Source organism: Microbacterium sp. APC 3901, from assembly GCF_030407765.1.
Lineage (GTDB): Bacteria > Actinomycetota > Actinomycetes > Actinomycetales > Microbacteriaceae > Microbacterium.
The window spans coordinates 1-185650 of sequence record NZ_JASDCU010000008.1 but is presented as its reverse complement, the minus strand read 5'-3'; the positions used below and the strand labels follow the sequence as shown (position 1 = coordinate 185650).

The 185650-nt window shown below is 67.2% G+C and carries 181 protein-coding genes, 7 tRNA genes and 1 pseudogene; 70 read left to right on the top strand and 119 right to left on the bottom strand.

Annotation, left to right across the window (positions count from 1 at the left end; genetic code table 11):
• A partial coding sequence (locus QMA07_RS09635) for an HAD hydrolase-like protein (RefSeq protein WP_290161349.1) occupies positions 1-405 on the bottom strand: 405 nt, incomplete at its 3' end.
• A 91-nt stretch (positions 406-496) separates the two neighbouring features.
• On the opposite strand from QMA07_RS09635, the gene QMA07_RS09630 reads away from it, so the two are divergent.
• Positions 497-1345, top strand: coding sequence for a PAC2 family protein (locus QMA07_RS09630; protein WP_290161348.1), 849 nt, complete (start codon positions 497-499; stop codon positions 1343-1345).
• A 27-nt stretch (positions 1346-1372) separates the two neighbouring features.
• On the opposite strand, the gene QMA07_RS09625 is transcribed toward QMA07_RS09630, so the two are convergent.
• Together QMA07_RS09625 and QMA07_RS09620 are read right to left on the bottom strand one after the other, a co-directional pair.
• Positions 1373-2197 (bottom strand): undecaprenyl-diphosphate phosphatase, encoded by an 825-nt coding sequence (locus QMA07_RS09625; protein ID WP_140037031.1) that lies wholly within the window; start codon positions 2195-2197, stop codon positions 1373-1375.
• Between the two features lie 45 nt (positions 2198-2242).
• Positions 2243-3538 (bottom strand): M20/M25/M40 family metallo-hydrolase, encoded by a 1296-nt coding sequence (locus QMA07_RS09620; RefSeq protein WP_290161347.1) that lies wholly within the window; start codon positions 3536-3538, stop codon positions 2243-2245.
• Between the two features lie 113 nt (positions 3539-3651).
• Here QMA07_RS09620 and QMA07_RS09615 point away from each other — a divergent pair.
• A tRNA-Leu gene (locus QMA07_RS09615) sits at positions 3652-3734 on the top strand.
• Between the two features lie 116 nt (positions 3735-3850).
• On the opposite strand, the gene QMA07_RS09610 is transcribed toward QMA07_RS09615, so the two are convergent.
• Positions 3851-4948, bottom strand: a complete 1098-nt coding sequence (locus QMA07_RS09610) for a VIT1/CCC1 family protein (RefSeq protein ID WP_290161346.1) — start codon at positions 4946-4948, stop codon at positions 3851-3853.
• 125 nt (positions 4949-5073) lie between these two features.
• Positions 5074-6816 (bottom strand): DEAD/DEAH box helicase, encoded by a 1743-nt coding sequence (locus tag QMA07_RS09605; RefSeq protein ID WP_290161344.1) that lies wholly within the window; start codon positions 6814-6816, stop codon positions 5074-5076.
• Positions 6817-6961: 145 nt separating this feature from the next.
• Between QMA07_RS09605 and QMA07_RS09600 the strand changes: the two genes are divergently transcribed.
• Complete coding sequence (locus tag QMA07_RS09600; protein ID WP_290161343.1) at positions 6962-7789, top strand: SGNH/GDSL hydrolase family protein; 828 nt, start codon at positions 6962-6964, stop codon at positions 7787-7789.
• A 14-nt stretch (positions 7790-7803) separates the two neighbouring features.
• Here QMA07_RS09600 and QMA07_RS09595 read toward each other — a convergent pair whose 3' ends face one another.
• A complete protein-coding gene (locus tag QMA07_RS09595; RefSeq protein WP_290161359.1) occupies positions 7804-8607 on the bottom strand; it encodes an RNA methyltransferase in 804 nt (267 codons plus the stop codon).
• Positions 8608-8725: 118 nt separating this feature from the next.
• On the opposite strand from QMA07_RS09595, the gene QMA07_RS09590 reads away from it, so the two are divergent.
• Positions 8726-9541 (top strand): Sir2 family NAD-dependent protein deacetylase, encoded by an 816-nt coding sequence (locus tag QMA07_RS09590; RefSeq protein ID WP_290161358.1) that lies wholly within the window; start codon positions 8726-8728, stop codon positions 9539-9541.
• Positions 9538-10125: a histidine phosphatase family protein gene (locus QMA07_RS09585; RefSeq protein ID WP_290161342.1), complete on the top strand. Its 588-nt coding sequence runs from the start codon at positions 9538-9540 to the stop codon at positions 10123-10125. The genes QMA07_RS09590 and QMA07_RS09585 overlap by 4 nt, the downstream gene beginning before the upstream one ends.
• A 24-nt stretch (positions 10126-10149) precedes the next feature.
• On the opposite strand, the gene QMA07_RS09580 is transcribed toward QMA07_RS09585, so the two are convergent.
• Genes QMA07_RS09580 through QMA07_RS09560 form a run of 5 tightly spaced genes read right to left on the bottom strand, consistent with a single transcriptional unit; the run spans position 10150 to position 16078 of the window.
• Entirely contained in the window at positions 10150-10956 is an 807-nt protein-coding gene (locus QMA07_RS09580; protein WP_290161341.1) for a CoA ester lyase, read from the bottom strand.
• Positions 10953-11438, bottom strand: a complete 486-nt coding sequence (locus QMA07_RS09575; RefSeq protein WP_290161340.1) for a MaoC family dehydratase — start codon at positions 11436-11438, stop codon at positions 10953-10955. The genes QMA07_RS09580 and QMA07_RS09575 overlap by 4 nt, the downstream gene beginning before the upstream one ends.
• A gap of 10 nt (positions 11439-11448) precedes the next feature.
• On the bottom strand, positions 11449-12597 hold the full coding sequence (locus QMA07_RS09570; RefSeq protein WP_290161339.1) for an acyl-CoA dehydrogenase family protein: 1149 nt from the start codon (positions 12595-12597) through the stop codon (positions 11449-11451).
• A 2-nt stretch (positions 12598-12599) separates the two neighbouring features.
• Complete coding sequence (locus QMA07_RS09565) at positions 12600-14519, bottom strand: biotin carboxylase N-terminal domain-containing protein (protein ID WP_290161338.1); 1920 nt, start codon at positions 14517-14519, stop codon at positions 12600-12602.
• 5 nt (positions 14520-14524) lie between these two features.
• Positions 14525-16078 carry a carboxyl transferase domain-containing protein gene (locus tag QMA07_RS09560; RefSeq protein WP_290161337.1) on the bottom strand — a complete coding sequence of 518 codons (1554 nt, stop codon included), beginning with the start codon at positions 16076-16078 and terminating at the stop codon, positions 14525-14527.
• Between the two features lie 112 nt (positions 16079-16190).
• On the opposite strand from QMA07_RS09560, the gene QMA07_RS09555 reads away from it, so the two are divergent.
• Positions 16191-16784: a TetR/AcrR family transcriptional regulator gene (locus QMA07_RS09555; RefSeq protein ID WP_290161336.1), complete on the top strand. Its 594-nt coding sequence runs from the start codon at positions 16191-16193 to the stop codon at positions 16782-16784.
• Here QMA07_RS09555 and QMA07_RS09550 read toward each other — a convergent pair.
• Genes QMA07_RS09550 through pdhA form a run of 3 tightly spaced genes read right to left on the bottom strand, consistent with a single transcriptional unit; the run spans position 16777 to position 20266 of the window.
• Positions 16777-18141 (bottom strand): dihydrolipoamide acetyltransferase family protein, encoded by a 1365-nt coding sequence (locus QMA07_RS09550; protein ID WP_290161335.1) that lies wholly within the window; start codon positions 18139-18141, stop codon positions 16777-16779. The genes QMA07_RS09555 and QMA07_RS09550 overlap by 8 nt on opposite strands.
• Positions 18138-19148, bottom strand: coding sequence for an alpha-ketoacid dehydrogenase subunit beta (locus QMA07_RS09545; RefSeq protein ID WP_290161334.1), 1011 nt, complete (start codon positions 19146-19148; stop codon positions 18138-18140). The genes QMA07_RS09550 and QMA07_RS09545 overlap by 4 nt, the downstream gene beginning before the upstream one ends.
• Positions 19149-19150: 2 nt before the next feature.
• Complete coding sequence (gene pdhA / locus QMA07_RS09540; RefSeq protein WP_290161356.1) at positions 19151-20266, bottom strand: pyruvate dehydrogenase (acetyl-transferring) E1 component subunit alpha; 1116 nt, start codon at positions 20264-20266, stop codon at positions 19151-19153.
• A gap of 168 nt (positions 20267-20434) precedes the next feature.
• Between pdhA and QMA07_RS09535 the strand changes: the two genes are divergently transcribed.
• Entirely contained in the window at positions 20435-20908 is a 474-nt protein-coding gene (locus QMA07_RS09535; RefSeq protein ID WP_042536698.1) for an Lrp/AsnC family transcriptional regulator, read from the top strand.
• On the opposite strand, the gene QMA07_RS09530 is transcribed toward QMA07_RS09535, so the two are convergent.
• The gene (locus tag QMA07_RS09530; RefSeq protein WP_290161333.1) at positions 20880-21779 is read right to left on the bottom strand and encodes an alpha/beta hydrolase; all 900 of its coding nucleotides are present in this window, start codon (positions 21777-21779) and stop codon (positions 20880-20882) included. The genes QMA07_RS09535 and QMA07_RS09530 overlap by 29 nt on opposite strands.
• An 80-nt stretch (positions 21780-21859) precedes the next feature.
• Between QMA07_RS09530 and QMA07_RS09525 the strand changes: the two genes are divergently transcribed.
• The 6 genes from QMA07_RS09525 to QMA07_RS09500 all read left to right on the top strand — a co-directional run bounded on the left by QMA07_RS09525 (position 21860) and on the right by QMA07_RS09500 (position 26308).
• The gene (locus tag QMA07_RS09525) at positions 21860-22612 is read left to right on the top strand and encodes an exonuclease domain-containing protein (protein WP_290161355.1); all 753 of its coding nucleotides are present in this window, start codon (positions 21860-21862) and stop codon (positions 22610-22612) included.
• On the top strand, positions 22593-23531 hold the full coding sequence (locus tag QMA07_RS09520; RefSeq protein ID WP_290161332.1) for an AraC family transcriptional regulator: 939 nt from the start codon (positions 22593-22595) through the stop codon (positions 23529-23531). Before QMA07_RS09525 ends, QMA07_RS09520 begins: the two co-directional genes overlap by 20 nt.
• 86 nt (positions 23532-23617) lie before the next feature.
• Positions 23618-23950 carry a hypothetical protein gene (locus QMA07_RS09515; RefSeq protein ID WP_290161331.1) on the top strand — a complete coding sequence of 111 codons (333 nt, stop codon included), beginning with the start codon at positions 23618-23620 and terminating at the stop codon, positions 23948-23950.
• 170 nt (positions 23951-24120) lie between these two features.
• Positions 24121-24861, top strand: coding sequence for a glycosyltransferase family 2 protein (locus QMA07_RS09510; protein WP_290161330.1), 741 nt, complete (start codon positions 24121-24123; stop codon positions 24859-24861).
• Positions 24858-25691, top strand: coding sequence for an endonuclease/exonuclease/phosphatase family protein (locus tag QMA07_RS09505; protein WP_290161329.1), 834 nt, complete (start codon positions 24858-24860; stop codon positions 25689-25691). Before QMA07_RS09510 ends, QMA07_RS09505 begins: the two co-directional genes overlap by 4 nt.
• Positions 25688-26308: a hypothetical protein gene (locus QMA07_RS09500; protein ID WP_290161328.1), complete on the top strand. Its 621-nt coding sequence runs from the start codon at positions 25688-25690 to the stop codon at positions 26306-26308. Before QMA07_RS09505 ends, QMA07_RS09500 begins: the two co-directional genes overlap by 4 nt.
• Here QMA07_RS09500 and QMA07_RS09495 read toward each other — a convergent pair.
• Positions 26290-26363, bottom strand: a tRNA-Ile gene (locus QMA07_RS09495). The two genes, QMA07_RS09500 and QMA07_RS09495, sit on opposite strands and share 19 nt — an antisense overlap.
• A 29-nt stretch (positions 26364-26392) precedes the next feature.
• Positions 26393-26929, bottom strand: coding sequence for a gamma carbonic anhydrase family protein (locus tag QMA07_RS09490; RefSeq protein ID WP_290161327.1), 537 nt, complete (start codon positions 26927-26929; stop codon positions 26393-26395).
• A 140-nt stretch (positions 26930-27069) separates the two neighbouring features.
• Between QMA07_RS09490 and QMA07_RS09485 the strand changes: the two genes are divergently transcribed.
• The gene (locus QMA07_RS09485) at positions 27070-27555 is read left to right on the top strand and encodes a DNA starvation/stationary phase protection protein (RefSeq protein ID WP_042536706.1); all 486 of its coding nucleotides are present in this window, start codon (positions 27070-27072) and stop codon (positions 27553-27555) included.
• A gap of 66 nt (positions 27556-27621) precedes the next feature.
• On the opposite strand, the gene QMA07_RS09480 is transcribed toward QMA07_RS09485, so the two are convergent.
• Genes QMA07_RS09480 through QMA07_RS09460 form a run of 5 tightly spaced genes read right to left on the bottom strand, consistent with a single transcriptional unit; the run spans position 27622 to position 32487 of the window.
• Positions 27622-29073: an amidohydrolase family protein gene (locus tag QMA07_RS09480; protein ID WP_290161354.1), complete on the bottom strand. Its 1452-nt coding sequence runs from the start codon at positions 29071-29073 to the stop codon at positions 27622-27624.
• A 41-nt stretch (positions 29074-29114) separates the two neighbouring features.
• A complete protein-coding gene (locus tag QMA07_RS09475; protein ID WP_290161326.1) occupies positions 29115-29756 on the bottom strand; it encodes an FMN-binding negative transcriptional regulator in 642 nt (213 codons plus the stop codon).
• 23 nt (positions 29757-29779) lie between these two features.
• The gene (locus QMA07_RS09470) at positions 29780-30778 is read right to left on the bottom strand and encodes a DNA-formamidopyrimidine glycosylase family protein (protein ID WP_290161325.1); all 999 of its coding nucleotides are present in this window, start codon (positions 30776-30778) and stop codon (positions 29780-29782) included.
• Position 30779: 1 nt separating this feature from the next.
• Positions 30780-31265 carry a ribose-5-phosphate isomerase gene (locus QMA07_RS09465; protein WP_290161324.1) on the bottom strand — a complete coding sequence of 162 codons (486 nt, stop codon included), beginning with the start codon at positions 31263-31265 and terminating at the stop codon, positions 30780-30782.
• Positions 31266-31302: 37 nt separating this feature from the next.
• A complete protein-coding gene (locus tag QMA07_RS09460) occupies positions 31303-32487 on the bottom strand; it encodes a ferrochelatase (RefSeq protein WP_290161323.1) in 1185 nt (394 codons plus the stop codon).
• A 125-nt stretch (positions 32488-32612) separates the two neighbouring features.
• Here QMA07_RS09460 and pepN (QMA07_RS09455) point away from each other — a divergent pair, with 125 nt between their 5' ends.
• From pepN (QMA07_RS09455) to QMA07_RS09440, 4 genes are all read left to right on the top strand, one after another.
• Entirely contained in the window at positions 32613-35165 is a 2553-nt protein-coding gene (pepN, locus tag QMA07_RS09455) for an aminopeptidase N (RefSeq protein ID WP_290161322.1), read from the top strand.
• A gap of 73 nt (positions 35166-35238) precedes the next feature.
• Positions 35239-36312 carry a mechanosensitive ion channel domain-containing protein gene (locus QMA07_RS09450; protein ID WP_290161321.1) on the top strand — a complete coding sequence of 358 codons (1074 nt, stop codon included), beginning with the start codon at positions 35239-35241 and terminating at the stop codon, positions 36310-36312.
• A complete protein-coding gene (locus tag QMA07_RS09445; protein ID WP_290161320.1) occupies positions 36309-36758 on the top strand; it encodes a globin in 450 nt (149 codons plus the stop codon). Before QMA07_RS09450 ends, QMA07_RS09445 begins: the two co-directional genes overlap by 4 nt.
• Positions 36755-38413: an FAD-binding dehydrogenase gene (locus QMA07_RS09440; protein ID WP_290161319.1), complete on the top strand. Its 1659-nt coding sequence runs from the start codon at positions 36755-36757 to the stop codon at positions 38411-38413. Before QMA07_RS09445 ends, QMA07_RS09440 begins: the two co-directional genes overlap by 4 nt.
• Before the next feature lie 12 nt (positions 38414-38425).
• Here QMA07_RS09440 and QMA07_RS09435 read toward each other — a convergent pair whose 3' ends face one another.
• Positions 38426-39091: a hypothetical protein gene (locus QMA07_RS09435; protein ID WP_290161317.1), complete on the bottom strand. Its 666-nt coding sequence runs from the start codon at positions 39089-39091 to the stop codon at positions 38426-38428.
• Positions 39092-39142: 51 nt separating this feature from the next.
• Between QMA07_RS09435 and QMA07_RS09430 the strand changes: the two genes are divergently transcribed.
• On the top strand, positions 39143-40030 hold the full coding sequence (locus tag QMA07_RS09430; RefSeq protein ID WP_290161316.1) for an acyl-CoA thioesterase II: 888 nt from the start codon (positions 39143-39145) through the stop codon (positions 40028-40030).
• A 15-nt stretch (positions 40031-40045) separates the two neighbouring features.
• Here the strand turns inward: QMA07_RS09430 and QMA07_RS09425 are convergent, their stop codons facing one another.
• The 4 genes from QMA07_RS09425 to ssb form a co-directional block, all read right to left on the bottom strand.
• Entirely contained in the window at positions 40046-40534 is a 489-nt protein-coding gene (locus tag QMA07_RS09425) for a thioesterase family protein (protein ID WP_290161315.1), read from the bottom strand.
• A 7-nt stretch (positions 40535-40541) separates the two neighbouring features.
• A complete protein-coding gene (gene ettA / locus QMA07_RS09420; protein WP_290161314.1) occupies positions 40542-42221 on the bottom strand; it encodes an energy-dependent translational throttle protein EttA in 1680 nt (559 codons plus the stop codon).
• A 137-nt stretch (positions 42222-42358) separates the two neighbouring features.
• The gene (locus QMA07_RS09415) at positions 42359-42856 is read right to left on the bottom strand and encodes a hypothetical protein (RefSeq protein WP_290161312.1); all 498 of its coding nucleotides are present in this window, start codon (positions 42854-42856) and stop codon (positions 42359-42361) included.
• A gap of 87 nt (positions 42857-42943) precedes the next feature.
• Positions 42944-43486 (bottom strand): single-stranded DNA-binding protein, encoded by a 543-nt coding sequence (gene ssb / locus QMA07_RS09410; RefSeq protein WP_290161311.1) that lies wholly within the window; start codon positions 43484-43486, stop codon positions 42944-42946.
• A 205-nt stretch (positions 43487-43691) separates the two neighbouring features.
• Here ssb and QMA07_RS09405 point away from each other — a divergent pair, with 205 nt between their 5' ends.
• The gene (locus tag QMA07_RS09405) at positions 43692-43961 is read left to right on the top strand and encodes a hypothetical protein (protein WP_290161310.1); all 270 of its coding nucleotides are present in this window, start codon (positions 43692-43694) and stop codon (positions 43959-43961) included.
• Positions 43962-43983: 22 nt separating this feature from the next.
• On the opposite strand, the gene QMA07_RS09400 is transcribed toward QMA07_RS09405, so the two are convergent.
• Positions 43984-44059 (bottom strand) — tRNA-Arg (locus tag QMA07_RS09400).
• Positions 44060-44118: 59 nt separating this feature from the next.
• Between QMA07_RS09400 and orn the strand changes: the two genes are divergently transcribed.
• From orn to QMA07_RS09370, 6 genes are all read left to right on the top strand, one after another.
• Complete coding sequence (gene orn, locus QMA07_RS09395) at positions 44119-44745, top strand: oligoribonuclease (RefSeq protein ID WP_290161309.1); 627 nt, start codon at positions 44119-44121, stop codon at positions 44743-44745.
• A 36-nt stretch (positions 44746-44781) separates the two neighbouring features.
• Positions 44782-44857: transfer RNA gene (locus tag QMA07_RS09390), tRNA-His, on the top strand.
• A 113-nt stretch (positions 44858-44970) separates the two neighbouring features.
• Positions 44971-45600, top strand: a complete 630-nt coding sequence (locus tag QMA07_RS09385) for a LysE family transporter (RefSeq protein ID WP_290161308.1) — start codon at positions 44971-44973, stop codon at positions 45598-45600.
• A gap of 36 nt (positions 45601-45636) precedes the next feature.
• A complete protein-coding gene (locus QMA07_RS09380; protein WP_290161307.1) occupies positions 45637-45984 on the top strand; it encodes a metallopeptidase family protein in 348 nt (115 codons plus the stop codon).
• Positions 45981-46274, top strand: a complete 294-nt coding sequence (gene clpS, locus QMA07_RS09375) for an ATP-dependent Clp protease adapter ClpS (RefSeq protein ID WP_290161306.1) — start codon at positions 45981-45983, stop codon at positions 46272-46274. The genes QMA07_RS09380 and clpS overlap by 4 nt, the downstream gene beginning before the upstream one ends.
• The gene (locus QMA07_RS09370; RefSeq protein WP_290161305.1) at positions 46271-46762 is read left to right on the top strand and encodes a DUF2017 family protein; all 492 of its coding nucleotides are present in this window, start codon (positions 46271-46273) and stop codon (positions 46760-46762) included. Before clpS ends, QMA07_RS09370 begins: the two co-directional genes overlap by 4 nt.
• A gap of 2 nt (positions 46763-46764) precedes the next feature.
• Here the strand turns inward: QMA07_RS09370 and QMA07_RS09365 are convergent, their stop codons facing one another.
• The 6 genes from QMA07_RS09365 to gatC are packed head-to-tail and all read right to left on the bottom strand — an operon-like array spanning position 46765 to position 52316.
• Positions 46765-47346 carry a hypothetical protein gene (locus tag QMA07_RS09365; RefSeq protein WP_290161304.1) on the bottom strand — a complete coding sequence of 194 codons (582 nt, stop codon included), beginning with the start codon at positions 47344-47346 and terminating at the stop codon, positions 46765-46767.
• Positions 47330-47647, bottom strand: coding sequence for a hypothetical protein (locus QMA07_RS09360; protein ID WP_290161303.1), 318 nt, complete (start codon positions 47645-47647; stop codon positions 47330-47332). Before QMA07_RS09360 ends, QMA07_RS09365 begins: the two co-directional genes overlap by 17 nt.
• A 37-nt stretch (positions 47648-47684) precedes the next feature.
• Positions 47685-48941, bottom strand: coding sequence for a DNA polymerase IV (dinB, locus tag QMA07_RS09355; RefSeq protein ID WP_290161302.1), 1257 nt, complete (start codon positions 48939-48941; stop codon positions 47685-47687).
• Between the two features lie 47 nt (positions 48942-48988).
• A complete protein-coding gene (gatB, locus tag QMA07_RS09350) occupies positions 48989-50503 on the bottom strand; it encodes an Asp-tRNA(Asn)/Glu-tRNA(Gln) amidotransferase subunit GatB (RefSeq protein WP_290161301.1) in 1515 nt (504 codons plus the stop codon).
• Entirely contained in the window at positions 50503-52020 is a 1518-nt protein-coding gene (gene gatA / locus QMA07_RS09345; RefSeq protein ID WP_290161300.1) for an Asp-tRNA(Asn)/Glu-tRNA(Gln) amidotransferase subunit GatA, read from the bottom strand. The genes gatB and gatA overlap by 1 nt, the downstream gene beginning before the upstream one ends.
• The gene (gatC, locus tag QMA07_RS09340; protein ID WP_042536743.1) at positions 52017-52316 is read right to left on the bottom strand and encodes an Asp-tRNA(Asn)/Glu-tRNA(Gln) amidotransferase subunit GatC; all 300 of its coding nucleotides are present in this window, start codon (positions 52314-52316) and stop codon (positions 52017-52019) included. The genes gatA and gatC overlap by 4 nt, the downstream gene beginning before the upstream one ends.
• Positions 52317-52384: 68 nt before the next feature.
• Between gatC and QMA07_RS09335 the strand changes: the two genes are divergently transcribed.
• Both QMA07_RS09335 and QMA07_RS09330 read left to right on the top strand, forming a co-directional pair.
• Positions 52385-54085 (top strand): long-chain-fatty-acid--CoA ligase, encoded by a 1701-nt coding sequence (locus tag QMA07_RS09335; RefSeq protein ID WP_290161299.1) that lies wholly within the window; start codon positions 52385-52387, stop codon positions 54083-54085.
• 47 nt (positions 54086-54132) lie between these two features.
• Positions 54133-55965 (top strand): DEAD/DEAH box helicase, encoded by a 1833-nt coding sequence (locus QMA07_RS09330; RefSeq protein ID WP_290161298.1) that lies wholly within the window; start codon positions 54133-54135, stop codon positions 55963-55965.
• Between the two features lie 122 nt (positions 55966-56087).
• Here QMA07_RS09330 and QMA07_RS09325 read toward each other — a convergent pair whose 3' ends face one another.
• Genes QMA07_RS09325 through QMA07_RS09310 form a run of 4 tightly spaced genes read right to left on the bottom strand, consistent with a single transcriptional unit; the run spans position 56088 to position 61210 of the window.
• Entirely contained in the window at positions 56088-56573 is a 486-nt protein-coding gene (locus QMA07_RS09325; protein WP_290161297.1) for a hypothetical protein, read from the bottom strand.
• Positions 56570-58885 carry an NAD-dependent DNA ligase LigA gene (gene ligA, locus QMA07_RS09320; RefSeq protein ID WP_290161296.1) on the bottom strand — a complete coding sequence of 772 codons (2316 nt, stop codon included), beginning with the start codon at positions 58883-58885 and terminating at the stop codon, positions 56570-56572. Before ligA ends, QMA07_RS09325 begins: the two co-directional genes overlap by 4 nt.
• 42 nt (positions 58886-58927) lie before the next feature.
• Positions 58928-60025 carry a tRNA 2-thiouridine(34) synthase MnmA gene (gene mnmA, locus QMA07_RS09315; protein WP_290161295.1) on the bottom strand — a complete coding sequence of 366 codons (1098 nt, stop codon included), beginning with the start codon at positions 60023-60025 and terminating at the stop codon, positions 58928-58930.
• Positions 60026-60034: 9 nt separating this feature from the next.
• Complete coding sequence (locus QMA07_RS09310) at positions 60035-61210, bottom strand: cysteine desulfurase family protein (RefSeq protein WP_290161294.1); 1176 nt, start codon at positions 61208-61210, stop codon at positions 60035-60037.
• Positions 61211-61305: 95 nt separating this feature from the next.
• Between QMA07_RS09310 and glgX the strand changes: the two genes are divergently transcribed.
• From glgX to glgB, 3 genes are all read left to right on the top strand, one after another.
• A complete protein-coding gene (glgX, locus tag QMA07_RS09305; RefSeq protein ID WP_290161292.1) occupies positions 61306-63378 on the top strand; it encodes a glycogen debranching protein GlgX in 2073 nt (690 codons plus the stop codon).
• A 76-nt stretch (positions 63379-63454) separates the two neighbouring features.
• A complete protein-coding gene (locus tag QMA07_RS09300) occupies positions 63455-65518 on the top strand; it encodes an alpha-1,4-glucan--maltose-1-phosphate maltosyltransferase (RefSeq protein WP_290161291.1) in 2064 nt (687 codons plus the stop codon).
• Positions 65515-67719 (top strand): 1,4-alpha-glucan branching protein GlgB, encoded by a 2205-nt coding sequence (gene glgB, locus QMA07_RS09295; RefSeq protein ID WP_290161289.1) that lies wholly within the window; start codon positions 65515-65517, stop codon positions 67717-67719. Before QMA07_RS09300 ends, glgB begins: the two co-directional genes overlap by 4 nt.
• A gap of 62 nt (positions 67720-67781) precedes the next feature.
• Here the strand turns inward: glgB and QMA07_RS09290 are convergent, their stop codons facing one another.
• Both QMA07_RS09290 and QMA07_RS09285 read right to left on the bottom strand, forming a co-directional pair.
• The gene (locus QMA07_RS09290; protein WP_290161287.1) at positions 67782-68720 is read right to left on the bottom strand and encodes a tetratricopeptide repeat protein; all 939 of its coding nucleotides are present in this window, start codon (positions 68718-68720) and stop codon (positions 67782-67784) included.
• Complete coding sequence (locus QMA07_RS09285) at positions 68717-70726, bottom strand: glycosyl transferase (RefSeq protein WP_290161286.1); 2010 nt, start codon at positions 70724-70726, stop codon at positions 68717-68719. The genes QMA07_RS09290 and QMA07_RS09285 overlap by 4 nt, the downstream gene beginning before the upstream one ends.
• A gap of 180 nt (positions 70727-70906) precedes the next feature.
• Between QMA07_RS09285 and QMA07_RS09280 the strand changes: the two genes are divergently transcribed.
• Positions 70907-71968, top strand: coding sequence for an AI-2E family transporter (locus QMA07_RS09280; RefSeq protein WP_290161285.1), 1062 nt, complete (start codon positions 70907-70909; stop codon positions 71966-71968).
• On the opposite strand, the gene QMA07_RS09275 is transcribed toward QMA07_RS09280, so the two are convergent.
• The 9 genes from QMA07_RS09275 to rpsB form a co-directional block, all read right to left on the bottom strand.
• Entirely contained in the window at positions 71965-72678 is a 714-nt protein-coding gene (locus QMA07_RS09275) for an alpha/beta hydrolase (RefSeq protein ID WP_290161353.1), read from the bottom strand. The genes QMA07_RS09280 and QMA07_RS09275 overlap by 4 nt on opposite strands.
• A gap of 2 nt (positions 72679-72680) precedes the next feature.
• Positions 72681-72968, bottom strand: a complete 288-nt coding sequence (locus tag QMA07_RS09270; RefSeq protein ID WP_290161284.1) for a hypothetical protein — start codon at positions 72966-72968, stop codon at positions 72681-72683.
• Positions 72969-72977: 9 nt separating this feature from the next.
• The gene (locus QMA07_RS09265) at positions 72978-73514 is read right to left on the bottom strand and encodes a transglycosylase SLT domain-containing protein (RefSeq protein ID WP_290161352.1); all 537 of its coding nucleotides are present in this window, start codon (positions 73512-73514) and stop codon (positions 72978-72980) included.
• Between the two features lie 195 nt (positions 73515-73709).
• Positions 73710-74297, bottom strand: a complete 588-nt coding sequence (locus tag QMA07_RS09260) for a DivIVA domain-containing protein (protein ID WP_290161283.1) — start codon at positions 74295-74297, stop codon at positions 73710-73712.
• Positions 74297-75436, bottom strand: coding sequence for a phosphatidate cytidylyltransferase (locus QMA07_RS09255; RefSeq protein ID WP_290161282.1), 1140 nt, complete (start codon positions 75434-75436; stop codon positions 74297-74299). The genes QMA07_RS09260 and QMA07_RS09255 overlap by 1 nt, the downstream gene beginning before the upstream one ends.
• A 5-nt stretch (positions 75437-75441) precedes the next feature.
• Positions 75442-75996: a ribosome recycling factor gene (gene frr / locus QMA07_RS09250; protein ID WP_290161281.1), complete on the bottom strand. Its 555-nt coding sequence runs from the start codon at positions 75994-75996 to the stop codon at positions 75442-75444.
• 66 nt (positions 75997-76062) lie between these two features.
• Positions 76063-76779, bottom strand: a complete 717-nt coding sequence (pyrH, locus tag QMA07_RS09245; RefSeq protein WP_042536766.1) for a UMP kinase — start codon at positions 76777-76779, stop codon at positions 76063-76065.
• A 91-nt stretch (positions 76780-76870) separates the two neighbouring features.
• On the bottom strand, positions 76871-77698 hold the full coding sequence (gene tsf, locus QMA07_RS09240) for a translation elongation factor Ts (protein ID WP_290161280.1): 828 nt from the start codon (positions 77696-77698) through the stop codon (positions 76871-76873).
• 44 nt (positions 77699-77742) lie between these two features.
• Positions 77743-78654: a 30S ribosomal protein S2 gene (gene rpsB / locus QMA07_RS09235; RefSeq protein WP_290161279.1), complete on the bottom strand. Its 912-nt coding sequence runs from the start codon at positions 78652-78654 to the stop codon at positions 77743-77745.
• Positions 78655-78959: 305 nt separating this feature from the next.
• Here rpsB and QMA07_RS09230 point away from each other — a divergent pair, with 305 nt between their 5' ends.
• The gene (locus QMA07_RS09230; protein WP_290161278.1) at positions 78960-79496 is read left to right on the top strand and encodes a M23 family metallopeptidase; all 537 of its coding nucleotides are present in this window, start codon (positions 78960-78962) and stop codon (positions 79494-79496) included.
• A gap of 19 nt (positions 79497-79515) precedes the next feature.
• Here the strand turns inward: QMA07_RS09230 and QMA07_RS09225 are convergent, their stop codons facing one another.
• The 9 genes from QMA07_RS09225 to QMA07_RS09185 all read right to left on the bottom strand — a co-directional run bounded on the left by QMA07_RS09225 (position 79516) and on the right by QMA07_RS09185 (position 86521).
• Positions 79516-80418: a tyrosine recombinase XerC gene (locus QMA07_RS09225; RefSeq protein ID WP_290161277.1), complete on the bottom strand. Its 903-nt coding sequence runs from the start codon at positions 80416-80418 to the stop codon at positions 79516-79518.
• Between the two features lie 35 nt (positions 80419-80453).
• Positions 80454-81635 (bottom strand): DNA-processing protein DprA, encoded by a 1182-nt coding sequence (dprA, locus tag QMA07_RS09220; RefSeq protein ID WP_290161276.1) that lies wholly within the window; start codon positions 81633-81635, stop codon positions 80454-80456.
• Complete coding sequence (locus QMA07_RS09215) at positions 81632-83161, bottom strand: YifB family Mg chelatase-like AAA ATPase (RefSeq protein WP_290161275.1); 1530 nt, start codon at positions 83159-83161, stop codon at positions 81632-81634. The genes dprA and QMA07_RS09215 overlap by 4 nt, the downstream gene beginning before the upstream one ends.
• Positions 83158-83520 carry a YraN family protein gene (locus QMA07_RS09210; protein WP_290161274.1) on the bottom strand — a complete coding sequence of 121 codons (363 nt, stop codon included), beginning with the start codon at positions 83518-83520 and terminating at the stop codon, positions 83158-83160. The genes QMA07_RS09215 and QMA07_RS09210 overlap by 4 nt, the downstream gene beginning before the upstream one ends.
• A gap of 102 nt (positions 83521-83622) precedes the next feature.
• On the bottom strand, positions 83623-83949 hold the full coding sequence (locus QMA07_RS09205) for a DUF2469 family protein (protein ID WP_042541663.1): 327 nt from the start codon (positions 83947-83949) through the stop codon (positions 83623-83625).
• 47 nt (positions 83950-83996) lie between these two features.
• Positions 83997-84656 (bottom strand): ribonuclease HII, encoded by a 660-nt coding sequence (locus QMA07_RS09200; RefSeq protein WP_290161273.1) that lies wholly within the window; start codon positions 84654-84656, stop codon positions 83997-83999.
• On the bottom strand, positions 84653-85387 hold the full coding sequence (lepB, locus tag QMA07_RS09195; RefSeq protein WP_290161272.1) for a signal peptidase I: 735 nt from the start codon (positions 85385-85387) through the stop codon (positions 84653-84655). Before lepB ends, QMA07_RS09200 begins: the two co-directional genes overlap by 4 nt.
• Positions 85388-85505: 118 nt before the next feature.
• Positions 85506-85853 carry a 50S ribosomal protein L19 gene (rplS, locus tag QMA07_RS09190; RefSeq protein WP_042542128.1) on the bottom strand — a complete coding sequence of 116 codons (348 nt, stop codon included), beginning with the start codon at positions 85851-85853 and terminating at the stop codon, positions 85506-85508.
• A 179-nt stretch (positions 85854-86032) separates the two neighbouring features.
• Entirely contained in the window at positions 86033-86521 is a 489-nt protein-coding gene (locus QMA07_RS09185) for an MFS transporter permease (protein WP_290161271.1), read from the bottom strand.
• Positions 86522-86642: 121 nt separating this feature from the next.
• Between QMA07_RS09185 and map the strand changes: the two genes are divergently transcribed.
• Entirely contained in the window at positions 86643-87425 is a 783-nt protein-coding gene (map, locus tag QMA07_RS09180; RefSeq protein ID WP_290161270.1) for a type I methionyl aminopeptidase, read from the top strand.
• 128 nt (positions 87426-87553) lie between these two features.
• Entirely contained in the window at positions 87554-88126 is a 573-nt protein-coding gene (locus QMA07_RS09175) for a histidine phosphatase family protein (protein ID WP_290161269.1), read from the top strand.
• Here the strand turns inward: QMA07_RS09175 and trmD are convergent.
• The 4 genes from trmD to rpsP are packed head-to-tail and all read right to left on the bottom strand — an operon-like array spanning position 88123 to position 90113.
• Positions 88123-88833, bottom strand: a complete 711-nt coding sequence (trmD, locus tag QMA07_RS09170) for a tRNA (guanosine(37)-N1)-methyltransferase TrmD (RefSeq protein ID WP_290161268.1) — start codon at positions 88831-88833, stop codon at positions 88123-88125. The genes QMA07_RS09175 and trmD overlap by 4 nt on opposite strands.
• Before the next feature lie 19 nt (positions 88834-88852).
• On the bottom strand, positions 88853-89473 hold the full coding sequence (gene rimM / locus QMA07_RS09165) for a ribosome maturation factor RimM (protein WP_290161267.1): 621 nt from the start codon (positions 89471-89473) through the stop codon (positions 88853-88855).
• The gene (locus QMA07_RS09160) at positions 89457-89687 is read right to left on the bottom strand and encodes an RNA-binding protein (RefSeq protein ID WP_042541671.1); all 231 of its coding nucleotides are present in this window, start codon (positions 89685-89687) and stop codon (positions 89457-89459) included. Before QMA07_RS09160 ends, rimM begins: the two co-directional genes overlap by 17 nt.
• 6 nt (positions 89688-89693) lie before the next feature.
• Complete coding sequence (gene rpsP, locus QMA07_RS09155; protein WP_140036950.1) at positions 89694-90113, bottom strand: 30S ribosomal protein S16; 420 nt, start codon at positions 90111-90113, stop codon at positions 89694-89696.
• Between the two features lie 209 nt (positions 90114-90322).
• Here rpsP and QMA07_RS09150 point away from each other — a divergent pair, with 209 nt between their 5' ends.
• Complete coding sequence (locus QMA07_RS09150) at positions 90323-91474, top strand: glutamate--cysteine ligase (RefSeq protein WP_290161265.1); 1152 nt, start codon at positions 90323-90325, stop codon at positions 91472-91474.
• A gap of 3 nt (positions 91475-91477) precedes the next feature.
• Here the strand turns inward: QMA07_RS09150 and QMA07_RS09145 are convergent, their stop codons facing one another.
• A complete protein-coding gene (locus QMA07_RS09145; protein ID WP_290161264.1) occupies positions 91478-92449 on the bottom strand; it encodes a sugar-binding domain-containing protein in 972 nt (323 codons plus the stop codon).
• Positions 92450-92549: 100 nt separating this feature from the next.
• Between QMA07_RS09145 and QMA07_RS09140 the strand changes: the two genes are divergently transcribed.
• The 3 genes from QMA07_RS09140 to glpK all read left to right on the top strand — a co-directional run bounded on the left by QMA07_RS09140 (position 92550) and on the right by glpK (position 96648).
• Complete coding sequence (locus QMA07_RS09140) at positions 92550-94259, top strand: glycerol-3-phosphate dehydrogenase/oxidase (protein ID WP_290161263.1); 1710 nt, start codon at positions 92550-92552, stop codon at positions 94257-94259.
• 92 nt (positions 94260-94351) lie between these two features.
• On the top strand, positions 94352-95104 hold the full coding sequence (locus tag QMA07_RS09135; RefSeq protein WP_140036946.1) for an MIP/aquaporin family protein: 753 nt from the start codon (positions 94352-94354) through the stop codon (positions 95102-95104).
• A 29-nt stretch (positions 95105-95133) separates the two neighbouring features.
• Positions 95134-96648, top strand: a complete 1515-nt coding sequence (glpK, locus tag QMA07_RS09130) for a glycerol kinase GlpK (protein WP_290161262.1) — start codon at positions 95134-95136, stop codon at positions 96646-96648.
• Positions 96649-96650: 2 nt separating this feature from the next.
• On the opposite strand, the gene QMA07_RS09125 is transcribed toward glpK, so the two are convergent.
• A complete protein-coding gene (locus tag QMA07_RS09125; RefSeq protein WP_290161261.1) occupies positions 96651-97583 on the bottom strand; it encodes a LysR family transcriptional regulator in 933 nt (310 codons plus the stop codon).
• A 78-nt stretch (positions 97584-97661) separates the two neighbouring features.
• Here QMA07_RS09125 and QMA07_RS09120 point away from each other — a divergent pair, with 78 nt between their 5' ends.
• Positions 97662-98570 carry an EamA family transporter gene (locus QMA07_RS09120; protein ID WP_290161260.1) on the top strand — a complete coding sequence of 303 codons (909 nt, stop codon included), beginning with the start codon at positions 97662-97664 and terminating at the stop codon, positions 98568-98570.
• Between the two features lie 7 nt (positions 98571-98577).
• Here the strand turns inward: QMA07_RS09120 and ffh are convergent, their stop codons facing one another.
• A complete protein-coding gene (ffh, locus tag QMA07_RS09115) occupies positions 98578-100131 on the bottom strand; it encodes a signal recognition particle protein (protein ID WP_290161259.1) in 1554 nt (517 codons plus the stop codon).
• A 126-nt stretch (positions 100132-100257) separates the two neighbouring features.
• Positions 100258-100854 carry a TetR/AcrR family transcriptional regulator gene (locus QMA07_RS09110; protein WP_290161258.1) on the bottom strand — a complete coding sequence of 199 codons (597 nt, stop codon included), beginning with the start codon at positions 100852-100854 and terminating at the stop codon, positions 100258-100260.
• A 94-nt stretch (positions 100855-100948) separates the two neighbouring features.
• On the opposite strand from QMA07_RS09110, the gene lipB reads away from it, so the two are divergent.
• Positions 100949-101602, top strand: coding sequence for a lipoyl(octanoyl) transferase LipB (lipB, locus tag QMA07_RS09105; protein WP_290161257.1), 654 nt, complete (start codon positions 100949-100951; stop codon positions 101600-101602).
• Entirely contained in the window at positions 101599-102588 is a 990-nt protein-coding gene (gene lipA, locus QMA07_RS09100) for a lipoyl synthase (RefSeq protein ID WP_290161256.1), read from the top strand. Before lipB ends, lipA begins: the two co-directional genes overlap by 4 nt.
• Before the next feature lie 20 nt (positions 102589-102608).
• Here lipA and QMA07_RS09095 read toward each other — a convergent pair whose 3' ends face one another.
• Genes QMA07_RS09095 through smc form a run of 3 tightly spaced genes read right to left on the bottom strand, consistent with a single transcriptional unit; the run spans position 102609 to position 107593 of the window.
• Entirely contained in the window at positions 102609-103109 is a 501-nt protein-coding gene (locus QMA07_RS09095; protein ID WP_290161255.1) for a DUF2004 domain-containing protein, read from the bottom strand.
• A 44-nt stretch (positions 103110-103153) separates the two neighbouring features.
• Positions 103154-104026, bottom strand: a complete 873-nt coding sequence (ftsY, locus tag QMA07_RS09090; RefSeq protein WP_290161254.1) for a signal recognition particle-docking protein FtsY — start codon at positions 104024-104026, stop codon at positions 103154-103156.
• A 24-nt stretch (positions 104027-104050) separates the two neighbouring features.
• Entirely contained in the window at positions 104051-107593 is a 3543-nt protein-coding gene (gene smc, locus QMA07_RS09085; protein ID WP_290161253.1) for a chromosome segregation protein SMC, read from the bottom strand.
• A 547-nt stretch (positions 107594-108140) separates the two neighbouring features.
• Between smc and QMA07_RS09080 the strand changes: the two genes are divergently transcribed.
• The 5 genes from QMA07_RS09080 (at position 108141) to QMA07_RS09060 (ending at position 112701) form a co-directional block, all read left to right on the top strand.
• The gene (locus QMA07_RS09080; protein ID WP_290161252.1) at positions 108141-108419 is read left to right on the top strand and encodes a hypothetical protein; all 279 of its coding nucleotides are present in this window, start codon (positions 108141-108143) and stop codon (positions 108417-108419) included.
• Between the two features lie 13 nt (positions 108420-108432).
• Complete coding sequence (locus tag QMA07_RS09075; protein ID WP_290161251.1) at positions 108433-109521, top strand: GNAT family N-acetyltransferase; 1089 nt, start codon at positions 108433-108435, stop codon at positions 109519-109521.
• Complete coding sequence (locus tag QMA07_RS09070) at positions 109518-110597, top strand: GNAT family N-acetyltransferase (protein WP_290161250.1); 1080 nt, start codon at positions 109518-109520, stop codon at positions 110595-110597. The genes QMA07_RS09075 and QMA07_RS09070 overlap by 4 nt, the downstream gene beginning before the upstream one ends.
• An 89-nt stretch (positions 110598-110686) precedes the next feature.
• Positions 110687-111382, top strand: a complete 696-nt coding sequence (locus QMA07_RS09065) for an ABC transporter ATP-binding protein (protein ID WP_290161249.1) — start codon at positions 110687-110689, stop codon at positions 111380-111382.
• Entirely contained in the window at positions 111379-112701 is a 1323-nt protein-coding gene (locus QMA07_RS09060) for a permease (RefSeq protein ID WP_290161248.1), read from the top strand. The genes QMA07_RS09065 and QMA07_RS09060 overlap by 4 nt, the downstream gene beginning before the upstream one ends.
• Positions 112702-112704: 3 nt before the next feature.
• Here QMA07_RS09060 and mutM read toward each other — a convergent pair whose 3' ends face one another.
• The 8 genes from mutM to QMA07_RS09020 all read right to left on the bottom strand — a co-directional run bounded on the left by mutM (position 112705) and on the right by QMA07_RS09020 (position 120655).
• Positions 112705-113568, bottom strand: a complete 864-nt coding sequence (gene mutM, locus QMA07_RS09055) for a bifunctional DNA-formamidopyrimidine glycosylase/DNA-(apurinic or apyrimidinic site) lyase (protein WP_290161247.1) — start codon at positions 113566-113568, stop codon at positions 112705-112707.
• A complete protein-coding gene (gene rnc, locus QMA07_RS09050) occupies positions 113561-114253 on the bottom strand; it encodes a ribonuclease III (protein ID WP_290161246.1) in 693 nt (230 codons plus the stop codon). Before rnc ends, mutM begins: the two co-directional genes overlap by 8 nt.
• A gap of 17 nt (positions 114254-114270) precedes the next feature.
• Positions 114271-114480, bottom strand: coding sequence for a 50S ribosomal protein L32 (gene rpmF, locus QMA07_RS09045; protein WP_042541694.1), 210 nt, complete (start codon positions 114478-114480; stop codon positions 114271-114273).
• 2 nt (positions 114481-114482) lie between these two features.
• Positions 114483-115031, bottom strand: a complete 549-nt coding sequence (locus QMA07_RS09040) for a DUF177 domain-containing protein (RefSeq protein WP_290161351.1) — start codon at positions 115029-115031, stop codon at positions 114483-114485.
• Between the two features lie 83 nt (positions 115032-115114).
• Positions 115115-115612, bottom strand: coding sequence for a pantetheine-phosphate adenylyltransferase (gene coaD, locus QMA07_RS09035; RefSeq protein ID WP_290161245.1), 498 nt, complete (start codon positions 115610-115612; stop codon positions 115115-115117).
• A gap of 29 nt (positions 115613-115641) precedes the next feature.
• Positions 115642-117816 carry an ATP-dependent DNA helicase RecG gene (locus QMA07_RS09030; protein WP_290161244.1) on the bottom strand — a complete coding sequence of 725 codons (2175 nt, stop codon included), beginning with the start codon at positions 117814-117816 and terminating at the stop codon, positions 115642-115644.
• 35 nt (positions 117817-117851) lie between these two features.
• Positions 117852-119081, bottom strand: coding sequence for a serine hydrolase (locus QMA07_RS09025; protein ID WP_290161243.1), 1230 nt, complete (start codon positions 119079-119081; stop codon positions 117852-117854).
• Between the two features lie 20 nt (positions 119082-119101).
• Positions 119102-120655, bottom strand: a complete 1554-nt coding sequence (locus QMA07_RS09020) for a biotin carboxylase (protein WP_290161242.1) — start codon at positions 120653-120655, stop codon at positions 119102-119104.
• A 16-nt stretch (positions 120656-120671) separates the two neighbouring features.
• Here QMA07_RS09020 and QMA07_RS09015 point away from each other — a divergent pair, with 16 nt between their 5' ends.
• Together QMA07_RS09015 and rsmD are read left to right on the top strand one after the other, a co-directional pair.
• Positions 120672-120896, top strand: a complete 225-nt coding sequence (locus tag QMA07_RS09015) for a hypothetical protein (protein ID WP_290161241.1) — start codon at positions 120672-120674, stop codon at positions 120894-120896.
• Positions 120897-120900: 4 nt separating this feature from the next.
• On the top strand, positions 120901-121503 hold the full coding sequence (gene rsmD / locus QMA07_RS09010; protein WP_290161240.1) for a 16S rRNA (guanine(966)-N(2))-methyltransferase RsmD: 603 nt from the start codon (positions 120901-120903) through the stop codon (positions 121501-121503).
• On the opposite strand, the gene thiL is transcribed toward rsmD, so the two are convergent.
• Positions 121473-122468, bottom strand: coding sequence for a thiamine-phosphate kinase (thiL, locus tag QMA07_RS09005; protein ID WP_290161239.1), 996 nt, complete (start codon positions 122466-122468; stop codon positions 121473-121475). The two genes, rsmD and thiL, sit on opposite strands and share 31 nt — an antisense overlap.
• A gap of 23 nt (positions 122469-122491) precedes the next feature.
• Here thiL and QMA07_RS09000 point away from each other — a divergent pair, with 23 nt between their 5' ends.
• Positions 122492-122998 carry a DUF3515 family protein gene (locus QMA07_RS09000; protein WP_290161238.1) on the top strand — a complete coding sequence of 169 codons (507 nt, stop codon included), beginning with the start codon at positions 122492-122494 and terminating at the stop codon, positions 122996-122998.
• 15 nt (positions 122999-123013) lie between these two features.
• Here QMA07_RS09000 and QMA07_RS08995 read toward each other — a convergent pair whose 3' ends face one another.
• The 6 genes from QMA07_RS08995 to leuC all read right to left on the bottom strand — a co-directional run bounded on the left by QMA07_RS08995 (position 123014) and on the right by leuC (position 129374).
• Positions 123014-124102, bottom strand: coding sequence for a D-alanine--D-alanine ligase family protein (locus QMA07_RS08995; RefSeq protein WP_290161237.1), 1089 nt, complete (start codon positions 124100-124102; stop codon positions 123014-123016).
• Positions 124008-125123 carry an NAD(P)H-dependent glycerol-3-phosphate dehydrogenase gene (locus QMA07_RS08990; protein WP_290161350.1) on the bottom strand — a complete coding sequence of 372 codons (1116 nt, stop codon included), beginning with the start codon at positions 125121-125123 and terminating at the stop codon, positions 124008-124010. Before QMA07_RS08990 ends, QMA07_RS08995 begins: the two co-directional genes overlap by 95 nt.
• A 7-nt stretch (positions 125124-125130) precedes the next feature.
• Positions 125131-125886 carry a lysophospholipid acyltransferase family protein gene (locus QMA07_RS08985; protein ID WP_290161236.1) on the bottom strand — a complete coding sequence of 252 codons (756 nt, stop codon included), beginning with the start codon at positions 125884-125886 and terminating at the stop codon, positions 125131-125133.
• A gap of 5 nt (positions 125887-125891) precedes the next feature.
• The gene (murA, locus tag QMA07_RS08980) at positions 125892-127259 is read right to left on the bottom strand and encodes a UDP-N-acetylglucosamine 1-carboxyvinyltransferase (protein ID WP_290161235.1); all 1368 of its coding nucleotides are present in this window, start codon (positions 127257-127259) and stop codon (positions 125892-125894) included.
• A gap of 64 nt (positions 127260-127323) precedes the next feature.
• On the bottom strand, positions 127324-127920 hold the full coding sequence (leuD, locus tag QMA07_RS08975) for a 3-isopropylmalate dehydratase small subunit (protein WP_290161234.1): 597 nt from the start codon (positions 127918-127920) through the stop codon (positions 127324-127326).
• Between the two features lie 2 nt (positions 127921-127922).
• Positions 127923-129374, bottom strand: a complete 1452-nt coding sequence (gene leuC, locus QMA07_RS08970) for a 3-isopropylmalate dehydratase large subunit (protein WP_290161233.1) — start codon at positions 129372-129374, stop codon at positions 127923-127925.
• A 187-nt stretch (positions 129375-129561) separates the two neighbouring features.
• On the opposite strand from leuC, the gene QMA07_RS08965 reads away from it, so the two are divergent.
• The gene (locus tag QMA07_RS08965; RefSeq protein ID WP_290161232.1) at positions 129562-130857 is read left to right on the top strand and encodes a PLP-dependent transferase; all 1296 of its coding nucleotides are present in this window, start codon (positions 129562-129564) and stop codon (positions 130855-130857) included.
• The gene (locus tag QMA07_RS08960; RefSeq protein WP_290161231.1) at positions 130854-132167 is read left to right on the top strand and encodes an LLM class flavin-dependent oxidoreductase; all 1314 of its coding nucleotides are present in this window, start codon (positions 130854-130856) and stop codon (positions 132165-132167) included. The genes QMA07_RS08965 and QMA07_RS08960 overlap by 4 nt, the downstream gene beginning before the upstream one ends.
• 21 nt (positions 132168-132188) lie before the next feature.
• Here QMA07_RS08960 and QMA07_RS08955 read toward each other — a convergent pair whose 3' ends face one another.
• Positions 132189-132686, bottom strand: a complete 498-nt coding sequence (locus QMA07_RS08955) for a DUF427 domain-containing protein (protein WP_290161230.1) — start codon at positions 132684-132686, stop codon at positions 132189-132191.
• A gap of 36 nt (positions 132687-132722) precedes the next feature.
• On the opposite strand from QMA07_RS08955, the gene QMA07_RS08950 reads away from it, so the two are divergent.
• A complete protein-coding gene (locus QMA07_RS08950; RefSeq protein WP_290161229.1) occupies positions 132723-133316 on the top strand; it encodes an LON peptidase substrate-binding domain-containing protein in 594 nt (197 codons plus the stop codon).
• 11 nt (positions 133317-133327) lie between these two features.
• Here QMA07_RS08950 and QMA07_RS08945 read toward each other — a convergent pair whose 3' ends face one another.
• Positions 133328-134332: a TerC/Alx family metal homeostasis membrane protein gene (locus QMA07_RS08945; RefSeq protein WP_290161228.1), complete on the bottom strand. Its 1005-nt coding sequence runs from the start codon at positions 134330-134332 to the stop codon at positions 133328-133330.
• A 257-nt stretch (positions 134333-134589) separates the two neighbouring features.
• Between QMA07_RS08945 and QMA07_RS08940 the strand changes: the two genes are divergently transcribed.
• Together QMA07_RS08940 and QMA07_RS08935 are read left to right on the top strand one after the other, a co-directional pair.
• Positions 134590-135147 carry an RNA polymerase sigma factor gene (locus QMA07_RS08940; protein WP_290161227.1) on the top strand — a complete coding sequence of 186 codons (558 nt, stop codon included), beginning with the start codon at positions 134590-134592 and terminating at the stop codon, positions 135145-135147.
• Positions 135144-136232 (top strand): DUF4349 domain-containing protein, encoded by a 1089-nt coding sequence (locus QMA07_RS08935; RefSeq protein WP_290161226.1) that lies wholly within the window; start codon positions 135144-135146, stop codon positions 136230-136232. The genes QMA07_RS08940 and QMA07_RS08935 overlap by 4 nt, the downstream gene beginning before the upstream one ends.
• Positions 136233-136326: 94 nt before the next feature.
• Here the strand turns inward: QMA07_RS08935 and QMA07_RS08930 are convergent.
• A tRNA-Glu gene (locus QMA07_RS08930) sits at positions 136327-136399 on the bottom strand.
• A 153-nt stretch (positions 136400-136552) separates the two neighbouring features.
• Here QMA07_RS08930 and QMA07_RS08925 point away from each other — a divergent pair.
• Both QMA07_RS08925 and QMA07_RS08920 read left to right on the top strand, forming a co-directional pair.
• The gene (locus QMA07_RS08925) at positions 136553-137191 is read left to right on the top strand and encodes an MBL fold metallo-hydrolase (protein ID WP_290161225.1); all 639 of its coding nucleotides are present in this window, start codon (positions 136553-136555) and stop codon (positions 137189-137191) included.
• A gap of 2 nt (positions 137192-137193) precedes the next feature.
• Positions 137194-138081 (top strand): aminoglycoside phosphotransferase family protein, encoded by an 888-nt coding sequence (locus QMA07_RS08920; RefSeq protein WP_290161224.1) that lies wholly within the window; start codon positions 137194-137196, stop codon positions 138079-138081.
• A 306-nt stretch (positions 138082-138387) separates the two neighbouring features.
• Here the strand turns inward: QMA07_RS08920 and QMA07_RS08915 are convergent, their stop codons facing one another.
• Both QMA07_RS08915 and pepN (QMA07_RS08910) read right to left on the bottom strand, forming a co-directional pair.
• Positions 138388-139422 (bottom strand): SMI1/KNR4 family protein, encoded by a 1035-nt coding sequence (locus QMA07_RS08915; protein WP_290161223.1) that lies wholly within the window; start codon positions 139420-139422, stop codon positions 138388-138390.
• 97 nt (positions 139423-139519) lie between these two features.
• Positions 139520-142003: an aminopeptidase N gene (pepN, locus tag QMA07_RS08910; protein ID WP_290161222.1), complete on the bottom strand. Its 2484-nt coding sequence runs from the start codon at positions 142001-142003 to the stop codon at positions 139520-139522.
• An 82-nt stretch (positions 142004-142085) separates the two neighbouring features.
• Here pepN (QMA07_RS08910) and QMA07_RS08905 point away from each other — a divergent pair, with 82 nt between their 5' ends.
• Both QMA07_RS08905 and QMA07_RS08900 read left to right on the top strand, forming a co-directional pair.
• Complete coding sequence (locus QMA07_RS08905) at positions 142086-142532, top strand: MarR family winged helix-turn-helix transcriptional regulator (protein ID WP_290161221.1); 447 nt, start codon at positions 142086-142088, stop codon at positions 142530-142532.
• A 35-nt stretch (positions 142533-142567) separates the two neighbouring features.
• Positions 142568-143425 (top strand): 3-hydroxyacyl-CoA dehydrogenase, encoded by an 858-nt coding sequence (locus QMA07_RS08900; RefSeq protein WP_290161220.1) that lies wholly within the window; start codon positions 142568-142570, stop codon positions 143423-143425.
• A gap of 7 nt (positions 143426-143432) precedes the next feature.
• Here the strand turns inward: QMA07_RS08900 and QMA07_RS08895 are convergent, their stop codons facing one another.
• The gene (locus QMA07_RS08895; protein WP_290161219.1) at positions 143433-144392 is read right to left on the bottom strand and encodes a DNA topoisomerase IB; all 960 of its coding nucleotides are present in this window, start codon (positions 144390-144392) and stop codon (positions 143433-143435) included.
• A 206-nt stretch (positions 144393-144598) separates the two neighbouring features.
• On the opposite strand from QMA07_RS08895, the gene QMA07_RS08890 reads away from it, so the two are divergent.
• Complete coding sequence (locus QMA07_RS08890) at positions 144599-145441, top strand: hypothetical protein (protein WP_290161218.1); 843 nt, start codon at positions 144599-144601, stop codon at positions 145439-145441.
• A 51-nt stretch (positions 145442-145492) separates the two neighbouring features.
• Here the strand turns inward: QMA07_RS08890 and QMA07_RS08885 are convergent.
• Together QMA07_RS08885 and gltX are read right to left on the bottom strand one after the other, a co-directional pair.
• Positions 145493-145564 (bottom strand) — tRNA-Gln (locus QMA07_RS08885).
• 168 nt (positions 145565-145732) lie between these two features.
• The gene (gltX, locus tag QMA07_RS08880; protein ID WP_290161217.1) at positions 145733-147238 is read right to left on the bottom strand and encodes a glutamate--tRNA ligase; all 1506 of its coding nucleotides are present in this window, start codon (positions 147236-147238) and stop codon (positions 145733-145735) included.
• A 175-nt stretch (positions 147239-147413) separates the two neighbouring features.
• Between gltX and QMA07_RS08875 the strand changes: the two genes are divergently transcribed.
• Positions 147414-148658, top strand: a complete 1245-nt coding sequence (locus QMA07_RS08875) for an acyl-CoA dehydrogenase family protein (RefSeq protein WP_290161216.1) — start codon at positions 147414-147416, stop codon at positions 148656-148658.
• Between the two features lie 216 nt (positions 148659-148874).
• Here QMA07_RS08875 and QMA07_RS08870 read toward each other — a convergent pair whose 3' ends face one another.
• The 5 genes from QMA07_RS08870 to QMA07_RS08850 form a co-directional block, all read right to left on the bottom strand.
• Positions 148875-150134 (bottom strand): MFS transporter, encoded by a 1260-nt coding sequence (locus QMA07_RS08870; protein WP_290161215.1) that lies wholly within the window; start codon positions 150132-150134, stop codon positions 148875-148877.
• On the bottom strand, positions 150131-150907 hold the full coding sequence (locus QMA07_RS08865; RefSeq protein WP_290161214.1) for a fumarylacetoacetate hydrolase family protein: 777 nt from the start codon (positions 150905-150907) through the stop codon (positions 150131-150133). Before QMA07_RS08865 ends, QMA07_RS08870 begins: the two co-directional genes overlap by 4 nt.
• Positions 150908-150989: 82 nt before the next feature.
• On the bottom strand, positions 150990-152090 hold the full coding sequence (locus QMA07_RS08860; RefSeq protein WP_290161213.1) for a branched-chain amino acid aminotransferase: 1101 nt from the start codon (positions 152088-152090) through the stop codon (positions 150990-150992).
• A 60-nt stretch (positions 152091-152150) separates the two neighbouring features.
• A complete protein-coding gene (locus tag QMA07_RS08855; protein WP_290161212.1) occupies positions 152151-153194 on the bottom strand; it encodes a 3-isopropylmalate dehydrogenase in 1044 nt (347 codons plus the stop codon).
• Between the two features lie 75 nt (positions 153195-153269).
• Positions 153270-154805 carry an MFS transporter gene (locus QMA07_RS08850; protein WP_290161211.1) on the bottom strand — a complete coding sequence of 512 codons (1536 nt, stop codon included), beginning with the start codon at positions 154803-154805 and terminating at the stop codon, positions 153270-153272.
• 112 nt (positions 154806-154917) lie between these two features.
• On the opposite strand from QMA07_RS08850, the gene QMA07_RS08845 reads away from it, so the two are divergent.
• The gene (locus QMA07_RS08845; RefSeq protein WP_290161210.1) at positions 154918-155463 is read left to right on the top strand and encodes a TetR/AcrR family transcriptional regulator; all 546 of its coding nucleotides are present in this window, start codon (positions 154918-154920) and stop codon (positions 155461-155463) included.
• A 69-nt stretch (positions 155464-155532) separates the two neighbouring features.
• Here QMA07_RS08845 and serA read toward each other — a convergent pair whose 3' ends face one another.
• From serA to QMA07_RS08830, 3 genes are all read right to left on the bottom strand, one after another.
• Entirely contained in the window at positions 155533-157137 is a 1605-nt protein-coding gene (serA, locus tag QMA07_RS08840) for a phosphoglycerate dehydrogenase (RefSeq protein WP_290161209.1), read from the bottom strand.
• Positions 157138-157251: 114 nt separating this feature from the next.
• Positions 157252-157605 carry a hypothetical protein gene (locus QMA07_RS08835; protein ID WP_290161208.1) on the bottom strand — a complete coding sequence of 118 codons (354 nt, stop codon included), beginning with the start codon at positions 157603-157605 and terminating at the stop codon, positions 157252-157254.
• A complete protein-coding gene (locus QMA07_RS08830) occupies positions 157602-158126 on the bottom strand; it encodes a hypothetical protein (RefSeq protein WP_290161207.1) in 525 nt (174 codons plus the stop codon). Before QMA07_RS08830 ends, QMA07_RS08835 begins: the two co-directional genes overlap by 4 nt.
• Before the next feature lie 788 nt (positions 158127-158914).
• On the opposite strand from QMA07_RS08830, the pseudogene QMA07_RS16955 reads away from it, so the two are divergent.
• Positions 158915-159013, top strand: a pseudogene (locus QMA07_RS16955) (hypothetical protein); the annotation flags it as partial.
• Positions 159014-159201: 188 nt separating this feature from the next.
• On the opposite strand, the gene QMA07_RS08820 reads toward QMA07_RS16955, so the two are convergent.
• From QMA07_RS08820 to QMA07_RS08795, 6 genes are read right to left on the bottom strand one after another with little or no spacing between them, the layout of a single operon-like run.
• Positions 159202-160560: an alpha-L-fucosidase gene (locus tag QMA07_RS08820; protein ID WP_290161205.1), complete on the bottom strand. Its 1359-nt coding sequence runs from the start codon at positions 160558-160560 to the stop codon at positions 159202-159204.
• Positions 160557-162101 (bottom strand): M81 family metallopeptidase, encoded by a 1545-nt coding sequence (locus QMA07_RS08815; RefSeq protein ID WP_356762617.1) that lies wholly within the window; start codon positions 162099-162101, stop codon positions 160557-160559. The genes QMA07_RS08820 and QMA07_RS08815 overlap by 4 nt, the downstream gene beginning before the upstream one ends.
• Before the next feature lie 56 nt (positions 162102-162157).
• Positions 162158-163132 (bottom strand): ROK family protein, encoded by a 975-nt coding sequence (locus QMA07_RS08810; protein WP_290161203.1) that lies wholly within the window; start codon positions 163130-163132, stop codon positions 162158-162160.
• A gap of 2 nt (positions 163133-163134) precedes the next feature.
• Complete coding sequence (locus QMA07_RS08805) at positions 163135-164046, bottom strand: carbohydrate ABC transporter permease (protein ID WP_290161202.1); 912 nt, start codon at positions 164044-164046, stop codon at positions 163135-163137.
• Entirely contained in the window at positions 164036-164941 is a 906-nt protein-coding gene (locus QMA07_RS08800) for a sugar ABC transporter permease (protein ID WP_290161201.1), read from the bottom strand. The genes QMA07_RS08805 and QMA07_RS08800 overlap by 11 nt, the downstream gene beginning before the upstream one ends.
• Positions 164942-164985: 44 nt before the next feature.
• Positions 164986-166242, bottom strand: coding sequence for a sugar ABC transporter substrate-binding protein (locus QMA07_RS08795; protein ID WP_290161200.1), 1257 nt, complete (start codon positions 166240-166242; stop codon positions 164986-164988).
• A gap of 201 nt (positions 166243-166443) precedes the next feature.
• On the opposite strand from QMA07_RS08795, the gene QMA07_RS08790 reads away from it, so the two are divergent.
• Positions 166444-167589, top strand: coding sequence for an ROK family transcriptional regulator (locus tag QMA07_RS08790; RefSeq protein WP_290161199.1), 1146 nt, complete (start codon positions 166444-166446; stop codon positions 167587-167589).
• A 19-nt stretch (positions 167590-167608) separates the two neighbouring features.
• Here QMA07_RS08790 and QMA07_RS08785 read toward each other — a convergent pair whose 3' ends face one another.
• The 8 genes from QMA07_RS08785 to QMA07_RS08750 form a co-directional block, all read right to left on the bottom strand.
• On the bottom strand, positions 167609-168871 hold the full coding sequence (locus QMA07_RS08785) for an alpha-L-fucosidase (RefSeq protein WP_290161198.1): 1263 nt from the start codon (positions 168869-168871) through the stop codon (positions 167609-167611).
• A gap of 108 nt (positions 168872-168979) precedes the next feature.
• On the bottom strand, positions 168980-170008 hold the full coding sequence (gene ilvC / locus QMA07_RS08780; protein ID WP_290161197.1) for a ketol-acid reductoisomerase: 1029 nt from the start codon (positions 170006-170008) through the stop codon (positions 168980-168982).
• A gap of 45 nt (positions 170009-170053) precedes the next feature.
• Positions 170054-170563, bottom strand: a complete 510-nt coding sequence (gene ilvN / locus QMA07_RS08775) for an acetolactate synthase small subunit (RefSeq protein ID WP_290161196.1) — start codon at positions 170561-170563, stop codon at positions 170054-170056.
• A 2-nt stretch (positions 170564-170565) separates the two neighbouring features.
• Complete coding sequence (locus QMA07_RS08770) at positions 170566-172368, bottom strand: acetolactate synthase large subunit (protein WP_290161195.1); 1803 nt, start codon at positions 172366-172368, stop codon at positions 170566-170568.
• 60 nt (positions 172369-172428) lie between these two features.
• Positions 172429-174147: a dihydroxy-acid dehydratase gene (ilvD, locus tag QMA07_RS08765; protein ID WP_056416979.1), complete on the bottom strand. Its 1719-nt coding sequence runs from the start codon at positions 174145-174147 to the stop codon at positions 172429-172431.
• A gap of 9 nt (positions 174148-174156) precedes the next feature.
• Complete coding sequence (otsB, locus tag QMA07_RS08760) at positions 174157-174954, bottom strand: trehalose-phosphatase (protein ID WP_290161194.1); 798 nt, start codon at positions 174952-174954, stop codon at positions 174157-174159.
• A 45-nt stretch (positions 174955-174999) separates the two neighbouring features.
• Positions 175000-176409, bottom strand: coding sequence for a trehalose-6-phosphate synthase (locus QMA07_RS08755; RefSeq protein ID WP_290161193.1), 1410 nt, complete (start codon positions 176407-176409; stop codon positions 175000-175002).
• Between the two features lie 51 nt (positions 176410-176460).
• Positions 176461-177732, bottom strand: a complete 1272-nt coding sequence (locus QMA07_RS08750) for an MFS transporter (RefSeq protein ID WP_290161192.1) — start codon at positions 177730-177732, stop codon at positions 176461-176463.
• Between the two features lie 230 nt (positions 177733-177962).
• Between QMA07_RS08750 and QMA07_RS08745 the strand changes: the two genes are divergently transcribed.
• Positions 177963-178241 carry a hypothetical protein gene (locus tag QMA07_RS08745; protein WP_290161191.1) on the top strand — a complete coding sequence of 93 codons (279 nt, stop codon included), beginning with the start codon at positions 177963-177965 and terminating at the stop codon, positions 178239-178241.
• 4 nt (positions 178242-178245) lie between these two features.
• On the opposite strand, the gene QMA07_RS08740 is transcribed toward QMA07_RS08745, so the two are convergent.
• Genes QMA07_RS08740 through QMA07_RS08730 form a run of 3 tightly spaced genes read right to left on the bottom strand, consistent with a single transcriptional unit; the run spans position 178246 to position 180897 of the window.
• Positions 178246-179475 carry an acetyl-CoA C-acetyltransferase gene (locus QMA07_RS08740; protein WP_290161190.1) on the bottom strand — a complete coding sequence of 410 codons (1230 nt, stop codon included), beginning with the start codon at positions 179473-179475 and terminating at the stop codon, positions 178246-178248.
• Positions 179472-180122 (bottom strand): CoA transferase subunit B, encoded by a 651-nt coding sequence (locus QMA07_RS08735; RefSeq protein ID WP_290161189.1) that lies wholly within the window; start codon positions 180120-180122, stop codon positions 179472-179474. Before QMA07_RS08735 ends, QMA07_RS08740 begins: the two co-directional genes overlap by 4 nt.
• Before the next feature lies 1 nt (position 180123).
• Entirely contained in the window at positions 180124-180897 is a 774-nt protein-coding gene (locus tag QMA07_RS08730) for a CoA transferase subunit A (protein ID WP_290161188.1), read from the bottom strand.
• Between the two features lie 103 nt (positions 180898-181000).
• On the opposite strand from QMA07_RS08730, the gene QMA07_RS08725 reads away from it, so the two are divergent.
• The 4 genes from QMA07_RS08725 to QMA07_RS08710 are packed head-to-tail and all read left to right on the top strand — an operon-like array spanning position 181001 to position 183994.
• Positions 181001-181786, top strand: a complete 786-nt coding sequence (locus QMA07_RS08725) for an IclR family transcriptional regulator (RefSeq protein ID WP_290161187.1) — start codon at positions 181001-181003, stop codon at positions 181784-181786.
• 39 nt (positions 181787-181825) lie between these two features.
• On the top strand, positions 181826-182263 hold the full coding sequence (locus tag QMA07_RS08720) for a MarR family transcriptional regulator (RefSeq protein WP_290161186.1): 438 nt from the start codon (positions 181826-181828) through the stop codon (positions 182261-182263).
• On the top strand, positions 182260-183486 hold the full coding sequence (locus QMA07_RS08715; RefSeq protein WP_290161185.1) for an MFS transporter: 1227 nt from the start codon (positions 182260-182262) through the stop codon (positions 183484-183486). Before QMA07_RS08720 ends, QMA07_RS08715 begins: the two co-directional genes overlap by 4 nt.
• A 34-nt stretch (positions 183487-183520) precedes the next feature.
• A complete protein-coding gene (locus tag QMA07_RS08710) occupies positions 183521-183994 on the top strand; it encodes a YbaK/EbsC family protein (protein WP_290161184.1) in 474 nt (157 codons plus the stop codon).
• 7 nt (positions 183995-184001) lie between these two features.
• Here QMA07_RS08710 and QMA07_RS08705 read toward each other — a convergent pair whose 3' ends face one another.
• Together QMA07_RS08705 and QMA07_RS08700 are read right to left on the bottom strand one after the other, a co-directional pair.
• A complete protein-coding gene (locus QMA07_RS08705; protein WP_290161183.1) occupies positions 184002-184415 on the bottom strand; it encodes a hypothetical protein in 414 nt (137 codons plus the stop codon).
• Positions 184416-184521: 106 nt separating this feature from the next.
• A tRNA-Lys gene (locus tag QMA07_RS08700) sits at positions 184522-184594 on the bottom strand.
• Between the two features lie 147 nt (positions 184595-184741).
• Between QMA07_RS08700 and hisN the strand changes: the two genes are divergently transcribed.
• Positions 184742-185539, top strand: a complete 798-nt coding sequence (gene hisN / locus QMA07_RS08695) for a histidinol-phosphatase (RefSeq protein ID WP_290161182.1) — start codon at positions 184742-184744, stop codon at positions 185537-185539.
• Positions 185540-185650: the final 111 nt, after the last annotated feature.

Below are 185650 nucleotides of genomic sequence, written 5' to 3'. Positions count from 1 at the left end.
GGCGACGACGATCTCGAAGGCTTCGAACTCGATCAGCTCGACGACGCTCAGAGCCATGCGACGCAGCGACATCGTGACGAGGCCGGTCGGGATGCCCGCCGACTTCAGATCCTGCAGCAGTTCGCGGGCACCGGGGCGGAAAGGCACTCCCTGAGTGCGCAGCGCATCCTGCACGCCATCGGTGAGCAGCGAGATGATCGCCTCGGCATCCATGTCGACACCGGCGTTCTGGAGGATGATCGCGCTGTCGATCAGACCGTTGCCGACGAGCTGGAGAGCGTCGTCGTGGGTCCACGTGCCCCCGAAGGATTCGACCAGCGCCGTCTCGGCCGCCATCCAATACGGCTCGGTGTCGACGAGGGTTCCGTCCATGTCCCAGAGGATCGCGCGGGGCTGTCTGCTCACCGAACCATGTTACCCGTGGCTCCGCCCGGTCCCCGCGCGGTCGGACTAGCCTGGAGGGATACCGATCCGGAACTGGCGAAGGGAGCCCACGATGGATGTCCTCGGTTCACGCATCGTCATCGTCGCCTTCGATGGCTGGAACGACGCGGGTGAGGCCGCGAGCGGCGCGATCGCCGCGCTGCGTTCAGCGAACGACTACGACCTCGTGCACTCCATCGACCCGGAGCTGTACTTCGACTATCAGTACACCCGACCGGCCACGAAGATGGATGCCGATGGCCGCCGCCAGCTCACCTGGCCGGAGGCCGGGCTGTGGCGCCCGCGCGACCCGGGGCCCGGTCCCGAGTTCTGGGTGCTGACGGGAGTCGAGCCCGCTCGCACGTGGCAGTCGTTCGCCGCGGAGTTCATCGACGTCGCCCTGCGCGACGACATCACCGGGTTCGTGACCCTCGGCGCGATGCTCTCGGATGTGCCCCACACGCGACCGATCTCGATCTTCGCGTCGAGCCAGAACGAGCAGGTCCGCGAGGCCCATGGCCTCGAGCGGTCGCTCTACGAGGGGCCCGTCGGCATCCTCAGCGTGATCGAGCACTTCGCCGAGAGCGCCTGCATCCCGACCGCGAGCCTGTGGGCGAGCGTGCCGCACTACGTGGCCTCGGCCACGCCTTCGCCGAAGGTCACCCTCGCGCTGCTCGACCGGCTCGAGGAGCTGACCGGTGTCGACGTCTCGCGCGATCACCTGCGTACGGAGGCCGCTGCATGGGAGGCGTCGATCGACGCGGCAGCCGCCGATGACGAGGACATGACGGAGTACATCCGTCAGCTCGAGCAGACCCGCGACACATGGGACTCCCCCGATGCATCGGGCGATGCGATCGCCCAGGCCTTCGAGCGCTACCTGAAGCGCCGCGGCGACGGCCCCGGCGACCACAAGCGCTGAGCTCGGCGGTCTCCGGGCGTCTCGTCGCTATGCCGCGATGACGCCGGTCCCGAGCAGGACCAGCAGCACCGTGCCCAGCAGGATGCGGTAGATCACGAACGGCAGGAAACTGCGCTTCGAGATGTAGTTCATGAAGAACGCGATGACCGCGAGCGCCACGACGAAGGCGATGCCGGTCGCCGCCAGCGTGTCGCCGAACGAGAAGAACGACGGCTCGTCCCAGCTCTTGAACAGCTGGTAGAAGCCACTGCCGAACACCGCAGGGATCGCCAGCAGGAACGCGTAGCGCGCGGCGGCCGCGCGCTCGTAGCCGAGAAAGAGCCCCATCGTGATGGTCCCGCCTGAGCGAGACACCCCGGGGATCAGCGCGAGCGCCTGCGCGAAGCCGTAGGCGATGCCGTGCGGATAGGTCAGCTGGTCGAGCTTGCGTCGCTTGGCGCCCACATGGTCGGCGATGCCGAGCAGGATGCCGAACACGATCAGCATGATCGCGACGATCCAGAGCGACCGGAAGACCGTCTCGATCTGATCTTGGAAGAGCAGTCCGAGCAGCACGATCGGGATACTGCCGATGATGATCATCCAGCCCATCCGGGCATCCGGGTCGGTGCGCGGCACCCTGCCCGTCAGCGACCGGAACCACTGCGCGATGATGCGGACGATGTCGCGCCAGAAGAACACCACGACCGCCGCCTCCGTGCCGATCTGGGTGATCGCGGTGAACGCGGCGCCAGGGTCCTCGCCGGACGGCAGGAAGGTGCCGAGGATGCGCAGATGCGCGCTGGAGGAGATCGGGAGGAACTCGGTCAGTCCCTGGACGATGCCGAGGATGAGCGCTTCGAACAAGTGCATGGAGGAGCTTTCTGAGTCGTGGTGCGCTGACGTGGAGCAGAGCGCTCAATACGTGCGCAGCAGATCGGCCAGCACCTGCTGACCGAAGACAAGCGATTCTACGGGCACGCGCTCATCGACTCCGTGGAACATCCCTGTGAAGTCGAGGTCGGCGGGAAGGCGGAGGGGCGCGAAGCCGTACCCGGTGATCCCGAGATAGGCCAGTGCCTTGTTGTCGGTCCCCGCACCCAGCAGGTACGGGATGACAGGGACGCCGGGGTCGTGACGGCCGAGGCTGGCCACCATCGCCTCGACGAGGTCGCCCTCGAACGGCGTCTCCATACCGATGTCTCGCACGACCGTCTGGATCTCGATGTCGTCGCCGACGATCTGCTGGAGCTCGGCGAGCACCTCGTCCTCTGTTCCCGGAATCACACGCACGTCGATCAGCGCTTCGGCTCGTTCGGGGATCACGTTGTGCTTGTACCCCGCGGTGAGAGCCGTCGGGTTCGTCGTCGTCCGGAACGACGAGCGGAGGAACGCCTCGGCGGGGCCGGCTGCGGCCGCGAGGGCATCAGGGTCGTCGACGGAGCGCCCGGTGAGGTCGCTGAGCCCCTGCAGGAGCGCTTCGGTGGTGGGTGTGAGTCGAAGCGGCCATCGCGTGCGCCCGAGGGCCGCGACGGCCTCGGAGAGCTTCGTGACGGCGTTGTCGTCGTGCAGACGGCTTCCGTGGCCGGCACGCCCCCTCGCGACGAGGCGGATCCAGATGAGCGCCTTCTCCCCCACCTGCAGCAGGTAGGCGCGGCGATCGTCGACCGTGATCGAATAACCGCCCACCTCGCTGATGGCCTCGGTCGCTCCCGCGAACCACTCCGGGTGGTTCTGCACGACGAGCGCCGAGCCCTCGACGCCGCCGTTCTCCTCGTCGGCGAAGAAGGCGAGCACCAGATCGCGCTCCGGCTGCTCCCCCGCACGCAGGAGGTCTGCGACAGCGGTGAGGATCATCGCGTTCATGTTCTTCATGTCGACCGCTCCACGCCCCCAAAGCAGGCCGTCTTTCACGATGCCCGCGAACGGGTCGACGCTCCAGTCCTCGGCCATGGCCGGGACCACGTCGAGGTGCCCGTGCACGACGAGGGCCCGCTTGCTCCGATCGCGACCGGGCACACGCGCCATCACATTCGTGCGCCGCGGGATCGGCTCGTAATACTCGACGTCCAGGCCCAGCTCCTGCAGATACGCGCCGACGTACTCGGCGGCCTCGCGCTCGCCCTTCGCGTTGCCTCCGCCGAAGTTCGAGGTGTCGAATCGGATCAGGTCGCTCGCAATGCGAACAACCTCGGGGAGAGCCACATCAGTCATGAGGTCCAGGCTATCGAAGCGCCGTGGCGCGCCCGGGCGTCGCCGCCGGTTTCTGAGAGGCTCGAAGCTCGTGCTAATGTAAATCTTCGTTCGGCAACGAACATCCAACACCTGCGCGGGTGGCGGAATGGTAGACGCGCTACGTTGAGGTCGTAGTGCCCGTAAGGGCGTGGGGGTTCAAGTCCCCCTCCGCGCACAGACAGGCCTCGGATATCCACTCGATATCCGAGGCCTTCTTCGTGCCCAGGGTCTTTCCGTGTCGTCAGGCAGGACTCGAGGTGAGCTCCTCGAGCCCTGTCTGACGGACCGGCGTCAGAGTGCTCCGACGCCGAACACCAGCCCGAGCACGTAGGTGACAGCCGCGGCGCCGAAGCCGATCGCCAGCTGCCGCAGCGCGCGACGCAGGGGTGGTCCTCCCGACAGGATGCCGACCATCGCTCCGGTCGACAACAGGGCGACACCCACCAGCACGAGCGCGACGACCACCGCGGTGGTCCCCTCCAGCCCGAAGATCCACGGGAGCACGGGAATGATCGCGCCGGACGCGAAGAGCAGGAAGCTCGAGATGGCCGCCGTCCAGTCGCTGCCGACGATCTCGTGGTCGTCCCCGGCGTGGATGTGGATCGGCCCCGTCGTCGTGCGCTCGACTCCGGCGCGCGCGGCGTCGACTATGCGCCGTGCGCGCTCGAGCGCCTCCTGCTGGCCGATTCCGCGTGCGCGGTAGACCAGAGCGAGTTCGTTCTCGTCGATGTCGAGGTCGGCGGCTGATGCGGCGGCGTCCTCGTTCGCTTCCGTCGACGCCAGAAGCTCGCGTTGGGAGCGCACCGAGACGAACTCCCCCGCCCCCATCGACAGGGCCCCGGCGAGCAGCCCTGCGATCCCGCTGAACAGCACGAAGGCGGAGCTCACGCCCGTGGCACCGATGCCGAGCACGAGCGCGAGGTTGCTCACCAGACCGTCGTTCGCTCCGAAGACGGCCGCCCTGAACGAACCGGACAGGCGGCGTCGCCCACGCGCAGCGAGGCCTCGGACCACCTCGTAGTGCACCTTCTCGTCGGCACGCATGGCAGGTGTCGCGTACTGCTCGGAGTCGTACGGGGATCTGGCTTCGGCGCTCTGCGCGAGCGCGAGGACGAAGATGGATCCGAAACGCCCGGCCATCCAGCCGAGCAGTCGTGAGCGGATGCCGGCTCGCGGCAGCCGTGCGGGCTCATCGCCCAGCAGATCGAGCCAGTGCTGCTCGTGGCGACGCTCGGCATCGGCGAGGCTGAGCAGGATCTCGCGCTCCTCGCCCGTGCGGCGGCTCGCGAGCTTCTGGTACACGTGTCCTTCCGCGCGTTCCTCCACGAGGTAGCGCGCCCAGCGGCGACGGTCTGCGGCGGTCGGGTCGGCGGCAGCGGGGGCTGTCATGAAGTCTCTCCTGATCGACGGCCCCGGGATCGGGGCAACCGTTCAACGCTAGCTTCGAGCTCCCGTCACGGCGGCACCCGGAGCAGGATTGCCAGCTTTTCGGGCCTCCGAACCGAGGAGCCGGTTCACGAGCGGACGCGCTTGCGCAGCACGTCGATGCGCGACTGCAACTGGGTGACCGTCGCCTGGGCGACTGCTGGACCACCACAGATTCTGCGCAGCTCAGCGTGCACCGCCCCGTGCGGCTCGCCCTTCTGGCGGGCGTAGAGCCCGACGAGGCTGTTCAGCAGCTGGCGCTGCTCACGAAGTGTGCGATGCAGCGGTGCAGGGAGCGTGGTCGTCTCGGTCGGTCCCGCCTCGGCCTCCCGCGTCTCCCGCAGCCGGGTCTGACGTGCCTGCCGCTGCATCAGCAGCTCGTGCACGTGCTCGGGCTCGAGAAGACCGGGGAATCCGATGAACTCCTCCTCCTCGGGCGTGCCCGGCTCGGCGAGCTGACCGAACTCCTGACCTTCGAACACGACCCGGTCGAAGTGCGCCACCGACGAGAGCGCCTGATAGCTGAACTCCTGCGTGAGTGCATCCGACGCATCGTCTTCGCGGTTGGCCGACTCGAGCAGTGAGTCCTCGAGCCCGTCGTCATCCTTCGACTGACGATCGAGCGCGTGGTCGCGCTGCTTGTCCATCTCGTTCGCGAGCCCCATGAGCACCGGAACCTGAGGCAGGAAGACACTCGCCGCCTCTCCCCTGCGGCGTGCCCGCACGAAGCGTCCGATCGCCTGCGCGAAGAAGAGCGGCGTCGAGGAGGAGGTCGCGTAGACCCCCACTGCCAGTCGGGGCACGTCGACGCCCTCCGACACCATGCGCACCGCCACCATCCAGCGATCCTCGCTGTTGCTGAACTTCTCGATGCGCTCGGAGGCGGTCGCGTCGTCGGACAGGACGATCGTGGGCTGCTGACCGGTGATGCTGTGCAGGATCTTGGCGTAGGCGCGCGCGACCGTCTGGTCTGTCGCGAGCACGAGTCCCCCGGCATCGGGCACGTGGTGCCTGATCTCGGTCAGACGACGATCCGCTGCGGAGAGCACCGCAGGCATCCACTCGCCCTCGGGGTCCAACGCCGTGCGCCAGGCCTGCGAGGTGACGTCTTTCGTGTTGTCCTGGCCGAGATGCGTCTCGAGCTCGTCGCCGGTGCTCGTGCGCCATCGCATCTTGCCCGCGTACATGTGGAAGAGCACAGGACGGACGACGCCGTCGGCCAATGCGCGCCCGTAGCCGTAGTTGTAGTCGGTGCGGGAGATGCGAGCACCGGACTCGTCAGGGTGGTACTCGACGAACGGGATCGGGGCGGTGTCGCTGCGGAACGGGGTGCCCGAGAGCAGCAGCCGGCGCTTCGCCGGTCCATACGCATCGCGGATCGCGTCGCCCCAGCTGAGCGCGTCGCCACCGTGATGCACCTCGTCGAGGACGACGAGCGTCTTGGCGTCTTCGGTCAGGTGGCGGTGCACAGACGACTTCGCGGCCACCTGCGCATAGGTGACCACGGCACCGTGGTAGTGGCGCGCCGGCGCCCAGTGGCTGTTGCGGAATCGCGGATCGAGACGGATGTGCACGCGAGCCGCCGCATCAGCCCATTGCGTCTTGAGGTGCTCGGTCGGAGCGACCACGATGATCCGGTTGACCTCGCCCATGCGCATGAGCTCGACCGCGAGCGTGAGGGCGAACGTCGTCTTTCCGGCGCCCGGTGTCGCAGCCACGAGGAAGTCGCGCTGGTCGGCCTGGAAGTACTGCTCGAGCGCCTCCTGCTGCCACGCGCGCAGCTTGTTCGCGGTTCCCCAAGGGGCACGCTGAGGAAAGGACGGAGAGAGCATCGAGACAACGATAATCGCTGCCGCCGACACTCGGCACGCTCGCGACTTCCGCCGCGCGCGTCTCGCCTGGACCCTTGCGCCCGGGTAGGCTCGGTCACTGCGCGGCCTCCACCGCACGGCTGCGCGCGTCGTGAAGGAGAGCTGGATGACAGATCAGGATTCGATCCGAACCCCGGAGCTCGACAACGAGAACCCTCACCCCTGGCGGAGGTTCGTCGCAATCGGCGACTCGTTCACCGAGGGCATCGGCGACCCGGACCCGTCGCAGCCCGGCAGCCACCGTGGCTGGGCGGACCGTGTCGCGGAGGTGCTCTCGCGTCAGGTCGACGACTTCGCCTACGCGAACCTCGCCGTGCGCGGCAAGCTGATCGGCCAGATCGTTCGCGACCAGATCGAGCCCGCCGTGGCGCTGCATCCCGACCTCATCTCGATCTGCGCCGGTGGCAACGACGTGATCCGGCCGGGCACCGACCCCGACGCGATCGCCGCCCAGCTCGAGGACGCCGTCGCGCGCCTGTCGTCGACGGGCGCCGCCATTCTGCTCTTCACCGGAATCGACACGGCCTTCACCCCGGTCTTCCGGGCGTTCCGCGGCAAGGTCGCCATCTACAACGAGAACGTGCGCGCTATCGCCGAGCGGCACGATTGCATCGTCGCGGATCAGTGGGCGCTCAAAGTCGTGCAGGACATGCGGTTCTTCGACGACGACCGCCTGCACTACAACTCGCTGGGCCACCACGAGGTCGCCCGAATGGCGCTGCGCGCGCTCAACGTGCCCAACGACCTCGAGGCCATGCAGCCCGAGACGATCCCGCTCCGCACGTGGCGCGAGGCCCGCACCGAGGACTTCGGCTGGGCCCGCGAGCACCTCGTGCCCTGGGTCCTCCGGCGCCTGCGCCACCAGTCGTCGGGTGATCACATCGCGGCCAAGCGCCCCGAGCCGTCCCCGATCGTCTTCCCTCCGACCGACTGACTGTCGTCAGCGGGTCAGGGCATCGTGAGTGCCCACAGCGCCACTGCAGCGGCGGACGCCACGTTCAGGGAATCCACGCCTCCGGACATGGGTATCGTCACGACCGTGTCGGCGTTGTCGAGGGCTGTGCGGGAGAGCCCGTCGCCCTCCGACCCCATGACGATGGCGACGCGTTCGGGGCGGTTCGCGATATACGCATCGAGCGTCACGGCGTCGTCGCTCAAAGCGAGAGCTGCGATGTCGAACCGCGCGGCGTGGAGGTCTGCCACGGCCGTCTCCCAATCCGTTATGCGAGTCCACGGCACCTGGAACACGGTCCCCATGCTGACGCGCACGCTGCGTCGGTACAGCGGGTCTGCTCCCCCGGGCGACACCAGCACGGCGTCGGCTCCGAGGCCCGCGGCCGCACGGAACGCGGCACCGACGTTGGTGTGATCACCGATGTTCTCGAGGATCAGCACGAGCTTCGCGGCCTCGATGACCTCACGCACGGTGGGCAGCTCGGGGCGATGCATCGAAGCGATCGTGCCCCGGTGGACGGCGAAACCGGTCACCGATTCAGCCACCGCGTCAGGGACGACGTACACCGGCACGTCGAGATCGCCGACGATCGCCCTGATGTCGTCCACGCGACGCTCCTGCACCAGTACGGAACGCGGACGATGGCCGGCGGCGACCGCCCGCGCGATCACCTTCGTCGATTCGGCGATGTACAGCCCGCCGGCCGGCTCCTGCACAGTCCGGAGCGCGGTGTCGGTGAGTCCTCGGTAGTCATCGAGTCGTCGATCGTCAGGATCGGTCACGCGCAGCAGTTCCACGAGCCCCAGTCTGCCATCGCCCGAGAAGCCGCCTCCGCGGTCGGCGCGGAGCATCGGCCACGCTGCACGTCGTAGACTCGCTCGGGGAGGTCCTGTGAGTGCATCGAGTCCGGTCGAGATGTCGGCCACCATCGCTCGCACCGCCGAACTCCTGCGCGGTCGCAAGATCGCATTGCTCACCGGCGCCGGCATCTCCACGGACTCGGGAATCCCTGCGTACCGCGGCGAGGGATCCCGTAACCGCACCGATCCGATGACCATCCAGAAGTACCTCGCCGATGACGACGCACGACGACGTTACTGGGTCGGGGGGCATCTGGGGTGGCGTGCGTTCGCCCGAGCCCAGCCGAACCCCGGCCATCTCTCGCTCGCCGCCATGGAGTCATCCGGCCACGTCAGCGGTGTCATCACCCAGAACGTCGACGGCCTGCATCTGCGTGCCGGCAGTTCTCATGTGATCGAAGTCCACGGCACGATGCGCAGGGTGCTCTGTCTGAAGTGCGGACAGGTGTTCGACCGTCGCGACATCGCGGTGCAGATCGAAGAGCGGAACCCGTGGATCACGATCCCCGAGAACGTGGCGTTGAATCCCGACGGCGATGTGCTCCCCGAGAGCACAGACGGCTTCATCGTCCCCGTATGCACCGTGTGCGAAGGGATGCTGAAGCCTGACGTCGTGTTCTTCGGCGAGTACGTCCCGCAGGGGCGTTTCAAGGCGGCCGAGTCGCTGCTCCGTGCCAGCGATGCGCTGATCGTCGCGGGCTCGTCCCTCGTCGTCAACTCCGGGGTGCGCCTCGTCGAACGCGCACGACGGCGCAGCATCCCCCTCATCATCATCAACCGCGAGCCCACGCGCGCGGATGTCTGGGCCGATGTCACCATCGCCGCAGGCACCAGCGATGTGCTCCCCGCGATCCAGGAGCTCCTCGAATGACACTGCTCACGCTCATCCGCCATGGCCAGACCGACTGGAACCTGGCTCGCCGGATCCAGGGGTCCACCGACATCCCTCTGAACGAGAAGGGACGCGCGGATGCACGGACCGCCGCAGAACTCCTCGAGGGCGTCACGCACCACTCGATCTACGCCAGCCCGCTGAAGCGCGCGCGGGAGACGGCCGAGATCATCTCCGAGAGTCTGGGACTCGGCTCACCCGTGCTCGTGCCCGACATGCGCGAGCGCGAATTCGGCGAGGGCGAGGGCATGCTCGTGTCGGAGTACATCGAGAAGTACGGCGACTGGCAGTCACCGGTCCCCGGGGCCGAGACGCTGGACGGAGTCGCGGAGCGGGCTCTCGTCGCGCTCGACGGGATCGCCCGTGATGCACGCCGCCGTTCGGCGCCGCTTGCGGAGTCCGTCATCGTCGTGACGCACGGAGGCGTGATCCGCTCGCTGATCGACCACGTCTCCGGTGGCACGCTGCCGCGCGTCGGTGAGGTTCTCGCGAACGGCTCTGTCCACCGCTTCGAAGCGTCCCCCGGATCCCTGCGCCTGATCGACCAGGGAATGCTCGTCTGACCGGTGCCCGCTCAGCTGCTCTGATCAGCGAGCACGACCGAGCACCGACCGGGCGTGCCTCAGCACGGGCTCGTCGATCATGCGTCCTCTGAAGCGGAAGACCCCTCGTTCGCTCTCGGCCGCAGCGAGCACTGCATGAGCCCATTCGACGCTGGCCTCGTCAGGCGCGTATGCGTCGCGGATCACCGCCACCTGACTCGGGTGGATGCACGCGGTCGCGATGAACCCCGATGCGGCAGCGTCGACCGCTTCGGATTCGAGACCGGCGACATCGTCGATGTCGACGTGCACCGCGTCGACGGCGCCTTTGCCCTGGGCCCCCGCCTCCAGCAGCACCCGCGAGCGTGCGTAGCGCGCGACATCGCGATAGCCGCCCTTCGGGGTGCGACTCGACGTTCCGCCGAGCGATGCCACCAGATCTTCCGCTCCCCACATCATCGCGACGACCTGAGGGTGCGCGGCGATCCGATCCGCAGCGTGGACGCCCTTCGCCGTCTCGCACAGGGCGATCAAGGAGAACGTCTCGTCGAAGGCGGCGAGGCTCGCCGCGGTCTCGGTCTTGGCGACCATCACGGTCCGGAGATCGGTCTGCGCGAGGGCCGCGAGATCGGCGGTGAACGCGTCGGATCCCGGCGCGTTGACCCGGACGATCACTCGCTCGCGGTCGAGATCGGCATCGATGAGATGCTGTCGCGCGCGCGCCTTGGCTTCGGGGAGCACGGCATCCTCGAGGTCGATGATGACCGCGTCCGCCTTCTCGAGAGCTCCGCGGAATCGCTCCGGTCGATCCGCCGGGCAGAAGAGCAGCGCGGGGCCGAGGTCGAACGTCAACGTCCCTCCTCCGGCAGGCAGTGCACGAGGACGGTTCGGGTCGCCGTCGCGACGACCGCGTCGTCCTGGTTGCGCCCGGTGTGGGCGATGGTCACGATCCCCTGCCCCGGACGCGAGGCCGACAGCCTCTTCTCGACGATCACGCTTTCGGTGTACAGCGTGTCACCGGCGAACAATGGGTGCGGGAAGCCGATCTCGCCGAACCCGAGCTGTGCGACCAGGGTGCCTTGGGTCAACTGCGCGACAGAAGCCCCGACCATCGTCGAGAGCGTCCACATCGAGTTGATCAGACGCTCGCCGAACGGTCGCTGGGCGTCCGCGAAGGCCGCGTCGAGGTGCAGCGCCTGGGTGTTCATGGTGAGAGTCGTGAAGAGAACGTTGTCGGCCTCGGTCGCCGTGCGTCCAGGGCGATGCAGGTAGCGCGCGTCCGTGACGAACTCCTCGAAGTAGAGTCCCCGCTGGACGATGTCGTTCGCGGTCATGCCTGCCACGCTACCCCGCGAGTCCCAGCGCCCGCGCGATCACGAGCAGCTGCACTTCGGTGGTGCCTTCACCGATCTCGAGGATCTTCGAGTCGCGGTAGTGACGGGCGACCGGGAACTCGTTCATGAACCCGTTGCCGCCGAAGATCTGCGTCGCATCTCTCGCGTTGTCCATGGCGGCCTCTCCAGCCACGAGCTTCGCGATCGCGGCCTGCTCAGCGAAGGGACGTCCTACGTCACGACGACGCGCCGCGTGGTGCCAGGCGAGTCGGGCTGTATGCACTCGGGCGCGCATGCGGGCGAGGGTGAACTGCGCGTTCTGTCGCGTGCTCAGGGCACTGCCGAAGATCGTGCGGCTCTTCGCGTAGTCGACCGCGGCTTCGAGACATCCTTCCGCCGCACCGGTCGAGAGGGCCGCGATCGCGATGCGCCCCTCGTCGAGGATGCTGAGGAAGTTGCGGAAGCCGCTCCCCTGCTGTCCCAGCAGGTTGCCCACGGGCACGCGCGCACCGGCGAAGCTGAGCGGATGCGTGTCGGATGCGTTCCAGCCGACCTTGTCGTACGGAGCCTCGACCGTGAAGCCGGGGGTGCCGTTGGGGACGATGATGGTCGAGATCTGCTTACGACCACCTTCATTGCCGGTGACGGCGGTCACGGTGACGAAGCGGGTGATCGGCGTGCCCGAGTTGGTGATGAACTGCTTCGATCCGTCGATGACCCATTCATCCCCTTCGAGACGAGCGGTCGTGCGGGTCGCGCCGGCATCGCTGCCGGCCTCCGGCTCGGTGAGACCGAAGCCCGCCAGGGCGCGACCGGCGAGCAGGCCGGGCAGGTACTCGCGCTTCTGCTCCTCACTGCCGAATCGGAACACCGGCATCGCCCCGAGGCTGACTCCGGCCTCGAGGGTGATCGCGATGGACTGGTCGACACGCCCGAGGGCCTCGATTGCGATGCCGAGAGCCATGTAATCGCCCCCTTGGCCGCCGTACTCCTCCGGGAACGGGAGGCCGAACAGCCCGAGATCACCCATCTGCGCCACGACGTCCATCGAGAGCGTGTGGGTGCGATCGGCTTCGTACGACTGCGGTGCGACGACCGCCTCCGCGAAGTCGCGCACCATCGCGGCGAGCTCGCGCTCCTCATCGGTCAGTTCGAACATGCTCAGTTCTCCTCCGTCGTCATGTGTGCGACCCGTTGATCGCGTCGTACCTGATCGCCGACGGCCACCGTCAGGCGCACCGTCCCGTCGTGGGGCGCCAGTACCGGATGCTCCATCTTCATCGCCTCGATCGAGACGAGCGGAGTGCCGGCTGTCACCTGGTCGCCGTCGCGGACATGCACCGCCACGACGCTTCCCGGCATCGGAGCCCGCGCATCCGGGCCGCTCTCGGTCTCGCGCCGCTGTCGCGCCCGCAGGCGGTGCAGCATGCGGGCGCCACGATCCAGCGGCCGCAGGTGCACCGTACGGCCGCCCTCACTCACCCAGACGCCGCCGTCGACATCCATCGCGACAGCCGCACGGGCTGCAGGTGCGTCGGATGCACGAGGGACGATCACCTCGCCCCGGTCAGTGAGGAAGGAGACCTCGTGGAGGTCGCGCTCGGTGAGCGCCTGCCACACCTGGCCCGCCCGTCGAACCATCCGGGCTTCGCCGACCGTGTCCTCCGCGTGCAGGACGGCGCGGCTCGCGGACGCCAGCATCGTCGGCGACGGCGGCTCGTCCTCGAGCGGCAGAAGCGTCTCGATGAGTCCGGTGTCGAGATCGCCCGCAATGACCCGCTCGTCGCGGCAGAGCAGCCGGAGGAACGCGATGTTGGTGTCGACACCCAGCACGACGGTTCTGCTCAGGGCCTCGTCGAGACGCCGGAGCGCTGTGGTCCGATCATCCGCGAAGGCGATCACCTTGGCGATCATCGGGTCGTAGAACCCCGTCACCTCGCTGCCGGTCTCGACCGCCGCGTCGACTCTGACACCCCGCGGCGGGTCGAAGAGCAGAATGCGCCCGGTCGACGGAAGGAACCCGCGCTCAGGTGACTCCGCGTACACGCGCGCCTCGACCGCGTGCCCCCGGACCGTGGGCGCCGAGTCGAGGTGTCCTCCCGCGGCGACGTCGATCTGGAGTGCGACGAGGTCGAGCCCGGTCACCTCCTCAGTGACGGGGTGCTCGACCTGCAGGCGGGTGTTCATCTCGATGAAGAAGACCTGATCCGGGGCATCCGCATCGATGAGGAACTCCACGGTGCCGGCGCCCACGTACGAGACGCTCACCGCGGCCTGCGTCGCAGCCTCGAGGAGCCGGTCCCTGGTGGCGTCGGGGATGCCTGCGGACGGAGCCTCTTCGATCACCTTCTGGTGGCGGCGCTGGAGTGTGCACTCGCGCTCGCCGAGGGCGATCACCGTGCCGTGCGTGTCACCGAAGACCTGCACCTCGATGTGGCGCGGGCGCCGGATGAGCCTCTCGAGGATGAGCGAGTCATCGCCGAACGCCGATCGCGCGACCCGCCGCGCGGAGGCCAATGCGGCGCTCAGGCCGGCCGGATTCTCGACGACCTCCATCCCCTTGCCGCCGCCCCCCGCGCTCGGTTTGACGAGCAGCGGGTAGCCGACCGCGGCAGCCTCTTCGGCGATCTCCGCGTCCGACAGACCTCTCGCGTCGAACCCGGGAACCACGGGGACCCCGGACCGGAGGACATGATCGCGGGCCTTGGCCTTGTCACCCATGATCTGGAGTGCCTCGATCGAAGGTCCGATGAACACGACGCCGCCCTCTGCGCAGGCCTCTGCCAGCCCCACGCTCTCCGAGAGGAAGCCGTAGCCCGGGTGGATGGCCTGCGCTCCGGTCGCACGCGCGGCCGCGATGACGGCGTCGATGTCGAGGTACGACTCGGCGACCGGCGCCGGGCCGATCCGCACAGCCTCGTCGGCCTCGCGGACATGGGGTGCGTCGGCATCCGCATCGCTGTAGACGGCGATGCTGCGGATGCCGAGAGTGCGCAGCGTGCGGATGATGCGCCGCGCGATCTCGCCACGATTGGCGACGAGCACCGTGTCGAAGTCACGGGAGGCAGAGGTGTTCGTCATGGCGGTCACATCCGGAAGAGGCCGAAGCGCGGTTCGGGCAGGGGGCTTCGCGCGACCACGTCGAGGGCGAGCCCCAGAAGGTCGCGGGTCTGGGCTGGATCGATGATCCCGTCGTCCCACAGGCGGGCCGTGGCGTAGTAGGGCTCGCCCTGGGTCTCGTACTGCTCACGGATGGGCTGCTCGAATGCCGCCCGCTCCTCGGAGCTCCAGGGCTGTCCACGGGCGGCGAGCTGGTCGTCCTTGACCGTCCCGAGAACCGATGCCGCCTGAGCGCCTCCCATCACCGAGATGCGGCTGGCCGGCCACGTCCACAGGAATCTCGGCGAGTACGCCCGTCCGCACATCGAGTAGTTGCCGGCGCCGAAGGATCCGCCGATGATCACCGTGAGCTTGGGCACGCGCGTGCTGGCTACGGCGGTGACCATCTTGGCTCCGTCCTTCGCGATGCCCCCCGCCTCTGCGTCCGACCCGACCATGAAGCCGGAGATGTTCTGCAGGAACACCAGGGGGATGCCCCGCTGATCGCAGAGCTCGATGAAGTGCGCACCCTTCAGCGCGGATTCGCTGAACAGCACACCGTTGTTCGCGATGATCCCGACCGGATGCCCGTGCAGCCGCGCGAACCCCGTGACGAGGGTCGTGCCGTACTCCGCCTTGAACTCGCGGAAGGTGTCGCCGTCGACCAACCGCGTGATGACGTCGTGCACGTCGTATGCGGCGTTGACGTCGACGGGGACGACGTCGTAGAGCGACCCCGCCTCTGACGGAACACGACTGTCGTGCACGTCCCAGGCCGGGGGAAGCGGCGCAGGAAGCGTCGCGACGATGTCACGCAGGATCTCCAGCGCGTGCTCGTCGTCTTCGGCGAGGTGGTCGACCACACCGCTGCGCCGGGCGTGCAGTTCGCCGCCGCCGAGATCTTCCGCGGACACGACCTCGCCGATCGCCGCCTTGACGAGCGGCGGACCACCCAGGAAGATCGTCCCCTGGTCTCGGACGATCACGGTCTCGTCGCTCATCGCCGGGACGTAGGCCCCGCCGGCCGTGCACGAGCCCAGCACGGCGGCGAGCTGCGGTATGCCCTCGGCTGACATCCTGGCCTGGTTGAAGAAGATGCGTCCGAAATGCTCCCGGTCGGGGAACACCTCGTCCTGCCTGGGCAGGAAGGCCCCGCCCGAGTCGACCAGATACAGGCAGGGCAGCCGGTTCTCGAGCGCGATCTCCTGCGCGCGCAGGTGCTTCTTGACCGTGAGCGGGTAGTACGTCCCGCCTTTCACGGTGGCGTCGTTGCACACCACCATCACGTGGCGTCCGTGCACGAGGCCGATCCCGGCGATGACTCCCGCGGCCGGCGCTTCTCCCCCGTACAACCCGTCTGCGGCCAGGGGCGCGACCTCGACGAAGGGACTGCCCTCGTCGAGGAGCCTGGTCACCCGGTCTCGCGGAAGCAGCTTGCCCCGGGAGAGGTGCCTCTCACGAGATGCCTCCGGCCCGCCTCGGGAGGCGACCGCGAGCCGTTCGTGCAGCTCGGCAGCGAGGGACTGCTGGGTTGCGGGCATCGTGACGTCCTCCTCGACCACACGGCGCCGGCGTCATCGCTCTGGCGCACTGGATGCTTTTTCGGTTAGTGTTCACTAACCGATCGCATCAGGTTAGCGAGGATTAACTGAGATGACAAGCCCCCCGACTGCGCGAGATCGCGCGAAGGCAGAGCGGTCGGACGCGATCCTCCGAGAGGCGGCGCGGCTCTTCGCAGAGAGCGGATACAACGGAGTGAGCCTCGAGGACATCGGCGCCGCCGTGGGCGTGTCCGGCCCGGCCGTCTACCGCCACTTCGCGGGAAAGCAGGCGCTGCTCGGCGCCGTGCTGATCAAGGTGAGCGACGACCTCGTCACAGGCGGCACCCGGGTGGCGTCCGACGGGCCCACGCCCGAAGAGCGCATCCGCGCACTCGTCGCCTTCCATGTGGAATTCGCCCTCGGCAACGCCGACGTGATCCGCGTGCACGATCGAGACGTCGTGCACCTCGCACCTCAGGATCACGCCGCGGTGCGACGCCTGCAGCGTGCCTACATCGAGCTCTGGATCGACACGCTGAGTCCTCTCGTCGACGCCGATGCCGACGAGCTCCGCCTACGGGTGCAGGCGTGCTTCGGATTGATCAACTCGACGCCGCACAGCACACGGGCGGCGGCCAGACGCCACTCCGCCACCGCGGCAGTGCTCGCCGCGATGGCGGAGTCGGCGCTCCGAGCGTCTACCTGAGGAGCATCGCCCGACCGGGTTCCTCCAGCACGTCGGCGACGTCCCTGAGGAATCTCGCGCCCTCCGCTCCGTCGACGATCCGATGGTCGAACGACAGGCTGAGCGTCATCATCTGGCGGAGGGCGATCTCGCCGCGGTGCTCCCACGGACGTCGACGGACGGCACCGACCGCGAGTATCCCCGATTGCCCAGGCGGGAGGATGGGGGTGCCTGCATCGACCCCGAACACCCCGATGTTCGAGATCGAGAACGTGCCGCCCGACAACTCCACCGGAGACGTCCTGCCCTCACGCGCCGTGGTGGCGAGAGACTTGAGCTCATCGGCGAGCTGAATGAGGCTCAGAGTGTCGGCGTCTCGGATGTGCGGCACGATGAGTCCCCGCTCCGTCGCTGCGGCGATTCCGAGATCGACGTACCCGAACTGCACGATCTCACCGGCGGAATCGTCCCACCGCGCGTTCAGCCCGGGGGCTCGGGTCAGGGCCAGACACACCGCCTTCGCCACGACGGCGAGCGGACCGATCCTGTGCTCGGACAGCGAGCGGTCGCCGCGCAGCGACTCGAGAAGGTCCATGGTCGCCGTCACGTCGACCGTGTGGAAGACAGTCACGTGCGGCGCGGTGAACGCGCTCTCGACCATCGCCGCGGCGGTGTGCTTGCGGACCCCACGGATGGGGATGCGTGTCTCACGCGAGTGCTCCCCGAGCCCTCTCGCGTCGTCCGGAACCGCAGCGCGTCGTTGTGTGGCTTCGGGCTGCTCGACGGTGATGCCGGTGCGGGAGACGTAGTCGTCGATGTCGACGCGCGTGATGACCCGATCTCCGACCGACGCGGCCACGAGGGCGAGGTCGACTCCGAGGCGCTTGGCGTACGCGCGCACCGGAGGGGTGGACCGAGGCCGTTCGACGACGACCTCGACGCTCGCCGTCGGCGAGGCGTCATGCGGTGCGGCCTCGAGAACGGCCGTGTCAGCCGTCGCTCTGACTCCGGCCGCACGTCTGGCGCGCCGAGCGGGGCGTCCTGATGCCGTTGGGGCCGCTCCGTAGCCGACGAGGTTGGGCTGCGCCTTCTCCTGTCCATCGATTCCGGTCGAGTCCGTGGCGGACGGCCCATCGGCCCCCTTCACGTCGAACCCGATCAAGGGAGCCCCGACAGCGATCGTCTGGCCCGCCTCGGCGTGCAGCGCGGCGACCACACCTTCGTAAGGAGAAGGCAGCTCGACGATCGCCTTGGCGGTCTCCACCTCTGCCAGCGTCTGGTTGAGCGTCACCGTGTCTCCGGGTGCGACGAGCCACTGGACCACCTCTGCCTCGGTCAGGCCCTCCCCGAGGTCCGGCAGTCTGAACTCCGCGTTCATACGTCTGCTCCCGTCAGGCTGTTCGGACGGTCGAGGACACGATCGACGGCATCCAGCAGGCGGTCGAGGTCCGGCAGGTGGTATTTCTCGAGCTTCGCCGGCGGATAGGGAACGTCGTGTCCCGTCACACGCAGCGGAGCGGACTCGAGGTAGTCGAAGCATCGTTCGGTGATGCTGGCGATCACCTCGGCGGCCATGCCGGCCTCGCGCGACGCCTCGTGGGCGACGACCACCCGTCCGGTCTTGCGGACCGACGTCGCGACCGTGTCGTAGTCGACGGGAGACAGGGAGCGCAGGTCGATGACCTCCAGCGAGATCCCTTCGTCCTCCGCAGCCTCGGCTGCCTGCAACGCGGTCGTGACCATCGCGCCGTAGGTGATGAGCGTCGCGTCGTCGCCTGCTCTGACGACACGTGCGAGTCCCATCGGCGCAGCATCCGCCAGAGGCGCGTCGAGGTCGACCTCGCCCTTGTGATGGTAGAGCCGCTTCGGCTCGAAGAAGATCACCGGATCGTCTGACGCGATGGCCTGACGCAGACTCCGGTAGGCGTCCTCGGGATTCGACACCGCGATCACGCGGAGTCCCGCCGTGTGCACGAAGTACGCCTCGGGCGATTCCGAGTGGTGCTCGGCGGCACCGATCCCTCCGGCCCACGGGATGCGGATCGTGATCGGCATCCGTACCCGCCCCTGTGTGCGGTAATGCAGCTTGGCGACCTGGGCGACGATCTGATCGAACGCCGGGTACACGAAGCCGTCGAACTGGATCTCGACGACGGGCCGATAGCCGCGGAACGCCAACCCGACCGCCATGCCGACGATGCCGGACTCTGCGAGAGGCGTGTCGATCACGCGATTCGCACCGAACTCGTCGAGGAGTCCGTCCGTGATGCGGAAGACGCCGCCGAGTCGGCCGATGTCCTCGCCCAGCAGCACGACCTTCTCGTCGTCGCGCATCGCCTGGCGGAGGCCGGCTCCGAGCGCCTTGCCGAGGGTGATCTGCGTCATCATCACACCTCGCCGTCGAAGGAAGCCAGGTACGTGGCGTACTCGTCGCGCTGGCGGTCGAGCCCGGTATGCGGCTCGGCATAGACGCCATCGAAGACGGCGAGCGGAGGGCGGGTCACCATGCTCAGGCACTCGGCGCGCATATCCCGTGCCGCGACGTCGGCGGCCTTCTGAGTGTCAGCGATCTGCTCGTCGCTCAGCTCGCCGATCGACAGCAGGTGCGCCTCCAGACGAGCGATGGGGTCGCGACGACGCCATGCCTCGAGTTCGTCCTCCCGGCGGTACCGAGTCGGATCATCGGCCGTGGTGTGCGGGCCCATCCGATAGGTCACCGCTTCGATGTAGGCGGGCCCGCTCCCCGATCGAGCGTGCGCGAGAGCCCAGCGCATCGCCGCCATGCACGCGAGAACGTCGTTGCCGTCGACCCGGAGGCTCGGGATGCCGAACCCGGGAGCCCGCCCTGCGATCGGATACTTCGACTGCACGGACACGGGCTCAGAGATGGCCCAGTGGTTGTTCTGACAGACGAAGACGACCGGGGCCTGATAGGAGGAAGCGAAGATCATCGCCTCATTGACGTCACCCTGACTCGTGGCGCCGTCGCCGAAGTAGGTGACCGCGACTTCGTCCGCGCCTTCATGACGGATGCCGAGCGCGTAGCCGACGGCGTGGAGCGTCTGCGCTCCGATGATGATCTGCAGCGGAGACACCCGAAGCGCTGCGGAGTCGTGACCCGCGCCCTCCTCGCCGCGCCACATGCGGACGAAGTCGCCGGGCTTCGCGCCGCGCGCATAGATGACTCCCGTCTCCCGATAGCTCGGGAAGACATAGTCCTGCGACGCGAGCGCCCTCGCTGTGCCGATCTGGGTCGCTTCCTGACCCTGGCACGGCGCCCAGAGTCCGAGCTGCCCCTGACGCTGGAGTGCGACGCCCTCCGCGTCGATGCGACGGAGGATGACCATGTCGCGATGCAGCGCCCGCAGCTGCGCTGCGTCGACGTCATCGACGAAGGAATCGAGCAGCGGGTTCGAGATCCGCTCGCCCTCAGGTGAGAGGATGCGCTCGGCGAGTTCGAGATCCTGTGCCGTATCGGCGATCGGGGTGATCTGCGGTGACATCATCGTCCTCCTCATTCGTGGCCGTCGTCACGGGTTCTACGCTCGGCCCCGGCCTCATCGCCGGTTGAGTCGAGCGTACGTCCGCTCATCACCTCGCTCAAGCAACTGCGATCGGCTTGAGCATGTTGCCAAATCTGGGCGTCCCCCACCCTGCTATCGTTTGGCACTATGGCCGGACTTGACCGCATCGATCTGGAACTTCTCGCCGCCCTCGCCGATGACCCCCGGGTCACGATCGTCGCGCTGGCCGAGAATCTCGGGCTGTCCCGCAACACCATTCAGGCACGCATGGCGAGGCTCGAGCAGACCGGGATCTTCCAGTCGTACGAACGATCGTTCTCCACCGATGTGCTCGGGTTCCCGCTTCAGGCGTTCGTGAGCATCGGGGTGCGTCAGACCGAACTCCCACGCATCATCAACGAGCTGGCTCGTATCCCCGAGGTCGTGCAGGCGCACGGACTCAGCGGGTCGATCGACCTGCTCGCGCGCGTCGCGTGCAGGGACGCCAGGCACCTCTTCGACACCGACGCGCGCATCCTGTCGATCGAAGGTGTCGAACGCACCGAGACCTCTCTCGCGATGGGCGAGGTGATCCCGTTCCGTGTCGCCGGCCTCATCGGCCTCGCGCGACGGGAATCCTGAGGAATCGGCGAACGGCACCGGCCGCCTCGGCGGGCGTCTCGTAGTGGATCAGATGCCCGACCCGGGCGATCTCGACCAGCGTGGCGTCGTCGAAGCGGGTCGCGAGCTCCCGCTCGACCTCGATGGGGGTGATGTCGTCTCGCTGGGCGGCGATGAGCAGCGTGGGAGTCGAGATCGACGACGCGAACTCGCTCACGTCATGCGACACGCTCGTCACGAACGCATCCCGGAGGACGTCGCGGTCCGCGAAACGCGAGAAGTAGGTGTCGTGCTGATCGTGGATGAACCGTCGCAGCTGTGGGTCCGACGTCTTGGCCATCGTGATGCTCATGACCCTGACGATCAGACGGTTGCGCAGGAGCGCGGTGCCCGCTCGCTCGGGTAGGCGCGCCCCGAGCGAGTAATACAGCACCGCGAGGCGCGTCATGATGCCCTTCGGCCCCTCGAGTGCGGGCGCCCCGATCGGATTGATCAGGATCAGCCGCGGGGTCTCGAGACCCGCTGCGACCGCCGCAGAGGCGACGATCGATCCGAAGGAGTGTCCGAGGATCACTGCACCCGGGGCCACCGTCGCCGCGAACTCATTCAGCCAGGCGACGTACTCGTCGAGATCGTACGTGCGGCCGGCGACGGGTGCCGTCTCGCCGAAACCGGGGAGATCAGGAGAGATCACCCGAACCTCGGGAAGGAACGCGAGGACGGGCTCGAGACCGTGGTGCTCGCCTCGGAATCCGTGTACGGCGACCACCGTCACGTCGGCGTCGGCAGGTCCGTACTCCCAGAACACGGTCGTACCGCCGCGGACCCCGACCTCGCGGCGCACGACCGGTAGTCGGCTGAGGCGGTCTGCGTAGGGAGAGGGGACGGTCATGGACCAAGTCTAGAGTCGACGCACGCATGCTCTCCGTGCGCCTCCGCGCGGATGTCGGAGCCCGGATCTACGGTGAGATCATGCCCCCGGCCCCCTCGCTCCCGCACTGGATCACCCGTGTCGGCGTGTTCGACCTCGAGACCACGGGTGTCGATGTGGAGAAGGACCGGGTCGTCACCGCACACGTGGGGCTCCTCGATGCAGATGGGCGCGAGATCGCCGCCAGGGACTGGTTGTCCGATCCGGGCGTGCCGATCCCCGAAGGCGCCACGGCCGTGCATGGAGTCACCACCGAGCATGCCCGACGGCACGGCCGTCCGGGTGCCGAAGTGGTCGGTGAGGTGATCTCCGCGCTGGGATCCCTGCTCTCTCAGGGCGTCCCGATCGTCGCGTACAACGCGGCATATGACTTCTCCCTGCTGGCTCATGAGGCGCACCGCCACGGAATCGCACCGCTCGAGAATCCCTCGCCGATCATCGACCCTCTCGTGATCGACAAGGCCTATGACCGGTACCGCCCAGGCAAGCGCACGCTCGAGGTGGTCGCGGCTCTGTACGCCGTGCGCCTCGAGGACGCCCACGAGGCCGCCGCCGATGCGGTGGCCGCAGGCCGGGTCGCGCAGGCCTTGGCGCGTCAGTTCGTGCTTCCCGAGACCCTCGAAGAGCTGCACACCCGGCAGATCGGGTGGGCCCGTTCGCAAGCGGCGAGCCTCACGGAGTACTTCATCCGGATCGGTCGACTCGAGCCGGAGGAGCGCCTCGACGGAACGTGGCCGGTGCGCGCACGCCGCACTCTCGGGGAGGTGTCTCGCGGTGCGGTTCCGAACCAGTGACGTCTCCCGAGTCGAGGCCACCTGGAAGCAGTTCGTCCCGTCCGCGGTCCTCCACGATGTCGATCCCGAGCGATTCCGCTTCGATTGGCACTCTGCGGATCTCGGGGGTGTGAGCCTCGTCCGCTACGACCTGGCGGCCGAGATCCGCTCGACTGCGGAACCGCATGACCAGATTCTGGTCTGCCGAGTGGACGGTCCGGATGCGCGGGTCTCCTCCGACCGCGGGTATCTCGATGCAGGCCGCCCCTGGATATCCGACGGGCCGCGAGTGCATGCGCGGTGGGACGCGGGGGCGCGAGTCACGGCACTCGTGTTCGAGCACGACGCGCTGTCGCGCTTCGCCCGGCGGGTCAGTGGTGACGACGACCTCTCTATCCGCGTCGCCGACCTCTCGCCTCGCTCCGCATACGCGGCCGCAGCATGGGACCGCATGTTCGCCTATCTCGAGTCGAGCGCTGCAGCTTTCGAGAACAGCACGGACGATCACGAACTCCTGAGCAGCGAGTTGGCTCGCCATGCGGCGGCGACGACGCTCGCAGCCTTCACTGCGACGAGCCGCCTCGAGCGCCATCTCCCCGCGCAGACCACAGCCGCTCCCGCGACCGTGCGTCGAGCCCTCGACTTCATCGCCGAGAATTCGCACCGGCCGATCACCGTCGATGACGTCGCCGCAGCCGTCCACATCTCGACGCGGGGACTGCAATACGCGTTCCGACGAGCGCTCGATCTGACGCCGGCCGAGTCGCTGCGACGGGCGCGGCTGGACGGCGCGCATCGCGACCTGCAGTCCGGGGCGTGCTCGACGGTCGCCGCGGTGGCCCGCCGATGGGGTTTCTCGCACCCGTCGCGATTCGCCGCCGCCTATCGCGACAGCTTCGGCGTGCTTCCTTCCGTGACCGCTGCGCGGCATCGCCGATGACACTATGCGAACAGATTGTTCGCGCCTCTCGCGCGCCGAGGGTGGCTGGTGCGAAGGTTCGCTCTCGGGCGAATATATTCCGAGATATGGGTTCTCTCTATTACGGCGCCTCGGAGCCGATCCATATCGACGATCGCGCGCTCGCGCACCTCAAGGTCGTCGTTGCCACGAAGCTGCGTCGCAATGAGAGCTTCACACTGACCTGGAAGCACCCGGAGGGCGACCCTGAGGGCCGCTCGACGGTCTGGCTGCATCCCTCGATCCCCCTGCGGTTCGTCTTCGATGAGAGCGAGGCACCGGAGCTCAGCCGTCGATGGATAGAGGATCTCGCGCGCTCCGCCAACTCGAGCGGCGGGATCACGCTCGTCGACGAGCTGATCGAAACCTCACCCGACGTTCCGGCTGCAGAAGGTCGCTGACGCACGCGCGGTGGTCAGGGTGCGCGTCGCCTGTGTCAAGTCCTTCGTTCGCCTCGTCGATCGATGACATGATCGCTGCGATGCCAGAACGCACAGAAGAGCACGGGGCCGGACAGGCCGGTAGCGGCCGGTCGCGCAAACCATCCGTTCGCTCCCCCACGACGTCCGTGGTGATCCCTGTCAAGGACGACGCTGTGCTGCTGGCACGGTGTCTGCGGGCCCTGCATGCGCAGGAGTCACCGGCCGACGAGATCATCGTGGTCGACAACGACTCCTCCGATGCCTCGGCATCCGTGGCTCGAGCATCGGGCGCCCGCGTGCTCACGTGCCTCGAGCCGGGCATCTCCGCCGCGGCATCCACCGGATACGACGCCGCGCGCGGCGATCTGATCCTCCGGCTCGACGCAGACTGCGAACCGGATGCCCACTGGATATCCGCCGTCGTCTCCGCCTTCGAGGAGGACGAGAATGCTGGGGCCGTCACCGGGCACGCGCGCTTCACCGACGGGCCTGCGGCGCTCCGCCTCCCGCTCGCTCGGCTCTATCTCGGGGCGTATACGAGCCTCTTGAGTGTCACCCTCGGTCACCGACCGCTCTTCGGCTCCAATCTCGCGTTCCGCAGGGAGGCTTGGCTTGCGGTGCGTGCTGACGTCCATCGCGGCGATCCTCACATCCACGACGACCTCGACCTCGCCTTCCATCTCGGTGAGAACCACCACATTGCGCAGCTCCCTGGCGAAACGATGGGAATGTCGATGAGGCCACTCACCGCAGGGCAGTTCGGCCGACGTGTGCACAGAGGCTTCCGCAGCGTGCTCGTGCACTGGCCGCGCGACTTCCCGCCTGTCCGCTGGGCACGCCTCGCGGTACGGCGTCGTCTGCGCAGCCCCGCGTCGCGGAGGACGCGATGACCGTGCGTCCGCTGATCGGCCCCGCGGTCGCGCCGGAGTTGCACGTGATGTCCTTCAACATGCGTCGCCCCATGGAGGGCGCCCTGCGTCCTGAGCAGGACCGCTGGAGTGTGCGCGCCCCCGCAGTCGCCGAGCTGCTTCGCTCGGAGCGTCCGACGATACTCGGACTGCAGGAGGTGCTGCCCCGTGCGATGACCGTGGTCACGCAGGCGATCGGTCCCGCCCATCGGTTCGTCGGCAGAGGAAGATCGCGCGACGGCACGGGTGAGGGCACCCCGCTCGTCTACGACGCCGAACGCCTGGAGCTGGATGGGTGGGAGCAGCGAGCCCTCTCAGCGCGGCCCGACGAACCGGGCAGCCGGTCCTGGGGCAACATCATCCCCCGCATCCTCGTGACGGCAGAGTTCTCCGACAGGGCGACGGGCATCCGGTTCCTCGTCGTCAACGCCCACCTCGACCACCTGTCGTCGCATTCTCGGCAGCGATCGGCCGGGGAGATCACCGCCCTGATCCGCGAGCGGGGGCTTCCGGCGATCGTGATGGGCGATCTCAATGCACGCCCCCGCTCGGGCGCCGTACGCAGGCTTCTCTCGCACGCCCAGCTCACCGATTCCTGGAGTGCCGCAGAAGATCGGCTGACGCCGCTGTGGAGCACGCTCAACGGGTATCGACGACCACGGCTCACAGGGCGGCGCGTCGATTGGATGCTCGTCAGCCGGGACGTGCAGGTGCGTGCCGCCGCCATCAACGCACACGTCTTCGGTGGGATCAGACCCTCGGACCACCTGGCAGTGCAGGCGCTCGTGCGTCTGGAAAGGAAGGCACTGTGAAAGAGGATTTCCTGCGACCTCCTCACACCCTCACCGAGTGGTCCGCCGATGCTCTGCGGACTCTCGGGGTCATCGGCGTCGGCTTCGCGCTGATCTGGCTCGTGCCGACGGACGCCGGGATCGCCGCACTCGCTCTTCCGGCTCTGATGCTGCCACGAGTGCTGGGACTGCGCGGGTCGTTCGACCTGGCGGTGTGCTCGACCGTGCTCGTAGCCGCATGGAGCAACGTCTTCGACCTGTACCGGACGGTCCCCGGATGGGATCTGCTCCTGCACCTGGTGTGCACGGGCGTTCTGACCATCATCACCGCGCTGATCCTCACCAGAGCTGACGTCGTCGCGATGACTCGTGATCGCGGCGCCCGGCGACGAACTCCCCTCGTCCTCGCACCGCTGTTGGCCCTCGCGCTCAGCGCGGTGTGGGAGATGATCGAGTGGCTGGGCTGGGCCTACCTGAGCGACGAGATCTTCGTCACGTATCAGGACACGATCGGCGACATGGTCTTCGGCGGAATCGGCGGAGTCGCGGCGGGCGTCATACTCGCGACGGCATCCCTGAACCGACCGCGCTCGAGCGTCGACGAATCGACGAACAGGAGTAGGGCGGGTCGGACTTGAACCGACGATCGTTGGGTTATGAGCCCACTGCCTTAACCAGCTTGGCCACCGCCCCGTGACGACAAGCCTATCGGGCCAAACCGGTCAGATCGGTGTCGCGGCGGCGTGCGTCTCGAGGTGCCTCAGATAGATCTCGGCGTTCGCAATCAGATCCGCACGCTCATCGTCGCTGAGCGATCGGCGCACCTTGGCCGGGACCCCGGCCACCAGCGAGCCGTCGGGCACCTCGGTCCCTCCGAGCACCACTGCTCCGCCGGCGATCAGGCATCCCGCGCCGATGACGGCGCCACTGAGTACGACAGCCCCCATGCCGATGAGCGAGCCGTCCCCGATCGTGCATCCGTGCACGACAGCGTTGTGACCGATCGACACCTTCGCGCCCACGATGACGGGATGAGCCGTATCGACGTGGACCGAGACGTTGTCCTGCACGTTGCTGCCTGGACCGATGACGATGGATGCCGAATCGCCTCGGAGTACGGCGTTGTACCAGACGCTCGCCCCCTCGGCCAGCGAGACCTCGCCGACGATGCGCGCTCCCTCGGCAATGAAGGCGTCTTCGGCAACCGACGGGGTCTTTCCCGGGAGCGCGAGGACAGAGGCTCCGACTGCGATGCTCATGAGGTGAGACTATCCTCTCAAGGCCGGATTTCCGCATGATTCCGGGGCACTAAGCCGAGCCTTCGCTTGCTTGCGGAATGTTTTCAGACGAGTAGCGTTGTCATCATCAGGCACGAAGAGACAACTCCGGAGGAGCCAAGATGAGCAAGGTACAGACCGTTTCCACCACCGCCAGCGACCCGACCGTGGCAGCTGCAGCGGCTCAATTCCTCTCCCCCGTCGTGCTCGGACTCCAGGCACTGACGATCGATGGCAAGCAGGCGCACTGGCACGTGCGCGGCGCCAACTTCGTCGGCGTCCACGAGCTCCTCGACACGATCGTCGCGCACGCCGGTGACTTCGCAGACACGGCGGCCGAGCGGATCGTCGCCCTCGGTCTCCCGATCGACGCGCGCATCAGCGCCGTGGCCGCCAAGGGCAGCGCGACCTCGGTTCCCGCCGGCTTCACCCAGTCCGACGAGCTCGTGCGCGCTGTCATCTCCGACATCGACGCGATCCTCATCGACGTGAAGGCTGCGATCGACGGACTCGACGAGGTCGACCTCACGAGCCAGGACGTCGCGATCGAGATCATGCGCGGACTCGAGAAGGACCGCTGGTTCCTCGTGTCGCACATCGCCGCCTAACCCACGACACCACTCACGACGAAGGGCACCGGGATTCTCCGGTGCCCTTCGTCGTGCATGCCGTCGTCAGGCGCCGTGTGTGAGACGCCCCGCGAGCACCGTGGCCACGATGGGCATCCCACGCAGATCGGCGCCCGAGGCGACCAGCGGGTCGAATCCGCAGAGCGCGATATCGGCGGGCTCGCCAGGCCGCAGCGACGTACGCACGCTCGCCTGCAGCGCCTGCTCCCGCGTGAGCCGTTCTTCCGGATGCCATGGCTCCCGTCCGTCGTCCGTGCGGGTGACGGCTGCGGAGATGCCCTGCCACGGATCCAGCGGAGCAACGGGGGCATCCGAGCCGAAGCGCAGCTCGACTCCGGCGTCGCGCAGCGCCCCGAGGGGGTAGCCGATGGAGGTCTGACCTGCCCAGTGGCGTCCGACCAGATCGCGGTCATCCAGAGCGTGCTGCGGTTGGACGCTCGCGACGACGCCGAGCCGGCCGAAGCGCGCGAGATCCGCATGCCGCACCAGCTGGGCATGCTCGATCGTTCCCACTGCCCCCGATACGGTGAAGGCGTCGAGCGCTCCCGTGACCGCGCGGTCGCCGATGGCGTGGACGGCGACAGCCAACCCCGAACCGGCGGCGACGGTCAACAACTCGGTGAGCTCCGCCGGGGGCACCGTGAGCACGCCGAAGTTCTCCGGGTCACCCGGATAGGAGTGCGAGCACGCGGCCGTTCTCGTACCGAGCGAACCGTCGCTGATGATCTTCAGAGGACCGACGTGAATCAGACCGCGACCCGCTTCCGGAGCCCCCGGATGCTCATGGAGTTCCCCCGTCCGCAGGCCGGCACGGATAGCCCGCTCGAGGTCGAAGGGATAGATCGCGAACTCGACTCGGTGCGCGGCGAACCCCGCGGCCACTCGCCGCGGCCAGGCATCTGCGTTCCAGGCCATGTCGAAGTCCACGAGGCCGGTGACCCCGCGAGACGCGGCGCGCTCCCCCGCCGCACCGACCGCGATGTCGCCCCGCTCGGGGTCCACCGCGTTCAGGCGGCGGGAGATCTCGAATGCGTCCTCTTCGCGCAGCATCCCGTCGACGCTGTCGAAGCCCTCGAGCCGCAATGCCGCAGAGTTGAGCCACGTGCTGTGGACATCGGCATTGATGAGGTACGTGGGCACCTCTCCGGTGACGCTGTCGAGCAGAGCGAGCGTGGGGCGATCGGCCCACATCGCGTCGCGGAAGCCGCTGCCGACCTTGCGTCCATCGGGAAGGGGCGCCGCAGCAGCCATGATCGCGGCGGCCTCCGCCGCCGACACCGCGCTCCCGAGCGTGACGCGCTCCGTCGCGAGGGCCCACTGCACCGTGTGCACGTGATTGTCCCAGAGGCCGGGTACCGCCCAGGCTCCTCCCCCATCGAGCACCTCCCCCCTCGACGCGAGCGCGCCCACGGGAGCGATGTCGACGATACGGCCGTCTTCGATGAAGATGTCGACCGGCTCATCGTCGACGAGGAACTCGCGCCCCGGGCCCGCCACGCGAACGCCCGTGACGGTGCCTATCCGTGCACCGACACCGATCACCGGACCGCTCCCGTTCGAGCCTGCTGGGCACGGCGCATCTCGGCAGCGAGGGCGGGCTGTGCGTACGGGCCATCGCCCTCGAGTTCGGCGATGACGGTCTCCACGGTCTCGGCAGGCTTGTTCTGGCTGAGTTTGCGCTTGGCGACGACCCTGGTCGGAGTGAGTCTGAAGCCCACCGTCCCTCCGGCCAGCCGCGTCACGAACGCTGGTTCGTTCGGCCGTTCCCACATCCGCCGCGGCTCCGGCATCCGCCCTTCGAAGCGATCGACCAGCCGGTCGAGCACGGCGAGGTTCTCCTCGTCGCCGAGTATCTCGGGAATCCCGGCCAGATGCACGGCCGTGTAGTTCCAGGTCGGAACCGACTGCACATCGCCGTACCACCCGGGAGAGATGTAGCCGTGTGGCCCCTGGAAGACGACGAGCAGTTCTCTCTCCCCCAGGCCGTGGATCAGATCGTCGGGCCGTCCGACATGGCCCACGATCGTGAGGTCGTCGTGGTCATCATCGAGCAGAACGACGTAGTGCGAAGCGACCAGGCCGTCCGGCCCGTGGCTCACGATCGTCGCCCAGGGATCGGCGTCGACGATCCGACGGATCTCGGCCACATCCGCGAGCGTGAAACTGGGGTTCTGACGCATCCTCTCAGCCTATGGCCGACCGGTCACGCTTGGCAGCGCGGGCACCAGTACAGCTTGCGCGCGCCGATCTCCTCGAGGGCGATCTCGGTGCCGCAGATGCGACACGGCAGCCCGGCGCGGTGGTACACCCAGTGCCGGTCATCGCGGCTCGCCATCGCGGCGCGGTAGGCATCGGGCGAGAGGTCGTCCATCGTCATCATCTGACCGGTCTCTACTCCGATGGCGAGGAGACGCACCCAGTCGTGCCACAGGGATCGCACGATGTCTTCCGGAACCTCGCGGCCGGGCGTATGCGGGTTCAACCGCTGGCGGAACAGCATCTCGGCCCGATACACGTTGCCGATGCCGCTCACCACTGCCTGATCCATGAGCAGGAGCGCGATCACCGTCGGCTTCTTGCGGACCGCCTCGACGAAGCGCTCCTCGTTCTGCGCAGGGTCCCCCACGAGTGGGTCGGGACCGAGCTTCGCCACGCTGGCGAGCATCTCCTCGGGAGTCTGCAGGACGCAGGCGGTGGGACCGCGCAGATCCGCGGCGGTGATGTCGGTCATCAGACGGAGCCGGACCTGGCCGACGACCGGCGGCGGCCATTCTAGCCCCTCGTCGGCGAGCCCCTTCGTCTGCTCGGACATGCGGACGTGCACGCGGGTCCGACGAGGTGCGCCGATCGACGCGAGCGAGTTCTCTCCGGCGTCGTCGAGGATCTCGTCGTCGACCACGGTGCCCCGCTGATTCGTCTGGCCCATGCGGCCGTTCGCCGAGGCGATGGTGGGGTCGACCAGGATGTCCCCGGCGAAGTCCCATGCACCATAGAGGCCGAGATGCACACGCAGCCACACGTCGCCTTCAGCCTCGAGGAACATCTGCTTGCCCACGGCCTGGACACTGACGGCCTCGCGTCCGTTCAGGACGGCCGCACCCTCGGCGAAGCGCCCCTGGGGGCTCGAGGCGGACATGGTCTTGCCGACGAAGTTCCGATCGAACTGGCGAGCGATGCGATGGACGGAATGGCCCTCGGGCATGTCAGGCCCGGGGGTCCGGAAGCAGCGAGCCGTCGCGCTCGAAGTCCGCGATCTGACCGATGCGGCGGATGTGGCGTTCGTCCTGCGAGAACGGGGTCGCGATGAAGGTGTCGATGAACGAAGTGACCTCGTCGAAGGAGTGCTGACGCGCCCCGATCGAGATGACGTTCGCATCGTTGTGCTCGCGGGCGAGTTCAGCGGTCGACGTGTTCCACACCAGAGCGGCGCGGACGCCCTCGACCTTGTTCGCGGCGATCTGCTCACCGTTGCCCGACCCGCCGAACACAACGCCCAGCGTCTCCACACCGGCTGCCTGGTCGGCCACCACAGCCTGCGCGGCGCGGATGCAGAACGCGGGGTAGTCGTCGAGCGCGTCGTACTCGACCGGTCCGTGGTCTACGACCTCGTGACCTGCGTCGCGCAGGTGATCCTGCAGCTGGGTCGAGAAGTCGAGACCGGCGTGATCGGTGGCGATATGGATGCGCATGGCATCCATCCTAGAAGCGTCGAGAGTCAGCGGGCGCTCACGGAGCCACGCCGGCAGCGGCCGGCTTGAACCCCGCCCGGACGTTCTCGCAGCAGCCCGGGCGACACACGTCGAACGCACCGGGCAGAGACGTCACGTGGGGGCGATCCTCGTTGGGACGCCCCTCCAGGCGCTCGACGATCAGATCGACGATGCCGGTGACGAACGACGGAGCGACGCCGGGAGTCGGAGTGCGCGTGAAGGCGAGCCCTGCCTCTTCGGCTGCTTCGGCGGCCTCGGTGTCGAGATCCCAGAGCACCTCCATGTGATCACTCATGAAGCCGACAGGCACCACGGCCACGGCCTTCCGACCGCGCTCGGGGAGCTCCTCGATGACATCGCACACATCAGGCTCGAGCCACGGCTGCGACGCCGGGCCCGAACGAGACTGGTAGACGAGCTCCCACGAGACGTCAGCCGCTGCCGGGATGCTCTCACGGACGCGATCCATCACCCACGCGGCGACGGCGAGATGCTGCGCTGCATACGCGCCACCCTCGCCCCAGTCGATGTCCCGCGCGCCCGAACGCTCGGCATCCGCGGTCGGGATGCTGTGCGTGGAGAACAGGATCTGGATCTCGGCGGGGGCGATGCCCTGACCGAGGAAGCTCTCGACGGCCTCGCGGACCCCTCTCTCGAACGACTCCACGAATCCCGGGTGGTCGTAGAACGGGCGGATCTTGTCGATCGTCACCGTCTCGCCGAGCTTCGTCTCTTCGAGCACTCGCGCGAAGTCCTCGCGATACTGCCGGCAGCTCGAGAAGGAGCTGTAGGCGCTCGTCGCGAACGCGAGGAGCGTCGTCTTGCCGTCGGCTGCGGCTTCGGTGACGACCTCTTCGAGGTACGGGCTCCAGTTGCGGTTGCCCCAGTACACCGGAAGGTCGATGCCGCGGCGGGCGAGCTCGCCTTCGAGTGCCTCTTTGAGGATGCGGTTCTGCCCGTTGATCGGGCTCACGCCGCCGAAGTGTCGGTAGTGGTGCGCGACCTCTTCGAGACGCTCATCCGGGATGCCCCGGCCCCGCGTGACGTTACGGAGGAACGGGATGACGTCATCCTGTCCCTCAGGGCCGCCGAACCCGGCGAGCAGGATGCCGTCATAGGCCACCGGGGTGGTCATGTACGGCGCGCCGGAGGCAGCGGCATCGGAAGCAAAGCGGACGGTGTTCGGCTCGATCGCGGTCACGGGTCCATTCTTTCATCTCCTGAACGTGAGTCAGGCCGCGCGTGCTGGCGTAGGCTGTCATGGTTGCCGTGGGCGCCAACTGCGCTGGGTTGCGGCAGCATCCCCTCACCCCTGGGAGTACAGCTGTGCCTGGAGAGAACCTCACCCGCATCGAAGCGCAGGAGCGCCGCGACATCATCGACACCCAGTCGTACGAAGTCTCGCTCGACCTGACGAAGGGTGCGGAGGTCTTCGGCTCCCGCAGCGTCGTCCGCTTCACCGCGACGCCGGAGAGCCTCACCTTCATCGACCTGATCGCGCGTGACGTGCGCGAGATCTCGTTGAACGGAGAGCAGCTCGACCCCGACGAGGTCTTCGCCGACTCGCGCATCGCGCTGGCCGGCCTGCAGTCCGAAAACGTCCTCGTCGTCGATGCCGACTGCGAATACACCAACACCGGCGAGGGGCTGCACCGCTTCGTCGATCCTGTCGACGGCGAGGTCTACCTCTACTCGCAGTTCGAGGTTCCCGACTCTCGTCGCGTGTTCGCCGTGTTCGAGCAGCCCGATCTGAAGGCCACCTTCCAGTTCACGGTGACGGCGCCGGCGTCCTGGAAGGTCGTCTCGAACTCCCCCACGCCCGAGCCCATCGTCCATGACGACGACTCGGTCGCGACCTGGGGCTTCGAGCCCACGCCTCGCATCTCCTCGTACATCACGGCCCTGGTCGCCGGCCCCTACGAGTCGACGTTCTCCGAGCTCACCAGCGCCTCCGGCCGGGTGATCCCCCTCGGCGTGTACGGCCGCAAGAGCCTGTGGCAGCACCTCGACGCCGACTACATCTTCGACAAGACGCGCGAGGGCTTCGCCTACTTCGAGTCGAAGTTCGGCGTGCCCTACCCCTTCGCGAAGTACGATCAGCTCTTCGTTCCCGAGTTCAACGCCGGTGCCATGGAGAACGCGGGAGCGGTCACCTTCACCGAGACCTACGTGTTCCGCAGCAAGGTCACCGACGCCGTCAAGGAACGCCGCGTCGTCACGATCCTGCACGAGCTCGCGCACATGTGGTTCGGCGATCTCGTGACCATGAAGTGGTGGAACGACCTCTGGTTGAACGAGTCGTTCGCCGAATGGGCGTCGACGATCGCGACAGCCGAAGCCACCGAGTGGACCGAGGCGTGGACGACCTTCAACGCGATGGAGAAGACCTGGGCCTACCGCCAGGATCAGCTGCCTTCGACCCACCCCATCGTCGCCGAGATCAACGACCTCGAAGACGTGCAGGTGAATTTCGACGGCATCACCTACGCGAAGGGCGGCTCGGTCCTCAAACAGCTCGCCGCGTGGGTCGGCATCGAGGCGTTCTTCGCCGGTGTCTCGCAGTACTTCCAGAAGCACTCCTGGGGCAACACCGAGCTCAGCGACCTCCTGGTCGAGCTCGAGGCCACCAGCGGGCGCGATCTGAGCACCTGGTCGAAGAAGTGGCTCGAGACCGCTGGCGTGAACACGCTCGAGCCGGTGATCGCCGACGACTCCGACGGCACGATCACTCGATTCGCAGTGACGCAGACCGCTCCGGCCGACTACCCGACCATCCGTCCCCACCGGCTCGGCATCGGCTTCTACAACCTCGAGGACGGCGCACTCGTGCGCTCGCACTACGCCGAGGTCGACGTCGACGGCGACCGCACGGAGGTCCCCGAGCTGCACGGCCTCACGCGCCCCGACCTCGTGCTCCTCAACGACAACGACCTCGCCTACGCGAAGATCCGACTCGACGAGCGCTCCCTCGCCACGGCGATCGCGCACCTCGCGGACATCAGCGACCCACTCGCCCGATCCCTCGTCTGGGGCGCGGCATGGGACCAGACTCGCGACGCCGAGACCGCAGCGTCCGACTACATCGACCTGGTGCTGGGCAACATCGGCCGCGAGACGGAGTCGACCACGGTCCGCACGACGCTCGCGCAGCTGCGCACTGCCGCGACGCTCTACGTAACGCCGGACGCGCGCCTGGCCGCCCGCCAGAAGGTCGCAGACGGGCTCTGGGCGCTCGCCGAGGCCGCCGAATCGGGCAGCGACAGTCAGCTGCAGTTCGTCACGGCCTTCGCGAACGCGCTCGTGACGCCCGAGCATGCCGGCATCGTCGGCCGGCTGCGATCCGGCGAGGAGACGCTTCCGGGTCTCGAGATCGACGCCGACCTCAGCTGGCAGCTGCTCGTCGGGCTCGCGACGATCGGTGCGACGGATGCGGCATCGATCGATGCCGCACTCTCGTCGGACAACACGTCGAAGGGCGGCGAGTTCGCGGCGCAGGCGCGTGCGGCGCTGCCCGACTCCGCCTCGAAGAAGGCCGCCTGGGCATCGCTGATCGAGCGCGACGATGCTCCGAACACGATCGTGCGATCCGCTGCGCTCGGGTTCGTGCACCCGGCGGGCGCCGAGGCTCTTCGCGAGTTCGTTCCTGCGTACTTCGACATGCTGGTGCCGATCTGGGAGTCCCGCAGCTACCAGATCGCCCAGTATCTGATCGTCGGCCTGTTCCCCACCGCCATCGCGGATGTCGAACTGCGCGACGCGACGCGTGCCTGGCTGTCCGCCAACCAGGACGCGGCGCCGGCGCTGCGCCGACTCGTGCTGGAGAACCTCGCGGACGTCGAGCGCTCGCTCGCTGCGCAGTCCCGCGACGCGGAGGACTGAGCCCGCTTCTTCGATCAGGCCTCTGCGCGGTGCATCCAGCCCGCGCAGAGGCCTGATCGCTACTCTGGAGGGGATGATTCAGCCATTCGAAGTCGACCCGCCCCCCGAGGATCCGGTGCCAGCCACCGTATGGACGGACTTTCTCGACGTCCTTGCGACAGTCGGGTGGCGGGCGCTGCATGTCGCGATCATCATCGCTTCGTGCGTGATCATCGCCCTCATACTGCGCGTCGTCATCCGTCGAGTGGTGCATCGCATCGTCGACAGCGCCAAGAACAAGGCTGCCGTCGACGACACGCAGGCTTTGGAGCGCTCGCCCCTCGCTGACATGCGTCTCGTGCAGCGCACGCGCACACTCGGCACGATCCTTCAGAACATCGTCAATGTGATGCTCGTCGTGATCGCCGTCGTGCTGATCGTCAACGCTCTCGACAACAGCCTGCTCGGGTCGCTGACGCTGCTCACTGCCGCGGTCGGTGCCGGTCTCGGTTTCGGAGCCCAGAACATCGTCAAGGACGTGCTCAACGGCATGTTCATCGTCGCGGAGGACCAGATCGGAATCGGCGACGTCGTGGATCTCGGTCTCGCCTCGGGCGTCGTCGAATACGTGAGCGTGCGCATCACACAGGTGCGTGACGTGAACGGCACGCTCTGGTACGTCCGCAACGGCGAGGTGCTGCGCATCGGCAACATGTCGCAAGGCTGGGCCAGGGCGATCATCGATCTCGGGGTGCCGGTCGACTCCGATCTCGAGAAGGTCGAGCAGACGATGCTCGACACCGCGCTCGCGCTCTCGAAGGACCCGAAGTGGCGAACCCGCATCATCGAGAAGCCCGAGCTGTGGGGTCTCGAGTCGATCGACGGCGATGCCCTGGTCATCCGTCTCGTCATCAAGGCACGCGCCAATGCCAAGGACGATGTCGCCCAAGAGCTGCGCAAGCGTCTGCGCTCGGCCATGCTCGAGAACGATGTCATGCTCCCGAGCATGACGACGGTCGTCCCCACCGGGCTCGAGGGCGCCCGCCGCGTGCGGGGCGCCAATCCGCCCAAGACCCGACCGAACGCCGTCACCGGTGTTCCCGTCATCCCGGATCGTGGAATCTGGCGGCGCAAGAAGACCAAAGACGACGGGAGCTCCCAGAAGTGACGTTCTACGACGAGGTCGGCGGTCGCGACACCTTCGCGAAGATCGTGTCGGTCTTCTACCGCGAGGTCGCACTCGACCCGGTCCTGAAGCCGATGTACCCCGAGGATGACCTCGGCCCCGCCGAGGAGCGCCTGCTGATGTTCCTCGAGCAGTACTGGGGCGGTCCGACGACGTACGGGGAGACACGCGGACATCCGCGCCTGCGGATGCGCCACATGCCCTTCCACGTCGACCCCGATGCTCGTGACCGGTGGCTGCGACACATGCGAACCGCCCTGGACGAGGCGCAGTTGTCGCCACTCCACGAATCGACGCTGTGGGACTACCTCGAACGCGCCGCGTATGCCATGGTGAACACATTCGAGCCGTCCGGCATCGGCACACCCTCTGCCGGGCGCCCCACGCTCGAGACGCGATCACGTCAGGAATCAACGGAGAGCACATGACGAACAGGCCCCTGTCTGCAGACGTACTGGTCATCGGATGGGGGCTCGCCGGTCTCGTCGCAGCGGGTGAGGCGCTGGAAGCCGGTCGCCGGGTGATCCTGGTCGACCAGGAACCGCGCACGAACCTCGGCGGGCAGGCGTGGTGGTCGTTCGGTGGCCTGTTCCTCATCGATTCCCCTGAGCAGAGGCGGATGGGCATTCGCGATTCGCTCGCCCTCGCCACGCAGGACTGGTTCGGGACCGCTTCATTCGATCGCCCTGAGGACCACTGGCCGCGCCGATGGGCAGAGGCCTATCTGCAGTTCGCCGCCGGGGAGAAGCGTTCGTGGCTACGGGACCGCGGAGTGAGTTTCTTCCCCGTGGTCGGATGGGCCGAACGAGGGGGCTACGGGGCGCTCGGTCCCGGCAACTCGGTCCCTCGATTCCACATCACGTGGGGCACCGGACCCGGTGTCGTCGCGCCGTTCGCCGCCGCGGTCGAGCAGGGCGAGCGCGAGGGCCGGATCACGATCCTCCCCCGCCACCGCGTGACAGAGCTCATCACCACCGACGGAGCGGTCACCGGCGCACGCGGGGCGATCCTGGAATCGAGTCCTGCCGTTCGCGGGGTCGAGTCGTCGCGACAGGCGATCGGTGACTTCGAGATCACCGCGGGCGCCACGATCGTCTCGTCGGGCGGCATCGGGGGAAACCACGACCTCGTGCGCGCCGCATGGCCCGCCAGTCTCGGCGTTCCTCCCGAGCACATGCTGACCGGGGTGCCCGCGTACGTGGACGGATCGATGCACCCCGTCTCAGAGTCGGCCGGTGCGCGTCTCATCAACGGCGACCGCATGTGGCACTACGTCGAGGGCATCACGAACTGGAATCCGGTGTGGCCGTCGCACGGCATCCGCATCCTCCCCGGCCCGTCGTCGCTGTGGCTGGACGCGACGGGCAGGAGACTGCCCGTGCCGCTCTTTCCGGGTTTCGACACGTTGGGCACACTGGCCCACCTCCGCACCACGGGCTACGACCACTCGTGGTTCGTGACCTCTCGTCAGATCGTCGAGAAGGAGTTCGCTCTCTCCGGAAGCGAGCAGAACCCCGATCTCACGGGCAAGGATGTCGGACTCCTCGTGAAGTCCCGGCTCGCCAAGGGACCGACGGGACCGATGCAGGCGTTCCTCGACGAGGGCGAGGACTTCATCGTCGAGAACGACCTCGAATCGCTGCTGGAGCAGATGCAACGGCATCCCGGCGGAGAATCCCTCGACATCGATCACGTGCGACGGGAGATCGTCGCACGTGACCTGGAGATGGAGAACGAGTTCACCAAGGACGCCCAGATCGGCATGCTGCGTTCGATGCGCGGCTACCGCGGCGACAAGCTGATCCGCACCGCATCTCCGCATCGGCTGCAGGACCCCTCGGCCGGTCCGCTTGTCGCGGTCAAGCTGCACGTGCTCACGAGAAAATCCCTCGGCGGCATCAACACCGATCTCGACGGCCGCGCGCTCGGAGCCGACGGTGAGCCGATTCCGGGTCTGTATGCCGCAGGTGAAGCGAGCGGCTTCGGAGGCGGTGGGGTGCACGGGTACCGCGCGCTCGAGGGCACGTTCCTCGGTGGGTGCCTCTTCTCGGGGCGTCAGGCCGGGCGCGCCGTGGCTCGGTGAGCTCACGCTCCCCTACTGTGTGGAGCCCGTCCCTCTGACCGCGGTGAGACCTGTGGCGACGGGCCCGCGAGCGAGCACGTGACCCCGCCGGAACGCGAGTCGCGTCCACCGGCCCGATTGCATCACCGGAACGTCCTCTTCGCCGGAGATGAAGCCGAATGCGTCGGCCGCGAATGCGACTCCGCGCGGCAGGCCGCCGAGGTCCTCGTCGGGCTCACCCCAGATGGCCGCGCGGAGTGCCCGGACGGCTTCCTCCCCCGATCCGGGTGTCGCGCCACGCGCGACGGCACTGATCCCCCACTGCGCGCGCCGAGCGATGACAGATGCTGCCAGAGTAGAGGTCGGCTGCCATTGGCCGCGCGGTGGAGCGACTCCGGCCCACGCGGGTGAGAGCCCCGTCTCCGGCAGGGTCAGCGCGCGCTCATCGTCGGTCGCGGTGAGAGACGACACGACGACATCGCATTCGAGTTCAGGGTCTGCCTGCACGACGCGCATCGCCAGCACCGTCGGAGTCTGATCGAACAGACCGTGGGGCGATAGAGCGGCTCCCGTGAGCGCGAGAACACCGCCCGCGGCCTGCAGCCGGACCCCTTCATCGGAGATGCGGGTGGCTCGCCCGAGGAAGGTCAGAACGTCCTTCGCGGTCTCGGCGTCTGCAAGAAGAAGCTGGTGGGGCACACCCTCTAAACTAGCAACGCCAGCGGCATCCGCAGTCGCGGAAAGGACGTCATGACCGCCGACACCCACGCGATTCGCACCGTCGCTCAGCTCCTCGACGTGCTGGACCTCGATTCGACTCAGGCCCGCACCACCGAGGACATCTTCATCGGCTCTTCCCATCCGATGCCCTCAGGGCGGATCTACGGTGGCCAGGTGCTGGCGCAGAGCCTCCTCGCTGCGGAACGGACGCTTCCGGAGGATCGCGCAGTGCATTCCATGCACGGGTACTTCCTTCGGCCCGGGGACGCGAGCCAGGGCATCACGATCGCCGTCGACCGTATCCACGACGGCCGCTCCTTCTCCACGCGTCGATCGCAGGCTTATCAGAACGGTGTGCCGATCTTCTCCATGATCGCCTCCTTCCAGGACGAGGATCCGGGCATCGAGCACGCGGTTCCCATGCCCGAAGGGATTCCCGGGCCGGACTCTCTGCTGCCTGATGAGCAGCGCGTCGACGGGCTGCCGTCCGGCGTGGTCCGTATGCTCAGCGATCGCGCTGCTGACGTGCGTCATATCGACTCACCGCTGTTCCTGCCGAGCGAGGATTCCCGCGTGCCTCGCCAGGGCGTGTGGATGCGCATGAAGGCGCCGCTCCCGGACGACCAGCGCATTCACCGAGCGGCTCTGGCTTATCTGAGCGATATGACGATCCAGGAGTCCATCCTGCGCGCCCATGGCGTGTACTGGGGGCTTCCCGGGTTGAAAGTGGCGAGTCTCGACCACGCGATGTGGTGGCACCGACCTGCTCGCGTCGACGAGTGGCTGCTCTACCTGCAGGAGTCGCCCAACGCTCGAGGCGGCCGCGGTCTCGCACAGGGACGCATCTACACGCAGTCGGGCGACCTTGTCGCTTCCGTGGCGCAGGAGATCATGGTCCGGGTGCCGGCCGCGGCCTGACATGGCGCCTTCGGGTCAGCGGTGGGTGTACTCGATCGAGGGGCCGACGTATGGCTCCCACGCGTCGCGCATCTCGGGCGTCAGCCGGGTGGGCCGGCCCGTCTTGGCATCCACGAGCACGATGATGGCGGTCGACCTGGCATAGATCGTGCGTGGCTCGGCCGCGGGGTCGTTGTGCACCTCGTAGCAGACCTCGACGCTGGAGCCGCCGAGCTTGCCGAACCACATCTGCACTTCGAGCGGTCGCCGCTGATACGGCACCGGAGCGAGGTACTCGATCTCCTGCCGGGCGATCAGCGTCAGCGTGCCCTCGTCGATGCCTGAGTCGAGCACGGCTGTCGACGGCGCCTGCTCACCGGGACCCGCACGCCAGAACGCGCGCACGCGCGCCTCCTCGAGGAGCTTCAGCATCGAGGTGTTGTTGACGTGATTGAATGCGTCCAGATCGCCCCAGCGGAGGTGGATCGGAATGTGCAGCCGGGGCCCCGGTGTCAGGTCGGACATCGAGCGATCAGTCGCGCGTCAGCTTGCGGTGCGTCGACCGGTGCGGCTTGGCCGCGTCGGCTCCGAGGCGCTGGATCTTGTTCTCCTCGTAAGCCTCGAAGTTGCCCTCGAACCAATACCACTGAGCGGGATTCTCGTCGGTGCCCTCGTACGCGAGGATGTGGGTCGCGATGCGGTCGAGGAACCACCGGTCGTGGGTGATGACCACGGCGCAGCCCGGGAACTCGAGAAGCGCGTTCTCGAGTGAGCTGAGCGTCTCGACGTCCAGGTCGTTGGTGGGCTCGTCGAGGAGAAGCAGGTTGCCCCCCTCCTTGAGGGTGAGGGCCAGGTTCAGACGGTTGCGCTCACCACCGGAGAGCACACCCGCCTTCTTCTGCTGGTCCGGACCCTTGAACCCGAACTTAGAGACGTACGCTCGCGAGGGGATCTCCGTCTTGCCCACGGTGATGACGTCGAGGCCGTCGGAGACGACCTCCCACAGCGTCTTGTCGGGATCGATGTTCGAGCGCGACTGATCGACGTAGCTGATCTTGACCGTCTCGCCGATCTTGAGGTCGCCGCCGTCGAGCGGCTCCAGGCCGACGATCGTCTTGAACAGGGTCGTCTTACCCACACCGTTGGGTCCGATCACGCCGACGATCCCGTTCGGCGGCAGATTGAAGCTGAGCCCATCGATGAGCACTCGGCCGTCGAAGCCCTTCTGAAGCTTCTTCGCATCGATCACGATGCTTCCGAGACGCGGTCCCGCGGGAATCGAGATCTCCTCGAAGTCCAGCTTCCTGGTCCGCTCAGCCTCCGTCGCCATCTCCTCGTAACGCGCGAGTCGAGCCTTCGACTTGGTCTGACGACCCTTCGCGCTGGACCGGACCCACTCCAGCTCCTCCTTGAGGCGCTTGGCGAGCTTCGCGTCCTTCTTGCCCTGGATCTCGAGGCGTTCGCCCTTCTTCTCCAGGTAAGTCGAGTAGTTGCCCTCGTAGCCGATCAGGCGTCCGCGGTCGACTTCGGCGATCCACTCTGCGACGTGGTCGAGGAAGTACCGGTCGTGTGTGATGGCGATGACGGCGCCCTTGTAGGCCTGGAGGTGCTGCTCGAGCCAGAGCACGCTCTCCGCGTCGAGGTGGTTGGTCGGCTCATCGAGCAGCAGCAGATCGGGCTTCTGCAGGAGGAGCTTCGCGAGCGCGACGCGTCGCTTCTCACCGCCGGAGAGCGGGGCGATCGCCGCGTCCCCCGGTGGCGTGCGCAGGGCGTCCATCGCCTGCTCGAGCTGCGAGTCGAGGTCCCAGCCGTCCGCGGCGTCGATCTCCTCCTGCAGAGTGCCCATCTCGGCGAGGAGCGAGTCGAAGTCGGCATCGGGATCTGCCATGAGCATGGAGATCTCGTTGAACCGGTCCACCTTCGCCTTGATGGCGATGCCGTCCTGGATGTTCTCGATCACCGTCTTGGTCTCGTCGAGCTCGGGCTCCTGCATCAGGATGCCCACAGAGAAACCGGGAGACAGCTTCGCCTCACCGTTCGACGGCGTGTCCATGCCGGCCATGATCTTGAGGATCGTCGACTTACCGGCGCCGTTCGGACCCACCATTCCGATCTTGGCACCGGGGAGGAACGCCATCGTGACGTCGTCGAGGATGAGCTTGTCGCCCACCGCCTTGCGCGCACGAACCATCGAGTAGATGTACTCAGCCACCGAAAACCGCTCCTTCTGTTGGCGTCGAAGATCGACACTCCAGCCTACCGGCGATCGCGGAGGGCGCTACCGAACGCCGGTGCGGCCTCTGAAGACACGGGTGAGCGAGTCGCGACTCGTGGCCGGGACACGGGGTGTCACCAGTCGATCGCTCGCGTCGTCCCGACGAGGCAACGGCCCTCGGCCAGCTGGGGCATCACGACCGTGACGGGTTCGCCCGTCGACGGACCCACCTGACCGACGAGGCACTCCGCGTCTCCCCAGCGCACGGCGAACATCAGGCTCTCGACAGGATTCCCTACCGTCGTGACGTCCTGGGTCACCTGCATGGCTGCACGATCGAACCCCGCGGCCGTCAACGCGTCGATGTATGCGCGGCCCGAGGCCCGCTGGTCTGACGCCCAGACACTGCCGGTCACGGCCGCGAAGAGCGGCAGGTTGTCTTCCGCAGTGCCGTCTGCGGCGTACACGGGGGCCGAAGGTGAAGCCGACGGGCTGGGGTCCACAACAGCGTCGGTGGGCCCCGGCGTGGGCGGTGCGGGCGGGCCGCACGAGGTCAACAGCACCACCAGCGTCGCGGCGACTCCTGTGGCGATCGCCGCGCGCGATGCGGAGGAGTCCGGTCGTCGAAGCACGAAACCGAGTCTAGGGGCCTGCTCCTCCGCACGCGTTCGAGCGCACTCCTGAGTGTCCTGCGCGCCCGCGTCATCCGGTGGCGGCATTCAGAAAGTGGTCGGCCCTGGAACAGAGGAGTCCGCGAAGCCATCTTCGACACCCGAGAACTCGCCGTCTCTCGCTGCCCATGACGTGTCGATGTCCGCCACGTCGTCACTCGAGTGTGAAGGCTGCCCGCTGACGTCGCGCGGATCCGTCGCCCCAGCGTCCCTGTGCGAGGCGTCGACGGACGAGCGTGCACTTCGGCGATATGCGGTCGTACCCCACCGGAGGTCGTGGCCGATCGCGTCGGCGTCGATGTCGACACTCGTGCCCTGTTTGCCGTTGTTCTCCCAGGCGCGGATCTTCATCCTGCCTGTCACGATCACGCTGTCACCAGACCGCAGCGAGACTTTCGCGTGTTCCGCCAGCTGACGAAAGGCCGCGACCGAATACCAGTTCGTGGTCACGTCGACCCACGTCTGCGTCGCTTCGTCGAATCGCCGATGCGTGCTCGCGAGTCGGAAGTTCGTGACGGGAATCCCACTGGTGGTTCGGCCCTGAGTGGGATCGGTGGCGACGTTGCCGACGATGGTCACTGTGTCATGCATGTTTCTCTCCTCTGTGCCCGGAGCGTGCGTCCGGATCACCTCAGAGTGCGCCCTGTCGACCCCTCGCCGATGCCGGTAACACGGGCATCGTGAGCAACTCGGATCGGCGTCCTTTTGTGGAGGAGGACTGCGTCGGGGGTGGTCCTCGCCCCAGGCGCGCAATGTCGGTGGTCGGTCATACGTTCGAACCATGAAAGGAGATTCGATGTCTGCCACCATGATCATGTCCACGCCCGAGGTTCCCTACGCGACACCGCAGCTGTCGACCAAGAAGGAGCACCTCGTCCGCGCGTCCGCCCACCTGTGGCGGGTTCAAGACGCGAGAGCGAGAGTCCTCGGGCACCTGCGCCTCGTCCCGGATCCACTCGGGGTTCGCTACCGGGCAGAGCGCCTGCACCTCGCAACTGCGTCGTTCCGACTCGTCGGCGACTTCTGGAGCGCGGACGATGCGGTCGCCGCGCTGCGCAACGGGTGAGTTCGCTGGCCGGTTCAGGTGATGGTGCCCCCGGCAGGATTCGAACCTGCGACCAAGAGATTAGAAGGCTCCTGCTCTATCCCCTGAGCTACGGAGGCGCACAGATCTACCGTACCGCGCCCGACTCGGATGTCAGACCCGTCGATAGGATGGCGAAATGGTATCTGCCTCAGAAAACGACCGCCTCGTCTGGATCGATTGCGAGATGACCGGACTCGATCTGGCCGTCGATGAGCTCATCGAGATCGCCGTCGTCGTCACTGATTTCGAGCTCCGTCCGGTCGACCCTGGCTTCCAGATAGTCATTCGTCCGAGCAGTGCAGCCCTTGAGAACATGAACGACTTCGTGACGAAGATGCACGAGACCTCAGGGCTCATCACCGAGATCCCTCATGGGGTGTCACTGGCCGAGGCCGAAGCGCAGACCCTCGCCTACATCAAGCGGTTTGCCCCGGTCGAACGCAAGGCTCCACTCGCCGGCAACACGATCGGCACAGACCGGATGTTCCTGGCCAAGTACATGAGCCAGGTCGACCAGTGGCTCCACTACCGCAACGTCGACGTCTCGAGCATCAAAGAGCTGTCCCGGCGGTGGTACCCCCGCGTCTTCTTCCAGGCACCCGCGAAAGACGGTGGACACCGCGCTCTCGCAGACATTCTCGAGTCCATCCGCGAGCTGCGGTACTACCGCGAGGCGGTCTTCGTCGACGAGCCCGGGCCCTCGAGCGACGATGCTCGCGACATCGCCGCACGCACCGTGTCAGAGTTCACTCCGAACATGTAATAGACTCGTCTGGTTGCCGATCATGATCGGCACATGGTGGGTATAGCTCAGCTGGTAGAGCGCTGGCTTGTGGTGCCGGATGTCGCGGGTTCGAGTCCCGTTACTCACCCCACACGGAGAAGGTCCGAGTCGAGAGACTCGGACCTTCTCTGATTCACGACCGTTTCGCGCACTCACCCCTACGCAGGTGATCGAGGCACGGTGAGCCACCCATAGGATTGCGGAGTGTCGCTCGCAGTGTGGTTCTCGCTTCTGACCGCCTGCGTGGTGATCAGCTTCACGCCGGGAGCCGGCGCCATCAACACGATGTCGAATGCCCTGAGCCAGGGCTGGCGGCGCTCTATCTGGGGAATCCTCGGACAGCAGCTCGCTCTCATCGTGCACGTGGTCATCGTCGCGGCGGGCGTGGGACTCGTCGTGTCGCAGTCAGAGGTGCTGTTCAACGTGATCAGATACGCCGGTGCGGCGTACCTGATCTTCCTCGGGATACGTCTGATCCTCACCAGACCGAAGCTCCCCGCTGATGACGACGGGCCGACCATCGACCTTCGCGAAGACCACTGGTCGATGATCAGACGGGGATTCTGGGTGAACCTCCTCAACCCGAAGGCAATCGTGTTCTTTCTCGCGTTCATCCCGCAGTTCATCCGGCTGGATGAACCCCAGCTCCCCCAGTACCTCACTCTCATCGGCACGGTCCTCATCGTCGACATCATGGTGATGTGGGGATTCTTCGCGACGGCGGCCCGACCGTTCCGCCGGCTCACGCGATCGGCGCGCGGACAGCGGATTCTGAACAGCGTCTTCGGATTCCTCTTCATCGCCGTCGCCGGTCTCCTCGTCTTCCTGCACTGAGGCAACCCTCCCCCACCCGGCAATAGGCTGGACCTGATGGAAATGGATGCGACGGACTTCGAAGAGCTCGTGATCGACGAGCTCGATCGGCTGCCCGATGAGATGGTCGAGGGGCTGGAGAACGTGGTGTTCGTCGTCGAGGATCGCCCTGAAGACGGAAGCCTCGACCTGCTCGGGCTCTACGACGGACTGGCGCTGACCGAACGCACGCAGTACGGCTCCGGCGAGCTCCCCGACCGAATCGTCGTCTACCGTGAGCCTCACCTGGCTGCATGCGAGACGGAGGACGAGCTGCGCGACGAGATCCACACGACCCTGGTGCACGAGATCGCGCACTTCTACGGCATCGACGACGAGCAGCTCCACACGTTGGGGTGGGCATGAGTCCTCTCGCGACGCCCGATGTGGAAGAACTCGTCGAGCTCTCGGCGGCTCCGCTCGAACCATGGGAGGTCGTCGTGTGGAACGACCCTGTCAACCTGATGAGCTATGTCGTGCGAGTGTTCCGCACATACTTCGGCTACTCCCTGGAGCGCGCGACCATGCTCATGCGCCAGGTCCACCACGACGGGCAGGCGATCGTGGCGACGGGGCCGCGCGAGACGATGGAGGTGCACGCCCAGGCGATGCACGACTACGGACTGTGGGCCACCGTGCGGAAGGCTGCGAGATGAGCGAGTCGATGGTGCGGATCCGCATGGCTCGGGTCGAGGGCGCACAGCTCGCTCAACTGGTCGACGATTTCCGCGAACTCGTCGGAGCGCACCGTGACATCGACGACCCCGCGGTCGCCCGGCTGGTTCCCGATCCCTACCCCGCAGATGAGGATTCGTCCCGCGCCTTCCGCGACGCGACGAGAGATGACCTGCTCGATCGACGCGCGCTGGACGCCGATATCGTCCGCTCCGCGCTCGTAGGCATGCGCGGTGACCTCGGCGAGATGTCGCAGAGCGCCGCGTTCACGGAACACGACCTCGACATACCCCCGTCGGACGTCGACTCCTGGATGCGCACGCTCACCGCGCTTCGTCTCGTCATCGCCGACCGACTCGGTATCGAGAACGATGATGACCATGATCCCGATGACCCGAGGTTCGGAGTCTACGACTGGCTCGGATACCGTCTCGAACTCATCATCGACGCGGCCGACGAACTTCTGTAGAACTACGGCACCTCGATGATCCGGGTCGCGAGTGCGCGGGGATCATCGCGCACGATGTGATCGTCCTCCTGCTGAGCCCAGCGTTCCCAGTGAGGGCGATACGTGTCTCCGTCGCGCGCCAGCGCTCGCGCCTTGCGACCGGCCTCGGCGGACTCGATCCAGACGCGGACATCCGCGATCGCAGCGGTTGCAGGCGTGAGGATCCCACTCCCCTCGAGGAGAACCCCGAGAGCAGGGTCCACTGCATGAGTCTCGGCCTCCGCACCGCTCTCCCAGTCCCATCGTCGCCATTCGCCGAGATACCCTCGGCCGTGCGGGCGGAGGATACCGTCCAGTGCACGCTCCGATCCTTCTCGGAGCCCGTCCCACCCGGGGTAGATCGAGTCCAGAGCGACGAGCTGCACCCGACCAGCGATCGGCCAGCGCGCGACGAGCATACGTGCGAGAGTCGTCTTCCCCGCCCCGCTGCGGCCGTCGATCAGGACGACAGGGTTCGCCGCCGCGAGCGTGTGGATGTCGTCGACGATCAGAGTCGCGGCACGCTCGAGGGCGACAGCGACCGGGTCGTCACTTCTTGAGGGCACGGATGATGCGAGAGAACGCGCGTCCGGTCACCCAGACGAACGGTACCGCGACGACGAGCAGCATCACGATGTTGGGCTCGAAGCGGAGTCCCTCCTCACGGCGTACGTAGACGCCGACCGGCACCGACACGCCGCCTCCGCCGCCGCCCTCGGCGCCGTCACCGCTTCCTCCGCCGAATCCTGAGTAGGTGAACGCCACCGGAGTGATGCTCACGCCGTCGACATCCTGCGGCTCGCCGTACGCGCTCTTCACGCCGAACGAGGCGGCCTGCTTTCCGAGTTCCAATGCAATGTTGGGCATGGCTCCACGCTAGCCCAGGAATCGATCGCGAGAAGGGTCAATCCAGTCCGTGAGCCCGGGGATGCTGTGCGGCACCACGCCCGTCGCTGCGACCGATGTGGCGCGCGCGGCTGATCGTGGCCGTGCCGAATCGTGCGACGGCGTCGTCGACCGCACCCTCGACCCGCCGCCAGTCCTCGTCGTCATCCCAGAGGCCGAAACCACCGCCTCCGGCCGGCCGAAGCTTCTCAGCGCGCACTCCGACCAGACGCACGGGATCCCGTCGTTCGATCTGGTCGAAGAGCGCCTGGGCAGCCTCGCCGATGCGCTGGCCGACCGCGGTGGGCTCGGAGAGCGTCTGCGATCGACTGATGGTGCGGAAGTCGTCGAACCTGATCTTGATCGCGACCGTCGCCGTCTCCCATTCGGCTTTTCGCAGGCGTGCTGCGACGCGGTCGGCCAGGCGCAGGAGCTCTGCCCTCAGAAGAGATCGGTCCGAGATGTCGGTGTCGAACGTCTCCTCATGCCCGATGCTCTTCTCGACACGCTCCGTCTCGACCGAGCGCGGGTCCTCCCCCCGCGCGAGTTCTGCGAGACGCGCGCTCAGGGCCGGTCCGACGGCACGGTCGAGCATCGCCTGAGACGAGGTGCGGATGTCGCGCACCGTGCGGATTCCGCGCGCCTCCAGTGCTTCGGCTGCCTTCGGCCCCACGCCCCACATAGAGCGCACCGGGCGCGGATCGAGGAAGTCTTGAGTGTCGGCGGCCGCGACGATGAGCATGCCATCGGGCTTCGAGACGGTCGAGGCCATCTTCGCCACATGCTTCGTGGCCGCGACTCCGACGCTGCACGTGATGCCCACTTCGTCCTGCACCCGCTCGCGAACGAGTTGCGCGATACGCGCAGGACTGCCCCAGAGCCGCCGGACACCGCGGACGTCGAGAAAAGCCTCGTCGACCGACAGCGGCTCGACCAGTGGGGTGAAGGACTCGAAGATCGCCATCACCTGACGCGAGACCGCCTGATAGCGATGGAAGTGCGGAGGAACGATGCGGGCCGAAGGGCAGAGGCGCAGCGCCTGCGACACCGGCATCGCCGCACGCACGCCGTAGCGACGCGCCTCATAGGAGGCGCTGGAGACCACCGATCGACCATCGGGTGACCCGATGATCAGAGGGAGGCCGCGAAGGCTCGGATCGTCGAGGACCTCGACCGCCGCATAGAACGCGTCCATGTCGACGTGCAGGATGCTCGCGCCGGTGTCGTCGGCATCGGCAGACGACACGATGCGCCCTCTGCCGTCACCGTGTCCCATGAGACCATTCTCCCCCGGACCTCAGACATGGGGTCCGGGGGATCCTGTCACTTCGCAGCGCGCTCGAGGACGAGTTCGCGGACTCGAGCTGCGTCCGCCTGGCCCTTCATCGCCTTCATCACCGCGCCGATCACGGCTCCGGCCGCTTGGACCTTGCCGTCCTTGATCTTGGCGAGCACGTCCGGCTGAGCCGCGAGCGCGTCGTCGATAGCGGCGATCAGTGCGCCATCATCCGAGACGACGGCGAGTCCGCGGGTGTCCACGACCTCCTGCGGCGTTCCCTCGCCGGCGATGACTCCCTCGAGCACCTGGCGAGCCAGCTTGTCGGTGAGTGTCCCGGCGTCGACGAGCTTCTGCAGCGCCGCCACGTTCTCAGGGGAGATCAGCTCGGTGGCATCCTTCTCCTGCGTGTTCGCGAGGCGACTGATCTCACCCGTCCACCATTTGCGTGCAGTGGCAGGGGTCGCCCCGGCTGCGATCGTCGCCTCGACGACCTCCAGGAGTCCACCGTTCCGCACGTCCTGGAACTCCAGGTCGGTGAACCCCCACTCGGCCATCAGGCGGCGGCGCCGAGCCACAGGCTGTTCGGGAAGCTGCGCCCGGAGCTCTTCGATCAGCTCGGCAGCAGGCTCCACGGGGAGCAGATCGGGCTCGGGGAAGTACCGGTAGTCATCGGCATCCGACTTGGGACGACCGGGCGAGGTCGTGCCTGTGTCCTCGTGCCAGTGCCGGGTCTCCTGCGTGATCGTGCCGCCGTCGGCGAGGATCTGCGCCTGCCGCTGGATCTCGTAACGCACGGCGCGCTCGACCGAGCGCATCGAGTTGACGTTCTTCGTCTCGGTGCGCGTGCCGAGCTTCTCCTGGCCGCGAGGGCGCAGCGAGATGTTGGCATCGCATCGGAGGTTGCCGCGCTCCAAGCGGGCTTCCGAGATACCGAGACTGCGCACGATGTCGCGGATGGTCGCGACGTATGCCTTGGCCACCTCGGGAGCGCGGTGCTCGGTGCCGAAGATGACCTTGGTGACGATCTCGACGAGCGGGACGCCTGCGCGGTTGTAGTCGACGAGCGAGTACTCGGCGCCCTGGATGCGTCCGGTGGCACCTCCCATGTGGGTGAGCTTTCCGGCGTCCTCTTCCATGTGCGCGCGCTCGATCGGGATCTGCACGATGGTTCCGTCTTCGAGCTCGACCTCGACCTCGCCCTCGAACGCGATCGGCTCGTCGTACTGCGAGATCTGGTAGTTCTTCCCGAGGTCGGGGTAGAAGTAGTTCTTCCGCGCGAAGCGGCTCGACGGGGCGATCGAGCAGCCGAGTGCGAGACCGAGACTGATCGACGAGCGGATCGCGGTCTCGTTCACGACGGGCAGCGATCCGGGCAGCCCGAGGTCGACCGGTGCGATCAGCGTGTTCGGCTCGGCTGCGTGATAGGCCTCGTTCGCCGGGTTCGGCGCGTCGGAGAACATCTTCGTGTTGGTGTTCAGCTCGACGTGCACCTCGAACCCGAGGACGGGCTCGAACAGCTCGAGCGCCTTGTCGAAGTCCATGAGCTTGGCGGTGGCCATCAGCGGGTCCCTCCCACGAGCTGGGGTGCACGCGTGAGGAGCGGTGCTCCCCACGAATCGACGAGGAGCGTCTCGACCGCAGCGCCGACCTTGTAGAGTCGCGCGTCCTCTCTGGCCGGGGCGATGAACTGGATGCCGACAGGCAGCCCGTCCTCTGCCGCGAGGCCGCTGGGAATCGAGATCCCCGGGACGCCGGCGAGGTTCACCGGGATCGTCGTGATGTCGTTGAGGTACATCTGCAGCGGATCGTCGATCTTCTCGCCGATCTTGAACGCGGTCGTCGGAGCCGACGGAGTCGCGATGATGTCGACCTCGGCGAACGCGTTCGCGAAGTCCTGCTGAATGAGCGTGCGGACCTTCTGGGCGCTGCCGTAGTAGGCGTCGTAGTAGCCGGCCGACAGGGCATAGGTGCCGAGGATGATCCGTCGCTTGACCTCGTCGCCGAAACCGGCATCGCGCGTGGCGGACATCACGTCCTCGACCGTGGGGTTGCCGTCAGGCGTGACTCGCATGCCGAAGCGCACGGAATCGAACTTCGCGAGGTTGCTGGATGCCTCGGCGGGGAGGATCAGGTAGTACGCAGCGACGCCGTACTCGAAGTGCGGTGCGCCGATCTCGACGATCTCGGCACCCTGAGCCTCCATCAGCGCGAGAGCGCTGCGGAACGACTCGGCGACGCCGGGCTGGAAGCCGCTGTCGGGCAGCTCCCGGATGACGCCGACCTTGAGTCCCTTGAGCACGTCTCCGCGTGCACCCTCGCGGGCGGCATCCGCGAACGAGGGCCACTCGTCGCGCAGCGACGTCGAGTCCTTCGGGTCGTGACCGCCGATCGCGTCGTGCAGCAGGCCTGCGTCGAGCACGGTGCGCGTCACGGGTCCGACCTGATCGAGGCTGGAGGCGAGTGCGATGGCGCCGTAGCGGCTGACACCGCCATAGGTGGGCTTCACGCCCACGGTGCCGGTCACGTGCGCGGGCTGACGGATGGACCCGCCGGTGTCTGAGCCGAGCGCCAGCGGAGCCTCGAACGCGGCGACAGCCGCAGCCGACCCACCGCCGGAGCCTCCGGGAATCCGATCGAGGTCCCACGGGTTGCGGGTGGGGCCGTAGGCGGAGTGCTCGGTGGACGACCCCATGGCGAACTCATCCATGTTCGTCTTGCCGAGCGGGATGAGCCCCGCAGCGCGCGAGCGCGCGACGACGGTCGCGTCATACGGCGAGCGGTAGCCCTCGAGAATCCGCGAACCGCTGGTGGTCGGCTGGTCGGTCGTGACCAGCACGTCCTTGATGGCGAGCGGGACACCGGCGATGGGACCGAGCTGCTCGCCCGCCGCCCGCCTGGCGTCGACGGCCGCTGCGGCGTCGAGCGCGCCCTCGTTCACGTGCAGGAACGCGTGCACATCGCCGTCCACGGCGGCGATGCGATCGAGGTGCGCACGCGTGGCCTCGACGCTGGAGATCTCACGACTGGTGAGCTTGTCCGCAAGCTCGGCTGCGGTCATCCGGATGATGTCGCTCACTGTTCTTCTCCCAGGATCGCGGTGACGCGGAACCGGCCATCGGCCTGGTCCGGCGCGTTCTGGAGCACCTGTTCGTGCGTGAGCGTCTCGCCCACCACATCGGGGCGGTAGACGTTGCTCAGCGGGATCGGATGACTCGTCGCGGCGACGTCCGGGCTTGCGACCTCGGACACCTTCGCGATGTTGTCGACGATGGCATCGAGCTGGCCCGTCAAGCGGGTCACCTCGTCGTCGTTGAGCTGGATGCGCGCGAGCACGCCGAGATGGCGCACAAGATCAGGGGTGATTTCAGACACGACCCAAGTCTAGTTGCCGTGCCCGTCGTCTCCCCGCAGTCGCGCGGGGCCGGTCCTATGCTGGGCAGGTGAGCTCGTACCAGCCTCCCCGCCCATGGATCGCCAGCTACGCCGACGGCGTCCCCGACGACCTCGCCCCTGTATCGGGATCGCTGATCGACATCGTCGCGGCCTCCGCTCGCGACTACCCGGACGCCCCCGCGCTGGAGTTCTTCGGCCGCGAGACGACCTATGCACAGCTGCAGGATGCGATCGACCGCGCCGCCGAGGGTCTGCGCGACCTGGGCGTGCGCGCGGGCGATCCGGTGGCGATCGTCCTGCCGAACTGCCCGCAGCACATCATCGCGTTCTACGCGGTGCTCCGGCTCGGTGCCGTGGTGGTCGAACACAACCCGCTCTACACGCCGCGCGAGCTGCGGAAGCAGTTCGAGGACCACGGGGCGAAGCACGCGATCGTCTGGAACAAGGTCGTCTCGACGGTGCAGGAGTTCCCCGTCGACCTCGCGGTGACGAACCTCATCTCCGTCGACGTCACCCGGGCGATGCCTCTCCTCACCCGCGTGGCGTTGCGACTGCCCGTGGCCAAAGCACGCGAGTCGCGCGCGGCGCTCACCGAACGCGTCCGCGGAACCGTCACTTGGGACTCGCTCGTGCAGTCGTCCCCCATTCCGGCGACCCACCTGAAGCCGACGACCGGGGATCTGGCCATCATCCAGTACACCTCCGGCACCACGGGCACCCCGAAGGGCGCCGCGCTGACCCATGGGAATCTGCTCGCGAACGCCGCCCAGTCGCAAGCCTGGGTGCCGTCCATCCAGCGCGGAAAAGGCTGCGTCGTGTACGCGGTGCTGCCGATGTTCCACGCGTACGGCCTCACTCTGTGCCTGACCTTCGCGATGTCGATGGGTGCACGACTCGTGCTGTTCCCGAAATTCGATCCGGACCTCGTGCTCGATGTGATGAAGAAGCATCCGGCGACGTTCCTTCCGCTCGTGCCCCCGATCGCAGATCGGCTTCTCACGGCTGCCGATACCAAGGGCGTGTCACTCGACGGCATCGAGGTCGCGATCTCCGGGGCGATGGCGCTGCCGCACGAGCTGGTGGTTCCGTTCGAGGCCGCGACGCACGGCTTCCTCGTCGAAGGCTATGGGCTCAGCGAGTGCTCCCCCGTCCTGATGGCGAATCCCGTCGCGGACAACCGGGTGCCCGGCACAGTCGGGCTTCCTCTACCCGGCACCGAGTGCCGAGTGGTCGATCCCGAGAACCCGACCGTCGATGTCACGCCCGGCGCAGCGGGCGAACTCCTCGTGCGCGGTCCGCAGGTGTTCTCGGGGTACTACGGCAAACCGGAGGAGACCGAGGCCGTCTTCGTCGACGACTGGTTCCGCACCGGCGACATCGTGACGATCGACGATGCGGGATTCATCCGCATCGTCGACCGCATCAAGGAGCTCATCATCACCGGTGGCTTCAATGTCGCTCCGACCGAGGTGGAGAACGCGCTGCGACAGCACCCGCAGGTCGCGGATGCCGCGGTGGTCGGCCTGCCCAGCGAGCACTCCGGCGAAGAGGTCGTCGCAGCGATCGTCGTGGATCCGGGTACGGACGTGGACGTCGAGGCGATCCGCGAGCATGCGCGCCGGATCCTCACCCCTTACAAGGTGCCTCGCCGTGTCTTCGTCGTGGACGAACTGCCGAAGTCCCTGATCGGAAAGGTCCTTCGGCGGCAGGTCAAGGAGAAGCTCCTCGCTCTGAGCTCCGGGTCCTGAGGGCGCCCTCACAGGCGCGGGAACCCGGGACGCGCTACCCTTGATCAGTGACCCCTGAAGACGCTGTATCCACCGAAACCCCCGAGACCCCTGGATTCGAGGAACTCGGTATCACCGGACCCGTCCTCAAGGCGATCCGCGACCTCGGCTACGAGACCCCCTCCCCCATCCAGGCCGCGACGATCCCGACTCTCCTGTCGGGCCGTGATGTCGTCGGCATGGCGCAGACCGGAACGGGAAAGACCGCGGCCTTCGCGCTCCCTGTGCTGGAGCGCCTCGACGTCTCGCAGAAGACGCCTCAAGCGCTGGTGCTCGCGCCGACGCGTGAACTCGCCCTGCAGGTCTGCGAGGCCTTCGAGTCGTACGCGTCGAAGATGAAGGGCGTGCACGTGCTGCCTGTCTACGGCGGCCAGGGCTACGGCGTCCAGCTGTCGGCTCTCCGGCGCGGCGTTCACGTGATCGTCGGAACCCCCGGTCGCATCATGGACCACCTCGCCAAGGGCACGCTCGACCTGTCGCAGCTGCAGTACCTGGTGCTCGATGAGGCCGATGAGATGCTCAAGATGGGCTTCGCTGAAGACGTCGAACAGATCCTCGCGCAGACACCCGCCGAGAAGCAGGTCGCCCTGTTCTCCGCGACGATGCCCCCGCAGATCCGCCGCCTCGCTCAGAAGTACCTGCGCGAGCCCGAAGAGATCAGCATCAAGTCGAAGACCGCGACGGGCACGAACATCACGCAGCGCTACCTCGTGGTGTCGTACGCGCAGAAGGTCGATGCGCTGACGCGCATCCTCGAGGTCGAGAACTTCGACGGCATGATCGTCTTCGTCCGCACCAAGAACGAGACAGAGACGCTCGCCGAGAAGCTGCGTGCCCGTGGATACTCGGCCACCGCGATCAACGGCGATGTGGCGCAGGTGCAGCGTGAGCGCAGCGTGAACCAGCTCAAGGACGGCAAGCTCGACATCCTCGTGGCGACGGACGTCGCAGCCCGCGGTCTCGACGTCGAGCGCATCAGCCATGTCATCAACTTCGACATTCCCACCGACACCGAGTCCTACGTGCACCGCATCGGCCGCACCGGACGTGCTGGACGCAAGGGTGACGCGATCAGCTTCATCACCCCGCGCGAGCGTTACCTGCTCAAGTCGATCGAGAAGGCGACCCGCCAGCAGCCGACGCAGATGCAGTTGCCGAGCATGGACGACGTCAACACCACGCGTCTCGCGCGTTTCGACGATGCGATCACCACCGCGCTCGGCGACGGCCCGCGGATCGAGAAGTTCCGCGACATCATCGCCCACTATGTGCGCAACCACGACGTGCCGGAGGCCGATGTGGCCGCAGCGCTCGCGGTCGTCGCACAGGGTGACACTCCGCTGCTGCTCGACCCGTCGGATGACCCGCTGACGAAGGCCGTCGAGTTCGACAACCGTCCGCCGCGCGAACGCAACACCCGTGACCAGCGCGAGACCCGCGAGCCTCGCGAGCGCCGGGGACGGGGCGACTACAAGCCCTACCGCATCGAGGTCGGTCGCCGTCACCGCGTCGAGCCTCGTCAGATCGTCGGCGCACTCGCCAACGAGGGCGGCCTCGGCCGCGACGACTTCGGCGCCATCAACATCCGGCCGGACTTCACGGTGGTCGAGTTGCCCGCGAATCTCGACTCCTCGGTGCTCGACAAGCTCAGGGACACCCGCATCTCGGGTCGACTGATCGAGATCAAGCCCGACCGCGGCCCGGCATCCCGACGCAACGACGGACCGCGTGATTCTGCGGGCAGCCGCGACGAGCGTTCGCGGTACGACCGCAACGACCGTCCGGCGCGCACCGACGACCGCGGCGAGAAGCCGTTCCGCAAGCCGCGCCACAAGGACTGATCCGCCACATGCACATCGAGCGCGCGAGACCCCGAACGATGTTCAGGGTCTGGCGCGCTTGAAGTGGATGGACAGAGCGGCCGACGACGCTGACAACAGCACATGACGGAAGCGTGATCGCGTCAGGCGCCTGACGCTCCTGTCGCCCCACTGCGCGCCAGGCGCGCGGCGACATCCAGGAGTGACTCCGGACGGGCGAGCAGCGATCGCTGCTCCGGGTGGTCGATGAGGTGCTGCAGCAGTCTGTGGGCGCCGTCGACTGTGGGAGCCCAGTACCCACCGACATGGTGACGACTCAAGGGGGCGCTGGTCGATTCCCCATCGATCAGCACGTCGACCGTGCCGTCGTCGGGGTCCATTCCGAGATCGGAGAGAGCGAGGAACGTCAGCGCACCGATCACGATGGTGCTGACGAGCCCCGGCAGCCGGAACCGCGTCACGGGCACGTCGAGCAGCACCCGTTCGACCTCGGTCCACGGGACGATGCCGCGATTCTCACTGCCTTCCCGGAAGAGCAGCGCGTCGGGCGTCAGACGCAGATGGTGCCTGCCCGGATCGCCGACGGCCAGCGCGCCGGGAACGACGATCAACGGTCCGTAGCGCTTCATCCCAGCGCGCCCGGTCCTTCGGTCACGAGCACGTGAAACTGGGCGGCGTCGAGGATTCGGATGCCGAGTTCCTCGGCCTTGCCGAGCTTCGACCCCGCCCCCGGCCCCGCCGCGACGAAGTCGGTCTTCTTGGAGACGCTCGATGCCGCCTTGCCGCCCGCCTTGATGATGGCCTCCTGCGCGCCGTCACGCGTGTAGCCGTCGAGCGAGCCCGTCGCGACGACGGTGAGCCCCTCCAGCACGCCGCCTTCGACCACCGCCGCACCCGGGCCCGGGTGCCCTGGCGTGGACCACTGGACTCCGGCTTCGGCCCACCGATGCACGATCTCCTGGTGCCAGTCGACTTCGAACCACGCGAGCAGCGAGTCGGCGATGATGCCTCCGACCCCCTCGACCGCAGCGAGCTCGTCGCGGGAGGCTGCGCGGATGGCATCGAGGGAGCCGAACCACTGCGCGAGTGCTCGTGCAGCAACGGGTCCGACATGACGGATGTTGAGCGACACGAGAAGTCGCCACAGGTCCTTCGTCTTCGCCTTCTCGAGCTCGGCCAGGAGGGTGAGGGCCTGCGACGACGGCTGCGGCCCCTCGAGGCCGGATTTCCTCTCTGCTGCCGTGGGATTGCGGCGGAACGGCGCTCGTGTCTTCACCAGCCCGTCATCGTCCTCCTTCGGCAGCCCCGTCTCGGCGTCGCGGACGAACAGCTCGATCGGCACGATCTCTTCGAGCGTGAGCGCGAAGAGTCCTGCCTCGGTCTCGAGGGGCGGGACGGCCGGCGACGTCGGCTGGGTGAGCGCCGCGGCAGTGACCTCGCCGAGAGCCTCGATATCGAGCGCGCCCCGTGACCCGATGTGCTCGACGCGACCGCGCACCTGCGCAGGACACGATCGCGCGTTCGGACACCGCAGGTCGATGTCCCCCTCTTTCATCGGACGCAGCGGAGTGCCGCACTCGGGGCACTCCACGGGCATCACGAACTCGCGCTCCGTGCCGTCGCGCTTGTCTACCACGGGACCGAGCACCTCGGGAATGACGTCGCCCGCTTTGCGCAGCACGACCGTGTCGCCGATGAGCACGCCCTTCGCCTTCACGACGTCCTTGTTGTGGAGCGTCGCCTGCCTCACCACCGAGCCAGCCACCTGCGCGGGAGCCATCACCGCGAACGGCGTGGCCCTGCCTGTGCGGCCGACCGAGACGACGATGTCGAGGAGCTTCGTCTGCACCTCTTCCGGCGGGTACTTGTAGGCGATCGCCCAGCGCGGAGCACGGCTCGTGGCTCCGAGTTCATCGTGCAGAGAGAGCTCATCGACCTTGACGACGATGCCATCGAGTTCATGCTCGATGTCGTGGCGGTGCTCGCCGAAGTACTCGACGAACGCGGCGACCTCGTCGACGCTCGTGCAGACCTTGGTGTGAGGGCTCGTCGGCAGACCCCACTCTGCGAGCTGCTCGTACACCTGGCTCTGCGCCGCGACGGGTGGGTTCTGCCACGCGCCTATTCCGTGCACGTAGAGAGCGAGCGATTCGATGCGCAGCATCCCCGCCTCGAGCTCGAGACCGTTCTTCTTATCTATCTGCTGCCGGAGGCCACCGCTCGCCGCGTTCCGCGGGTTGGCGAAAGAGGGGAATCGACGGGCGGCGGCCGTTCTGGCCTTCTCTTCGTCGAAGGACTTCTTCGCCCCGGCTCGTGCCTCCCATCGCGCGTACGCGTCGTCGTAGGCTCGCTCGCGGAACTCGGCCTGAGCCGCGTTCAGACGCTCGAACGCGGCGACCGGGATGAACACCTCACCGCGTACTTCGACGATCGAAGGGTGGCCCGTGCCGGCGAGCTCGAGAGGGATCTCGGGCAGCCGCAGCGCGTTCTCGGTGACGATCTCGCCGACGCGGCCGTCGCCACGCGTCGCCGCCGAGGTCAGTCGGCCGTTCTCATAGCGGAGGTTGATCGCGAGACCGTCGATCTTGAGCTCGGTCAACCAGTCGACGTCGCGGCCTGCCGAGGCCCGTGTCTTCGCTGCCCATTCCCTCAACTCATCGATGGAGAACACGTTGTCGAGGCTCAGCATCCGCTCGGCGTGCTCGATCGTCGCCAGGCCAGTGGCTTCGGCGGCGCCCACCATCTGCGTGGGCGAGTCCTGCCCCTGGAGCTCGGGGTGCAGGCGTTCGAGCTCTTCGAGCCTGCGCATCCAGCCGTCATACGTCGCGTCATCGACCAGTGATGTGTCGCGCCCGTAGTACGCGTCCTTCGCTTCGAGGATGCGATTGGTCAGCTCGTCCGCTTCGACACGGGCGTCTTCCAACGAGATGTTCTCCGGCACCCCGCAAGTCTACGAGCGGCCACCGACATCCCGAGGGAGGCGCTACGCGTCGACCGGTACCGCAGACACCGTGCGGTCGATCGTGAACTGACCGAGCACGCGAGTGCCGACGTACAGTACCGCTGTCTGCCCCGGCGCGACCCCGTTCAACGGCTCCTCGGGTACGACTCGCACGCCGTCGGACGAGACGAACGCCCGAGCGACCTCGGGTTCGGCATGAGCACGGATCTGCACCTCGCAGTCGAACTCGGTGTCCACGGGAGCTGCTCCCGCCCAGCTGAATCTCTCACCCGCTATCTCGCGGATCGCGAGCGCCTCCTTCGGCCCGACCACGACCGTGTTCGAGACCGGACGCACTTCGAGGACGAATCGCGGCTTGCCGTCCGCCGCCGGAACACCGAGCTTGAGCCCGCGACGTTGCCCCACTGTGAAGGCATGGGCACCCTCGTGCGCGCCCACCACCTCACCCGTGCGGTCGACGATCTCACCCGTCGCGGTGCCCACCTTCTCAGCCAGCCAACCGCGCGTGTCGCCGTCGGGGATGAAGCAGATGTCGTGGCTGTCGGGCTTCTGCGCGACAGTCAGCCCGCGCTCCGCGGCCTCTGCTCTGACGACGGCCTTCGACGGTGTCGTGCCCAGGGGGAAGTAGGTGTGAGCCAGCTGCTCGGCCGTCAGCACGCCGAGCACGTAGGACTGATCCTTCGCATTGTCAGCCGCGCGATGAAGCTCGAGGCCCGCCTCGGTGGGAACGAGGGTGGCGTAGTGCCCCGTGCACACCGCGTCGAAGCCGAGCTCGATCGCCCGCTCGAGAAGAGCCGCGAACTTGATCTTCTCGTTGCAGCGCATACAGGGGTTGGGAGTGCGCCCCGCCTGGTACTCCGACACGAAGTCGGCGATCACGTCTTCACGGAACCGCTCTGAGAAGTCCCAGACGTAGAAGGGGATTCCGAGGAGATCTGCTGCGCGGCGCGCATCGAGCGCGTCCTCGATGGTGCAGCAGCCTCTGCTTCCGGTGCGGAGGGTGCCGCCTGCACGGGACAGCGCGAGATGCACTCCGACGACGTCATGCCCCGCTTCCACGGCACGCGCGGCCGCGACTGCGGAGTCCACCCCGCCACTCATGGCCGCAAGAATCCTCATACGACCAGTCTACGAGCGTGCAGCTGAGCCGGCGCCGGAAGCCCTCGCATAGGCGTCGGCGATCGACGCGAGTACCGCGTCGACGTCAACGTCCGTCGAGGTTCGGCCCAGCGAGAAGCGGAGCACGCTGCGTGCATCCTGCTCGCTGCGTCCCATGGCCATCACCACGTGCGACGGCTCTGCGACCCCCGCCTGACACGCCGATCCGGTCGATGCGGCGATCCCCGCCATGTCGAGCAGGAACAGCAGGCTCTCCCCCACCGCGCCGGGGAACAGGACGTGCGCGTTTCCCGGGAGCCGCCGCGAGGAGTCGCCCAGCAGCACTGCGTCGGGCACCCGGGTCAGGATGCCGGAGATCAGCCGATCGCGCAGAGCCGCCAGTCGAGTCGACTCCGACTCCCGCTCCGACTCGGCGAGTTCGATAGCCGTGGCGAACGCCGCTGCCCCTGCGACGTCTTGCGTCCCCGCACGGAGGCCTCTCTGCTGCGCGCCCCCGCGAAGGAGCGCCGAGAGCCGGGCGGAGCGAGCGACGACCAACGCACCGACGCCGACAGGCGCCCCGATCTTGTGTCCTGCGACGCTCATCGCCACGAGACCGACCGCATCCGGGGCATCGCCCCTCAGCGCTCGGAAGGAGAGCGGAAGATGACCGAGCGCCGACACAGCATCGAAGTGGAGGGGAACGAGACTAGCCGCGGCAGACGAGGACAGCTTCGCGGCGTCGTTGATCGTCCCCGCCTCGTTGTTGGCGACCAGCGCAGTGGCCAGCGCCGCACCCGGAAGCTGAGCCGCGAATTCCCCCGAGTCGATCTCCGCTGTGCGATATACCGGTACAGCACGGAGCAGCGCTCCCGCCCCGATCAGCGCCTCGACGGTATCCATGGTGGCGTGATGCTCGGCATCCGGCATCACGATGGCATCTGTCCCCGGCTGACGCGCCTGCCACAGTCCCTGCAACGCGAGATTGATCGACTCCGTGCCACCAGAGGTGAAGACGACTTCGATGGGATCGCAGGCGAGCACAGCAGCCGAGCGCTCTCGCGCCTCCTCGAGCAGACGCCGGGCCCCCTGCCCCGCGCTGTGCGTCGACGACGCGTTGCCCACGATCGCGCTCGCGTCGACCCACGCCTGACGCGCTTCTGGACGCATCGGTGTCGTAGCCGCGTGATCGAGATAGTGCCGCATCCCTCAACTCTCCCCCATTTTCGCGCTGTCGGTGCGCACATGGAACTGAGTGCTCGGTGTCCTGGGACCCGAGTGCAGACCTCTAGTGTGTACTCATGCCCGCGATCCGAGACATCACCGTGCCCGGCGGTACTGCACTCGACAACCTCGGCGTTCGCCTTCACGACGGCGTCGGTACCCTCCGCGTCTGGTCGCAGAACGCGTCCTCCATAGAGCTCGTCGTCTTCGATGCCACCGACCTCGACTGGGTGGTCGATCAGGTCGACCTCGCCCGCCTTCCCGGCGGTATCTGGGAGGTGACCACCGAACTGCTCCGACCGGGCACCCGATACGCGATCCGCGTCGGAGGCCCGCACGGTCCGGGGAACACGTTCAACCCCGAGACACTCCTGCTCGATCCCTATGCCCGTGGTCTTGCCCAAGGCGACGGCTACGAGGAGTGGCGCTCGGTCGTGATCGTCGACGGGTTCGACTGGGGCGACTCCGTCAAGCCGCGAATCCCGCTCGATCGGACCGTGATCTACGAGGGGCATCTGAAGGGCCTGACCAAACGACACCCGGATGTACCACCCGCTCTGCACGGCACGTACGCCGGACTCGCCCACCCGGCCATGATCGAGTACTTCCACTCGCTCGGCATCACCTCGATCGAGCTGCTCCCCGTTCAGGCGTTCGTGCCGGAACCCCGGTTGCTCGAGCGCGGCCTCACGAACTACTGGGGCTACAACACACTCAACTTCTTCACACCGCACAACGCCTACGCGTCCGAGGACGCACGCAAGGGCGGCCCTGAGGCCGTTCTCGCCGAGTTCAAGGGCATGGTGCGTCTGCTCCACGAGGCAGGACTCGAGGTCATCCTCGACGTCGTCTACAACCACACCTCGGAAGAAGGCCTCGGCGGCCCTCGCTCGAGTCTGCGCGGCATCGACAACGCCAGCTACTACCGACAGGATGCGTCCGGCGCGTACATCGACACGACGGGCTGCGGCAACACGCTCGACACCTCGACCGATGCCGGCGCCCGACTCGTGCTCGACTCGCTCCGGTATTGGGCGCAGGAGATGCAGATCGACGGATTCCGGTTCGACCTCGCCGCAGCGATCGCCCGCGACGCCTCGCACACATACACCCCTGATCACCCGCTGCTCACGGCAATCGCGAACGATCCGATCCTCAAGGAGACGAAGCTCATCGCCGAGCCGTGGGACGTCGGCATGGGCGGCTGGCAGACGGGGAACTTCCCCGCGGGCTGGCTGGAGTGGAACGATCGTTACCGCGACCGCGTGCGCAACTTCTGGCTGAGTGACATCGACTACGCGCGCCGCGCCTCCGCTCCCGTCGGCATCGGCGGCTTCGCCACGCGTCTCGCAGGCTCCTCCAACACCTTCGCCGACGAACGGGGCCCGCTCGCGAGCATCAACTTCGTCACTGCGCACGACGGGTTCACCCTGCATGACCTCGTGTCGTATGACGTCAAGCACAACGAGGCGAACGGGGAGCAGAACCGCGACGGCGCCGACATGAACCGCGCGTTCAATCACGGCATCGAGGGGCCGACCGACGACCCGGCAATCCTCGCCGCCCGTCGGAAGGCGATGCGCAACCTGCTCGGCACCTTGCTGCTGTCTGCGGGGATCCCGATGCTCACCGCCGGCGATGAGGTGGGACGCACCCAGCGCGGCAACAACAACGCCTACGCCCAGGACTCGTCGATGACCTGGCTCGGATGGGACGAAGAGCCGTGGCAGGAGGATCTGCGCGCGCACGTCGCTCGGCTCATCCGGCTCCGTTCCGAGAACCCCGCTCTGCGGCCGAGCCGGTATGCCCGACTCGGCGAGCACATCCCCAACGCGTCCGTCATGGACTGGTTCGACCAGAACGGCGAGACTATGGAGAGCGAGCAGTGGACGGACCCCGGGAACCGAACGCTGCAGTACGTCGCTGCCTCGACCCCCGATCGTGAGGCAGCCAATCGGATCCTCCTCATCGTGCATGGCACCGAGTCACCGATCGATGTGCGCCTCCCCGAGGAGCTCGAGGACGCGACGCGCTTCGTCTCGCTGTGGTCGAGTGCCGACGACCGCCCGGATGCCGATGGCGAGGTGTTCGCCCCGGGCGACATCCTTCCCATTCCCGGCACCTCCATGCGACTCTTCCGCGTGGAATGACGGGCGGCGCGCCGGTGCCTTCTGCGAGCTACCCGCTCGCCTTCGGGAGCGGTACATTCGGGGGGTGGCCGCACGAATGAGCAGCACCAGTCCGAAGGCTCTCCGAAGCCCCGCGCAGATCCCGTCCCGCCCGTTGGGTGCCGTCTCAGACGGCGACGGGCTCGTCACGGCGCGCATTCCACTGGTCGGTGGTACCCCGGCCGTGCCGGGCGGTTTCGCACCCAAGGCCTTCGTCGGCGAGGTGGTTCCGTTCACCGTTGTCGCGTTCCGCGAGGGGCATGACCTGATCGGCGTGCAGGTCCGGTTGACCTCGCCCGACGGCGACGAGACCCTGCACCGCCTCACCCCGTTCCTGGATGGGAGCGACCGCTGGGGTGCCGAGATCGCGATCGACCTGCAGGGTCGCTGGACCTTTCGCTTCGAGGCGTTCTCCGACGACTTCGCGACCTGGGCTCACGCCGCCGAGGTGAAGGTCGCCGCCGGCGTGGATGTGCCGGTGATGGCGGCGCTCGGAGCCGAGCTGCTCACGCGAGCAGCAGCCGAGAAGGACCGTCCTGCAGCCCAGCGCAGACGTCTCACCGACATCGCCGCGGCGCTGACCGGCGGGGATGCGGCGACCACCACCGCAGCCTCGACCGATGCAGAGCTCGCAGGTTTCTTCCGAGACCGGCCCCTGATGACACTGCGATCGAGCTCGGCGGCGCGCCCACTGCTCGTCGAGCGGACCGCGGCAGGCGTCGGTGCCTGGTACGAGTTCTTCCCGCGCTCCGAGGGCGCGAAGCGCCTCAAGGACGGCACCGTCAAGAGCGGGACGTTCAGAACGGCCGCCAAGCGTCTTCCCGCCGTCGCCGCCATGGGATTCGACGTCATCTATCTGGTGCCCGTCCATCCGATCGGAACGACGAACCGCAAGGGCCGGAACAACACGCTCACGACCGAACCGGGCGACCCGGGTTCGCCGTATGCGATCGGATCCGCCGACGGCGGTCACGACGCGATCCACCCCGAGCTCGGCAAGCCGGCAGACTTCCGCGCCTTCGTTCGGGCCGCGAGGAACGAGGGGCTGGAGGTCGCTCTCGATCTCGCTCTGCAGGCGTCTCCGGATCACCCCTGGGTCGATGAGCACCCGGAGTGGTTCACGACCCTCCCCGACGGCACCATCGCTTACGCGGAGAACCCCCCGAAGAAGTACCAGGACATCTACCCCCTGAACTTCGACAACGACCCCGCCGGCATCTATCAGGAGATGCTGCGCATCGTGCAGCATTGGGTACGCGAGGGCGTGAAGATCTTCCGGGTCGACAACCCGCACACGAAGCCTCTGCAGTTCTGGGAGTGGCTCATCGCGACCGTGAATGCACAGGACCCCGACGTGATCTTCCTCGCAGAGGCTTTCACGCGCCCTGCAGTGATGCGCGCTCTGGCCGCCGTAGGGTTCCAACAGAGCTACAGCTACTTCACCTGGCGCAACACCAAGGCGGAGCTCGAGGAGTTCCTCACCAGCGTCTCGCACGAGACCAGCGACTACATGCGACCGAACCTCTTCGTGAACACGCATGACATCCTCACCGAGTATCTGCAGTTCGGCGGACGCGCGGCATACCGGATCCGCGCATGCATCGCGGCCACCGCTGCTCCCGTGTACGGCGTGTACGCAGGTTACGAACTGTTCGAGAATGTCGCGCGCCCCGGTTCCGAGGAGAACATCGACAACGAGAAGTACGAGTTCAAGTTCCGCGACTGGGAGGGCGCAGAGGCTGCCGGCGACTCGCTGGCTCCTCTCCTGCGCCGGCTGAACGAGATCCGCACCGCGCACCCGGCTCTCCGTCAGCTCCGCAACCTCTCCGTGCATTGGAGCGATGACGACTCCGTCCTCGTCTACAGCAAGCATCTCGACGCAGCCTTCACCGGCACCGGTCAGTCCGACACGATCCTCGTGATCGCCAACGTCGATCCGCACTCCGTCCGCGAGACCACCGTCCATCTCGACACGACGATCTGGGGTGTGCCCCCGGGCGAGCAGTTCGAGGTGGAAGACCTGCTGACCGGCGACGTCTGGACGTGGGCAGACCACAACTACGTGCGCCTCGACGCCTTCGCCGAGCCGGTGCACATATTGAAGGTGAGGAGACGAGCATGAGCTACGTCGAAGATGCGGCGAAGTCGTCGGACTGGGCCGCAGTGGCGTCCGGTGAGCACCACGACCCGCACGCCGTGCTCGGCTCGCATCCGTTCACGGACGCGAGCGACCGCACAGTCACGGTGATCCGCGCCCGTCGTCCGCTCGCCTCATCGGTCGAGGCTGTGTTCGAAGACGGGAGCCGTCTCGCTCTCGAGCACGTCGCGCACGGCATCTGGGAGGCACAGCACGACGGACCGCCGGTTCCATATCGGCTCGCCACCGCCTACGGCGACGACGACGAGACGATCAGCGGAGACCCGTACCGCCACCTGCCGACGCTCGGCGATGTCGATCTGCACCTGATCGCAGAGGGACGCCATGAACGGCTGTGGCAGGCGCTGGGCGCGCACGCTCGAGTCGCTGACGGTGAGAGCGGCGTCGCCTTCGCGGTCTGGGCTCCCAACGCCACAGCCGTTCGCGTCGTGGGCGACCACAACGGATGGAACGGCGAGTCCCACGCGATGCGCTCGATGGGCGTGAGCGGCATCTGGGAGCTGTTCATCCCCGATCTCGCGGTCGGAACGACCTATAAGTACGAGATCCGCACGCGTCAGGGCTCGTGGATCTTCAAGGCCGACCCGATGGCCCAGGCCGCGCAGATTCCTCCCGAGACGGCATCCGTCATCACGCAGTCGACCTATGCCTGGTCGGACGGCGCGTGGATGACCCGCCGTGCAGCGACCCATGCGGTCGCCCAGCCTCTGTCTGTCTACGAGGTGCACCTCGGGTCCTGGCGCGGAGGCCTGAGCTACCGCGACGCTGCCGAGCCGCTCATCGCGCACGTCAACGAGGCTGGTTTCACGCACGTCGAGTTCATGCCGCTCGCAGAGCACCCGTTCGGTGGCTCCTGGGGTTACCAGGTCAGCGGGTACTACGCGGCGACGAGTCGGTTCGGCACCCCGGATGATCTGCGATACCTGATCGATCGACTTCACCAGGCGGGGATCGGCGTGATCATGGACTGGGTGCCCGGGCACTTCCCCAAGGATGCCTTCGCCCTCGCGAAGTTCGACGGACAGCCGCTGTACGAGCACCCCGACCCTCGGCGCGGTGAGCACCAGGACTGGGGAACCCTCATATTCGACTACGGCCGTCCCGAGGTGCGCGGCTTCCTGGTCGCCAACGCCCTCTTCTGGCTGAGCGAGTTCCATGTCGACGGCCTTCGGGTCGACGCGGTGGCCTCGATGCTCTACCTCGACTACTCACGCGACGAAGGCGAGTGGGAGCCGAACATCCACGGGGGCAGAGAGAACCTCGAGGCCATCCGGTTCCTGCAGGAGGTCAATGCGACCGCCTATCGCCTCCACCCCGGCGTGCTGATGATCGCGGAGGAGTCGACCAGCTTCCCCGGCGTCACCGCACCGACCGACCACGCGGGACTCGGGTTCGGATTCAAGTGGAACATGGGCTGGATGAACGACTCCCTCCAGTACATCGAACGCGACCCGATGTACCGCTCGCACCACGAGGGCGAGATGACGTTCTCCTTCGTCTACGCGTTCGGAGAGAACTATCTGCTGCCGATCAGCCACGACGAGGTCGTGCACGGCAAGGGCAGCCTTCTCGCGAAGATGCCCGGCGACCACTGGCACAAGCTCGCGAACGTTCGCGCCTACCTCGCGTACATGTGGGGTCACCCTGGCAAGAAGCTGCTCTTCATGGGGCAGGAGTTCGGGCAGTTGGCGGAGTGGTCCGAATCCCGCGAGCTCGACTGGTGGCTGCTTGAGCAGCCGTCGCATATGCAGCTGCAGAGTTTCGTCGGACAGCTCAATCACACTTATCGCGCCCAGGCTCCACTGTGGGAGCGAGACAACGACGGCTCGTCGTTCGCGCGTCTCGGTGCTCCCAGCTGGGACCCGAACGTGATCGCGTTCGAGCGCCGTGATGCGCATGGCGGCCGTGTCGTGGTCATCAGCAACTTCGCTGGCATCGAGCGCAGCGGCCACCACCTCGCTCTGCCGGTCGCCGGCGTATGGCAGGAGATCCTCAACACGGATGCCGCAGAGTACGGCGGCCGCGGATCAGGCAACCTCGGCATGGTCGTCGCGCACTCAGAAGAGGGCGGACCCGCTGTGGCGACTGTCACGATCCCCGCGCTGTCCACCATCTGGCTGCGTCACGAGGGCGAGCCTCACGTGCCCACGATCAGCCACGGCTGATCCGTCGCGACTGACTGGCTACGGCTGACCGCTCCTCAGGGCCGGTCAGCCGTAGCCCCAGGTCAGAAGAGCAGCGAGGAAAGCCTGTTGCGGGCGGCGATGACGCGAGGATCCGCGGCACCGATCAGGCCGAACAGCTCGATCAGACGCTCACGAACCGGCGTCCGCTCGTCCGACGGCAGCTGCGCGAACAGGTCGAGCAGCCTCCCGAACGCATCCTCGACGTGGCCGCCGGCGAGGTCGAGATCTGCGACGTCGAACTGCGCCTGGATGTCTCGGGGCGCAGCCGCAGCTGCGGCCCGTGCGTCGTGCAGGTCGAGCTTCTGGACACGGTGGAGCAGTCGCACCTGCCCCAGACCGGCGATGGCGTCCTCGTCGCGAGGGTTCTCTGCGAGGGCCTTCTCATACGCCACGATCGCCGCGGCGTAGTCGCCCGCCTCGATGGCAGCGAAAGCCTCGGCGTGCAGCGGCGGCATCGGGGGTTCCTCTGGCGCTTCCTGCCCCTCGGGCTGCTCGCCGACGTTCAACGTGCCCGTCACGCCGTTCTGAGCCGCGAGCTGGAGCAGCTGCGCGAAGACTTCCCTGACCTGCTGCTCGGCAACCGCACCCGTGAACATCGGGACCGGCTGACCGGCGATGAGCGCCACGACCATCGGGATCGACTGTGCGCGGAAACCCTGGGCGAGCTGCGGGTTCGCATCGACGTCGACCTTGGCGAGGAGGACTCTGCCGCCCAGTTCGCGCGCCACCTTCTCGATGATCGGGCTCAGCTGCTTGCAGGGGCCGCACCATTCCGCCCAGAGGTCGACCACCACGGGCACTGTGCGCGAGAGCTCGAGGATCTGGCCGAACGACTCGTCGGTCGCATCGACGACGATGTCAACGGCCCCGGCACCGGCAGCGGCGGGGCTCTGCGCCGGCGCAGTCGGTGCTGTCGGGCGGTTGCGCAGAGAGGAGAGGTCGACGGCTCCTCGGAGCGCGGCGGGAGAGATATCGGTCACTTGATCACCTCGACGGAGAGAAGGTCCTGTCGGACAGCCAGGAGTCGGATCTGCTCCGTCGAGCCCTGCGCGGGAACGGAGAAGAACAGCTGGAATTCGTACTTGGTCGTCACGCCCTTGGCGGATTCGCTCACACCCGTCAGGGCTTTGGCCTGAGCGTTGTCACCGAAGCGGATCACGGCGTCTGCCGACGTCGGCGTCACCGACTCCGTGTCGACGAGAGAGACAGCCACGATCGCCCCGCTGTCGAGCGTGGCCATCGACACCGGTGCGGAATCTGCGGGGATCATGTCGAACGCGGTCTGCGACGTCTCGGCGGCGCCGTTGTCCGCGAGGTTCTGCACGACGGCCTGGCGGCTGTCGCGAATCGACTGGGCGAGATTCTGAGAGATCTCGTCGAAGAGCCCGTAGGACGCGCTGGTCTCCCCCGTGTCGACGATGTCTGCGAACGTCTCCGCGAGTTCACTCGGCGGGAGGCTGAGGAATGCGGAATCGTCCGGCACGAGAGACGTGCCGAGCCACGGCGCGGCCACCTCGGGGAAGACGGCATCCGCCGACATCTCGGCCATCGTCGTCACCTTGTAGTTCGACCACGGGTCCTGCTGGGTCATGGTGAGGATCACCGGCGGCACGGTGTCGTCGCCGGCGCTCTTCGACAGCAGCAGCACCGTCCGCGGCCAGCGGTCGGTTGCTTCCGGCAGCACTACCTCGACATCATCGGTCGGGATCGCGGCAGGCACCGGGGTCTCCGGGACCGCGGTCCGAAGCGCGTACTCGGTCGTACGAGCCGTCAGCGCGGGACCATCGAGACGAGTCCCGGCCAGAGCGATGTCCATCGCCGCGTCTGCGTTCGCGAGTGTCGTCGACACTTCCTGCAGGATTCGCCTCGCCTGTGCCTCGGTGACTGCGGGGGGCTTCTGGTTGTCGGGGGCGATCACCGTCGCGCTGGGTGACGGTGACGGCGTTCCCTCGCCGAACTGCGGCCAGGAATCGGGCGAGCACCCGCTGGCGAGCAGCGCTGTCACAGCCAGCGCGGGCAATGCGAGCAGACGACGACGCCCCGTGGTCGTCGCACGCCGCTCGGTCTTCCGATCGCGGTCCGGAGCGTCCGCAGGTGCCGTGTCTTCCGACTCCTCCTGGCCCGCCCCCGTCGCCTTCGAGGGTCCAGCGGACGACACCGAGCCGTCGGGAGCGTCGGCGGCGGAGCCCTCGATCGCTGCGCGCTCGGACGGCGGCAGCTGAGCCACATCGATCGGCTCGGTCGCGGGGAGAGGACCGGGGCCCTTGCGCCGCGGCCCTCGTCCTCGGCGCTGGTGACGGATGGCGAGGACGTAGAGAACGAGCCCGACGAGGAGCATCGCTGCGCCTGCCGCCATGAGCGGCCCCGCGAGCGGCGTCGAGGTGTCGAGAGGCCACGAGATCACGATGTCGTCGGGAGCATCAGCGCTGCCGTCGTACGCGATGATCAGGCTGACACCTTCTGGGAGCTGCATCTTGTCGACGATCAGTGCGTCGGCCTCGGTGAACGAATCCAGCCAGAGATCGGAACCGGCCGGATTGCGGCCTGCCTCTGTGGTTGCGCCGTCCTCCGCCGGAGTCTCTGAGGGCACAGTGGTCTCCGCCGGGGCAGGGCTCTCCGAAGGTGCCGGGCTTGCCGTGGCGCCGTCGCCGTCGGTCGTGGCTCCGGCAGGAATCAGCTCCGTCTCGAGCTCGCCGTCGTTGCCCGCGGTCACGTGGTTGTACGAGGCGACGGCCAGCCACGCCTGCATATCGGCCGTCCGACCGTATGCCGCGAAGATGTCACCTTCTCCCCGCACGAGCAGAGTCTGCGACCCAGGGTGCTCGCGCAGGACGTCGCCGTCCAGCAGCACGTAAGGGGCGGGTTCTTCCACGGTGACTGAGACCTCCTGGGTCGACGGACCCATGAAGATGGTTCGCTGCGCGATGCCCGCAGCGATCAGTCCCGCAGCCAGCACGAAGGCCACGACGGCCCATACGAAACGCACGAATAGTCTCCTCACACGGCCCGGACCCACGTCCGAGTCGCAACACTCGACATTTCAGACTAGCGAAATCAGCTGTGTGTTGCCCACGAGGGGTACGGCCGCGGCGCGTGCGGCACGTCGTCGCGGCCAGTTGCGGTGCGGTGGATACGCTTGCAGAGTCCGGCATTCCGAGGAGCAGCGATGAAGATCCACAACCCGTTCCGTACCGCTCTCGTGGCGACGCTCGGCGTGGGGTTGGGCATCCTGCTCATCGGCAGCGTGGAGAGCCTCTCGACGGTACTGCTCTATGTGGGAACGGCGCTCTTCCTCAGTCTGGGTCTCGACCCGCTCGTCTCTTTCCTCGAACGCCGGCGGCTCCCCCGCTGGCTGGCCGTACTCATCACGATCCTTGCGGTTCTCGGGATCTTCGCCGGGATCATCCTGATCGTCATCCCGGTGCTCGTCAACCAGATCTCGCAGCTCATCGCCGAGATCACTGCCATCGTGCAGCGGGGCACGTTCCTCGCCGATCTGCGCCAGTGGATGGTCGACACGTTCCCCAATCTCAGGGTCGATGACGTCTTCGCCTACGTCACCGACTGGCTCGAGACGAACCTCGCCCAGATCGGCGGATCGATCGGCCAGAGCGTGCTCGCGGCCGGCGGCGCCATCGTGAGCGGACTGTTCGGTGCGTTCATCATCCTGATCCTGACGATCTACCTCACGGCCTCGACGCCGTCGCTCAAGCGTGCCGTCTACCAGCTGGCCCCCGCGTCGAAGCGTGAGCGCTTCATCGACCTCGCAGAGCAGATCACCGATTCGGTCGGCTACTACGTCATGGGGCAGGTGACCCAGGGAGTCATCAACGGCGTCCTGAGCATGATCTTCCTCACGATCATTGATGCGCCGTTCCCTGCGGTCCTCGCCGTCGTCGCCTTCTTCTTCTCGTTGATCCCGCTCGTCGGCACTCTCACGGGGTCGACGATCATCGTCCTCGTGTGTCTGATCCCCGGACTCGGCTCGCCGGCTACAGCGATCGCCGCAGCGATCTACTACCTCATCTACATGCAGATCGAGGCGTACGTCATCTCCCCGAGGATCATGAGTCGCGCCGTATCGGTGCCGGGCGCAGTGGTCGTCGTCGCTGCCCTGGCAGGAGGCAGCCTGCTGGGCCTGCTCGGTGCGCTGATCGCGATCCCCGTGGCGGCGAGCATCCTGATCCTCTACCGACAGGTGCTGATCCCCCGGATGAACGAGCTCTAGACGACGGGCCATTCCGTCGGCAGAGGGAGAGCCGACGGATTCACTGCAGCGACGATCTCAGTGAGGACACGACGCGTCTGGCTCTCCCCCACCCACAGATGCTTGCCACCCTCGACGGCGATCAGCTTCGCGTGAGAGATCGCGGCGAAGCGTTCGCGGGCTTCGGCGGGGCGAAGGTAGTCATCGAGCTCGGGGACGAGCACGACCACCTCGACGTCAGAGTCGGCCCACGCCGCGACCTCGGCATCCGTCGCACGGTGGAGCGGTGGAGAAAGGAGGATGATGCCCTCTACGTCGTGCTCCCGCCCGTACTTGAGGGCGAGCTCGGTGCCGAAGGACCAGCCGACGAGCCATGGGCGCGGAAGACCTCGCTCGCGAACGAACTCCATCGCCGCTGCGACGTCGAACTGCTCTGCGGCTCCTCCGTCGAAGGCCCCGTCACTGGTTCCGCGCGGAGAGGTGGTGCCTCTGGTGTTGAATCGCAGCACTGCGAGGTCGGCCAAGGCAGGCAGCCGCGCGGCGGCCTTGCGGATGATGTGCGAGTCCATGAACCCGCCGGCCGTCGGAAGCGGATGCAGCGTCACAAGAGTGGCCACCGGCGCGGAAGACTCGGGCATCGCCAGCTCGCCGACCAGCGCCAGTTCGTCGGCCGTTTCCAGCACGATGTCCTCGCGCCGCGCCGGCAGCTCGATCGGCCCGCGGATCTCCATGCTCATGCAATCCTCCAACAGTGTGTGTGCCAGTGCCGCCGGGCGGCGAGATCCGCGGCATCTCCGAGAACACCGTCCGCGCGCCAGACCACGAGGTGCGCAGCTCCCGGTACGACACTGCGCCCGCATCCAGGGCAGATGTACTCCTTGAGCGCCTGTGCCGCAGACACCGGCTGCACCGTCCACTCCGAGCCGCGACGCACCTCGGTGCGCTTCCACGACGCCAGGAGACGATCCAGCGAGTCGTCGGCGTCAGGGCGCGCCGGACGGCGTCTGCGAGAGCGGGCCATGACGCCGGCTCACCACCAGTGGTTGTTCGTCCAGAAGGCGTGAGCGCCGGCCCAGCTGCCGTATCGTCCCGTGGCGTATCCCGACGCCCAGCGCAGGTTGTCGACCGGATCGTAGCCGTTGCCGGGAACCTTGCTGCAGGGCAATGCCTGAACGAGGCCGCACGCGCCGGAGGACTTGTTGGTCGCGTTCGGGTTCCACCCGCTCTCGCGAGAGACGATGTAGTCGACGTAGCCCCAGTCGGACTCCGGGATGCCCGCTGCAGCCATCCACTCAGCAGGGGCTCCCCCGCCGGTGTAGAAGAGAGGACCGCTGGGACCGGGGTTCGACGATCCTGAGGAGCCGGAAGAGGCAGTCGTCGGTGTCGGTGTCGGCGTCGGCTTGGGGGTCACGTAGACCGAGAAAGTGCCACGCTGCACGGGTGCGATCGCAGCGCCCTCCGCCGTGACAGTCAGGTTCTGCGTCTCGCTGAGCGCCGCGGAGTACGCCGACTCCGGGCCGTCCGCTTCAGGCTGCTGCGCGAGTGCGACACCGGTCGGCGCCACCATGGCCGCAGCGAAGCCGACGACCGCGAGGCCGCTGAAGAATCCCGCGACGCCCCGTCGGCGACCGCCGTTGCGCACCGGGCGCACCGCCGATGCGGGCAGAGGCGTGACGGCGTTTCGATGAGGTGTCATGTCGTTTCGGGAGTTCACGATGAGTGGCAGTCTACCCGGTGAGGCGCGAGTCGGCCATCGGAACGCTCAGCGAACAGCCAGGATCACGTCGACCGTCGCATCGATCAACGCGTCGACCTGCTCTTCGCGATACCCACCGCGTTGCATGCGGAACGCCGCGGAGCGCAGCTGCTCGGCCGTCAGCGGCTCGCCGTCACGCAGATAGCGCGCGATGCGGGTGCCCACATGATCGACCTCATCGATGCGGTAGCCGAAGGTGAGGACACCCGTGCGTGCGAAACGCTGTCTTTTCGGACGCGCGAGGTGGTCGAGGATCACCTGTGCCTCATCACGGGCCTGCTCGACCCACGCCCCCGCTCCCTGGGAACGGACTGCTCGGTCGCGGGCCCTGGCCGCCAGCGCATCCTCTACTCGCCCGAGCGCTGCGTCGACCTCAGCCACGACATAGCCGTTCTTGACGAGCGGGAAAGACGCCACACGGACGTCTGCAGCGGTGAGGTCGTCAGCGTCTCCTTCGAACGCAGCCCTGGCGGCAGCGAGGAAGGTGTCGACCGCTGCGCGATGATAGCCGCGCACTCTCCCCGTGGTCAACGAGAAAGCGGGCGCCACCTGGTGCGCCGCGGCATCCGCTGTCTTTACGTCGTCTGAGACCATCACAGCACCACCCAGGAGGAGAAGAGGAAATACAGACACAGTGCGGGCACCGTCGACGGCAGGATGCTGTCGAGTCGGTCGAGGAGCCCGCCGTGCCCTGGGAGCCAGGAGCTCATGTCCTTGATCCCGAGGTCACGCTTGAGCATGGACTCACCGAGATCCCCCAGGGTCGCTGACAGGAGGATCGCGATGCCGAAGATGACACCGGTCCACCACGGCAGCTCAAGCAGGAAGATCGCGAGGAGCACGCCGGCCGTGATCGACCCCACCACGGCTCCGCCGAATCCCTCCCAGGTCTTCTTGGGGCTGATCTTCGGCGCCATGGGGTGCCGACCGAATGCCAGCCCGGCGGCATACGCACCGGTGTCGGCCACGACAGCGATCGCGATGAAGCTCAACACCCACCACTGGCCGCCCTCCTGCTTGAGCAGGATCAGTGCGACTGCCGCGAGGAACGGCACGTATATCTGGACGAATCCGCCGATGACGGCGTCGGTGAGCACATCACCGTAGGTCCTGCCGTCCTTGGCGACCATCTGCGCGACCAGTCGCCAGACGATCACGAATGCGACGGCGAAGAACAGCATGACCCAGACGAACCACAGGTCGAGGAAGAAGGCGGACAGCCCCAGCAGTGTCGCGGCGATGAACTGCGGGATCACGTCGATCCGTCGACCCGATGCGCGCAACGCCAACGAGAGCTCGTAGACGCCGAGCAACGCGGCGGCGAGAGCGAACGGCACGAAGAGGACCTTGATGAACAACAGCGACGCGAGCAGCACTGCGCCGAACGCGAGCCCGATCAGGGTCGCGAGGATCAGATCGCGCCCCGTGCGTTCCTTGATGCGCTCGTTCGCCTGGTCGAGTTGCCCACGAGCATGCGTGACATGCGTGCCGAACTCGTCACGCTTCGCCCGCCACTGCTCTCTGATCGCACTGTGGTCCGCCGTGTCCAGAGGGGACCCCGGCATCGCCTGTTCGTCGGCAGGGAGGGGAGGTCGTGGCGGGACACTCGTCGCATCGAACGCAGCGAAGGCACTTTCATCCAGCGGGATGGCGCCGGTCGAGGTCGACGAGTCGCGCGCCGCTCGGCGCGTCCGCGGCTTGTCGGCGCCGTCATCCGTGGGTTCGTCGGACATGCCGCCTATACCTCGAGGAGTTCAGCCTCTTTGCGCTTGAGCGCGTCGTCGATGAGGTCGACGTGCTGGCGCGTGAGGGCGTCGAGTTCCTTCTCTGCACGGGCGATCTCGTCTTCGCCGAGCTCGCTCTTGAGACCGTCGAGTTCGTCCTTCGCCTTGCGACGGATCCCGCGCACATGCACCTTGGCGTCTTCGGCCTTGGTCTTGACGAGCTTGACGTACTCCTTGCGACGCTCAGCCGTGAGCTCCGGCATGGTCACGCGAACGAGGTTGCCGTCGTTCGTGGGATTGGCGCCGAGGTTCGGCATGTCACGAATCGCCTGCTCGATACCCTTCAGCGCCGTCTTGTCGTAGGGCGTGATGATGAGCGTGCGCGCCTCCTGGTTCGCCAGCGAAGCGAGCTGAGCGAGCGGAGTGGGCGTGCCGTAGTAGTCGACGAGCACCTTCTGGAACAGCTGAGGGTTGGCGCGACCGGTGCGCACCGTGGAGAAGTCCTCCTTGGCGGCCTCGACCGCTCGTGCCATACGGGAGGTGGTTTCAGCGAGGACATCCGCGATCACGGTGACTCCTATCGTCGGGGTGTTCTGAAATTCTATCGGGCGTCGCCCGTGAGCACCGCCAGGCGCTCAGGCGGTGACGAGAGTGCCGATCGGCTCTCCCAGAAGCGCGCGCGTGACGTTGCCGGCGGGTTCCATGCCGAACACGCGCATGTCCATGTTGTTGTCCATGCAGAGACTGAATGCCGTCGAATCGACCACCTTGAGCCCGCGCTGAAGGGCGTCGCGATACGTGACGCGCTCGATGCGCTCGGCGTCGGCGTGCTTGTTCGGATCCGCGGTGTAGATCGCGTCGACGCCGTTCTTGGCGACGAGGACTTCCTGCGCGCCGATCTCGAGGGCGCGCTGTGCGGCGACCGTGTCGGTGGAGAAGTACGGCAGGCCAGCTCCGGCGCCGAAGATGACGACGCGCCCCTTCTCCATGTGCCTCTCAGCGCGCAGCGGAATGTACGGCTCGGCGACCTGGGTCATCGAGATGGCCGACTGCACACGTGTGGGCGCACCCGCCTGCTCGAGAAAATCCTGCAGAGCAAGAGCATTCATGACTGTGCCGAGCATTCCCATGTAGTCGGCGCGCCCGCGATCCATCCCGCGTTGGCTGAGCTCCGCTCCGCGGAAGAAGTTGCCACCGCCGACGACGATGGCGACCTCGACCCGGTCGACCGCCGCGGCGATGTCCCGTGCGATCTGACTGACGATGTCGGGGTTGACGCCGAGCTGGCCGGCGCCGAACGCCTCGCCGGAGAGCTTCAGAAGGACGCGACGGCGTCCTGTGCGTTCGGTCATGGGGGTGATCCTCTCGTCCCGATTCAAGATAGTGCCTTCTGGGCATGAAGAAGGGGTTCGGATCGCGTTGATCCGAACCCCTTCGACGGTGTTACGCGCCGACCTTGAAGCGCGCGAAGTCCGTCACGGTGATACCGGCGTCCTTCGCCACCTGGGCGACGGAGAGCTTGCTGTCCTTCGCGTAGTCCTGCTCGAGCAGGGCGACCTGCTTGATGAACGCGGAGACACGGCCCTCGACGATCTTGGGCAGCGCCGCCTCCGGCTTGCCCTCGTTGCGCGAGATCTCGGTCACGATCTGACGCTCCTTCTCCACGGCGTCGGACGGAACGTCCTCGCGGGAGAGGTACGACGGGTTGGCGAATGAGATGTGCTGCGCGATGCTGCGAGCGGTCTCGGCGTCGTCACCCGAGTACGCGACGACGACACCGATCTGCGGAGGCAGATCCTTGCTTGTGCGGTGCAGGTAGACCTCGACCTTGTCGCCGGAGACCGTGCGCACGCGACGCAGCTCGACCTTCTCGCCGATGATCGCGGCCTCTTCCGAGATGACCTGCTCGACGCTCTTGTCGCCCGCCTGGGCGGCGAGAGCAGCCTCGACCGAATCGGCCTTGACTGCTGCGACAGCGTCGGCGACCTTGTCGGCCAGGGCGATGAAACGCTCGTTCTTCGCGACGAAGTCCGTCTCGCAGGCGAGCTCGATCAGCGTCACTGCGCCGTCCTGCTCGCGAGCGACGACGAGGCCCTCGCTGGTCGAGCGGTCAGCGCGCTTCGCGTTGCCCTTGGCACCCTTGAGACGCAGGATCTCGGTGGCCTTCTCGACGTTGCCGTCAGCCTCCTCGAGCGCCTTCTTGGTGTCGACCATTCCCGTGCCGAGCTGCTCACGGAGCGCCTTGAGATCGGCGATGGTGAAGTTGGCCATGTGTGGTGGCTCCTTGCTTCGTGATGTGTGTGGTGGTCGCGGAATTACTTGGCGTCTGCCTCAGCGGGGGCCTCGGCGGCCTCTGCTGCGGGAGCCTCGTCGGCCTCAGCCGGAGCCTCAGCGGCGGCGTCAGCGGCGGGAGCCTCAGCGGTCGCGTCCTCGGCCGGAGCCTCGACGGCTGCGTCAGCGGCCGGAGCGTCGGCGGGGGTCTCGAGAAGCTCCTTCTCCCAGTCGGCGAGCGGCTCAGCGTCGCCCGTCTCAGGGTTGTGCTTCTGCTGAAGGCCCTCTGCCGCTGCATCCGCGATGATGCGGGTGAGCAGCGAGACCGAGCGGATCGCGTCGTCGTTGCCGGGGATCGGGTACTGGAAGTCGTCGGGGTCGGCGTTGGTGTCGAGGATGCCGATCACCGGGATGCCCAGCTTCTTCGCCTCGTCGATGGCGAGGTGCTCACGCTTGGCGTCGACGACCCAGAGGGCGGACGGCGTCTTGGTGAGGTTGCGGATACCGCCGAGCGACTTGTGCAGCTTGTCGAGCTCGCGCTTCTTGAGAAGGAGCTCCTTCTTCGTGAAGCCCGAAGCGGAAGGGTTCTCGTAGTCGAGCTCCTCGAGCTCCTTCATGCGGGCGAGACGCTTCGCGATCGTCTGGAAGTTCGTGAGAAGTCCACCGAGCCAGCGCTGGTTGACGTAGGGCTGGCCCACGCGGGTGGCCTGCTCGGCGAGGATCTCCTGCGCCTGCTTCTTGGTGCCGACGAAGAGGATCGTGCCGCCGTGCGCGACGGTCTCCTTGACGAAGTCGTAGGCCTTGTCGATGTACCCGAGCGACTGCTGCAGGTCGATGATGTGGATGCCGCTGCGCTCGGTGAGAATGAAGCGCTTGACCTTCGGGTTCCACCGACGCGTCTGGTGTCCGAAGTGCACGCCGCTGTCGAGCAGCTGGCGGATGGTGACCACAGCCATGGTCGTCTCCTTGTTCTGGCGCGAGTCTGCGCCGTTGAGGTTGTCAAGTCGATCGGATGATCGAACTTCCTGGTGCCCGGCGCACTCCCGCCTGAGTGGAAACAGGACCTGTGGGAGTGGATGCCACGACTGAAGTCGCTATGGGCACGCGTAGTCACCCCGAGATCGAGGTGCTCCCCCAGCATACAGGATGCGCCGCCCCCACTCACCCTGCACATCACGCCCGCTTCGAGCACTCTGCACACGCTCCGCGCAGGCGTCGGTCGAACGCGGAGCCATTCGCACACGCCAAGGAACATTGGCTCATGAGCACCCGCATACGCGCGACGGTCACCGTCCTCCTGCTGATCGTCATAGCTCTCACGCCTCCCCTCCAGACGAGCGCAGGAGCGTCGTCATCGCCACCCTCAGCCGGTGGGGCATCCCCACTCTGGCGGTGGCCGATCGACGCGCCCCGCGCAGTCGCATCGCCCTATCGCGCTCCGGCACACGCGTTCGGTGCCGGCCATCGAGGCATCGACCTCGCGAGCGCGCACGGGGTGATCGTCCGAGCGCCCGCCGACGGGGTGATCGCGTTCCGCGGGGTCGTCGTCGACAGGCCGCTGATCACGATCGCGCATCCCGGCGGCTATGTGTCGACCTTCGAGCCGGCGTCTTCCGCACTCGCCCCCGGCGACACGGTCTCAGCCGGCGACGAGATCGGGACGGTCGCGGCTGGCGGTCATGCGAGTCTCGGCGCACTGCACCTGGGAGTTCGGCTGGACGGTGCGTACATCAACCCGATGCTGCTCTTCGGGCCGGTGCCGCGAGCGGTGCTGCTCCCCTGCTGCGACGCGCCATGACGCGCGCCAAGGCTGTGCATCACGCGCGGGGGTGTGCCAGACGGTACGTCGCAGTGAGACGCTCAGCGGAGACGTGAGTGTAGATCTGGGTCGTGCCCAAGCTGGCATGGCCCAAGATCTCCTGGACGGCCCGGAGGTCGGCTCCACCGTCGAGCAGATGAGTCGCTGCTGTATGCCTGAGCGCATGTGGGCCGACAGTCTCTTCGCCGACGAACGGCGCGAGCACCTCGGCGACCAGGGAATACACCGTTCGTGGACCGATCCGCGCACCACGACTGCCGAGGAACAGTGCGGGAGACGACCGCGATGTGCGGGCGGCGAGGGAGGGGCGCCCTCGAGACAGGTACGAGCCGGCGGCCTCGCGAGCCGGAAGCCCATAGGGTACGACTCTCTCCTTCGCCCCCTTTCCCATCACACGCGCTGTACCTCGATCGAGGTCGAGGTCGTCGACATCGAGCCCGCACAGTTCGGAGACCCGGATGCCGGCCCCGTACAGCAGTTCGAGAATCGCGTGGTCTCGGAGCGCTATCGGGTCACCGGCGCTGGCGGCTCGACGTTGCGAATCGAGCAGGGTCGTCATCGCATCCTGAGAGGCGATCGTGGGGAGAGCTCGCCCCCGCTTGGGAGCGACAAGACGCAGGCTCGGATCGTGATCGACGAGTTGCTGCTCGTGCGCCCAGCTGAAGAACGACCGCACCGCAGCCGCCCGCCGCGCGAGCGTCGACCGCGCGTCCCCGCGCTGAGTCGCCCGCCAGAGCCAATCTCGGAGAGTCTCCAGGGTGATCTGGTCGAGCTCGAGTGCGCCGGCGGCCTCCGCGAGGTCCCGTAGGTCTGATCGGTAGGCGCGCACGGTGGCGGGAGACAGCCGGCGCACCCGGGCAAGGTGGTCGGTGAAGGCGTGTGCGGCTGCCGCGAACTGCATGCCTCAAGTGTGCAGGAGCGCGGATCACCGCCGCGTCAGCCGCGCCGCTGGCCAAGCCGTGCTCTCTGCCATCCCCCTTCGACTCGCACCACCTCGCCCTCGAGCTCGAGCAGCCCGAGCAAGGCGATGACGCGCTCGGGCGCCAGCCCCGACCGTCGAGACAACTCGAGAGCGGCTCGAGCCCCGCGACCGCTCATGGCATCGAGAACGCGAGACCGGTCGGGATCCGCCCCTGGGCCGGGTGACGTGCCGATCAGCCCGCCACCCCAGAGCTCGCGTATCTCAGCAGTCGTGGTGACGCACCGCGCGTCGTACTCACGCAGGAGCCGATGACAGCCGGCCGACGATGCGGACGTCACTGGCCCGGGCACCGCACCGAGCGGACGACCCAGTGCGGCTGCGTGCCCTGCAGTGTTCAGCGACCCGCTTCGCCACCCCGCCTCCACGACCACCGTCGCGTCACTCACCGCGGCGATGAGTCTGTTGCGCGACAGGAATCGCCACTTCGTCGGCGCGGTGCCGCACGGGACCTCGCTCACCACGGCGCCGGTCTCGACGATTCGGCGCAGGAGCTGCTGATGGCCCTGGGGGTACGCGCGATCGACACCGCCTGCGAGGAACGCGATCGTGCTCCCACCGACGCCGAGTGCGGCCCTGTGGGCTGCGCCGTCGATGCCGTACGCGCCCCCGGACACCACGACAGCGCCGCCTCCGGCCAATTCGCCGGCGAAGTCGCCCGCGAGCATCTCGCCATAGCCGCTTGCGGCGCGGGCGCCGACGATCGCGACTCTGGGTGCCGCGCTCAGCAGTCCCGGATCTCCACGCACCCAGAGCACGGCCGGCGCATGGGCCCCGAGGTCGTCGAGAGAGATCGGCCAGTGCGTGTCCCCCGGAATCAGAAGCCGAGCTCCGACGTCCCTGGCGCCGCGCACCGCATCGCCCACGCTGCGAACGTCGGCCCGGGTCTTCCACCGCGCCCGCCCATCGGCGAGTGCCCGATTGCCGACTTCTGAGCTCGCCGCATTCCCGGTACCCAGCGCGAACCGGAGCGCGCCCAAGGCGCCGAGCTCGCCTATGAGCGCCCCGGCCACGCCATCGCCCGGCTCGGCGAGAACCGACCAGCACACTCGGGCGAGCGCCTCCCCCGCATCTTCTGAGGGCCTGACCTGGTCGAGTGACTCTCGAAGCCCGGCGTCATCTGTGAGCGAATCGATCATGATGCGTACCCGCTCTTGAGAAACAGCGCCTGACCCACTTCGTCGGGTCCTGGCCGATCGACTCCGGCGAGATCGGCCATGGTCCAAGCCAGCCGCAACACCCTGTCGTAGCCTCGCAAAGTGAGCGTCCCCCGCTCGAGAGCCCGATCCAACGGCACCCTCGCATCCGCAGGAACACGCAGATCGAGTTGTCTCAGCCGGGCACCGGGCACTTCGCTGTTGCGGAGCCACGGCGTTCCCCGCCATCGGGCGACAGCGCGCTCCCGCGCCTCGATGACCGTCGCGCGTGCGATCTCGCTCGTCATCCCGGTGCGGCCCCCGACCATCGCCTGAGAGGCGGATACCCGGGAGACGTGCAGCTCGACATCTATGCGGTCGCGCAGCGGACCCGAGAGCCTCGTCGAATACCTGCGGATCGCCAACGACGGGCACGCGCACTCCGCACCACGCACCCCGTAGTTGCCACATGGGCAGGGGTTGAGCGCCACGATCAGTTGGAATCTCGCGGGAAACTGTGCCGTGATCCCCGATCGGCTCACTTCGATCACACCCGACTCGAGCGGCTGACGCAGCGCATCGAGCGCGACCCTCGAGAACTCTGCCGCTTCGTCGAGAAAGAGCACGCCCCTGTGTGCCCGAGAGATCGCCCCGGGGCGAACCGACCTCGTCCCGCCTCCGACGAGCGCCGCGACGGATGCACTGTGGTGCGGCGACTCCAGCGGCGGCATGACGTCGAGAGCCTGCACCGGCTCACCTGTCAGCGAGCGGATCGACGCCACCTCGAGCGCCTCGTCTTCGGTGAGACTCGGAAGGATGCCGGGCAGCCTTCGTGCGAGCATCGTCTTTCCTGCCCCCGGCGGGCCGCTGAGCATCATGTGGTGTCCTCCTGCCGCCGCGACGATCAGCGCACGCACGGCGTCGTGCTGCCCCACGACGTCGGCGAGGTCCAACTCCTCAGGACGCTCGCGAACGACCGCTGTGGCCGCGACCGGATCTGCCTCGAGCACGTCGATCTCCGCGCCGTGCCACACCGCCACCTGCGACAGGCTCGCGGCGGGACGCACCTCGATTCCCGGAACGAGCCTCGCCTCCGCCTCGTTGCCCCACGGGACTATCACGGTGTCGAATCCCGCGCGAGCCGCAGCGAAGACGGACGGGAGCACTCCGGGAACGGGCCGGAGTCGACCGTCGAGCCCGAGCTCACCGAGATGCACCACGCGCGCGATGGAGCGGCCCGACAGGGCTCCCCCGGCTGCCAGCGCGGCTACGGCGATGCTGAGGTCGAACCCCGCTCCCTGCTTGGGGAGGCTCGCGGGTGAGAGGTTCACCGTCAGCCGACGACGCGGGAGATCGAGCGCGGTGTTCTTGCACGCGTTGTGCACCCGCTGAACCGCTTCGCCGAGTGATTTGTCGGGCAACCCGATGATCTTGAAGTCGGGCGTCTGATTCGAGATGTCCGCCTCGACCTCGACCATGTGCCCATCCACCCCGGTCAGCGCGACCGCCCAGGTGCGGGCCGTCGTCATGACACGTCCATGAGGTGTTCAAGGGTGCTGTGCTCCGGATCAGCGCCGATGATCCCGATCGCCTCGATCCGGATCATGAGCCCTCGGGCGAGATCGGGATGATCGGCGGCCCACGCATGGGCGAGCTGCCACAGCCGGCGGACCTTGCGTGCATCCACCGCTTCGAAGGGGTGCCCGTGGGCGATCGTCCGTCGTGTCTTGACCTCTACGACCGCCAGATGGCGACCGCGGCAGGCGACTATGTCGATCTCACCCTGCGCACATCGCCAGTTGCGATCGAGCACCACATATCCGATACCGGTCAGGTATCGAACCGCATGTTCTTCACCGGATCTGCCTAGCTCGTCTTTCGCTGCCATGGGGACAGCCTGTCGATCGACCTCGAAGATCAGAGCTCCGAAAGTGCCGAAGCCCCGGATCCCCCGGACAACTCCTCAGGAACCCGGACCGTGCAGAAGAGGTCACTCTCCGTCGAGGGACAGCTCCTGCGGCAGTTCGAACTCGCGGCGCTGCAGCTCCTCGACGTTGACATCCTTGAACGTCAGAACGCGTACGGCCTTCACGAAGCGGTCGGCACGGTAGATGTCCCACACCCAGACGTCACTCATGGAGATCTCGAAGTAGAAGTCGTGCTCGGTGTCGCGCCGTACGACGTTCACCTCGTTGGCGAGGTAGAACCGCCGTTCGGTCTCGACCACATACTGGAACTGTGCGACGACGTCGCGATATTCGCGGAACAGCGCAAGCTCGAGCTCGCGGTCGTAATCGTCGAAGGCTTCCTCATCCATGATCCCTCCATCCTAGAGTCGGCGACACCGCGATACCGCACGCAGGCTCAGAACAGCGTCGGGACATCTGCGATCGCCCAGGATGATCGATGGTGCGCGGAGAGCCCGAGGCTCCTGATCGCCTCACGATGCTCGAGGCTCGCATATCCCTTGTTCCTGTGCCATTGATACGCGGGGTGACCCTCGTGAAGCTCAGCCATGTATGTGTCTCGGGCCACCTTGGCGATCACCGAGGCCGCTGAGACCGACGCGCAGTCACGGTCGCCCTTGACGACCGGTCGGACGCGCAGCGGAACCGGATGCACGGGCGAGACGTAGTCGTGATTGCCGTCGAGCAGCACGAGCGCCCCGTCGAGGTCGACTCCCGAGTCCACCACGCTCTGCACGGCGCGCGACGCCGCGAGCCCGAGCGCCCGCATGATGCCCACCGCGTCGACCTCCGCCGCACTCGCCCAGCCGACGCCTGACGCCTGCACCCATGCCGCGGCCCTGGCGGCGACGTCGGGTCGGCGCCTCTCCGTGACGAGTTTCGAATCCCGAAGTCCTTCGGGTACGCGGCGTCGCGCGCCTGCCGCATCCATCACGGCAGCTCCGACCGCCACCGGCCCGGCAAGCGCACCGCGTCCGACTTCATCGAGGGAGATGATCAGATCGCAGTCCGTCAGCAGCCTGCGCTCGAGAGTGAGCTTGGGGGCGACGACTGTCATTCCGGATCCGGGACGCCGTTGAAGCTGTCGTGGTGGCCGTCGATCGTGCCCATGCGGTCGAAGGGCCACGTGGTGAAGAACGCCTTGCCGACGACGTTCTCGATCGGCACGAATCCGCCACTCGGGAGATCCTGATGCGCCCGCGAGTCCCGCGAACGATCCCGGTTGTCTCCCAGCATCCAGAGGGATCCCTCCGGCACGACCACGTCGAAGGGCTCGTTCGACGCGGCAGTGTCGCCGTCCGGCAGGTTCAGGTAGTCGAGCTCGTCGATGGGCGCGCCGTTCACCGTGATCTGACCGAGGGCGTTGCAGCAGACGACGTGATCGCCCGGCAATCCGATCACCCGCTTGACGAGGTGATCCTGCGAGTCCGTGGCCGAGATCCCGATGACGTTGAGCATCCAGTCGACGGCTTCGACGAGCGGAGGCTGAGCCGGAGTCTGCGGCTGTCCGTCGAGCCACCCGCCCGGATCTTTGAAGACGACGACATCGCCGCGTTCGTAGTCGTTCCACCGGGGCGTCAACTCATCGACGAGGATGCGATCTTTGACCATCAGGGTGCGTTCCATCGACGCCGACGGAATGTAGAAGGAGCGCACGACGAAGGTCTTGACGACGAAGGAGACGAGCGCCGCGATCACGATGATGACGAGGACGTCTCGCAGGAAGACGAGGAACCCGCGACGCCGCTTCGTGGGTGGAGTGGACGCGGCGGCGGAGTCAGTCGTCATGAGGGTTCCTTCACAGTCTCGCACCGCACGGAGACGGCATCATCAAGGGTCGCACACCCCGGGGATAACACAGCACCCCGGGACATCGTGTCCCGGGGTGCTGTGGAGAACCTGCGCGTCAGTTGTCGCGCTTCTCCTTGATCTTCGCCTTCTTGCCCCGCAGCTGGCGGAGGTAGTAGAGCTTCGCGCGACGCACATCACCGCGGGTGACGACCTCGATGTGGTCGATCACCGGGGAGTGCACCGGGAACGTACGCTCGACGCCCACCTGGAAGCTGATCTTGCGAACGGTGAAGGTCTCGCGCACGCCGTCTCCCTGGCGGCCGATGACGACGCCCTTGAAGACCTGGATACGCGAGCGGGTGCCCTCGGTGATGTTCACGTGCACGTTGACCGTGTCACCGGGGTTGAAGACGGGAACGTCTGAACGCAGCGATGCTGCGTCGACGGCGTCGAGGATCTGCATGATCGTCTCTCTCTGCACTCGCCTCAGGTCGGTTGCATGATGTAAGTAGGAACAAGAAGAGGTGTGTGCTGAACGGAGCCGAAGCGTCCGTGGGCTCCCCTGAGGCAGAGCCGGTCACGGCACGAACATTCATTCTGCCATGGATGCCGCACACGGCCAAAACGCCGTGCCCGGCGGCGTCAGTCCTGGGAGTCCTTCTCGCGGACGACGATGACTTCGTGCGCTCGGGTGGCTGGCGCCGGTTCGTCGACGCCGGGCACGGAGGACCACGCGATGGTCTCGCGGATCCGCGCTCCGCTCCCCTTCGCCTCGTTCCACAGCTGCCAGAGCTGCAGCCAGAACAGGCCGATTCCGACAACCACCGCTGCCGCGAGCAGCCAGCCGAATGCTCCGTCGATGAAGCAGCCGACCGCGATGGTCAACCCGTGCCAGAGCGCGAAGCCGCCGACGTCCCACCAGGAGACCGCCCGCTCGACACGCACCGACGGCCGGGATCGGGTCAGGAGCGTGAGGAGGAGCTGGCCGACGAAGACCGAGGGCACGGCGATGAACAGCACCCACAGGATCGCCCACCCGCCCTGGAAGACGCCCCACCCCACCAGCAGCCAGAGCGGAAGCAGGAAAGCCGCCGGAATCAGCCACCGGAAGAACGCCTGACGCAACCACATGTCTCAAATCGTACGACGATCTGTTCGGCGTCGTCCCGGTGTTCGCTGTGAGCACGCCACCTCGCCCCGGACACCCGTGTCCGGGAGATCGGGGAGAATGGAGTGGACGAGAGGACACCCGATGATCGAACTGCGCACCCCTGCCGAGATCGATGAGATGCGCGCCGCCGGTCGCTTCGTGGCTGAGACCCTGGCAACCCTGCGCGACGAGACGAAGGTCGGCACGAACCTGCTGTCGATCGATCGCCGAGCGCACGAGATGATCCGCAGGGCCGGAGCGGAGTCGTGCTACATCGACTACCACCCGTCGTTCGGCGCCAGCCCTTTCGGCAAGGTGATCTGCACGTCGATCAATGACGCGGTGCTGCACGGGCTCCCCCATGACTACACGCTCCGTGACGGCGACCTGGTCTCCCTGGATTTCGCAGTGTCGGTCGACGGCTGGGTGGCTGACTCGGCCCTCTCGTTCGTCGTGGGCACCCCACGCGAGGAAGACCTTCGCCTCATCGACACGACGGAGCGCGCGCTCGAAGCAGCGATCGGCGCAGCCGTCGTCGGCAACCGAATCGGCGACATCTCTGCCGCCATCGCTGCGGTGTCGCACGGCGAGGGGTACTCGATCAACACCGATTTCGGCGGGCACGGTGTGGGGCGCATCATGCACGGCGACCCGCACGTTCCGAACGACGGCCGTGCCGGGCGTGGATTCCCACTGCGCGAGGGCCTGGTGTTCGCCCTCGAACCGTGGCTGCTCGAGACGACAGACGAGCTCGTGACCGATCCTGATGGCTGGACCCTTCGGAGCGTCGACGGATCCAGGGGCGCTCACTCAGAGCACACCGTCGCAGTGACGGCGGACGGTCCCATCATCCTCACCGACAGGTCGTTCCTCGGCGTCCGCTGACTCTGGCCCCTCCGTTCCTGGAACCGACGACGCGCTGCGCGTGGCGTCGAATGCGCTCCGTCGAGTGATCTGGTCGTGGCGCGTCAAGGCTGTGCGATCCTGAGTGCATGATTCCGGAGGATCGCCGCGTGCCAGGCCATCTGTTCCTGGTGCGGCACGGGCAGACCCGCTGGAATCTCGAGCATCGGCTTCAGGGACAGCTCGATTCGCCTCTGACCACGGAAGGCATCAGACAGGCGCAGAGCATCGGCGAGCGGATGATCGGTCGCGGCATCACGACCGTCTGCTCCAGCCCACTGGGCCGTGCACGACAGACTGCGCTGATCATCGCCGATCGGATCGGCGCAGAACTCGTCGAGATCGCCGAGCTCGCCGAGCTCGATCACGGTGAGATGGCTGGTATGACCTGGGATGAGATCGACCGGCGATATCCCGGGGCGCGGGCGGACAGAGCCGCGAACCGGTACGGCTGGGCGTTTCCCGGAGGTGAGAGCTACGCCCAGGCGAGAGAGCGGGCCCGCCGGGCGCTGTCATCGTGCGGATGGGCTTCGACGGGCGTTCCTCTGCTCGTCAGTCACGAGATGCTCGGCCGGCTGCTGCGAGCAGACCTCAGAGGGTTGGACGCCGCCTCTGCGTTGTCGCTGAGGCACCCGCAGGACGTGGTGTTCGAGATCGACGGCGGAACCGAGCGGATGCTCTAGTTCTCGTCGTCCGGCAGCAGATCCGGACGACGGCGACGCGTGCGCTCGATCTGCTGATCGCGGCGCCATGAGGCGATCACGGCATGGTTGCCGCTCAACAGCACCTCGGGCACGGGCCGCTCTCGCCATACCGACGGCTTCGTGTAGGACGGGTACTCGAGAAGCCCGTCTTCGTGCGACTCCTCGACCAGGCTCTCCGGATTGCCCACGACGCCCGGGATCAGTCGACCGATCGCCTCGATCATCGCCATGGTCGCGACCTCTCCGCCGTTGAGGACGTAGTCGCCGAGGCTGATGAGTCGCACCTCGCCGAGCGACGCGGCATACTCGAAGACCCGCTCGTCGATGCCCTCGTACCGACCGCATCCGAAGATGAGGTGATCGCGGGTGCTGAGGTCACGAGCAGTGGCCTGAGTGAAGACCTCGCCGGCGGGAGAGGGGAAGATGATCGTCGGCGGCCGCCCCCCATCGGAGTGATCCGACGACGCGAGCTCGTCGAGCGCGAGGCCCCAGGGCTCCGGCTTCATGACCATCCCCGCCCCGCCCCCGTACGGGGTGTCGTCCACGGTGCGGTGACGGTCGGATGTCCAGTCGCGGAGGTCGCGGACGCGCAGGTCGAGGATGCCGGCGCTCTGCGCCTTCCCGAGCAGCGAGAGCGTCAGTCCGTCGAAGTACGACGGGAAGATCGAGAGGACGTCGATGCGCACGGGCAGACCGTACCCGTGCTCAGCTGGTGGCGTCGGAGTCCGAGGACTCCCCCGCCTCCGTCGCCTCGGAAGCGTCGGGGAGCTCTTCGAAGAGCCCGGTGGGTGGCGTCACGATGACGCGTCCGGCGCTGAGGTCGACCGTCGGAACGATCGCCTCGACGAACGGAACCATGATGTCCTGCTCGCCCGACCTGACGATGAGCAGATCCTGCGCCGGGAAGTGCTCGACTCGGGCGACCTTGCCCACCACGACTCCGTCGCGGACGACGTCGAGACCGACCAGCTGGTGGTCGAACCACGCGTTGTCCTCGACCTCGTCGTTGTCCTGATCGATCCAGAGGATCGCCCGGACGAGGGTCTCTGCACCCTCGCGATCGTCGACGTCCTTGAAGAACACGACGGGGTTGCCGTTCATCACGCGGTATTCGCGGACGACGACCGTCTTGCCGTGCCACGGAGATGCCTCGGGCACCTGCAACGTGAACTCGGCCCCCGGAGTGAAACGCCGCTCGGGGTTGTCGGTGTAGAGCTCCAGCTTGAGAGCGCCCTTGAGGCCATGAGCCTTGACGAGGCGCCCGACACGCAGCTGATTCTTGCCCTGATTGCGGTCTGTCGACACCACGTCAGTCGTCCGCGACATCGACACGGACACGACGCCCGTCTGCAAGAGCGGAGATGAGCGTACGCAGTGCTTTCGCGGTGCGGCCGCCGCGCCCGATCACGCGTCCACGGTCGTCGGGGTGCACGCGCACCTCGAGGAGATCGCCTCTCGGCGAAGTGGAAGCGTTGATGCGGACATCCTCGGGGTGATCGACGATCCCCTTGACGATGTGTTCGAGCGCGGCGGCGAGCACGACGAATTACTCGGCGTCGGCGGCGGGAGCCTCAGCGGCCTCCGCATCGGCCTTGGCGGGAGCCTCGGTCTTCTTCTCGACCTTGGGCTTCACGACGGACTTCTTGGACGCGTCGATCTCGAACGGAACCTTGGGCTCCTTGACCTTGAGCGTGGACTTCGCGTCCTTGTCGCCCTTGAACTTGCCCCAGTCGCCCGTGATCTTGAGCAGCGCTGCGACCTGCTCGGTCGGCTGCGCGCCGACGGAGAGCCAGTACTGCGCACGGTCGGAGTCGATCTCGATGAACGAGGGCTCCTCGGTGGGGTGGTACTTGCCGATCTCCTCGATCACGCGACCATCGCGCTTGGTCTTCGAGTCGGCGACGACGATGCGGTAGTACGGCGCACGGATCTTGCCCAGGCGCTTGAGACGAATCTTGACAGCCACGATTCTCCTGAATTGTGTGGAAGGTAACGAACCGATCGCCTGGAGAGTGGGGTGCACACCCGGCGGAAGCTCAAATAGGGAGGACGAGTGCTGGATAGAGGGTCGAGCACGTCGTCCGACCTTCTATTCTGCCAGATGCGCGGCCAAGGAGCGAAACCGGACGACACGGCGGTTGCCGTGTCGTCGACACCGCATGTCAGACTGAGCTCGTGAAGCTCGATTTCGCCTCATCGGCCCGGTCCACCGTAGGCCTCGAATGGGAGATCATGCTCGCCGATCCGGTGAGCGGTGATCTCGTCGGCCGCGCACCGGAGCTGCTGTCAGCCCTCGAGCACGAGAGCGCAGACGAACGCCACACTGTCACGGGCGAACTGCTCACCAACACGATCGAGGTGACCAGCGGCATCGGTGACTCGGTGGGCCACGCGATCGACGACATCGCCAATGCGATCTCGGCCGTGCGCACGGCGACGGACCCGGCCGGCATCGAGCTGCTCTCCGCTGGCAGCCACCCCTTCGCGCAGTGGTATCAGCAGGAAGTGACCGACAAGACCCGCTACCACACCCTGATCGAACGCACCCAGTGGTGGGGACGCAACATGATGATCTGGGGAATCCACGTGCACATCGGTGTCGAGGACCAGCGCAAGGTCATTCCCATCATCAATGCCCTCGCGGCCTATCTCCCTCATCTGCAGGCGCTTGCGGCGTCCAGTCCGTTCTGGGCAGGTGAGCGAACGGGGTACGCGTCCAACCGTGCCCTCGTCTTCCAGCAGCTGCCCACTGCCGGACTCCCCTGGCCGCTGGACGACTGGTCCGACTATGAGGCCTACCTCGACGACATGGTGCGAACCGGCGTCATGGCCGATGCCACCGAAGTGCGCTGGGACATCCGGCCGGCACCGCGCTGGGGAACGATCGAAGTGCGTGCCTGCGACGGCCTCTCGACCCTGCCGGAGCTCGCAGCGGTGGCCGCCCTCGTTCAGGTCCTGGTCGAGCACCTCTCCCGGCAGCTCGACGAGGGTCGCCCTCTCGCGGAGATGCAGGCCTGGTACCACCGCGAGAACAAGTGGCGCGCGGCTCGCTACGGCCTCGACGCCCGAGTGATCGTGGACTCGGCGGGAACCCAGCGACCCGTGCGGGAGCACCTGTCCGAGGTGCTCGAAGAGCTCGCACCGATCGCGGTCGAACTCGGCTGCGGACGGGAGTTCGGCAGCATCGAGACGATACTCGCGAACGGCGCGAGCTACGAACGGCAGCTGACGATCGCGAACGCCACGGGCGGCGACCTCGGCGCGGTCGTGCAGCACCTGATCCGGGAGTTCCGTTCGGGCCCCGAAGCATCGACTGACGAGCCGTAGGGGTCAATCCTCGACGAGACGCCTCGCCAGCCCCTCGTCGAGCACCACATCCGTGATCAGCTCGGCGGCGATCGCGGCGCGAAGGCTCGCGAGCTTCGGCACTCCCGACACGACGCAGACGCGCCGCGGCACCCGTCGCAGTCTGTCGAGGCCGGGACCGGTGGCGCGCGCGTTCACGCGGATGTCCCTCCACGAGCCGTCCGCGCGGAAGAAGACCGTCGCCACGTCGCCGATCGCGTGGTCTTCGCGGAGGCTGCGGTAGTCGTCGCGGCCGAGATACCCACCGACGTACACGCGGCTCGGCACCTCGGCGGCCGGAGAACCGAGACTGAACACCGCGATGTCCATCTTCGACTGCAGATCGAGCACTCGCCGAGTGCTCCGCTCACGCCACATGGCCTCGCGCGTCGAGGGGTCATCGAAGAACGCAGGCACCGGGAACTGCTGCACCTGCGCGCCGAACGCGCTGCCGAAGCGCTGCAGGATGTCGCTCGAGTACTCGACGCCACTCGTCTGCGTGTTGCCCGCGCCGTTCAACTGCACGAAGGTCGTGTTGTGCGTCTCCTTCTGAGTGAGCCCTCGGCTCACAGCGCTGATCGTCGATCCCCACGCGACACCCACGATCATGTTGGAGTCGACGAACTGCGACAGCAGTCGCCCCGCCGTCAGGGCCACGCGCTCGAGCCGTTCGACCTCGCTGACGATCTCGGGTATGGGTACGACGTGCGCGACCAGACGGTGTCTGTCTCTTATGCGCTGCTCGAGCATCCCCAGTCTCTCCAGAGGAGAGTTGATGCGGATGTCGACGAGTCCGCTTTCGCGAGCGAAGCTGAGCAGACGAGACACGGATGACCTCGAGGTCTTCAGCTCCTGCGCGATCACCTCCATCGTCTTGTCCTGCATGTAGTAGAGCTGCGCTGCGGTGAGCGCGGCGATCAGCTTCGAGTCGCGGGATCCCGCGTCAGGCTGGGTCATGAGGGCCTCCTCGCCTCGATCTTTGCACATATGTGCAGCGGGCTTGCGCGCAGTGGCCACATGGGTCGAAGCTGGGGGCACGCACAGAGAAGGGTCGAAGATGATCGAGTCGACACACTCATCACCGGAACGCGCCGAAGTCCGCGCCGTCCGTGAGTCCGGACGCACGAGCGTCCTTGTCATCGGAGCCGGTATCAACGGGATCTCCGCTTTCCGCGACCTCGCGCTTCAGGGCGTCGATGTCGTGCTCGTGGAACGAGGAGACTTCGCTTCCGGCGCCTCCGCGGCCTCGAGCCACATGATCCACGGCGGCATCCGCTACCTCGAGAACGGCGAGTTCCGACTCGTCCGTGAATCCGTCGAGGAGCGTAACGGTCTGCTCAAGATCGCGCCGCACTATGTGAAGCCGCTCGAGACCACGATCCCGATCTACTCGACCTTCTCGGGCATCCTGTCCGCGCCCCTGCGCTTCCTCACCCACAAGAGCGGCAAGCCCCAGGAGCGAGGAGCGTTCCTCATCAAGGTCGGACTCACGATCTACGACACGTTCTCGCGTGACGGCGGCATGGTCCCGCGTCACCGCTTCCTCGGTCGCAAGCGGTCGCTCGCCGAACTGCCCTCGCTCGACCCGAACATCAAGTACACGGCCACGTACTACGACGCCTCCATGCACGACCCGGAGCGTCTGGCGCTCGACGTGCTGCAGGACGGACGCGCGGCTCACCCGGGTGCCGTCGCACTGAACTACGTCGAGGCGATCGCCCGCGACGGCAAGAAGATCGTGCTCCGCGATCGTGAGAGCGGCACCGAGTTCTCGATCACCGCAGACGTGGTCGTGAATGCATCGGGGCCCTGGACGGACCTCACCAACGACGCGCTCGGCAACGACACGCGCTTCATGGGCGGGACCAAGGGTTCGCACATCGTTCTCGATCACCCCGAGCTCCTCGAGGCGACGCGGGGACGCGAGATCTTCTTCGAGCACTCCGACGGACGCATCGTGCTGATCTACCCCCTCAAGGGCCGCGTGCTCGTCGGCACGACGGACATCGACGCGGATCCCCGAGAGGCTGCGGTGTGCACCGAGGAGGAGATCGACTACTTCTTCGATCTGATCCACCACGTGTTCCCGACTATCGACGTGACGCGAGAGCAGATCGTCTTCAACTTCTCGGGCATCCGTCCGCTTCCTCGCCACGAGGACACGGCCCCCGGGTTCGTGTCCCGCGACTACCGCATCGAGGTGGACGACAAGGGCGCTGCGCCGCTCGTGAGCCTCGTCGGCGGCAAGTGGACGACGTTCCGCGCGCTCGGAGAGTCCCTCTCCGATGTCGTGCTGAATCTGATCGGCCGCACCCGCACGGTGTCGACCGCCGGTCGAGCCATCGGCGGAGGCCGCGACTTCCCGCGCACCGAGAAGGCTCGTCGGATCTGGATCCAGGAGAATCTCCCGGGTGCCGGCGAACGCGCAGAACGCCTCCTCGCGCGCTACGGAACGCGTGCGGCACAGGTCTGGGAGTTCATCGAGCAGGGTGACGACGCTCCCCTGGCCGGCGATGACCTCTCCACCCGGGAGCTCGCCTGGATGGTCGAGAACGAGATGGTCGCGCGTCTGCAGGATGTCGTCATGCGACGCACCAGCATCGCGTTCACCGGTCACGCCGACGCGGATGTGCTCGAAGAGCTTGCCGCAGCCCTGGCGCCTCTGCTCCACTGGGATCGTGCACGCCATGATGCCGAGCTGGATCAGACGCGTACGATGCTGAACGATCGACATGGACTCCAGATCTCGTCCCGCGCACGCGGCTGACGAGAGATCCGAAGGCCGCCCTCCACGCGGCTCAACTCCCAACAAGTGCCAGTGCTATGGGGCTCTGGTACTCAAGAAAGGTCAATGAAGACATGACTGAAGTCAATCTCGGTCTCTACTTCCTCTCGGAGTTCGTCGGCACCGCAATGCTGATCCTCCTCGGATGTGGTGTCGTCGCCAACGTCGCGCTTGCCAAGAACAAGGGCTTCGGCGGCGGCTTCCTGATGGTCAACTGGGGATGGGGTCTCGCGGTCTTCGTGGGTGTCCTCGTCTCCGCCTACTCGGGCGCCATCCTCAACCCGGCTGTCGGAATCGGTCTCCTGGTCGGAGGCAAGATCGACTTCACGCAGTTCGCCGTGGCGACCGGCGCTGAGCTGCTCGGTGCGATCGTCGGTGCGATCCTCACCTGGCTCGCCTACAAGCAGCACTTCGACGAGGAGCCCGACCCCGCCAACAAGCTCGGCGTCTTCTCGACGGGCCCTGCGATCCGCTCCTACGGCTGGAACCTCGTCACCGAGGTCATCGGCACCTTCGTCCTGGTGTTCGCGATCTTCGCATTCGCTGACTACGGCGTCGCCGACATCGGAACGCCCGGAGGCCTCGGTCCGCTGAGCGCCCTGCCCGTCGCGCTCGTCGTCGTGGGTATCGGCGCGTCCCTCGGTGGACCCACCGGCTACGCGATCAACCCTGCACGTGACCTCGGACCCCGTATCGCCCACGCGATCCTCCCGATCAAGGGCAAGGGCTCGAGCGACTGGTCCTACTCGTGGGTCCCGGTCGTCGGTCCGCTGCTCGGTGGTGTCCTCGCCGCCGTCGCCGCGCCCGTCCTGCTCAACCTCGCCTGAACCGCAACCTGACTTCAAAGGAGAACACAATGGCCGACTACATCATCGCCATCGATCAGGGCACCACCTCCAGCCGCGCGATCATCTTCGACAAGAAGGGCAGCATCGTCGCGACCGGTCAGAAGGAGCACGAGCAGATCCTCCCGAAGGCGGGCTGGGTCGAGCATGACCCTGCCGAGATCTGGCGCAACGTGCAGGAAGTCATCGGTCTCGCACTGAGCCGTGCCGACCTGACGCGCCACGACATCGCCGCGGTCGGAATCACCAACCAGCGCGAGACAGCAGTCGTCTGGGACAAGACGACCGGCAAGGCCGTCTACAACGCCATCGTGTGGCAGGACACCCGCACGCAGGAGATCGTCGACCGCCTCGCGGCCGACGGAGGCGTCGAGCGGTTCAAGCCCATCGTGGGTCTCCCCCTCGCCACCTACTTCTCCGGCACCAAGATCGCCTGGATCCTCGAGAACGTCGAGGGTGCACGCGAGAAGGCCGAGGCGGGAGACCTCGTCTTCGGCACGACCGACAGCTGGGTGCTCTGGAACCTCACCGGTGGCGTGGACGGCGGTGTGCACGTGACCGATGTCACCAACGCCTCGCGCACGATGTTCATGGATCTCGAGACGCTCGAGTGGCGCGACGACATCCTCGAGGCGTTCGGCGTTCCACGCTCGATGATGCCAGAGATCCGCTCCTCCTCCGAGGTGTACGGCGCCGCCGAGGACTCGTCACTGCTGCGCGAGACGCCGATCGCCGGCATTCTGGGCGACCAGCAGGCCGCGACGTTCGGCCAGGCCGCATTCAACCAGGGTGAGAGCAAGAACACCTATGGCACCGGCTGCTTCCTCATCTTCAACACGGGCGAGGAGATCGTCCACTCGAAGAACGGGCTGCTGACCACCGTCGGCTACAAGCTCGGCGACGGACCGACCCACTACGCTCTCGAGGGCTCGATCGCCGTCACCGGTTCGCTGATCCAGTGGCTCCGCGACCAGCTCGGGATCATCAGCTCCGCTCCCGAGGTCGAAGAGCTCGCCAAGCAGGTCGACGACAACGGCGGCGTGTACATCGTCCCCGCGTTCTCGGGCCTGTTCGCGCCGTACTGGCGTCCGGATGCCCGCGGTGCGATCGTCGGCCTCACCCGTTACGCGAACAAGAACCACATCGCTCGCGCAGCGCTCGAGGCCGTGGCGTTCCAGACCCGCGACGTTCTCGACGCGGTCAACGCGGATGCCGGTGTCGACCTCACCGAGCTCAAGGTCGACGGCGGCATGGTCGCGAACGATGCGCTCATGCAGTTCCAGGCCGACGTGCTCGGTGTGCCCGTCGTTCGTCCGGTCGTCGCCGAGACCACCGCGCTGGGTGCCGCGTACGCCGCGGGTCTGGCGGTCGGCTTCTGGAACGGTCTCGACGACCTCTCCGCCAACTGGCAGGAAGACCGTCGCTGGGAGCCGTCGATGGAAGACGGCGAGCGTGACCGTCAGCTTCGTCTATGGCGCAAGGCCGTCAGCAAGTCGATGGACTGGGTCGACGAAGACGTGAAGTGACCTCAGGATTCTGAGAGGGCGGGCCCGGAGTATTCCTCCGGGCCCGCTTCGTCGTCGGGCTGCGCGGTCATCGATCCGATGATGCCCAGGAGCGCGGAGGCGACAGCCCTCGGCGCCCGCGGGTCCCAGGCGACGTACTCGACGCGCACCGGCCCGCCGACGATCTTCACCGCGACCGCGTCGGACGACGCCGCGACGATGCCGGGCGCCAACAGCGTGATCGCGAGTCCGGCCGACACGAGACCGAGAATGAGCTCCGCAGAGTCTGCTTCGAACGACACGTCGCGTCGGATGCCGGAGTCCGCGAACGCCGCATCGCTCTGCGCACGCCCCGACGTGCCGGCGGGGAAGTCCGCGAACACTTCTCCGGCAAGGTCTTCCAGCGCGAGTTCCGCGCGCGCTGCGAGTCGATGAGCCGAGGGTACGACGGCGACCAGGCTCTCGCGCGCGAGCTCTCGGGAGGCGACGCCGCTGGGGACGACATCCGCGCGCAGGCCCAGCATCGCGACGTCGAGCTCGCCCTCCCGCACAGCGGCGGCCAGAGCGTCGCTGTTGCCCATCGTGAGCTGCACCCGAGCCTCCGGGTGCGCCTGTCGGAATCGAGCGATCGCGAGCGGAACGGAGATCGCGGTGACTGTCGGGATCACACCGAGACGAAGTGTGCCGACCACCCGACCCGCGGCCGCTGCTGCGGCCTCGCGCGCCTGATCCGCTGCGGCCACAGCGGTCTTCGCATGCAGGAGGAATGCTTCCCCGGCCTCTGTCGTCCTGACGCTCCGACTCGAACGCACGAAAAGACGCTGTCCGATCTCGCGCTCGAGCGCAGCTATCTGATGACTGAGCGCCGACTGTGTCACGAAGCAGCGCTCGGCCGCACGGGTGAAGCTCGACGAGGACGCGACCTCGACGACATATCTCAGCTGCTGCAGGTCCATACTTTCATGATTGCTGTTCATGGATGCGTTGACAAACATGCGTTGGACTCATTCCCATGGTTGGAGCAGCCTGAAGACATGAACCGAGTCACTCTGCTCCTGCTCACGGCCCTGGCGCCCATCTCCTGGGGCACGACTTACCTCGTGACGACTGAGCTGCTGCCCGCAGGACACCCGCTCCTCGCGGGCCTGCTGCGATCGCTGCCCGCGGGCCTGATCGCCCTGGCCATCGGGCGCACACTGCCGTTCCGCGACTGGTGGCTGAAGTCACTGGCTCTCGGCATCCTGAACATCGGGGCGTTCTTCCCACTGCTCTTCCTCGCCGCGGAGAGGCTGCCCGGCGGAGTCGCTGCAGCGGTCGCGGGCGTGCAGCCCCTGATCATCCTCGGCATGGCCGCGCTCGTCCTGAGGGATCGCATCCGCCCTGTGACAGCTGCGGCAGCTGTCGTCGGCGCCGGAGGCGTGGCGCTCGTGGTGCTCGGACCCGCGGCCGAACTCGACACGATCGGGATCCTCTCCGCCCTCGGCGGTGTGACTGCGACCGCACTCGGCATGATCTTGACCAAGCGGTGGGGTCGCCCCTCCGGCGTGGGTCCGGTCGCCTATGCAGGGTGGCAGCTGGCTGCGGGTGGACTCTTCCTCCTGCCGCTCACGCTGGTCTTCGAGGGACTCCCGATCGCGTTGGACGCCGGCGCGGCACTCGGCTACATCTGGCTCGGCTCCGTCGGGGGCCTGCTGGCCTACACGCTCTGGTTCAGCGGCATCCAGCGCCTGCCCGTCATCGCTCCCGGCCTGCTCGCCCTGCTCTCCCCCGTCGTCGCGACGATCCTGGGCGTCGTCGTCGCTCAGGAGACATTCTCGACCGCACAGTCGATCGGACTCGCGCTCGTTCTCGTCGCGCTCGTCGGCGGGCAGATCGCGGCGCTCGCGCGACCCGAGCGACGCACCGAGCCTCCGAACCGGTCGCTCGTCGCAGCCGAGCAGTGAAGACCCGTCAGCTCTTGCCGAAGAGCTTCTGGATCTCGGCGAGGTCGGCTTCACTCGGCGCCTTGGCGCCGCCGAGGCCGAATCCCGATCCGGTCGGGTTCGCTGCGGGCGTCAGTCCGGCGTTCTCCGCCGCGCGCTTGGCGGGGTTGCCCGAACGGGATCCACCGGAGGACTTGCCCTTCTTGCCGCGTTTCGACGACGCACCCGGCTTACCCATTCCGGGCATGGAGCCCATTCCGGGGATGTTCGGGGTGCCGCCGCGCGCGACGGTCTTCATCATCTTGGCGGCCTGGTCGAAGCGCTGGACGAGCTGATTGACGTCCGTGACGGTCATTCCCGAACCACGCGCGATGCGCAGACGGCGTGAACCGTTGAGCACCTTCGGGTTGCGTCGCTCACCCGGTGTCATGGACCGGATGATCGCCTCTGTGCGATCGATCTCGCGCTCGTCGAAGTCCTCGAGCTGCTGCTTCATCTGCCCCATGCCGGGGAGCATCCCCAGCATCTTCTTCATCGAGCCCATCTTCTTCATCTGCTGAAGCTGGTCGAGGAAGTCTTCGAGAGTGAACTGCTCCGTCGCCAGCTTCTCGGCCATCTTGACGGCCTCTTCCTCATCGAAGGCCTGCTGGGCCTGCTCGATGAGGGTGAGGATGTCGCCGAGGTCGAGGATGCGACTGGCCATGCGGTCGGGGTGGAAGGGCTCGAGGTCTTCGAGTCGCTCGCCGGTCGACGCGAAGATGATGGGGCGTCCGGTGACGGACGCGACGGAGAGAGCGGCGCCGCCTCGGGCGTCACCGTCGAGCTTCGAGAGGACGACACCCGTGAAGTCGACGCCCTCCTGGAAGGCGCGCGCCGTGTTGACCGCATCCTGACCGATCATGGCGTCGATGACGAACAGAACCTCGTCGGGGTCGGTCGCCTTGCGGATGTCCGACGCCTGCTTCATGAGCTCTGCGTCGACACCGAGACGTCCCGCGGTGTCGATGATGACGACATCATGCTGGTGGCGGCGTGCATGCTCGACGCCGTCGCGCGACACCTTGACGGGGTCGCCCACGCCGTTTCCGGGCTCAGGCGCGAAGACCGTCGCACCGGCCTGCTCGGCCACGACCTGGAGCTGGTTGACGGCGTTCGGACGCTGCAGGTCGGCGGCGACGAGAAGGGGCGTGTGCCCCTCACCCTCGAGCTGCTTCGCGAGCTTGCCGGCGAAGGTGGTCTTACCGGATCCCTGGAGTCCAGCGAGCATGATGACAGTCGGCGCCGTCTTGGCGAACTGCAGACGACGCTGCTCGCCGCCGAGGATCTGCACGAGCTCTTCGTTGACGATCTGCACGACCTGCTGCGCGGGGTTGAGAGCCTTGCTGACCTCATCGCCCAGGGCTCGCTCGCGGACCTTCGCGGTGAACTCCTTGACGACCGCCAGCGCGACGTCGGCATCGAGCAGCGCGCGACGGATCTCGCGCACCGTGCCGTCGACGTCGGCCGCGGTGAGCTTTCCCTTCGTGCGAAGGTTGCGGAATGTCTCGGTGAGCCGATCGGAGAGCGTGCCAAAGGTAGCCATGGTGACACTGAGTTTACGCGAATCCCGAGATGTTCTCCGCGTTCGCGGCACCACCGACCGTGAGCATGATCGAGGCGGACCCACGGGACCAGGGGCCCGCCGCGCGATCACGTCGACGGGCACCGCTCAATCCTGTGCCGAGACCCACGGCAATCGGCCGATCGACCGCACCGCGTCAGCGAATCGGTCAGCCACGGAACCTCGTCCGGCACCACTCTCCGCCCACGCGCGCACAGCAGCGAGTACGGCGGCAGCCCAGGTCGCCGCGACGATGTCCGCGGTGAGAGCGGCGACGCCCGAGCGGCGCGCCAGATCGGCCAGCGCCGCCGCGAGACGGGCCTGGCGCAGCGCGGCATCCTGCTCGAGTTCGTCGTCGAGGCCCATCGCCGACGAGTTCGTCATCGCGAGAGCGAGGCTGTCAGGCGCGAAGTCCTCGACGAGCTCCGAGAGAATGCGCTTGACGCGTGTGCCGTCGCGATCTTCGGGCACGATGACCAGGTCTTCGACGGCACGGCCGATGCGCTCGTCGAGGCCCGACCAGAGCACGTCGCTCTTCGATGAGAAGTAGTTGAAGAAGCTGGAGCGGCTCACTCCGGCACGCTGCGTGATGTCGGCGACGGAGGTGGCGTCGTAGCCGCGCTCGAGGAAGAGCTCGCAGGCGGCCTCAGCGAGCGTCTCACGGGATGACGCCTTAGGACGCCCCGCCCGACTCGTGCTGCTCATGTCAACACGCTACCGCGCGTCGCTGTCGCACGCCCCCACGTCGGGGAGGAGTATTCTTAGACGCAATCCATCAATTGAATGAGAGCGACCTCGCATGCTCGACATCATGATCCCCGGACTCGCGCCGGACTATGTCCCCTACACGCAGGGTTGGGACCTGCAGCGCCGTATCCACGCAGACGTGGTCGACGGCACTCGCCCTGACACGCTCGTCCTGCTCGAGCACCAAGCCGTGTACACCGCAGGCAAGCGGACCGAGCCGCACGAACGCCCGACGGACGGCACACCGGTGATCGATGTCGACCGCGGCGGAAAGATCACCTGGCACGGACCGGGGCAGCTGGTGGGCTACCCGATCGTCCGCCTGCCTGAGCCCATGGACGTCGTCGCGCACGTGCGCCGCCTCGAGCGCATCCTGATCGACGTGCTCCGGCCACTCGGTGTCGACGGATACCAGGTGGCGGGGCGCAGCGGAGTGTGGGTCCGCCGCCCGCTGTCCGAAGACAAGGTCGCGGCGATCGGCGTGCGCGTGCAGCAGGGCGTCACGATGCACGGCTTCGCGATCAACTGCGACAACAGCCTCGCAGGATTCCGCGGCATCATCCCGTGCGGGATCACCGACGCCGGCGTCACCACCGTGAGCGAGGTCGTCGGGGCCGATGTCTCCCCCCTCGACATCGCCGACTCGGTGTCCGCCGCCTTCCTCGCCGAGTATTCGACAGCCGAGCACACAGGAGCACTCGCATGACCGCCGCACCCGAAGGACGCAAGCTCCTCCGCCTCGAGATCCGTAACGCCGAGACCCCCATCGAACGCAAGCCGGAGTGGATCAAGACGAAGGCCAAGATGGGCCCCGAGTACACGGCCCTCCATTCGCTGGTCAAGAGCGAGGATCTCCACACCGTCTGCCAGGAGGCCGGCTGCCCCAACATCTTCGAGTGCTGGGAAGACCGAGAGGCGACCTTCCTCATCGGCGGATCGCAGTGCACCCGCCGATGCGACTTCTGCCAGATCGACACGGGCAAGCCCGACGCGTACGACACCGACGAGCCGCGTCGCGTCGCCGAGAGCGTCGTGCGGATGAACCTCCGCTACGCGACGGTCACCAGCGTCGCACGAGACGATCTGCCCGACACCGGAGCCTGGCTCAACGCCGAGACCGTGCGGAAGATCCATGAGCTGAACCCGAACACCGGTGTCGAGCTGCTCGCCAATGAACACAACGCCGATCCTGCTTTCCTCGGCCAGATCTTCGACGCCCGCCCGGAGGTGTTCGCTCACAACGTCGAGACCGTTCCGCGCATCTTCAAGCGGATCCGCCCGGCGTTCCGATATGAGCGATCGCTCGACGTGATCACACAGGCGAGAGATGCCGGGCTCATCACCAAGTCCAACCTGATCCTGGGCATGGGCGAGGAGCCGGAAGAGGTCGTGCAGGCGCTGAACGACCTGCACGACGCCGGTTGCGACATCATCACCATCACGCAGTATCTGCGCCCGTCCCCTCGCCACCTGCCCGTGGCCAGATGGGTCAAGCCTTCGGAGTTCGTCGAGTTCAAGGAGGAGGCGGAGCGAATCGGCTTCCTCGGTGTGCTGGCCGGGCCTCTCGTGCGCTCGTCATACCGCGCGGGTCGGCTGTGGGCGCAGTCGATGGTGTCGAAGGGGCGCGAGATCCCCCCGCACCTGTCCCACATCGCCGAGAGCGCGGATCTCGGGTTCGCTCAGGCGGTCTGAGCCACCCGAGACGACGAGCGTCAGTCGGCGCTCATCACCGACTGCACGCTGCCGTCCGAGCCGAGATTCACGAGCAGCACGTCGTCGGTGGTGGTGGCGTCGAGCGCGTACTCCAGCACTGCGAACGGTTCGGATCCACCGTGTTCGTCGGCGAGGATCGTCATGCTCATCAGACGCAGCGAGCGGATGATGTCGACAGCGGCGTCACCGCTCACGTCGACGAGGACGTCTTCGAGTTCGTCGCCGTAGGCCTCCTGCTGCTGCAGGATGTATTCGGTGACCTCGCTGGTGCGGTCATCGACCTCCGCGAGCATGCCCCGTCGGGCGACGTCGTCGACATTCTCGAGCCCCGCGATGAGAGAGGCGGCGATGTCGAGCGCGTCTGGGGAGACATCGTCCTGGTCGGGAGCGGTGAGATCGACCGTGACGCTCTGGTCGCCGAGCTCCACTGTCTCAGACCAGAAGATCGATCCGTCCGGTCCGGAGGACAGGAGGCCGAAGTAGTCGTGTTCGATCGCCATAACGCTATGAAACCAGCCTCGTGCTCGCGGCGGTAGTCCCGTAATCAGCCGACGAGCGACTTCACGAAGACATGGGGGGTGAAACCGGTGAGATCGTCGATGCCCTCGCCCTGACCGAGGAGCTTGACGGGGATGCCGGTGCGCTCCTGCACAGCGAGGACGAAGCCGCCCTTCGCCGAGCCGTCGAGCTTGGTCAGGACGAGACCGGTGACGCCTGCGTGCTGGAGGAATGCCTCCGCCTGCATCACGCCGTTCTGCCCCGTGGTGGCGTCGAGGACGAGAAGGACCTCGCTGATGGGAGCCTGCTTCTCGATGACCCTGCGGATCTTCGAGAGCTCGTCCATCAGCCCTCCCTTGGTGTGCAAGCGGCCGGCCGTGTCGATGATCGCGATCTCGATGCCCTCCCGCTGGGCGAACTCCACGGTCTGGTAGGCGACGGATGCCGGATCCTGGCCCTCTTGCTGAGGACGGACGATCGCCGCCCCACCACGCTGCGCCCAGGTGGCGAGCTGATCGACGGCGGCCGCGCGGAACGTGTCGGCTGCTCCGACCACCACGCTGCGCTGGAACCCGCGGAGGAACTTGGTGAACTTGCCGATCGTCGTGGTCTTGCCGACGCCGTTGACGCCCACGACCAGCACGACCGCCGGCCGTTCGGTGAGCTTCAGGGTCGTGTCGAACTTCGCGAAGTGCTCCTCGAGTGTCTCTCGCAGCATCCGCTGGAGATCCTGCGGATCGGTCGTGCGGTAGCGCTCGACCTTCTCGCGCAGTTCTTCGACGACCCGCTCGCTGATGTCGGGGCCGAAGTCGGCTGTGATGAGGGCCGTCTCGAGGTCCTCCCATGTCGTCTCGTCGATAGTGGGCTTGACGAACATCCCACGCAGCGCGCGAGTGAGGGACCACGACTTCTCCGCCATGACTCCAGCCTACGGGTAGCGCCGTCAGCCGGCCGCCGCGCGGTCGCCCACGCGCTGTCCCACGACTGCCGACACGCCGTCCTGCCGCATCGAGACCCCGTAGAGCGCATCGGCGATCTCCATGGTGCGCTTCTGATGCGTGATGACGAGCAGTTGCGAGCTCTCCCGAAGCTGCTCGAACACGGTGAGCAGGCGGCCGAGGTTGGCGTCGTCGAGCGCCGCCTCGACCTCGTCGAGGATGTAGAACGGGCTCGGACGGGCTTTGAAGATCGCGACCAGCAGAGCGACTGCGGCGAGGGAGCGCTCACCGCCGGAGAGCAGAGACAGCCTCTCGATCTTCTTCCCCACCGGACGCACCGAGACCTCGATGCCCGTCGTGAGCATGTTCTCAGGATCCGTGAGCGAGATGCTTCCGGACCCCCCGGGGAACAGCAGCGGGAACACCTCGCCGAACGCGACTCTCGTGTCTTCGAACGCGCTCGCGAAGATCGTCTGCATCCGCTCGTCGAGGTCGGCGATGATCGTCAGCAGATCCTGGCGCGTCTGCGTCAGGTCTGCGAGTTGCTCGGTGAGGAATGCGTGACGCTGCTCGAGCGCCGCGAACTCTTCGAGCGCCAGCGGGTTCACTCGTCCGAGCTGAGCGAGCTTGCGTTCGGCTTCGGCGAGCCGACGCTGCTGGATCCGCCGATCGAACGGAACAGCCGTGTCATCGAGCGTCTCATCCGCAGCGTGCCCGACTCCAGGATCGCGGGGAACCAGCTGTTCAGGTCCATATTCCGCAATGAGAATATCTTCGTCGAGCGCGAGTTCCGACGCGACGCGCTCGAGCAGGCTGTTGAGGTGCAGTTTCTTCTCATGGATCTGCAGCTCGAGGCCGTGCACGCTCTCAGTGAGCCCCGCGAGCCTCTCACGCAGGGATGTCTCCTGCACGCGAAGTGCAGTGAGCTCCTGGTTCTGCGCCGATCGCGTGGCCTCCGCCTCGGCCAGTGCGACGCGCGCCTCGGTGACAGATCGATCGATCGAGTCGAGGATCCGCGGAAGCTCCTGCGCCACTGCGGATGCTGCTTCCCGTTGCGCGCGGCGGATGACCGCCCGGCGCGCAGCCTCGGCCGCGGCGTCTCGCTCCTGCTCGCGTTGCCGTTCGAGCCCGGCGACGCGCGCCTGCGCAGCGCGCACACGCTCTCGCAGCGTCTCTATCTCCAGCCGTGCTCGGATTTCACCCTCGCGGGCCATCTCGAGTGCTTCGAGCAGACCGTCTCGCGCTGAGGCATCGAGCACGGGCCGGGGGGCGGCGATCGCCGCGTCCAGTTCGGCCTTCGCCGCTTCGGCCTTCGTCTCCGCGTCGTGCACGGCGCTCTGCGCCTGTGCGAGCCCGGCCTCGAGCCGCTCGCACTCGGCGACCGCCGACTCGTGGGTGACCGTGATGCGGTTCACTTGCTCCGCATGGGTGGCCAGTGCGGCATCATGCTCGCGCAAGGCTCGAAGCGCATCCTTCGCCTGGCGACGGGAAGTCTCGACGGCCTCGTTCGCGTCTTCGCGAGCCTCACGCAGCGAATCGACGATGACCTGCACCTCTGCCAGGCGCTCGTTCGCCGCATCGCGTTCGGCGGCGAGTTCGAGACGCGAGCGCTCGCCCCCGGATCCTGTTCGAAGAGTCTGCGCCGTGATCACATCGCCGGCCGTCGTGACGATCGTGGTGGTCGTGTCGCCCGCGACGTCGAGCGCGGCTCTCGCACCACGCGCTGCGTCGAGACTGTCGGCGATGACGACGTGCGACAGGATTCCGAGCACGCCATCCGGAGCCGTGACCGTGTCGACAGCCGGCGTCACCCCTTCGAGCGCGGGCAGCTCGATCGACGGATGCGCGGCGTCCGACGCCACGAAATCCACCACTCCCCTGCGATGGTCCGACGCTTCACGTGCCAGCTCGAATGCGTCGGACGCCCTCTCGACGAGAACGCCTTCGGTCAGCGGCCCCAGCACGGCGGCGATCGCAGCCTCGAACCCGTTCCGGACCTGCACGGAGTCGCCCACGAGGCCGCGAACACCTGCGCCACCCGCCTTCACGATCTCGGCGGCGCCCCCTGAGATCGCGAGCGCGCTTCCGAGCGCTGCGGCCTTGGCTGTGAGCGCATCGACCTCGCGCTCTGCCGCGTGCAGACGCTCGCGGAGAGCCTCCCGCTCGGCCTCGGCCCCCGTAGCCGCACGCTGCGCACTCTCGTATGCCGCGGAGTGTTCTGCCGCCGTGCCCTCGGGCGCCTCCGCATCTTCGATCGACTCAAGGGCGTCAGCTGCGTCGCGGCGGCGTGCGTTCGCCGCCTGGAGCGCGTTCTCCTGACGCAACACCGCACCGCGCACCGCAGCGAGGGCTGATGCGGCCGCATCGGCCGTTCCTCGCAGCGAGCTGAGCCGCATGTCGTACTCCGACACGAGCGCGCTCTGCTCGGCGATGTCGACGTCGAGGGTGTCGAGCTCCGCCCGCGCGTGCACCACCTCGCGGCTCGCCACGGTCGCTGCGTCCTGCGCGTCGCCGAGGCCCGCGGCGATCTCGGAGATCTCGTCCTTCGCCTCGTCGATCGTGCTCTGTGTGACCGTGACGGTCGTCACCGCCGCATCGTCCTCTTCCGAGCCGAGCAGCGCGAGTCGCTGATTGGCGAGCGTGTACAACCCGCGCATCCGCTCCTGCACCTGCTCGAGACCGAACGCCACGCTTCTCGCCCGATCCACCGCTACCGAGTTCTGATCCTGCTCGAGTCGCGCGATGCTCCCCCGCACCGCCTCGGCCTGATCCGACAGTACGAGTCGCTCGGTGTGCCGTTCGTGCTCGGTGCGCGTGTGATCGGCCAGCGCCGTGCGCAGAGCCACGACGTCGTCCGCGTAGATGCGGGCCTTGGCGTCGCGCACGACCGCGGCGATCGTCTGAGCTTCCCGGGCGATCTCGGCCTGCCTGCCCAGCGGTTTGAGCTGGCGTCGGATCTCGCCCGCGAGGTCGCTCAGACGGGTGAGGTTGGTCTCCATCGCGTCGAGCTTGCGGAGGGTCTTCTCCTTGCGACGGCGATGCTTGAGGATGCCGGCGGCTTCTTCGATGAAACCTCGCCGATCCTCCGGCGACGCTTGGAGCACTGTGTCCAGGCGCCCCTGACCCACGATGACGTGCATCTCGCGCCCCAGACCGGAATCGCTGAGGAGTTCCTGCAGATCGAGCAGACGACAGTTCTCGCCGTTGATCGCGTACTCGCTGGCACCGTTGCGGAACAGCGTCCGGCTGATCGTGACCTCGGCGAATTCGATCGGCAGAGCGCCGTCGCTGTTGTCGATCGTGAGCTGCACCTCGGCGCGACCGAGCGGCCCTCTCGTCGAGGTGCCGGCGAAGATGACGTCCTCCATCTTTCCGCCGCGCAGAGTCTTCGCTCCCTGCTCGCCCATGACCCAGGCGAGGGCGTCGACCACATTGGACTTTCCCGATCCGTTGGGACCCACGATGCAGGTGACGCCCGGTTCGAAGACGAAGCTGGTCGGCTGCGCGAAGGACTTGAACCCCTTGAGGGTCAGGCTCTTCAGATGCATGCGCGTACCGCGCTTCGGGGGTGAATCACGCCCATACGCTACCGGAATGGCGGCTCAGAACGGGCATCCCGCGCGGTGGCAGACTGAACCGGAATCAGGCGCGACACGCCGAACCACGCCGGAGATGCTTGACGGACACGCCCGGGTTTCGCTACCGTAACCCCCGGATCGCCACACGAAAGGAGGTTACCGATGATCACTCAGCTCACTGCTCAGGCCACTGGCCTCGCCGCGCCATTCGCGCCGCGCCTTGCGCACTCGGTAACCGCCGGCGTCCGTCGAAGCGCGCTCTCGTAGAACCGCAGCCCGAGAACTCTGCTCCGAATCACCCATCGGTCTCCGATCGATGACGGGGTTTCTCGCTCGCGTTTCTCCGCGCCCCACCCTCTGATCCACCACGGATCACCGTTCTCCGCCGACCTCGGCGATCGCCTTTCGGCGTGCCGAGCTCTCGACTCCCGTCGCGCACCGTCGGCCGTCTTCACGGCGCCCTGCGATCGCGCGCTCCCACTCACTGGACACCACCACCCATCTCGAAGGAATCACCGTGAACACCACGCTGTATCGCAGCATCCCCCACCCTCCGGATACCGAGGACCAGCAGGTCCTTCACATCCCCGCACCCGATGAGCTGCGGCGCCTGGCGCTGGCAGATCGTCTCTCGCTCCGGATCGGCCTGTGGCTGCTCCAGCGGGCTCAACGCCCTCGCCCGGCGCGCCGCGTCACCGCCCTCGAGGCGGACGCGCTGCTTCTCGATCGCCGGAACCGCACCGACAGCGAGACGTATGCCCTGCTCACGTACGACCTGCAGCGTCAGCTGCGCTGACCTGGAGATCACCATGAGCATTCCGCTCACCGCAGATGCGTCGCTGCATCCGCTCGTGCTGCCGGCACGGGCGGATGCAGCCGACGCGGCCGAGTTCCGCGAGCTCGCCCGTGTCCGCAACGCCGTCTATCGCGAACTCACCGGCCGCACCGAACAGGACCTCACGCCGGAGGCGCTGCTTCCGATCCTGCGCTCCCGCAAAGAGCGCACGACCGCGGTGTGGACCGTACGCGTCGGTGAAGAGATGGTGGGACGCACGGTCATCGACGTCCCGCACGAGGAGGGCTCGCGCGTGGCCATCGCGGCGATCGAGCTCCACCCACGGGTCTGGGGTCGAGGAATCGGTACCGCGATCCTGCCGCACGTCGAAGCCTTCGCGAGACTGCACGACCGCATGGTCATCCAGAACTGGACGGAGCAGCCGGCGAGTGAGGGGCCCCGGCTCGAGGCGCGGACCGGATTCGGCAGCGTGCCCGACGATCACGTCGCGCGATTCCTCATCCGCCACGGGTTCAGCCTCGAGCAGGTCTACCGGGTGAGTCGACTCGAAGTGAATGCCGAGACGGTTCGTCGCGCCGAGGAGCTTCGCGACGACGCACGCGCGTCGTCTCAGGACTATCGCGTGATCCGGTGGATGCTGCCGACGCCCGCCGAGCATGTCGACGGCTACGCCTGGCTGAAGTCGCGCATGTCGACCGATGCCCCGTCTGCCGATCTCGAGACGGACGAGGAGGTCTGGGATGCAGAGCGCCTGATCGAGTCCGAGAGACGCGTGGCGGAGATGGGCCAGATCATCCAGGTCACGGTCGCGCAGCACGTCGCAACCGGCGAGCTGGCTGCGTTCACCGAGCTCCGCATCGGACCGGATCCGAGTGCGACCACCCATCAGCACGACACTCTGGTGCTAAAGGAGCATCGCGGCCATCGGCTGGGTCAGCTCGTGAAGTGCGACGCCCTCCTGTCATGGACGGGCGTCGCACCGGGTTCCCGCGACGTGATCACCTACAACGCCGAGGAGAACCGGCCGATGCTCTCCATCAACGAGGCGATGGGCTTCACGGCCATCGCCTATGAAGGAGCCTGGAAGAAGGAACTGTCATGACGACCACCACACTGACCATCGATCCCCTGATCGTTCCTGACGCGCTCGACGCCGCGGACGGCGCGGACTTCCGCGCCTACGGTCAGCTGAACCGCCAGATCTGCGACGAGATGGTCGGCCTGCCGGACATCGCGCCCGATGCCGCGCAGTTGCTCGCGTCGTGGCAGGACTCCACCGACACTCTGCAGACCGGATTCGTGGCCAGGCACGGCGACGAGATCGTGGGCATGATCACGCTCGCGTATGCCCAGGAGGCGGATGCGAAGGCGGCAGAGGCGGACCTTCTCGTGCCCGAGAAGCACTGGGGACTCGGTGTCGAGGATGCCCTTCTGACGCTCGCAGAGTCGGAGGCTCGCGCCCATGGCCGGTCTCTGGTGCAGATCTGGACGCTGCACAGGCCGATCGAGTCCGAACGGATGATCTCCCCGCGGACGGGGTGGGGTCGAATCCCGGCGATCCCGCTGTCAGACGCGCTCGAAGCCCGCGGGTACGACTTCGAACAGGTCGAACGCAACAGCGAGCTCGATCTGCGGTCGGACCCCGCCGCGCTCCGCGCCGCTCTGGAATCCGCGCAGGCGGCCGCAGGAGACGACTATCGGGTGCTTCGGTGGATGGCTCCGACGCCACCCGAGTACCGGCACGGCTATGCAGCGATCCTCGTTCGTCTGTCGACCGATGCGCCGAGCGGCGAGATGGACTTCGTCGCCGAGGAGTGGGACGCGGAACGCGTGGTGCGCAGAGAGCGGCGGCTCACCGGAGCCGGCCAGGCCCTGTCGATCGTCGCGGTGCAGCACACGCCGAGCGGCGACATCGTGGCATACAACGAGCTGCTCGTCGGAGCGGACCGGACGGGGGTCACGCATCAGCTCGGCACGCTGGTGTCGCGCGAGCATCGAGGGCATCGGCTGGGCACCGTCGTCAAGTGCGCGAACCTCTTGCACTGGCGAGAGATCATGCCGCTCTCGCCGGCGGTCTCCACGTTCAACGCCGAGGAGAACCGGCCGATGCTGAGCATCAACGAGGCGATCGGGTTCGTGCCGGTCTCCTACGCCGGAGCGTGGCAGAAGCGGATCTGACCGAGATCATCCGAGCGGTGTACGGGGACGCGAGCGGATCATCCGCCTGGGCGATGCAGCACTCCCGGTCTGGTCGCGAGGCTGGAGGCATGAACGACTCCGTCCTCGAAGCACGCTCTCTGACCAAGTCTTACGGCACCACCCGCGCACTCGCCGGGGTGGATCTCTCGATTCACCGCGGCGAGTCCGTGGCGATCATGGGTGCCTCCGGATCGGGCAAGACGACTCTCCTCCATGTGCTCGCCGGCATCGTCACTCCGGATTCCGGCACGGTGACGTTCCAGCCGTCGACCGGGCACGCCGTGGAACTCGCCGGGCTCGGTGAGTCCGCGCGTTCCCGACTGCGCAGGGAGAAGTTCGGGTTCGTCTTCCAGCAGGGTCTCCTCATCCCCGAGCTCACCGCCGTCGAGAACGTGGCGCTCGCATCGATGATCAACGGGGTGAAGAGAGCGGATGCCACGTCCCATGCGGCATCCTGGCTCGCCGCGCTGGGGCTCGCCGGAATGGAGGACCGCCGCATCGGGGAGCTCTCCGGCGGGCAGGCGCAGCGCGTCGCGATCGCACGGGCCCAGGCGACCGGCGCGGATCTCGTGTTCGCCGACGAACCGACCGGAGCGCTCGACTCGCACACCTCGCAGGATGTGATGAACGCTCTGCTCTGGTCGACGACCGGGCAAGGGCGGACCCTCCTCGTCGTCACCCACGACGCCGACGTCGCCGCCAGATGCTCGCGCGTCGTGGCGGTTCGCGACGGACGGATCGTGTCGTCGGCGGTGTCCGCATGAACGTCCGCATTCTGGCCCTCCTCCTGCGACCGGCGAAGGGCGAGAACGCCGTCCTGGTGCTTCCCGTGGTCGCCTTCGGCGTCGTCACCGCTCTCGTGCTGACCGTCGTAGGAGGAGCGCAGTCGTTCTGGACCTGGACCGACGACTACGCGCCGGTCTACCAGGCGTTGGCGGCGATCGCTCTGGTTCTCTTGATCGTGCCGCTGATGAACCTCGGCGGGGCGGCGGCGCGACTCTCGGCCCGTCGACGCGACGAGCGGCTCTCTACCCTGCGCCTTCTCGGCGTGACTCCGATGGGTGTCAGCGTCGCCACCGTGATCGAATCCGTGCTCGTCGCGGCCGCAGGTGCCGTCGCCGGCGTGGTCGTCCATCTGGCGACCGCGCCCCTCGTCGGACTCATCCCCTTCCGCGGCACGGTTCTCGGCGCCGACGCCGTGATGCTGTCTCCGCTCAGCGTCCTCGTGGTCGTGGCAGGAGTCCTTCTCGTGGCGGCCGGAAGCGCCGTGCTGGGTCTCCGACGCGTGATCGTCTCACCGCTCGGGGTGCGCCTGCGGACGACGGCTTCGACCGTGCACTGGTTCCGTGCGATCATCGGCACCTCGGTGCTCGCTCTGGTCTTCGTCCTCGTCAAGATCTTCCCGTCCGTCGCGGGGCTCGCGCTGACGATCGCCGTTCTGGCTGCCCTGTTCGCCGTGGCGCTCGCCGTGCTCAATGTGATCGGGCCGTGGGTCCTCAAGGCAGCCGCATCGCGTCAGCTGCGCAGGGCTGAACGAGCCGACCGGCTGCTCGCTGCCCGCCTGGTCTTGGACTCTCCCAAGGCCGCATGGCGCCAGGTGAGCGGCATAGCGATGGCGAGCTTCATGGCCGTGTTCGCCGGGACCGGCGTCTCACTGATGAACGTGATGAACAGCGGCGACGCGACGACTGCTGATGCGGCACTAGCCGTGGACATGCGCACCGGCCTCGTCATCACGCTGGTCGCCTCGTTCCTGATGGTCGCAGCGTCCGTCGGGGTGAATCAGGCCGCCTCCGTGCTCGATCAGCGCGAACTGCACCGGAGTCTGCACCGTCTCGGGATGCCCTTCGACACCGTCGACAGCGCGCGTCGCCGCGCGATCATGTCGCCCCTGCTCATCACCGCGACCGGATCGGCCATCTGCGCAGCAGTGCTCGTGTTCCCCCTGCTCGGGATCGCGCTGATCACCGCCCCCGAGTCGTTGCTGACGATCGGCGCCGTCCTCGCGGTGGGAATCGGCATCGTGTGGGTGAGCACGCGTGCGACCCGCCCGCTGCTCGCGCGATCGTTCGAGGTCGCCTGAGCCTCAGCGCCGACGCTGGCAGCGGGGGCAGAAATGGCTCGATCGGTTCATGAACGCCTGTCGGCGGATCAGAGTGCCGCACCGAGGGCACGGCTGCCCGCCTCGACCGTACGCGTTCAGAGAATGCGCGAAGTACCCGGCCTGTCCGTTCACGTTGACGTACTGAGCGTCGAAGCTCGTGCCGCCCTCGGCCAGCGCCTTGGCGAGCACCACCCGGATCTCAGCGAGGAGACGGCCGATCGCGGATGTCGACAGCGCACTCGCGAGAGTCTCGGGGTGGATGCGCGCCGCCCACAGCGCCTCGTCTGCGTAGATGTTGCCCACACCGCTGATGACCTGCTGGTCGAGCAGCACTCGCTTGATCGCGCTGCCCCGCCTGACGAGCGCGCGCATGAGGACGCCGTCGTCGAAGAGGGGGTCGAGGGGATCCCGCGCGATGTGCACGACCTGTGTGGGGATCATAGTCGGCCCGTCCGCCACGAGACGGTCGACCGCCAGCGACCCGAACGTCCTCTGATCGGCGAACACGATCGCGAGTTCGCCGTGCTGCGGGTGCTCGATGCCGATGCGAATGCGCTCGTGGCGTTCCGCCTCGGCATCCGGGGTGCGGAGCAGCATCTGCCCGCTCATTCCGAGGTGAGCGATCAAGGCGGAATCATCGGCGTCGAGCGGAAGCCAGAGGAACTTCCCCCGCCGCTCGGCGGCCGTGAATGTGCGACCCTCAAGACGCGAGACGAAGTCGGAGGAACCTGCAGCATGGCGCGTCAGAGCGCGCTCATCGAACACGCTCACACCCGTGATGACGGAGCCGACCGCGGCCGGAGCGAGACCTGCTCGCACCACCTCGACTTCGGGAAGCTCAGGCACGCTCGTTGAGGAAGCGCCACGCGCTGAGCGCAGCCGCCATCTCTGCGGTCTTCTTGCTGCTGCCCTTGCCGGTCATCGCCACATCGCCGACGCTCACGGTCGCGAGGAAGCGACGATCATGGTCTGGACCGCTGGCCTCCACCGAATACTGGGGCGGCGTGGCACCCACGCGCGCAGCCAGCTCCTGAAGACTGGTCTTCGGGTCCATGGCAGCACCATAGCGCTCCGGGTCGGCGAGGAGAGGCTCGGTCAGACGGAGCACGAGCTGGGTCGCCGCTTCAGGACCCGCCGACAGATACGTCGCGCCGATCACGGCTTCCATCGTGTCGGCGAGGATCGAATCCTTGTCGCGTCCTCCGGTCTGCTCTTCACCCCGACCGAGCAGCAGATGGCTGCCCAGATCGATGGCTCTCGCCACCTCGGCGAGTGCGACGGTTGAGACGACACTCGCACGCCGTTTGGCGAGTTCACCCTCATCGAGCCCCGGATGGGTCGTGAAGAGCATCACCGTGACGGCCTGACCGAGGACGGAGTCGCCGAGGAACTCGAGACGCTCGTTGTGAGGGATGCCGCCATGCTCGTACGCATACGAACGATGGGTGAGCGCCAACTCCAGAAGCTCCGCGTCGATATCGACGCGGAGCTTCTCTGGGAGAGGCCTCGTCCCCCCAGGGACTTCAGTCACAGTAGTGAAGTCGCGACTCAGACGTCGGCGACCTTGCGACCCTTGTACTCGAGGAAGAGCTCGGTGCCCTGCGAGTCGGTGACGACCTTCGCCTGGTGCGGACGGCTGTAGACCGTCTTGCCGTTCTCGACGGTCTTGACGAGAGCGATGGGCGCCGCCTTCCACTGCGCGCGGCGCGAGCGGGTGTTCGAACGGGATACCTTGCGCTTCGGGGGGTTACCAGCCATGACTAGCTCTCTTCTTTCTCGGCGGCACGAGATTCTTCCGTGCCGTCTTGGTCTGTGATGTTCTGGAGCGCGCTCCACCGAGGATCGATGGGAGCCGCCTGCTCCTTGTCGGTGCTCGCCGTCAGCCTCTCGCCCGTCTCCGGGTCGAGCCCAGGGCAATCCGGCTGACACACCGGCTGAAATGGAAGCGCCAATACGGCCGCATCCCTGACTAGAGTTTCAAGATCCACGTGGTCGTCTTGAACCTCGAAGTCAGTTTCTTCCTCACCAGGATACGCGAAAAGCTCCTGGAACTCGACTTCGACGGGCCGAGTGATGTCGATGAGGCAGCGACCGCATACTCCGGAGTAGTCTCCATCGACGATTCCCGAGACCAGAATGCCCTCGTGGACCGACTCCAGACGCACGTCCAGGTCGAGTTCGGAACCGGCCTCGTACGACACGATCCCCTCTCCCCACGCATCCTTCAGGGTCACCGAGAACTCATGTTCGCGCATCTCTCCGGGTTTGCGGACGATGTCGCGGACAGGGAGGACGAAAGGACCACTCATTCGGGAACGCACCCAGCAATGGTACCGGCTACACGCGGCGGGAGGCTGGCTTCGGGCTGAGCGCGGCGCTCGATGGCGCGGACTCAGATGCCGCGAGACCCGGTGTCGAGGAACGCGGCGACCGCTGGAGGCACGAAAGGCGACACATCACCGCCGAGCCCTGCCACCTGTCGCACGAGAGAGCTGGATACGAGAGCATGCGCCGGGTCGGGCAGCAGGAAGACCGTCTCGATGTCGGCGAGGTGCCGGTTGACGATCGCCATCGGCGATTCGTAGGCGACGTCGATCTGGGAGCGGATCCCCTTGACCAGCACCCCGGCGCCCACGTCACGCGCGTAGTCGACCAGAAGTCCCATGCTCCACGATCCGACGACGACGTTGCCGTCCATGCCCTCGTCGGCGATGGACTGCTCGATGAGCGACAGACGAGCCGCGATCGGAAGCATCGCCTCCTTGCCGGGATTGTGTACGACGAGCACGTGCAGCTCGTCATACAGCTTGGCGGCCCGACGGATGACGTCGAGGTGGCCCAGGGTCGGCGGGTCGAAGGAACCCGGGACGACGGCGATCCGACTGCTCATGCACCCAGCCTAGGGCACGGGTGACGGGGTCAGTTCTTCGCCAGGGCCGCGCGATCGTCGTCGCTGACGCGTCGCTCGATGGCGGATCTGAGACCGGGGTTCACCTCGAGACCGGGGTCGGCTGCGAGGATCGCTTCGGCGAGCTCGCGCGCTCTGACGATGAGACCGGAGTCCTTGACCACGCGCAACAGCTTCAAGGACGACCGCACGCCCGCCTGTGCGGCACCGAGCACGTCGCCTTCACCGCGCAGCTCGAGGTCGACCTCGGCGAGGGCGAAACCGTCGAGGGTCGCGGCGACCGCGTCGACCCGCTCGCGCGCCACCGAACCGGCCTCCGCCTCGGTCACGAGAAGACACAGCCCCGGAACGCCGCCTCGACCCACGCGACCCCTCAGCTGATGCAGCTGGGAGACGCCGAAGCGGTCGGCATCGAGGACGATCATCGTCGAGGCGTTGGGCACATCGACGCCGACCTCGATCACGGTCGTCGCCAGCAGCAGGTCGATCTCGCCGCGGGCGAAGGCCTGCATGACCGCATCCTTCTCGTCCGACGGCATGCGCCCGTGCAGCACCGCTCGTCGGAGAGCACCGAGCTTCGGGTGCGTCGCCAGCGCCTCGTCGAGCTGCACCACACCCCAGCGTGGACCGGACGCCCCTTCGGGCGGGAGCAGTGCAGGCTCCCCCGCCTCGGCCGTCTTCTTCGTGGTGTCGATCGCGGCACACACCGCGAAGACCTGACGCCCCTGGGCGATCTCCTCGGCGGCGCGCTCCCAGACGCGGTTGAACCACCCAGGATGCTCGGCGAGGGGGGCGACGAACGACTCGATTCCTGCGCGTCCCTTCGGCATCGTGCGGATCACCGAAGTGTCGAGGTCTCCGAAGACCGTCATGGCGACGGTGCGAGGGATGGGCGTGGCGGTGAGGACGAGCGCGTGCGGGCTGGAGCCCTTGGCGCGGAGCGCCTCACGCTGCTCGACTCCGAACCGATGCTGCTCATCGACCACCACGAGCCCGAGATCTGCGAAGGTCGTCTTCTCGCCGAGCAGCGCGTGGGTGCCGACGACGATCAGTGCCTGCCCGGAGGCCACCCGCAGCGCAGCCTTGCGCCGTGCCGCAGCCGGCATCTGCCCGGTGAGCAGCGTGGGCATCACGAGCGGGGCCAGCTCAGGTCCGAGCATCTTCGATATCGACCGCAGGTGCTGGCCGGCCAAGACCTCGGTCGGCGCGATGAGCGCCGCCTGGCCACCGGACTCGGCGACCTGGAGCATCGCACGCAGGGCGACGAGCGTCTTGCCGGAGCCGACCTCCCCCTGCACGAGCCGGTTCATCGGCCAGGAGCCGACCAGGTCTTTAGCGACCTGCTCGCCGACGGTCTGCTGATCGGGGGTGAGGTCGTAGGGCAACGAGGCGTCGAACCGCTCGAGCAGTCCTCCGGGCTTCGCTGCCCGCGCCGTGGCCGAGAGCGACCGCACCGCGTCACGCTGCTGAAGAAGCGCAGTCTGCAGCGTGAGCGCCTCATGCATCCGCAACGTGCGGACCGCAGGATCGATGTCATTGCGGGTCTTCGGTCGATGGATCTGCTCGAGCGCCTCTCTCGCGGTCAGAAGCTCCTCACGTTTCCGCACATCCGCGGGGAGAGGCTCGGGCACGTCACCGAGACCGTCGAGCACTCGGGCTATGAACTTCGCGATCTGCCAGGTCTGCAGCGTCGACGTCGCGGGGTAGATCGGGATCAGTACGGCTGCTCGGGCGTCCGCGCGCCGCCTGGCGGCATCCTCGTCGTCGAAGAGCTCGTACTCCGGATGCGCGAACTGCGTCATCCCGTTGAACTCGCCGACCTTGCCCGAGAAGACGCCTCGACGACCGACAGCGAGGTCCTCGGACCGCCACTTGGCCGCACCGAGATTCTTCGCGAAGAACGTGAGCGACATCTTGCCGATGCCGTCGCCGATCACGACATCGACCATCGCGCCCCGTCGGTTGCGCATCGCCCTGGCGCTCGACGACAGCACCTCGGCGACGATCGTCACTGTCTCGCCGAGCGGCAGCTCGCGGATGGGCGTCAGCTCACCGGGGTCGGCGTAGCGTCGAGGATAGTGCGAGACGAGATCGCCGACCGTCTTCATGCTGAACGCCCGATCGAGAGACTTCGCCGGAGTCGTGCCCAACGCCTCTTCCAGCGATGAATCCAGCGTGAGCGACATGAATCGACCCTATCGGCGCCGTCCGACATCGCAGATCACACGAGCGCTCGCGAGACCGCGTCGAACGCCCGTATCGTCCAGAGGAGCTTCTCTCCGTCCTGCGGGCTCGGCCAGCTCGACAGCTTGGCCGCCACCACGCCGGCGGCGCGGTTGATGTAGATCATCTGTCCGTGGATGCCCAGCGCGAGCATGATCTCCGAACCCTCGTAAGGGAACCAGAAGCCGTTGCGGTACATGCCACCGGGCATCAGGGTCGGCTCAGGCGCGTTGGCGAAGGCGATTCGAGAGTCGATTCCCCCCTGATATGTGTCGGCGATCCATGCCTGCGGGAGCACCTGTCTGCCGTCGAGGGCGGCACCGTCTCGCAGGTACAGCGATCCGAAGCGGGCGAGATCGCGGAGCGCAGCGCACACACCACCGTCGAACATTCCGGCACCGACCGAGTCGATGCCGACATACGCTCCGAACTCCGCACCCATCTCCTGCCACAGGCGGCGCGACATCACATCGGCGGCATGCGCACCGGTCGCGCCCTCGATCACGAAGGCGAGGGCGTCCGTCTCGCACGATTTGTACTCGAAGCGACCTCCGTGGTCGTGCTCGATGCGCAGGCTCGCCAGCAGCTCGATCAGGGTTCCCGGAACCGCGCTGCTCCGACGCGGCGCCCAGCCGATCGCCTGCTCGAGAAGCCGAACCTCCGCGTCCGGATCCAGATAGTCCTCAGAGAATCGCACGCCGGAGCGCATATCGAGCAGATGGCGCACGGTGGCGCCGTCGTACCCCGATCCTGCGAGTGCGGGAACGTACGCCGTCACCGCAGCATCAGGGTCGAGAATGCCGTCGCCGATGAGGATTCCTGCCGTCGTGGTCGTCAATGACTTGCTCACCGACATGAGCAGATGCGGTGTCGCCGGCGCCATCGTGTTGAAGTACCGTTCGCCGATCACGGCGCCGTGTCGCGTCACCACCCAGCCGTCGGTGTGGCTCATCGCCATCACCTCGTCGAATGATGCCGATCGAGACTCCCACGGATGCTCGACCGGCACCGGACCGAGGTCGGCCGGCACCGCAGACATCGGCGTGACACGAGACCCGCGCGCGATCGGATGCACGGGGAGGAAGTCGGCGATGTGCTGCATCGACCATTCGAGGTACGGAGCGCGCTGCCACGCCTCGAGGGGCGGTGGAACGGCGACCGGTGCGACGCCTGCAAGGGAGGGGCTCGCAGTGGCGAATTCGGGAACGGCGTCAGCGTCAGAAGTCATCGTGGCGAGTCTCGCACAGATCATCCCTTGGATCCGGCCAGTTCGGCGACCTCGACGACCGCGGCGGGTGGCAACGGTGTCGCGGCGTACATCGCCCTCACCGAGTCGATCAGATGCTTCGCGCGGATGGTGAGTTCGCCTGCAGAAGTCTGCAGGCGCCCTTTGGTGACCAGGACGCCGAGATCCGCACCTTTCCAGCGATAGTCCCCCGGACCGTAGATCCGCAGGTAGAACGCCTCCGACTCGCTGTGCAGAAGGTGCCAGTCGAGATCGCCCTGAGAGAAGACGAGGCGCCCCTGCAGGTCGTAGACGTACCGCCCGGTCGGCGGAGCGATGTCGATGTGCTCCACCGAGTCCACGGTGTGCTTTATGACCATGTGGCTCCAGACGTCCGCTGCCGCCAGCTCTTCCCAGCGTTCGTTGACCTCATCGACGTCGATTGTGAAATCCACCCCGGCGAACTCGAGCAGGTGGAACACGAAGAGCGGCACGTCGGCGTAGGCGCCGGCAGTCACGTTCGTGATGGCGGACGCACCCGAGATCCGAGGGTTCAGTTCGCCGAGATAGACCTCCCCAGTATCGGTGTCAAGAAGCACATCGACCTCGAAGAAGCCTCGATAACCCTCTTCGCCGAGTCGATCGCCGAGTCGTCGGACCAACTGTGTCGCGCTGTGGCGGGCCTGCGCATCCAGCACGTCAGGGAACATCTCGTTGCCGGACCAACCTCCACGGTACGGAGTGAGCGCAGCGTGCCCCGTGATCTCGGTCATGAAGGGTCCGACGATCGTGCCGTGCCTCGTGAGCACGGCTTCGACCGCGATCGGGCGGTTGTTGATCCGCTTCATGACCTTGATCTCGACACCGCACACGTCATCTGCGATCTTCTCGAACCCTGCCGCGTCGCCGACGAAGAACGTGGTCTTGCCGGAGTCGCCATAGGCCGTCTGGATCACAAGGTCTGTGCCGAGTCCCGCCTTCTCCGCCTGAGCGACCACCTCATCCCAGGTGTCGACCGTCGTGATGAAGTTCGGCACACTCGCGACCCCGACGGACTCCGCGATCCGCGTGGTCACCATCTTCGAATCGAGGTGCTCCCTCAGCCGCGCCGGCGGGAGGATCAGCTCGAAGCCGAGCTCCTCGCAGATCGCCTCGGTCTGCTCGTCGAAGAAGACCATCGCGATCTGGGGCCGCTCGCCGTACGGTGTCAGTCGCGCGATGTGGGCCCGGACCTCATGATTGCTCAGCAGCCAGTTGTTGATCTCCTCACCGCTCTGGAAGTCGACGTAGGGCTTGTCGACCGGACTGAACACCCTCGGGTGGGTTCCCTGCCAGCTGTCGTAGTACGCGATGTATGAGAATCCGCGCACCCAGCGGTCGAGACCGAGCAGATTGAATGCGGATGCCCCGACGAAGAACACCGGGCGCCGGTTGGTGCGGAAGAAGTGGCGGATCTCCGACATGTTCCGCAGCGCGTGCGTGATCTCCGGTGCCGCGGAATCGAGCAGCTGCTCCTCGGCATCCAGCGTCGGCGCGGATGTCGGCAACGGCCCCGTCGTGAGATCGAGCGCAGGCACCGAATCCCTCTTCGTCGTGCTCTTGGGGCTGCTCGATGATGACGCGCGGGACGTCGTGCGCGTGGCAGGGTTCTTTCTCGGTGACGCCATGGCGTTCCTCCTCGATCGGGGCATTGTTGAGATCCGGATCGGGGGTGCGATGATCATTTCAGCTCGGTCGAACGAGGGCAATCCCGAGCTCGCGCTTTATTTCGGAGAGCCCCGCACCGGCATGTCAGGCGCCGCAGCTGTCGTATCGTGAACGGGTGACGAGGATCATCGCCGGAAAGGCACGCGGCGCGCGGCTCGACGTGCCCCACGCGGGAACACGACCCACCAGCGACCGCGTACGGGAGTCGCTCTTCGGAGCGCTCGAGTCCGCCGACGCGATCGTCGGAGCCCGGGTGCTCGATCTCTACGCCGGTTCGGGTGCGCTGGGATTGGAGACGCTCAGCCGTGGCGCGGCCAGCGCCGATCTCGTCGAACACGGCCGCGAGGCCGCCGCAGTCGTCCGCCGCAACGCCGCCACCGTCGCGAAGGCCGGCGCGTCCGGCGCAAAGGTTCACCAGAGCACGGTCCGGTCGTTCCTTTCGCGAGCTTCCGGCCCGTACGACCTCGTCTTCTCAGACCCGCCGTACGACCTCGACGACGACGCGATGACCGCGGACCTCATCGCACTCGCGCCGTGCCTCGCCCCCGATGCCCTCGTGATCATCGAACGTGCGCGGCGCTCGACGCCTCCCGATCTCCGCGCTGCCGGCCTGCAGCTGATCCGCGAGAGGGCGTACGGAGACACCGCGATCTGGTGGGCCGAGCCCGTTCTCGCGTCCGAGACGCCTCAGCCCGAGGTCGAATCCCAGTCGCGGTAGGGGTCCCAGCCGCTCACGTCGGCGGGTGCGTCGTCGACCAGTAGATCGTCGTCACCCTGCGGGATCACAGCCCCGATGGTGCGAAACCCCGACGGCAGCATCCCCGGAGGGAATGTGGCGAGCAAGGCGTGATCCTCGCCGCCGGCGAGAGCACGCTGCGGAGAGTCGCCGAGGGCTGCGCCGTCGAGGGCGATCGTGACGGCCGAGGCCGCCGCCATCCGCCGCGCATCGAGCGCGAGGCCGTCCGAGATGTCCATCATCGCGGTGGCTCCGGCCGTGGCGGCGAAAGGTCCGAGGCCGATCGGCGGCGACGGGCGCAGCTGCGCCGCGAGCGCCGCGCTCTCACCCCGTCCGAGCACGGACGGGTCGACAGCGATCGGTGTGTCACCGTCACGGAACCTGCCGAAGAGCACGGCGAGTCCGTGGGCGGCGTGGCCGAGCTCCCCCGCCACGGCGACCACATCGCCGACCCGCGCACCCGAGCGGGTCACAGGCGCCCGACCCTCGAGATCGCCGAGGGCTGTGACTGCCACAGTGAGGACGTCGGAGACGGTGAGGTCGCCACCGACGACTGCGCAGCCGGGCGCGAGAGCCGCGCACGCCTCGCGCAATCCGTCTGCGAGCTGTTCGACGAACGACAGTCTCAGATCGCGTGGAACCGCCAGCGCGACGAGCAGCGCGGTCGGTCGCGCACCCATCGCGGCGACGTCGGCGAGGTTCACCGCCGCAGCCTTCCACCCGAGGTCATAGCCCGACGACCACGCGAGCCGGAAGTCAGGACCGTGCACCAGTGTGTCGGTCGTCGCGACCACGGATCCGGACGGAGTCGCGATCACGGCCGCGTCGTCACCGGGTCCGATGATCGCGTGACTCGCCTGCGAAGTCCTCGCCAGGATGGCTCGCAGTATCTCCCCCTCCGAGAGATCGCCGAGGGTCGGATCATCGTCGCGAGGTCGGGAGGACATGCAGTCAAAGGTAGCCTGGATGCATGCCCCGTTCTCGTCGTCTCGCCGTCACCGCGGGGTCTCTGGCCCTCGTCGCGGCGCTCTCCGGATGCTCGACCACGATCCATCTCGAGCCTGCCGACGACGCGAACGATCCGGCATGCGCGGAGGTGTCCGTGCTGCTCCCGGACGCCGTCGGCGATCTGGACCGTGTGTGGACCGATGCCCAAGCGACCGGCGCCTGGGGTGACCCGACGGTCGTGCTGCGCTGCGGCGTCGAGCCGCCGGCGCCGTCGACCGAGGTCTGCACCACGATCGGAAGCGTCGACTGGCTCGTGCTCGACCAGGAGGAGGAACGCCAGCGGCTGGTGACCTACGGTCGCGATCCCGCCGTCGAGGTGATCATCCGACGCGGTGAGGAGATCGACTTCCGCACGGTGGTCGAGAGTCTCTCGACGAGCATCCAGTCCGGCCTCGAACCGGCGACGGCTCGGTGCACGGACCGGGTGCCCACCGAGGATTCCCCTGACGGAGGATCCGCCGAAGGCTGACCGGACGCCGTCCGATCAGTGGCGCAGGCCTGCTTCGATCAGCTCGGAGATCAGGTCGCCGTAGCTGAGTCCTGATGCCACCCAGCACTTCGGGAACATCGAGATCGGCGTGAATCCGGGCATCGTGTTGAGCTCGTTGACGACGAGCTCGCCGGAAGGCGTGACGAAGAAGTCGACGCGGGCCAGTCCCTTGCCGTCCACCGCCTCGAAGACCCGGACCGCGGTCTCGCGGAGCCGCTCGATCAACGACTCGTCGACGTCCGCGGGGCATACGATCTCGACACCGTCACCGCCGAGGTACTTGCCCTCGAAGTCGTAGAAGCTGCGTGAGGTGAGCACGACCTCTCCGGGCAGCGATGCGCGTGCCCGCTCGCCGGGGCGCCCGGCGAGAACGCCCACCTCGATCTCACGCCCGACGACCTGCGTCTCGACGAGAACCTTGCCGTCTTCGGCGAACGCGATCTCCATCGCGGCATCGAGGCCGTCCCCGTGGTCGACGCGAGACACACCGACGCTCGACCCGGCACTCGCCGGCTTGACGAAGACCACGTCGCCCAGCGCAGCGATCCGCTCGCGGACGATCGCCGGATCGTCCTGCCACTCATTCCTTCGCACCGTGATGCCGGGCGATACAGCGATGCCCGCGGACGTGAGTGCCAGTTTCGTGAAGTGCTTGTCCAGCGAGACCGCGGAATCGAGGATACCGCAGCCCGCGTAGGGCATGTCGATGACCTCGAAGAACCCCTGGATGGCTCCGTCTTCGCCGTGCAGTCCATGCAGAAGCGGCAGCACGACGTCGACATGACCGAGTGATTCACTGGTCCCATCCGGGCGCACGACGCGCAACGTCCGGTCGCCGCCGGGCTCGGGCCACAGCACCCTGGTGCCGTTGTCGGCTACCTCGGGCAGATGCGCTGCATCCAGCGGGAATTTGGAAGGGTCGTCGTCTTCGAGGACGAAGGCCCCCTCGCGGGTGATCCCGACGGGGATCACCGCGTAGCGATCGCGATCAATCGCGCCCAGCACTCCGCCCGCCGTTGCGGAACTGATCGAATGCTCGCTGGAGCGCCCTCCGAAGAGCACCACCACCGTCTGCTTGTCCATGGTTGGTCCTCTCACCCTGCGGGGTGTCGTCGTCCGTCGTCAGGTGGGGTGCGATGTCGCGCGGGTTCATCTTGCCGTCGAGCACCATCTTCACCTGCTCGACGATGGGCATGTGCACATCGGACTCGCGCGCGAGCTGCAGCACCGGCGCGACGGACGCGAGGCCCTCGGCAGTCTGCTGCATCTGCTTGACGACGTCCTGGAAGCTGTATCCCTGGCCGAGCAGGCGCCCGGCCGTGTTGTTGCGGCTCAGCGGAGACTGGCACGTCGCGATGAGGTCTCCCAGGCCGGCGAGCCCCTGAAGCGTCTCGGGGTGCGCGCCGTTCGCGACAGCGAAGTCGGTCATCTCGACGAGTCCGCGCGTGATGATCGACGCCTTGGTGTTCTCGCCGTACCCGACGCCGTCGACGATGCCGATCGCCACCGCGATGAGGTTCTTCAGCACTCCCCCGAACTCCGTGCCGATCACATCGGTGTTCACGAAAGTCCGGAAGTACGAGTTGCGTGCCGCGCGGGCGACCTCCTCGGCCGTCTCCTGGCTGCGCGAGGAGATCACGGCGGCCGTCGGCTGCTCACGGGCGATCTCGAGCGCGAGGTTCGGGCCGGAGGCGACGGCGATGCGATCGGGATCGCACCGCAGCTCCTGCTCGATGACCTGGCTCATCCTGAGACCCGTCGTTCGCTCGACGCCCTTCATCAGGCTGACGATCTTCGCGTCGTTGTCCGACAGCAGCGGTCGCAACGCCTTGAGGTTCTCGCGCAGCGACTGGCTCGGCACCGAGAGGTACACCTGGTCGACATCACGCAGTGCGATCGCCAGCTCGTGCGTCGCCGCCATCGTGCGCGGCAGGTTGATGCCGGGCAGATAGCGCGAGTTGCGCTTGGCCTCGTCGATCTCGTGCGCGAGTTCGGCACGGCGAGCCCACATCGTGACCTGCGCACCGCCGTCGGCGAGGATCTTCCCGAACGTGGTGCCCCAGCTGCCTGCGCCGATGACGGCGACCCGGGGGCCGGCGGGCATGTTGCGCTTAGGAGTCAAGGCGACCCGTCTCCTTCTGTCCGTGCGAGGCGGGGTTCCAGCGTTCAGCCGGCGCCTTCTCACCACGCAGCTCTTCGAGCAACGCGGTGATCGCATTCATCAGCCGGTCGGTGGCGTCATTCAGTGCCGCGCTCTCGCCCGCACGACCACGCAGGTCCGACACGTCGACCGGGTCGCCGATGATGACGTCCACACGCTTGCGCAGCGGCCACAGACTCAGACCCTTCTGATACCGCCCCATGATCTCCTGGGTGCCCCATTGGGCCATCGGGATCAACGGGAGGCCGTCAGTCAGAGCCAGGCGCACAGCGCCTGATTTGCCGCGCATCGGCCACATGTCGGGATCGCGCGTCAGGGTCCCCTCGGGATACACGATCACCCCGCGTCCGTGCTCGACCAGCTCGGCGGACTGCTTCAACGTCTGCTTCGCGGCCGATGCCGACGACGAACGAGCCACGGGGATCATCCCCGTGCGACGCAGGATCCAGCCGAGCACAGGAACCTTGAACAGGCTCTCCTTGGCCATGAACCGGGGCGCGCGTCCGATCCGCCACACCGCGAGTGCCACGATGAGCGGATCGAACTCCGAGTAGTGGTTGGGAGCCAGGACGTAGGCCCCCTCACGAGGGAGCTTCTCAGCGCCGGTGATACGCACCTTGGCGAGCAGCGAGATCAACGGCACGGCGATCGCCGCGAGCGGCCAGAAGATGCTGGGACGCGTCGTCTCGCGTGATCGGGAACCCATCCGGGTCACCGGATGACGTCGAAGTCGGCGCCCACAGCGTCGAGCTTGGCGAGGAACTTCTCGTAGCCACGGCTGAGGATGTCCACTCCGGACACCCTCGACTCGCCCTCCGCGGTCAGCGCCGCGATGACGTGGCTGTACCCGCCGCGCAGGTCGGGAACGACGATGTCCGCAGCATGCAGCGGCGTCGGGCCGGTGATGACCGCGGCCTGCTCGAGATCACGGCGCGGAACACGACGGGGCCCGTCCTGCAGTCCACGGGGGTGCACGACGATGTCGGCACCCATCTTGACGAGCGCATCGGTGAAGCCGAGACGGTTCTCGTAGACGGTCTCATGCACGACCGAACGGCCGTTCGCCTGCGTCAGCGCCACGACGAGCGGCTGCTGCCAGTCGGTCATGAATCCGGGGTGCACGTCGGTCTCGACGACGACGGGCTTCAGCTCGCCGTCGCGACGGAAGAGGATGCCGTCCTCCTTGATGTCGAACCATCCGCCCGCCTTGCGGAAGATGTTGAGGAAGGTGAGCATCTCCTGCTGCTTGGCTCCCCCGACGAAGATCTCGCCGTCGGTGGCCAGCGCCGCGGATGCCCAGGAGGCCGCCTCGTTGCGGTCGAAGATCGACCGGTGATCGTAGCCGCGCAGAGTCTCGACGCCCTCGATGAGGATGACGCGGTTCGGCTCATACGAGATGATCGCGCCCATCTTCTGCAGCACGGCGATCAGATCCATGATCTCGGGCTCGATGGCCGCATTGCGCAGCTCGGTCGTCCCCTCGGCGCGAACCGCGGTCAGCAGCACCTGCTCGGTGGCCCCGACGCTCGGGTAGGGCAGGTGGATGTTGGCACCGTGCAGACGCGTGCCGCCGGTGGAGAGACGGATGCCGCTCGGCAGCTTCTCGACGATCGCACCGAACTTGCGGAGCGCGTCCAGGTGGAAGTCGATGGGGCGATCGCCGATACGGCATCCGCCGAGGTCGGGGATGAACGCCTGACCGAGACGGTGCAGGAGAGGCCCGCAGAACAGGATCGGGATGCGAGAGGCTCCGGCATGCGCGTCGATCTCCTCGAAGTGCGCCGATTCGACATCGCTCGGATCGAAGACGAGCGCACCCGGCTCATCACCGTCCGACACCCGGACTCCGTGCACCTCGAGCAGCGAGCGCACGACGGCCACGTCGCTGATGGCGGGGACGTCGCGCAGCACGCTGACGGTCTCGCCGAGAAGGGAGGCGACCATCGCCTTGGTGGCGAGGTTCTTCGCACCCTTGACGTCGACGCGGCCGCGCAACGGGCGGCCTCCACGAATGGCGAGGACATCACCGGTGAGTGGGGGGACTCCGTCCGCAAGAGCGTCGCGCACAGGTGTCGTCATTCGGAGCCTCACTTCATTCAAGGAAATCGGGGCGGGGTCGCCCTCGGCTCCCCCGCCCCGCCGTTCACTGAACGGGAAGGGTCCGGGGCCGCCACGACTCGCGACGGGCCTCGAACTGCGCGATCTTGTCTTCGTTGCGCAGCGTGAGCCCGATGTCATCGAGCCCTTCAAGGAGCCGCCATCTAGTGTAATCGTCGATCCCGAGGTCAGCCTGGATCTCACCGATCGCCGCCACCCGCGCCTCGAGGTCCACCGTGATGGACGCCCCGGGATTCCGGTCGATCTCAGCCCAGATCCGCTCGAGATCCTCTTCGGAGATGGTCGCAGCGAGGAGCCCCTGCTTGCCCGAGTTGCCTCGGAAGATGTCGGCGAAGCGCGGGCTGAGGACGACAGCGAACCCGAAGTCGCGCAGGGCCCACACCGCGTGCTCTCGGCTGGATCCGGTACCGAAATCCGGTCCGGCGACGAGCACCGACGCTCCGCGAAACGCGGGCTGATTGAGAACGAAATCAGGATCCTGGCGCCAGCCGTGGAACAGCGCGTCCTCGAAACCGGTCTTGGTGACGCGTTTGAGGAACACGGCCGGGATGATCTGGTCGGTGTCGACGTTCGAACGCTTCAACGGCGCGGCGATACCTGTGTGCGTGATGAACTTCTCCATGGTCAGACCTCCGCCATCTCGTTCAGGTCGCTCGGACTCGACAGCGTGCCGCGGATCGCGGTGGCTGCGGCCACGAGCGGCGACACCAGGTGCGTGCGACCGCCTTTGCCCTGCCGACCCTCGAAGTTGCGGTTCGACGTCGATGCGCACCGCTCTCCCGGTGCGAGCTGATCGGGGTTCATCCCGAGGCACATCGAGCAGCCAGCGAAGCGCCACTCTGCGCCGAAGTCCTTGATGATCCGGTCGAGGCCTTCGGCCTCAGCCTCCAGCCGCACGCGGGCAGAACCGGGCACGACCATGACGCGGACGCCGTCGGCCTTCTTCTTGCCTTCGATGATCGACGCGAACGCACGGAGATCCTCGATGCGGCTGTTCGTGCACGACCCCATGAAGACGGCGTCGACCGGCACCTCTTTGAGCGGCGTACCAGGAGTCAGATCCATGTACTCGAGCGCGCGCTCTGCGGCGGCGCGCTCGTTGGCATCGGCGATCTGCGCGGGGTCCGGAACCGCTGCTGACAGCGAGCTGCCCTGACCGGGATTGGTCCCCCAGGTCACGAAGGGCTCGAGCTCGTCGGCGTCGATGAAGACCTCGGCGTCGAACGTCGCGCCCTCGTCTGTCGGGAGCGTGCGCCAGTAGGCGACGGCGTCATCCCAATCCTGCCCCTGGGGAGCATGCGGACGACCCTTCAGATAATCGAAGGTCGTCTCGTCAGGAGCGACCATGCCCGCTCGGGCGCCCGCCTCGATCGACATGTTGCAGATGGTCATCCGGCCCTCCATCGACAGCGCGCGGATGGCGCTGCCGCGGAACTCCAGGACGTAGCCCTGACCGCCGCCGGTCGTGATCTTCGCGATGACGGCGAGGATGATGTCCTTCGCGGTGACTCCGGGGCGCAGCGTGCCGTCGACGGTGATCGCCATCGTCTTGAAGGGCTTGAGCGGAAGCGTCTGGGTCGCCATGACGTGTTCGACCTCGCTCGTGCCGATGCCGAATGCCATGGCTCCGAAAGCACCGTGCGTCGATGTGTGGGAATCTCCGCAGACCACGGTGATTCCGGGCATGGTCAGCCCGAGCTGCGGACCCACGACATGCACGATGCCCTGCTCGGCATCGCCCAGGGAGTGCAGACGCACGCCGAACTCGGCGGCGTTGCGGCGCAGTGTCTCGATCTGAGTGCGGCTCGTGAGGTCGGCGATCGGCTTGTCGATGTCCCACGTGGGCGTGTTGTGGTCTTCGGTGGCGATCGTCAGGTCGAGGCGGCGCAGCGGACGGCCCTCCGCTCGCAGTCCGTCGAATGCCTGAGGGCTCGTGACCTCGTGCACCAGGTGCAGGTCGATGTAGATGAGGTCCGGCTCGCCGTTCTCACCCTTGACGACGAGGTGGTCGTCCCAGACCTTCTCAGCGAGGGTCCTGGGACGTGCGGGAGCGGTGTCTGCTGCGGCGGTGTTCATTGCGTCTCTCCTGAAGCTGGCGGTTCGGCCCACGATGGACTCCGCGACGAGGACGGGCTCAGAACGAGGTCTCGTCGCGGCCGCTAAGGAGGAGCACGATCCGCATGACGTCAGATTACCACCGCTTCATGGACCGGAGTCGCCGCATGACACGCTACTGTCACCCGCACCTTCGAGAGGGATCCGCATGACCGACGACACGACCGGCTTCGCCACCAGAGCGGTCCACAGCGCCCGGAATCAGGGCGCCGCCTCGTCGAGGGCGACGCCGATCTATCTGACCGCGGGCTTCGAGTTCGACGACTTCGATCACGCCGCCGACCATTTCGGCACAGGCGCGGGCTTCGGCTACACCCGCACGGGCAACCCGACGGTGAGCGCCGTCGAACGGCAGCTCGCCTCGCTCGAATCGGCCGCCGAGGCGGTACTCGTCGCGAGCGGTCAGGCCGCGGTCGTCACGGCGCTGCTGACCGTGGCCGGGGCCGGAGACCACATCGTGTCCTCGACTCACATCTATGAGGGCACCCGGGGACTCCTGATCGACAACCTCGCGCGCCTCGGCATCGAGACGACGTTCATCGATGAGATCGCGGACCCGGGGGCATGGCGCGATGCGATCCGCCCCACGACGCGCGCTCTGTTCGCGGAGTCGATCGCGAACGCGCGGAACGACATCCTCGACATCGCCACCGTGAGCGCGGTCGCGGATGAGTTCGCGATCCCGCTCATCGTCGACAACACGCTCGCGACCCCGTTCCTGCTGCGTCCGATCGAACACGGCGCCGCCATGGTCGTGCACTCCGCATCGAAGTTCCTCGCAGGTCACGGGTCGGTGCTCGGCGGTGTGATCCTCGATGACGGTCGTTTCGACGCCGAGAAGGCCGGCCACAATGCTCCGCATCTGGTGCTCCCCGGGCGCGGGGGCTTCCCGAGCGTGTTCTCCCGCCATGGCGGCAACGCTCGGATCGCCTACGCCCGCGAATCGGTGGCGCCCCGCTTCGGCGCCTCCCCGTCTCCTCTCAACGCGTTCCTGATCGGACAGGGGGCCGAGACTCTGGGCCTCCGAGTCGAGCGCCAGTCGCGGAACGCTCTCGAGGTGGCCCGCTGGCTGGCCGCGAACGAGGGAGTCGAGCGCGTCGATCACGTGGGCCTCGAGAGCCACCCCGATCACGAGCTCGCGCAGCGGTATCTGCGTGGCGGGTACGGATCGATCTTCACGTTCACCCTCCGCGGGGGCATCGACGCGGCACGGCACTTCGTCGAGAGCGTCGAGGTCTTCACACACATGACCCACATCGGCGATGTGCGCTCGCTGGTGCTGCATCCCGCCACCACCAGCCACTCGCACAGGACGCCCGAAGAGCGCGACCTGCTCGGTGTGCACCCGGGAACCCTTCGGCTGTCGGTCGGCATCGAAGACGTCTCCGACCTCATAGCCGACCTCGCTCGGGTGCTCGAGCCGGCCCGAGAGGCCGTCGCATGAGCAGCCTCCAGCACTTCGGCTGGTTCCTCGCCCGCGGTTTCGGCCCCCAGGGGTGGGGGTATCCCTCTCTCGACTGGGACTACGACTGGACACGTCCCGAGATCTATCAGGAGGCGGCTCGAACACTCGAGCAGGCCGGCTTCGACCTCGTCATCATCGAGGACGCGCCATCTCTCGGCTCGCCGGACACGATCGACCTCCGTGTGCGCCATGCCTTCGGAGGCCCCAAGCACGACCCGCTGCTTCTCGCTCCGTATCTGTTCCAGGCGACGCGCCACCTCGGCGTCGTGCCCACGGTGAACCCCGCGGCGTACCTTCCCTACACGGCGGCGCGGCAGTTCTCGACGCTTCAGCACCTCAGCAACCACCGTCTCGGACTCAACGTGGTGACCGACACAGGCAGCGCGCGTCATTTCTCAGCCGCGGCGCAGCTCGGACACGACGCCGCTTACGACCGGGCCGAGGAATGGCTCTCAGGGATCCGCTCGCTCTGGCGCAGCTGGGGCGACGGAGCGCTGGTCGGCGACCGCAGGGCCGACGTGTTCGCGGACGGGTCGAAGCTGAGCACCGTGCGGCATCGCGGCGAGCACTTCGCGTTCGACGGCCCCTTGAACGCCGTGCCTTTCACAGATGGGGAGCCCGCTATCGTCTCCCCCGGCGGCTCGGGTCGCGGCCTCGGATTCGCCGGGGTCAACTCCGATGTCCAACTCGCCCTCGCTCCGCTCGACGAGGCGTCCGTGCGTGCGTACCGTGCGAAGATCCACGACGCGGCGATCGCGGCGGGGCGTTCGGCTGCCGACATCAAGATCCTGTTCGCGATCCAGCCCGTGATCACGTCGTCCGCCGAGGAAGCAGACCGCATCGTCGCTACATCCGCGCATCCCGACGACGCGGCCCTCGTGCAGATCGCTCGAAAGCAGTCCAGTGACCTCGAGACCGACCTCACCGCGCTCGACCTCGACCGACCGCTCGACGTGTCGATCTTCGGAGAGCATGTCTCACGCGGCAGCATCCAGCGTCTGATCGGCGACCGTGGGCAGGACGCTCCCCTGCGCGCCCACCTCACGGCCCTCGCCCGCGCGGGGCGAATCGCCGACCGCTCGGGCTTCGTCGGGACCGCCGAGGAGTTCGCCGATCTCATCGAGGAACTCGGCGAATGGGGCAACGACGGCGTGCTGCTCTGGGGCGACTTCCACCCCGTAACGCTGCACCGCACGCTCGACGAGCTCGTGCCCGTGCTGCGGCGCCGTGGCGTACTGCGACGCGAGTATGTCGGCGGTGGGCTGCAGGCCAATCTGCGCGCGTTCTGACGCGCTGGGGCTAAGTCTGCGTCACCAGCCCATGGATCCCGGCACGCCCTTGAACGGCCCTACGACGGACGATGTCACCCAGCCGCCGTAGAACCCGCCCGGCTGTGGAACGACGATCTCGCCACCGACGGTGCACTCGTCCATCGGCGCCGCGTACACGGCCACTCGGTCGCTCAACACCTCGAAACCGGGCGACGGATGCGGGTAGTTCCATGCCGCACCGGCGGCCACCACACCTCCGCCGCGCACGTCGAGATATCGCGCAGCGCCCTTGAACTCGCAGAACGACGAACCAGAGGCATCCGAGAGCGCGCCCTCGACGAAGTCGGCGATCGGCAGATAGTACACGGGAGGGTGACTCGTCTCGAGGACCCGCACGGCATCGCGCGTATCGGCGATGAGATCGCCGCCGAGACGGATCGTGATGCGCTCGGGCACCTGCTCGACCCGCGGTGGCCGCGGATAGTCCCACACGGATTCCTGTCCGGGCGAAGGGGCGATGGGCTGAGGTCTGCGCATCTGTTCACTGTACGTCGCGCGGTGTTGACTGGGGTCATGGCTGAAATACCGATGTTCCCGCTCGGGTCGGTTCTCTTTCCCTACACCCCGCTTCCGCTCCGCGTCTTCGAGCCGAGGTATCTCACGATGATCGGGCACCTGCTCGACGACGACGACCCGCAGTTCGGCGTCGTGCTCATCGAGCGAGGGCACGAGGTCGGCGGCGGCGATCGGCGCAGCAGGTTCGGCACGATGGCTCGGCTGGTGAGCGTAGCGGCGGACGCCGAGGTGCTGCACACTCTCGCGGTCGGGACAGCCCGCTTCACGGTCGATCAGTGGCTCGACGACGCGCCCCATCCTCGAGCGGAGATCACGCGGCTGCCTGAACTGACGTGGCACGACGCCCTCACGCCACTGCGTACCGAAGCCGAGGCGATCGTGCGTCGGGTCCTCGCGCGCGTGGATTCGCCGTGGGGAGCCGACACCGAGCTGTCGGACGACCCGCTCGCCGCGGCCTGGCAGCTCGCGGCGATCGCACCGTTGGGCGAGTACGACCAGTACGCCCTGCTGCAGTCCAACTCACTCGGAGCCCTGCTCGGCCAGGTCATCGATCTCACCCTCGAAGCGGAGCTCCTCTGGTCAGCCGAGTGAGCGGGCTGCGATCACTCGACGTTCAGTGCCTTCTTCGCCGCCGACTTCTCCCGCGACGAAGCGATGAGGCTGGCGACCGTGGCGACGGTCATCGACACGACGATGACCCCCAGCGACACCATGTTGTCGATGTCGGGCACCCACTCGACGTGCTCGCCGCCATTGATGAAGGGCAGCTCGTTCTCGTGCAGAGCGTGCAGGATCAGCTTGATGCCGATGAATCCGAGGATCACGGCGATGCCGTAATGCAGGTAGCGCAGGCGGTCGAGCAGGTCGCCGAGCAGGAAGTAGAGCTGGCGCAGCCCCATGAGCGCGAAGATGTTCGCGGCGAAGACGAGGAACCCGTTCGTGGTGATCTCGAAGATCGCGGGGATCGAGTCGATCGCGAAGATCAGGTCGGTCACACCGATCGTGATGAAGACGATCACCATCGGGGTCCACATGCGCTTGCCGTCGACGGTCGTGCGCAGCTTCGATCCGTCGTAGGTCTCACTGATGTCGATCCGGCGCCTCAGCAGGCGCACGATGAAGTTCTCCTTCTTCACATCGTCTTCGTGCTCGCCCTCGGGCATCGCCTGCTTGATCGCGGTGTAGATGAGGAACGCACCGAAGACATAGAAGATCGGCGAGAAGTTCTCGACGATCGCCACGCCGACGAGGATGAACGCACCGCGCAGGACGAGCGCGATGATGATGCCGACCATCAGCACCTGCTGCTGCAGGCGTCGCGGGACCGCGAACTGAGCCATGATCAGCACGAAGACGAACAGGTTGTCGATGGACAGGCTGTATTCGAGCGCCCAGCCGGTGATGAAGTCGCCCGCGTTGCGCCAGCCGGACACGCTCCCGAGGAGCACCGCGAAGAGCAGCGCGAGGGCGACATAGAACACGACCCACAGCGTCGACTCCTTGGTCGAGGGGATGTGGGGACGGAGACGGATGAGAAGCAGGTCGCCGATCAGGATGATCGAGAGGACGATCATCGAGGTGATCTCGAACCAGACGGGGATTTCCAAGGGCGTACAGCACCTTTCGGAGGGTAGGGAGAACGCCGAAAGTCTCTCCCACGCACAGAGTGCGCCGCACGACCGGAGCAGCGATGACGGTGCTCGTGATGACGGTGGGTGCGCTTGCGGGATACTCCCTCTCGCGTCAGCAATGCTAGCGGAGCGACGGGGCCGTGGTGGTGATCCTCTTCATGACCGCGCACTGATCTGAGACGATGGGGCATCCTCCGACACTCTCCAGGTGAGAGACACCGAACGGAATCGGGATGCCAGTGCAGACGAGTGATCAGAGAGTGGCGGCACAGGCCGCGGCGGGTGATGAGAGCGCCTTCCGTGAGCTCTACCGCTCGTATGTCCGCCCGGTCTACTGGATCGCACACGGCATGCTCGGCTCCCCCGGGGATGCCGAGGACGTGACGCAGGAGACCTTCGTCACAGCATGGCGGAAGCTGCCGGGCTTCGAACTGCAGGGGGAGTCGATCCTCCCGTGGCTCGCCACGATCTGCCGTTTCCAGGCAGCGAATCGCCTTCGTCAGCGCCGGCGAGACCAGGCCCACACGACGGATGCGGCGGATGAGGCTCTGCCCTCGACGATCAGCGTCGAGGAGCAGGTGATCACCGCAGACCTCGCGGAGCGGATCGCGGTCGAGGTCGGCACGCTGAGCGACCTCGACCGCGAGATCTTCCGGCTCTGCGCCGCCGAAGGCTATGCCTACCAGGCCGCGGCCGAGGAGCTCGGCGTGAGCCATGCGATCGTCCGGAACCGTCTCTCTCGAGTCCGCACCCGACTGCGCGGTGCCTTGAAGGAAGCGAGCGACGCATGAACGACAACCCCAGCACCGAGCAGCTGCCGGAGCTCACCGATGCCGCAGTGGCCCGCATCGAGACAGCCGTGTTCGACGACATCGCCGCCGAACGGCCACGACAGGCGCCCGCCTCGGCAGGGGCTCGAAACCGCCGGCGTCGGTGGCTGACCGGCGCCGGGATCGCCGCCGCGTTCGTCATCGGTGTCCTCGTCACTCCCCCGATCCTCACCGCGGTCGGCGGTTCGGCGACGAGCACGGCCGAGGGCGGAGACATGCTCGTCACGGAGGAGTCCCGCTCGGGCGCCGCGGATCAGAGCGCACCGTCGACTGCGACGGACACGGCCGAGTCTGCACCGGCGGCCGGAGATTCCGCGGTGGCTGATCGCGAGATCATCGCGACCGCGACCGCGACGGTGGAGGTGAAGGACATCGCGGACGCCGCCGACATGATCGGCGCACTGGCCGAGTCGCGCGGCGGCTACGTCGAAAGCACCGAGATCGGCAGAAGCGTCGTCGTCGACGACACCTCCGCCCCTGCGCCGGCGGACTCCGGCTACGGCTGGATCAGCATCCGAGTGCCTTCGGCCGACCTCCCCGCGGTCATCGACGAACTGGCCGACTCAGGAGACGTGGTCTCCTCGTCGATCTCGCAGCAGGATGTGACCGCGACCGCGATCGACCTGCGCGCTCGCATCGACGCGACCAGAGCATCTGTCCAGCGACTCAGCGAGCTGATGTCTCAGACGGGCACCGTCTCGGAGCTCATCGAGGCGGAGGTCGCGCTCACGGAACGCCAGGGGCAGCTCGAGTCGTACGAGCAGCAGCTGGCGTCGCTCGAGGATCAGGTCGCGATGTCGAGTCTCACGGTTCAGCTGACTCGCACCGCCGCCGCGACCGCCGCCGACCCCGCCGGGTTCTCGGATGGGCTCCTCGCCGGCTGGAACGGCCTCGTGGCCTCGATGAACGCGCTCGTGGTCGCCGTCGGTTTCACCCTGCCGTGGCTCGCCCTTGCCGGCGTGGTGGTGCTGATCGTGTGGATCGTGCGCCGATCGCGCCGCTCCCGTCGCGCCGCGGCCACGAGTGCGAGCTCGAACGCGGACTGACCTCGGTAGGGCTGCCGCCGAGCGCGGCGGCCCGGCCGAGGAACACCTCCGGAACGACGAAAGCCCTCGGAGAACCGAGGGCTTTCGCTTGTTGTGACCCCAGCGGGATTCGAACCCGCGTTACCGCCGTGAGAGGGCAGCGTACTAGGCCGCTATACGATGGGGCCGTCTGGCGGAACGTTTCCGTGCCGCGACAACTCAACAAGTATGCCATGACGATTCTCGCGCCGCCAAATCGAGCCGAGCCCTCGTCGATTCCCGGGCGTGGCGCGCTGGCTCGGCGGTTTGCCAGAGAGGCTGCGAAGGAGTTGACTCACCTCATGCGCATCACGAAATTCGAACATGCCGCTCTTCGCATCCAGCAGGGCGATGACACCCTCCTGATCGATCCCGGTTCGTTCACCGCTCCCCTGAACGATCTCTCGGGTCTCGTCGCCGTGGTGATCACCCACGAGCACCCCGACCACTGGACACCCGAGCACCTGGATCGGATCCTCCGGGCAGCCCCCGGCACTCCGATCTACGCTCCTGCCGGCGTCGCCCGTGCGGCCGAGGGCTACGACATCTCAGAGGTCGCTCCGGGAGAGACCGTCGAGGTCGGCGCCTTCACGCTCCGCTTCTTCGGTGGCACGCACGAAGTGATCCACTCGTCGCTGCCCACGGTCGAGAACGTGGGCGTACTGGTCAACGACGCCTTCTACTACCCCGGCGACTCCTACGCGGTTCCCGAGGGGGTCGAGGTCGGCACGCTCGCCGCTCCGCTCGGGGCACCGTGGCTGAAGATCGGCGAGGCCATGGACTACGTCCTCGCGGTGCGCCCGCGTCGGGCTTTCGGCACTCACGACATGACCCTCTCGGTCGCAGGCAAGACGATGCACCGCCAGCGACTGCAGTGGGCGACCGAGCAGGGCGGCGGAGAGTTCTCGGTCCTCGAACCGGGCGACTCGCTCGACATCTGACCGTGGCGGACTCCCCCTCCGCCGAGTACTCGCTCGACGAGAGCGGCGTGCGCGACCTTCTCCGGCGAACCAGCCCTGATCTCGCCGGTCTGCCACTCAGTCTGTTCGCGGACGGCTGGGACAACTCGATGTGGAGGCTCGGATCGGAGCTGCTCGTGCGGCTGCCGCGGCGCGAGCTCGCCGTGCCGCTCATCACGAATGAACAGCGCGCGCTGTCCTCGATCGGTCCGGCGCTGGCGGCCATCGGCATCCGCACCCCCGTGCCGCTGATCTCCGGCGAACCGAGCGAGCTGTTTCCGCGACCCTGGTCGGTCGTCCCCTGGATCTCCGGAACGACAGCGCTCGCCTCCCCCCGATCGGACAACACGGCGTGGGCACCACGACTCGCCGACGCCCTGAGGGCGCTGCACGCCACGGCCCCTGCGGATGCTCCCCGCAACCCGGTGCGAGGACGCGCCCTGAGCACCCGAGACGATGCGATACGGCCTCGACTCGACGCGTTCAGGCACCGCACGTCGCTCCGCGACGCCTGGGCCGCAGGTCTCGCCGCGTCGGCCGGCTCGGAGCAGGTCTGGATCCACGGCGATCTCCACCCGGGCAACCTGCTGGTGGAGGACGGCACGCTCGCTGCGCTCATCGACTTCGGCGACGTCACGGTCGGCGACCCCGCCTACGATCTCGCCTCGTCGTGGATGCTCTTCGACGCCCGAGGTCGCGAGGTGTTCCGCAGAGCGACCGGATCTCGGTACGACGACGCCACCTGGGTTCGCGCGAGAGCGTGGGCGGCGTACATCGCCCTGATTCTCCTGACCCAGAGCGACGACCGACCCGAGTACTTCGCCGTGGGGGCGAGCACCGCCGACGAGCTCGACGCGGGGAAGAACAGCTAGCTTCGACCCTGGCTGAGACCGCGGTCGAGGATCGGGAGCTTCAACGCCATCCCGAAGTGTCTGACACCGTGGTTCTTGACGATGCTCTCAGCTATGGGACGGGCGCTGAAAGATCTCACCAGGTCCAGATCCCACATATCGAGCCTCGCGAGTAGGCCCCGCGATGAGCCCGCTCAGCTCTCCGGTGGCTTGCGATAGTGGTCGATGAAGTTGCTTCGCGTCGTCGCGTGTCGCCTGTATCTCTGGTGGAGGCTGGTGGGCCCCCCTCTGCTCGGGGTGCTCGAGAAACGGCGAGGGAGGTCCAGTTCAGGTGGTCGTCTTCGCGAGCATGCGCAGAATGCGCACGAGTCCGGCCCCGGTATCCGCGGTGTATCGGAAGCCGTCCGGCGTCTCGACGATCGAGCCGTTCTCGACCGACTGATCCCACCAGTCGGCGACGAAGTCGCGCGCCCACCCGCCTGTCGTGAAGCCGAAGCGATCCGCGACAAAAGAGACCGGGAGCATCAGGCGATAGCACGGCACGGAGTAGTCCACGGCATCCGGATCCCCGTCGATGAACTCGTCGCGCGACCCAGCGGTCGTCAGTGTCGAGTACAAGAGGAACATCGCCGCGTACATCAGGTGGGAGTTCGCGTCCGCGTGCAGAGAGAAGGATCCCTTGTCCGCCACGATCCGGCGACCGACCTCGCGTACGGCGGCCCCCGCATCTGGGAGGGTTTCGGCGATGGCGTCGATGCCGCGCTGCACGATCGGCGAGAAGGATCCCTCGTTCACGATCGCGAGGTACTCGGCCCGCTCCTCCTCCGGATCGGGCTGGAACTCCTCCTCGGACACGAGACCGCGGATGAAGGTCGCGAAGTCCTTCGCGATAGAGGACACCCGGTATTCGTCCTCCTGATCGACGACGACCACCGCGGGTTCACCTTGCGGACCGCACTCCCGGTAGTCGAGGGCGAACTCGGAGTGGCCGGCCGTTGGCGTGGCGGCGAAGTAGACCCCGATGGCGGGGTACTCCCACTCTTGTTCCATGAACCTCGATCCCATAGAGCCGAGGAGCGAGTAGTGCGATGTTCGTCCGATCGCGTACAGCCCGGCGACGGCGACGTGGTCCTCCGCCCAGACGTGCACGCCGGTAGTCGGGAAGCAGCTGCGGTCCAGCGTGCCGCCGTTGCGGACCGTGCGGCAGAGCTCGATGTATGCCGCGGGGAGGCGGTAGCCGAGCTCCGCCTCGACTTCGGCGATCAGCTCGTCAGACGGTGCCGCCTCGGTATAGCTCTCGAACCCGTAAGCGTGGTCATCGAACAGCCCCGCCAGGTCGTCATCGGTGAAGATGCGATCCATCTCTGTCCCCTCGCTCAAGCAGTGTCCTGCCTCACAGGCTAAGCGCTCAACACAGCCGCAAGAAGAGGCAGCCGCAGCGTTCCAGGACGAAGTAGAGCTAGCCCTGCGCAGCTCGAACGCGCAGCGCTCGAGCCAGGTGATCACGCTGCTCGACGACGATCCGGCGCAGCGCCGCGGGTGCCGCGCTGTTGTCGGCGAGCCAGGCATCCACGAGGTCGAGCGCAGGTGTCGCGGGGAACAGCCCCACGACCAGGCGCTGAGCCAGTTCGATGCTCCGGGCGCCCCAGGCGTCGCGGATCCTCTCGAAGTACTCGGCGTCGAACCCCGCGATCAGATCGCGGCGCCCGCCAGCGCGGAAGCCCGTGATCACGGCATCCAGATGGTCGTTGCTGAGCGTTTCATCGTTCCACGCTGCGTCCCAGGCTGCAGCACGCACCGTGGGATCGGGTTGTGATGCGAGTGCCCTGCGAGCAGCGGTGCGACCGCTTCCGGTGTCGTCCGACTCCAGCTGGACCGCGACGTCATCGGTGCCCGCGTGTCCTGTCGTGACGAGGGACGTGAGCAGCTGCCACCGAAGATCCGGGTCGATCGTGAGACCTTCCGGGGCATCGCCGTGCAGCAGCGCGTCGACCTCGGCTGCGCGCACGTCGTCGAACGCCGATGCCGACGCGAGAGCGCGTGCCCACGAGAGCTGCGCATCGCTGCCTGCTTCGGATGACTGCAGCGCAGCCCACGTCGCCTCGCCCCACGCCCGCTGCTCCCCCTGTCGCTCGTGGTCGCTCACGTAGTTCCGGATCGCGAAGAGGGTGTTCGCGAGGATTCCGGCGAGAAGACCGATGTTCGACTCGTGCGGGGCGTGCGCGCGCACGATCGAGGTGTACCGCGCCACCGTCAGCTCGCCGTCACGCGTGGCGTTCCAGAGCGACGACCAGACGACGGCCCTCGCCAGGGGGTCCTCGATGGAGGACAGCGATTCCTGCACCGTCGCCAGCGATGCGTCGTCGAGCCGCACCTTGGCATAGGTGAGGTCATCATCGTTGAGAAGCACGAGATCTGCGACCGGGACATCGACGGGTGTCCGCTCCTCGTGGATGTCCAGCGCGAGCTGGTCGCGGCGGATCACCCGCCCATCGACACGATCGTAGAGACCGATGCGCAGGCGATGCGGGCGAGGATCGCTCTGCACGAGTGCGGCGCTGCCGCCGCTCTCCCGCTCGAGGCGGAGCGTGGAGACGCCTGTCGTCCGCAGCCAGGCCTGCGACCACTCGGTCATGTCGCGGCCGGAGACTGCGCTCAGCTGCACGAGGAAGTCGTCGAGGGTCGTGTTGCCGAAGGCATTCGCCGCGAAGTACCTGCGGGCGCCTTCGAAGAACGCGTCGTCGCCGACGAAGGCCACGAGCTGCTTCAGCACCGCGGCACCCTTGGCATAGGTGATGCCGTCGAAGTTCAGCTTCGCCGCCTCGAGGTCGGTGATGTCGGCGACGATCGGGTGCGTCGTCGGCAGCTGGTCCTGCTGGTACGCCCACGCCTTGCGGTTGGCGGCGAACTTGACCCAGGCGTCATGGAAGCGCGTCGCCACCGCTGAGGCGTGCGAACCCATGTAGTCGGCGAAGGACTCCTTGAGCCACAGGTCGTCCCACCACTTCATCGTCACGAGGTCGCCGAACCACATGTGCGCCATCTCGTGCAGGATCGTGTTCGCGCGTGCAGCGCGCTGGGCGTCGGTGGCTGCGCCTCGCGAGAGATAGGACTCGGTGAACGTCACGAGTCCCGGGTTCTCCATCGCACCGAGGTTGTACTCAGGCACGAAGATCTGGTCGTACTTGCCCCAGGGATAGGAGTAGGCGAAGGCATCGGTGAAGAAGTCGAGCCCCTGGCGCGTGATCTCGAGGATCTCCTCGGATTCCAGGTACTGCGAGAGCGACTGCCGCACGAACAGCCCCAGAGCGATGCGCTGATCCCCGCGCTCCCACTCTCCCTCGACTCGGGCGTACGGCCCCGCCGCGACGGAGGTGATGTAGCTCGAGATCGGGAGCGTCGGAGCGAACTCCACGCGCTGCACCCCGACTCCGGCGTCGACGCTCGCCGGGACCTGGTTCGAGAGCACCTCCCAGCCCGCAGGAGCATCGACGACGAAGGTGTACGGCGCCTTGATGTCGGGCTGCTCGAAGCAGGCCATAACGCGTCGCGAGTCGGCCGGTTCGTACTGCGTGTAGAGATAGGTCCGGTCGTCGGCGGGGTCGTGGAACCGGTGCAGCCCCTCGCCGGATCGGCTGTAGCTTCCGATCGCCTCGACGCGCACCACGTTCGTGTCGAGGAGGTCGTGCAGCTCGATGCGCGCACCGTCGTAGCGCACATCCCGCTCGACGCCGTTCACGACCACCCTCTCGACGCTCTCGCCGATGAAGTCGAGCCAGGTCGACGTCGCGGTCGAGGTGAAATCCAGTGTCGTGATCGTGGAGAACCCGCTGCGCGCCCGCTCGGGTGCACCCGTGAGGTCGAGTTCGACGCGGATGCTGCGCACGGAGACGGCGGCGGATCGCGCGGCGGTCTCCTCTCGCGAGAGGTTGGCTGTGTCCATGGCTCCATCCTTCCATCTGAGGCCTGCGGACGAGCGCGCACGCTACGTTGCATCGTGCAACACATCGGGGTAGAGTTGCATCATGCAACATCAAGGGGACTCACGCGGGCGTCGCACCGACAGCGCCGCCGTGCTGAAGTCGCTCGTCGCCATCACGCGCCGCGGTCTGGTCGACGCCCGAGCGGGAGAACCGACGCTGTCGATGACCGATCAGTCCATCGTGATGGCGATCGCCGACGAGCCGGGGATCCGCTCGACGGACATCGCCCGAATGTTCCGCCTCAACCGATCGACCGTGTCGCGTCAGCTCGCCGCGCTCATGTCTCTCGGACTCGTGCAGGAGACCCCGTCGAGCTCCGGCCGCGGCCGTCCGCTCGAGCTGACCGCCGAGGGCGAAGAGGCCTTCCGCAACACGATGCGCTCGCTGCAGGGCGTGATCGACGCGCATCTCGCGCAGTGGACGGACGCCGAGGTGGAGCGCTTCGCGCATGACCTCCAGCGCTTCGACAGAGGCGACGACCCGGCTTGACCACGGCCCACAAGGCCATCAGAGGAAGAAGAGAAATGAAGAACATCACTGTTCTCGGCACCGGCGTTCTCGGATCGCAGATCGCGTTCCAGACCGCCTTCCACGGTTTCGACGTCGTCGCCTACGACATCGATCAGCCTGCGCTCGACCGCGCGGCCGAGCGATTCGAGACCCTTGTCGCGCGCTACGTCGCCGACGGCGTCGAGAACGCCGCAGACGGGGGTGCACAGGCCGCGATCGGCCGCATCCGCCTCACATCCGACCTCGCAGAGGCCGCAGCCTCTGCCGACCTCATCATCGAGGCCGTGCCGGAGAACCTCGAGCTCAAGCAGGGCATCTACCGCACCCTCGCCACCGCCGCACCCGCGACGACGATCTTCGCGACGAACTCCTCGACCCTGCTCCCCAGCGCACTCGCCGAATCGACCGGACGCCCCGACCGCTTCCTCGCTCTGCACTTCGCGAACGAGATCTGGTCGCACAACACCGCGGAGGTCATGGGAACGCCTGCCACCGACCCGGCCGTCTACCGCGAGGTCGTCGAGTTCGCGACGAAGATCGGCATGGTCCCGATCCAGATCAAGAAGGAGAAGGCCGGGTATCTGCTGAACTCGCTGCTCGTGCCCTTCCTGCAGGCCGGAGCCGACCTGCTCGTCGATGGGATCGCCGAACCCGAGGCGATCGATGCGACGTGGAGGATCGGCACGGGCTCCCCGGCCGGGCCTTTCGAGATCTACGACATCGTCGGGCTCACCACCGCGTACAACATCTCCCGCATGGGAGGCGAGAAGCAGCAGCGCTTCGCCGAGCTGCTCAAAGAGCAGTACATCGACAAGGGCAAGCTGGGCGTGGCGACGGGCGAGGGCTTCTACACCTACCCCCGAGAGAGCTGAATCGCTCTCAGCGCCCGAGGAGCTTGCGGATCGCCGTCTCGGGCGACACCGTGAGATCGAGCGTGCGACCGCGCGCGTAGAGACGGAACACCCGCGGATCGATGTAGCTCCCTCTGGCCACCGCGAGGGTGTTGCCGAGCGCTGACGCCGTGGCCTGCACGGCGAGGCGCTCGGCACGCCGCCGCTCGTTCTTCGTCTCGAGTCGGCCGATCCGCGCGAGAGCATCAGCCGCGAGGATCGTGCCGTGCAGCGTGCGGAAGTCCTTCGCGGTGAACGATGCCCCGGCGACCTGCCGAAGATAGTCGTTGACCTCGCCCGACGTGAGGCGCACCCGGCGACGGCCTCTGCGGTACGCGAGCAGCGGTGCCCGGGGCGAGCCGACGGCGAACTCCGACAGTGCCTCGGCGAGGGCGGCGTCGGTGATCTCGATCGCGGCGAGCTGCTTGCTCTTCGCGGGGAAGCTCAGTGCCACGTCGCTGCCGTCGATGCGCACGTCACGTCGCCGGAGTGTGCTCAGCCCCCGACTGCCGTGCTTCACGAGGTAGCGCTCGGAGCCGATGCGCAGAGCGGCGTCGTCGAGCAGGCGGAAGGAGACCGCGAGCGCCCGCTCTCGGGTCAGACCCGGTTGCCCGATGGCGCGCGTGACCTTGGCCCTGGCCGCAGGCAGCGCGGCGGCGAGCTTGAGCGCTCGAGCGAACTTGCGCTGGTCCCTCCCAGTGCGCCAGAGCGGGTGGTAGAGGTACTGGCGTCGTCCCGCGTCGTCGGTGCCGACCGCCTGGATGTGCGCGAGCGGATCTGCGGCGATCCACACGTCCTTCCACGCCGGGGGTATCGCGAGGTCGCGGATGCGCTCCCGGTCGGCCTCGGCGACCGGGGTGTTGCCGGCGTCCACATATCTGAATCCGGACCCGGATCGTACGCGTCGGATTCCGGGCGTCTCGCCGGGAACGACTCTCGTGAGTGCCATCTTCGTCCTCTCGGTCACGCCGCGGCGGGCATGGGTGGTGCTTCTCGATCACCATGGCCGACGAGAAGCGAGGACTGAAGGGCATGGCGCGACACACGGGCGACCTGCTAGGCGACGCCGGCTCCTTCCGGCGGCGGCAGGGTGGGTACGACCGCTGCCCGTGGATCGGATTGTCGGACACACCGACGTCTGTCATCCTCTTGACTATGGCCATGTCATTCGAGGAGTTCCGCTCGTCCCTGATCAGTGCAGATCTGCGGGCGGGGCTGGGAGTGCAGCTCACCGACCTCGAAGCACAGCAGGTGGCCGACGATCCGGCATCCGCTCAGAGCTGGTACGCGTACTGGCTCTCGACGCAGCCGGCGACTCCCCCGCCACCCGCAGGTCCGGCCTTCGATGCACCGCCGCCGGTCTTCGACGCGGCGCCACCCGGGTTCGACGCGCCGCCGCCCGCTTACGCGGCGGGTCCCGGCTATCCTGCGCAGTACGGCGGCCCCGTCGGCTCTCCCGTCTATCCGGGGTACGAGCCCGCGCCCGAGGGCCGACCCGGCACGAAGAAGCGGGTGGGGCTGTGGGTGACCCTGTCGATCCTCGGCGCCCTGCTGCTGATCACGGCGATCGTCGTGATCTTCGCCTTCGCCACAGCACGCCATTGGACCAAGACCGATGTGCCTGAGCAGCCCGAGACCTTCCGCAGCGAGGAATACGAGACCGGTCGCGTCGACGTCACGATGGATGACGTGAACCCGTGCACGGTGAACCAGGACTGGACCGACTGCACGAACCTGATGGTCGCGACCTACACGGCCGCCTGCGTCGATGTCGAGCTCACCGAGACCGCGACCCTCCTGTGCGCGGAGTACAGCACCGCGATCGACGAGATGAAGGCACTGGACGGTGACGGCTACTTCGTCGCAACGCTCGGTACCTATGGGAGCCTTCATCAGACCCCCGAGATCGACACCCGCCAGGTCTCGAACGATGACTACGAGCCCGCTGTCACCCACGAGGCGGTGTGCTACCTCGACTTCATCGGCGAGTGCGAGTAGACACCTTCCAGGAACGACGAAACCCCCGCCTGAGCGGGGGTTTTCGTCTTGCTGGGGTACCTGGACTCGAACCAAGAACAACGGAACCAGAAACCGCCGTGTTGCCAATTACACCATACCCCAAGGGCGAAACCGGAGCCTCGCACCGAGAGTCAAGCCTACCCGAGCCGCGGCCCTAATGCCAAAACGCCTCGGTCGGTCCGGGCGCGTCGCCCACTGATCGCTGCGTCTGCACGACCACGGCGACGGGCAGGAGAGCGCCGAAGCGCTGCTCGCCGCCCGCCTGTCGCGTCAGTTCGCGAGGAACTCCGACAGCGACCGCAGCCGCCGCAGCGACTCGTCCTTGCCCAGGAGCTCCATGGACTCGAAGAGCGGCGGCGAGATCCGCCGACCGGTGATCGCGACGCGAGGAGGACCGTAGGCGACACGCGGCTTGAGCTCGAGCTTCTCGACGAGCGCCTCCGCGAGAGCCTCCTGGATCTTCTCCGGCGTGAACTCACTCACCGGCTCGAGGGCGACGACGCAGGCGTCGAGGACCTCAGCGGCGTTCGCGGGCAACCCCTTGAGCGCGTCGGCGTCGTACGAGACGTCGTCGGTGAAGAGGAACCCGACCATGCCAGGCACGTCGCCGAGCAGCTGCACGCGCTCCTGTACGAGCGGCGCGACACGGAAGGCGAGCACGAGCTGCTCGTGCGTCGGCTCATCGAAGAGGCCGGCAGCAGCGAGGTACGGGATCGTCCTCTCGGCGAAGTCCTTCTCGTCGAGCGTGCGGATGTGGTCGCCGTTGATCGACTCGGCCTTCTTCTGATCGAAGCGTGCCGGGTTCGGATTCACGTCGACGATGTCGAACGCCTCGATGAACTCGTCGAGGCTGAACACGTCGCGGTCGTGGCCGATCGACCAGCCGAGGAGCGCGAGGTAGTTCAGCAGCCCTTCGTGGATGAAGCCGCGATCCCGATGCAGGAACAGATCTGCCTGCGGATCGCGCTTGGAGAGCTTCTTGTTGCCGGTCTCGCCGAGCACCAGGGGCATGTGCGCGAAGCGGGGCACGAACGTGGTGACGTCTGCCTCGATCAGCGCGGCGTAGAGAGCGAGCTGACGAGCCGTCGACGGCATCAGGTCTTCACCGCGCAGGACGTGCGTGATGCCCATCAGCGCGTCGTCGACCGGGTTCACGAAGGTGTACAGCGGGATGCCGTTCGGACGCACCACCACGAAATCGGGGAACGAACCTGCGGGGAAGGTCACCTCGCCGCGGATCAGGTCGACGTAGGTGAGGTCCTCGTCCGGCACGCGCAGACGGAGCGCAGGCTGCCGCCCTTCGGCACGAAAGGCATCCTTCTGCTCGGTCGTGAGGTCACGATCGTGATTGTCGTATCCGAGCTGCTTCGCCCGCCCGGCTGCCTCGTTGCGAGCGTCGATCTCCTCCGCCGTCGAGAAGCTCTCATACAGGGCACCCGATGCGAGGAGCTTGTCGATCACACCGCGATAGATGTCGTGGCGCTCGGACTGACGGTAGGGAGCGTGGGGACCACCGACCTCGACCCCCTCATCCCAGTCGATCTTGAGCCAGGTCAGCGCGTCGACGAGCTGGCGGAAGCTCTCCTCGCTGTCTCGGGCGGCGTCGGTGTCCTCGATGCGGAACACCATCTTCCCGCCGTTGTGGCGCGCGAACGCCCAGTTGAAGAGCGCTGTGCGGACCATGCCGACGTGCGGCAGTCCGGTCGGCGAGGGGCAGAAGCGGACGCGTACGTCGGCTCCGCTGGCGGTCGTGGTGAGGGGGTGAGGAGTAGCCATATCCCCTCGATTCTAGTTGCCGGGCCGCATCTCGACCTCGCCGATCCGCTCGCGACAGCAGGCCGGTGAGGAGGGGTCACCGCGGGTAACAGTCACTCACCCTGGGTAACAACCCGCATTCGGGCCGATCGCGCTCCTATCGTTGCCCGCATCGACCAACCGGAAGGGTGACAACGTGACAATCACGGATGCAGTGACGACAGGCCTCAGCGATCGCTGGCTCGGCGCGCCGAGACCTCGGACGAGCCGCGAATGGATCGACCGCGCCGAGGAGGTGGCCGACATCCTCGCGGTGGATGCTGTCGAGAGGGACCGCGCGAACGCGACGCCTCGGGCCGAGGTGCAGCTGCTCAAGGACTCGGGTCTCGTCACCCTGCTCGGTCCTCGCGCCCACGGCGGTGCCGGCGAGAGCTGGGACACCGCGTATCGGGTGATCAGGGCGGTGGCCCGCGGCGACGGATCGATCGGGCAGGTCCTCGGCTACCACTACCTCTGGGCGTGGGCGGCACGTCTCGTCGGAACCGACGAGCAGATCGCCGCGGTCGAGGAGCTGTACACCGCGAACGACTTCGTCTTCGGCGGCGCCGTCAACCCCCGCGACTCCGATCTGGTGGTCCGCGAAGACGGCGACGAGCTGGTGTTCTCCGGCCGGAAGTCTTTCTCCACCGGTGGTCAGATCTCGGACCTGACCGTACTCGAAGGCGTCCTCGAAGGCACTGAGACACACATCTTCGCGATCGTCCCCACAGCGCAGGCGGGAATCGTCTTCGGGAACGACTGGGACAACCTGGGTCAGCGTCTCACCGAATCGGGCTCGGTCGAAATCCGTGACGTCCGCGTCCCGTGGACAGCGGCAGCAGGCTTTGTCGACCGGGTGTTCCAGCCTCTGACGTACAACACGCTGAACGTGCCGACCATCCAGCTCGTGTTCGCCAACTTCTACCTCGGCATCGCACAGGGTGCACTCGAGACGGCATCCGCCTACACCCGATCGACCACCCGCCCGTGGCCGTACGGCGGCGACGACAAGCAGCACGCGACGGACGAGTGGTACCTGCTCGAGGGCTATGGCGAACTGGCCTCGAAGCTGTGGGCGGATGAAGCGCTGCTGGATGCCGTGGGTTCCGAGATCAGCGGCGTGCTGCACGCCCCTCGCGAAGACCTCACTGCACGCCGTCGTGGCGAGATCGCCGTGCGCATCGCGGCGGGGAAGCTGCGCATCGTCGACGACGGACTGGAGGTCGCCACGAAGATCTACGAGCTCACCGGTGCCCGAGCATCGGCCAACTCGGTCGGCCTCGACATCTTCTGGCGCAACCTGCGCACGCACAGCCTGCACGACCCGATCGCGTACAAGAAACGGGAGGTCGGCGACTACGTGCTGCGCAACGAGGTGCCTGAGCCGACTTGGTACACCTGAGCACCGAGACGCCGATTCCTCGGTGCCGCGCCGACAAAAGCGGTCGCGGCGCCGAGGAGCCGCGAGGAACTCGGGCTGAAGGCGGGGACTCAGCACTGCGACGCGACGGCGACCGCTGCGGAATGCACGAGCGGCAGGCGTCCGGCGATCGATCGCTCGTCGCACACAGAGAGGCGTACGAGTCGGCCTATGCCTGGCCCGTGTCCGCCCAGTCCTTCATCGCCTCAGGCGCCCGAGCGGCGACAGCGCGACGATGGCGACGACGATCACCGACGCCGCGATCCCGAGCCCTGCGTACTGGAAGTTCGAGAGCACCACACCCGCGAGAACCGCGCCCGCGGCCGCCGAGAGGCTCATCAGCGAGTCGCTGCGTCCCTGGCGGCGCGTGCGGATCTCGGGCGCGCTCGCCTCGGTCAGCAGCGCGGCCCCCGCAACCGTCGCCGCGCTCCATCCGAGCCCCAACAGGATCAGAGCGACGATCACGCCCCACTCCCGATCGTTCGCGAACACGGCGAACGCCAGTGCGGCCCCGAGGAGCACCTGCCCCAGCAGGACCACACGCAGCCGACCCCACCGGTCGGCGAGGATGCCGAAGAGCGGCGACAGCGCGTACATGCCGCCGACGTGCAGGGCGATCGTGATGCCGACGAGAGCCGAGACGTCGGCCGGAGTGGGCGCCATCCCGTGCGCACCGTGCGCCATGTGCGCGAGATGCACCGGAGTCATCGCCATGACAGATGCCATCACGACGTGCGAACCGGCGACCGCGAACATCGCATAGCGAGCCACCACCGGTCTGTCTGCGAATACCTTGCCTGTGGCCCCCGCAGCAGCCGCTGAGGCGAGCTGCTGCGCGGCCAGTAGAGGGTCGGGCCTCAGCGCCACGAGGTAGAGGATGAGAGCCGCGCATTGAGCGACGAATGAGAAGGCGTAGGAACCGGTCTGCGGCGGCATGCCGATCGCCGCGCCGACGATCTCACCCGGTCCGAGCAGCAGAGGGCCTGCGACTCCGCCGATGGTCGTCGCCCACACGACGATCGAGAGATCCCGCCCTCGGTGCTGCGGCGCGGCGAGATCAGTGGCGGCGAATCGCGACTGCAGATTGCCCGCGTTGCCGGCTCCGATCATCAGGATGCCGACCAGCAGCAGCGGGAACACCCGCAGCGACGCCGCGAGGATCACGACCGCGATCCCCACGAGCGCGAACAGATTGCCGAGTGTCAGTGCACGGCGTCGCCCCACCCTGGCGGCGAGTCGAGCCAGCGGGATCGCGCACAGCGCGGCGCCCAACGTGACCGATGCGGTCGCGAGTCCCGACAACGCGTCGCTGCCGGAGATGTCGGCGGCGAGCAGCGCACCGAGAGACACCGTCGCCCCGAACGCGATTCCGCCGAGCACCTGTCCAGACGAGAGAACCAGCACGGTTCTCCGCTGCACTGCCGCCTGCTGAGCCGCCGTGAGGGCGACGACGGTCATGACGCGCGCACGGCGTCGCGCACGGTGTTGCGCAGAATACCCAGACCGGTGATCTCGACCTCGACGGTGTCGCCGGCGACGAACTCCCCCACACCCGCCGGTGTGCCTGTCAGGATGACGTCACCCGGCAGCAGCGTGAATGCGGCGGATGCATGCTCGATGATCGCCTCGACGGAGTGGATCATGTCGGTGAGCGGAGCCTTCTGACGCACCTCGCCGTTGACGCGGGTCTCGATCGTCGCCACCGACGGATCGAACTCCGTGCTGATGGTCGGTCCGAGAGGGCAGAACGTGTCGAAGCCTTTCGCGCGCGCCCACTGGCCGTCCTTGCGCTGCAGGTCACGCGCGGTGACATCATTCGCGATCGTGTAGCCGAGCACGTGGTCGAGAGCATCCGCCGCCTTCACGTTCTTCGCGACCCGGCCGATCACGACCGCCAGCTCGCCCTCGTACTCGGTCTGCTCGGAGATCGAGGGTCGCACGATGGCGTCACCGGGGCCGATGACGGCGGTGTTGGGCTTGAAGAAGAGCAGCGGCTCTTCCGGTGCCACTCCCCCCATCTCGGCGGCATGGTCGTGGTAGTTCTTGCCGACGCACACGATCTTGGATCGAGGGATCACCGGCGCGAGGATCACGGCGTCGGCGATCGGCACCCGGTCTCCGGTGGGCTCGTACCCGGCGAAAAGCGGATCGCCCGCGAGGACGACGAGGTCGGTGTCGTCGACGATCCCGAAGAGGATGGCGTCGTCATGGCTGAATCGGGCGATCTTCATGCCACCAGCCTAGCCAGAGTGCCCGACGACGAGACCCCGCTGTGCAGGTCGCACAGCGGGGTCTCGGGGAGTCCGGCGACGGTCAGGCGTCGAGACGCAGGAGCCAGCCGTGCTTGTCCTCACGACGGCCGTACTGGATGTCGGTGAGCTCTTCGCGGAGCGACAGGGCGAGCTCGCCGAGCGGCTGCGGCTCATCGAAGCCTTCGCCGACGAGAGCGCCGATCGGCGTCACGACCGCTGCCGTGCCGCATGCGAACACCTCGACGATGTCGCCGGATGCCACGCCCTCGCGCCACTCGTCGATCGAGATCGGCCGCTTCTCGACCGTGTAGCCGCGGTCCTCGGCGAGCTGCAGCAGCGAGTCACGAGTGATGCCCTCGAGGATGCTGTCGGACTCGGGCGTCACGACGCGACCGTCCTTGAACACGAAGACGACGTTCATGCCGCCGAGCTCCTCGACATTGCGCTGCTCGTTCAGGAACACGACCTGGTCGCATCCCTTCGACGATGCCTCGCTCTGCGCGAGCAGGCTCGACGCGTAGTTCCCACCCGTCTTGGCCTTGCCTGTGCCGCCCTTGCCTGCTCGGGCGTAGTCCTCGGAGAGCCAGATGCGCACGGGCTTCACACCCCCGCTGAAGTAGGCGCCGGCGGGGCTCGCGATCACGTAGTACGCGACTTTCTGCGCGGCGCGGACACCCAGGAAGGCCTCCTTGGCGAACATGAACGGGCGCAGGTAGAGGCTCTGGTCGGCGCCGGACGGTACCCAGCGTCCGTCGACCGCGATGATCTCGCGCAGCGACTGGATGAAGTACTCGGTGGGCAGCTCCGGAAGTGCGAGCCGACGCGCACTGGCCTGAAGCCGTGCGGCATTGCGGTCAGGGCGGAAGGTGTGGATCGAGCCGTCGGCATGACGATATGCCTTGATGCCCTCGAAGATCTCCTGCGCGTAGTGCAGCACGGAGGCGGCGGGGTCGAGCGGGATCGGGCCGTACGGCTGCACGCGCGGGCGATGCCAGCCGCCCTTGACCGACCAGCAGATGTCGACCATGTGGTCCGTGAAGACCACGCCGAACCCGGGGTTCTCGTGAACCTCGGCGACACGACCGGGCGTCGCGGCGGCCAGGTTCTTGGTCACAGCGAACTCCAGTGGAGCCACGGTGGTCTCGGCATCGATGGTCGTCATCTCGTCATCCATTCCTCGTGCGGCGCGCATCCTCGCGCCGTCTCAGCCTACGCCTGTCGTTCAGAGCAGAGCAGTGATCGCGGAGCCGATCTCCGCAGTGGTGCGCGCACCCGTGCGGGTGGCGATGTCGGACTCGACGGCGGCACTCACGCGAGCGGACTCCTCGGCGAGCCCGAGGTGGTCGAGCAGCAGTGCCACCGACAGGATGGCCGCGGTGGGGTCGGCCTTCTGCTGACCGGCGATGTCGGGAGCGGATCCGTGCACCGGCTCGAACATCGACGGGAACGCCCCATCGGGGTTGATGTTGCCCGAAGCGGCCAGACCGATGCCTCCGGTGACTGCGCCGGCGAGGTCGGTGAGGATGTCGCCGAACAGGTTGTCGGTGACGATCACGTCGAAGCGGGAAGGATCGGTCACGAGGAAGATCGTGGCCGCGTCGACGTGCAGGTAGTCGACCGCGACGTCGGGGTGCTCGGCCGAGACCTCATTCACGATGCGCTGCCAGATGGCGCCCGCGTGCACGAGCACGTTGGTCTTGTGGACGAGCGTGACCTTCTTGCTGCGCCGCTCAGCGAGGTCGAAGGCATACCTGACCACACGCTCGACGCCGAAAGCCGTGTTCACCGAAGTCTCATTGGCGACCTCGTGCGGGGTGCCTTTGCGGATCGCACCGCCGTTGCCGACGTAAGGGCCCTCTGTGCCCTCTCGCACGACGACGAAGTCGATCGCGCCGGGATCGGCGAGCGGTCCCGCAGCACCCACGAACAGCTTCGACGGACGCAGGTTGACGTAGTGGTCGAGCGTGAACCGCAGCTTCAGCAGCAGACCGCGCTCGATGTTCGCATCCTTGAGGCGGGGGTCGCCGGGGGTGCCGCCGACGGCGCCCAGCAGGATCGCATCATGATTCGCGATGTCCTGCAGGTCGTCGTCCGTCAGCGTGTCTCCCGTCTCGAGGTACCTGGCGGCACCGAGTGAGAAACGGGTCTTGTCGAATGTCACGTCGCTGGCGGCGGTGACCGCGTCGAGGACCTTCTCCGCCTCGGCGACGACCTCTGGGCCGATTCCGTCACCGGGGATGACGGCCAGCTTCACGACACGCGACATGGCACTCCTTGCATCGGGATGAACCGGCCAGCACTCGGGCGGATGCCGAGCGGGCCGGTTCTCCCAGCGTACTGGTCAGTGAGTGGGGGCCTTGCGCAGTGTGACGGCCGCGATCACTCCGGCGAGGACGACCAGTCCCGCACCGATCAGCGAGGTCACCATGACGCCCGAACCGAACGCGGCGGATGCCGCGTCCCACAGCGCATCTCCGAGTTGTGCAGGGAGATCCTGCACAGCCGTGTAGGCGCCGGCGAGCGTCTCCGTCGCCGCACGCGCGGCCTCTGCGGGAGTGCCCTCCGGGACCACGAGCGCCCCCCTGTAGAACGCGGTGATGAGACCGCCGAGCACTGCCGTGCCGAGCACCGCACCGAGTTCATAGGCCGTCTCTGACACGGCGCTCGCGGCTCCCGCCTTCTCGGCCGGGGCGCTCGAGAGGATCAGCTCGTTGGAGATCGTCTCGGCGGCGCCGATGCCGATCCCGAGCACCACGAACGCGATGATGAGGGGGGCGACGCCGTGGTCTGCCGTCGAGAAGGCCACGAGCAGATACCCGGCGACGGAGAACACGAGTGCCGCCGGCACCAGGACGTGCGGAGGCACCCGCCGTGAGATGGGCACGACCGAGAGTCCGGCCACGATCATCGCGAGCATGCCCGGCACGAGCGCCGCACCGGCTGTCATCGGCGAGAGGCCGAGTACGAGCTGCAGATGCTGCGAGACGAAGTAGAGGAACCCCACGAGCGCTACGACGCTGAGGAGGTTGACCAGGATCGCCCCCGAGAAGGAACCCCGGCGGAACAGGTCCATGTCGAGCATCGGCACCGCGGCGGCCAGCTGGCGCCGCACGAAGAGATAGCCCATGCCGACGCCGAGCAGTGCCCAGGCCCCCGCAGTGAGACTCGGGCCGTCGACGGCGAGCGACTTGATCGCGTAGACGACGGGGATCATCGCAGCCATCGAGAGCACGATGCTGACGATGTCGATACGCCCTGGATTCGGGTCGCGACTCTCGGGCACCAGCAGCGGAGCGGCGATGAGAAGCGGGATGAGCACCGGCACGGCGACCAGGAACACGGAGCCCCAGTCGAAGTGCTCGAGCAGGAATCCGCCCACGATCGGACCGAGCGCCGAACCGGCGGAGAACGCCGACGCCCAGACTGCGATGGCGAGGCGACGCTGGTCGCGGTTCTGGAAGATCGAGCGCAGGAGCGACAGAGTCGACGGCATCAGCATGGCTCCGAAGAAGCCCAGGAGCGCGCGGGCCGCGATCAGCAGGCCGGCTGTCGGCGCGAAGGCGGCGAGTGCGGAGACAGCGGCGAAGCCGGTAGCCCCGATCAGCAGCATCCGGCGACGCCCGAAGCGGTCGCCGAGGGTCCCCATCGTCACCAGGAGTCCGGCGAGCACGAGCGGATACACGTCGATGATCCAGAGCTGCTCCGCCCCGGTGGGTGCGAGCGCGATGGATATCTCGGGGAGCGCGAAGCTCAGCACCGTGTTGTCGACCGACACCAGGAGCACCGGCAGCATGAGCACGACGAGCGCCGCCCAGCCACGGGCTCCGACGCGGGGAGCTTCCGTCTCTGTCGTCGGGATCGACGCAGTACGGGTCATGGAACACCTCTTAGAATCACGACGGCATCGTAACTAAACCGTCCAGCTGGTATAGTAACAGAATCGTCATCTGTCAGCGATACGGTGATGAGAGACGAACAGAGGAAGCCCGATGCCCCGACCGCCCCTGGCCCGCGAACGCGTGCTCGACGCGTTCGAGTCGATCGTCATCAACGACGGCGAACGAGCGGCGACGCTCGATGCGACGGCGAAGGCCGCAGGCGTCTCGAAGGGCGGTCTGCTCTACCACTTCGGTTCGAAGGAAGACCTCGCGGCAGGACTCCTCGATCGCCTCGACGCGCTCACCACGACAGACCTCGAACGCATGGCCGCGGCTGACGACGGTCCGGTCGCGTACTACGTGCGCACCTCGGTCATGGAGGACGACGCCTTGGACCGCGCGCTCATCGCCGCCTCACGTCTGGCACAGGGCGGCTCGCTGCCGGCCGGCGAGGCGCTGCGCACCGTGCGGCGCCGGTGGGAGGACATGATCCGTCCGCACGTGCGCGATCGGGCGAGCCTCAATCTCGTGATGCTGCTCAGCGACGGGCTCTACTTCAACAACTCACTCGACGTGAACGGCGAAGAGCGTCTCGTCCCCCACCGCACCGAGCTCGACGAGCTGATCGCCCTCGTGCTGCGCACCACGGCGCCCTGAGACGGGTGAGACGCAGAGCGGGAGGGACGACCGATCGGCCGCCCCTCCCGCTCTCTTCATGCGTCCGGGTCAGATGTCGGTGATCTCGATCTGGCGGAACAGGTCCGCGTCGATCTCGGTGCGCAGAGCGTCGAGCAGGTCGTCGGAGACCGGCGAGTCGAGCGTGAGAACGCTGAGCGCCTGGTCGCCCGCACCGAGCCGCGAGATCTGCATGCCGGCGATGTTGATCCCCGCCTCGCCGAACTTCTGTCCGTAGACCGCGACGATGCCGGGGCGGTCGGTGTAGAGCATCACGACGTGGTGCTTCTCGATCGGCAGCTCGAGCGCGTGGTCGTTGATGGCGACCAGCTTCTCGGCCTGCTTCGGACCGGTGAGAGTGCCGGACACCGAGAGCTGCGAACCATCGGAGAGAGCGCCGCTCAGCGTGATCACGTTGCGGTACTCGTCGCTCACGTCGTCCTTGAGGAGGCGAACCGCGATGCCGCGCTGGTCGGCGAGCAGCGGCGCGTTGACGTACGAGACCGTCTCGCTGACGATGTTCGTGAAGACGCCCTTGAGCGCCGCGAGCTTCAGCACGCTGACGTCGTAGTCGTTCAGTTCGCCGTGGACCTCGACGTCGAGGCTCGTGAGAGGCGACGTCGCGAGGGCCGCGAAGATCTGTCCGAGCTTCTCGACGAGCGAGATTCCGGGGCGCACGTATGGGTCGATGACTCCTCCGGCGACGTTGACCGCGTCGGGTACGAGATCGCCGCCGAGCGCGAGGCGCACGGAGCGTGCGACCGAGACACCGGCCTTCTCCTGCGCCTCCTCCGTGCTGGCACCCAGGTGCGGGGTCACGACGACGTTGGGGAGGTCGAGCAGTGGACGAGCGGTTCCGCCCTCGGCGGGCGGCTCGGAGGTGAAGACGTCGAGTCCTGCGCCGGCTATCTCACCGGCGACGAGGGCCGCGTGAAGCGCTTCCTCATCGATGAGACCACCGCGGGCGACGTTCACGACGAAGGCGGTCGGCTTCATGGCCGTGAACTGCTCGGCGCCGATCATGCCGGTCGTCTCAGGCGTCTTGGGCATATGGATCGTGAGGAAGTCGGCCTCGGCGACCAGCTCGTCGAGAGAGAGGAGCTGCACGCCGAGCTGCTGTGCGCGAGCGGAGGTGACGTAGGGGTCGTACGCGACGACGCGCATGTCGAACGCGGCGAGCCGGGCGGCGACGAGTGCGCCGATGCGACCGAGCCCCACGATGCCGACGGTCTTCTCGAAGAGCTCCGCGCCTGTGAACGAGCTGCGCTTCCACTGACCGGCGGCGAGCGAGGCGTGCGCCGCCGGGATGCGACGGGCGAGGCTGAGGATGTGCCCGACCGTGAGCTCGGCGGCCGAGATGATGTTCGACGTCGGAGCGTTGACGACCATGACGCCGGCTGCGGTGGCCGCCTTGATGTCGACGTTGTCGAGTCCGACGCCTGCGCGTGCGACGACCTTCAGCTTCGGGGCGTGCGTCAGAGCCTCTTCGTCGATGTGCGTCGCCGAGCGGATCAGCACCGCATCGGCCTCCGCGAGCGAGGCGAAGAGCGCCTCGCGGTCAGTGCCGTCGACGTTGCGGACGTCGAAGTCGGGGCCGAGAGCCTCGATCGTGGCAGGTGAGAGAACTTCGGCGATGAGCACGACGGGCTTCGGCACAGGGATCCTTCGGGGCAGCGCGACAGGGGGCCGATGCGCCGCACACCATGGGGGCGCGATCACCTCAACTGTACCCGAGCGCTCCTACTGCTCTGCGCCGTGTGACGCCGTGGATCAGACCACGGCCGTCACGAGATCCGACATGTTGAGGATGCTGTAGCCGATCAGGCTCAGCCAGAACACCGCCACGACGCCGAGACCGGCCAGCAGCACCAGCGCCAACTCGCCCGCACGACGTCGTCGACCGATCGCGTAGGCGAAGACGAAGACGATCGCAGGGAAGACCACGCCGAAGAGCAGCGTCACCCAGCCGATGCCGGTGAGCCCGTTCTGCGCCATGGAGATGAGGTGCGCGACGGCATTCCAGATCGCATAGGCGTAGAAGAGCCCCGCGAGGCCGAGCACGACCGCGCTCAGCCAGCGAGGAGAACCGGAGGGTGCGGGAGAGACCGCCTGCTGCTCGGTCATGATCCGATCACCCCCACCGTCACGAAGGGCCACGGCACGAGCAGCACCACTCCGAGCAGGAGCAGCCCGATACGGATCCAGGCGGCCTTGGCCCGGGTGAGGACCCACACCGCGAGGAACCACAGCGCGGGTGCCGCCGCCGCGAGCACGAACCAGGGCACGTACATGGCATCGGCGACGATCAGATTGGCGAGCGGCTTGAGCCGCAGACCGCCGACGACCCAGCCGATGCTGTAGAGCAGGTACACGCCTCCGACGACCCCGAGTGTCAGGAGCATCGCCGTGCTCAGATGCGCCGCTTCCTTCTCATCGGGCATCGTGACCGTACCCTCGGAGTCGACGCGCCCCACGGCTTCGCTGCCCCGTCCGACGGCGTTCCATCCGTCCGGCAGAGCCGCATCCTCCGAGGCGTCGCCACGGGGCTCGGACGCCTCTCTGTCGGAGCCTTTCGGCACAGGCGCCTTCGGCGCCACGCCGTCGTCACCGTCCCAGCTCAGGGCGTCATCGGAATCGGAAGTCATGCCCCCAGCGTAGGACACGCGGTCCACTATGCTCGGGGCATCTGGGCCACCGGGGCCCTCTCCGGAAGGACGATCGTGGCCGAGCAGAACAAGAGTGCCGACCAGAGCCCGCCGCGCGGCTCCGTCGACGAACCCGCGGCAGGGTGGAAGCCGACTGCCGTCGCCAAGTCCAGGGCCACCATGTTCCGCTGGATCGCGGCCGCGCTCTGGGCGATCGCCATCGCATCCGAAGCCGTCGCGATCTTCTGGTTGCTCCGGCAGCGCGAATACGTCGGCGAGGACGGCACCCTCGTGCGCGATCCGGATACCGGCCTCCTCGAGGAGCAGGGAGTCACCGCCCAGTTCCCGCAGTGGGCATTCATCACGCTCCTCGTGCTGCTCGTCGTGATCGCCGCGCTCGCGATCACCGGCTCCGTCCTCTGGAAGAAGGCGAATCGGCTGGATCCTGCGCGCAGGTCGGAGACGCTGCGGTTCTTCGTGCAGAACCAGCTCGGAGCCATCATCGCGATCGTCGCGTTCCTGCCGTTGATCATCCTGATCTTCCTGAACAAGGACATGGACAAGGGGCAGAAGGCGACGGCTGGCATCGTCGGTATCGTGCTCGCCCTGCTCGCCACGCTGATCGGAGTCGACTTCGACCCGCCGTCCGTCGAGCAGTACACGGCGGATCAGTCGGCGGTGATCCAGCTCCTCGGAAAAGACGAGGTCGTGTGGGTCGACGGCGGCGCCGTCTATCACGTGTGCGATGAGGTGTCTGACATCCAGACGGGCAGCGAGAAGCGTACCGGTACCACGGCGCAGGCCGTCGAAGCGGGCAAATCGCGTCTCACGCTCAAGTTCGCTTCCGAGCTTCGCGCCTGCGGGCTCGCCGTGCCGGAGAACGCTGACGCGATCGAGGCTGCGCTGCGCGACATCCAGGGCGGAGCAGTCGACACTCTCCTGCCGGCGCCGGTGTGGGCCGACCCGGCGGACGCGCCGATCGAGGTCGAAGACGCACCGGCTGAGTGATCCACAGGTGAACGAGAGAGGGCCCGGTGCTGTCGCACCGGGCCCTCTCTCTGTGTGGCGGGAGATATCACCCTCGGACCCCGTGCGCGGTGAGTACGGCGACAGCGTGCGACCGCAAGGCCGGGGGAACGATCGCGGCCACTGCCCCGGAGGTCCGCGGTTCGGTCTCGACCACCGATCCATCGACCCAGCGCAATTCGACGCCGTCGAACTCAGCGGGGAGCTCCGCGCGGCCGGTCCACGGGTCGAGCAGGTGAAGGTGCACCCCGGCATCCGACATCGTGTACCGCCGAGGGGTGCCCGCGATCTCGCCCATCCGCGTCCACGGCCGGGTTCCGTAGATCGTGTCTCCGTTCGTGCGAAGCCATCCGCCGAGCTCGCGCATCGCGTCACGCTGCAGCTCGGGGATCGATCCGTCTGCCGTCGGACCCACGTTGATGAGCAGGTTCCCGTTCTTCGACACGACGTCGACCAGCAGCCTGACCAGCGCGGAGCCGCTCATCGAATGACGGGAGTCCTCGTCCTGGTTGTAGCCGAAGGAGAATCCGAGACCGCGAGTGGACTCCCACGGCTCTGGAATGATCGCGGGGATGTCCGTGTATTCCCTCGTGAGGAAGCCGTGATACGGCACGCCCCAGCGGTCGTTGACGACCCCCTCCGGCACGGCGTCGAAGTATCGCGCGAGCAGCGCGGCGACGCCGTGCTCGTCCGCCCCTTTGCCTCCGTCGGGCCACTCGATGTCGTTCCACAGCAGATCGGGTGAGAACCGCTCGACGAGCTCGTCGAGCTGCCGTGCCGAGTACCGCGCGAAGTGCTCGTCGTTCCGGCGATAGCGGAAGAGATCGGTATCCGATTCGATCGGCGGGAAGTCGCTCACATGCCAGTCGAGCGCACCCGAGTAGTAGACGCCGAATTTCGCCCCGGCCTTGCGGGTCGCTGCATGGAACTCCGCGATCAGATCGCGCTTCGGTCCTCTGGCGCGGGCGTTGAACCCCGTGGTCGCCGTGTCCCAGAGGCAGAAGCCCTCGTGATGCTTCGTGGTCGGAACGATGTATCGGGCGCCCGCGCCGACGAGCTCGCCGACGAAGGCATCCGCGTCGAACGCGGACGCGTCCCATCGGTCCGCCAGGTCCTCGTACGACACTCCGGGGCCGTACAGGCGCTGATGGCGCTCCCAGGTCGGGCTGCCCGCGATCCGCACGGTATTGCCGTACCACTCGGCGTACTGATGCCACGCGTAGGCGTCCTCGGTCGGGATGTTCACCCCTTCGCCGTGCTGGATCGCCCAGGCCGGCACCGAGTACAGGCCCCAGTGCACGAAGAAACCGAGCTTCGCATCGCGGTACCACTCCGGTACGCCGTTGCTCGGGTACACGGGCGCCGCGGCACCGAGGTCGGGGCCCGTGCGCTTCTCGAAGTTCATCATGCGCTGATCTCCTCTCCCCCGCCGCGACGCACCACGACGGCGGTCAGTTCCGGCGTGCCGGACAGGTCGAACGGATAGACCCCCGCCACCAGACGATGATGACCGAGGCGAAGCAGATCCTGGTCGACGCCACCGGGGGTCAGCGCGAGGGTCCATCCTCGCGCGAGGTCGTAGAGCTCGGGCTCGAGGTAGCCGATCTTCACGACGACGATGTCGGCTGTGCTCGGCTCGAGTCCGAGCATCCGGAAGTCGTCGAGGAGATGGAACGGCTTTCGCCGCTCGGTGATGATCGCATGCAGACCGCCCACGGCGATCACCACCTGCGTGCCTGCGTCCGAATCACCGTCGGTGATGGAGAACACCGTGCCCGTGATCTCGACCGGAGGGTGCGGGCCGTCGTCGACTCCGGCGCCCGCAGTCAGCGAGATCTTCGCACCGACACCGGCCTCGACCGCCGCGGCGACGGCCTCGCGATCGAAGATCGAGGCGACCAGGGTCGTGCGGTCTCCCCCGGTGAGCTCCGGACGAGCCAGTAGGTGCGCGAGGGTCCAGGTGACGTCACCGGCCCCACCCGCCGTCGGGTTGTCGCCGGAATCCGAGATCAGGTACGGGTGCGGCGCGTCGGGATCGAGCGCCTTCGCCAGGGCTTCGTCGAGCGAACCGGTCTCGGCGACGAAGACGAAGTCCTCGCGAGCGTCCCAGAACATCCGGGCGACACGCTCGGCCTCTCGCGTGATCACGGCGGCGTCGTCGCCGGTCACGACGACGTAAGCCTGGCAGCGCGGTTCATCCGCCCAGGCATAGCCGATCCAGATCGAGGCGTCGAGGACGCCGGGAAGTGCTTCGATCAGCGGCAGCTCGGCGTAGATCCCCCTGGCGGGTTCCAGTCGGGTGCTCGTCTTCTCGCCCGGAAGCAGCACCGGCACGGGCACCCAGGCGGCGTACGGGCGACGGCGCTGCGGATCGGTTCCATGCTTCCCGCGTAGTCGCGCGAGCAGATTCCATACGGCTCGCTCCTTGGTGTTCAGCCAGTCCTCATGCGGCGCCATGCGATAGCAGGTCAGCAGGTCGACGGCATCGCGCAGGGTCGCCGAGACGTTGCCGTGCAGATCCATCGACGTCGACACCAGCGCGTCCTCCCCGAGTGCCTCACGCACGGCGAGTGCGAGATCCCCCTCGGCGTCGTCCAGCCCGACGACGCTCATGGCGCCGTGGATGTCGAAGAAGAACCCGTCGAACGGCCCGTGGGCGCGGATGCCGTCGACGATGGCCGTCTTCATGCGCCGGTAGGTGTCAGCATCCACTGCGCCACCGGGAAGCGACCGGCCGTGGGTGAGCGGCACCCAGTCCGCGGCCTCCCCGAGCTCGCGCCCCTCGTCGAGGAACGGATAGTAGGCGCGCAGCGCGGTGCCGGTGCGAACCGTGAACGCTTCGTCGCCGGAGACATGAGGCGAGAACGTGCTCGACTCGATGGATATCCCGCCGATCCCGATCCTCGGTCGCTCGAGGCCGCCTGCCTCCAGGGGCGGGAGCGGGCCCATCCAGATCTCGTTCGCTTCACGACGCTCGGTCACATCCAACTCCTCATACTGGGCGCTCATCGTGCCGTCACCGACACGAGAGTGCGGCGGACGGCTTCGATCGCTCCGAATGCGACGGCGTCAGCGCCGAGCTTCGCAGGGGCGATCTCGAGCGGCAGCCCCGAGACGGGTGAGTCGGTGCGCAGCGCGTCGCTGATCGCCGGTTCGAGAAGATCCCAGGCCTCCGACACTCCCCCGCCCACGATCGCGCGCGGCAGATCGAGCAGCGTGGCGGCGCTCGCGCACGCCAGCGCGACCGCACGTCCGGCGGCCTCGAAAGCGGTGACAGCGCGCGGGTCCCCTGCCCTGGCACGTTCGGCGACCGCCCGCGCATCCGTGACGGGATCGCCGCCGAGCGCCTCGTACCGTCGCGCGATGGAGGTACCGGAGGCGAGAGTCTCGAGGTGTCCGACCTGCCCGCAGGTGCAGACGAGGTCGCTGTATCCGGGAGTGTGACCGATCTCGCCCGCTGCCCCGTGGGGGCCGTGACGAAGATCCCCGTCGATGATCACCGCGCCACCGACCCCTGTACCCAGCATCACACCGAGGACGTCGTCGTCCGCTCGACGGTCAGCGGCCACCTCTCCGAGCAGGAACGCATTGACGTCGTTCTCCACGCTCACGGGTACCGACAGTCGCTCCGCAAGGGCATCCGCCAGCGGGAAGCCGGCCCAGTCGACGAAGGTCGCCGATGCTGCGCGGATCGTCCCCGTCGAGTGATCGACGACCCCTGCTGCCCCCACACCGACCGCGATCAGACGGACCGATGCGCGCGTGACGAGATCGAGAGCGAGGGCGGCAGCCGCGTCCGCCATCGCGTTCCCACCCAGGCTGGCCGGGGCGGCGACGCTCCCCCGCGCGAGCACCGTGCCGTCGTCATCGACGATCAGCCCGGAGATCTTCGTGCCGCCGATGTCTATTCCCACGATGGCGTCCCGCGCCGCGGGTGCACCCGCGGCGGGCGCGGTCGTGCTCTGCTCCGTACCGATCATCGTCATCGTCCTCCGAGTCCCGCCATGGCGATGCCTTTGACCAGGTGCTTCTGCAGCACGATCACGAGCAGAGTCGTCGGGATCATGGAGATGATCGCCGCAGCCATCTGCAGATCCCACCGAGTGCCGGTGAGCCCCGCGAAGCTCGCGAGACCGACCGGGAGCGTGCCGTGCGCGTCGTAGTCGACGGTGACGATCAGCGGCCACAGGTAGCTGTTCCAGAACGTCAGGAAGGTGAAGACCGCGAGCACCGCGACGGCCGACTTCGACAGCGGCAGGATGATCTGCAGGAACGAGCGGATGGGCCCCGCGCCGTCGACACGGGCGGCCTCTTCGAGCTCGTACGGGATGCCGCGGAAGAACTGCCGCATCAGGAACGTGCCGAAGGCTCCGAATGCGAACGGCAGCACGAGCGCCTGATAGGTGTCGACCCAGTCGAACCACTGCATCACCTGGAACATCGGGATGACCAGCACCTCGGCGGGAACCATCAGGGTCGCGAGGAACAGGATGAACACGGCATCCCTGCCCTTCCAGCGGAGTCGGCCGAACGCGTAGCCGGCCGTGGTCGAGACGACCAGCACCACGAGGGTCCCGAGGATCGCGACGAAGAACGAGTTCGCGATGTACGTGACGAACGGCCCGTAGGCGAAGACGTCGACGAAGTTGCTCCACCGGAGCTCGGAGCCGATCAGCGTGGGCGGCATCGAGAACATCTCGGTGTTCGGCTTCAGCGCCGAGAAGAACGCGTAGACGATCGGCGAGACGAAGATCAGTGCGGCGATGTAGATGCACACGTGCGCGATGACGAGACGGACTCGGGCTGCGGGAGTCGTCGCTGCACCGCGCGCACGGCGCAGCTCTCGCGGTGTGCGCATCGCAGCGGTCGAGGTGGTGAGGGTCTCAGTGCTCATAGTGCACCCACTTCTTCTGAGCGGCGAACTGCAGGCCGGTGATCGCGATGATGATCGCGAACAGGATCCACGCGGCCGCGGCAGCGAGGCCGAGGTCGCCGAAGGTGAAGCCCTGCTCCCAGATGAACATGACGAGCGGCTTGGTGGCGTTCCCGGGCCCGCCGCCGGTGAGCAGCTGGGGCTGGACGAACACCTGGAGTGAGGTGATCATCGTCATGATCGTCGCGAAGAAGATCGCCGGCGAGATCATGGGGATGATGATGCTCCAGACACGGCGGAAGCCCTGCGCGCCATCGATGCTCGCCGCCTCGAGGACGCTCTCGGGGAGCTGCTCGAGAGCTGCGGAGAAGATCAGCATGTTGTATCCGAGTCCCTGCCAGACGCTCATCGCGACGACCATGATCATGGCCCACGACGGGTCGGCGAGGAAGTTGGGAAGCTGGATGCCGAACCAGGTCTCCGAGAGACCGTTGAAGAGCCCCTGGGGCTGCAGCATCATCTTCCAGACCAGCACGTTCGCGACCATCGGAGTCACGACAGGGATGAAGAAGAGCACACGCAGCGCGCCTCGTCCACGGATGCGCGGACCGAGTCCGAGGGCGAGCACGAGCGAGAGAGCGACGCTCAGCGGCACGTAGAGCAGGGTGTAGACCGCGGAGTTGCGCAGCGCCGGCCAGAAGTCGGGGCTGCTGGTGAACAGCGTGATGTAGTTGTCCACACCGTTGAAGGTCCGCTCGCCGAAGGTCGGCCAGTCGAAGACGCTCATCACGATCGAGAGCCCCACGGGCACGATCGTGAACAGGGCGAGCCCCACCAGGGCTGGGCTGGCAAATCCCAGCGCCTGGCGGGCCTCGACCTTGGCGAGCGATCCTCGACGTCTCGTCGTGATCGTCATCTCAGTTTCTTTCCTTGATTAGTGCGGCAGAGACCGGAGTCGGCTCACTCGCCGAACTGCGCCTGAGCGTTCGACAGCAGCTCTTCCATCGTCATCTGGCCGTTGTAGACGCTGACGAGATTGGGCTGGATGTAGCTGTCGAGCTTCTGCCAGTTCTGCGTCATGTACAGCGGCACGGTGTCGCCGAACGCGGCCTCGAACACCGACTGCACCTGGTCGCGGTGCGCCTCGTCGATGGACTCGAAGTACAGCGGCTGCGACGAGATGCGAGCGGGGTACGAGCGACCGGACGAGGCGATGTAGTCCTGCGCGTCCTCACCGAGGAGCGAGCCCATCACCTTGAGGGCGGCTTCGGGGTTCTCGCAGTTCGCGGAGATCCCGTACCCCGAGCCGAGGATCGGTCCCGGGTTGCCGTCGACGCCCGCGGGCAGCGGCGCCATTCCGGCGGCGAAGCCGGATTCGTTGTTCAAGTAGGTCACCGCGTTCCAGGTGCCGTCGACGGCCATCGCCGCGTTGCCGCCCGAGTACTGGTTCTCGCCCCATCCGGTGTCGGACGCGGAGGCCACGGGTGCCGCGACCTTCTTCTCGTCGACCAGCCCCGCATACCATGAGGCCGCATCGACGAAGGCCTTCTCGTCGATGTGAAGCGTGCCGTCCTCGGACGCCGGCTGCGTCGCCGAGTAGGCGATCGGCATCGACATCCACTGGTATCCGCCCATGCCCATCGCGAATCCGTACTTGCCGTCCTTCGTGGCGTCGGCCGCGATCCTGTCGAAGTCGTCGAACGTCCAGCCGATCTCCGGCGTCGCGGCGCCCGCCGAGGACAGCATGTCCTGGTTGTAGTAGACGAGCATCGTGGCGACATCGAACGGCACGCCGTAGACCTTGCCCTCGAAGCTCAGGATGCCGTCGGCGCTCGGGTTGAACTCCGCCCAGTCGATGCCGGCCGTCTCGAGGTCGTCCGCGCTCAGTTCTCGGAAGCCCTGGGTGTAGCCGCCGAGCTGCGCGCCGCTCATCCCCGTGACGCAGGCCATGTTGCCGCTGGCCATGTTGGTGGTGAGTTTGGTGAAGAAGTCGCTCCAGGGCGACGTCTGCAGCTTGATCTTGATGTCGGGGTTCTGCTCCTGGGCGAAGGCGACCTGCGCCTCCAAGGCGTCGACGTCGGATTCGCTGCCGGCCCACATGTCGACGACGATCGTGTCGCCGTCAGCCGAACCGCCGGCGTCTCCACTCGCACAGCCGGTCATCGCCACAGCGACGCCGGCGACAGCGATGGCTGCCCCCACACGCAACTTCTTCATTGAATGCCTCCTCGGGAAGGATCAGGTTATTTCGAGGATCGAAGCAACCTAGTAGGATTTCGTATGAAGTGAGATTCTCACACTTCACAACCCCTCGCAAGCCGAACATCCGATGTTTATCGGAGCTTGATATTTCGTAACCGGCCCGAAACGCAACTCCTCCCCGCTACGCTGACCTTGCTTCGATAACGAAGGAGCCTCATGCCCGACACCTCGCCCCTCGCCGCCGAGGACCAGCACTCTCGACGCATCCTCGACCTGGTCGCTCGCGGAGAGGCGCGCTCCCGCAGCGAGCTCGCCGCGCTGCTCGGCGTCGCGGCGTCGACGGTCGGCCTCAAGGTGCAGTCGCTCCTCGATGCCGGCGTGCTGCAGGAAGCGGGCGACGGCACCTCCCGCGGGGGAAGACGACCCCGCGTCCTGCAGATCGCCGGCGACGGCATCGTGCTGTCCGCCGACCTGGGCGGCCAGCACGCACGCATCGGCCGGCACTCGTTGAGCGGCGCGCTGCTGGGCAGCGAGTCGATCGCGATCGATCTCGCCGAGGGCCCGGACGCCACGCTCGCGCGCGTTGCCGGCGTCTTCGATCGCCTCGGCGCCGACACACGGATCCATGCCATCGGCGTCAGCCTTCCCGGGCCTGTGGACATCCTCTCCGGATCCGTCGACCAGCCCTCACGCATGCCGGGCTGGCCAGGGTTTCGGGTCGGCGAGCATCTGGCCGGACGCTTCGGGACGCATGTCGCGGTCGACAACGATGCGAACCTCGCCGCCCTCGGCGAGCACCGCGCTCAGTTCGGCCACACGCACCACAGCATCACCGTGAAGGCCGGCACGGCCATCGGCAGCGGAGTCATCGTCGACGGGTACATCCACAGAGGCGCCACGAGCGCCGCCGGCGACATCACGCACACCCGCATCGATGGCAGCGGTGACATCCCCTGCTCGTGCGGCAACACCGGATGTCTCGAGACGGTCGCCAGCGGCGCGAGCCTCGTGCGTCAGATGCGCGAGCGCGGCAACGACACCGTGCGCACGACCGCTGATGTGCTGACGCTGGCACGGGATGCCGACCCGCTCGCGACCTCGCTCGTGCGGACGGCGGGCACGCACCTCGGCCAGGCGCTGTCCGGGGTCGTGAACTTCTTCAACCCGCACGCGGTATTCCTCACCGGGGGCATGAGCGCGTCCGAGCCGTTCATCGCCGCAGTCCGCAGTCGCGTCTATGAGGCGTGCCACCCCCTGGCGACGCAGCGACTGCGCATCGAGCCCGCGATGACAGGAGCGGATGCCATCCTGCATGGCGCCGCGCGGCTCGCCCTGGAGGGCATGGACGTGGCGGCGGGCTGATCCGCCGCCCCGTCCTGCGTCACTCCGAGAGCGTCAGCTCGATCACCGGCAGCAGCACGTCGGGGCGTCGGACCGGCAGATGGACGGTGAGCGTGCCCTCGGCCTCGCCTGCCGGGGTCATGAGGTCGGCCTGCTGCTCAGGATCGGATGCGCTCGTCCTGAGCCACGACCCGTCATGCAGCAGCCGGGCATAGGCCACTCTTCCGGCGAGATCCGGCAGATGCACGAATCCCATCGGCCAGGAGAAAAGGGTCAGATACAGACGGTCACCCCGGCGCGTGTAGACGCCCTCGCGGGGAGGCGTGAAATCGGCATGCCCCGCCCCGACCACCGCACGCCTGTGCAGCCGCATCCACTCGCCGATCTCATCGAGCGTGGCAGCATCCCGAGGGGAGACGGCCCCGCGCCCATCCGGACCGATGTTGAGAAGCATGTTGCCGCCCATCGAGACCGAATCGACCAGCATCTGCGTCAGCAGCGTCGACGACTTCTGGTCGGTGTTGTCCCGGTCGTAGCCCCATGACCCGTTGAGCGTCTGGCACGCCTCCCACGTCAGAGCGACACCGTCACGGACGATCGGCGCGGTCGGCTGATACTGCTCGGGGGTGACGAAGTCGGCAGGGATCCCGAGGCGGTCATTCACCAGCATGTTCGGCTGGAGATCACGGCACAGTGCGAGCAGACCGGAGGCGTCCCAGTCCTGGGGTCCTTTGCCCGCCCAACCGTCCTTGGACTCGGGGTAGGTGAAGTCGAAGAACAGGTAGTCGATCGCGCCATACGACGTGAGCAGTTCGCGCACCTGGGCGTGCAGGTATTCGCGGTAGACCGACATGTCCCTGCCGACGTTCAGTTCGTGCGCATCGGCATCGTCTCGACGTGGGTGGTTCCAGTCGACCGTGAAGTGGGGGTGATGCCAGTCGATCACCGAGTGATACAGCCCCACCTTGAGCCCCTCGGCGCGGAGCGCGTCGACATACTCGCGCACCAGATCGCGCCCTGCCACCGCCACCGACGTGAAGTCGGTGCGCTGAGAGCCCCAGAGGCAGAACCCGTCATGGTGCTTGGTCGTCAGCACCACGTAGCCCATCCCCGTCTCCTTCGCCGTGCGCGCAAGGGCTCTCGCATCGAAGAGATCCGGGTCGAAGTGCTCGAAGTACGGTCGGTACTCCTCGTCCGTCAGGCGCTCGTAGTTCTGCACCCATTCGTGTCTGGCGGCGCCGCTGTAGATGCCGAAGTGCACGAACATGCCGAAGCGGGCGTGATCAAACCATTCCTGTCGCATCCCTCCATCCTGGCATAGACATCCGATGTCTGTACGTCTGGCATCCGGGAAGACGAAAGAACGGGCACCCCCGAGGGGATGCCCGTTCTTTCGATGATCGAATCAGAGTCAGCGCGCGGCGCTGCCGTCGACGTAATCCTCGTCCTGCTGCTTCCATGCGAAGAGCGAGCGAAGCTCCTTGCCGGTGGCCTCGATGGGGTGCGTCTCCTCCTTGGCACGCAGTGCGAGGAACTCCTCGCCGCCGTTGTCCTGGTCGTCGATGAACCGCTTCGCGAACGCGCCGCTCTGGATGTCAGCGAGGATCGCCTTCATCGACTCCTTGACCTCGGGGGTCACGACACGGGGACCCGACACGTAGTCGCCGTACTCAGCGGTGTCGGAGACCGACCAGCGCTGCTTGGCGATGCCGCCCTCCCACATGAGGTCGACGATGAGCTTCAGCTCGTGCAGCACCTCGAAGTAGGCGATCTGCGGCTGGTAGCCCGCCTCGGTGAGCGTCTCGAAGCCCGCCTGCACGAGGTGGCTGACGCCACCGCACAGCACGGCCTGCTCACCGAACAGATCGGTCTCGGTCTCTTCGGTGAAGGTCGTCTTGATGACGCCGGCACGGGTGCCGCCGATCGCCTTCGCGTACGACAGCGCGGTCGCCCAGGCGCTGCCCGATGCATCGCGCTCGACGGCGATGATGTCGGGGATGCCGCGACCTGCGACGAACTCGCGGCGGACGGTGTGACCGGGCGCCTTCGGCGCGACGAGGATCACATCGACGCCCTCAGGAGCGTCGATGTAGCCGAAACGGATGTTGAAGCCGTGCGCGAAGGCGAGCGTCTTGCCCTCGGTGAGGTTCGGGGCGATCGACTCGCTGTAGATCGTGCGCTGGTGCTGGTCCGGCGCCAGGATCATGATGAGGTCGGCCCACTGAGTCGCCTCGGCGACGGTCTTGACCGCGAATCCGGCCTCCTCCGCCTTCGGCGCCGACTTCGAGCCCTCCTTGAGCGCGATCGCCACCTCGACACCCGAGTCGCGAAGGTTCTGCGCGTGCGCGTGACCCTGCGAGCCGTAGCCGACGATGGCGACCTTCTTGCCCTGGATGATCGACAGATCAGCGTCTGCGTCGTAGAAGATCTCGGTGCTCACTGGTTTTCTCCTTGATTGGTGTTCGTGTACGTGTGTGAAGTCTGATCAGCCGCGCAGAACGCGCTCGGTGATGCTCTTGCCCCCGCGGCCGATGGCGAGGAGACCCGACTGCGCGATCTCCTTGATGCCGAACGGCTCGAGAGCGCGGAGCATGGCTTCGATCTTGCCCCGATCTCCGGTGACCTCGATCACCAGCGCGTCGGACGCGTAGTCGACGACCGAGGCACGGAACAGGTTCGCCACCTCGATGACGTTCGACCTGTTCGCGTTGTCGGTGCGGACCTTGACGAGCATGTGCTCGCGCTGCACCGAGGTCGGGAAGTCGAGCTCCACGATCTTGATGACGTTGATCAGCTTGTTGAGCTGCTTCGTCACCTGTTCGAGAGGCAGGTCCTCGAGGTCGACGACGACGGTGATGCGTGAGATGCCGGGCACCTCGGTCACGCCCACCGCGAGGGAGTCGATGTTGAATCCGCGGCGCGCGAACAGACCTGCGACGCGGGTCAGCAGACCGGGGGTGTTCTCCACCAGGAGGCTCAGCACGTGAGTCGACATGGTCAGTCCTCCTCGTCGAATGCGGGCGCGTGCTCGCGGGCGTACTGGACGTAGCTGTTGCTCACGCCCTGGGGAACCATCGGCCACACCATGGAGTCGGCGCTGACGACGAAGTCGATGACGACGGGACGGTCGTTCGTCTCGAGAGCGAGCTGGATCGCCGCGTCCACCTCCTCCTCCTTCTCGACGCGGATCGCGAGGCAGCCGTATGCCTCGGCGAGCTTCACGAAGTCGGGGATGCGCACCGTTCCATGGCCGGTGTTCAGGTCGGTGTTCGAGTGGCGGCCGTCATAGAACAGCGTCTGCCACTGGCGCACCATGCCCAGCGAGGAGTTGTTGATGATCGCGACCTTGATCGGGATGTTGTTGATCGTGCAGGTCGCGAGCTCCTGATTCGTCATCTGGAAGCATCCGTCGCCATCGATCGCCCACACGACGCGGTCGGGCTCGGCGACCTTGGCGCCCATCGCGGCGGGCACGGAGTAGCCCATCGTGCCCGCTCCACCGGAGTTCAGCCAGGCGTTGGGGCGCTCGTACTTGATGAACTGTGCAGCCCACATCTGGTGCTGTCCGACGCCTGCGGCGTAGATGCCCTCCGGACCGGTCAGCTCGCCGATCCGCTGGATCACGTACTGCGGCGCGAGAAGACCGTCGGTCGTCGGCGCGTATCCGAGAGGGAACTCGGTGCGCAGCCCGTCGAGGTACGACCACCACTCCTCGGTGTCGGGAGTCGTCGTGCTGGCGGCGGTGCGGAACGCGGACTCGAGATCGACCAGCACGTCACGGACGTCACCGACGATCGGCACATCGGCCGTGCGGATCTTCGAGATCTCGGCGGGATCGATATCGACGTGCACGACCTTGGCGTTCGGCGCGAAGAGCGCCGCCTTGCCGGTCACACGGTCGTCGAACCTCGCCCCGAGCGACACGATCAGATCGGCCTCCTGCAGCGCCAGCACTGCAGGGACGGTGCCGTGCATGCCGGGCATCCCCAGGTGCTGCTGGTGCGAATCGGGGAACGCGCCCCGCGCCATGAGAGTCGTCACGACCGGTGCGTTCGTCGTCTCGGCCAGGGTGAGCAGCTCTGCCGACGCGCGACCGCGGATCACACCGCCACCGACGTACAGCACCGGCTTCTTGGCCTCGGCCAGGAGTGCGGCGGCCGCCTGGATCTGCTTGCCATGGGCCTTCGTCACGGGGCGGTACCCCGGCAGGTCGTACTTGGGCGGCCAGACGAACGGCGCCATGGCCTGCTGGGCGTCCTTGGTGATGTCGACGAGCACCGGACCGGGTCGGCCCGTCGATGCGATCTCATACGCCGCCGCGATGGCACCGGGGATCTCGGATGCGTCCTTCACGAGGAAGGAGTGCTTCGTCACGGGCATCGTGATGCCGACGATGTCGGCCTCCTGGAATGCGTCGGTGCCCATCAGTGTCGAGAACACCTGCCCGGTGATCGCGAGCAGCGGCACCGAGTCCATGTAGGCGTCGGCGATCGCGGTCACGAGGTTGGTCGCACCGGGACCGGAGGTCGCGATGCAGACGCCGACCTTGCCCGACGACGATGCATAGCCCTCGGCGGCATGGCCGGCCCCCTGCTCGTGCCTCACCAGGATGTGCCGGAGCTCGGCCGCATCCATGAGCGGGTCGTAGACGGGGAGGATCGCGCCGCCGGGGAGGCCGAACACGTCCTTGACGCCGAGCAGCTCGAGCGTGCGGACGACGGCCTCCGCTCCGGAGATCTCCGGTGCGGGGGATTTGGGCGCGGGTGGCCTCGGCACAGCCGAGACGGTGTCAGCGGTCATGACACTCCTTCTGATGGTCTGTAGGCGACGTCGGAGGCGGGAAGCCGGGGCCGACGCGGATCAGCCGGTCGTCGCGCCCTCGGCGGCGGACCGCACGAGACGCGAGTATTTGGCAAGAACGCCACGGGTATAGCGCGGGGGTAGCGGCTCCCAGCCAGAGCGGCGGGAGGCGAGCTCCGCCTCGTCGACGAGTAGGTCGAGAGAGCGAGCTGCGATATCGACCCGTATCAGATCACCATCGCGCACGAAGGCGATAGGACCTGCGTCCACCGCTTCGGGTGCTATGTGGCCGATGCACAGGCCGGTTGTGCCGCCTGAGAATCGTCCGTCAGTCAAGAGTAGTACATCTTTTCCGAGCCCAGCGCCCTTGATGGCCGCGGTGATCGCGAGCATCTCGCGCATGCCCGGTCCGCCCTTGGGACCCTCGTAGCGGATCACGATGACCGTGCCGGCCTCGATCTCGCCGTTCGCCACGGCATCCATCGCCGCACGCTCGCGCTCGAACACCCGAGCGGGCCCTTCGAAGACGGCCGCGTCGAAGCCTGCGGTCTTCACGACCGCGCCCTCGGGGGCGAGCGACCCGTGCAGGATCGTCAGGCCGCCGGTCGCGTGGATCGGGTTGTCGAACGTGTGGATGACCTCGCCGTCGATCGGCTGGGGGTCGAGGTCCGCCAGGTTCTCGGCGAGTGTCTTGCCCGTCACGGTGAGCGCGTCGCCGTGCAGCAGACCCTCGTCGAGCATCGCCTTCATGATCACCGGGATGCCGCCGTGACGGTCGACGTCGTTCATGACGTACTTGCCGAACGGCTTCATGTCGGCCACGTGCGGCACCTTGTCGCCGATGCGGTTGAAGTCGTGCAGGCTCAGGTCGATCTCGGCCTCGCGTGCGATGGCGAGCAGATGCAGCACGACGTTCGTCGAGCCGCCGAGAGCCATCGCGAGGGCGATCGCGTTCTCGAACGCCTCCTTGGTGAGGATGTCGCGGGTGGTGATCCCCTGACGGAGCAGGTTGACGACGGCCTCGCCCGAGCGGTGCGCGAAGTAGTCGCGGCGACGGTCGGCTGCGGGCGGCGCGGCCGAGCCGGGAAGGCTCAGCCCGAGCGCCTCGGCGACCGACGCCATGGTGTTCGCCGTGTACATGCCGCCACAGGCTCCTTCACCGGGGGCGATCGCGCACTCGATGCGCTTGAGGTCCTCTTCGCTCATGAGGCCCGCGCGGCACGCGCCGACGGCCTCGAACGAATCGATGATCGTGACGTCCTTCTCCGTGCCGTCCGACAGCTTGACCCACCCGGGGGCGATCGAGCCGGCGTAGAGGAAGACGCTGGAGAGGTCGAGGCGGGCGCTGGCCATCAGCATTCCGGGGATCGACTTGTCGCAGCCGGCGAGCAGCACCGATCCGTCGAGACGCTCGGCCATCATCACGGTCTCGACCGAGTCTGCGATGACCTCGCGGGACACCAGCGAGAAGTGCATACCCTCGTGGCCCATCGAGATTCCGTCGGACACCGAGATCGTGCCGAACTGCAACGGGTAGCCGCCGCCCGAGTGCACGCCCTCTTTCGCACCCTGCGCGAGACGGTCGAGGCTCAGGTTGCAGGGCGTGATCTCGTTCCAGCTGGACGCGATGCCGATCTGGGGCTTGTCCCAATCGGCGTCGCCCATGCCGACGGCACGGAGCATGCCTCGGGAGGTCGTCGCCTCGATGCCGTCGGTGACGACGCGGCTGCGGGGCTTGATGTCGATGGGCGCGCTGCTGGAGGGATCATGCGAGGACATGACGGAAGTCTATTCCCGCCGGGAGGTGCGCTCGTCCGCGAGCGTCTCCAGAAGCGCAGCGATCTCTTGTGGGTTCTCCACACGAAGCTCGGCGGCGCTCTCCCCCGGACCCACGCGCACGCCCAGATCATCACCCGTGAGCACCCTCATCGCGTCCTCGTCCGTGACGTCGTCGCCGGCGAAGAGGATCGCGGTCGCACCGAAATGCTCGCGAAGGGCGGCCATCGCGGCGTCCTTCCCCTCGTTCCGGGATGAGAACTCCAGCACGCGATGACCGGCGCGCCGTCGCCAATGCGGGAAACGCTCGGCCACCAGAGCATCGATCTCGGAGAAGACAGCCTTCTCGACCTCGGGCGTGGCGGTGCGTGTGTGGACCCCCATCCCGAAGGTCTTCGGTTCGAGCTCGGCTCCCTCGTAGCGATCGATGATCGGCCGCGCGGCCTCCCACAGCTCCTCGCGGGACCCGTCGGCCGACTCGTCGCCGTCGGATGCGGCATCGCCGACGCCCGGGTACCAGTACTGGGCACCGTGCGAACCGGCCAGAGCGATCAACGAATCGTCCGTGTGCTCGGTGATGACCCTCAGGTCGTGCATGCTGCGCCCCGACACGTAGGCGACCACCGTGTCCGGCAGGGCAGCGAGCCGAGCGACCTGCGTCGCGACCTCTGGCAGCGCCCGGGCTGCCATCGGGTCCGGGACGAGCGGAGACGCCGTGCCGTCGAAGTCCAGGGCGACGACAAGCCTGGGCGTGGCGGCGATGGCGCGCAGCGCCTGGTCTGCTTCTCCGGGGGTCCAACTACGGGTCACAGGGTCTCCAATCGAGGCGGTGTCCTCCCAGTATGACCCGACGGATCAGCGTCGGCGGACGTCTGCGAGCGCGCGAAGGAAGGACGATGACCAGGCGTTCACGTCGTTCTCGAGCACTCGGCGCCGCAGGGACCGCATCCGCTTGCCCTGCTCGGCCGGCGTCATGGCGACCGCCGTCATGATCGCGTCCTTCAACCCGGCGATGTCGTGCGGGTTGACCCGCACCGCCTGTCGCAGCTCATCGGCGGCACCTGTGAACTCGCTCAACACGAGTACTCCACGGTTGTCGGCGCGAGTCGCCACATACTCCTTCGCCACGAGGTTCATGCCGTCCCGCAGGGCCGTCACGAGCATCACGTCGGCAGCGAGGTAGAGCGCGACCATCTCTTCGCGGGGGTAGCCCTGGTGCAGATACCGGATCGCCGTGTGACCCATCGTGTCATGATCGCCGTTGATGCGACCGACCGCGAGCTCGATCTCGTCTCGAAGGTGCACGTAGGCGTCGACGCGCTCGCGGCTCGGACTCGCGACCTGCACGAAGGTGACGTCGTCGACGCTCAGCAGTCCGTCTTCGAGAAGCTCGCCGTACGCCTTGATACGGTGCCTGATGCCCTTGGTGTAGTCGAGTCGGTCGACGCCCAGCAGGATCTTCTTGGGGTTGCCGAGGCTCGCTCTGATCTCTGCCGCCCGTGCCCGCACCTCTGGGCGTGCCGCGAGCTCGAGATACGGAGCCGTGTCGATGGAGATCGGGAAGGCCCGGGCGACCGCAGTGCGAGCGCCCCCGTCGTCTGTCGGGATCGCCACCGCTGACCCCTTGACCTCATAACGCAGTCGCCGGCGCACTGCGGTCAGGAAGTACGTGGCGTCCTGCGCACGCTGGAATCCGATGACATCGGCGCCGAGCAGTCCCTTGAGCACCTGATCGCGCCACGGCAGCTGGGCGTAGAGGCCGTGCGCCGGGAACGGGATGTGGTGGAAATAGCCGATCGTGACGTCGGGCCTCAGCTCGCGGATCATCTGCGGCACCAACTGCAGCTGATAGTCGTGCACCCAGACCGTGCCGTCGGGGGCGACGACGTCAGCAGCGGCCTCTGCGAACCGGCGGTTGACCTTGACGTATGCCTCCCACCATTCGCGGTGGTACTGCGGCGGCGCGATGACGTCGTGGTACAGCGGCCAGATCGTGTCGTTGGCGAAGCCCTCGTAGTAGTCGGCGACCTCTTCGGCGCTGAGCGGCACGGGGATCAGGTCGATGCCGTTGATCTCGAATCGGTCCAACTCGAGGTCGGGCTGTCCCGGCCATCCGACCCAGGCCCCGCGGGCGCTGCGCATCATCGGCTCGAGAGCTGCCACCAGACCGCCCGGAGATGTCCGCCACTCCTCGTCTCCGTCAGGACCCACGACCCGGTCGACGGGAAGTCGGTTGGCGACGACGACGAAATCTGCGACTGACATGGGTGAGTGCTCCTGACGATGCAGTGGGGGTGCTCCTCAGGCTACAGAAGCTCAGACCGAGGCTACGCGAGGTCGGGTCGCACTGAGGCGCCAATTGACAACGGCCGCCGCGAACGCTACGCCTGCGGCGATGATCGGCAGCACGAGGGCGCTGCCCGTTCCCACGTTCTCGGCGAGCTCACCTGCCACGGCCGCGCCGAGGGACTGACCGACGACGATTCCCGAACCGAGCATCGTCATCACTGTGGCCGAGCGCCCGAGCGGGCTGCGCGCGGCGCCGAAGCTGTACTGGGTCACCAGCGTCGGTCCGATTCCGATGCCCATGATCGCCAGCGCGACCATCATCATCGCGGGCGAATCGACGAGCAGCAGCAGCAGGCTGCCTCCGAGCAGGATGCCCGAGAACAGCAGCCAGCGCGCCCGCAGCGAGAACCGCACCGGAAGCCAGGCGACACCGAGGGCGAGGATCGCCGAGCCGACGCCCATCACGCCGTAGAGGAGTCCGGCCTGCTCGGGGGCGCCTCGATCGGCCATGAAAGACGTGAGCGCCGTGAGCATCGTGCCGAAGAACATCCCCACCCCGAGGATGCCGACGACGACGATCAGCAGACGCGGGCTGAAGAGTTCCGACACCTTGGACGGGGCTCTGCCGTCTTCGTCTCGGTGCACGGACACGGCGCGCGCACTCGGATGCAGGGCGAATGCGCCGACGAACACGACCGTGAGCACAGCCGCCCCGATCAGCGGGGCCCAGGGCGCGATGACCGATGCGAGGATGCCGACGATGAAGGGTCCGAAGACGAAGACGGTCTCATCTGCCGCGGACTCGTACGCCATGGTGCCCGAGACGGTGCGGGTGCGGAGTGCCTCCGGCATCCGGTCCGCGATCATCGTGACGAGTCTCGAGCGTGACATGGGCGCGACCTGCGGGGCCGTCGCGCCGATGCCGAAGGCGGCGACCAGCACGAGGGCGTCCGCTCCGCCGGTGTAGACGACGAGGGTGAAGAGCACCAGCATCGCCCCGTTGGCGATCGCCAGGATGAGCAGCACCATGCGCTGGCCGAATCGATCAGCCGCGGCGCCCAGCAGAGGCCCGAAGCACGCCGTGCCCAGACCGACCGCTGCGGAGGTGAGTCCGCCGAGTGAGAGCGAGCCGCGCGCCGAGACGACGACGGTGAGGACTCCGACGACCATCATCGCGAACGGCAGTCGGGCGATGAACGCGATGATGAAGTACGGCAGGCCCGCGATGCGGAGCAGTCCTGGTGCCTCCGGCGTGGGCGTCGGGGCGTGGTGCTGAGGCGTTGGTGTCGCGTGTGTCATGGGCTCTCGCGCGTCCGCAGACGCGGGGTCGGGTGCCGCCGCTGTCCGCCGGAAAGCCGACGGCCGGTAGATACACGGATTGCGGCCGCGGGCGAGCCGCGACTCGCCCATTGTATCCTGCGCTCCGGAACAGCGACTGAATGGTCGCCCACTGCGCACCTGCCTGACAGAATCCTCGTCCGGTTGTCAAGGCTGAGCGCCGCGTGGCCCTCGGAAGGTAGCGTGAGGGTATGAACTACCTCTCGGGAACCGGACTCGTTGGCGCGATCATGACGGGAACCACCCTGCTCCGCGGCTCCCGCGACACGCAGCTCACGTGGAGGTCTGCGCTCGCGTGGGTGAGCTGGGGCATCAGCCTGGCCCTCGCGATCGGCGCGGTGATCGACACCCGGCGCGCGAAGCAGGGACGCCCCGTCTCGCCCGACTCCCCCGTCTATGCGAAGCAGCAGCGGGAATACGAGAAGCAGGCCAAGAAGGAGTCGAAGGGCATCAAGCCCCTCAAGCGCTGACTTCTCAGAGTGTGAGGATCAGCGCCTCGCCCTGACCACCGCCGCCGCACAGCCCGACGGCAGCGGTGCCCGAACCGCGGCGTGCGAGCTCATGAGCGACATGGACGACGAGCCGCGTGCCGGATGCTCCGATCGGATGGCCGATCGCGATGCCGCCGCCGTGGATGTTGACGACGTCGCTGCTCAGACCGAGCTCGACCTGCGATCGTGCGACCACGGCTCCGAACGCCTCGTTGATCTCGACGAAGTCGAGATCCGCAGGCACGATCCCCTGCTTCTCGCATGCACGCTCGATGGCGCGGGCGGGCTGGGCCTGCAGCGAGTTGTCCGGGCCTGCCGTCTGGCCGCTCGCTCCGATCGTGACGAGGACCGGCCATCCCTTGGCCTCCGCCATGCCACGGGTGGTCACGACGACCGCCGAAGCCCCGTCGGAGATCTGAGACGAGTTGCCCGCCGTGATCGAGCCGCCCTCGGCGAACGCCGCCCGAAGCCCTGAAAGCGACTCGACCGTGGTGTCGGGTCTGATCCCCTCGTCGGCGGTGACGAGCACCGGCTCCCCCCGACGCTGTGGCACCGCCACCGGAACGATCTCGTCGTCGAACACTGCTGCTGCCTGAGCCGCCGAGGCGCGCTGATGCGACAGTGCCGCGACCTGATCCTGCGCCTCCCTGGTCAGGTCGTAGCGGGCGTTGTGCCGCTCTGTCGACGCGCCCATGCTCTCTCTGTCGTAGGCGTCCGTGAGACCGTCGTGAGCCATATGGTCGAGCACCTCGACGCTGCCGTACGTCCAACCGTCGCGTGAACCCATGAGCAGGTGCGGCGCCCTGGTCATGGATTCCATCCCGGCTGCCACGACGACCTCCGCGTCCCCGGTGCGGATCATGCGAGACGCGTCGATGATCGCGGTGAGACCCGACAGGCAGACCTTGTTCACGGAGTGGGCGGGAACATCCCAGCCGATGCCCGCTCCGATCGCCGCCTGCCGAGCGGCGTTCTGGCCGGATCCGGCCGCCAGCACCTGGCCGACGATCACGGCATCCACCTCAGACGGATCGATGGATCCCTGTTCGAGCGCGCCCGAGATCGCGAACGCCCCGAGCTGCGGCGCGGTGAAGGTCGCCAGCTGCCCCTTGAGCCGCCCCTGCGGGGTGCGCGCGGCGGCGACGATGACGACATCCTGGTCGTTCGGGTGGTCCTGGGCGCTCATCGCAGCCTCTCCGTTCTCGTGGTTCATCGGTCGAGCATCTCTGCGGGAATGGTGAGCGGCGGTTCGGTGGACTCCACGACCTCTTCCACCGTGACGCCCGGTGCGAGCTCGACGAGGACGAGGCCGTCGGGTGTGACGTCGATGACCGCCAGATCAGTGATGATCCTGTCGACCACGCCGCGTCCGGTGAGGGGAAGCGAGCAGTCATGCACGATCTTCGCCGATCCGTCTTTCGCGACGTGCTCCATCAGGACGATGACACGCGCGGCGCCGTGCACGAGATCCATCGCGCCGCCGGGTCCCTTCACCATCTTTCCAGGGATCATCCAGTTCGCGAGGTCTCCGGTCGCGGACACCTGCATGGCGCCGAGGATGGCCGCGTCGATCTTTCCACCTCGGATCATCCCGAAACTCGTCGCCGAGTCGAAGTACGCGGCACCGGGGAGAACCGTGACCGTCTCCTTGCCCGCATTGATCAGGTCGGGGTCCACCGCGTCCTCGGACGGATAAGGCCCGACCCCCAGGATGCCGTTCTCGGACTGCAGCACGACGGTGACGCCCTCCGGCACGTGGTTCGGAACGAGCGTCGGCAGCCCGATGCCGAGATTGACGTACGAGCCATCCCGCAGCTCTGCGGCAGCACGTGCGGCCATCTCGTCGCGTGTGAGCGCCATGTCAGACTCCTTCCGCGGCGACGGTGCGGCGCTCGATGCGCTTCGTGATCTCGGTGCCGACCTCGACGACGCGGTGCACGAAGACACCCGGCAGATGGACACGGTCCGGGTCCAGCTCGCCCGGTTCGACGAGCTGTTCGACCTGGGCGATGCAGACCCGCCCGGCCATCGCCGCGAGCGGGTTGAAGTTGCGGGCAGCCTTGTTGAAGATCAGATTCCCGTGCCTGTCCCCCGCCAGCGCGTGCACCAGGGCGAAGTCGGTGGTGATCGCCTCCTCGAGCACATACTCGCGTGTCCCTGCCGGCGTCTCGAATGCGCGCACGTCCTTCGGCGGGGACCCCACCGCGACGCTGCCATCGGGGTTGTAGCGCCGCGGAAGCCCGCCCTCGGCGACCTGCGTGCCGACACCTGTCTGCGTGAAGAACGCCGCGATACCCGACCCTCCCGCGCGAAGCTTCTCGGCCAGCGTTCCCTGCGGCGTCAGTTCGAGCTCGAGCTCGCCGGAGAGGAACTGCCGCTCGAATTCCCTGTTCTCGCCGACGTACGAGGACGTCATCTTGCGGATGCGTCCGGCGGCGAGCAGGATGCCGAGCCCCCAGTCGTCGACCCCGCAGTTGTTGCTCACGATGCTGAGTCCGGCCGTACCCTGCGCGAGCAGGGCCTCGATCAGGGCGATCGGATTGCCGGAGAGTCCGAATCCTCCGACGGCGAGAGAAGCACCGTCCTCGATGTCTGCGACCGCCTCCGCGGCACTCGCCCACTGCTTGTCGATCACGCATGCTCCTTCGAATGACGTACCTGTCCAGCATCCGCCCCTGCAGCCCCGGAAGGAAGGCGACTCTTGCGATGTGGACGCCACAGGGCTTAGCGTCCACATTATGGAATCGTCTGCTGTCGTTCCGGGAGCGCAGGCGATCGCCCGCGCCGCGAAGCTGCTCCGATTGGTCACCTCCAGCGGGCATGACGGCGCGTCTCTGCAGGATCTCGCGCGCTCCGCGGAGCTGTCTCGTTCCACCGCGCATCGCCTTCTGTCCGCGCTGCGCGCGGAAGGACTGGTCGACCGCGACGAGTCCAGTGCTCGCTGGATGCCGGGACCGGAACTCTTCCTCATGGGTTCGGTCGCGGCCGCTCGCTACGACGTGACCGCGCTCGCGCGGGACATTGTGCGCTCACTGGCGGTCAAGACCGAGGAGAGCGCCTTCCTCTCCGTACGCAGGGCCGACGAGACGGTGTGCCTTCTTCGCGAGGAAGGCTCGTTCCCAATTCGGTCCTTCGTGCTGAGCGAGGGCGTCAGGTTCCCGCTCGGCGTGGCGAGCGCCGGACTCGCCATCCTGGCCTTCCTGCCTGACCACGATGTGGACGCGTATCTCGAACGGCATCCCGACCTCGAGACCGCGTGGGGCCGATCACACGGCGCGCGCCGCTTGCGGACTCGCCTCGCGGAGACGAAGGAGCGAGGCTACGCGGTGAACCCCGGGCTCATCGTCGAGGGCAGCTGGGGGCTCGGCGCGGCGGTCTTCGATCGGTCTGGGCGGCCGGAATGGGCGCTGAGCCTGACCGGCGTCGGGTTCCGCTTCGGGCCTGATCGGATCGGCGACCTCGGCAGGACGCTCCTCGCCCATGCGCACCAGCTCTCTGCGCGGATCGCCGGCGCACGACGCTGACTCGACGCCTTGCATACCAGCAGGTATATACTTCCTGGTATGAATCGCCAGGATGTCATTCCCTCGCTCGTGCTCTCGGGGTACGCGCTCGGCCGCATCGCCGCGCAGGATGCCGGCAACGACGCACCCGCCGCACAGTGGCGGGTGCTGAATCTGATCGAGCAAGCGGGGCCGAAAAGGGTCGGAGAGCTCGCTGCCGCGGCGCGCACGACCCAACCGGGGATGACGCGGCTGATCGGCAATCTCGAGCGCGAAGGACTCGTGCTCCGCTCCCCCGATGCCGAGGACTCCCGCGCGATCGCCGTCGCCATCACGAACGCCGGCTCCCGCGCGCTGCAGGCATGGCGCGAGGAGTTCCGCGACACTCTCGCACCGCGCTTCGCCGACCTCGATGCCGACGAATGGCGCGTCCTGACGCGCGCCGCCGAGATCCTCGCAGCGCACACCACCACCGACTCGACAGGAGCTACAGCGTGAACACCCCCGCCACCTCAGTGTGGAAGCAGCCCGCGCAGGTCTGGGCAGTCGCCTTCGCCTGCGTGGTCGCCTTCATGGGCATCGGACTGGTCGATCCGATCCTCCCGGCGATCGCCGAGTCGCTCCAGGCGAGCCCGTTCCAGACCGAACTGCTGTTCACGAGCTACCTCGCGGTCACCGGACTGGCCATGCTCGTCACGAGCTGGATCTCGAGTCGCATCGGCGCGAAGAAGACACTGCTGATCGGGCTGGCACTGATCGTCGTGTTCGCTCTCTTCTGTGCACTCAGCGGAAGCGTCGACGCAGTCATCGGCTTCCGCGCGGGGTGGGGTCTCGGAAACGCCCTGTTCATCTCCACCGCGTTGGCGACCATCGTCGGGTCGGCGACCGGGGGCAGCTCAGCGGCCATCGTTCTGTACGAGGCGGCTCTCGGCCTCGGCATCGCGATCGGCCCGCTCCTGGGCGGCGTCTTGGGCGAGCAGAGCTGGCGCGCACCGTTCTTCGGAGTCGTGGTGCTGATGGCGATCGCGTTCCTCGCCGTCCTGGTGCTGCTGCGCGGACCGGGCGAGAAGCGCACACCTGTTCCGTTCTCGGCGCCGTTCAAGGCCCTCGGCACCCCCGCTCTCGCGGTGCTCGCCACAGCGGCGTTCTTCTACAACATCGGGTTCTTCATCCTTCTGGCCTTCTCGCCGTTCCCCCTGGGCTTCGGCGCGATGGGCATCGGCTTCACGTTCTTCGGCTGGGGCATCGCCCTCGCGGTCACGAGCGTGTGGGTCGCGCCGCTGCTCATGCGCAGGATGTCACGCACCCGTGTCATCCTCACGGTTCTCCCGCTTCTCGCCATCGATCTGATCGTCGCCGGGCTCCTGGTCGAATCGGCCACCGCTCTCGTGATCTGCATCGTCATCGGTGGACTGCTGCTCGGCGTGATGAACACCGTGCTGACGGAGGCCGTGATGGAGGCGACGGATCTGCCCCGCTCGGTCGCCTCGTCGGCGTATTCCTCGGTGCGGTTCCTCGGTGGAGCGATCGCTCCGCCTCTCGCGGCAGCCCTGTGGCACGCGTTCGACGCGACGGTCCCGTATCTCGTCGCCGCAGCAGCGGTGCTGATCGCGGCGCTGACGGTGTTCCTCGGACGGAGGATCCTCGCGCACATCGACGATGAACCCGACGACGCCGCCGTCGAAGATGCCGAGGCGATCCTGCTGGGCGACGCCGCGTGAGACGCGGGCCTGCCGCGGTCGCTACCGTGGGGTCATGAACGACCTCCCCGAGCGCAGCAGGCTCGTACAGCAGCATCTCATCGACGCCGGCGTCACGACAGAGATCCGCATCCTGCCGGACTCCGCGCGAACCGCCCCTGACGCAGCCGCCGCGATCGGATGCGAGGTCTCCGCGATCGCGAACAGCCTCGTCTTCGTCGCCGACGGGATCCCGGTTCTCGTGATGACGAGCGGTGGACACCGGGTCGATCCCGATGTCCTGGCACGCAGCACCGGCGCCGCCGAGATCTCGATGGCACCGGCCTCCGTCGTTCGCGAGGCCACAGGGCAGGCGATCGGTGGAGTAGCCCCAGTCGGACACCCGACGCGATTGCGGACGTATATCGATGAGGATCTCCGCGAGCATGAAGAGATCTGGGCCGCAGCCGGGCACCCGCACACGGTGATGCCGCTCACCTTCGAGACCCTTCGGCACCTCACCGACGGCGAAGTCGTAGCGGTCGACTGAGCGACGGCTATCTCACGGTCACCGTGATCTCGGCCGTCCGCTGATCGTCTGCGTCTGAGGGAGCAGCACCGCGGAACTCGTACTCGAACCGGATCACCGTGGTCCCCTCACCGACCGGTGTGAAACGATACGAGACCTCGCTCGGAGCACCGGTCTCGCCGTCCTGACCGAGGTACCGCGACCGTTCATCGCCGGGACCGAGCACAGCCGGGTCGGGTTCTCGAGTGATCACCCACGCATCGCCGACTGTCCGATTGATCTCACCGAAGTCCACCACGAGGGCTTCTCCCGGCGCGAGGGTGACGGACGAGGTCGAGTAGTCGATCGTCTTCTCTGCCGCGTAACAGCCCGTCAGTCCCAGAGCGAGAGATGCCGCGACCGTCACGGCGGCGCAGGCCTTCAGCAGTCTCCGCATGGCCATCCCCCTAGCGTTTGCATCACGCTAGCGCACCTCACGGCTGATCCTCGGCATCGCCGTGGGTGCAGAAAAGCCCCGACGACTGGCGAGAGTCATCAGGGCTGATCCGTGCACCCCCTCGGACTTGAACCGAGAACCCACTGATTAAGAGTCAGTTGCTCTGCCGATTGAGCTAGAGGTGCGTGGCCCGGGAAATCCCCGGCCGAGGAATTACATTACCAGCGGATCGCCGCCGGACGAAATCGAGCCCGGTCCTTCGCGTTCGCCGCGCGTGTCGCCCCGAGTCACCCCCTCTCAGGCTCCCGTGTCTGGGCGGTTATCCTGGAGTCGTGACCGCCTCCCCCCGCGTCGACGACCTCTCTCGTGACCTCGCACTCGCTCTCCGACTCGCCGACGCCGCCGACGCGCAGTCTCTCCCCCGGTTCGACAGTTCGGACCTCGAGATATCGACCAAGGCCGACAATTCGCACGTCACGGACGCCGACCTCGCGACCGAGCGGGCTATCCGCTCGGTCCTCGCGACCGAGCGGCCCGATGACGGCATCCTGGGCGAAGAGTTCGGTACTGAGGGCAGCACGCACCGACAGTGGATCATCGACCCGATCGACGGCACTGCCAACTTCCTTCGCGGTGTGCCGCTCTGGGGCACCATGATCGCGCTCGCCGTAGACGGAGTCCCGCAGGTCGGCGTGGTCAGCATGCCCGCCATTGGACGCCGCTGGTGGGCGGCTGCCGGCTCGGGAGCCTGGACCGCGACGGATGCCGAGCCGCGGCGGATCCGGGCGTCCTCCGTGGCGTCGCTCGACGACGCCAGCGTCAGCTTCCAGAGCATCAGCCAGTGGGCTGAGTCCGGGCACACCGACCAGCTGCTGAAGCTCGCCGACCGCGTGTGGCGCGATCGCGCGTACGGCGACATCTATGCCTACATGCTCCTCGCGGAGGGACGAATCGACATGGTCGCAGAGTTCGGCGTCAAGGAGTTCGACGTCGCCGCCGCTGTTCCGATCGTGCGCGAGGCCGGCGGCCGGATGACCGGATTCGACGGCACTGAGACGATCTCGGATCTGTCGACACTCGCCACCAACGGCGTCCTCCACGATGCCTTCCTCGATCTTCTGCACGACTGACCCCCTGATGAAGGCTCGCGCGATGAACCGCTTCACCACCGCCGCTCTGAGCGCTCTGCTGCTCGCTGTCGCGCTCACCTCGTGTGCAGGGGCGCCGGAGGAGGGATCCGC

Excerpts from the sequence above, each read along its gene's own strand:
- QMA07_RS09630 (WP_290161348.1), top strand. The coding sequence starts at position 497 with ATGGATGTCCTCGGTTCACGCATCGTCATCGTCGCCTTCGATGGCTGG.
- QMA07_RS09625 (WP_140037031.1), bottom strand. The coding sequence starts at position 2,197 with ATGCACTTGTTCGAAGCGCTCATCCTCGGCATCGTCCAGGGACTGACC.
- QMA07_RS09620 (WP_290161347.1), bottom strand. The coding sequence starts at position 3,538 with ATGACTGATGTGGCTCTCCCCGAGGTTGTTCGCATTGCGAGCGACCTG.
- QMA07_RS09610 (WP_290161346.1), bottom strand. The coding sequence starts at position 4,948 with ATGACAGCCCCCGCTGCCGCCGACCCGACCGCCGCAGACCGTCGCCGC.
- QMA07_RS09605 (WP_290161344.1), bottom strand. The coding sequence starts at position 6,816 with ATGCTCTCTCCGTCCTTTCCTCAGCGTGCCCCTTGGGGAACCGCGAAC.
- QMA07_RS09600 (WP_290161343.1), top strand. The coding sequence starts at position 6,962 with ATGACAGATCAGGATTCGATCCGAACCCCGGAGCTCGACAACGAGAAC.
- QMA07_RS09590 (WP_290161358.1), top strand. The coding sequence starts at position 8,726 with ATGTCGGCCACCATCGCTCGCACCGCCGAACTCCTGCGCGGTCGCAAG.
- QMA07_RS09585 (WP_290161342.1), top strand. The coding sequence starts at position 9,538 with ATGACACTGCTCACGCTCATCCGCCATGGCCAGACCGACTGGAACCTG.
- QMA07_RS09575 (WP_290161340.1), bottom strand. The coding sequence starts at position 11,438 with ATGACCGCGAACGACATCGTCCAGCGGGGACTCTACTTCGAGGAGTTC.
- QMA07_RS09570 (WP_290161339.1), bottom strand. The coding sequence starts at position 12,597 with ATGTTCGAACTGACCGATGAGGAGCGCGAGCTCGCCGCGATGGTGCGC.
- QMA07_RS09565 (WP_290161338.1), bottom strand. The coding sequence starts at position 14,519 with ATGACGAACACCTCTGCCTCCCGTGACTTCGACACGGTGCTCGTCGCC.
- QMA07_RS09560 (WP_290161337.1), bottom strand. The coding sequence starts at position 16,078 with ATGCCCGCAACCCAGCAGTCCCTCGCTGCCGAGCTGCACGAACGGCTC.
- QMA07_RS09555 (WP_290161336.1), top strand. The coding sequence starts at position 16,191 with ATGACAAGCCCCCCGACTGCGCGAGATCGCGCGAAGGCAGAGCGGTCG.
- QMA07_RS09550 (WP_290161335.1), bottom strand. The coding sequence starts at position 18,141 with ATGAACGCGGAGTTCAGACTGCCGGACCTCGGGGAGGGCCTGACCGAG.
- QMA07_RS09545 (WP_290161334.1), bottom strand. The coding sequence starts at position 19,148 with ATGACGCAGATCACCCTCGGCAAGGCGCTCGGAGCCGGCCTCCGCCAG.
- pdhA (WP_290161356.1), bottom strand. The coding sequence starts at position 20,266 with ATGTCACCGCAGATCACCCCGATCGCCGATACGGCACAGGATCTCGAA.
- QMA07_RS09535 (WP_042536698.1), top strand. The coding sequence starts at position 20,435 with ATGGCCGGACTTGACCGCATCGATCTGGAACTTCTCGCCGCCCTCGCC.
- QMA07_RS09530 (WP_290161333.1), bottom strand. The coding sequence starts at position 21,779 with ATGACCGTCCCCTCTCCCTACGCAGACCGCCTCAGCCGACTACCGGTC.
- QMA07_RS09525 (WP_290161355.1), top strand. The coding sequence starts at position 21,860 with ATGCCCCCGGCCCCCTCGCTCCCGCACTGGATCACCCGTGTCGGCGTG.
- QMA07_RS09515 (WP_290161331.1), top strand. The coding sequence starts at position 23,618 with ATGGGTTCTCTCTATTACGGCGCCTCGGAGCCGATCCATATCGACGAT.
- QMA07_RS09505 (WP_290161329.1), top strand. The coding sequence starts at position 24,858 with ATGACCGTGCGTCCGCTGATCGGCCCCGCGGTCGCGCCGGAGTTGCAC.
- QMA07_RS09490 (WP_290161327.1), bottom strand. The coding sequence starts at position 26,929 with ATGAGCATCGCAGTCGGAGCCTCTGTCCTCGCGCTCCCGGGAAAGACC.
- QMA07_RS09485 (WP_042536706.1), top strand. The coding sequence starts at position 27,070 with ATGAGCAAGGTACAGACCGTTTCCACCACCGCCAGCGACCCGACCGTG.
- QMA07_RS09475 (WP_290161326.1), bottom strand. The coding sequence starts at position 29,756 with ATGCGTCAGAACCCCAGTTTCACGCTCGCGGATGTGGCCGAGATCCGT.
- QMA07_RS09470 (WP_290161325.1), bottom strand. The coding sequence starts at position 30,778 with ATGCCCGAGGGCCATTCCGTCCATCGCATCGCTCGCCAGTTCGATCGG.
- QMA07_RS09465 (WP_290161324.1), bottom strand. The coding sequence starts at position 31,265 with ATGCGCATCCATATCGCCACCGATCACGCCGGTCTCGACTTCTCGACC.
- QMA07_RS09450 (WP_290161321.1), top strand. The coding sequence starts at position 35,239 with ATGATTCAGCCATTCGAAGTCGACCCGCCCCCCGAGGATCCGGTGCCA.
- QMA07_RS09440 (WP_290161319.1), top strand. The coding sequence starts at position 36,755 with ATGACGAACAGGCCCCTGTCTGCAGACGTACTGGTCATCGGATGGGGG.
- QMA07_RS09430 (WP_290161316.1), top strand. The coding sequence starts at position 39,143 with ATGACCGCCGACACCCACGCGATTCGCACCGTCGCTCAGCTCCTCGAC.
- QMA07_RS09425 (WP_290161315.1), bottom strand. The coding sequence starts at position 40,534 with ATGTCCGACCTGACACCGGGGCCCCGGCTGCACATTCCGATCCACCTC.
- ssb (WP_290161311.1), bottom strand. The coding sequence starts at position 43,486 with ATGCATGACACAGTGACCATCGTCGGCAACGTCGCCACCGATCCCACT.
- QMA07_RS09405 (WP_290161310.1), top strand. The coding sequence starts at position 43,692 with ATGTCTGCCACCATGATCATGTCCACGCCCGAGGTTCCCTACGCGACA.
- orn (WP_290161309.1), top strand. The coding sequence starts at position 44,119 with ATGGTATCTGCCTCAGAAAACGACCGCCTCGTCTGGATCGATTGCGAG.
- QMA07_RS09380 (WP_290161307.1), top strand. The coding sequence starts at position 45,637 with ATGGAAATGGATGCGACGGACTTCGAAGAGCTCGTGATCGACGAGCTC.
- clpS (WP_290161306.1), top strand. The coding sequence starts at position 45,981 with ATGAGTCCTCTCGCGACGCCCGATGTGGAAGAACTCGTCGAGCTCTCG.
- QMA07_RS09370 (WP_290161305.1), top strand. The coding sequence starts at position 46,271 with ATGAGCGAGTCGATGGTGCGGATCCGCATGGCTCGGGTCGAGGGCGCA.
- QMA07_RS09360 (WP_290161303.1), bottom strand. The coding sequence starts at position 47,647 with ATGCCCAACATTGCATTGGAACTCGGAAAGCAGGCCGCCTCGTTCGGC.
- dinB (WP_290161302.1), bottom strand. The coding sequence starts at position 48,941 with ATGGGACACGGTGACGGCAGAGGGCGCATCGTGTCGTCTGCCGATGCC.
- gatB (WP_290161301.1), bottom strand. The coding sequence starts at position 50,503 with ATGGCCACCGCCAAGCTCATGGACTTCGACAAGGCGCTCGAGCTGTTC.
- QMA07_RS09325 (WP_290161297.1), bottom strand. The coding sequence starts at position 56,573 with ATGAAGCGCTACGGACCGTTGATCGTCGTTCCCGGCGCGCTGGCCGTC.
- mnmA (WP_290161295.1), bottom strand. The coding sequence starts at position 60,025 with ATGAGGATTCTTGCGGCCATGAGTGGCGGGGTGGACTCCGCAGTCGCG.
- QMA07_RS09310 (WP_290161294.1), bottom strand. The coding sequence starts at position 61,210 with ATGCGGCACTATCTCGATCACGCGGCTACGACACCGATGCGTCCAGAA.
- glgX (WP_290161292.1), top strand. The coding sequence starts at position 61,306 with ATGCCCGCGATCCGAGACATCACCGTGCCCGGCGGTACTGCACTCGAC.
- QMA07_RS09300 (WP_290161291.1), top strand. The coding sequence starts at position 63,455 with ATGAGCAGCACCAGTCCGAAGGCTCTCCGAAGCCCCGCGCAGATCCCG.
- glgB (WP_290161289.1), top strand. The coding sequence starts at position 65,515 with ATGAGCTACGTCGAAGATGCGGCGAAGTCGTCGGACTGGGCCGCAGTG.
- QMA07_RS09280 (WP_290161285.1), top strand. The coding sequence starts at position 70,907 with ATGAAGATCCACAACCCGTTCCGTACCGCTCTCGTGGCGACGCTCGGC.
- QMA07_RS09275 (WP_290161353.1), bottom strand. The coding sequence starts at position 72,678 with ATGGAGATCCGCGGGCCGATCGAGCTGCCGGCGCGGCGCGAGGACATC.
- QMA07_RS09270 (WP_290161284.1), bottom strand. The coding sequence starts at position 72,968 with ATGGCCCGCTCTCGCAGACGCCGTCCGGCGCGCCCTGACGCCGACGAC.
- QMA07_RS09265 (WP_290161352.1), bottom strand. The coding sequence starts at position 73,514 with ATGGTGGCGCCGACCGGTGTCGCACTCGCGCAGCAGCCTGAAGCGGAC.
- QMA07_RS09260 (WP_290161283.1), bottom strand. The coding sequence starts at position 74,297 with ATGGTCTCAGACGACGTAAAGACAGCGGATGCCGCGGCGCACCAGGTG.
- QMA07_RS09255 (WP_290161282.1), bottom strand. The coding sequence starts at position 75,436 with ATGTCCGACGAACCCACGGATGACGGCGCCGACAAGCCGCGGACGCGC.
- pyrH (WP_042536766.1), bottom strand. The coding sequence starts at position 76,779 with ATGACCGAACGCACAGGACGCCGTCGCGTCCTTCTGAAGCTCTCCGGC.
- tsf (WP_290161280.1), bottom strand. The coding sequence starts at position 77,698 with ATGGCCAACTTCACCATCGCCGATCTCAAGGCGCTCCGTGAGCAGCTC.
- rpsB (WP_290161279.1), bottom strand. The coding sequence starts at position 78,654 with ATGGCTGTGGTCACCATCCGCCAGCTGCTCGACAGCGGCGTGCACTTC.
- QMA07_RS09230 (WP_290161278.1), top strand. The coding sequence starts at position 78,960 with ATGAGCACCCGCATACGCGCGACGGTCACCGTCCTCCTGCTGATCGTC.
- QMA07_RS09225 (WP_290161277.1), bottom strand. The coding sequence starts at position 80,418 with ATGCAGTTCGCGGCAGCCGCACACGCCTTCACCGACCACCTTGCCCGG.
- dprA (WP_290161276.1), bottom strand. The coding sequence starts at position 81,635 with ATGATCGATTCGCTCACAGATGACGCCGGGCTTCGAGAGTCACTCGAC.
- QMA07_RS09215 (WP_290161275.1), bottom strand. The coding sequence starts at position 83,161 with ATGACGACGGCCCGCACCTGGGCGGTCGCGCTGACCGGGGTGGATGGG.
- QMA07_RS09210 (WP_290161274.1), bottom strand. The coding sequence starts at position 83,520 with ATGGCAGCGAAAGACGAGCTAGGCAGATCCGGTGAAGAACATGCGGTT.
- QMA07_RS09205 (WP_042541663.1), bottom strand. The coding sequence starts at position 83,949 with ATGGATGAGGAAGCCTTCGACGATTACGACCGCGAGCTCGAGCTTGCG.
- QMA07_RS09200 (WP_290161273.1), bottom strand. The coding sequence starts at position 84,656 with ATGACAGTCGTCGCCCCCAAGCTCACTCTCGAGCGCAGGCTGCTGACG.
- lepB (WP_290161272.1), bottom strand. The coding sequence starts at position 85,387 with ATGACGACTGACTCCGCCGCCGCGTCCACTCCACCCACGAAGCGGCGT.
- rplS (WP_042542128.1), bottom strand. The coding sequence starts at position 85,853 with ATGCAGATCCTCGACGCCGTCGACGCAGCATCGCTGCGTTCAGACGTT.
- QMA07_RS09185 (WP_290161271.1), bottom strand. The coding sequence starts at position 86,521 with ATGTGGTTGCGTCAGGCGTTCTTCCGGTGGCTGATTCCGGCGGCTTTC.
- map (WP_290161270.1), top strand. The coding sequence starts at position 86,643 with ATGATCGAACTGCGCACCCCTGCCGAGATCGATGAGATGCGCGCCGCC.
- rimM (WP_290161267.1), bottom strand. The coding sequence starts at position 89,473 with ATGTCGCGGACGACTGACGTGGTGTCGACAGACCGCAATCAGGGCAAG.
- QMA07_RS09145 (WP_290161264.1), bottom strand. The coding sequence starts at position 92,449 with ATGACCCAGCCTGACGCGGGATCCCGCGACTCGAAGCTGATCGCCGCG.
- QMA07_RS09140 (WP_290161263.1), top strand. The coding sequence starts at position 92,550 with ATGATCGAGTCGACACACTCATCACCGGAACGCGCCGAAGTCCGCGCC.
- QMA07_RS09135 (WP_140036946.1), top strand. The coding sequence starts at position 94,352 with ATGACTGAAGTCAATCTCGGTCTCTACTTCCTCTCGGAGTTCGTCGGC.
- glpK (WP_290161262.1), top strand. The coding sequence starts at position 95,134 with ATGGCCGACTACATCATCGCCATCGATCAGGGCACCACCTCCAGCCGC.
- QMA07_RS09125 (WP_290161261.1), bottom strand. The coding sequence starts at position 97,583 with ATGGACCTGCAGCAGCTGAGATATGTCGTCGAGGTCGCGTCCTCGTCG.
- QMA07_RS09120 (WP_290161260.1), top strand. The coding sequence starts at position 97,662 with ATGAACCGAGTCACTCTGCTCCTGCTCACGGCCCTGGCGCCCATCTCC.
- ffh (WP_290161259.1), bottom strand. The coding sequence starts at position 100,131 with ATGGCTACCTTTGGCACGCTCTCCGATCGGCTCACCGAGACATTCCGC.
- QMA07_RS09110 (WP_290161258.1), bottom strand. The coding sequence starts at position 100,854 with ATGAGCAGCACGAGTCGGGCGGGGCGTCCTAAGGCGTCATCCCGTGAG.
- lipB (WP_290161257.1), top strand. The coding sequence starts at position 100,949 with ATGCTCGACATCATGATCCCCGGACTCGCGCCGGACTATGTCCCCTAC.
- lipA (WP_290161256.1), top strand. The coding sequence starts at position 101,599 with ATGACCGCCGCACCCGAAGGACGCAAGCTCCTCCGCCTCGAGATCCGT.
- QMA07_RS09095 (WP_290161255.1), bottom strand. The coding sequence starts at position 103,109 with ATGGCGATCGAACACGACTACTTCGGCCTCCTGTCCTCCGGACCGGAC.
- ftsY (WP_290161254.1), bottom strand. The coding sequence starts at position 104,026 with ATGGCGGAGAAGTCGTGGTCCCTCACTCGCGCGCTGCGTGGGATGTTC.
- smc (WP_290161253.1), bottom strand. The coding sequence starts at position 107,593 with ATGCATCTGAAGAGCCTGACCCTCAAGGGGTTCAAGTCCTTCGCGCAG.
- QMA07_RS09075 (WP_290161251.1), top strand. The coding sequence starts at position 108,433 with ATGAGCATTCCGCTCACCGCAGATGCGTCGCTGCATCCGCTCGTGCTG.
- QMA07_RS09070 (WP_290161250.1), top strand. The coding sequence starts at position 109,518 with ATGACGACCACCACACTGACCATCGATCCCCTGATCGTTCCTGACGCG.
- QMA07_RS09065 (WP_290161249.1), top strand. The coding sequence starts at position 110,687 with ATGAACGACTCCGTCCTCGAAGCACGCTCTCTGACCAAGTCTTACGGC.
- QMA07_RS09060 (WP_290161248.1), top strand. The coding sequence starts at position 111,379 with ATGAACGTCCGCATTCTGGCCCTCCTCCTGCGACCGGCGAAGGGCGAG.
- rpmF (WP_042541694.1), bottom strand. The coding sequence starts at position 114,480 with ATGGCTGGTAACCCCCCGAAGCGCAAGGTATCCCGTTCGAACACCCGC.
- QMA07_RS09040 (WP_290161351.1), bottom strand. The coding sequence starts at position 115,031 with ATGAGTGGTCCTTTCGTCCTCCCTGTCCGCGACATCGTCCGCAAACCC.
- coaD (WP_290161245.1), bottom strand. The coding sequence starts at position 115,612 with ATGAGCAGTCGGATCGCCGTCGTCCCGGGTTCCTTCGACCCGCCGACC.
- QMA07_RS09030 (WP_290161244.1), bottom strand. The coding sequence starts at position 117,816 with ATGTCGCTCACGCTGGATTCATCGCTGGAAGAGGCGTTGGGCACGACT.
- QMA07_RS09025 (WP_290161243.1), bottom strand. The coding sequence starts at position 119,081 with ATGACTTCTGACGCTGACGCCGTTCCCGAATTCGCCACTGCGAGCCCC.
- thiL (WP_290161239.1), bottom strand. The coding sequence starts at position 122,468 with ATGTCCTCCCGACCTCGCGACGATGATCCGACCCTCGGCGATCTCTCG.
- QMA07_RS09000 (WP_290161238.1), top strand. The coding sequence starts at position 122,492 with ATGCCCCGTTCTCGTCGTCTCGCCGTCACCGCGGGGTCTCTGGCCCTC.
- QMA07_RS08995 (WP_290161237.1), bottom strand. The coding sequence starts at position 124,102 with ATGGACAAGCAGACGGTGGTGGTGCTCTTCGGAGGGCGCTCCAGCGAG.
- QMA07_RS08990 (WP_290161350.1), bottom strand. The coding sequence starts at position 125,123 with ATGCCCGCCGGCCCCCGGGTCGCCGTCATCGGCGCAGGCAGCTGGGGC.
- QMA07_RS08985 (WP_290161236.1), bottom strand. The coding sequence starts at position 125,886 with ATGGGTTCCCGATCACGCGAGACGACGCGTCCCAGCATCTTCTGGCCG.
- murA (WP_290161235.1), bottom strand. The coding sequence starts at position 127,259 with ATGACGACACCTGTGCGCGACGCTCTTGCGGACGGAGTCCCCCCACTC.
- leuD (WP_290161234.1), bottom strand. The coding sequence starts at position 127,920 with ATGGAGAAGTTCATCACGCACACAGGTATCGCCGCGCCGTTGAAGCGT.
- leuC (WP_290161233.1), bottom strand. The coding sequence starts at position 129,374 with ATGAACACCGCCGCAGCAGACACCGCTCCCGCACGTCCCAGGACCCTC.
- QMA07_RS08965 (WP_290161232.1), top strand. The coding sequence starts at position 129,562 with ATGACCGACGACACGACCGGCTTCGCCACCAGAGCGGTCCACAGCGCC.
- QMA07_RS08960 (WP_290161231.1), top strand. The coding sequence starts at position 130,854 with ATGAGCAGCCTCCAGCACTTCGGCTGGTTCCTCGCCCGCGGTTTCGGC.
- QMA07_RS08955 (WP_290161230.1), bottom strand. The coding sequence starts at position 132,686 with ATGCGCAGACCTCAGCCCATCGCCCCTTCGCCCGGACAGGAATCCGTG.
- QMA07_RS08950 (WP_290161229.1), top strand. The coding sequence starts at position 132,723 with ATGGCTGAAATACCGATGTTCCCGCTCGGGTCGGTTCTCTTTCCCTAC.
- QMA07_RS08940 (WP_290161227.1), top strand. The coding sequence starts at position 134,590 with ATGCCAGTGCAGACGAGTGATCAGAGAGTGGCGGCACAGGCCGCGGCG.
- QMA07_RS08935 (WP_290161226.1), top strand. The coding sequence starts at position 135,144 with ATGAACGACAACCCCAGCACCGAGCAGCTGCCGGAGCTCACCGATGCC.
- QMA07_RS08925 (WP_290161225.1), top strand. The coding sequence starts at position 136,553 with ATGCGCATCACGAAATTCGAACATGCCGCTCTTCGCATCCAGCAGGGC.
- QMA07_RS08915 (WP_290161223.1), bottom strand. The coding sequence starts at position 139,422 with ATGGATCGCATCTTCACCGATGACGACCTGGCGGGGCTGTTCGATGAC.
- pepN (WP_290161222.1), bottom strand. The coding sequence starts at position 142,003 with ATGGACACAGCCAACCTCTCGCGAGAGGAGACCGCCGCGCGATCCGCC.
- QMA07_RS08905 (WP_290161221.1), top strand. The coding sequence starts at position 142,086 with ATGCAACATCAAGGGGACTCACGCGGGCGTCGCACCGACAGCGCCGCC.
- QMA07_RS08900 (WP_290161220.1), top strand. The coding sequence starts at position 142,568 with ATGAAGAACATCACTGTTCTCGGCACCGGCGTTCTCGGATCGCAGATC.
- QMA07_RS08895 (WP_290161219.1), bottom strand. The coding sequence starts at position 144,392 with ATGGCACTCACGAGAGTCGTTCCCGGCGAGACGCCCGGAATCCGACGC.
- QMA07_RS08890 (WP_290161218.1), top strand. The coding sequence starts at position 144,599 with ATGGCCATGTCATTCGAGGAGTTCCGCTCGTCCCTGATCAGTGCAGAT.
- gltX (WP_290161217.1), bottom strand. The coding sequence starts at position 147,238 with ATGGCTACTCCTCACCCCCTCACCACGACCGCCAGCGGAGCCGACGTA.
- QMA07_RS08870 (WP_290161215.1), bottom strand. The coding sequence starts at position 150,134 with ATGACCGTCGTCGCCCTCACGGCGGCTCAGCAGGCGGCAGTGCAGCGG.
- QMA07_RS08865 (WP_290161214.1), bottom strand. The coding sequence starts at position 150,907 with ATGAAGATCGCCCGATTCAGCCATGACGACGCCATCCTCTTCGGGATC.
- QMA07_RS08860 (WP_290161213.1), bottom strand. The coding sequence starts at position 152,090 with ATGACGACCATCGATGCCGAGACCACCGTGGCTCCACTGGAGTTCGCT.
- QMA07_RS08855 (WP_290161212.1), bottom strand. The coding sequence starts at position 153,194 with ATGTCGCGTGTCGTGAAGCTGGCCGTCATCCCCGGTGACGGAATCGGC.
- QMA07_RS08850 (WP_290161211.1), bottom strand. The coding sequence starts at position 154,805 with ATGACCCGTACTGCGTCGATCCCGACGACAGAGACGGAAGCTCCCCGC.
- QMA07_RS08845 (WP_290161210.1), top strand. The coding sequence starts at position 154,918 with ATGCCCCGACCGCCCCTGGCCCGCGAACGCGTGCTCGACGCGTTCGAG.
- QMA07_RS08835 (WP_290161208.1), bottom strand. The coding sequence starts at position 157,605 with ATGACCGAGCAGCAGGCGGTCTCTCCCGCACCCTCCGGTTCTCCTCGC.
- QMA07_RS08830 (WP_290161207.1), bottom strand. The coding sequence starts at position 158,126 with ATGACTTCCGATTCCGATGACGCCCTGAGCTGGGACGGTGACGACGGC.
- QMA07_RS08820 (WP_290161205.1), bottom strand. The coding sequence starts at position 160,560 with ATGATGAACTTCGAGAAGCGCACGGGCCCCGACCTCGGTGCCGCGGCG.
- QMA07_RS08815 (WP_356762617.1), bottom strand. The coding sequence starts at position 162,101 with ATGGGCCCGCTCCCGCCCCTGGAGGCAGGCGGCCTCGAGCGACCGAGG.
- QMA07_RS08810 (WP_290161203.1), bottom strand. The coding sequence starts at position 163,132 with ATGATCGGTACGGAGCAGAGCACGACCGCGCCCGCCGCGGGTGCACCC.
- QMA07_RS08805 (WP_290161202.1), bottom strand. The coding sequence starts at position 164,046 with ATGAGCACTGAGACCCTCACCACCTCGACCGCTGCGATGCGCACACCG.
- QMA07_RS08800 (WP_290161201.1), bottom strand. The coding sequence starts at position 164,941 with ATGACGATCACGACGAGACGTCGAGGATCGCTCGCCAAGGTCGAGGCC.
- QMA07_RS08795 (WP_290161200.1), bottom strand. The coding sequence starts at position 166,242 with ATGAAGAAGTTGCGTGTGGGGGCAGCCATCGCTGTCGCCGGCGTCGCT.
- QMA07_RS08790 (WP_290161199.1), top strand. The coding sequence starts at position 166,444 with ATGCCCGACACCTCGCCCCTCGCCGCCGAGGACCAGCACTCTCGACGC.
- QMA07_RS08785 (WP_290161198.1), bottom strand. The coding sequence starts at position 168,871 with ATGCGACAGGAATGGTTTGATCACGCCCGCTTCGGCATGTTCGTGCAC.
- ilvN (WP_290161196.1), bottom strand. The coding sequence starts at position 170,563 with ATGTCGACTCACGTGCTGAGCCTCCTGGTGGAGAACACCCCCGGTCTG.
- QMA07_RS08770 (WP_290161195.1), bottom strand. The coding sequence starts at position 172,368 with ATGACCGCTGACACCGTCTCGGCTGTGCCGAGGCCACCCGCGCCCAAA.
- ilvD (WP_056416979.1), bottom strand. The coding sequence starts at position 174,147 with ATGTCCTCGCATGATCCCTCCAGCAGCGCGCCCATCGACATCAAGCCC.
- QMA07_RS08755 (WP_290161193.1), bottom strand. The coding sequence starts at position 176,409 with ATGTCAGTCGCAGATTTCGTCGTCGTCGCCAACCGACTTCCCGTCGAC.
- QMA07_RS08750 (WP_290161192.1), bottom strand. The coding sequence starts at position 177,732 with ATGACACACGCGACACCAACGCCTCAGCACCACGCCCCGACGCCCACG.
- QMA07_RS08745 (WP_290161191.1), top strand. The coding sequence starts at position 177,963 with ATGAACTACCTCTCGGGAACCGGACTCGTTGGCGCGATCATGACGGGA.
- QMA07_RS08740 (WP_290161190.1), bottom strand. The coding sequence starts at position 179,475 with ATGAACCACGAGAACGGAGAGGCTGCGATGAGCGCCCAGGACCACCCG.
- QMA07_RS08735 (WP_290161189.1), bottom strand. The coding sequence starts at position 180,122 with ATGGCGCTCACACGCGACGAGATGGCCGCACGTGCTGCCGCAGAGCTG.
- QMA07_RS08725 (WP_290161187.1), top strand. The coding sequence starts at position 181,001 with ATGGAATCGTCTGCTGTCGTTCCGGGAGCGCAGGCGATCGCCCGCGCC.
- QMA07_RS08720 (WP_290161186.1), top strand. The coding sequence starts at position 181,826 with ATGAATCGCCAGGATGTCATTCCCTCGCTCGTGCTCTCGGGGTACGCG.
- QMA07_RS08710 (WP_290161184.1), top strand. The coding sequence starts at position 183,521 with ATGAACGACCTCCCCGAGCGCAGCAGGCTCGTACAGCAGCATCTCATC.
- QMA07_RS08705 (WP_290161183.1), bottom strand. The coding sequence starts at position 184,415 with ATGGCCATGCGGAGACTGCTGAAGGCCTGCGCCGCCGTGACGGTCGCG.